The organism is Streptomyces sp. NBC_00425 (assembly GCF_036030735.1).
Classification (GTDB): Bacteria; Actinomycetota; Actinomycetes; order Streptomycetales; family Streptomycetaceae; genus Streptomyces.
Genome location: NZ_CP107928.1, coordinates 7,537,264 through 7,765,086, shown reverse-complemented (window position 1 = coordinate 7,765,086; position 227,823 = coordinate 7,537,264). Strand labels below are relative to the sequence as shown.

The following is a 227,823-nucleotide window of genomic DNA, read 5'->3' as shown; positions in this document are numbered from 1 at the left end:
CGAGCAGCGGCTGCGGGACGTCCGGCGGGTGCGGGAGGTGCTGGATCGGATGCGCTAGCCCAGGTCGCGGAAGCCGTGGCGGTACTGTCCCCGCACGGCTCCCGCAACGGCTCCCGGCAGGGGCCCGGCGTCCGTCACGGCATCTTGTCGCCGAGCAGTGCCAGGTTCTCGATGGCGGCGAGGCCGTAGAGCGCGGTGTCGTTCGTGGCGACCCAGGTGGCCTCGCTGCCCGCGACCAGGGTGACGGGGCCGCTGAGCGGCTCCGTCTTCCACGGCGAGGACTCGGTGTAGCCGTCGGAGCTGTAGAACTTCGTCCATGCCCGCTTGGCGAGCGCCGCGTCACCGGTCTGGACGGCGGCGTAGGCGTCGAGGCGCGAGTGGCCCTGGAACAGCAGCAGGGTGCCGAAGTTGGAGCCGTAGCGGGCCGCCTGTTCCGCCTTGGTGGCGTTGAAGTAGCGGCAGTAGTCGAAGTAGGCCTCGTTGAACTTCGGCATGTCGACCAGGTGGATCAGCTCGGCGCACAGCTCGTTGAGGCCGAAGACGGCCGACAGGTGCGAGACCTCGACCTTGGGCTTGTCGGCGACGGCGAACCTGCCGGTGTCCAGGTCGTACAGGCCGCTGCCCTGGACGAACCCGTTGGGCTGGGCGGCGATGGTCTCCATGGTCGACAGCACGCGCGCCTTGGCCTTCTGCCACTTGGGGCCCTTGCGCTCCCACTCGGTCAGCCACGCCGACACCAGACCGCTCCAGTCGGTGCCGAAGCCGATGGACAGGGCGTGCCGGTCGGGCGTGTACGGCTCGGTGCGGATCTTGCGCAGCGGGTCCAGGGCGAGGAACGTCTCGTCGGAGTCGACGTTGGCGTGCATCAGGTCGCCGACGCGTTCGTCCGCCGTGAGGAAGTAGTAGTAGCGGCGGTAGGTGGTGTTGGCGATGCGCTGCTGCTTGGCACTGTCGGCGTAGTGCTGGACGCCGTGCCGGGTGCCCAGGCCCGCCCACTTGCCGAGGTGGTAGACGTCGACCTCGCCGGTGTGCCGGGTCATCGCCTCGGCGAAGCGGAAGATGTCCGCGCGGCCGCTGCGCAGGTACGCGAGCCACAGCCAGAGGTCCGGTGACAGCTCCGAGTTGTCCCAGGCGTACCCGCCGATGTCGTACCGCCACTGGTGCCGGACGGTGTCGTAGGTGTGCATGATGTCGCCGTAGTCCCAGAAGCCGTACCAGCGGCGCTGCTCCACCTGGCCCTTGTAGTAGGTGAAGAGGAAGTCGAGGTGGTCCTCGATCTTCGCCTTGGCGGGAGTGGAGCGGTCCGGCTCGGAGTACAGGCCCGGGCCGAACACCTTCGCCTTGATGAGCTGCTTGGGCGGGGCCGCGAGCTGCGGCAGCACCCGGACGGCCTCGACCTGTTCGGCGAGCTTCTCCGGCGCCGGCGTCGACTCGTTGGCCCAGAAGAGGAGTTCCGAGGTGCGGGCGATGCCGTAGGGGGTGCCGAAGCCGGGCTCGTAGTCCTCGTAGGTGATGTTGAGGCCTTCGAGCTGTTCGGGGAACGAGTCCTGGCCCATGCCGTCGTGGTAGAAGCGCAGGTCCATGGGCTGCGCCTCGGGCGACCAGAGCCAGAGGGTGACCTCGGCGGCGTCGGTGTGCGCGTCGCGGACGTCGAGCTGGGCGGGGTGCTTCTCCCAGAAGTCCCTGAGGCCGAAGGAGAAACCGCCGCTCACCCCGCCGACGTACCCGAAGCCGGACGCCCGCCTGCCGCCGCCGGCGCCGATCCAGCCGTGGCCCTTCTTGGTGCGCTTGCGGAGGGTGAACCCGTCGGCGGAGAGCTGGGAGAGGGTGTAGTCGCCCCACTCGGGGATGTACTGGAGGCGGGTGGTGACCCGCTGGTCCCAGGTCGCGGGGTCGGGGAGCTTCTGGCCCGCGTACTGGGCGGCCTGCACCGCCGCGCCGGGGTCGCGCCGCAGACCGGTGATGCCCTTGACCGCCTCGCGCAGCAGCCCGGCGCCCTCGCCGCCGATGCGGATGTGCCGGTCGTAGGACTCGTCGCGCATCGGGACGGTGAAACGGACGCCGAGGCCCCTGATGAAGTCGCCGCTCGCCTTGCCGGGCTCCTGCTTCCCGTCGTAGGTGATGGTGTGCACCATGCGGAAGGAGTCGGCGCCCGCGTAGAAGTAGAGGCGGATGGAGAACGGCAGCCAGCTGCGGCTGCCCTTGCGGTGCCTGCCGTCGATGCGGACGACCGCGCGGACCGGGCCCGACTGCTCGACGGTGACCTCGTCGACGGCGCCCTCGAAACGCTCGGTCCTGACCGTGCCCTGGTCCTCGTCCTCGATCTCCGGCTGACGGATCAGGACCAGCCGGCCGTTCCTGGCGATCTCGGTGGAGCCGCGGGTGACGGACTTGATGAGGGTGGCGCCCGACGTGCCGATCTTCGCCGTGATGACGCCCGTCGAGACGTCGATGGTGCCGCCGCGCTTGCCGACGGTGACCTTCTTGGCGGGGGCGGCCGGGGCGCCGGCGGCGAGCGTGAGCTTGCCCGACCCCGAACTCACGGCGTGCGCGGTCCACTTGAGGGAGCCGTCCGGCCAGTAGGCGATCGGCCAGGACTGTACGGGGACGTCCTTGCCGGCGGCGTCGGTCAGGGCGAAGGTCTGGTCCTCCTGGTACGCGCCCATGGGCCAGGGCACGCCGAGGGTGGAGCCGGGGGCGGCGCCGAGGCCGCCGTCCTCCAGCCAGTCCAGGGTCACCGGATCCGTGTCGGCGGCCGCGGTTCTCGGCGCGGCCTCGGCGTCCTTGGCTCCCAGGGCCCAGCTGAACTGCGCGGCGGCGCCGGCGACGGCGGCCGCCTTGAGGAGGGACCTGCGGGGGATGGGGGACATGGCCTTTCCTTTCCGTGCGACAGGCAGGGTGGTCAGGGGCATGACAGAGAGAGGTGCGACGCCCGCGGCGCCGACCTGGTGCGGGTGGTACGGGTGGTGCACCGCCCTCAGTGGTGCGGGTGCGCCGCCCTCAGCGGTGCCGGTACCGCTGCTCGACGGCGACGGCCGCCGCCGCGACGGCCCCGAGGACCGGGACCGCCAGCGGCAGGACGAACAGGGCGGACAGGGTGACGACGGCCAGCCCGCAGACGACCAGGAAGGACCCGGCGGGGTCGAGCACGGTCCGCCGCCCGGCGTCCGCGACCAGCGCCCGCCAGGCGGAGCCCGGCGTCCAGACGGCCGCCGCCCGCAGCAGCGCCACGGCGAGCCCGATCAGCGCGAGGACGCCGACGGCTCCGACGAACGGCCCACCGGGAAGACCGGCCCGCACGGCCAGGACGTCCATCCAGACCGCTGCGGCCGCCGCCCAGCCGGCGAGCCCGATGGCCCACCCGCCGCGCACGGCGGCCCGGAAGTCCGCGGCGAACTCCCGCAGGCCGCCGTTCTCGTGGCGGGTACGGCGTCGCAGATGCCGTGCGCCGGCCGCGAAGGCCGCGGGGTAGGTGACGACACCGAGACAGGCCACCGCGATCCACACCCCGGTGAGCAGACACTCGGCGAAGACCGCGAAGCGCTCGCCGAAGACCGACTCCCGGCGCGAGAAGCGCGCCTTCACCCGTGTCTGCGCCATGGTGACCGCCTCAGCCCTTCAGTCCGGAGGTCGCCATTCCGTCGATCAGATAGCGCTGGAAGGCCATGAAGAAGGCGATGACCGGCACCAGCGCCACCAGCGACATCGCGATCATGCTTCCGTAGTTGGAGATGCCCTCCTGGTCGCGGAACATCATCAGACCCAGCGACACGGTGTACTTGGAAGGCGTGTTGAGGTAGATCAACGGTCCCATGAAGTCGTTCCACGCGTTGATGAAGGTGAAGATGGCGCTGGTGATGAGGGCGGGGCGGCTCAGCGGCAGCACGATGGACCAGTAGGTCCTCAGATGCCCGCAGCCGTCGAGCTTGGCGGCCTCATCCAGCTCCCGCGGCAGCCCGCGCATGAACTGCACCATCAGGAAGACGAAGAACGCCTCCGTGGCCAGGAACTTTCCCGCGACGAGCGGCACGAGGGTGTCGATGTAGCCGAGGTTGCGGAACAGCACGTACTGCGGAATGAGCAGCACATGGTACGGCAGCAACAGGGTGCCGATCATCAGCGTGAACAGCAGGTTCCGGCCGGCGAACCTGATCTTGGCGAAGGCGTACGCCGTCAGCGAGCTGGACAGCACCACGCCGACCACGGCCAGGACCGCGTACAGCAGCGAATTGGTGAAGAAGCTGCCGATCGAGATGCCGGAGATGCCGTCGGCGAGCCCGGAGAAGTTGGCCCAGACCGGCTTGGTCGGCAGCAGGTCGAGGCTGGCGATGATGTCCTTGCTCGGCTTGAACGACGCGCCGAGCACCCAGACCACCGGGTAGAGGACCACCGCGAGCACCAGCAGGGCGCCCACGTGCCAGGCGAGGGATCCGGCGCGCCGCCGCTCGCTCGCGGTGCGCGCGACAGGACTGGGGGCACTGCTCACTTGGCGGCCTCCTCGTAGTGCACCCACTTCTTCTGCGACCAGAACAGGACCGCCGTGACGAGCGCCACCGCCACCACCAGCGTCCACGCCATCGCGGAGGCGAAGCCCATCTGAGCCTCCTTGAAGCCCTTCTGGTACAGGTAGCAGGTGTAGACGAGAGTGGCGTCGGCCGGTCCGCACCGGGTGTCGGAGACCACGTACGCCGAGCCGAACACCTGGAACGCGTGGATGGACTCCAGCAGCACGTTGAAGAACAGCACCGGGGAAATCATCGGCAGGGTGATGTTCCAGAACCGCCGCAGGGGGCCGGCGCCGTCCATCTCGGCGGCCTCGTACAGCTCCTGCGGCACCTGCTTCAGTCCGGCCAGGAAGATGACCATCGGCGCGCCGAACTGCCAGATGCTCAACGCCACCAGGGAGTAGAGGACATAGTCCGGGTTGCCGATCCAGCCGCCGACGTCGACCCCGAAGATCTTCTGCGTACGGTCCACCACGGCGTCGTCGGAGAACAGCGCCCGCCACACGAAGCCCACGGAGACGCTGGCCCCGATGAGCGACGGCATGTAGAACGCCGCCCGGTACAGGGCCTGTCCGCGCCGCTTCTGCGCGAGCAGGAGCGCCACCCCGAGCGCGAGGAGCAGCTTCAGCGGTGTCGCCACGACGACGTACTTGAGCGTGACCTCGACCGACTTCTGCCAGCGCGGGTCCTGGAACATCGTCGTGAAGTTGTCCAGGCCCACCCATTTGGGCGGCGTGAACAGGTTGTAGCTGGTGAACGCGTAGTAGAGCGACGCGATCATCGGCCCCGCCGTGAGCAGCAGGAACCCCGCGATCCACGGCGACATGAAGAGATAGCCGGCGAGGTTCTCGCGGCGCCGCCCGCGCCGCCCGGCGGCAGGAGCGGCGGACCGCTTCTTCGCCGGGCGCACGGGCGCTTCCTTGACGAGCGTCATGGTGGTACGTCCCCTCAGCCCGCGAACGCGGCCTTGGCCTCGCTGAACAGCGCCTTCGCCGCGTCGGCCGGCTTGGTCTTGCCCTGGGCGACCTCCCCGCCGATCCGCAGGAAGGCCGCCTCGATGACGTCCGCGCCGGACGGGTGCGGGGTGATCTTGCCGAGGACTCCCGCCTTGGCGACCTCGTCCTCGTAGGCCGCGACGCCCTTGTTGTTGGGGTCGGTCGGCTTGAAGGCGTCGTACTGCTCGGTGGTGGCGAGGATGCCGCGGTCGTAGCCCATGATCTTGCCGACCTCGGGGTCGTGGACCATGAAGTCGATGAACTGGGCGGCCTCCTTGGGGTGCTTGGTCCCGGAGAAGGCGCTCAGCATCAGCGAACCGAGGTACTGGCCGGTGTTCTTGCCGTCCGTGGTGGGGATCGGCGCGAGCCCGTAGTCGGAATCGCCCTCGCCCTGGTAGCGGATCGAGAAGTTGTCCCAGGTGAACTCGGAGGCGGCGAGACCCGCCGAGAGACCGGACTTCGGCTTGGCCTGCTCGATCTTCTTGGGATCGGCGACGAGACCGGATTTCACGCGCTTGTAGCCGTCCTCCCACCACTGGGTCAGGTCGGCCTCGGTGAACCCGAGAGCGCTGTCGGTGAAGAAGGCTTTGCCGTTCTGCCGCAGGTACAGGTCGTAGAGGTACATGATGGCGAAGTAGCCGGTGTCACCGGCGATCTTCGACTTGTCCTGGATCGTCTGCAGCGCGGCGAAGTACTCGTTCCAGGTCCAGCCGAACTTCGCCTCCACGCCGGCCTTCTTGAAAGCCTTCTGGTCGATCACGAGCGCCATGGTGTTGGCCCCCACCGGTATGCCGATCTGCTTGCCGTCGACCTGACCGTTCGCCAGAACACCGTTGCGGAAGCTCTTCAGGTTCAGGTTCCCCGCGTCCGCCTGCGCCTTGAGGTCCATCAGAACGCCGCGCTTGTCGTACTTGCGCAGAAATCCGACCGCATTCTGGAAAACGTCCGGCGGATTCCCGCCGGAAGCCTGGGTCTGGAACTTCTCCCAGAACGCCTCGTAGTCGGTGAATTCGGGCTTGATCTTGATCTTCGGATACTTCTTCTCGAAGAGCGCGATCGTCTTCTTGATGGCGATGGTGCGCGGCTCGCCACCCCACCAGGCGTAACGGATCGTCACCGTCCCGTCCGCCGAGGTCCCGCTGTCTCCCCCGCACCCCGTCGTCGCGGCCAGCCCGAGCGTGGCCGCCGTGGCTCCGGCCGCCTTCAGGATCGTTCGCCTCTCAACATTCCTGCTGGTTCCCACAGTCGGGCCCCTCCCCGCAGCGTCACCGCTTGCATGAATCGTTTCAAGAAAGCGCTTGCTGGCACAAGGTACGAGGGGGTTGAGGGAGCGTCAATGATTCGGACAGGAATTTCTTGTGAGCGGGCAAAGGAGCCGGGTGCGGGCAGAACCGTGACCGCCTGGCCCGGATGCCGTGAACTCCCTGGTCAGGGCCGCCGGTTCGGAGTACCGGACGACCGGCGCGCGCGGTGCCCGGCTCTGCGGGCCGCCGAAATCCGGCTGCACGAGCGGGACATGGGAGACGTGCGGGACGCAGGACCCCGCCCGGGAGGGGAGTTGAGCGCGGCGCGGACTTCCCGAGGGGAGTTTCACGGCGAGGATCGAGAAGGGGGGTTCGCGGCTGAGGGTGAGGACGCGAGACGGGGTCGGCCCTGGGCGCGGGCTGCCGGCCGGGCCGAGGCGAGCCGGGACGGGCCGCGGGTGAGGCGGGTCTAGGTGAGCCGGGACGGGCCGCGGGTGAGGCGGTCGGACGCGGACGGTCCGGCGGGGCTCTCCGGCACTGGGCGGACCGCATTCGAGCGCGGGACGACGCTCCCGGCGCAGCACGGAAAGCTCGGGCACGTGCCACGGGGCTCTCCGAGCCAGGCGGACGGCATGCGGGCAACGGCGACAGCCCTCCGGTGCAGGGGCATCGGCATTCGGGCACCGGGTCGGGTGGGGCTCTCCGGGCCCAGTGGTCGGCATTCGGGCGCGGGCCGACGACTCTCCGGGCCGGGTGACCGGCATTCGGGCGCGGAGGCGGCGGGGGCCTCCGGCGCTGCACGGGCGGCCTCAGGTGCGGGCTGGCGCTCTCCGGCGCTGGACGGACGCCTTCGAGCGCGAGGTCGGTCGGGCCCTGCGGCGCCCGGGCGGACGGCCTCGCGTACGGCGGCTGGACGGCGGGGCTCGGGTGGGGACCGTCGAGGCTGCGCGGACGGTATGCGGATCGCGTCGAGAACGACTTCGGCCCGTCTGCGTGATTCGCAGACGGGCCGACGGTCCGGTGGGCGATACTGGGTTCGAACCAGTGACCTCTTCGGTGTGAACGAAGCGCTCTCCCACTGAGCTAATCGCCCGGACGCAGAGAGAACATTACCCCATGTCAGGGGGTGGCCGTGACCAGGCACAACCGGTGGTTCAGCGGCGCCGGCGCGGGCCGTCGACCGGTGATCGCACGGCCTTCACCGCCCGAGAACCGCGTACGGTCACTGATCCTTGATCTTCCAGGGCATGGTCAGACCGAACTTCCACAGGTAGAAGCCCACCAGCGCGCCGATGATCACCAGACCGACCGACGTCAGGATGATGTTGCGGCGCCTGACCCTCGGGTCGAGAGCGCGCTGTGCCGCCTCGGTGACCTTGCGCTTCGTCCAGCGCAGTACCAGCTGGGCCCAGACGAACTCGGTCGCCCAGATCGCCATGCCGCCGAAGATCACGACCCAGCCCGGTCCGGGCAGCGGGAGCATGACGATGCCGGCGCCGACCACGGCGAGGCCGAGCACGAAGACTCCGACCTGCCAGCTCAGGTGCAGCATCCGGCGTGCCTTGACGAATTCCGGCGCCCGGGAGCCGAGGCCCTGCCCGTGCTGGTCGTCCGCCGTGCCCTCCGGCGCCGAGTCGTCCGCGGCCACGAAAGCCTCACCCGGCTCGTTACTCCCCGTGTTCATGCAGCCAAACCCTACCCGAGAGATTCCAGTCACCGGAATGGTGGTACTTCGCGAACGCACTGTCGGCCGGATGAGTTACGTAAAGGCACGCAAAACACGCAGAGGGGTTTACAACGGCACCGTAGGTGGCATGTCGATTTCGCCGACGTGCGAATCCCCGAGCGCACACTGAGCGAAAGGCCCTGGCGCTTATGAACACCACGGTCAGCTGCGAGCTGCACCTGCGCCTCGTTGTGTCGAGCGAGTCCTCCCTGCCTGTCCCCGCAGGCCTGCGGTACGACACGGCCGACCCCTACGCCGTGCACGCCACCTTCCACACCGGAGCCGAGGAAACCGTCGAGTGGGTGTTCGCCCGCGACCTCCTCGCCGAGGGCCTGCACCGGCCCACGGGCACCGGCGACGTCCGTGTCTGGCCGTCGCGCAGTCACGGTCAGGGCGTCGTCTGCATCGCTCTGAGCTCTCCTGAGGGCGAGGCCCTGCTCGAGGCCCCGGCGCGGGCCCTGGAGTCCTTCCTGAAGCGAACGGACGCAGCCGTGCCCCCGGGCACGGAACACCGGCATTTCGATCTCGACCAAGAGCTCTCGCACATCCTGGCGGAGAGCTAGGGCGAAGGGCTCACACCGAGCCGCCCGGCGCCGTCCACTCGGGGAGACGGCTCGGGCCAGACATCGCACAGAGCATGCGCCGACGCCGCTCCACGGGCACCCGTGGAGCGGCGTCGGCGTGCGTGCGTCCTCGACACGGCGAGCAGGCCTGCGCCGGTACGGACCGGAAGGCCTGCCGGGCGGATGCGGGCGCCACTCCCCCGGCCGCGGAATCCCGTGTCCCGCCCCGGTGAGGGCCGCCCCCGCGGGATCCGGCTCACGACCGCCCATTGCCTGAGGCCCGGGTGCGGCTACCATCGGCCAGCATCGGCGGGCGCCCGCCCGACCGTCAGGCCAGGGAGCGAAACGTGCTGATCACCCACGACACCCGGTGTGCGCTCGACGCCGTGGTGGATCTGGTGAACTCCGCGCCGGAGGACGACACGACTCCGGACGGGCTGCCGGATGTCGCCACCCTCGGGGACTTCGTACGAAAGCACGACATCAGCGATGTCGGCACGCTCTCCGAGTTCGATCTGTCCGCCGTGCGCAAGGTCCGGGGACGGTTCGCCGGGATCTTCGCGGCGCAGGACCCGCGTACGGCCGCCCAGCTGATCAACGAGCTGGTCGCCGCCGCGGGCACCACACCGCGCCTCACCGATCACGACGGCTACGACTGGCATGTCCACTACTTCGCGCCCGGCGCCTCGGTCGCCGACCACCTGGCCGCCGACTGCGGGATGGCGCTGGCGTTCTTCGTGGTGGCCGGTGAGCAGGAGCGGCTGCGGCGCTGCGAGGCCCCGGACTGCCGGCGCGCCTTCGTCGACCTCTCCCGCAACCGGTCCCGCCGGTACTGCGACAGCCGCACCTGCGGCAACCGACTGCACGTGGCCGCCTACCGGGCGCGTCGCAAGGAGGCGGCTGGCTGACCGCGCCTGTCCCGCAGGGGCTCCCTCGGGATGTGCGATGCCGACGCGGCCCCGGCGGGTGACGCCGGGGACCGCGGGTACGGCTCAGAGCAGCAGCAGATCATGCAGCGAGGCCATGAGCAGCAGACACCCGATCACCGCTAGGAAGATCATCAGCGGTGGCTGGGAAAGGGCGAAGAGGCACCCGCGCGGCTCGTCCTTCGGCGGCGCGGCGTCGCTCTGTGTCGTGTCCAGCATCTCGCGGCGATGATGACGCAGGGGGGATCTCCCGCGCGATCAACACGCACGGAATGAGCGGGACATCGCTGGATTCCGTGAGGTCGGTTTCAGGCCGTGTCCAGGGTGTGATCATTTCCGCGCACGGGCGGCCCGACTGTGTCGTTTCACCCCGGGACCACCCGCCCGCCGGACCGCCCTTCACCTGCCGTGCTGCACGCTCCGCGGGTCGAGGGCAGGCTTCATATGCCGTGCTTCTTGAGGATGGCCTCGATGTCGCTGAAGTCCTCCGAGCCGCCGGTCGCCCGCGGCGCGGCCGCCGGGCGGGAGGCCGGCCGGGAGGACTGCCCCAGGGACGGCGCCGATGCGGCGGGGGCCACCGCCTCGGAATGTGCGGCACGGGCCGCAGCCCTGCGCTCCTTGCGGGTGCCGCCGCGGCGGCGTTCCACGGCGCGCGTCGTGGCGAAGAGAGCCCAGGCCCCGCCCAGCACGGCGAAGCCGGCCCAGGCCGTAGGGCTGAAGGCGGTGTCGGCCACCCATTCGACGATGCCGGTCATCACGAGGCCGAGGGGCACGAGGGCGTAGGCCGCGACACGGGCCGCCGCGAGGTAGCGCTTGCGGTAGGCCGTGACCACCGCGATGCCCAAGCCGGCCACGGCGACGGCGGAACAGACGGTCTCGGCAATCATCCGGTCCTCCAGGCAGGGCGTGCGGGCAAAGGTCGGGCGGACTCGGCGGCACAACCGGCAGGCCTGCGCCTCGTCCCCTCCATCCTGCACCTGGGAACCGCTCAGAGGCCATGCCGCAGCGGGACATCAGGGACATCTCCGGGTCGGCTCCTCCGCAGGTGCCGTATGCCTCTGCCCTCCGCTGCCGCTCCGGGTGCCGCGGCGGCGGCGACCTACGGCGGCGACCTGTGACGGCGGGCTGGAAGCCGTCCGGATTGGGGCGGTCGGGCAGAGGCTGGAAGACTGGCGGCATGAGCGACACGTCCCCGGCACACTCGTCCCCGGCCTCCTCTTCCGTCTCCTCCCCGGCCGGCGCCCGGCCGGCCGTCGTCCTCGACGTCTGGTGCGAGCTGCAGTGCCCCGACTGCCGTGCGGCGCTGGGCGACCTGCACGCCCTGCGCGAGCGCTACGGCGACCGCCTGGAGCCGCGACTGCGGCACTTCCCGCTGGAGAAGCACCGGCACGCCTTCGCCGCCGCGCAGGCCGCCGAGGAGGCCCTGGTGCAGGGACAGGCCTGGCCGTACGTCGAGGCCGTGCTGGCCCGGGTCGAGGAGCTGGACCGTGAGGGCGAACCCCTCCTGGTCGAGATCGCGGGTGAACTGGGTCTGGACGCCGAGGAGTTCGACACCGCCCTGATCGACGGCCGGCACATCCTGATCGTGGACGCCGACCAGGCCGAGGGCAAGGCGATCGGCGTCACCGGAACCCCGACATACGTCATCGGCGGCGAGCTCCTCGACGGTGGCAAGAGCCAGGACGGGCTGCGCGGGCGCATCGAGGAGATCGCCGACCGGTTGCTGGCCGAGCAGGCGTGAGGTCCGGCCCGCGCCCGTCGCCCGGCCGTCCGAACATCTGAGGCACTCGCCCGGGGCCCTGTCAGCCCGCCCGCCGCTGTGCCGGCCGGTTCGCCCACCGGTACGCCGGCCGGTTCGCCGATCGATTCGCCGGCCGGTTCAGAGCAGGGCCTTGTACATCGAGTAAGCCACCGGCGTGTATCCCAGCGACTCGTACAGCCGCTCCGCCGGGGTGTTGCCGGCGAACACGTTGAGGCCGAGGAGCCGCTTGCCCGCTTCGACCGCCTGCGTCTCGGCCAGCAGCATCAGGGATCGGCCGTGGCCGCGGCCGCGGAAAGCCTGGTCGGCCTCGACGTCGAAGACGAACGCCTTGTCGCCGACCAGCGCCAGCCAGAGCCTGCCCACCGCGACGCCGTCATGCTCGAGCACGCTGAACCGCATGTCGGGCGTCGCGCGGCCCTGCGGCAGCTCCTGTTCGTGGTCGCGTCGCGCCTTGGCCAGGGCCTCCTCCTCGGGCACGCCACGGTCCTGCCAGTCCCGGGCGTACTCGGCCACGGCGTGCCGTTGCCAGGTGTCGTACTCGGCCTCCGTCATCGACCGGCCGTGGCTGCCCTCGGGCAGCCGGGGAAGCGCGGGGCCGAGCGGTTTCTCCATGCCGCGGTTGCGGTGGACGTAGCCGAGCGCCGTGGCCATCCGCAGCCCGGCCGTCGCGTCCGCCGGCACCCGGATGTCGATCCGCCCACAGCCCCAGCCGCGGGCCACCTCCTCGGCGGCCAGCGCGGCCACCGTGCCCCGGCCTCGCCCGCGGTCGGGTTCCTCGATGCGCAGACCGGCGATCACGGCCACGCGGGGCCCGAAGGAGGAGGACGTCGAGAGATGGACCGCTCCGACGGGACGGCTGTTCACACACACCTGGTAGTGGCGCGACAGCGCCCCGTCGGCAGCGCGCTGGAGCGGCTCGGTCGGCCGCAGGGTCGTGGTCATCAGGGGCTTTCTACCCAACGTGGAGCGCCGCGTCAGCTCGATTTCCGCCCCTGGTCGGCGCGACCCGCGGATGTCCGGTCCGGCCTCACGGATCGAGGTCGTCCGCCGCGCGCTCGGCGAAGATCCGCATGGCCTTGGCGGTCACCGGCCCGGGCGCGCCCGGCAGTTCGCGGTCGTCGACCCGGTGGACGGCCTGGACGTCGCGCAGCGTGGAGGTGAGGAAGACCTCGTCGGCCCGCTCCAGCACGTCCAGCGGCAGGTCGGTCTCCCTGGCGCCGGTCCACTCGACGGTCAGCTCGCGCGTGATGCCCGCGAGGCAGCCGGAGGCCACCGGCGGGGTGTGGATCTCGCCGTCGAGGACGACGAAGACGTTGGAGCCGGTGCCTTCGCAGAGCTGCCCGGCGGTGTTGGCGAACAGCGCCTCGGTGGCGCCCTGCTCGTGGGCCCGGGCCAGCGCGACGACGTTCTCGGCGTACGAGGTCGTCTTGAGGCCGGTGAGCGCCCCGCGTTCGTTACGGGTCCACGGGACGGTGACGACGGCCGTGGAGTCGGCGCGCCGGGTCGTCCCGCCGAGCGCGACGACCAGCGTGGGGCCCTGGTCCCCGCGGTCGGAGCCGAGGGGGCCGTGGCCGCCGGTGTAGGTGATGCGCAGCCTGCCGAGCGGCATCGGGTCGGCCTCGAGGACGGCGGCGCAGGCGCGGCGGATCTCGTCCTGGTCCGGGTCGGGCAGGCCGAGGCCGCGTGCGGAGCGGGTGAGCCGGTCGAGGTGCCGGGTGAGCGCGAAGGTCTCCCCGTGCATCGCCTTCACCGTCTCGAAGACGCCGTCGCCCACGGTCAGTCCGTGGTCGAAGACGGAGACGCGGGCGGTCTCGCCGTCCTGCAGCCCGCCGTCGAGCCAGATCTTCACGTCAGTTCCTCTCCTCGGCCTCGTACGCTCCCGTGACCTCGTACGCACCCGACGCTACCGCGAGCAGCCGGGATGCCTTCAGCTCGGTCTCCTCCCACTCGGCCTCGGGATCGGAGCCCCAGGTGATGCCCGCGCCGGTGCCGAAGCGCAGCACGGCCGCGCTGTCGGCGGCCCGGTCGATCCAGAAGGTGCGGATGCCGACGGCCAGCTCACCCGTGCCCCGGTCGGCGTCGACCCAGCCGATGCCGCCGCAGTACGGACCGCGCGGCGCCGTCTCCAGCGCGTCGATGATCCCGAGCGCGCTGGCCTTGGGGGCGCCGGTGACCGAGCCCGGCGGGAAGGCGCCGTCCAGCAGCTCGGGCCAGCCGGCGCCCGCGCGCAGCTCGCCGCGGACCGTGGAGACGAGGTGGACCAGACCGGGATGCTTCTCGACGGCGCACAGGTCGGGGACGGTCACGGTGCCGGTGGCGCAGACCCGTCCCAGATCGTTGCGGACGAGGTCCACGATCATCACGTTCTCGGCGTAGTCCTTGGTGCGGAGGTCCGCCTCGGTGCGGCCGGTGCCCTTGATGGGCCCGGACTCGACCGTCCGGCCGGCGCGGCGCAGGAAGAGCTCGGGTGACGCGGTGGCCGTCTCCACACCGTGCGCGGGCAGGCGAATCGTTCCTGCATACGGTGCGGGGTTGCCCCGGGCCAGCAGGCCGGTCAGCGCGTCCACGTCGGCCTCGGGCGCCACGGGCGCGGTCAGCACCCGGCACAGGTTGGCCTGGTACACCTCGCCGGCCGCGATGTGCTCCCGGATCCGGCGCACTCCCGCCGTGTACGCGGCATGATCGAGGGAGGACGTCCAGTCACCGGCCGCGGGTCCCCGCCAGGCCCCCGGCACGGGGGCGGGGACCGGCTCCTCGCGTACGTCGGCGAAGCGGGCGCAGACCAGACGGCCCTCGAAGTCCGCGCAGACGGCCCAGAAGCCGGTGCCGTCGAGGGCGGCGGGATCGCTGGTCACATCGAGGAGACCGGTGGCGAGGCGGCTGCCGAATCGGGCGAGCGGAGGGAGGTCGAGCACATGGTCGAGTGTAGGTCGAGCGCTTCGGAGACCGTCCTCCCGTGTTCCGCAGGTCACGGCCTCCGGGGGGCGCTGACCTGGTGCGCGCGTGAGCGCAGCGCAGCACGCTGCACAAACGCGTTTTTGTACTGGCCCGGGAATCCGCTAGAGTTCAACTCGTCGCCGGGCCGCGAGAGCGGAACGAAACGACAAGCGGACGTAGCTCAGTTGGTAGAGCGCAACCTTGCCAAGGTTGAGGTCGCGAGTTCGAGCCTCGTCGTCCGCTCGAAGGAAGAAGGGGTCTTCCCGGCCCCCTACACTCCTGGTGGAGTGGCCGAGAGGCGAGGCAACGGCCTGCAAAGCCGTCTACACGGGTTCAAATCCCGTCTCCACCTCCAAGGACGATTAGCTCAGCGGGAGAGCGCTTCCCTGACACGGAAGAGGTCACTGGTTCAATCCCAGTATCGTCCACTGGATCTGCTCGAAGATCCTTACCCGCGCGATTAGCTCAGCGGGAGAGCGCTTCCCTGACACGGAAGAGGTCACTGGTTCAATCCCAGTATCGCGCACGCAGTGTCACGGTCTGCGGATCGTGGTCCCGAGGACGATTAGCTCAGCGGGAGAGCGCTTCCCTGACACGGAAGAGGTCACTGGTTCAATCCCAGTATCGTCCACACACCGAGCGCCCCCGGCCGCCTCAGCGGTCGGGGGCTCTTGCGTGCGCCGGTTCAGCTGGAGAACAGCATGTGGCCGAAGCTCTTGTGGCGGTGGTGGCCGCCGTAGTGACCACCGCCGTGATGACCGCCGCCGTGCGGGGCGCCCCAGGCGGGAGCGGCCGGCGCCGCGGGGTACGCCTGCGGGGCGCCCGGCGGCGGCGCGGGCTGGGACCACTGGGACTCCACCCGGGTCAGCGCCTCCAGCTCGCCGTAGTCGAGGAAGATCCCGCGGCAGTTGCTGCACTGTTCGATCTGGACGCCGTTGCGGTTGTACGTGTGCATCTGAGCGTGACACTTCGGGCACTGCATGTTCGGCTCAACTCCTCGCCGGTCGGTGCTGTTTCGCCTACCGCCAGGACAGACACTGTCCGGCTGCGGTCGGTTGCACCCTACTTCGCGAAGTCCGCCGCGACCTGCGCGGGGAGAGAACCCATGCGCGCGCAGGCGTCGACCAGGCACTGTTCGACCTCGTCGAGCGGACGACCGGCCGCGGCAGCCTTGGTGACGGCCCGTGCAGCGGTCTGCACGGTGAGTGCGCGCGCCGGGACGTCGAGCCCGGGCCAGGGATCGCCGGCGGCCGGCACGGCGGGACCGGCCGCGGCACGGTAGGCGGCGAGGAAGCGGGTCCACTCGTCGGGCGGGAGCAGCCCGCAGGCGAACCAGGCGGCGGGGCGGGCGAGATCCCAGGCCGGGACGCCGACGCCGAGGTCGTCGACGTCGATCAGCCGCCACGGCCCGTCCGGGGCGGGGCGGCGGACGAGCTGGCCGAGGTGGAGGTCGCCGTGGCAGAGGGCTCCGGCGCCCGGCATGGGCGCCTCGTCCCGGGCCCAGGCCGGGAGCGTGCGCCAGGCCCCGAGGACGGGCGCGACGGCCGGGTGCGCTCCGGCGGCGCGCAGGAGCGCGACGGCCCGGGCTGCCTTGGCGGGACCGCGCATCGCGGGCAGGCCCGCCGGGGCCGGGGTGCGGTGCAGCTCGGCGAGCAGGGTTCCCGCCGCCTCCCAGGGCGCCGCGTCGGGATCGTCCGGATCCACCGGGGCGCCGTACGGCCAGAACGTCACCAGGCGTCCGTGGAGCAGCGTCGGGGCGGGGGCGAGCGGCGGCAGGAGGACGTCGGGGAGGGCGGCCGCCACGGCCAGGCGGGGTGCCAGACCGGCCGGGTCGGTGTCGGGTGCGTGCGCCTTGGCGACGGTGTCGGCGTGCCGGACGACGGTGGCGTCGGGGCGGTCGGCGAGGGTGGCCGCCCCGCACGGGCAGGTCGCGGCGGCCGCGTGCGCCCGGGCCGCGGCCCGGTGCGCGAGCTCGGCGAGCAGGGGGTGCGGGGTCACGTGGCTCCTGGACGGCGGCGTGCGGGTCGGTCTCCTCGCGAGGGTACGCACCTGGTCTGCCGGGGGTCGGTGCTTCGGTGCTTCGGGACTTCGGGGCCTCGGCGGCGGGAGAGGCCTTCGGCGGTGGGAGGAGCGACGCGGGGCGGGGGGGCAAAACAATGCAGGCGCAGCTCCCCAGCTGCGCCTGCATCTTTTGCCGTCCGCCGCACCCCCGTCCCCACGGGGTTTCATGGGTGGATGTCCCCGCCCGGACCGCTCTTCCGGGCCTGGGGTCGCCGCTCAGCGCCCCAGCATCACTCCCACGGACGACGCCTGTGTGGCCACCGTCTCCCAGCCGTCGAAGACGACGAGGAGCAGGACCGCCAGGGGAAGGGCCATCAACGTCGCCACCAGGGGGTGGCGGCGGCCCGTGCGACGGGGGCGCGTACCGCGTCCCGGAGTGCGGATCGTCGTCCGCGGTGCCGTAAGGGCCATGGTCCCTCTCCTGACCTGATCAGTTGTCGTTGGCAGCGGCGGGTGTCTGACCTCGGGGGACGAGTGCTGCACCCGCCGCTTGACCTCAAATCTAGGCTTGCGGCGGGCTCCGGTCGTCATGCCCTCGTACCGATTGGCGGGCCTCCCGGAGGATGAGCCGTCACCAGGTGAGTACTCCCCTGGGTGGAGAGAAGGTCCTACGTCTCGGGGTCTTCCCGGAGGGGCCGCCCGGTCCGGGCCGGTTTTCCCGAGGGCTGTCGTGACTTCGCTCACTTCCGGCTCCTCTCCCGGTACCGCGGCCGGTCGTGGGCGGCCCGCTCCGCCCGCCCTGATGTCATGGGTCCGGGCGGCGTCGCCGACACCCGGCGCCGTGTGCGGCCTGTCACCCTGCATGGGTGCAATCCCCCTTCCGGGACGGGTGGTTGGGGAGGCGGGGTCGGCAAAGTGCGGCTTTCCCCAGGCCTCCTGACCACTCCTCAATTCTCCTGTCCGGCACTGACAATCCATCGGTACGAGAGGGCGCGGCCTCTGCGCGCGAGCGGCCGTGTAAACGTAAGCTGTGCCACGTCAGACGGACCGGGCAGCGGGGATGAACATGGCGATGATGCGCCTGAGGCGCGAGGACCCGCGCGTCGTCGGCTCGTTCCGGCTTCACCGGCGGCTCGGCGCGGGCGGGATGGGCGTCGTCTACCTGGGCTCCGACAAGAAGGGGCAGCGGGTCGCGCTGAAGGTGATCCGGCCCGATCTGGCGGAGGACCAGGAGTTCCGCTCGCGGTTCGCACGCGAGGTGTCGGCCGCCCGGCGGATCCGGGGCGGCTGCACGGCGCGGCTCGTCGCGGCGGATCTGGACGCCGACCGTCCGTGGTTCGCCACGCAGTACGTGCCCGGCCCCTCCCTGCACGACAAGGTGAACGACGAGGGGCCGCTCGGGGCCGCGGAGCTCGCCGCGATCGGGGCCGCGCTGTCGGAGGGGCTCGTCGCCGTCCACGAGGCCGGGGTCGTGCACCGGGACCTGAAGCCCTCCAACATCCTGCTCTCCCCCAAGGGACCGCGGATCATCGACTTCGGGATCGCGTGGGCGACGGGCGCGTCCACGCTCACCCACGTCGGCACGGCGGTCGGCTCCCCCGGGTTCCTCGCGCCGGAGCAGGTGCGCGGGGCGCTGGTCACACCGGCCACCGACGTGTTCTCGCTCGGCGCCACGCTCGCCTACGCCTCGACGGCCGACTCCCCCTTCGGACAGGGCAGTTCGGAGGTGATGCTGTACCGCGTGGTGCATGAGGAACCACAGCTGCACGGCGTGCCGGACGCGCTGGCCCCGCTGGTGCGGGCCTGTCTCGCGAAGGACCCCGAGGAGCGGCCCAGCACGCTCGAACTCTCCCTGCGGCTGAAGGAGATCGCCACCCGGGAGGCCCAGGGCCTGGCCGACGCGCGACCTCCGGCGCCGCGGGCGGCCGAGGCGGACCGGCCCACGGGACGGCTGGCGGAGCCCGGCCATCCGGAGCGCACGCTGCGTCATCCGGGCCCCGGCACTCCCCCGCCGCGCGGCGGGGCGCCGTCCTCGCGCGGTCCGGCCCCCGCGCGGGGCGGCGCACCGGCGCGGGGCACGAACCCGTCCCGCGGGGGCGGTGGAGCATCGTCGCGGTCCGGGGCCCGGCCTGTTCCCGGCACCCGCAACACCCGTCCCGGCAGCGGCAGTCGACCGGGGCCCCGCAGCGGCGCCGGGCGTCCCGGGTCGAGGACGACGGGGGGCAGACTGCGGCCCGCCAACCCGCGCCTGCTGCGTCAGCGGCTGTTCGTGTTCGTGGTGGTGACGCTGTTCGTGGCGCTGGGCATCGCCCTCGTCCAGGGTTGTGAGGGACCGGCACGCGGCCTCGGCGGGGGCGACGGCGTCGTCCGGCACGCGCGGCCGCACCTGCCGTCGGCGCCGGGCGAGGGCGGTGCGGCGGCCGGCTGACCGGCGGGTAACGCGCGGGCGATCGGTCGGCGTCGGAACGTCCGCGGACGTGGACGACCCGCAGGTGAGGCCGCGCGCGACAGGACGGGGCCTCCCCGGGCGCCGGTGATCACGGCGATGCGGCGGCCGTCGTCGACCCTGACCGCCCGGCCGTCGCGGACGGCGCCGGCCGTCTCCCGGGGGCTATGCGCGGGGACGGCCCGTCGCCACCGCGTAGAAGGCGACCGCCGCCGCGGCGCCCACGTTGAGCGAGTCGACGCCGTGGGACATCGGGATGCGGACCCATTCGTCGGCGGCGACGAGTGCCTGGGTGGAGAGGCCGTCGCCCTCCGCGCCGAGCATGAGAGCCACACGGTCCATCCGGTGCGGGGCGGCCTCGTCGAGGCTGCGGGCCTTCTCGTCCGGGGTGAGCGCGAGCAGCGTGAAGCCGGCCTCGCGGACCGAGTCCAGGCCCTTGGGCCAGGTGTCCAGACGGGCGTACGGGACGGAGAAGACCGCGCCCATCGACACTTTCACGCTGCGACGGTAGAGGGGGTCCGCGCAGTCCGGCGAGAGCAGTACGGCGTCCATCCCGAGGGCGGCGGCCGAGCGGAAGATGGCGCCGATGTTGGTGTGGTCGTTGACCGACTCCATGACCACCACCCGCCGGGCGGTGTGGAGCAGGTCGGCCGCCGTGGGCAGCGGCCTGCGCTGCATCGAGGCCAGCGCGCCCCGGTGGACGTGGTAGCCGGTGACCTGTTCGGCGAGGTCGGGGCTGACGGCGTAGACCGGCGCCGGAAGCTCGTCGATGACGTCGCGCATGACGTCGATCCACTTGGCCGAGAGCAGCATCGAGCGCATCTCGTACCCGGCGTCCTTCGCGCGTCGGATGACCTTCTCGCCCTCGGCGATGAACAGCCCCTCGGCGGGCTCGCGTCTGCGGCGCAGCTCGACGTCGGTCAGGCCGGTGTAGTCGCGCAGGCGCGGGTCGTCGGGATCTTCCACGGTGATGAGATCGGCCACAGGGGTGATACTGCCTTGTCCTGGGTGCGGTGCCAACGGCTCGGAACGGTTGTGTTACCCGGGGTTACTCTGAGGTCCCCGGCCCGACGCCGACGACCGGGCCGATGACGACGACCGCCGGGGGCTTGACCTCCTGGACGCGGACCGTCTCGGCGACCGTGGCGAGCGTGGCGTCGACCCGACGCTGGGCGGCCGTCGTGCCCTCCTGGACGAGGGCGACCGGGGTGTCGGGCGACTTGCCGTGCGCCACGAGCGCCTCGGCGATCTTCCCGATCTTGTCGACGCCCATCAGGATCACCAGGGTTCCGGTGAGCTTCGCGAGGGACTCCCAGTCGACCAGCGAGCGCTCGTCGTCGGGTGCCACATGGCCGCTGACCACCGTGAACTCATGGGCGACGCCCCGGTGGGTGACGGGGATACCGGCCGCGCCCGGCACCGAGATCGAACTCGAGATCCCCGGGACGACCGTGCAGGCGATCCCGGCCTCGGCGAGGGCCTGGAGCTCCTCCATGCCGCGGCCGAACACGTACGGGTCGCCGCCCTTGAGGCGGACGACGGACTTGCCCTGCTTGGCGTGCTCGATCAGCGCGTTGTTGATGGCCTCCTGCGCCATGTACCGGCCGTAGGGGATCTTCGCCGCGTCGATCACCTCGACGTGCGGCGGGAGCTCGGCGAGGAGGTCGCGCGGGCCGAGCCGGTCGGCGATCACGACGTCCGCCTCGGCGAGCAGACGGCGGCCGCGGACGGTGATCAGGTCGGGGTCGCCGGGACCGCCGCCGACCAGCGCCACGCCGGGGGTCCGGGTGCGGTAGTGGGGGGCGACGAGGGTGCCGTCGCGCAGGCCCTCGACGACCGCGTCGCGGATGGCGGCGGTGTGCCGGGGGTCGCGGCCGCGGCCGTCGGTGGTGAGGACGGCGACCGTCACCCCCTCGCTGTGGCCGGTCGCGGGAGTCCAGGCGGTCGCGGCCTCGGCGTCGTCGGAGCGCACGCACCAGATGCGGTGCGCCTCCGCCTCCGCGGAGGCCGCCACGTTCGCCTCGGGGTCGCTCGTGGCGATCAGGGCGTACCAGGCACCGTCGAGGTCGCCCTCCGCGTACCGGCGCCGGGACCAGGTGATCTCGCCCGCGTCGGCCATCGCCTCGACGGACGGGGTGGCGCTCGGGGAGACGAGCTCCACGACCGCGCCCGCGGCGATCAGGGCGGGCAGGCGGCGCTGGGCGACCTGGCCGCCGCCGAGGACGACGACCCTGCGGCCGGTGAGGCGGAGACCTACGGGGTAGGCGGGGTGTTCGGCCATGAGGGTGCGGCTCCTCGTACGGGCAGAGACGTGCAGTGAGCGGGCGCTGCGACTCCGGAGCAGCCCTGACGTGCGCATTTTAGAGGTGTGTTCAGCATGCGGCGGGGCCAGGGGCGCGCACAAGCGCGCCCGCCGGCCCCGCGGGGGGCCTACTTCTCCGTCACGCCCGCCGAGTCGAACGTGGCGACCTCGTGCATGGCCCGGGCCGTGCTCTGCACCAGGGGCAGGGCCAGCAGCGCGCCCGTGCCCTCGCCGAGACGGAGGTCGAGGTCCACGAGAGGACGCAGCCCCAGCTTGTTCAGGGCGGCCACATGGCCGGGTTCGGCGCTGCGGTGGCCCGCGATGCAGGCCGCGAGGACCTCGGGGGCGATCGCACGGGCCACCAGGGCGGCGGCGCCGGCGCTGACGCCGTCCAGGATCACCGGCGTGCGAAGCGAGGCCCCGCCCAGGAGCAGACCGACCATCGCCGCGTGCTCGAAGCCGCCGATCGCGGCCAGGACGCCGATCGGGTCCGCCGGGTCCGGCCGGTGGAAGTCCAGGGCGCGGCGCACGACCTCGGTCTTGCGGGCGAGCGTCTCGTCGTTGATGCCGGTGCCGCGGCCGGTGACCTCGGCGGGGTCGGCGCCGGTGAACACCGAGATGAGGGCCGCGGACGCGGTCGTGTTCGCGATGCCCATCTCCCCTGTGAGCAGCGCCTTGTTGCCGGCCGCCACCAGGTCGCGGGCCGTCTCGATGCCGACCTCGATGGCCTGCTTGGCCTCCTCGCGGGTCATCGCGGGACCGGTCGTCATGTCGGACGTGCCGGCGCGGACCTTGCGGGGCAGCAGCCCCGGGGTCGCGGGCAGTTCGGCGGCGACGCCCACGTCCACCACGCACACCTCGGCGCCCACCTGGCTCGCGAAGGCGTTGCAGACCGCTCCGCCGCCCAGGAAGTTGGCGACCATCTGGGCCGTGACCTCCTGCGGCCACGGGGTGACCCCCTGCGCGTGGACGCCGTGGTCGCCGGCGAAGATCGCGACGGCCGCGGGCTCCGGGATCGGCGGCGGGCACTGCCGGGACAGACCGGACAGCTGCGCGGAGATGATCTCCAGCATGCCGAGCGCCCCGGCCGGCTTCGTCATCCGCTTCTGCCGCTCCCAGGCCTCGCCGAGTGCCTTGGCGTCCAGCGGGCGGACGCTGGCGACGGTCTCGGCGAGCAGATCGTGCGGGTCCTCGCCGGGCAGCGCGCGACGACCGTACGTCTCCTCGTGGACGACCCACGACAGCGGACGGCGCTTGGCCCAGCCCGCCTGCATCAGCTCGGGCTCCTCCGGGAACTCGTCGACGTAGCCGACGCAGAGGTAGGCGACCACCTCGAGGTGTTCCGGCAGTCCCAGCGCGCGGACCATCTCGCGCTCGTCGAAAAAGCTGACCCAGCCGACGCCGAGGCCCTCGGCGCGGGCGGCGAGCCAGAGGTTCTCGACCGCCAGGGCGGAGGAGTACGGCGCCATCTGCGGCTGGGTGTGACGGCCGAGGGTGTGACGGCCGCCGCGGGTCGGGTCGGCGGTGACGACGATGTTCACCGGGGTGTCGAGGATGGCCTCGATCTTGAGTTCCTTGAACTGCTTCGCCCGGCCCTTGGGCAGCGACTTCGCGTACGCGTCCCGCTGCCGGACCGCCAGCTCGTGCATCGCGCGCCGGGTGTCGGCGGAGCGGATGACGACGAAGTCCCAGGGCTGCGAGTGACCGACGGAGGGCGCGGTGTGGGCGGCCTCCAGGACGCGCAGCAGCACCTCGTGCGGGATCGGGTCGTCGCGGAAGCCGTTGCGGATGTCCCGGCGCTCGCGCATGACCTTCAGGACGGCCTCGCGCTCCGCATCGTCGTACCCGGGCGCGGCGGGACCCGACGACACGCGCGCGCCTTCCCCGGCGGCCGGGTCGTCGTCCTGTTCGGCGGCTCTGGTCTGCAGGTCCTCCGGGCTCTGCACGACCTCGGGGTCGACGACCCCGGACGCGGCGACGCCGGCCTCCTGCGGGGCGTCCGGGGCGTCCGGGGCGGGGTCGGCTGCGTCCGGGGCGCTCTCTCCGGGCGCGGTTTCTCCGAGCGCGGTCTCGCGAGGGGCGGGAACGGTGGCGACGGGAACCGTGGCGGCGGGCAGGCCGGAGGGTGTGGCCTCGACGGCGGACTGCGCCTCACCGACCGCTTCCATGGCCGCCTGGGGGGCCGGCTCCGGAGCCGGCTGCTCCTCGGTCGCGGACACGAGCAGGTGCGGCGGGGCCGGGGCGAGGTGCGCGGGGGTCGGCACCGCGCCCTCGGCCGGCACGAACTCCCCCAGGAATTGCTTCGGCGCGGGCTCCGGGACGGCGTGCCCGGGCCCGGGCAGGGCTTCCCGCGCCTGGTGCGCCGCGTGGTCTTCGTGGTCCGCGTCCGTCGGAAGAGGCGCGGGCTGGGGGCCCTGCGGGGCGGCGCTCCCGAGGTCCGCGCCGGTCCCCTCGCTCGCCGCCGAAGGCACGGGCTGCGGGGCGGGGACGACGTCCGCGAGGAAGGTCCGGGGCCCGGTGGCGGCGATGGAAGCGACGGCCGGGTCGGCGGCCGGCTCCGGCACGACAACGGGCTCTTGGTGGAGCGCGGGCCGGGCCTGCGCCGCCTCGTCCGGCCCGGGCTCGGGTCCTGCCTCCGGCTGCGGCTCGGGGTGAGGCTGCGGCTCCGGGTGAGGCCCGGCGAGGGGTGCTTCGGGGGCGACCGCCGTCTCGGGGGCGGTCTGCGGAGACTCCCCGTGGGCGGCCGCGGGCTGCGGGGCGTCCGGTGCGTGGGATGCCGGGTCCGCGATGTGGGCTGCGGCGGGGGTCAGGGGCTCGGGCTCGGGCTCGGGCTCGGGCTCGGGCCGGCGCTCCGGCTCCGCGTCCGCCGCCGCCTGGGTCTCCGGCTGCGGCGCGGGCAGGGCGTCGGGGGCCGGGCCGGTCTGCTGCTCCACGGCGGATGCGGTCTCGGCGGATGCGGTCTCGGCCTGCGGGACGATCGTCTCGGCGACGGCGTCGACGCTCTGCACGTGCCCGGTTTCCGGGGCGGGAGCGATCGTCGTCGGCGCCGGTTCCTCTGCCGCATTCTCGGTCACGGCCTCGACCGGCTGCGGAGCCTCGGCCTCTTCGGGTCCTCCGCCCGGGGCGGGCTCGGGCTCCGGGACCGAGGCGGGCTCGACGGCCGGCACGGCCTCCGGGACGGGAAGCGCGTCGGCGACCGGGGCGGTCTGCGCCGGCGCCTCCGGAGCCGGGGCGGGCGCGTCGGGAGCCGGGGCGGGCGCGTCGGCGGAATGCGCGTCCGAGTCCGCCGCGTGGACCTGAGGCTGAGGCTCGGGCTCCTGGGCGGCCTCCGCCACGGGGCCCGCCTCGCCGGCGTCCGCCGACTGCGGCGTCTGCGGCGTCTGCGGCGTCTGCGCCATGTCGGCCTCTGCGGACTGGGTGGGCTCGACCGCCTCGGCGGCGCTGTGCCCCTGCGGTTCCGCGGCTTCCGGCGTCCGGGGGGCCACAGGTGCGTCCTCATCGGCCGCCGCCGGCGCCGGCTCGGCGGAGGCGTCCGCCGGCTGGTCACCGCCGGGCACGGACGAGCCCTCGGCCTCGGCCAGTTCCTCACCGGCCTCCGCCATCATGGCGGCGCCCAGCAGCTGACCGGGGTCGACGACCCCGTACGTGTTGGTGGACGGCGGCTGCGGCGACGCGCCTTCGGGTTCGGCCGTGTGCTCGGCCTCCGGTTCCTGCGGGGCGGTCGCGGCCATCGCCTCGGTCGCCATCCGAGCCACCAAGGCCTGGGCGGCGCCCGCCGGTTCGCCCTGCTGCTGCGCCGCGACCGGGGCCGGCACGGCCGCCTCCGCGGTCGTCACCCCGGACGCGACCGGCGTCTGCGCCGTGACCTGTGCGGCACCCCAGGGCGCCGCGCCCTGAAGCGGCATCTCGCGCAGCTGCGGCACGTCGAGGTACTCGGGTCCGGAGGCGGACGGGCCGGGCTGGCGGACCGGAGCGCCCGCGGGGCCGCGGTCGGCGAGGGAGCGGACCGGGCTGGCGGAGGCGTCGGGGATCGGCGGGCCGAGGTGCAGGGGCCGACGCGGGGCCGCCTGGGGCGCCGACGCGCCCGGCAGGCGGACGGCGCTCAGATCGACCGATCCGCTGTCGCGGCCGTCCGTCTCGTGCGGGCCGGGCTCGTGCACCGTCTCGACCACCGGCTCCGGGGCGGGCGGGGCCACCTCGTTGCCCCACGCACTCTGCGCGCCCGGCAGCAGCAGCAGGTCTTCGTCCTCGGCGGGGGTCTCGGAGAGGTAGGTGTACGCACCGTGCGCGGGGGCGCCCGGCTGCTCCACCATGCCTGTGTTCTCCGGCAGCGCCTCGCCCGGGACCTGGCCGGTGTCGGTCATGCGTACCCCTCGCCCATCGGTTAGTGCTCTTACGACCAGCTCGCCCGGAGCGGCGCACCGACCGCCCCGCAGTGAGAACGAGCGTCCGTGCCCAGCGGCACGAACGACCCGCTCGAAAAAGCGACAAAGCCATACAGTGGCATTGTCCCGGCCACCGGGCCGTCGCGACAGCTTGATCCGCGACGCGCCGCTGTGGACTGCGCCACGTTGCGCGTCCTCCGGTTCTGCCGTACCACACCCAGCCCAAAAGGGAGGTGTTTTCCGGACATTGACCGACGAAGCGCCGGGCGACCGGAAGCGGTACGACGATCGGCCAGCCTACCGCGCGCGGTACGACAACAGGATCACCGGGCGGGCGAACCGGGTCAGGGCCGACGGTCCGCGAGAACCCCCGTGAGCAGGAACGCGACGCTCCGCTCCGTCTCCGTCCAGGCCCTGGTGTCGAGTTCGACGGCCTGGACGAGGGCGCACTCGACGCGGTAGTCGTGCTCCGTCAGGTCGCGGCCCACGAGTTCGGCGGCGTCCCGGGTGGCCGCGTGGGTGACGATGCGCTGCGGGCGGCGGTCGGCGACCGCGGAGACGACGGCCGCTCCCCCGCCGCCGACCCGGACGACGTCCGGTTCCGGCAGGTTCTCCAGCACGTGCGGGGCGTCGCCGCGGACGATCTGGAGCTGGACCCCGTGCCGGCGGGCGGCGGCGTCGGTGCGGGCGCAGGCCTGCAAGTCCCGGTCGACGGCGATGACGGCGGCGCCCGCCCGCGCGGCGTCGGTGGCGAAGGCGCCGCTGCCGCAGCCGATGTCCCAGACGAGGTCGCCCGTCCGCGGCCCCAGGTGGGCGAGTTGGGCCGCGCGCAGCAACGGCGCCTCCCCCTCGCCCAGCCCGCCGCCGTAGGCGTCGCCGGGCAGGGTCCAGCCGCGCGGGCCGGCGCCCGGGTCACGTCCGGCGATCCAACCGCCGTCCCCCGCGGCGGCCGGCACGGCGGGGCCGATGACGATGACGACGTTGGGGTCGCGCCAGGTGTGGTCGGCCGCCTTGTCGGAGGTGACGACGCTGACCTGCTCGCGGACGGTGCCGAGTTCCTCGCAGACCACGAAGGTGCGGTGCACGCCCTCCATGAGCAGGCCGAGCTCGGCGGGACCGGCGCCCGGGGAGGTGAGAACGGCGACCTTGGTGTGGGCGCGGCACACGTTGACCGCCCGTCGCAGCGTGCGCCGGTGGGCGACGACCACCTGGGCGTCGTCCCAGGGCATCCCGGCGCGGGCGAAGGCGGCGGCGACGGCGGAGACGGCCGGGACGACCTCGACCTCCAGGCCGAACTCGGGTGCGCGCAGGGTCCGTACGACGCCGAAGAAGCCCGGGTCGCCGTCGGCGAGGACGACGGCGGTGCCGCGGTGGCCGGTGATACGGCGGGCGGCGAGCGCGACGCTGCCGAGCCGGATGCGTTCCGCGCCGGGCGGCACCTCGGGCAGCGCCAGGTGGTGGGCGGCGCCGGCCACCAGCGTGGCGGCGCTCAGAGCGGAGCGGGCCGCGTCGGTCAGCGGCGAGCCGTCCCAGCCGATCACCGTGACGCGGTCGGCCATCGTCGTCAGTCTCCCCCGGGTTCACGCAGGCAGCGGGCTCCGTGAGGGTACCTGGTCGGCGGGCGGGGGCGGCGGCGGTGACACCTGCGGCGGGATCAGTTCCAGTCGGTGTACGACGTGAATCCGCCGCTCTCCGCGAAGTGCTCGCCGCCGCCGTCCAGGTCCTCGGGGAGGAGGCTGTAGACGATGTAGTCGGTGCGCACCTCGTTCCAGGTGCCGTCCTCGGCGCGGGCGCGCGCTATGCAGGCGCCGCGCAGCACGCCCTCGCTGATGCAGCCGATCTTCTGCGCGACCTGCTGGGAGGCGGTGTTGTCGGCGGCCGTGCGCAGCTCGATGCGCTCGAACTTCTGGTCGGTGAACAGCCATTGGGCGGTGGCGAGCGCCGCCTCGGAGGCGTAGCCCTCGCCGCGCGCCCAGGGGGCGATGATGTACGACAGTTCGGTGGAGCGGACGTGCCAGTTGGTCTTGGCGAGCTGGACGACGCCGACCAGGCGCTGGGTGAGGAACTCGGTGACGGCGAGGTCGAGGCCGCGTCCCGCCGTGCGTTCGCCGGGCGCGTACTCGGCGACCCAGCGGCGGGCGGCGGCCTCGTCGAAGGGCTGGGGCACGCCGGTCCAGGCCGTGACCTGCTCGTCGTTCATCATGTCGGCCAGGGCGGGCACGTCGTCCTCGTCGAGGGGGCGCAGGCCCAACCGCTCCGTGCTGATGGAGATGTTGGGGAAGGTGCTCGTCATGCGCCGCTCCGTAACCTTCGGGACCTCTGGTGAGACCTGCCGCCCCGTCAGGGCCGACTGAACTGCCCAGCATGCAGCATGTGAGCCCGGAACCCCACCACGGGGTCCACACCGGGTGAAGGCGCGGACCCCGTGCGTGTGCGTCGGGGCGGGGATCAGAAGGCCGCCACGACGGCTCCGTCGTACTTGTCCTCGATGAACTTCTTCACCTCGGGGGAGGTGAGCAGCCCGGCCAGCTTCTTCACGCGCGGGTCGCCCTCGTCGCCCTTCTTCACGGCGAGGAAGTTGGCGTAGGGGTTGCCCTTCGCGGACTCTGCGAGCAGGGCGTCCTTCGCCGGGCTGAGCTTGGCCTCGAGCGCGTAGTTGCCGTTGATCACGGCGGCGTCGACGTCGGAGAGGGAGCGCGGCAGCTGGGCCGCCTCGAGCTCCTTGAACTTCAGGCCCTTGGGGTTGGAGACGACGTCCTTGGGGGTGGCGTCGTAGCCGACGCCCGGCTTCAGACCGATGAGGCCGCCTGTCTCCAGGAGCTTCAGCGCGCGGGCCTCGTTGGTGGTGTCGTTCGGCAGGGCGACGGTGGCGCCCTTCTCCAGGGCGTCGAGCTTCTTGACGCTGCGGGAGTACAGGCCGAGCGGCTCGAGGTGCACCGTGGCGCCGGGCACGGCGACGATGTCGGTGTCGTTCTTCTTGTTGAAGTCGTCGAGGTACGGCTGGTGCTGGAAGTAGTTGGCGTCGACCTCGCCCTGCTGGACCGCCGTGTTGGGCGTGACGTAGTCCGTGAACTCCTTGACCTCGAGCTTGAGGCCGGCCTTCGCCGCGAGGTTGTCCTTGATGTAGTCGAGGATCTCGCCCTGCGGGGTGGGGGTGGCGGCGACGGTCAGCGTGGCGTTCGCGTCGGCGCCGGAGTCCTTGTCCGAGCCGCAGGCGGTGAGTCCGAGGGTGAGGGCTCCGGCGGCCAGGACAGCAGTGGTGATCTTGGTGGTGTTACGCACGAAAAGTGCCTTTCCTGAAGGTGGTGCGGCCCCGCGTCGGGTGGTGCGGGGAGTCTGGTGGGCGGCCCCGGCGGGCTCAGGCGACCTTGCCGACGTCGGCGGCGGCCGGCTCCTTCGCCTTCAGCAGGCGGAGCCTGGGGGCGGGGCCCGAGCTGCCGCCGCGACGGTGCAGGGCGCGGGCCGTGCAGTCGCCGGCGAACTGGATGAGCGAGATGACGACGGCGAGGATGGCCACCGTGATCCACATCAGTTCGGTCTGGAAGCGCTGGTAGCCGTAGCGGATGGCGATGTCCCCGAGCCCGCCGGCGCCGACGGTGCCGGCCATGGCGGAGTAGCCGATGAGGGTGACGACCGTGGTCGTGGTGCCGGCGACGAGGGAGGGCAGGGACTCCGGGACGAGGACCTTGCGCACGATCGTCCAGGTGTCGCCCCCCATCGACTGCACGGCCTCGACGAGCCCGCCGTCCACTTCGCGGACAGCCGTCTCGACCAGGCGCGCGAAGAACGGGATGGCCCCGATGGCGAGCGGCACGATCGCGGCCTCACGGCCGATGGTGGTGCCGGTGACGGTGCGCGTGAAGTTCATCAGCGCCACCATCAGGATGATGAAGGGCATCGAGCGGGCGATGTTCACGATCTGCCCGATGACCTTGTTGGCGAAGACGTTCTGGAGCAGGCCGCCTCGGTCGGTCAGGACCAGCAGGACGCCGAGCGGGAGGCCGCCCGCGACGGCGACGAGGGTGGACCAGCCGACCATGTAGAGGGTGTCCCAACAGGCCTGCGCCAGCAGGGGCTGCATCTCCGACCAGCTCACTTGACGCCTCCCTCGATGAGCGCGGGTTCCTGGGGCGCGTGGTCCACGACGTCGATCTGCAGGCCCTGTTCGCGCAGGAAGCCGATCGGCACGACGTTGTCCTCGTAGCGGCCGGGCAGTTCGATGCGCATCCGGCCGATCTGCAGGCCGCCGACGGTGTCGACCGCTGCGCCGAGAATCGATATGTCGATGTTGTAGGTTCGCGACAGCTGGGAGATGACGGGCTGGGTGGCGGCCTCACCGTGGAAGGTGACGTCGACGACGGTGCGGTCGTGACCGCTCGCCTCGCCGCCGACCGGGAAGAGCGCGGCGGCCAGTTCGGAGCCCGGGGCGGCGAGCAGCTCGCTGACCGTGCCGGACTCGACGACCCTGCCGTGCTCCATGAGCGCGGCGGAGTCGCAGATCGACTTCACCACGTCCATCTCGTGCGTGATGAGCAGAACGGTCAGGCCCAGCTGCCGGTTGAGGTCACGCAGCAGCTGGAGGACGGAGCGGGTGGTCTCGGGGTCGAGTGCGCTGGTCGCCTCGTCGGAGAGCAGCACCTTCGGGTCGCCGGCGAGGGCGCGGGCGATGCCGACGCGCTGCTTCTGGCCGCCCGACAGCTGCGCCGGGTAGGCCTTCGCCTGATCGGCGAGCCCGACCAGGTCGAGCAGCTCCAGCGCCTTGCGGGATCGTTCCCTCCCGGAGGAGCCGAGGATCTCCAGCGGCAGTTCGACGTTGTCCTGCACAGTCCGCGAGGACAGCAGGTTGAAGTGCTGGAAGACCATGCCGATCCGGCTGCGCGCCTGCCGCAGTTCCCTGCCGGCGCGGCGCCCCCGCCCGGCGAGCGCGGTGAGGTCCCGCCCGTCGACGGTGACCGTTCCGGCGGTGGGGCGTTCCAGGAGGTTGACGCAGCGGATGAGCGAGGACTTTCCGGCGCCGGACTGGCCGATGACGCCGTACACCTCGCCTTCGCGTACGTGCAGGTCGACGCCGTCGAGGGCGGTGACCTCACGGCCGCGCGAGCGGTAGACCTTGGTCAGGCCCGTGGTGGTGATCACGTGGGGTTTCCGTCACTGTCGAGTGCGCGGGCGTGGGTGTGCCCGGGCGCACGGATGCAGGCTGTCAGGACGCGACACGGTTCTCGCCGTGGCGGAAGGAACCGGGGAGAAACATGTGCGCGGGGCGCGGCTCAGGTCACGTACGGCGGAGATGCGGCGTACGGGCCTGCCACGGCGTCTCGCTTCGGGGCGCGAGCTCGGGGGTGGTGCGGGGGCCCTCTAGAAGGCGCACATTCGACACATACAACGAGCACCGGGCGTCAGGGTCGCCTCGGTCGCACGGGTGCGGCAGCTCGTAGTGGTCATGAGCATCAGTAAAGCAGACGTACGGTCCTGACCCAGACACCGCTGTCCGCATTCTGGACAGCCGTGGACGGCTTTCCGCGTTCCTCGCCCCGGCCCGGAGATCCCCGCGCCCCCGCCGGTGACCAGCGCCTACGAGGCGGACGGGTGCCCGGACCACGAGGTCGGCGACCCGGTCGCGGACCGGCAGGCTGTGGCCGACGCCACGGCAGCGCCGCCGGTCGCGTGGGTCCCCGGGGCCGACCGCGGGGTGTCTGTTACGCCGTATTAAGGTCACTGCATGCTTGATGCCCTGACGGCGACGACCGGCGTCGCCGCGTTGCTGCTCGCCGCCTGGTGCGGCTGGGCCGCCCACCGCGACCAGCCGACCAAGGACTGGCACTTCATCGGGATGGCCGTGGTCTCGTTGCTGGCGACGGTCCAGCTGGTGATCGGGATCGTCCAGTTGGCGCGGGGCGAGAAGCCGGAGCAGGGCACGACGCTGTTCGTGGCGTATCTGCTGGGCGCGTTCGCGTGCGTGCCGACGGCGGGGTTCATGTCGCTGGCCGAGCGGACCCGCTGGGGTTCGGTGACGGTCGCCGCGGGCGGCGTGGTCCTCGCCGTGCTCGAGGTGCGGCTCTTCGACATCTGGGGAGGCTGAGATGACGGCGGTGCAGGAGAAGCCGGACCGGCTGATCAGCGGGCCCGGGATGCTGCTGGTGTGGTTCTACGGCGTGATGGTGGTCGGCGCGGTGTCGCGGTCGGCGTACGAGATCGCCGCGCACTTCGACCGGGCGCCGCTGTCGTACACGCTGTCGGCGGTGGCGGGCGTGGTGTACGGCTTCATCACGTACTCGCTGGTGCGGGGCGGCGAGACGGCCCGCAGGGCGGCGCGGCTGTGCTGCGCCGCCGAACTCGCGGGCGTGCTGATCGTCGGGACCTGGACCCTGGTCCAGCCCTCCGCCTTCCCCGAGGCGACCGTGTGGTCCGACTACGGGATGGGGTACGTCTTCATCCCCGTGCTGCTGCCGGTGTCGGCCCTGTACTGGCTGCGCACCTCCCGTACGACTACGCCGTAGCCGCGTACTCCCCGGCCTGCTTCTCCAGGACGATCATCGGCACGCCGTCCGTGCCCTGGGAGGTGCCGACCGTCTCGTAGCCGACCCGGCGGTAGAGGCGGAGGTTGCCCTCGCTGCGGTGGCCGGCGAACAGGCGGAACTTCTTGGCGCCGCGCTCGCCGCCCAGCGCCGACTCGGCGGCGCGCAGCAGCCGCGCGCCGATGCCGTGCCCCTGGAGGCGGGGGTGGACGCAGAGCTTGCCGATGGCGGCGGCGCCGTCCTCGGTGAGGGTGCCGCGAACCGAGCCGACCACCTCGTCGCCCAGCCGGGCCACGAAGACGCAGTCGGCGGCGAGCTCCTGCCGGACGGAGTCGAGGCTCTGGACGAGCGGGGCGATGCGGTAGTTCCCGTACAGCGCGGCTTCGCTCTGGAAGCACAGGTACTGCAGTCTGAAGATCTGCTCGGCATCCTGCTCGGTCGCCACCGAGATGGTCACGCTCATGCCCATGTGCGCACGCCTCCCGCTCACCTGATCGCCTGTGGTCCCTCACTCCTATCCCCGCACTTCGGGAGCCGCAACCTCCGGTGCGAGCAAACGACGAAGACATCCGAGACATCTGGAACGTTCCGGTCCGAGACTGCCCTGTGAGATACCCAACTTCCCTGCGATCTCCCGGTAGGTGAGGTCCTCGGGCGAGAGGAGGGCCTGCAGAAGACGCGAGCAGCGACCGGGCAGCCGGTGCACGGCCTCGCGCAGAGCGCGATGGCGGGCGGCGGTCAGGGCCAGGTGTTCAGGACCGCGTTCCGCGTCGTCGGCGGGCTCGGTCTCGTACGGCTGTTCACGCCGGGTGGTGCGGCGGGTACGGCGGACCTCCGCCCGGACGGCCCGGCGCAGCCAGCCCTCGGGATCTCGGGGCGGGCCGTCGGCGGCGAGGCGTTCGAGGAGACGGAGCCAGACGGCCTGCTCCAGGTCACCGGGTTCGGCGCCGGCGGCAGGAGCTTCCGCGGAGGCCTCCGCGCTGAGCAGCGGGTGCAGGGAGGCGAGCAAGTCGGGGGTCATGTGCCACACGATGCGGCGGCCCGGGCGGTCGGTTGCCCGGGCGGCCGACTGTCACCCCAACGAGGACTCAGCCGTTGACGAAGTCCGCGCGGGCCAGCACCCCGGTGTCCGGGTTGTCCGTGAAGACCCCGTCGATACCGGTCGCGAAGTAGGTGCGGAACGCTGCGAAGGAGTCGCCGTAGGCGTCCGCGTCCGAGCCCTTGCGGAAGTCGGCGGGCAGGAAGGGGTTCTCGTTGCGCATGGTGTACGGATGCAGGATCAGACCGACCGCGTGGGCGTCCTTCACCAGGGTGGTCGGCCTGGTGAGGTTGCCGGCCGCGTCCTTCGGGATGACCAGGTCGAGGGTGGGGCCGATGCCCTGCGCGTACCCGGCGATCTCCCGCAGTCCGGCCCGCGTGATCAGGTCGGCGACGGTGCGCGGGTCGCCCGTCTCGACGAAGTCCCAGGGGCGGGATGCGGCGGTGGACAACAGCACGACGAGCGGGTTGTCGACCAGCTTGTTCAGGCGCTGGATGCTGGTCGGCTCGAACGACTGCAGGACGACCGGGGAGTTCTTCCTGTCCTTGCCGTACTTGTGCAGCAGTTTGGCGACCCGCTCCTCCAGGCCCAGGCCCTGCTTGCGGAAGTAGGTGGGGTGCTTGGTCTCGGGGTAGATCCAGACCTGCCTGCCGCGCTTACGGGTCTGCTCGTCCTGCCACTTGAGGACCTCCTCGAAGGTGGGGATCCCCCAGCGGCCGTCGTAGAGCGTGTTGTGCGGGCGGTTGGCCGGGATGCGCTCGACCGCCCGCAGTCTCTTCAGCTCGGCGAGCGTGAAGTCCTCGGTGAACCAACCGGTGGTCGGGACGCCGTCGAGCACCTTCGTCGTCCGGCGGTCGGCGAACTCGGAGTGGGCGGCGACGTCCGTCGTGCCGCCGATCTCCGGCTCGTGCCGGCAGACGAGGTGGCCGTCCCGGGTGGGGACGAGGTCGCCGGCCTCCACGATGTCGGCCCCCAGGTCGAGGGCGAGCTGGTAGGAGCCGAAGGTGTGCTCGGGGCGGTAGCCGCTGGCGCCGCGATGACCGATGACCGTGGGCACGGGAAGACTCTTGAGGCCGCCTCCCCCGTGGCGGGCCTCGGCAGCCGTCGCCGTGCCGGACAGACCGAGCACGCCTCCGGCGCCGAGCACGGCCGCGCCGAGGAGCGCCCGTCGCCCGGTGCCCGCGCGCGCCTGCTCGTTCGACTCCTGCGTGTCCTGCGTTCCCATGCGGGGCCTCCAGCCGTCGGCTCGTCCGTGCGGGCCGATGGTAGGGGCGTGGACATGACCTCCGGGAGACCTCGGCCCCAACACGCGGAGGACGTCGGACGGCACCTGGTGTACGCCGGGTGCGTGAGCTCGCCTACGACGGACGCGGTCCGTGCGGTACGTCGAGGTGACGGGTCGTCGGACGCGGGGGATTCGGTGCGGCCGGCCGGGGAACCCGGTCCGAGCCGGGCGCGCGGCGGTCGAGGCCGGAGCCGGGCCTCGCCCGGGCGGCGAGACGACACGCCGGACGCACCCGCCCCGGGAGCGTCGCGCGGGCCGGTCGTCGCGCGGCCCGGTCCCTGCACAGCCCGGCGAAGGCTGCGGCGAGCCTCGGAGCCTCCCGTGTCCGGGGTGACCCACCTCGTTCCGTCCGGATGACGGGCGGGCTACGGGCGGGCGGCCGTGCGGCCGTACAGGTAAACAAACGTCAACAGTGCGTAAGACCTGGGTGACCCGATGTGCGTCGGCCCCCGGCCCGCGAGTATCGTCCTCACCTGCACAGACTCATACCCTTTTCCCTTGACATCGGAGGGCTCGTTGTCGCGCTTCGCGCTCATCAAGGCAGTGCTCGGACCGGTCATGCGCCTGATGTTCCGCCCCCGGGTCGAGGGCGCGGAGCACATCCCGGGCGACGGCCCCGTGATCCTGGCGGGCAATCACCTCACCTTCATCGACTCGATGATCCTGCCGCTGGTGTGCGACCGACAGGTCCTCTTCATCGGCAAGGACGAGTACGTCACGGGCAAGAGCCTCAAGGGCCGGCTGATGGCCTGGTTCTTCACCGGGGTCGGCATGATCCCGGTGGACCGGGACGGCGGCCGCGGCGGCGTCGCCGCGCTGATGACCGGACGCCGGATCCTCGAGGAGGGCAAGGTCTTCGGGATCTACCCCGAGGGCACACGGTCCCCCGACGGCCGTCTCTACCGGGGCCGTACCGGCATCGCCCGGCTGACGCTGATGACGGGTGCGCCCGTCGTGCCGTTCGCGATGATCGGCACGGACAAGCTGCAGCCGGGCGGCGCGGGCATGCCCCGTCCGGGCCGGGTGACGGTCCGCTTCGGCGAGGCCATGGAGTTCTCCCGGTACGACGGGATGGACCGGGACCGCTATGTGCTGCGCGCCGTCACCGACTCCGTGATGACCGAGGTCATGCGGCTGTCGGGGCAGGAGTACGTGGACATGTACGCCACCAAGGCCAAGGCGGCGTAAGCGCCTCCGGTGCGGGGGCGCGCGCCGCGGCCCGGAGCGCGGTGTCCCGCCGACCTGCTCACCGAGAACCGCTCCGCGCCGGCAGCACCCCTCGGACTGCGGGACCCGCCTGCCTCGTGACGTGCGGGCGCCGTTCCGCGCGCCCGTGGGCCGCCTCCCTCAGCCGGCGGTCTCCAGGCGCTGTCCCCTGAGCAGGAACCACGCCGCCACCGCCGCCGCCAGCAGGACCGCGGCGCCCACTCCGGACGCCACCGCCAGGCCGTCGACGAAGGCCTCGCGGGCCGACGCCAGCATCTCCGCGCCCGCGGCCGGCGGCAGGTGCCCCGCCGCCTCCACCGCGCCGCCCAACGACTCGTGCGCCTCCTGCGGCGTGCCCGCCGGGGCCGCGAAGCCCCGGTAGACACCGGTCACGATCGAGCCGAGCAGGGCGATGCCGAGCGCCGCGCCCAGTTCGTACGCCGTCTCGGAGACGGCCGAGGCCGCGCCGGCCTGGTTCTTCGGCACCGATCCCAGGATGACGTCCGCGGTCACCGTGAAGGAGAACCCGGCGCCCACGCCCACCACCAACAGGGCCGCGCCCAGCACGGGATAGCCGGTGGTCCCGGTGACCGTCGTCAGCGCGGCCAGGGCCAGGCCGATCGCCGCGAGACCGCCGGAGACCACGGCACGCACCGAGAAGCGGCGCGCCACACGGCCCGCCAGGAGTCCGGCCGTCACCGCGCCGACGGCCGCCGGCAGTTCGGCCAGCCCCGCCTCCAGGGGCCGCCTGCCCTGGACCGACTGCAGGTACTGGGACAGGAAGAACACCAGGCCGGACATGCCGAGCACGGTCAGCAGGTCGGCCAGCACCGCGCCGCTGAAACCGCGGCTGCGGAACAGCCGCATGTCCAGCAGCGGCACCGGGAGCGCGAACTGACGGCGTACGAAGCCGTACAGCGCCGCGGCGCCGACCACGGCCGAGGCGAGGGTCTCCCCGCTCGGGCCGTGAGCGGCGACCTCCTTCACGGCGTACACGACGGCGATCACGCCGACCAGCGACAGCGTCACGCTGATCAGGTCCCAGGGGCCGTGGTCGGGGTTCCTGGACTCGGGCAGCGTCTTCACGCCGACCACCACGAGCACCACCATGACGGGCAGGTTGATGAGGAAGACCGAGCCCCACCAGAAGTGCTCGAGGAGGAATCCGCCCACGATGGGACCGACCGCGGTGCCCGCCGAGGCCGTCGCGCCCCAGATGCCGACGGCCAGGCTGCGCTCGCGCGGATCGTGGAAGAGGTTGCGGATCAGGGCGAGGGTGGCCGGCATGAGGGTCGCTCCGGCCACGCCCAGCAGGGCGCGGGCCGCGATCATCGACTCCGGTGACGTCGCATAGGCGTTGAGGACGGATATCAGGCCGAACGCGGTGGCGCCGATCAGCAGGATCCGCTTGCGGCCGATGCGGTCGCCGAGGCTGCCCATCGAGACGAGCAGACCGGCGATGACGAACGAGTAGACGTCGCCTATCCAGAGCAGCTGGGCGCCGGAGGGTTCGAGGTCCTCGCTGATGTACGGGGTCGCGAGACCGAGGACGGTCGCGTCGACGGCCACCAGCAGCACGGCGAGCACGAGGACGGAGAGCGCCAGCCAACGGTCGGGGCGCCTCACCGCCTCGGTCGTGGTCGCCGGCTGCAGGGTGCTGGTCATGGTTCCTCTGTTCGTGAGCTGGGTGAGCTGGGTGAGCCGGATCGGCCGGGTGAGTCGAGGGATCGGGTGACGGGGACGGGGCTGCTCGAACCGACGCGCCACGGCGGAACTCGGCGGTCGAAGGCAGACCTCCGGCGGTGGCCGGCAGCCCTCCGGCGGCAGGCGCCGAACAGCGGGCCGCAGGTCGGCCGTGCCGCCGGGCAGCAGGCCCTGATGCCGTCGTGCCGCCGAGCGGTGGTGACGCCGGCCCTAGTGACGCAGCGCGCCGCCGAGCAACAGCTCGGTGATCATGTGGGTGAAGTCCTTGCCGGCGACCCGGCCCTCGGAGACCGCCCAGGCGCCGGAGGCCAGCAGGCCGTATAGCGCCTCGGTGAGCCAGGCGGGGGTGAGGTCGATGCGGAACTCGCCGTCGGCCTGGCCACGCCGGAACAGGGCCGCGATGCGCTCGTCGATCCTGGTCCAGCCCGGATTCTGCTGCTCGCCCTCGAACAGCTGGTTCTCGGTGTAGAGGAAGGCGAGCAGGGCGGCCGCCGGTTCGATCTCCCGCACCAGCCGGCGTACGGCGTCGGGCGCCGGGCCCTCGTCCGGTCGGGCCGCCTCCAGAGCGGACTCGCACTCCGCGATGCCGAGGGACTCCAGGGCGCGCACGAGCGCGTCGCGCCCGGCGAAGTGACGGTGCAGCGTGGCCCGGCTGATCCCGGCCGCCCTGGCGACCTCGTCCATCGTCGCGGTGGACTTTCGGGTCAGCAGGGTCGCGGCACTGCGCAGCACGTGGTCACGGTCGACAGCCATGAGACAAGAGTAACCCATGTGAGACATCATTGTCTCAATCTGGGCGTGTGCGGTTCACCCGGGGTGGTCGGGCGAGGATCCGCCGGACGTCGCGGGCTCAGTGCCAGGGCAGTCGGCTGCGCCGCTCCCAGTAGGCCTGCGGGTCCTCCGACAGCCCGGCCAGCCGCTCCAGCAGGCCGTCGTCGAGGTCGACGGCCGCGGCGTGCAGGTTGGACGCGAGCTGGGCGGTGGTCGCCGCGCCGGAGAGGACGACGCCGGCCCAGGGCCGGCGCAGGATCACCGCGAGCGCGACGGCGTCACAGCCGAGACCCGTCTCCTGCGCCACCGACGCGAGGGCGTCGGGTGCGGCCGGACCGGCGAGACGACCGTTGGCCATGCCCTCCTTCACGATCACCGTGAGTCCGGCTTCGCGGGCCTCGGCGAGGGCCGGGCCGGCCGAGGTCTCCAGGAGGTTGTAGGTCGACTGGACGGTGCGGAAGAGGGGCTCGCCGTCGACCGTCACGGCGAGCGCGGCGCGGATGGCGTCGGCCTGGGCGGGGCCGCTGGTGGAGAAGCCGACCGTGCGGCCGCGCGCTGCGGCCTCCGCCAGTTTCGCGTGCAGTTCCTTGTCGGTGAGGGCCGGGCTGTCCGGGGTCACCGAGTGGATCTGGTAGAGGTCGAGCCGGTCGCCGAGCAGGCCGTCCGTCTCCCGGCGCTGACGCTCGTAGGTGGCGAGGCCGTGGTCCTTGACCTCGTGCGTCTGCGCGTCCGTCGACCAGTCGGCCGTGTAGGTGTACCCCCATTTGCTGCCCACGACGGCGTCGTCGACCTCGGGGTGGGCGGCGAGCCAGCCCGCGAGGAACTCCTCGGAGCGGCCGTAGGAGCGGGCCGCGTCGAAGTAGCGGACGCCCTGGGCGTAGGCGGCGTCCAGGAGTTCGTGCGTCCGGGCGCGGAGTGCCTCGACGCTGCGGTCCTGCGGGAGGTCCCGGTCACGGCCGAGGTCGATGTAGCCGGGGCGGCCGACGGCGGCGAGTCCGAAGCCGATGTGACAGGTGGGGGTGGTCGCTGAAGCGAGGCGGGCGAAGGGCATCGCGGGCTCCGTTCGGTCGGCTCCGGTACGGCTGACGACCAACGTAACCCGCGACGGCGTTGCCTTCGGCGTCCGGGGTGTGCGGGGTGTTGCGGGAGTGTGGAACGTCCGCGCGGGCGGGGCGCCTCGCGGACGCTCCCGCCCGCGCGAGTGCGCCACGACCGGCGCGGCCCCCGCGCCCCGCCGGTGTCACTGCTTGGCGGTGGCCCAGTCGTGCTGTGCCCGCACGTTCGCCTTCACCTCGGCCAGCTGGATCGCGACCGCGCTCGGGGCCGTGCCGCCCCGGCCGTTGCGGGAGGCCAGCGCACCCGGGACGTTCAGGACCGAGCGGACCTCAGGGGTCAGATGGGCGCTGATCTTCGCGAACTGGTCGTCCGTCAGCTCGTCCAGCTCCTTGCCCTCGGCCTCCGCCGCCTTGACGCACTCGCCGGCGACCTCGTGCGCGACACGGAACGGCACACCCTGCTTGACGAGCCACTCGGCGATGTCGGTGGCGAGCGAGAAGCCGGCCGGGGCCAGTTCCTCCATGCGCTCACGGTGCACGGTCAGGGTGGCGATCATGCCGGTGAAGGCAGGCAGCAGCACCTCGAGCTGGTCACAGGAGTCGAAGACCGGCTCCTTGTCCTCCTGCAGGTCGCGGTTGTAGGCGAGCGGGAGGGCCTTGAGGGTCGCCATCAGCCCGGTCAGGTTGCCGATCAGACGGCCGGACTTGCCGCGCGCCAGCTCCGCGATGTCCGGGTTCTTCTTCTGCGGCATGATCGAGGAGCCCGTGGAGAAGGCGTCGTGCAGCGTCACGAAGGAGAACTCCTTCGTGTTCCAGATGATGATCTCCTCCGCGATCCGGGAGAGGTTCACGCCGATCATCGCGGTGATGAAGGCGAACTCCGCGACGAAGTCCCGGGAGGCGGTGCCGTCGATGGAGTTGCCGACGCTGCCGTTCTCGAAACCGAGGTCCTCGGCCACGGCCTCCGGGTCCAGGCCGAGGGAGGAGCCCGCCAGGGCGCCCGAGCCGTACGGCGAGACGGCCGTGCGCTCGTCCCACTGACGCAGCCGCTCGGCGTCCCGGGAGAGGGACTGCACATGGGCGAGGACGTGATGGGCGAAGAGCACCGGCTGGGCGTGCTGGAGGTGGGTGCGGCCCGGCATGGCCACGTCGGGGTGGGCCTCCGCCAGGCCGACCAGGGCGTCCTGGAGATCGGCGATCAGCCCGCCGACGATCCGGGCGTGGTCGCGCAGGTACATCCGGAAGAGGGTGGCGATCTGGTCGTTGCGGGAGCGGCCGGCACGCAGTTTGCCCCCGAGGTCGGGGCCGACGCGCTCCAGGAGCCCGCGCTCCAGAGCGGTGTGGACGTCCTCGTCGGCGATCGTGCCCACGAAGGAGCCGTCGGCGACGTCCGCCTCGAGCTCGCCGAGGCCCGCGATCATCCGGGTCAGCTCGTCCTCGGTGAGCAGGCCGGCCTTGTGCAGCACGCGCGCGTGGGCGCGGGAACCGGCGATGTCGTAGGGAGCGAGCCGCCAGTCGAAGTGGACGGACGCGGAAAGCTTCGCCAGGGCCTCGGCGGGACCGTCGGCGAAACGACCGCCCCAGAGCCGTACGTCACCGCTGTTGCTGCTCACTTGCGTTGCTCCTCACCGCTGCATTCTCCGACCTGCATGATTATGCAGAGCTCTGCATGATTCGTCAATCCGGCGTGGCCGGAGCGTCGGCCCGGGCGAGTTGCGAAGACTTTTTGAAGATGCCTTGAACAACGGCAACCGCTTGCCCGTACTCACCGCTGAACGCCGGCCGCGTCAAACAAACCCACTCCTGACCCAAGTGAGGCACCGCATGTCCAGGGCTCTTCCGAAGTACAACAAGCGTCGTGTGGTCGTCATCGGCGCGGCCGCCGCTCTGGCCCTGACCGGTGCGGTGGTCGTGAACTCCGCGCTCGCCGGGGAGTCGTCCAAGGGCGCTGCGACCAACGCCCAGACGCTGGCCGCCGGTCCCGGCACGATCACCTGCCCGGACGTGGCCTCGCAGCTGCCCGCGATCCCCGCCACCGCCAAGGCCGAGGTCGACCGCAACCTCGCCCTCCTCCAGACGCAGATCAACGAGGCCAACACCCGCCTCCAGAACACCGTCGGCCAGGGCGGCCCCAACTTCGTGCAGAACGCGATCCTCGGCCCGCTGAAGGACAAGCGCGTCTCGACGATCGACCGCATCGCCATCTCCATCGGCCGCAAGGGCACCAAGCCGCAGGGCCTGAACGCCCTCGCCGGCTGCGCGCTGAACGCGGGCGGCGCGGCGAACAACGGCGGCGCGGCCGGCAACGCGGGCAACAACGGAAACAACGCGAACGCCGGGAACAACGCGAACGCCGGGAACAAGGGAAACGCGGGCAACAACGGAAACGCGGGTAACGCCGGAAACACGGGTAACGCGGGTAACGCCAACGGCGTCGGCACGATCAGCTGCCCGGACGTGGCCTCGCAGCTGCCCGCGATCCCCGCCACCGCCAAGGCCGAGGTCGACCGCAACCTCGCCCTCCTCCAGACGCAGATCAACGAGGCCAACACCCGCCTCCAGAACACCGTCGGCCAGGGCGGCCCCAACTTCGTGCAGAACGCGATCCTCGGCCCGCTGCAGGGCAAGCGCGAGTCCACGATCGACCGCATCGCCATCTCGATCGGCCGTCAGGGCACCAAGCCGCAGGGTCTGAACGTCCTCGCCGCCTGCAAGCTGAACAAGTGAGCTGACAGGTGCGGCGGCCGCCCCGGGACAGTACCGATCGGGGCGGCCGCCGCGGCGCGCGCACGCGCGTCGAACCGGGGAGATCCCGTATTTCCTTAGACGCGCGAAGTACTTTCCCGGATACTTCCGACCATGGGAAAGACTCACGAGCGCATAGACGGAAGGCTCCGTTCGTTCATCGAGGAGCAGCCCCTCTTCTTCACCGCGACCGCGCCCCTGTCCGGCGACGGCACGGTCAACCTCTCCCCCAAGGGCCTCAAGGGCTCGTTCGCCGTGCTCGACGAGCACACCGTGGCCTACCTCGACTTCGCCGGCTCCAACGCCGAGACCGTCGCGCACCTGCGGGAGAACGGCCGGATCACCCTGATGTGGTGCGCCTTCCAAGGGCCTCCGAACATCGTGCGGGTGCATGGCCGGGGCGAGCCGGTCTTCCGTGACGACCCACGCTTCGGCGAGCTCGTGGACCGCTTCCCGGACATCGACCCGAGCGCGCACGGACTGCGCGCGATCATCGTGGTGCACGCCGAACTCGTCCGGGACACCTGCGGATACGCGGTGCCCTTCATGACCTACGACGAGGACCGCGAGCTGCACGGCAGACGCTTCGCCCGGGAGGACGACGTCTCGCTCGACGCGTACTTCGCGAAGAAGGACCACATCGCCACGAGCCTCGACGGACTGCCCGGTCTGCCGCTGCCGCTCCCGCCGTTGCGGACTCCGCCGCCGCGGCCGCCGGTCTGACGCACGGTCGGACCGTCCCGGACTGCCGGCGACGACGCGCGCCCTTAGCGTCGTCGCATGTCTCCTCGTGTCGCCGCCGCCGGCCTCGTCGTCGCCTCCCTGTTCGCGCTCGGCGCGGCCCCCGGCTCCGGGGCGGTCCCGCCCCCAGGGGCGCCGGCGCCGCGTGACGCGCCCCTGCCCGCCCTGCTGGCGGACCCGGGCCCCGGCGCCCAGCTGATCACCGCCCTGGCGTCGAGAACCGGCTCCACCACGGGCGTCGTCTCCTGGTGGGACCTGCGGAACGGGCGATGGGTGCGGTCCGGTTCCGCTCCCGCCCGGTTCGGCGCGAAGGGACTCGTCGAGGGCGCCGCACGCCGGCAGGGCACGAACACGACGCCGACGGGCCTGTACGACCTCCCCTTCGCCTTCGGCCTCCAGCCGCCGCCCCGCGGGACGTCGTACCCGTACCGTCCGGTCCGCGAGGACTCCTGGTGGTGCCAGGACAACGCCTCCCGCGCCTACAACCGGTGGACCGAGCCACGGCCGGCCGACTGCCGGGCCGGCGAGTCCGAGCACCTGGTCGGCTACCGCGCGCAGTACGCGCACGCCCTGGTCATCGGCTTCAACTACCGCAAGCCGGTGCGCAATCGCGGCGCGGGGATCTTTCTGCACGTGGACGGGCGCGGTGCGACGGCGGGGTGCGTGTCGGTGCCGGCCGGGGCGATGCGACGGCTGCTCGCGTGGGCCCGGCCGGAGAAGCGGCCGCACATCGCGATCGGCACGGCGAGCGGACGGACGGCGATCACGCGGTACTGAGCCGGGCGGAGCTCCCCCCTCCAGCACCGGTTACCGGGGGTCACGTCCGTCGGCGGCCCTCCACGCGGACTCTCGCCGAGACTGAACGCTGCGCGCCCGTGGCCCGTATCTGAGGGCCAAGGGTCCGCACCCACGGAGGAACAGTGACCACGACGATCGCCGGCGGCCGTGCCGCCCGCCGCCAGACGATGCGCCGCATCCGTCCGCGCCGCTCCCCGGCCGTGCCGCTGTTGATCGCCGTCTGGGCGGGAGCCGCGGGCGTGCTGTGGCTCTGGTGGAACAACACGCCCAACATCGCGGACGACAACAGCAAGATCCTCAACGCGGGGCGGATCACCGGCCTGCTCGCCGGGTACCTGATGGCGCTCGTCGTGCTGCAGATGGCCCGGGTGCCGGCGCTGGAGCGCCGGGTGGGCTCGGACCGGGTGGCCCGCTGGCACGCGATGAGCGGCCGGTACACGCTCTGCCTGACGTTCGCGCACGTGTTCCTCATCATGTGGGGATACGCGCTGCAGGCCGGGAAGTCGCTCGGCGACATCGTCTCGCAGACCGTCGACTCGGTGAACCAGCTGCCCGACATGGGCAAGGCCGCCATCGGCACCGGTCTGCTGCTGCTCATCGGCGTGGTGTCCATCGGCCCGGTGCGGCGCAAGATGCCGTACGACACCTGGTACCACATCCACCTGATGACGTACGCGGCCGTGTTCTTCACGTTCTGGCACCAGATCACCACCGGCAACGACTTCGCCGTCGAACCGACCGCGAAGACCGCCTGGTACGCGCTGTACGGCTCGGTCACCGCGCTCGTCGTCTGGTACCGAATCATCACCCCCGTGCGGCTGAACCTGCGCCACCGCCTGTACGTCGAGGCGGTCATCGAGGAGACGCCGGGCATCGTGTCGGTGCTCATCGGCGGACGCAAGCTGCACCGTATGGGCGCGGAGGCCGGTCAGTTCTTCCGCTGGCGGTTCATGGCGCCGGGGATGCGCATGAGCTCCCACCCCTACTCGCTGTCCGCGGCGCCCCGCCCGGAGCTTCTGCGGATCACCGTCAAGGCGATCGGCGACCACAGCGCGGCGCTGCGCGAGCTGACCCCGGGCACGAAGGTGTGGGCCGAGGGCCCCTACGGCGCGATGACGGCGTCCCGGCGCAGCCGCGGCAAGGTGCTGCTGGTGGCCGGCGGAGTCGGCATCACGCCGATGCGGGCGCTGTTCGAGACGCTGCCGGGCGCGGCCGGCGACATCACCCTGCTGTACCGGGCCAACAGCACGCAGGACCTCGCCCTGTGGGACGAGCTGGCGAAGATCGCCGACGAGCGCGGGGCACGGCTGATGTACGCCGTCAACAGCCCCGACGGGGAGCGCCCCGACATCTCGGCGGAGTCCCTGCAGCGGAAGATCCCCGACATCGACAGCCACGACGTCTTCATGTGCGGGCCGAACGGCTTCGCCCAGGGCGTGTACGAGGCACTGCGCGGCGCCGGGGTTCCCGCCCGCCGCATCCACCACGAGTCGTTCGAGATGTGAGCGACCCGTACGCACGGGAACCTCGCCACCAAAGGGAATCAGGAGCTCAGGAAGCGATGAGGAAGAGTCACCCGCTTCGGCGGGTCGTGCTGGCCACCGCCGCCACCGTGTCCGGGGTCGTGCTGCTGCTGTCGCTGAAACCGTCGTCCGACCCGGGCGCCGCGCAGGCGGCCGGGGCGGGCGCCGGCGCTGCGGCGCAGGAGGCCGCCCAGGGCGGCGCGGGCGCGGTCGTGTCGGGAACGATGACCGGTGACGCGGCGCAGACCCAGTACGGGGCCGTGCAGGTCCGTATCACCGTCGTCGAGAACAAGATCACCAAGGCGGAGGCCGTTCAGGCCCCCAAGGGCGGCACCAGCACCCAGAAGACCGAGCTGGCCGTCCCCAAGCTGAACGCCGCGGTGGTCGCCCGGCAGAGCGCGAACATCGACACGGTGTCCGGCGCCACCTACACCAGCGAGGGCTACAAGAAGTCGCTGCAGTCCGCGATCGACAAGGCGAACGCGAGCGCCGGGGCCTCCCAGGGCTCCGGGAGCGCGCAGGCCGCCGGCACGTTCACCGGGGACGCCGCACAGACCCAGTACGGAGCCGTGCAGGTCCGCATCACGGTGGCCGGCGGCAAGATCACCAAGGCCGAGGCCGTACAGGCGCCCAAGGGCGGCACCAGCGACCAGAAGACCCAGCTCTCCGTCCCCAAGCTCAACCAGGAGGCCGTCGCCGCCGGCAGCGCCGACATCGACTCCGTCTCCGGCGCCACCTACACCAGCGAGGGCTACAAGAAGTCCCTGCAGTCCGCACTGGACAAGGCGAAGGCGGGCAAGGGATCGCCGTCGGGCTCCGGGAACGCGGGCGGTTCCGCGTCCGGCTCGTCCGCGGGTTCCTCGGGCTCCGCCGGCGCCGCGCAGGCCAAGACCGTCACCGGCAGCGTCGAGCAGACGCAGTACGGGCCGGTGCAGGTCCGCATCACGGTGGCCGCCGGCAAGATCACCAAGGCCGAGGCCGTACAGGCGCCCAAGGGCGGCACCAGCGACCAGAAGACCCAGCTCTCCGTCCCCAAGCTCAACCAGGAGGCCGTCGCCGCCGGCAGCGCCGACATCGACTCCGTCTCCGGCGCCACCTACACCAGCGAGGGCTACAAGAAGTCCCTGCAGTCCGCACTGGACAAGGCCGGTGTCTGACACGGTGGCCGAGTCGGCGGCGGCCCCGGCGGTGGTGCGACACGCGGAAGAGGTCATGGGGACCGTCTTCTCGTTCGACGTCCGCGGCGGCGACGCCGATGCGGTGCGGGCGGCGCTGGACGAGGCGATCGCCTCGCTGCACCGGGTGAACGAGGTGTTCAGCACCTACCGCGAGGACAGCCAGGTCTCCCGGCTGGCGCGCGGCGAGCTGACGCTCGAGGAGTGCGACCCCGAGGTGGCCGAGGTACTGGAGCTGGGCGCCGAGGCGGAGCGGACGAGCGACGGCTGGTTCAGCATGCGCTACCAGGGCCGCCTCGACCCGACGGGCATCGTGAAGGGCTGGGCCGCCGAGCGCGCGGCCCGGCTGATCGCGGCGGCGGGCGTGAGCGGGGTGAGCGTCAACGGCGGCGGAGACGTGCAGCTGCTCGGCGTCCCCGGCTCCGAGCGGCCGTGGCGGGTCGGCGTCTCCGACCCGCTGCGTCCCGGCGGGCTCGCGGCGGTGGTCTCGGCGGCGGGCGCGGACGAGCTGGCGGTGGCGACCTCCGGGACGTCGGAGCGCGGCGCCCACATCGTGGACCCGCGCACGGGCCGCTCCGCGGTGACCGACCTGGTCGCCGTGACGGTGGTGACACCCCGGCTGACCTGGGCGGACTGCTGGGCCACCGCGGCCTTCGCGATGGGCTCGCGGGAGGCACTTGTCTGGCTGGAGTCCCTCCCGGACGTCGAGGCCTTACTCATCACGGCAGGCGACGAGGTCCGCTGCACGGGCGGCTTGGCATCCCGCCTGGGCTGACCCAAACCCCGAAACGCGGACCCCTGCCCCCAAGACCGACCCCCAGGGGCGCGGGGAACTGCGCGACAAACCCCGGCCGACCCGCACCCGCCCACGCAGGCCGACCCCCCAGGGGCGCGGGGAACTGCGCGAAGGGCGCGGGGAACTGCGCGAACCGACCCCCACCCGGCACACAGAACCGGCCCCCGCGGCGGCAGCCGTCAGTGGCCGTTCTGCGCCAACCGCAGGAGATGGTCGGCCAGCGCCTGCCCTCCGGTGGCCTCCCTGCTGATCAGCAGCAGCGTGTCGTCGCCGGCGATGGTCCCCAGGATGTCGTGCAGCTCGGCCTGGTCGATCGCCGAGGCGAGGAACTGCGCGGCCCCCGGAGGGGTCCGCAGGACCACGAGGTTGGCGGACGCCTCCGCGGAGATCAGCAGCTCCTGCGACAGCCGCCGCATCCGCTCCTCCTTCGCAGACTCCCCGAGCGGCGCCCGGGGCGTGCGGAATCCCCCCTCGCTGGGCACCGCGTAGATCAGGTCGCCGTCGGTGTTGCGGATCTTCACCGCGTTCAGCTCGTCGAGGTCCCGGGAGAGCGTCGCCTGGGTGACGCTCAGCCCGTCGTCCGACAGCAGCTTCGCCAGCTGGCTCTGCGAGCGCACCGCCTGCCGGTTGAGGATGTCCACGATCCGGCGGTGACGCGCGGTGCGGGTCTGCGGCACGGCGGGCCCGTTGGCCCCCGGGTGCTCATGGTCCTGCGCCTGACTCATCGTCGTCTCATTCTCCGGATCGGTCCCCGTTCACTGCGTCGAGGATGCCGGGCAGCGCCCCGAGGAACGTCTCCACCTCGTCGTCGCCGAGGTTCAGCGGCGGCATCAGTCGGATGACGTCGGGGGCGGGCACGTTCACCAGGAACCCGGCCTCCTGAGCCGCCTGGCGCACCTGGGGTGCGAGGGGCTCGGTGAGCACGATACCCAGGAGGAGGCCGGCTCCCCGGACATAATCGATCAACGGGTGGCCGACGGCCTCGATTCCGTCCCGCAACCTCTCGCTCTGCCGCTTGACGTTCTCCAGCAACCCCTCGTTCTCGATCGTCTCGAGGACGGCGAGGCCGGCGGCGCAGGCGACCGGGTTGCCGCCGAAGGTGGTCCCGTGCTGGCCCGGCTGCAGCAGTTCCGCCGCCCGCCCGAAGGCGACGGTGGCGCCCAGCGGCAGTCCGCCGCCGAGGCCCTTCGCCAGCGTGACGACGTCCGGCAGGACGCCCTCGTGGGCCTGGTACTCGAACCACTGCCCGGTCCGGCCGACGCCGGTCTGCACCTCGTCGAGGACCAGCAGCGCGCCGGTCGCGGCGGTGATCGCGCGGGCGGCCTTCAGATACCCGGCGGGCGGTACGACGACGCCCAGCTCACCCTGGATCGGCTCGAGGACGACGAGCGCCGTCTCCTCGGTGACGGCGGCGGCCAGCGCCTGGGCGTCGCCGAACGGCACGTGGGTGACGTCGCCGGGCAGCGGCAGGAAAGGTTCCCGCTTGCCCTGCTGGCCGGTGAGCGCGAGGGCGCCCATGGTCCGGCCGTGGAACGCGCCCTCGGTGGCGACGACACGGGTCCGCCCGGTCAGCCGGCCGATCTTGAAGGCGGCCTCGTTCGCCTCGGCGCCCGAGTTGCAGAAGAAGACCCTGCCGTCCCGGCCGAAGTGCCGCAGCAGCCGTTCGGCGAGCGCGACGGTCGGCTCGGCCATGAAGAAGTTGGAGATGTGACCGAGGGAGCCGATCTGCCGGCTCACCGCCTCGACGACGGCCGGGTGGGCGTGACCGAGGGCGTTGACCGCGATGCCGCCGACGAAGTCCAGGTACTCCTTGCCGTCGGCGTCCCAGACCCGGCTGCCCTCGCCTCGCGCCAGGGGCAGCAGCGGGGTGCCGTAGTTGTTCATGAACGCGCTCTGCCACCGCGCGGTGAGTTCCTGGTTGGCGTCGCTCACGGCTCCCCCTGTCCGTCCGGCACGACCATCGTGCCGATCCCTTCGTCGGTGAAGATCTCCAGCAGGATCGAGTGCTGGACGCGCCCGTCGATGACCCGGGCGGTGGTGACGCCGCCTCGCACGGCGTGCAGGCAGCCCTCCATCTTCGGGACCATGCCGGAGCTCAACTCCGGCAGCAGCTTCTCCAGTTGTGAGGCGGTGAGGCGGCTGATCACCTCGTCGCTGTTGGGCCAGTCCTCGTAGAGACCCTCGACGTCCGTGAGGACCATGAGGGTTTCGGCGCCCAGAGCAGCAGCGAGTGCCGCAGCCGCCGTATCAGCATTGACGTTGTAGACATGTCCGTCGTCCTGGCTCCTGGCGATCGACGAGACGACCGGGATGCGGCCGTCGGCGAGCAGTGCCTCGATGGCGCCCGTGTCGATCGCGGTGATCTCGCCGACCCGCCCGATGTCGACCGACTCACCGTCGATCTGCGGCTGGTGCTTGGTGGCGGTGATGGTGTGCGCGTCCTCGCCGGTCAGTCCGACGGCGAGCGGACCGTGCTGGTTGAGCAGGCCGACCAGCTCGCGCTGGACCTGCCCCGCGAGCACCATCCGTACGACGTCCATGGCCTCTTCGGTGGTGACGCGCAGACCGGCCTTGAACTCGCTGACGATGCCGTGCCGGTCGAGGGCGGCGCTGATCTGCGGGCCGCCGCCGTGCACGACGACCGGCCTGATGCCGGCGTGGTGCAGGAAGACGACGTCCTGCGCGAAGGCGGCCTTCAGGTCGTCGTCGATCATGGCGTTGCCGCCGAACTTGATGACGACCGTCTTGCCGTTGTGGCGGACCAGCCAGGGCAGCGCCTCGATGAGGATCTGCGCCTTGGGGAGCGCGGTGTGTTTGCGGGTCGTGTTGCTCATGAGGAGTACGCGCTGTTCTCGTGGACGTAGTCGGCGGTCAGGTCGTTGGTCCAGATGACGGCCGACTCCGAGCCGGCGGCCAGGTCGGCGACGATGTGCACCTCGCGGTAGCGCATGTCGACCCGGTCGCGGTCCTCGCCGACGCCGCCGTTCCTGCAGACCCAGACGCCGTTGATGGCGACGTTGAGCCGGTCCGGCTCGAAGACGGCGGAGGTGGTGCCGATCGCGGAGAGCACCCGGCCCCAGTTGGGGTCCTCGCCGTGGACGGCGCACTTGAGGAGGTTGTTGCGGGCGATCGAGCGGCCCACCTCGACCGCGTCGTCCTCGCTGGCGGCGCCCACGACCTCGACCTTGATGTCCTTGCTGGCGCCCTCGGCGTCGCGGATGAGCTGCTGGCCGAGGTCGTCGCACACGGTGCGTACGGCCGCGGCGAACTCCTCGTACGACGGAGTGACGCCGGAGGCGCCGGAGGCCAGCAGCAGCACGGTGTCGTTGGTCGACATGCAGCCGTCGGAGTCGACGCGGTCGAAGGTGACCCGGGTGGCGTCGCGCAGCGCCTTGTCCAGGGTCCCGCTGTCGAGGTCGGCGTCGGTGGTGAGGACGACCAGCATGGTGGCGAGGCCGGGGGCGAGCATCCCGGCCCCCTTGGCCATGCCGCCGACGGTCCAGCCGTCGCCCTGGACCACGGACGTCTTGTGGACGGTGTCCGTCGTCTTGATGGCGATGGCGGCCTTCTCGCCGCCGTGCTCGGAGAGCTGACCGGCGGCGGTCTCGATCCCCGGCAGCAGCTTGTCCATCGGGAGCAGGACGCCGATGAGGCCGGTGGAGGCGACGGCGACCTCGCCCGCGCCGATCTCCAGCACCTCGGCGGCCTTCTCGGCCGTCGCGTGCGTGTCCTGGAAGCCCTTGGGGCCCGTACACGCGTTGGCGCCACCGGAGTTCAGCACGACGGCGGTCACCTCGCCGCTCTTCAGGACCTGCTCGGACCACAGCACGGGCGCGGCCTTCACGCGGTTGGAGGTGAAGACGCCTGCGGCGGCGCGGCGGGGCCCGTTGTTGACCACGAGGGCCAGGTCCGGGTTGCCGTTCTCCTTGATTCCGGCGGCGATGCCCGCCGCCGTGAATCCCTTGGCTGCCGTGACGCTCACGGTGCGACTCCGATCGTGGAAAGCCCGGTGGTCTCGTCGAGACCGAGGGCGATGTTCATGCTCTGCAGGGCGCCGCCGGCGGTGCCCTTGGTCAGGTTGTCGATGGCGCTGACGACGATGACGCGCTCCACGGCCTCGTCGTACGCGACCTGCACCTGAACGGCGTTGGAGCCGTAGACGGAGGCCGTCGCGGGCCACTGCCCCTCGGGGAGGAGGTGGACGAACGGCTCGTCGGCGAAGGCCTTGGCGTAGGCGGCGCGTACGGACTCGGCGGTGACGCCGGGCTTCGCCTTGGCGCTGCACGTGGCGAGGATGCCGCGGGACATCGGCACGAGGGTGGGCGTGAAGGAGACGGAGACGGGCTCTCCCGCGGCGGTGCTGAGGTTCTGGATCATCTCCGGGGTGTGCCGGTGGCCGCCGCCCACGCCGTACGGCGACATGGACCCCATGACCTCGGAGCCCAGCAGGTGCGTCTTGGGCGCCTTGCCGGCGCCGGAGGTGCCGGAGGCGGCGACGATCACGGCCTCCGGCTCGGTCAGGCCCGCCGCGTACGCCGGGAAGAGCGCGAGCGAGACGGCCGTCGGATAGCAGCCGGGGACCGCGATGCGCTTGGACCCCTCCAGCGCGGCGCGGCCGCCCGGCAGTTCGGGGAGGCCGTAGGGCCAGGTCCCGGCGTGCGCGGAGCCGTAGAACCGTTCCCAGTCGGCCGGGTCCTTCAGCCGGAAGTCGGCGCCCATGTCGACGACGAGGACCTCCGGGCCGAGCTGCTCGGCCACGGCCGCGGACTGGCCGTGCGGGAGGGCGAGGAAGACGACGTCATGTCCGGCGAGGACTTCCGGGGTGGTCTCCTGGAGTACGCGGTCGGCCAGCGGCAACAGGTGCGGCTGGAGCCCGCCCAGCCTCTGCCCCGCGTTGGAATGGCCGGTCAGGGCGCCGATCTCGACCCCGGGGTGCGCGAGGAGCAGGCGCAGCAGCTCTCCGCCCGCGTACCCGCTCGCTCCGGCCACCGCCGCACGTACCACCATGACTCCTCCTCCTGGATGGCATGACTATACGTTTCGATGCACGTTTATGCAATCCATGCAGAGGCCGGCCCGGAGCGATCTTTGCCCGCTGCACCGCCCCGTCTAACCTCGGCCCGGAGATCGCCATGACGCCGACGACCGGCACGGACCCGGCCGGGGGCACGGCTGCGGGCGGGCCCGGTTCCGGCGCGGGGGCGCCTGAGGGGCCCGTGACGTCCGGCGGGCGGGGGCGCTGGTCCGCCCGCGCCCGCCGGGTCCGCTAGCGCTGCCTGATCCGCAGGAAGGTGATCGAGTTCGCCGGGAAGGTGTGGGTGAACTTCCCGGCCACCCCGGTGACGGTGGACGTCACCGGCGCGACCGGCGTCCCGGTCTCCGTGTTGACCGCGTCCGGGGCCGCGGCGAGGGTGGTCGCCCTCGCCCTGGCGGCGACCTTGGCGCCGCCGAGGTCGATCGCCGTGCGGGCGTCCGAGGACTGGGCGTTGACGACCTTGACGATCAGGTCCCCGGTCCTGCGGTCCTCGGTGACGACCTGCCGGAACGGCTCGGCAGGCTTGTCGTCGGTGAAGCTGCCCCACTCCTGGCCGTCGAGGTAGAGGGTCACGTGGCGGCCGCGCACCTTGACGTCGACGTCGTAGGCACGGCCCGTCTCGACGGACCCGGCCTTGGAGATCAGTGTCGACTTGCCGCCGTCCACAGCCTGCTCGACGGCGGACCGGGTGTTGTTCCAGCCGCCCAGGTTCCACCAGTAGTAGTTGCCGGTGTCCTTGACGCCGAACGCGACGAGGAACCCTTCCTTGCCGGACTTCTTGGTGGCCTTCACCCGCAGGTCGTAGTCGTGCCATGCGGTGTCACCGGCCGAGACCATGGTGTTCTCGGCGGCGGCGTCGGTCTGCACGTACTGCCCGTCCTGCAGCGACCAGCTGCCGCCGCCGGTGTGCGTCCACCGCGAGGCGTCTGCCGAGAAGTCGTCGCTCAGCAGCGACGCGCCGTCCGCGCCGGTCACCTTCACGTCGTCGTACGCGGCGCTCGTCGCCCAGGTCGACAGGCCGACGGCGCCCGTGATCGGAGCCTGGAGGGAGGGGGTGCCGGTGGCCGTCGAGGGCACCACACGATCGCCGACGTTGGTCATGAACAGCTTCTGGACCTCGTAGTTGGCGGAGTTCCAGGAGGCGTGGTTGTTGAACCACACCAGGTCCGGACGCCACTGGACGTAGTCCTCGTTGGCGAAGAGCGGCGCGTAGGAGGCGAGCTTGACGACGTCGGCGTTGCGTTCGAGGCCGGTCATGAACGCGGCTTCGGCCAGGCCGTTCTTGAAGGCGTTGCCCTGGGAGGCGTACTCGCCGAGGAAGACCTTCGGGCCGCCGCGGTCGTAGGAGTCGTAGCGGTCGTTGTTCTGCAGGAACCACTGCGGGCTGTTGTAGTAGTGCTCGTCGACCATGTCGACCTTGGCGTCCCGGTTGAGCTGCCAGGCCGTGTCGAAGGTCGAACCGGAGTCGTCGGGGCCGGAGTTGGAGATGACCGTGACGTCCGGGTACTTCGCCTCGATCGCGGCGCGGAACTCCTTGAAGCGGGCGAAGAACTCGGCGGGCAGGTTCTCCTCGTTGCCGACCTCGAGGTGGGTGAGGCGGAAGGGCCTGGGGTGGCCCATCCGCGCGCGCTTCCTGCCCCAGGTGGAAGTGACCGGCCCGTTGGCGAACTCGACGAGGTCCAGGGTGTCCTGGATGTGCCGCTTCAACAGCGCGTCGTCGACCACGGCCTTGTTCTGGCCGCAGCCGGTGACCAGGGCGGGGACCACGGGCAGCGGCATCGCGCCGACATCCTCGGCGAAGCGGAAGTACTCGTAGTAGCCGAGGCCGTAACTCTGGTTGTAGCCCCAGAAGTTGGAGTTGACGGCGCGCTGCTCGACGGGCCCGACGGTGTCCTTCCACTGGTAGGAGCGGGCGCGCTGCCAGCCGGACGCCTCGCTGTAGTCCTGCATGGAGCCGGTGTTCACCAGGCAGCCGCCGGGGAAGCGCACGAAGCCGGGATGCAGGGCGGCGACCTTCTCGGCGAGGTCCTTGCGCAGGCCGTTGGGCTCGTTGCGGTAGGTGTCCCGGGGGAACAGCGACACCATGTCGAGGGCGGCCGCGGCCGAGGAGCCCACCGTCAGACGGCCGTCGCTGCTGGTGCGGGCGGCGGTGAAGGACGCCCGGTACCGGACCCAGCCGCCGGTGCGCACGGCCACCGTGCGGGCGGCGGCCAGCGCGCCGTCGGCGTCCTGGAGTCTCACGGTGAGGGTGCTGCCGTGCTCGGCACGGGCCCACACCGAGAAGTCGTACTTCTTGCCCTGCTCGACCCGGACGCCGGTGTTGTATCCGGAGTTCGTCACCGACGAGCCGGCCCCCAGCGAGAGGTAGTTGCGGTTGCGGTCGTTGAGACGGCCGACGTCGTTCAGGACCTGCGCCGCGCCCTCGACCGTCCAGGAGGTCAGCGGGGTGTACGACCTGTTGTCGACGGCGGCGTACTCGAAGGACCGGTTCTGCACGAGTTCGGCGTACAGGCCGCCGTCGGCCGCCCGGTTGATGTCCTCGAAGAAGACGCCGTACATCGTGTCGTCGATCTTCGCGCCCTTGGCCGACGGGTCGACGGTGATGGCGTAGTCGGTCACGGACTCGGCGTGCGCCGGGGCGGGGAGGAGGGCGGTGGCGGTCAGCAGGGCGGTGAGGGGAAGGCCGATTCTCCAGCGCGTGCGGGCGGTGCGGGTGGTGGGGGTGGCGCTGCGTGGCATGAATAACTCCGCGGCTCGGTGGTGCGAGTTGTTCTGCGAGTTGTTCTGCTGTTCTGCGAGTTGTTCTGCGAATCGTTCGTTCGAGATATCAGACGATGATCAGCACTGCGAACGGCAAGATAGGGAGGTGACTGAGGCACGTCAATGGGGCGTGCGAGGGCATGTGCGACGGAGGGCGGCGTCCCATGGGCGAGTTCCGGCCAGTGCCGGACGTGCTGGCGTACCTCGCGGGAAGCTGGCGGGTGGAGCGGTCGGTGCGGGATCTGGCCGGCGGCGGCGAGGGCCGCTTCGAGGGCGTCACGGTGTTCGGCGCGCCGCACCGCGACGGCCCCGGGGAAGACGGCGGACCACGTCCCGACGGCGCTCTGCTGCACGAGGAGTCCGGCACGTTCGTCTGGCTCGGCGTCGCCCGGCCCGCCGTGCGCACGCTGCGCTTTCTGCCGGGGCCGCGACCCGGCACGGCGGACGTGCGGTTCGCCGACGGCCGCCCCTTCCACGACCTGGATCTCACGACCGGACGGCACGTGACCGACCACCCCTGCTCGGCGGACCTCTACCGGGGCGAGTTCACCGTCGGCGACGCGGACCGCTGGCGCACGGTCTGGCGCGTGACCGGACCCGCCAAGGACCTGCTCCTCATCACCGACTACGCGCGCGTGGGCTGAGCCGGCGCCCCTTCGAGGCGGAGGTTCCAGCGGCCCCCACGGCCGGTGACGGTGGTCGTGGACAGCGGGCGCACGTCGATGTTCCAGTACGTCGAGGGCGGCGCCTTGAGCGCGTACACCAGGGCGGCGCGGATCACGCTCGGCTCGGCGACGGCGACGATGCGGCCGCCGTCCTCCACCGGCCGGGTGTCGAGCCAGCCGCCCACCCGGGAGATGAACCCGAGCAGGGACTCGCCGCCGTGCGGAGTGGCGAGGGGGTCGGCCAGCCAGGCGTCCACGGCCTCCGGCTCGCGCGCCATCGCCTCGCCGAGCGTGAAACCGCGCCAGCGGCCCATGTCGCAGTCGCGCAGCGCGAGCTGCACCAGCGGGGCGTATCCGAGCGCGTCCCCGGTGGCCCGGCTGCGCGGGGTCGGCGAGCAGTAACGCAGCTCGGCGGCGGCGAGCGGGATCAGCTCGGCGGCCGCGCGCTGCACCTCTCCCCAGCCCGCCTGGTCCAGCGGGCGGTCGTCCTCGAAGCGTTCCGCGAGCAGCGGGGAGCTGCGAGCGGCGGCGACGAACGTGACCCGAAGTGGCATGCGGTGATGGTGAGCCGCGCAACTGCGCAGGTCAAGGGGTGTCGGCGGACGACCGGAAGAAAAACTACCGACGGGTCAGGGTCCATGGGACAAGTCGCCAGAAAACAGCGCCGTCATGCGGTGCCGGACTTGTCGAAGATCAGCGCCATCCAGCGGTCGGGCTTCTCCAGCGCCTCGAAGCCGACCTGCCGGTACACCTCGTGCGCGTCCTGGGTGGCGAGCAGGACGCGGCGCAGACCGAGCGGCCGCAGGTGGTCGCGCACGGCGGCGACCAGCGCGGTGCCGATGCCCCGGCCCCGCGCCGCCCGGTCCACGTAGACGTCGCACAGCCACGCGAAGGTCGCGAGGTCCGTCACGACCCGCGCGTAGGCGACCTGCTCCCCCGACGTCGTGTCGTACACGCCGAAGTTCAGCGAACCGGTGATCGCCCGGTCCTGCTTCTCCCGCTCGCGGCCGACCGCCCAGTACGCGTCCGTGGAGAGCCAGCGGTGCACGCGCTCGGCGTCGACGCGGGCGGGGTCGGTGGAGATCTCGTAACCCTCGGCGAGGGGCGGGGTGAGGTTCCTGGCGTCCGTGGCAGTCATGGCCGGATCCTCACAGGACGGCGTTCACGCTGTCGAACGGTTTGCGGGCAGCGCCTCGTCGCACGCCGCCCGCAGCCGCCGGACCCCCTCGGCGATCTCCTCCGCCCCGGCGACGGCGGCGAAGCTCAGCCGCACGTGGGCGGCCGGGGGTTCGGCGCTGAAGTAGGGCCGGCCGGGGGTGAGGGCGACGCCGGCGCGCAGGGCGGCGGCCGTGAACGCCGCCTCGGTCTGGGAGCCGACGGCCCTGGAGGCGTCCCCGGCTCCGTCGGGCAGCCGCAGCCACAGGTGGTAGCCACCGGACGGGATGTGCGGCAGGTCGAGTTCGGGCAGCCGCAGCCGCAGCGCGGAGGTCATCGCGTCCCGCCGGCTCCGCAGCTCGGCCGCGACGGTCCGCAGATGGCGGGGCCAGGCGGGCGAGCCGACGAGTTCGAGCGCCGCCTCCTGCAGCGGGCGCGGCACGAAGAAGGTGTCGACGACCTGGATGGCGCGCAGCCGCTCCAGGACCGGCCCGCGCGCGGCCAGCGCAGAGACCCGGAAGCTCGGCGAGGTCGCCTTGGTCAGCGAACCCACGTGGACGACCACGCCGTCGGGGTCGTCGGCGACCAGCGGCCTCGGCAGCTGCCCGGCGTCCTCGTGGGCGAGCCGGCGCACGAAGTCGTCCTCGACGACGAACGCGCCCGCCTCCCGGGCGATGCGGAGCACCTGCGGGCGCCGGTCAGCGGCGAGCACGGCACCCGTCGGGTTCTGGAACAGCGGCTGGCAGACGAACACCCGGGCGCCGGTGGCCCGGAACGCGTCGGCGAGCAGCTGCGGCCGCACCCCGTCCGGGTCGACCGGCACCGGCACCGGGCGCAGCCCCGCCGACCGGGCGATCGCCAGCATGCCGGGATACGTCGGCGACTCCACGAGGACCGGGGCGCCGGGCGGGGCGAGGGCGCGCAGGGCGGTGGTGAGCGCGGCCTGGCCGCCCGCGCTCACCAGCACCTCGGCGGCGGTGAGCGAGCCGCCGATGGCCCGGGCGAACCACTCGCGCAGCTCGGGCAGCCCTTCCATGGGGGGCCGCCCCCAGGCTCCGGGACGCCGCCCGGCTCGCGCCAGGGCCGCCGCCATCGCGCGTTCCGGCTGCAGCGAGGGGTGCAGATAGCCGCCGTTGAACTCGATCACGCCGGGCGGCGGAGCGGACAGCGACACCGTGACGCCCGAGGCGTCCACCGAACGCGGGACCAGGTCGGCGGCGCCGTCCGCGCTCAGCGCGACCTCCTGCCAGGAGGTGTCCGCGGCGGGCGCGGCCGTGGCGCGCGTCGGCCGGGTCCGGAAGGCGCCCGCGCCGGGCCGGGTCACCACCAGGCCCTCGGCGGCCAGCTGCGCCAGCGCCCGCGAGACGGTCACCGGGCTCACCCGGAATCTCTCCACCAGGGCCCGGCTCGACGGGAGCTTTCCACCAGGAGAGTAGCGGTCGAGCTCCCCTCGCAGCCGATCCGCCAGCTCACCCACACTGCTACGCTCTTGCATGACAGTACAGAGTAGCGCTACTGCACGGCCGGCGATAGCGGTCAGCACCTCCCGGCCGGGCGGTCACGGCATCCTGCAGGCCGCCCTCGGCGTCGTCGCCTTCTCGCTCACCTTCCCCGCCACCGCCTGGGGTCTCGAGGGCTTCGGCCCGTGGTCGCTGGTCGCCGTGCGCAGCGTGCTGGCCGCCCTGATCGCGGGCGCGTGTCTGCTCGCGCTGCGCATCCCGCCGCCCGCCCGGCGGCACTGGGCGGGGCTCGCCGTCGTCGCCGGCGGGGTGGTCGTCGGCTTCCCGCTGCTCACCACGCTCGCGCTGCGGACGTCCACCACCGCGCACGCCGCCGTCGTGGTCGGTCTGCTGCCGCTGACGACGGCGCTGCTGTCCGCCCTGCGCACCGGCGTGCGGCCGTCCCGCACGTTCTGGGCGGCGGCCGTGGCCGGCGCCTGCGCGGTGGCCGCGTTCACCGTGCAGCAGAGCGGCGGAGCCGTGACCACGGCCGACCTGTATCTGTTCGGGGCGCTGCTGGTGTGCGCGGCCGGCTACACCGAGGGCGGGAGGCTGGCCCGGGTGATGCCGGGCTGGCAGGTCATCGGCTGGGCGCTGGTGCTCTGCCTGCCCCTCGGCGTGCCCGCGGCCTGGCTGGCGCTCGCCCACGAAAGCGCCCACCTGTCCGCGCACAGCGTGGCCGGGCTGCTGTGGGTCGCGGCGGGCTCGCAGTTCCTCGGCCTGGTGGTCTGGTACCGGGGCATGGCGGCCATCGGCGTTCCCAAGGCCAGCCAGTTGCAGTTGGCCCAGCCGCTGCTCACACTGGTGTGGTCGGTGCTGCTGCTGGGCGAGCACCTCACGCCCGCCGCTCCGCTGACGGCGGCGGCCGTGCTCGTCTGCATCGCCGTCACACAGCGGGCGCGCGGCTAGTCCAGAAACGCGGCGCCGCTCCCGCACCCGGTGAGGAGGCCCACAGATGCGCGCAACCGAGGGCGACCAGTTCGTCCAGCACGGCAGGGTGGTCGGACAGCACGACAAGGTCGGCGAGATCCTCGAGGTGATGGGCCAGGCGGGCAACCCCCCGTACCGCGTCCGCTTCGAGGACGGACACGTCGGCGTGTGCTCGCCCGGTCCCGACACCGAGATCCGTCACAGGACGGCCGGGGAGCCCCGGCCGTGACGCGCCGCGGAGGCTCCGCGGCCGCAGCTCACCGCGGAGGCTCCGCCCGCCTCGGGTAGTGGTCGGCGACCACGCGCGCCATCGCCCCGATCCGGTCCGTCCGCATGTCCTTGGCGGCGAAGAACACGTGGCCGCGCACCTCGGGGTGCCGGGCCGCCAGATCGAGGTGGTCGGACAGCTCGGCCGGGTCCTGCCAGGCCGCGGGCTGTGTGGGATCGCCCGCCCGGTAGAGGGCCTCGCCGATGTACAGACGGGTGCGGCTGCCCTTCGCCACCTCCGCCCACCAGGGCACGAGCTCGGCGTAGTCGGCGACCGACAGCCCGATGTTCCAGTAGAGCTGCGGCACGACGTAGTCGATCCAGCCCTGCCGGACCCACTTGCGGGTGTCGGCGTGGATGTCGTCGTAGGACTGCAGCGCCCGGGTGGCGGAGCCGCGCGGGTCGGTGGAGGCGTTGCGCCACACCCCGAACGGGCTGATGCCGAACTGGGTCGTGGGCCGTACGGCCTTGATCCGGGCGGCGGTCTCCAGCACCAGCCGGTCGACGTTGTCGCGCCGCCAGGCGGCCCGGCTGGAGAAGGCGCCGCCGTGGGCGTCGTAGGCGGCCTCGTCGTCGAAGGTCTGGCCGGCCACCGGGTAGGGGTAGAAGTAGTCGTCGAAGTGCACGGCGTCCAGGGGGTACTTGCGGACCGCGTCCAGGATGGCGTCCTGGACGAAGGCGCGGACCTCGGGCAGGCCGGGGTTGTAGTAGAGCCTCCCGCCGAACGGGACCACCCAGTGCGGATTCCTGCGTGCGGGATGGGCGGCGACGAGCCTCGTGGGGTCGTCGTGGGTGGCGACGCGGTAGGGGTTGAACCAGGCGTGCAGCTGGAGGCCGCGCGCGTGGGCCTCCGTGACGGCCGTGCCCAGCGGGTCCCAGCCGGGCGAGCGGCCCTGGACGCCGGTGAGCACCTGGGACCACGGCTCGTACGGCGAGGGCCACAGCGCGTCGGCCGTGGGCCGCACCTGGAAGACCACCGTGTTGAGCCGTCGGCTGACCGCCAGGTCGAGCAACGCGATCAGTTCGGCGCGCTGCGTCGCCGCGGACAGGCCGGAGCGGGACGGCCAGTCACGGTTGGAGACGGTCGCCAGCCACATCCCCCGCATCTCGGTCGTCGCTCTTCGCTCCCCCGCGGGAGCGGCCGCCGCACCCGTCGTGGTGAACGCCGACAGCGCTGCCAGCGCGAACGCCCGCCGGGTCAGTCGCCCCATCGCACACATCCCCACATACTCCGCGGATCCGTACGGTCACGGATCGTGTCGGGCCCCAGCATGCCCCCACCCCGGCGATCGATCATCGATACTTGCTAGTAACGTGCACGATCGGAGCAGGCCTGCCGGAATCCGGTGGGCGTGCTCCTGCCAACGAGTCAGCGCGGCGAAAGGGACGATGTGACCGACATCGAACGGGTCGGAGTGGTGGGCTGCGGCCAGATGGGGGCGGGCATCGCCGAGGTCTGCGCCCGCGCCGGTCTCGACGTCAAGGTCGCCGAGACCACCGGCGAAGCCCTGGAGATCGGCCGTACCCGGCTGTTCAACTCCCTGGCCAAGGCCGCCGAGCGCGGCAAGATCTCCGAGGAGGAGCGCGACGCGACGCTGGCGCGCCTGAGCTTCACCACGGACCTCGGCGAGTTCGCCGACCGCGACCTGGTGGTCGAGGCGGTGGTGGAGAACGAGCAGGTCAAGACGGAGATCTTCCAGGTCCTCGACCAGGTGGTGACCCGCCCGGACGCGATCCTCGCCTCCAACACCTCCTCCATCCCGCTGGTGAAGCTGGCGGTCGCCACCTCGCGGCCCGACCAGGTCGTCGGCATCCACTTCTTCAACCCGGCCCCGGTACAGAAGCTCGTCGAGCTGATCCCGGCGCTGACCACCTCCGAGGGCACGCTCGGCCGCGCGCAGCTGTTCGCGGAGAAGGTGCTGGGCAAGCACGCGATCCGCGCCCAGGACCGCTCCGGCTTCGTGGTCAACGCCCTGCTGATCCCGTATCTGCTCTCCGCGATCAGGATGTTCGAGACGGGCATCGCCAGCCGCGAGGACATCGACAACGGCATGGAGATGGGCTGCGCCCACCCGATGGGCCCGCTCAAGCTGTCCGACCTGATCGGCCTGGACACCGTGGCCTCGGTGGCGCAGAGCATGTACGACGAGTACAAGGAGCCGCTGTACGCCGCTCCCCCGCTGCTCCAGCGGATGGTCGACGCGGGCCGGCTGGGCCGCAAGACCGGCTCGGGCTTCTACACGTACTGACCGTCTCCGCCCTGCGGGACGGGCCCGGCGCTTCGCGGAGCGCCGGGCCCTCGGCGTTCATCCGCCGGGTGTGCTCGCGCCCCCACGCGCACCCGAGCAGGCTCGCCGGGTCGGGCGGCACGGGGGCTCAGCCGATCCTGTGGTGGTGCAGCAGCATCAGCGCCGCCGCCATGTTGGCGGCCGGGACCTCCCCACGGGCGACCAGGTCGGGAACGACCTGCAGCGGGACCCACTCGCGGCGGTCCGACTCGAAGTCGTCCACCGGGTGCCCCACGTACTCCCCGCGGTCCGACCAGTAGATGTGGTGGACGGCGTCGGTGAGCCCGTTGGACGGCTCCACGCTCATCAGATGGCGCAGCGGCCCCGGCCGCCAGCCGGTCTCCTCCTCGAGTTCCCTGGCGGCGGCGCGGGCGACGTCCTCGCCGTCCTCGACCACGCCCGCCGCGAGCTCCCAGCCCCAGCTGTCGGTGATGAAACGGTGGCGCCACAGCAGGAGCACCTCGTTCGCCGGGTTCACGACCGTGGCCACGGCGACCGGCCTCAGCCGTATGAGGAAGTGGTCGAGGTGCCGGCCGTCGGGCAGCTCCACATCTGCCAGATTGACGCTGAACCAGCGGTTTTCATACACGGTTTGCTCGTTCTGTTTCGTCCACTGCACGGTTCTGCCACCTTCCGTCGAGTAAGTGGCAATATCGCAGCAGGAACCATGCGGCGACGGTGGTGGCCGGTCCCCTCTACAGCGGTACGCGCAGCGCCCCGTCGATGAGTTCGGCGGCCTCGGCGGTACCCGCGCAGCCGCTGCGCACCAGGTGTTCGCGCACCGCCCGCAGTCTGTCGCGCAGCCGTTGCGACTCCATCCCCCGGGCCTGTTCGGCCATCTCCATCGCGGTGACCACCGCCTTGTCGAAGTTGCCCTGCCGCAGCTCGATCGTGCTGAGCATGGCCAGCCGGTGCACCCGGCCCCGGTCGTGCGCCGGGGTGCCGACGGCCGCCGCCGCGTGCTCGGCGGCCGCGGCCAGGTCGCCGAGGCTGAGCAGCGCCTCCGCCACCTGGACGTTGACCAGGCCCGGCTGGACATAGCCCGTCTCGTCCGGCTCGCGTCCGCGCAGGATGCGGTCGGCGGCCGTCTCTGCACGCCGGATGCACGACAGGGCGCTCGTGCCGTCGCCGAGGTGCGCGTACGCCTTGGCCTGCATCGCGTACAGATCCGAGGCGAGAGCGGGCGTGATGTGCTTGCCCGCCGCCCGCAGCGCGGCCTCCGCGAAGGCCACCGCCTGCCGGTACTCCCGCATGAACAGCGACTGGTTGACGAGAAGGGCGATGACGTAGGCCCCGAGTCCCCGGTCCCCGCTGGCCTTCGCCAGTCTGAGCGCCTGATGGAAGTAGCGCTGGGCCAGTCCGTGCGCGTCCGAGTCGTACGCGCAGATCCCGGCGACCGCCACCAACCCCCCTGTCGCACGGTGCAGTTGACGGCCCGTCTCGTCGGTGTAGCTGCCGCGCAGCAGCGGCGCGGCCTCGGCGTTCAGGAAGCCGACGATTCGGCCGCGGGTCGCGATGCCGCCGGCCTTGCGGTACAGCTGCTCGTAGTGGGTGCGGGCGGCCCGCAGCATCTCCAGGTCGGCGGAGGTGACGCGATGCCGGCCGCCGCGCGAGACGTCCACGTCCTCCGGCGGGTTCTCCCACTCCCAGACCGGCATCACCGCAGGCGTGCCGGTGACGGCGGGCGCGCCCAGGATGTGCGGACGCTGCTGCTCGTCGGAGCGCCACAGCGCGGTGGCCCGCTCCACGAACCCGGAGAGCGAGGTGCCGTGCGGGGCGGACGACTCGCCGGGGACGCCCAGCCCGATGTCGTCGAGGGTGACCGGACGGTGCAGCCGGACCGCGAGCACCTCGCAGATCAGGTCCGGCACCTGGCCCCTCGGCCGCTGGCCCTTCAGCCACCGGGCCACCGCCGTGTGCTCGTAGCGCAGGGCCAGTCCGCGCGCTCGGCCGGCCTGGTTGACGTGGGCGGCGAGGCCCGCGTGCGAGATGCCCGCCTCGTCCAGGATCGCGTCGAGCAGAGTGTTGGGCTGCATGTGTGGCCCCCCGGTACCTCGGTGCCGTCAGCCTAGTGGTCCGGCCTTCACACGGGGTGCGAAGGGAATGCGTGCAATCACGGGGTGCGCGCACTGTCGCCGAGTGTTTCCGGTCGGTTTGACTGGAATGCCTCGCAAGAGGTTCGCCGGGCCGTCGGCTCCCCCTCGAAAAGCGACGGCCCGGCGATTCGGGTCACACGGCCGACGGCGCGGTCCCCCGCTCCCCGCGAAGGAGAAGGGGCCGCGCCGTCGGTGTGGTCCGCCCAGGTCAGCCGCGCAGGACGGCTCCGGTGCGCTCACCGGCCAGGGCCACCGCCGCGTCCCTCGCCGCCGACGCCTCGTCGACCGTCAGCGTCCGGTCGGCGGCGCGGAAGCGGAGCGCGTAGGCGAGCGACTTACGCCCGTCGCCCAGCTGCTCCGCGTTCTCGTAGACGTCGAACAGCCGGATGGCCTCCAGCAGTTCGCCCGCCCCCTCGCGCAGCGCCGCCTCGACCTCGGCGTGCGGGACGAACCTGTCGACGACGAGGGCGACGTCCTGCGTGGCGACGGGGAAGGAGGAGATGCCCGGCGCCTGCGGGGTGTCGTCGCCGACCGCCTCGAGGACGTCGAGGTCCAGCTCCATCGCGCAGGTGCGCGCGGGCAGGCTCAGCGCCTTCAGCACCCGGGGGTGCAGCTCGCCCGCATGACCGACGACCTGCTCCGCGCCGTCCACGACCGCCACGAACTCGGCGCACCGGCCGGGATGCCATGGCCCGTACTGGCCCCCCCGGACGTTCAGTTCGACGCCGGCTTCCCGGGCGACCGTGCGCGCCGCCTCGACGGCGTCGGCCCAGTCCGCCGGACGGCCCCTGCCCCACCAGCCGGCCTGCTCGCGGGCGCCCGCGAGGACGACGGCGACATGGCGCGGCTGCTCGGGCAGCACGGCGTCCAGGGACGCCAGCTCCTCGTCGGTGGGACGGCGGCCGACCGGCAGCTGACCGGCGACGCCCTGCTCCTCGCGCGGGAGGAAGACCAGACCCGTCTCGAAGAGTGCCAGGTCGTGCGAGCCCCGGCCGTCGTTGCGCCGCAGCGCGGCCAGCAGCCCCGGCAGCAGCGACGTGCGGAGCGCGGGCTCCTCGTCGTTGAGCGGGTTGGTGAGCCGCACGACACGGCGGGCCGGGTCGTCGGCGTCGAGGCCGAGCTGGTCGAAGACCTGCTCGCCCACGAACGGGTAGTTCGGCGCCTCGACATAGCCGGCGCCGGCCAGCGCACGGCCGACCCGCCGGTGCAGCCGCTGCCGGTGGGTGAGACCGCGGCCCGACGGCGGCTTGGGCAGCGTGGACGGCAGGTTCTCGTAGCCCTCCAGCCGGATGACCTCCTCCGCCAGGTCGTTGGCCTCGGCGAGGTCGGGCCGCCAGGACGGGACGGTGACGATCAGCTCGTCCTGCCCGTAGACGTCGCAGCCGATCTCCTGCAGCCGGCGGACGACGGTCTCGCGGCCGTACACCACGCCCGCGACCTTGTCCGGGTGGTCGGCCGGAACGCTGATCGTGTGCGGCGCGGACGGGGCGATGATCTCCGTGACGCCCGCGTCGGCGGTGCCGCCCGCGAGCAGCACCAGCAGGTCCACCGTGCGCTGCGCGGCGGCAGCGGCGGCCAGCGGGTCGACGCCTCGCTCGAAGCGCCGGGACGCCTCCGAGGACAGCTTGTGCCGGCGCGCCGTACGCGCGATCGACACGGCGTTGAAGTGGGCGGCCTCGATGACCACGTCGGTCGTGGAGGCGCCCCCGTTCTCCGCGGCGTCGTGGTCGGCGATCTCGGTGTCGGCGCCGCCCATGACGCCCGCCAGGCCGATGGGGCCGCGGTCGTCGGTGATGACCAGGTCCTCGGCGTGCAGCGTGCGGGTCACTCCGTCGAGGGTGACGATCCGCTCGCCCTCCCCGGCGCGGCGCACCCCGATCGTGCCCTGCACCTGCGAGCGGTCGTAGGCGTGCAGCGGCTGGCCGATCTCCATCATCACGTAGTTGGTGATGTCGACGGCGAGCGAGATCGGGCGCATGCCGACCTTCTGGAGCCTGCGCGTGAGCCAGATCGGGGAGCGCGCCTCGGGGCTCAGTCCGGTGACGGTGCGGGCGGTGAAGCGGTCGCAGCCCATCGGCTCGGAGACCTGCACCGGGTAGCCGAACGCGTTCGGGGCGGGCACGTCGATCAGGGCGGGGTCGCGCAGCGGCAGACCGTAGGCGATCGCCGCCTCGCGCGCGACGCCGCGGATGGACAGGCAGTCGCCGCGGTTGGCGGTGACCGCGATGTCCAGCACCTCGTCGACCAGCTCGAGCAGCTCGATGGCGTCCTTGCCGACCTCGGTCTCGGGCGGCAGCACGATGATGCCGTGGCTGCCGTCGTCGCCCATGCCCAGCTCGTCGCCGGAGCAGATCATGCCGTGGGAGGTCTTGCCGTACGTCTTGCGCGCGGCGATCGCGAAGCCGCCGGGCAGAACGGCGCCCGGGAGGACCACGACGACCTTGTCGCCGACGGCGAAGTTGCGGGCGCCGCAGACGATCTCCTGCGGCTCACCCGTGCCGTTGGCGGTGCCGACGTCGACGGTGCAGAAGCGGATCGGCTTCTTGAAGCCCTCGAGCTCCTCGATGGTGAGCACCCGGCCCACGACGAGCGGGCCCTTCAGGTCGGCTCCGAGGTGCTCGACGGTCTCGACCTCGAGGCCGGCCGACACGAGCTTCGCCTGCACGTCACGGCCGGTCTCGGTGGCCGGCAGGTCGACGTACTCCCGCAGCCAGGAAAGCGGGACCCGCATCAGATCTCCATCCCGAACGGCCGGGTGAACCGGACGTCACCCTCGACCATGTCTCGCATGTCTTCGACGTTGTGGCGGAACATCAGCATCCGCTCGATGCCGAACCCGAACGCGAACCCGCTGTACTTCTCCGGGTCGACGCCGCAGGCGGCCAGCACCTTGGGGTTGACCATGCCGCAGCCGCCCAGCTCGATCCAGCCCTCGCTGGAGCAGGTGCGGCACGGCCGGTCGGGGTTGCCGACGGACTCGCCGCGGCAGACGTAGCAGACCATGTCCATCTCGGCGGACGGCTCGGTGAAGGGGAAGAAGTTCGGCCGCAGCCGGGTCTTCATGCCCTCGCCGAACAGCGACTGGACCATGTGGTCCAGGGTGCCCTTGAGGTCGGCCATGGTGAGGCCCTCGTCGACGGCGAGCAGTTCCACCTGGTGGAAGACCGGGGTGTGGGTGGCGTCCAGCTCGTCGGTGCGGTACACGCGGCCGGGGCAGATCACGTACACCGGCAGCTCGCGCGACAGCAGCGAGCGGATCTGCACGGGCGAGGTGTGGGTGCGCAGCACGACGCCGGACTCGGTGCCGCCGTCGGGGCCCTGCACGAAGAAGGTGTCGGCCTCGCCGCGGGCCGGGTGGTCAGGACCGATGTTGAGGGCGTCGAAGTTGAACCACTCGGCCTCGACCTGCGGGCCCTCGGCGACCTCGTAGCCCATGGCCACGAAGACGTCCTCGATGCGCTCCGACAGTGTGGTGAGCGGGTGGCGGGCGCCGGCCGGCACGCGGTCGTAGGGCAGTGTGACGTCCACCGCCTCCTCGACCAGGACACGCTGGTCGCGCTCGGCCTCCAGCTCTTCCTGGCGCGTGGCGAGGGCCTTGTTCACGGCGCCCCTGGCCTGGCCGACCAGCTTGCCGGCGGCGGCCTTGGCGTGCGGCGGCAGCGCGCCGATCTCGCGGTTGGCCAGGGCCAGCGGGGAGGCGCCGCCGGTGTGGGCGACCTTGGCCTCCTGGAGCGCGTCGAGGGAGTCCGCGGCGGCGAAGGCGGCGAGCGCCTCGTCCCGCATGCGCTCGATCTCTTCCGGTTTCAAGGCCTCGACCTCTACCGGGTCGTACGACTTATTCGGTGCCGACATCTCTTCCCGTGTCTTCCGATTGTCTGGCTGAAGGTCCCCGTCACCGACTCATGCAGAGGTCAGAGGGCCGTCCCTGGGACACAAAGGTGCCAATGGCCGAGTCTAACGGGGTGGAGGTGTGCGAACGCGCCCGCGGGCCGCCCGGCCGTTCTCAGGTGAGGTACGCCGGGGTGCTCACGGGCAACGTAAATCGGAACTCCGCGCCGCCGCCCGCAGCGCGACCGACCGTGATGACACCGCCGTGGGCTTCGACGATGCCCTTGACGATGTACAGCCCAAGGCCCGTGCCGCCGCGCTTGCTGCCCCGCCAGAAGCGGGTGAACACGCGGTTCATGGAGTCCTCCGGGATGCCTGCGCCCTCGTCGCTCACGGTGACCGAGGTCCCGGTCTCCTCCCCCTCACGGGGAGACGCGGCGGGCGTGACGTCAATGGTGACGGTTCCCTCGCCGTGGCGCACGGCATTTTCGATGAGGTTGCTGAGGACCTGGTCGACCTTGTCGGGGTCGGCCCACAGGGCGGGCAGCGGCTGCTCGATGCGCAGCAGGAACCGGTCGGCGGGCTGTCCGGCGGCCACGTAGGCCTGGATGTGCCGTCCCACGGCGGCGCCCATGTCGACGGGCTGGCGGCGCACCTCCAGCCGCCCCGAGTCGATGCGCGAGATGTCGAGCAGTTCGGCGATGAGACGGGTGACCCGGTCGGCGTCGGCGTCGACGGTCTCCAGCATCAGCCGCTTCTGGTCGTCGGTGAACCGCGACCACTTGGCGAGCAGGGTGGCGGTGAAGCCCTTGACCGAGGTCAGGGGCGAGCGCAGCTCGTGGGCGACGGTGGCGATCAGCTCGGCGTGGCTGCGTTCGGTGCGGCGGCGGGCCTCGGTGTCGCGGATCGAGACGACGACCCGGCGGACGGGGCCGGTGGGTTCGGTGCGGACGTAGCGCACCGAGACGAGCACCTCGCGGCCGCCCGGCAGCAGCAGGTTGCGCTCGGGCTGGCCGACGCGGATGGCGAGGCCGCCGTAGGGGTCGGTGAGCTGCCACCAGCGGCGGCCTTCGAGGTCCTCCAGCGGCAGGGCCTTGTCGAGGCGCTGTCCGAGGGCGTCCGCGGCGGCGACGGTGGTGATGCGCTGCGCCGCGGCGTTGAAGCAGACGACGTGCCCGTGCTCGTCGGCGACGACGAGCCCGTCGGGCAGGTCGTCGGGGTCTATGCCGAGTTCGGCCAGGTCACCGGCGGATCGGGCCGCTCCCGGTGCGCTGTTCGTGCCGACACTCATCCCCGTACCCCACCTCCCAGACGAGGAGCCCCGAGCACGTCACCCTACTAGCTGGCGGTGACGGAGCGGCACCCTCCGGAGGCGCGCTGTGCACGGGCCGATGCGTAGAGACATACGGCGGCTGCGGTCGCGAGGTTCAGGCTCTCGGCCTTTCCGTGGATCGGAACGCGCACGACGGCGTCCGCGAGAGCCCGCGTCTCCTCCGGCAACCCCCAGGCCTCGTTGCCGAACACCCAGGCGGTGGGGCCGCCCATGGCCCGCCGGTCGAGCTCGTCGTCGAGGTCGTGGTCGCCCGCGCCGTCGGCGGCGAGGACGCGCACCCCGGCCGCCCTCAGTCCGGCCACGGCCTGCTCGACGGGGACGCCGACGGCGACGGGCAGATGGAAGAGGGAGCCGACGGAGGCCCGGACGGCCTTGGGGTTGTAGAGGTCCACCGAGGCGTCGGTCAGCACGACGGCCTCGGCGCCCGCGGCGTCCGCGCAGCGCAGCACGGTGCCGGCGTTGCCGGGGTCGCGCACATGGGCCAGGACGGCGACGAGCTTCGGCCGGGCGGCGAGCACGTCCTCGAACGGCGTGTCCACGAACCGGCAGATCCCGACGAGACCCTGCGGGGTGACGGTGGTGGAGACGTCCTCGATGACCTGCTCGGCGGCCAGGTGCACCCGGGCGCCGGCGGCGCGGGCCTCGGCAATGATGCCGGCATGGCGTTCGGCGGCCTCGACGGTGGCGAACAGCTCCACCAGCGTCGCCTCGCCGTCGGCCCGGTGCGCGGCCGCCTCCCGCACGGCCTGCGGTCCCTCCGCGAGGAAGAGCCGCTCCTTGCCCCGGAAGTTCCGCCTGGCGAGCCGCCGGGCGGCGGAGACGCGCGGGGAGCGGGGGGAGATCAGCTCGGGGCTGGCGGGGGGCATGTTCACCTTCGCAACTCAATTGACTTTCGGCCGGCGCGAGTGATCCGACCTGGGGCGCGGGGAACTGCGCGACCGGCGACCGGCGGCCCGCACCCGAACGGACGGCCTCGGCGGGCGTCAGCAGCAAAGGACCCGCAGGTCAGAAAACCTGCGGGTCCAGTCACGTCGGCTCAGAGCCAGCGCAGCGTCACGCGGCCTTGGGCGCGTTCACGTCCGCGGGGAGGGCCTTCTGCGCGACCTCGACCAGCGCGGCGAACGCGGTGGCGTCGTTCACGGCCAGCTCGGCCAGGATCTTGCGGTCGACCTCGATGTTCGCGGCCTTCAGACCCTGGATGAGGCGGTTGTACGTCATGCCGTTCTGGCGGGCCGCAGCGTTGATGCGCTGGATCCACAGCTGACGGAAGTCGCCCTTGCGCTTCTTGCGGTCGTTGTAGTTGTAGACCAGCGAGTGGGTGACCTGCTCCTTGGCCTTGCGGTACAGGCGCGAACGCTGACCGCGGTAGCCGGAGGCCGCCTCGAGGATCGCCCGGCGCTTCTTGTGGGCGTTGACTGCCCGCTTGACGCGTGCCACTTGTTAACTCCTTGTAGCGGGGCCGCGGTTGGACTCACACGACCCGGAAACGATTGGGTCCCGGTCAGGGATCAGACGCGATGGTTGCGCCTGACGTCACTTGCCGAGAAGCTTCTTGATCTTCGCGGCGTCGCCCGGGGCCATCTCGGCGTTGCCGGTGAGGCGACGCGTCACGCGGGACGACTTGTGCTCGAGCAGGTGGCGCTTGCCGGCGCGCTCACGGAGCACCTTGCCGGAGCCGGTGATCTTGAAGCGCTTACTGGCACCGCTGTGCGACTTGTTCTTCGGCATAGCGCCGTTCTCTCCTCGTCGGTGGCGTTCCGGTGCCCGGTCGTAAAACCGGGCACGGTGGAACGTCGCTTGTATCGGATACGCCCTCGGGACTCGCGCCCCGTGGATCACGCCTCGGCGGAAGCCTCGGCAGGGGCCTCGACGTCTGCTTCGACGTCTGCCTCGGCGTTCACGGCGTCGGCGTCCGCGGCGTTCTGCGAACGGCCCGGGTTGGCCTTCGCCTCGGCCTTGCGGGCCTCCTGCGCCTGACGGGCCTCGGCCATGGCCTCGGTCTTCTTCTTGTGCGGACCGAGGACCATGATCATGTTGCGGCCGTCCTGCTTCGGGTTCGACTCGATGAACCCGAGGTCCTGGACGTCCTCCGCGAGACGCTGCAGCAGTCGGTAGCCCAGTTCGGGGCGGGACTGCTCGCGGCCGCGGAACATGATCGTGATCTTGACCTTGTCGCCCTGCTTGAGGAACCGGACGACGTGACCCTTTTTGGTGTCGTAGTCGTGCGGGTCGATCTTCGGCCGGAGCTTCATTTCCTTGATGACCGTGTGCGCCTGGTTCTTGCGCGCCTCACGGGCCTTCATGGCCGACTCGTACTTGAACTTCCCGTAGTCCATGAGCTTGCAGACCGGCGGGCGTGCGCTCGCCGCCACCTCGACCAGGTCGAGGTCGTACTCCTGCGCAAGCTCCAGTGCCTTGGCAAGCGGCACGATGCCGACCTGCTCGCCACTGGGACCGACAAGTCGCACTTCGGGAACGCGAATCCGGTCGTTGATGCGGGGCTCGGTGCTGATGGATCCTCCTCGGTAGCACCACACGGCAGTCTGGCGGACAGCCACGTAACGTCTGTGTTCGATATGTTTTCAACCACGTCGACGCACAAAAAATGCCCCGAACGATCACATGCGGGGCTCCAAGCACTACCGGAGCACCGCCGCGAGGATCGCGGGGCGCACTACCGGGCGATTCCATCGTCCGTACGGAACGATGGTGACCGCCTGACCGGGGTGACCCGCCGTCCTCGAGGGACGATCGGGTGGGAGTTCGGAGCCTCCACTTGTGGGCCGGGTCCGCCTGCTGGATGGCACGCGTGTCCGACCGGTCGTGACACGAGATTAGCAGCTCGGACAGGCGGGCGCTAATCAGCGGTCGCCCGCCTCCTGCTGTCAAGGGGGCGTGCGGCGGGTCCTATCGTGTGGGGCATGAGTGACACCTCTCCCGGCGATGCGGCCGGCTCCCCCGACTTCGACGACATGACCCGCGACATCGCCGAGGTCCCCGCCGTCGAGGTGATCGTGACGGTCGCCGTGAACCTGATGAGCGCCGCCGCCGTGAAACTCGGGCTGACCGAGGAGGGCGACAAGTACAAGGACCTGGACGAGGCCCGCAAGCTGGTCACCGCCCTCGCCGGGCTGCTGGACGCGAGCACCACCGAGATCAGCTCCTTCCACGCCGCGCCGCTGCGCGACGGCCTGAAGTCGCTGCAGCTGGCGTTTCGCGAGGCGTCGGTCGTGCCGGACGAGCCGGGGCAGGGCCCGGGCGAGAAGTACACGGGCCCGATCTACGGCTGATCCGCGGACGGTTCGATCCGCGGACGGTTCATCCGCGGACGTACAGGGGCTCGCCCGGGGGCGTGGACCCGGCCGGCAGCAGTGCCAGGTCGAGACCGCGCACCAGGCGGGCCCTCAGCGTCTCGTCGGCGGCCAGCCGACGGGCAACCGCCCGGGCGGCCTCGGCCGGATCGGCCGACGGGTCGAGCACGAGGGCCAGGATGCCGTCCGCCCCGCCCGGTCCGAGGTGGGCGCGGACGACCTCCGGTCCGGCGGCGACGGCGGCCCGGACCGCGGCGACGACCGCCGGGTCGGCGAGCGGGTCGATGGAGGTGCGGCCCTCCGCGAGCGCCAGGAGCGCCGGCCCGGTCAGTTCGAACGGCACCGGTCCGGCCAGGTCGAGGACGAGCGTGTCCGCCTTCTCGTGCGCGGCCGCCTGCAGCGCCTGGTGCAGGGGAACGGCCACCGGGCGGGCCTCGGGGTCCCAGCGGGCGAGGGTGTCGGTGGAGCTGAAGGCGGGCAGGGCGGTGCGCGCACCGGCCTTCAGGGTCGGAACGGCCATGTCGCTGGTCTTCTCGCGGCGCAGTCCGTTCTCGTCCTCCTCCACCTCGCCGAGGACGGCCACCACGGGCACCAGGAGCCGGGCGCCGCTGAGGGCCTCCAGCACAGGTCCCACGGCGCTGCGATCCTCGGCCCAGGCGGCGAGCGCCGCGCTCAGCCGGGGGTCGGCCGAGCCGTCGTCGTCGGAGAATCCGGGGTCGGGAATGTTCTTGTTCGCCACGGTCGTCGACCCTATCGGGGGGACGCCGCCGGCCTCGGGCCGGGCCGGAAACACGGCGGTGACCGCTTTCACGGGATTCTCAGTCCCCGCTGAGGCAGCTCTTACGCCGGCCCCACGGTCCGCACAGTCACCGCCTCCAGCATCGCGGGCATGGAGTCCTCCGGAGCACGTCGCAGTCGCCGCGCTCGTCCCTCCCGGCGCCGTCCGTTCCTCCCGGTCGCGCTCGCCGTGGCGGCCGTCCTCGGGGTGACGGCGGGCGGGACCGTCTACGTGAAGAAGCAGTCGCTCCCGCGTGCGGGAGCCGTATCGTCGTCCCCTGCAACGACGACGACGCCGCCGTCCGGCTCGGCGTCCGGAACGGGAGGCGGGGAGGTGGCGGTGGAGCCCGTGGCGGTACCCGGGAAGGACCACGACGCGCTGCTGACGTCGGCGATGAAGTCGGTGACCGTGCCGGGCCGGGCCGCCGTGTCCGTGGCGGTGCTCGCCGTGGACTCCAGGGACACCGCCGTGTACGGCGAGGGCGCCTTCGACACGGCGAGCATCGTGAAGGTGGACATCCTGGCGGCTCTGCTGCTGCAGGCGCAGGACGCCGACCGTCACCTCACGGCGGCCGAGAAGGCGTACGCCGCCGCGATGATCGAGAACAGCGACAACGACTCGGCGTCGGCACTGTGGCGGAGCATCGGGCAGGCCCAGGGACTCGACGCGGCGAACGAGCGGTTCGGGCTGACGGACACCGCGGGCGGCGAGGACATGCTGTGGGGACTGACCCAGACCACGGCCGCCGACCAACTCACGCTGCTGCAACAGGTGTTCGGCGACTCGTCGGAACTGAGCGAGACGTCGCGGTCGTATCTGCAGGGCCTGATGGGACGGATCGCCCCGGGCCAGCGGTGGGGCGTCTCGGCCGCGGCCGAGGGCTCCTCGTGGGCGCTGAAGAACGGCTGGCTGGCGCGCAGCACGACCGGGCTGTGGGACGTCGACAGCATCGGGCGGGTGACCGCCGGCGGCCGCGACTACCTGGTGTCCGTGCTGTCGAACGGCAACGCCACGCAGGCCGCGGGGATCTCCCTGGTGGAGACGGTGGCGAAGGCGGCGGTGGGGGTCGTCGCGGGCGGCGACGCCGCGGGATCGGCGTCCGGGTCACCGACGCCGTCGGCGCCGGCGGTGTCCGGCTCCGCTTCCGCCGCCGGGTAGCCGTACCGGGCCGGGGCCCGGCCCTGTCTGTGCTCACGGGGACGGCTAGAGAACCTCGTAGGGCTCGTGCGGGTCGCGTTCTCGGCGGCCCCGCCACAGCAGGACCGCCGTCACCGACAGCACGCCCCCGGCGCCGCCCGCGAGCAGCCCGGCCCAGCTCGACGTCGTGTCGTCCGCCTTCGGCTCCTCCGGCCCGGAGCCGAAGTACCGCTCGCCGTAGGCCGCGGACTGCAGGTTCTCGGGCGCGAGGCGGCCCGCGGTCCTGATCGCCGCGGCCGGGTCGATGAAGCCGTACCCGCGGGAGTCGTCGCGGCCGCCGTTCGGGGCGTTGCGGGCGGTGTCCTCCAGGAGCTTCTTGATCTGCGCCGGGGTCAGACCGGGGTGGGCGGCCTTGACCAGCGCCACCGCCCCCGAGACGAACGCGGAGGCCGCGCTGGTCCCCCAGCCCTGGTAGTACTTGTGGTCCGGATCGGCGATGACGACGTCGACGCCGGGCGCGCTGACCGTGGCGTACCAGCGGCGGGTGGAGAAGGACGCGCGGGTGCCGTAGCGGTCGACGGCGGTCGCGGCGATGACGCCCGGGTAGGCGGCCGGGTAGGAGATGTGGTCGCCCTTCTCGCCGCCGTTGCCGGCCGAGGCGACGACGACCGACCCCTTCTTCAGCGCGTACTGGACGGCCTCGTCCTCGGCGGGTTCCGGATGCGCCGAGGCGGAGTCGTCGCCGAGGGAGAGGTTGATGACGTCGGCGCCCTGGTCGGCGGCCCAGCGGATGCCCTCGGCGAGGGCGTTGCCGCGGGTGTTGCGGGCCTTGGTGCGCTGGGGGTCGCCGTCCTCGAGGATCACGCGGACGGGGAGGATCTTCGCCTCCGGCGCGACGCCGAGCACACCGTCGCCGTCGCCGTAGCCATGGCCGTGACCGGCGATGATGCTGGCCATGGCGGTGCCGTGACGGGCCCAGGCGCGGTCGCCGCGCGCGGCGCCGAAGCCCACGAGGTCCTTTCCGGTGAGGACGTTGCCGACGAGGTCGGGGTGGTCGGCCTCGACGCCGGTGTCCAGGACCGCGACCGTGACGCCCTTCCCCTTGGTGGTCTGCCAGGCCTGCTCGGTGTGCAGGGCGGTCAGGGCCCACTGCTGGGCGCGGATGCCGTCGGCGTGGGCCTGGGCGGCCGGCAGGAACGCGACGGAGCACGCGAGCAGGCAGCTGAGGAGGCCCGCCCTGCGGGCGGTGGTGCGTCGGCTCATGAGGGCTGCTCCGAGGGCGGCGTGACGACGGTCTTGCGCAGTCCGCGTTCGATGCGGTCGGCGAGGCCCTGTGCCTCGTTGCCGAGACCCGCCTGGGCGGGGGCGGTCGTGGCGCCGGTCGCGGTGGCGACGGGAGCGGGCTGCGGGGTGTCCACGGTGCGGCCGTCGGCCCAGCCGGAGACGGCGTACACGACGACCGGCGCGTCCGTCAGCACGGAGAGCGTCCACGCGGCGCGCTGCCTGTCGCCGAAGGCGGCGGCCACGGTGCCTTTCGCGGCGTACGGACGGGGCATCAGATCCGCCCGCCTCGCCAGGCCCTCCTTCGTGACGCGGGCGTCGAGGGAGCGCATGGCGGGCGCGTCCGCCTTGGTGAACAGCAGGCCGACGGTGGTCACATAGCTCTGGGTGGCGTCGGTGTAGGTGGCCCGCAGCAGCCGCTCGCAGCCGACCGGGGCGAGGACCTTCGTCAGCAGGGGATCGAAGGCGTCGGCACAGCCGCCGTCCGGGGCGACGGCGATCCGCGTCCAGGCGCGGTCGGCGCCGCCGGGACCGGCGCCCTGCCCGTCCACCGTGGGCGGGAACAGCCGGTCCACGGGCACGTTGTGCCACAGGCCGCCGGCGGTGACGTAGGCACTGCGATCGGCGCCGTCCCCCGAGCCTCCGACGAGCCAACTGCCGGTCAGGGCACCGCCGATGAGGCCGAGCCCGAGGACGACGCACACGGCGGCCGCGGCGGTGCGTCCCCGTCGGCCGAGGATCCAGGGCGTGTCGCGGTATCCCTCGGGCCGCCCGAACGTCACCACGGGCCGCCGGGCGCCGTGGCCGCCGCCCGGGGACATGGGAGCGCTCCAGGAGAGGGACGGGTCGGGTCCGCCCGCCGCGTCGGGAGCCGTCTCGGGCCGCCGTGGAGCCTCCGGCGCGGGGGGCGCGGACGGGGGCGGCACGGCGAAGTCGGGTTGCCGCAGGGCGGCGGCGGGACTCCACGCCGGTCCGTCGTCCGGCTGCGGGACGCTCGGGAAGCCGGCGCGGGACGCCTCCGGCGCGGGCACCCAGTCCCGCGGGAGCGGCGTCCAGGCTCGGTCGGACGTGTGCACACTCCCGCCACCGGCGGAACGGGCGCTCTCGGCACCGGCGGGGCACGGGTCGTCCCACCCACCGGGGGCAGGCCGCGGACCCTGCCGGTCCGAGGCGCGTGGGTCGTCGCCGTCGGCGGGGCGCGGGGCGGCCGGAGGGGTGGTGCCAGAGGCGTCCGACCGAACGGGCCGAGGGGCGGGGTCGAAGGGCCGGAAGGGACCTGGGCCGGCGGTGGGGCCGGCGGCCTGACCGGACGGCCCGCTGCGGGCGTCCGGCCCGTCGGCAGGGGCGGCGGGCGTGCTGTCACCGACCGGGGGACGCGAGGCCTCGACGGACGGGGAGCGCCGAGCATCACCGGCCGCGGGTCGCGACGACTCGGCGGCTGCGGAAGGCCGTGTGCCCCCGGTCGTGGCGCCCGCCGGAGGGTGCTGGGGCCCATCGGTCGGGGGGTGCGGGGGTTCGGCGGCTGCGTGAGGCCCGGGCCCACCGGTCGCCGGGCGCGACGGCTCACCGGCCGCGGGAGGCCGGGTGCCACCGGTGCTGGGGTACGGAGGCTCGGCAGCTGTGCCAGGCCTGGGTCCACCGGGCGCGGGGCGCGACGGCTCACCGGTTGTGGGGCCCCACGGCTCACCGGCCGCGGGAGGCCTGGTACCACCGGGCGCGGGGCGCGACGGCTCGGCGGTTGTGGAGGGCCGGGTGGCGCCGGCCGGAGGGCGCTGGGGCCCACCGGTCGGGGGGTGCGGGGGTTCGGCGGCTGTGGGGCTCGGGGCGGCCGGGGGCGTGGGGCGGGGGGACGGGCCCGCGGGGCGGAAGAAGCCCGTGGTGAAGGGGCGCGGGGTGGCCGTGCCGGCGGTGCCCTGGCCGTCCGTGAGGCGGGACGCCGGCCTCGCCTGGCGCGGGGCGCGACGGAAGTCGTGGGGTGGGGCGGGACGGGGGACGGCGGGCGGGCGCTCCTCGGTCGACGCGGGCCTCGCGGTGTCGTCGGACCGTGGGGGCTGCGCGGGGCGGCTCGGCGGGGGCGGGGCGTCGGGGAAGCGGGCCGACGCGGGGGGCGGGGGCGGGGACATGGCGTCCGTGTGCTGGGCCCGCAGGGTGGTGAAGCGGGGGGCGGGGCCGGCGGGAGCGGTGTCCGCGGAGGCGGGCGTGCCGCCGTCCCCGGCCGAGCCCGTGTCCCGGGTTTCGGGCGCCGGCGCCCCGGGAGCGGGGGCCGTCCGGTGCGTGGACCGCCGTCCGGCCGCGTCGGTCGTCGCCCGTGGCGCGGCTTCGCGTTCCTCACGGTCGGGCGCCGGGCGCCGCGGGGGCTCCTGAGGCGGTCGGCCGGGGCCGGCCGGGGGGACGGTCCTCGCGCGGGCGGCCGCGGTGTCCGACGCGTCGGGGCCGTCCGCCGGGACGGGGGCGGGCGGCTGGGCCGGGCGGGGCGGGGCGCTCGGACGCGGCGGGACGCCGGGGTGGGGAGGGACGTCCGGTTGCGGGGGGACGTCAGGGTGCGAGGGGACCGAGGCGCGGCGTGCTTCCGTGCTCATGCACCCCCCGTTTCCTCGTTCCCCGGGCCGTCGTTCTCGTACGCGGGCCGTCGGTTCGCCCGGGCGATCCGGCGCGACCGGGTCGTCCGTCGCGGGCAGGCATACCCGCGCGGGCGGACCGGCATCCCGACGCGGCTGTCCGGCCGGAGCCGTTCCTCCGTACGTGCGCGTCACTCTACGGCTTGTCGCCGGTCGAGCGGGAACCAGTCGGCGGCCCCCGGGGCATTAGCCCGGAACGTCCCCCTACCCTGCGGTAATCCTGTCTGGCAGGCTTCCCTCATGACTGCGCGCGCCGCCGACCGGGCCCGGTACGACCGGGCCACCGCCCATCTCGACGCCCCGCTCGCCCTTGTGGACCTGGACGCCTTCGACGCGAACGCCGAGGATTTGGTCCGCCGGGCCGGCGGCAAGCCGATCCGGGTCGCGAGCAAATCCGTGCGCTGCCGAACGCTGCTGGAACGCGTCCTGGCGATGGACGGCTTCGCGGGGATCATGTCGTTCACCCTCGCCGAGTCGCTGTGGCTGGCCCGCTCGGGCTTCGACGACATCCTCCTCGCGTATCCGTCGGCCGACCGCGGCTCCTATGCCGAACTGGCCGCCGATCCCAAGCTCGCCGCCGCCGTCACCGTCATGGTCGACGACGTCGCCCAGCTCGACCTCATCGACGCGGCGCGGGCCGGCGGCACCGAAGTCGTCCGCGTCTGCCTGGAGTTGGACACCTCGCTGAAGCTGCTCGGCGGCCGGTTCCGGGTCGGCGCACTGCGCTCGCCGCTGCACACCCCCGCCCAGGTCGCCGACGTGGCGCGGGCGGTGGCACGGCGGCCCGGTTTCCGGCTGGTGGGGATCATGGCGTACGAGGGGCACATCGCCGGGGTCGGCGACGCCGTCGCCGGGCGGCCCCTGCGCTCCCGGGCGATCCGGCTGATGCAGGCCACCGCCCGGCGGGAGCTCGCCGAGCGGCGTGCGGCCGTGGTGCGCGCGGTGCGGGCCGTCGTGCCGGACCTGGAGTACGTCAACGGCGGCGGCACGGGCAGTGTGCAGCACACCGCCGCGGAGGACGCGGTCACGGAGATCGCGGCCGGCTCCGGGCTGTACGTGCCGCGGCTCTTCGACAACTACACGTCGTTCAGCGGGCGTCCGGCCGCGCTGTTCGCCATGCCCGTCGTGCGCAGGCCAGGCGTCGGGGTGGTGACCGTCCTCGGCGGCGGCTACCCGGCCTCCGGTGCGGCCGGGCCCGACCGGCTCCCGGTGCCCTACCTCCCCGAGGGTCTGCGTTACGACCCCCAGGAGGGCCCCGGCGAGGTGCAGACCCCGCTGCTCGGCTCCCCCGCCGACGATCTGCTGATCGGCGACAAGGTGTGGTTCCGGCACGCGAAGGCCGGCGAGCTGTGCGAACGGTTCGAGATGCTGCACCTCGTCGAGGGGGACGCCGTGACGGCGACCGTGCCGACCTACCGGGGCGAGGGTCACACCTTCCTCTGACCGCCGCCGACCGCCGCCCCGGGCCGCCGGAGTCCTACAGCGGGGTCACGTACGCCCCGGAGATCCCGCCGTCCACCAGGAAGTCGCTGGCGTTGACGAACGAGGAGTCGTCGCTGGCCAGGAAGGCGACGGCGGCGGCGATCTCCTCGGCCTCGGCGAACCGGCCGACGGGGATGTGGACGAGGCGGCGGGCGGCCCGCTCTGGGTCCTTGGCGAACAGCTCCTGCAGCAAAGGGGTGTTGACCGGTCCGGGGCACAGGGCGTTCACGCGGATGCCCTCCCGGGCGAACTGCACGCCGAGTTCGCGGGACATGGCGAGGACGCCGCCCTTGGACGCCGTGTACGAGATCTGCGAGGTCGCCGCACCCATCCGTGCCACGAAGGACGCCGTGTTGATGATGGAGCCGCGGCCCTGCCGGCGCATGTAGGGGATGGCGGCCTTGCAGCACAGGTAGACGGAGGTGAGGTTGACCTCCTGGACGCGCCGCCAGGCCTCCAGTCCGGTCTCCAGGATGGAGTCGTCGTCGGGCGGGGAGATGCCCGCGTTGTTGAAGGCGACGTCCACGCTGCCGTAGGTGTCGAACGCCGTCCGGAACAGCGCCTCGACCTGCTCGGGGTCGGTGACGTCGACCTTCACGAAGATCCCGCCGACCTCCTCGGCGGCGGCCTTGCCGCGGGTCTCGTCGACGTCGCCGCAGACGACGTGCGCGCCCTCGGAGGCGAGCCGGCGCGCGGTGGCGAGGCCGATGCCGCTGCCGGCGCCGGTGACGACGGCCGTGCGGCCCACCAGGCGGCGGCAGATGTTCTCGTCGGGCAGGGGGGTGGATGACGTCACTGTGCGGGGCCCTCCGTGCTGATGAAGACGTTCTTGGTTTCGGTGAAGGCGGTCAGGGCGTCCGGGCCCAGCTCACGGCCGACGCCGGACTGCTTGTAGCCGCCGAACGGGGTCCAGTAGCGGACGCTGGAGTGGGAGTTGACGGACAGGTTCCCGGCGCGCACGGCACGCGAGACGCGCAGCGCGCGGCCGACGTCCCGGGTCCAGACGGAGCCGGAGAGGCCGTAGGGGGTGTCGTTGGCCAGCCGGACCGCGTCCGCCTCGTCGGTGAAGGGGAGCAGCACGGCGACGGGTCCGAAGATCTCCTCGCGGGCGGCCGGGGAGTCGGGCCGTTCGCCGGTGAGCACGGTCGGCGGGAACCAGAACCCGGGGCCGTCGGGGGCGCCGCCGCGCAGCGCCCGGGCGTCGTCCGGCACGAACGACCGTACGCGGTCCACCTGCTGACGGGAGATCAGCGGACCCATCCGGGTGGCCTCGTCGGCCGGGTCGCCGACCACCACCGCGGCGAGTTCCCGTGCCAGGTGGTCGGCCACCTCGTCGTACACCGACTCCTGGACGAGGATCCGGGTGCGTGCGCAGCAGTCCTGGCCGGAGTTGTCGAGGAAGGAGTACGGGTCGACGGCGGTCTTCAGATCGGCGTCGGCGAACACGATGTTCGGGCTCTTGCCGCCGAGTTCCAGGGTGACCGGCTTGACCTGCCGGGCGCAGCGCTCCATGACCTCGCGGCCGGTGCGGGTGGAGCCGGTGAACACGATCTTCGCGACGTCCGGGTGGTCGACGAGGGCCCGTCCGGCGACCGCGCCGTGGCCCGGCAGCACCTGGAGGAGATGCTCGGGCAGGCCGGCCTCCAGGGCGAGTTCGGCCAGCCGCAGGGCGGTGAGCGGGGTGGTCTCGGCGGGCTTGAGGACGACCGCGTTGCCCGCCGCGAGGGCCGGGAAGGCGCCCCAGGCTGCGATCGGCATGGGGAAGTTCCACGGGGCGATCACACCGACCACGCCGAGCGGCTCGTGGAAGGTGACGTTCCAGCCGCCGGACACGGGGATCTGGCTGCCCAGGAGCCGTTCGACGCCGCCCGCCGCGTAGAGCAGCAGGTCGCGGGCGTTGCCGGCCTCCCAGCGGGCGTTGCCGAGGAGGTGGCCGGCCTCGCGGACCTCGAGCAGCGCCAGTTCCTCGACGTGCGCGTCGACCACGTCGGCGAAGCGGCGCAGCAGACGGGCGCGGTCGGCGGGGGCCGCCGCGGCCCAGGCGGTCTGCGCGGCGCCCGCCCGGGCCACCGCGCGGTCCACGTCGGCCGCGTCGGCGGCCGGGACGACGGCGACGACCTCCTCGGTGGCCGGGTTGAGCACGATCAGCTCGTGCGGGGACTGCTGGTGCGGGGACTGCTCGTGCGGGTGGGACAAGGCGGGACCTTTCACAGACGTTCGAAGGAGCGGCGCAGCTCCCAGTCGGTGACGGCGGCGTCGAAGGCCTCGAGCTCGACGCGTGCCATGTTGCGGTAGTGGGCGACGACCTCCTCCCCGAAGGCGGCCAGCGCGATCGGGCTGGCCGACCAGAGCTCTGCGGCCTCGCGGAGCGTGGTGGGGACGTGCGCGTAGTCGCCGGCGTAGGCGTTGCCGGCGCAGGCCTCGGGCAGCTCCAGCTTGTGCTCGATGCCGTACAGCCCGGCCGCCACCAGACCGGCGACGGCGAGGTGCGGGTTCACGTCGCCGCCGGGCAGCCGGTTCTCGAAGCGCGTCGAGCGGCCGTGGCCGACGACCCGCAGCGCGCAGGTGCGGTTGTCGTGCCCCCAGGCGACGGCGGTCGGGGCGAAGGAGCCGGGCTGGAACCGCTTGTAGGAGTTGATGTTGGGGGCGTAGAGGAGGGAGAAGTCGCGCAGGGCGGCCAGCTGTCCGGCGAGGAAGTACCGCATGACCTCGGACATGCCGTCCGGGTCGTCGGGCGTGCCGGCCATCACGCCTGCGCCCTCCGCGTCGGTGAGCGAGAGATGGATGTGGCAGGAGTTGCCCTCGCGCTCGTTGTACTTGGCCATGAAGGTGAGGGACACGCCCTCCTGGGCGGCGATCTCCTTGGCGCCGGTCTTGTAGACGGCGTGCTGGTCGCAGGTGATCAGGGCCTCGTCGTAGCGGAACGCGATCTCGTGCTGGCCGGGGTTGCACTCGCCCTTGGCCGACTCGACGGTGAGGCCGGCGCCGGCCATCTCGTTGCGGATGCGGCGCAGCAGCGGCTCGATGCGGCCGGTGCCGAGGACCGAGTAGTCGATGTTGTACTGGTTGGCCGGGGTGAGCCCGCGGTAGTTCGCGTCCCAGGCGGCCTCGTAGCTGTCCTTGAAGACGATGAACTCCAGCTCGGTGCCGACCTGGGCGGTGAAGCCGTGCTCCGCGAGGCGTTCCAGCTGCCGGCGCAGGATCTGGCGCGGGGCGGCGACCACCGGGGAGCCGTCGTTCCAGGCGAGGTCGGCGATCAGCATCGCGGTTCCGGCGTTCCAGGGCACTCGGCGCAGGGTGGCCAGGTCCGGGTGCATCGCGAAGTCGCCGTAGCCTCGCTCCCAGGACGACATGGCGTACCCGTCGACGGTGTTCATCTCCGTGTCGACGGCAAGGAGGTAGTTGCAGCCCTCGGTGCCGTGCCGAAGCACCTCGTCGAGGAAGAACCCGGCGGCGAACCGTTTGCCCTGCAGGCGCCCCTGCATGTCGGGGAAGGCGAGGACGACGGTGTCGATCTCACCGCTCGCCACGAGGGCCCGCAGCTCCTCGACGCCGAGCGGGGGTGTGCGGTCTGCCACGGGAAGGGCCTCCTTCGGCTTCCCCGGCTCCCTCGTCTTCTTCGGGCGGGCCGGGAGCCATAAGGTATTGCGGAGAACCATTGCTTGGGAAGGGGGCGCGGCCTGATGTCGGTGAACGCTGACGGCGCACCGGACGACCGGCTGACACCGGTGCTGCGGCCGGTGCGGGCCGGAAACGGCTTCGAGGAGGCGTTGGAGCAGATCCTGCAGGTCGTACGACTGGGTCTGGTCCCCGGGGGCGGGCGACTGCCGGCCGAGCGGGATCTCGCGGAGCGGCTCGGGATCAGCCGGGTGACGCTGCGCGAGGTGCTCAAGGTCCTGCAGGACCAGGGGCTGGTCGAGTCCCGTCGGGGCCGGTACGGCGGAACCTTCGTCCTGCCGCGCACGGACGCCGGCGGCGAGGACGAGCTGCGGCGGCGGATCGCGGAGACCGACGTCGAGGACGTGCTGCGGTTCCGGGAGGTGCTGGAGACGGGCGCGGCGGGTCTGTGCGCGTCGCACGGTCTGACGGACGCGCAGGGGCGCAGGCTGCGCGAGGCCCTCGCCGCCACGGGGAACGCGTCGTCGGCCGACTACCGCCGACTCGACACGATGCTCCATCTGACCCTCGCCGAGCTGTGCGGCTCACCCTCGCTGACGGCGCGGTACGCGGCCGTGCGGGCCACGGTGAACGACCTGCTCGACTGCATCCCGCTGCTCGTGCGCAACCTGGAACACTCGCAGCGACAGCACACCGCGCTGGTGGAGGCGGTGCTGGACCGGGACGCGGACGGCGCGCGGGAGATCATGCGGGAGCACTGCGCGGGGACGGCGGCCCTGCTCAGGGGCTTCCTGACCTGAAGCACGCCGGACGGTCAGCAAAGGTTCGAGCGGAGTCCATTGAGAGTCGGCCGGGAGGACACATGACGGTGACGGGGCACGGCGCGGAGTCGCCGGACGGGGCGGTCGGGGCGGTCGGCAGGCCGCTGATCGGCGTCAGCACGTATCTGGAGCCCGGCACGCGCTGGCGTGTGTGGGAGCTGGAGGCGGCGCTGCTGCCCGCGGCGTATCCGAGGCTCGTCCAGCGGGCCGGCGGGCTGGCCGTGATGCTCCCGCCGGACGCGCCCGAACACGCGGCGGCGGCCGTGGCCCGCCTCGACGGTCTGGTCATCGCGGGCGGACCGGACGTCGATCCGGCCCGCTACGGAGCCGAGCGCGACCCCCGCACCGGCCCGCCGGCTCCCGAACGGGACGCGTGGGAGCTGGCCCTGATCGAGGCGGCGCTGGCGGCGGACGTCCCGCTGCTGGGCATCTGCCGCGGCATGCAACTCCTGAACGTCGCGCTCGGCGGCACGCTGATCCAGCACCTCGACGGGCACGCCGAGGCCGAGGGCGTCTTCGGCGGTCACCCGGTCGAGGCGGTGCCGGGCAGCCTGTACGGCGGGATCGTCGACGCGCGGGCCCTGGTGCCGACCTACCATCATCAGGCCGTGGACCGCCTGGGCACGGGCCTCGTGCCGTCGGCGCACGCGGTCGACGGCACCGTGGAGGCCGTCGAACTGCCCTCCGCCGGATGGGTCCTCGGGGTGCAGTGGCATCCGGAGATGGGCGAGGACGTGCGGGTCGTACGCGCCCTCGTGACGGCGGCGTCCCGCCCCGCGGCCTGAGCGCGCGCCCCCGCCCGGCGAGGAGCCCTCGGCCCGCCCCTCCCGGCTCCCTCCCGGCTCCCGTCCGGCTCCCGTCCGGCGGACGCCCGCACATCCCGGGCGGCGGCGCTCACCCGGCGCTCCCGCCCACGAACGCCCCGCACGCGGACGCCCCGCCGACGAACGTCCTGCCGACGAAAGCCCTGCACACGAACGCCCCGCCCTTGAGGGGCTCGCACGTGGACGTCCCGTCGCCGGGCCCGTCAGCCTCGCGTGAGGGACAGCAGTTCGCGGGCCGGGCCCGTGGGGCGGTGGCCCGTCGGCCAGACGGCCCTGAGGTCCCGGGCCAGGGAGACTCCCTCGACCGGGATGCCGACGAGCCGGCGCAGCGCCAGCTCCTCGCCGACCGCCAGTTCGGAGAGGACCGCCGGCCCCGCCCCGCTCACCACGGCCGCCTTCACCGCCGTCGTCGAGGACAGCTCGATCAGCGGGCGGGCCAGGCCGCCGAGGGCCGTGTCGAGGACCTGACGGGTCCCGGAGCCCTTCTCCCGCAGGATCAGCGGCGTCGACGCCAGTTCGGCGGCGGGCAGCGGGCGCCGACGGCGGGCCCACGGGTGCGCGGGCGCCACGACCACGATGAGACGGTCGTGGGCTATCACGGCGGAGTCCAGACCGGGCGGGACGGTGAGGCCCTCCACGAAGCCCAGGTCCGCCTCCCCGGCCAGCAGCCGTTCGGCGACGGCCGCCGAGTTGCCCGCGAGCAGGGACACCGCGGTGTCCGGCCGGCCGGCGCGCAGGGCGAGCAGCCAGCCGGGCAGCAGGTACTCGGCGATGGTCATGCTGGCGGCCACCCGCAGCCGTGAGTCGCGGCGGTCGCGCAGCGCCTGCGCGCCCGCGTCGAAGGCCTCCGCCGCCTCGACGATCCGCCGTGCCCAGTCCGTCACCAGCGCGCCCGCGTCCGTCAGGCGGGAGCCGCGGGGCGACCGGTCCACCAGGGCCACGCCCAACTGACGTTCCATGGACCGGATCCGGCTGCTCGCGGCGGGCTGCGTGATGCCGAGCTCACGCGCGGCCGCGCCGAGGCTGCCCAGCCGGGCCACCGCCAGCAGCAGCTCCAACGCGCCCAGGTCCGGAACGCGGTGCGCGATCGAACCGCCGCCGGACCCCTGTTCCTGCGCGTCCCGCGCTCCCGCCGCACTCCCCATAAGCCCAGTTTATGTCCCCATAGAGTCATCGTCCCTGGTGGCGGGTGCCCGGCCGGGCGACCGTGGAGTCATGGTCACCGCCGCCCAGCCCCTGTTCGCCCTCTCCTGTTCGCGCGCCCGAGCCGTCCGTCACCTCGGACCGCAGTGGTACGCCACGGTCATGGGCACCGCGATCCTCGGCACGGCGGGCGCGGCGCTTCCCGTCCGGCCGCCGGGGCTGCGGGTGCTCTGCACGGCGTTCTGGGCGCTCTCCCTGGTGCTCCTGGCAGGCCTGCTCGCCGCCCGCGCGCTGCACTGGCGGCACCACCGCGACCAGGCCCGCGCCCATCTCCTCGACCCGGCGACGGCCCCGTTCTACGGCTGTCTCGCGATGGCGCTGCTCGCCGTCGGGGGCGGCGCGCTCACCGTCGGCCGGCACTGGATCGGCACGCCGGCCGCGGTCGCCCTCGACGCGGTGCTCTTCACCGTGGGCACGGCGGTCGCGCTCGCGGCCGCCGTCGCCGTCCCGTACCTGATGGCCGTACGCCACCGGGTCGAGGCCTCCGAGGCCACGCCGGTGTGGCTGCTGCCGCTGGTCGCGCCCATGGTGTCCGCCGCGGTGGGCCCGTCGCTGGCGCCGCACCTGCCGGCCGGGCAGCCGCGCGAGACGCTGCTGTTCGCGTGCGTCGCGCTGTTCGGACTGAGTCTGCTCGGCACGTTCGTCATGCTGCCGCTGGTGTTCGCTCGGCTGGTGACCGGCGGGCCGCTGCCGCTCGTCCTGACGCCGACCCTGTTCCTGGTCCTCGGCCCGCTCGGACAGTCCACCACGGCCGTCGCACGGTTCGCGGAGATCGCTCCGGGGGTGCTGCCCGGCCCGGACGGCCGCGGTCTCGCCGTGCTCGCCGTGCTGTACGGGGTGCCCGTCATGGGGTTCGCACTGCTCTGGCTCTGCCTGGCCGCCGCGCACGTGGTGCGCGCCCGCCGGCACGGGATGGGCTTCGCGATGACGTGGTGGGCGTTCACCTTCCCGGTCGGCACGTGTGTGACCGGGGCCGCGGCGCTGGCCCGGCACACCGGGCTCGTCGCCTACGACGTGCTCGCCTGCGCGCTGTACGTCGTCCTGGTGGCCGCCTGGGGGGTGGCCGCGGCGCACACCGTCCGCGGGCTGCTCAGCGGCCGGCTGCTCGCAGCGCCCCGCCCAGCACCCGCGGCGCCTCGGCCAGTGACGGCCCGTACCACGTCAGGTGCCGTCCGCTGACCAGCGCGCACGGCAGACCCGGGAAGGCCTCCGGGCCGTCGCCGGCGGTGAAGCGGTAGGGCTCGTCCGGCAGGACGACCAGGTCCGGGCCGGCGGCGAGCAGGTCCTCGACCGCCATCCGCGGGTACCGCTCGGGGTGCCTGGAGTACACCTGGTGGACGCCCAGACGGGCCAGCACGTCCCCGGCGAAGGTGTCGCGGCCCAGGACCATCCACGGCCGGCGCCAGACCGGCACGACGGCCGTCCGGCGGCCGGGCGGCGCGGGCGCCGCCCACGCCTCCTCCGCCTCGGCGAGCCAGTGCGGCCGCGCGGGTCCTCCGCACGCCCGGAGCACCCGTGACAGCTCCCGGAAGGCCTGCGCGACATCGCGGACCTCCGTCACCAGCACTTCGAGGCCCGCCGCGCGCAGCGCCGCGATGTCGGGCGCGCGGTTCTCCTCCTCGTTGGCGATCACGAGGTCGGGGGCGAGCGCCACGACGCGGCCCACGTCGGGGTTCTTGGTGCCGCCGATCCGGGCGACGTGCAGGTCGGCCGGGTGGGAGCACCAGTCCGTGGCGCCGACCAGGACGCCGGGCGCGGACGCGGCCACCGCCTCTGTCAGCGACGGCACCAGCGAGACGACCCGCACTAGCGGCCCCGGCCCCGGCCCCGGTCCCGGTCCCGCACCGCCTCGATGTGCTCGGCCACCGCGACGACGACCACACGGGTGTCCGGCACGGTCGCCCGCCAGCGGTGGCGGACCCCGCCGGTGAGGTACAGGGTGTCGCCGCGACCCAGCCGGTAGGCGCGCCCCTCCGCCTCGATCTCCACCGCGCCGTCGGCGACGTACATCAACTGGTCGTTGCGGTACTGGAACTCGCGGCCCGCGTCATGGTCGCCGGTGAACTCGGAGGCGTGCATCTGATGGTGCCCGCGGACCAGGGAACGCGAGCGCGGCTCCGGCTCCGGTTCCGGCCCGCCGCCCGTGCCCGGCTCGGCGTTCTCGGCGCGGACGACGTCGACGCTGCACGCCGGGTCGGCGGCGGCGAGGAGTTCCACCGCGGTGGTGCGCAGGGCGTCGGCGACCTTCTCCAGGGAGCTGGTGCTGGGCCGCGCCCGGTCGTTCTCGATCTGGCTCAGGAACGGGACGGAGAGGCCGCTGCGCTCGGCCACGACGGCGAGGGTGAGCTCCAGGGAGCGGCGCCGGCGTCGCACGGCCGCGCCCACCCGCAGGGGCTGTTCTTTGTGGTCGCCCATCGCTCCGGCTCCCTCCTTCGCTCGTCGGTACCGTGTGTCCTCGGACACGTCCTCTGATGAGTTCTCTGCACCCTACGCATGTTCGGCAAACCGTTTCACGGGCCTGTCACATCGACGACACCCGGCGTGACGTCCGACCTCACAGTTCACGCCAGCCGAAGGGACCGCACAGACCCCGGCGGGAGACCCGCCCCGCGGCCTACCGGTTCAATGCGCGGACGGCCGCCCGTGTTCCCGCTCGTCGCCGGCCCCGGTGAGAGCCGGGTCCGGGTCTGAGCGTAGCGCTCTGTGGTTGGCCGGATCCATGCTGTGGACGGGTATCGATCGCGCCTCCACCACGACACGAGGAGCGGGCCCCGCCGGCCGCCGCGGAGGCCGTACGCCGGCCCGCCCCTCGCACGACGGTCGCGGTGCTGTCAGGTCACCGCGCCGCCCGGCTTTCCTGCCCCGGATCGGCCGCCTGTACCCACGCGTCGGCAGGGCCGCTGTTCCCCTTCGGCCGGGCGGCTACCGCGTCCCGCTCCGCGGCGGAGGGCTCGCCCCGGTCGTCGGCGGTCGGTGGGGCGTCCGTGCGGCATGATGCGTGGCGTGACCGGACGACTGATGCTTCTCGACACCGCCTCGCTGTACTTCCGCGCCTACTTCGGCGTCCCGGACTCCGTGCGGGCGCCGGACGGCACCCCCGTGAACGCGGTGCGCGGACTGCTGGAGTTCATCGACCGGCTGGTGAAGGACCACCGGCCCGACGACCTCGTCGCCTGCATGGACGCCGACTGGCGGCCCCAGTGGCGGGTCGACCTCATCCCGTCCTACAAGGCGCACCGCGTCGCCGAGGTGCGCGAGACCGGACCGGACGAGGAGGAGGTGCCGGACACCCTCTCGCCGCAGGTGCCGATCATCGAGGCCGTCCTGGACGCGCTCGGCATCGCGCGCGTGGGCGTCGCAGGGTACGAGGCGGACGACGTGATCGGCACGTTCACCGGGCGGGCGAAGGGCCCGGTCGACATCGTCACCGGCGACCGCGACCTCTACCAACTCGTGGACGACGCACGCGGGGTGCGGGTCCTGTACCCGCTGAAGGGCGTCGGCTCGCTGCAGCTGACGGACGAGGCGTGGCTGCGCGAGAAGTACGGGGTCGACGGGCGCGGGTACGCGGATCTGGCCCTGCTGCGCGGCGATCCGAGCGACGGCCTGCCGGGTGTGCCGGGCATCGGCGAGAAGACCGCGGCCAAGCTGCTGACGGAGTTCGGCGATCTGGCCGGGATCATGGCGGCGGTCGACGACCCGAAGGCGAAGCTGACGCCGTCGCAGCGCAGGCGCCTGGACGAGTCGCGGCCGTACGTCGCCGTCGCGCCCAAGGTGGTCAAGGTCGCCGACGACGTGCCGCTGCCCGAGGTGAGCACCGCCCTGCCCGACGTGCCGCGGGACGGGGAGACGCTGGAGGCGCTGGCGGCGCGCTGGGGTCTCGGCGGGTCGCTGCAGCGGCTGTTGACGACGCTGGGCGCACGGCGCGGGTAGGCGTCGCTGCGCATCGGGGAACGTCCGGCCGGGCCCGACGGGGCCCTCCCGCGGAAGCGGGTCGAACAGGAGCCGCGACCTGACGGCGTCTCCAAGGGAGAGATGCTAACTTAGGTATACCTAAGCAAGGATGACTGGGAGGCCGTCATGGCAGAACGTCCGGCACGGAAGCCGCGGAAGCCCCACTCCGCGCAGGTCGTCCGCACCGAACGGCTCACCCCGCACATGCAGCGCGTCGTGCTCGGCGGCGAGGGGCTCGCGGAGTTCGCCACGGGCGCCTGCACCGACCACTACGTCAAACTCCTCTTCGGCCCCGAGGGCGTCACCTACCCGGAGCCCTTCGACCTGGAGCGCGTCCGGGCCGAGTTCCCCCGCGACCAGTGGCCCGTGACCCGGACGTACACGGTGCGCCACTGGGACGCCGAACACCGCGAGCTGACCCTCGACTTCGTCCTCCACGGCGACGAGGGCCTGGCCGGTCCGTGGGCCGCGCGCGTGCAGCCGGGCGAGACTGTCCGGTTCATGGGCCCCGGCGGCGCGTACGCCCCCGACCCCTCCGCCGACTGGCATCTGCTGGCCGGCGACGAGAGCGCCCTGCCCGCCATCGCGGCCGCCCTGGAGTCGCTGCCCGCCGGTGCCGTGGCCCACGCCTTCATCGAGGTGACCGGCCCCGAGGAGGAGCAGAAGATCGACTCCGACGTCGAGGTCGTCTGGCTGCACCGCGGTGAGCGGCCGGTCGGCGAGAAGCTCGTCGAGGCCGTGCGGGCGCTCGAGTTCCCCGCGGGCCGCCCGCACGTGTTCGTGCACGGCGAGGCGGCCGGCGTGAAGGAGCTGCGCAGGCTGCTGCGCGTCGAGTTGCAGATCCCGCGTGAGGACCTGTCGATCTCCGGCTACTGGCGGCTCGGTCACAACGAGGACGGCTGGCAGGCCGCGAAGCGCGAGTGGAACGCGAGCGTGGAGGCGGAGCAGGAGGGCGCGAGCCCGGCCGCGTGAGCCGGCACGAGCGTGTCCGGCCCGCACGGACCTGCGGACACGGCCCGCCTCCGTGGAGCGGGCCGCCTGACGTCTCGTGGCCGCCGCGGGCCGGCTCCCGCCGCCACGCCCGACGGCCGTCGCTAGACCGACCGCTGGTACGACCTGAACGTCCGTATCGACAGCCACACGGCCGCCACCGCGAGCGCGAGCAGCCCGCCGCCGCGGACGAGCACCGCGCCCCAGTCGGGATCGGCCGACAGCGCCGAACGGCCCGCGACCATCGCCCAGTCCAGCGGGTTGAAGCGGGCCGCGTCCCGGATCCAGCCGGGCATCCGGTCCGGCGCCATGAACGCGCTGGAGAGGAAGGTCAGCGGCAGCAGCAGGAACGTGTTGACGCCGATGATCGACTCCCGTTCCCGCACCAGCATGCCCAGCGCGTTGGACAGCGCCCCGAAGACCGTGCCCAGCAGCACCGAGGCGACGACCAGGACGACGACGCCGACGAAGCCGCCCGGGTAGTCCGCTCCGCCCGCCAGACCGAGCAGCACGATGACGGCCGACTGGAGCGCGGTGACGATGCCGTTGTGGACGACGTTGCCGTTCATCAGCGCGGCCCGGCTGGCCGGGGTGGTCAGAAAGCGGTTGAGCGTGCCGCGCTGGATCTCCTCCAACGTGCCCATGCCGGCCCACAGGTTGGAGGCGAGCGCGCTCATCACCACGACGCCCGGCACCAGGTAGTCCAGATACGAGCCGGTGCCGAAACCACCCAGCTCGACGACGTTCCTGAAGAGGCTGCCGAAGAGGAACAGCCAGATCACCGGCTGGATCAGCGTGATCACGGCGTACGCGGGCTGACGGGCGAACACCATCAGCTGACGTTGCGTCATCCACCAGGTCTGCACGATCGCCGTGCTCATCGGGCACCCCCGGCGAGGACGAGCGGGTCGGCCGCGCCGCCGGCGTCGCCGGCTTGCGCCTCGGCGTAACGGCGGCCCGCGTAGCGCAGGTAGACGTCGTCGAGGGACGGGCGGGCCACGGTCGCGCCGACGACGGCGACCCCGGCCCGCTCCAGCGCACCGAGCAGCACGGGCACCGCCGCCGCGCCGTCCCCCGCGCGCACGCTCACCGTCCTTCCCTCGCACACCACCTCATGCACGCCGGGCAGTCCGCCGAGCGCGCCCTGCAGCAGCGCGCGACCGCCGTCCCCGAGTTCGCCGCGCAACCGCACGTGCACGGCGTCGCCGCGGAGTTCACCCTTGAGGGCCTCCGGGGCGCCCGTGACGACGACCCGGCCGCGGTCGACGATCGCGACCCGTTCGGCGAGCCGGTCGGCCTCCTCCAGGTAGTGCGTGGTGAGCAGGATGGTCAGCCCCTCCTCACCCGCCAGCCGGCCGATCTCGTCCCACATGGCGCCGCGGGCCTCGGGGTCCAGGCCGGTGGTCGGCTCGTCGAGGAACAGCACCTCGGGGCGGTGCACCAGGCCGAGGGCCACGTCGAGCCGACGCCGCATGCCGCCGGAGTAGCCCTTGACGGGGCGACGGGCGGCGTCGGTGAGCGCGAACCGCTCGAGCAGTTCGTCGATCCGGCGGTCCAGGGCGGCGCCCTTCACGCCGTAGAGCCTCCCCTGGAGGCGGAGGTTGTCGCGGCCGGTGGCGACCGGGTCGGCGCCGGAGTTCTGCGCGACCACGCCGATCGCCCGGCGCACCCGGTCCGGGTGGCGCAGCACGTCGTGGCCGGCCACGGTGGCCGAGCCCGAGTCGGGACGGGCGAGCGTGGTGAGGATCTTGACGGTGGTGGACTTGCCGGCGCCGTTGGGGCCGAGCAGCCCGAAGACGGTGCCGGACTCCACGGTGACGTCGAGGCCGTCCAGCGCGGTGACACCGCCCGGGTAGGTCTTGACGAGTCGACGCGCCTGCACTGCGGGCGCACGGGTAGCACTCATGACGATGCTCTCCTGGTGAGCGGATGTGAGCGGACATGGCTCGCTGATCCGCCGGAGGAGCGCCGGGCTATCCTGGGTGTGCCGCACCTCGATCGCCTGGAGCTGCCTCTCGGCGGGTTCAGCTCGGGGTTCGAGACCCCGGCGGGCCTGCTGCAACAGGCCTTCCGGGGTCTGCTCTGTCATGGTCTGGTCTCGGTCGGCTCCTCCGTTGCGTGGAACCGCCGCCACCCGTCGACGCCGGGCAGCGAACCCTTCCTCAACTCCTCGAGGAAGCCGCCGACCCACTCCGCCTGCGCCTGGACCATGTGCAGCTGGTACTCGACCTCCACGAGGAAGAGCCGCGGCACCGTCTCCGACACCTTCGCCAGCGCGCCGCGTCCGCTCGCCAACTGCACCTCGAGCGAGCTCAGCCGGGTCTCCAGCAGCCTCTCCACCTCGTCCGGCGGCAACGCCGCCATCAGCGAGAGGGCCGTCTCGAAGATCGGGTACTCCTTGGCGGGGACGGCGAGCAGGTCGGACAGCCACTCGGCCATCTCCTCCCGCCCGGCCCCCGTGAGTCCGTACACCGTGCGCTCGGGGCGGTTGCCCTGGCGCTCGACGCCGGTCACCTCGACGAGGCCGTGCTTCTCGAGGTTCTGCACGACGGTGTAGAGCGAGCCGTAGTTGGTCTTCGTGCTCGTGTCCTTGCCCTGACTGCGCAGGGTCTGGGCGATCTCGTAGGGGTGCATCGGCTTCTGCAGAAGCGTCGTCAGCACGGCGAGCGCCAACGGGTTGCCGAGCCTGCGGCGCCTGCCCGCCACGGCGATCACCTCACCCTCCCCGGCCGACCTCGGGCCTTCGTTCACGACTTTTCTTTCACGACCTTCGGGCGGCCTTCGGGCACGGGCTTGGTTCACGGCCTCGGCCGTGCGGTCACCGCCCACGACACGTCGACCACGAATATCCGTAGCCGAACATATCGCGTGTCGGGCGCCTCCACAAGGCACGCGATGTAACGCGATCGGATGACGCCGGAGCGACGTGAGGACTTGGGCCCGCTCCGGACACGCCCGCGTGACGCGCACGAAACAGCTCGTCCCTAATTTCTGTCGCCCGACAGGAATTCCGTTCCCTGGGCCCAAGGCAGGTTCCGCCGTGACGACGACCACGACTTCCACCGACGTACGTCCCGACCCGCCGCACCACCCCGACGTGGGCGACGGATCGCTCGCCGAGTTCGGCTACCGCCAGGAACTGCATCGCAGCCTGGGCCGGTACGCCTCGTTCGCCGCCGGGTTCTCCTTCATCTCCGTCCTGACGACCGTCTTCCAGTTCTTCGCCTTCGGGTACGCCTTCGGCGGCCCGGTCTTCTTCTGGACGTGGCCGGTCGTGCTGGTCGGACAGCTGCTGGTCGCCGCGTGCTTCGCGGAACTGGCGGCGCGCTACCCGATCTCCGGCGCGATCTACCAGTGGTCGTCGCGGCTTTCGACGCCGTCGTTCGGCTGGTTCGCGGGCTGGATCATGGTGATCGGCCAGATCGTGGTGGTCGCGGCGGCGGCTCTCGCGCTGCAGATGGTGCTGCCGGCGATCTGGTCCGGTTTCCAGCTGATCGGCGACGACCCGGCGCCCACCTCCCCCGACGGCGCGGCCAACGCCGCCCTGCTCGGCGTGGTCCTGCTGGTGCTGACCACGCTCGTCAACGTCCTGGACAACCGGGTGATGTCCCTGGTCAACCGGGTCGGCGTGACCGCGGAGATCATCGGCGCGGTCCTCATCGTCGTCCTGCTCCTGACCCACTCCGAGCGCACCCCCGGCATCACCTTCCACACCACGGGCGCGGCCCAGTCCGGGCTGTTCGGGGCGCTCGCGGTGGGCTCGTTCACGGCCGCCTACGTGATGATCGGCTTCGACAGCGCGGGCGAGATGAGCGAGGAGACCCACCACCCCCGGCGTACCGCGCCCCGCACGATCCTCACCGCGCTCGGCGCGGCGGGACTGCTCGGCGGGCTGATCGTGCTCGGCGGACTGCTCGCCGCGCCCAGCCTCAGCGACGGCCGCCTCGGCGTCGACGGGCTCAGCTACGTCCTCACCAGCAGCCTCGGGGACGGCGTGGGCAAGGCGCTGCTGGCCGACGTGGTGGTGGCCATCGCGGTGGCAACCCTCGCCATCCAGACCGCGGCCTGCCGCATGCTGTTCTCCATGGCCCGCGACGGCCAACTGCCCCTCTCCGCCCGCCTCGCGCGCGTGAACCCCCGCACCGGCATGCCGAGCGCCCCCGCACTGGTCGTCGGCGTCCTCGCGGCCGCCCTGCTGCTGCTCAACTTCGCGTCCCCGGACGCCTTCCTGGCCATCGGCACCACCTGCATCGTGATGCTGTACCTGGCGTACGCGATGGTCACCGGGCCGCTGCTGGTCCGCAGGCTGCGCGGCGGATTCTCCTCGGCCGGCACGGACGAGACGGGCGCCCCGCTGTTCTCGCTGGGCCGCTGGGGCGTCCCGGTGAACGCCCTCGCGCTCCTCTACGGCCTGCTGATGACGGTCAACCTGGCCTGGCCGCGGGCCGCGGTGTACGACCCGGCGGGCGGTCACTGGTACTTCCAGTGGTTCACCGTGCTGTTCCTGACCGTGACGGTCGCGGCGGGCGTCGCCTTCCGCGCGTACCGCGGCCGCACGACCGCCCCGGCGACCGCGCTCCCGGAGACGGTCCGAGGACACGCGTAGCCCGAGGACACGCACAGGGCGTGCACGCGTGCGTGCGGGGCGGCCGAGAGTCAGTCGCCCTGCACGCGCGCGTGCAGGTGCATGTCGTGCCAGCCGTCCTGATGGAGTGCCGCACTGCGCCTGGTGCCCTCCAGGGCGAAGCCCGCCTTGCCGGCGACCCGGCAGGAGGCCTCGTTGGCGGTGGCGTGCATCAGCTCCAGACGGTGGAAGCCGATCTCGTCGAAGGCCCACCGGGTGAGGGCGGTCGTGGCGCGCGGCGCGACCCCCCTGCCACGGGCCGCCCTGGTCGTCCAGTACGCGACCTCCGCCACGCCCTCGGCCAGCTGGACGCCGCGCAGCGCCACCCGGCCCAGCAGTTCGTCGGTGTGCGCGTCGACGACGGCCCACTGGGCGCTGCTCTCCTCCTGCCAGCACGTCCGCCACTCCTCGATCCAGCCCGCCACCTCCTCCTCGGAGTCGGCGGCCCGGATGTGCCACTGGTGCATCACCGGGTCCTGGAAGGCGGCGTGGACGGCCGGCGCGTCGCCGGCCCGCCAGGGGCGCAGCAGCAGGCCGTCGCCGGTGCGGAGCTCGGGCTGCGGGGCGCCCGACAGGGTACCGGCGGGCAGGACGGGGTCGGCGGTGTAGGGCATGATCCGCATCCTGCCAAGAAGCCGCGGCCCGTCAACCGGATTTCCCCGTCACCGCACGGGCCTGGGCGCTCGTAGGGCCCCTCCCCGCACCCCCCGCCGTACGCTGGACCCGATGAGACGCCGCACCCCTCCCCCGCCCTCTCCCCTGCCGCAGCGCGACGGGATCGACCCGGTGCGGGTGCGGCTGCCCGGCGAGGGCGCCTGGGCCACCGTCCGGGAGCACCTGGTGGAGCGGCTCGGCGAGGCGCGCGCCCCGATCGTGGACGGGATGCTCGCGGCCGGACTGGTGGTCGGCGCCGACGGGACGTCGGTCGCGCCCGACGCGCCGTACGTGCCGGGCATGTTCGTGTGGTTCCACCGCGAGCTGCCGGCCGAGACGCCCGTGCCGTTCCCGCTGGAGATCGTGTACCGCGACGAGCACGTCGTCGTCGTCGACAAACCCCACTTCCTGGCCACCACCCCGCGCGGCAGCCATGTCACGGAGACGGCCCTGGCCCGGCTACGGCGGGAGCTGGGCCTTCCCGCGCTCGGCGCGGCGCACCGCCTGGACCGGCTCACGGCCGGGCTGGTGCTGTTCACGGTGCGGCCGCAGGAACGCGGCGCCTACCAGGGGCTGTTCCGTGAGCGGCGGGTGCGCAAGGTGTACGAGGCCGTCGCGCCGTACGACCCCGCTCTCCTCCTGCCCCGGACGGTGCGCAGCCGGATCGTCAAGGAGCGCGGGGTGCTGGCCGCCTACGAGGTGTCGGGCGAGCCGAACGCGGTGACCCGCGTGGAACTGCTCGAGCACAGCGCCGCCCGGGGGCTCGGCCGCTACCGGCTGCTGCCCGCGACCGGGCAGACCCACCAGCTGCGCGTCCATCTGAACTCCCTCGGCGTGCCGATCCTCGGGGATCCGCTCTACCCCGAGGTGGCTGCCCCCGTGCCGGCCGGCGACTTCCGGCGTCCGCTGCAACTGCTCGCGCGGGAACTGGAGTTCACCGATCCGGTCACGGGGACGGAGCACCGGCTGCGCAGCGGACGTGTGCTGCAGGCCTGGGCGTCGTACGACCGCTGGGCCGCCGCCGCGCAGCCGGAAACCGCTCGGTGAGCGGTTACGGGAGGCCGGCTCAGTAGCCGCGCCACCAGGCCAGGAAGCGGCGCCAGGCGTTCGGCCTGCGGGTGGGCGCGGCCGGCTGAGCCGCGGCCGGCAGGGGCGGTGCGGGCGGTGCGGGCCGTGGCACGGCGGCTGGCTGGGTGACGGGCTCCGGCGCGGGTGGGGCCTGCGGCGGGGTGCTCACCGGGCGCATGGTCCGCTGCGGCGGGACCGGGGCGTGGCTCGGCTTGTGCTTGACGTCCTGCTGGGGCTTCGGCTCGAACCGGACCGGCAGCTCCACCAGGTGGCGCGAGGCGATGGACGTCGTCCAGCGCAACTCGTCCTCTTCACAGTCGAGTTGGATGTCCGGCAGCCGCATCAGCAGCGCGTCGACGCCGACGTCGGCGATGGCGCGGCCGATGTCCTGGCCGGGGCACTCGTGCGGGCCGCTGCCGAAGGCGAGATGGGAGCGGTTGCCCTGCATGTGGGCGGACAGGTCGGGGCGTACCCGGGGGTCCACGTTGCCCGGCGCGGGCGAGAAGAAGAGGCCGTCGCCCCGGCGGATGCGCTGGCCGCCCAGCTCCGTGTCCTGCTTGGCGAAGTAGCCGAAGATCGTGCTGAACGGGGGCTCGTCCCACAGGGACTGCTCGACCGCCTCCGCCACCGTCATCTGGCCGCCGTTGAGCTGGGCGAGGAAGCGCGGGTCGGTGAGGACCATGCGCAGCACGTTGGAGAGCAGGTTGACGGTGGCCTCGTAGGCGGCGAAGAGGACCAGGCGCAGATGCTCCCTGATCTCGTCGTCGGTGAGTCCGGCAGGGTGGCCGATGAGGTGGCTGGTGAAGTCGTCCTCGGGCTCGGCGCGGCGGCGGGCGGTGAGCCGGCCGAGCGCCCCCACGACGTACTCGTGGCTCGCGACCGCGGTCTCCGTGCCCTTGAGGGCGTCGCGGGCGGCGTGCACCATCGTGTCGTTGTACTCGTCGGGCATGCCCAGGACATGGCACATCACGGCCATCGGGAGGTGCTCGGCGAAGTCGCCGACCAGGTCCGCCCCGCCCTTCTCGCAGAAGCGGTTGACCAGGCGCTGGCTGGAGCGGTTGATGTGGCGGCGCACACTGCGGTCGTCGATGGTGGACAGGGCCGCGGTGACCGCGCCCCGCAGCCGCTTGTGCTCGTCGCCCTCGGCGTGGGCGCAGATGGGCTGCCAGGCGATGTGCGGCATCAGCGGGTGGTCGGGCCTGACCTTGCCGTCCCCCAGCTGCGACCAGATGCGGCTGTCCTTGGTGAACTGCGAGGGCGTGCGCACCATGCGCAGGTTCTCGGCGTGACCGAGGACCATCCACATCGGCAGGTCGTCGTGGATCAGGACGGGCGCCACGGGGCCGTGTTCCTCGCGCAGTCGCTCGTACAGTTCGTTCAGGTCCTCCGCTCCGGGGCCGTAGAGGCGGGCCAGTCCGCCGGGGCCGCGCAGGTGCGCGGGGCAGCCGGTCGGCGGGTCGAGGGCGAGGTCGTGCGGGCCGGTGGGGGCGCCGGTGGGGGTGGGGTGTTCGGGAGTCACAGGGGGTCGCTCCGAAACTGTGCTGAATCCGGTGTCGATGGACGGTGTGCCGTGCGGGTCAGGTGAGGCTGCGGCTGAGCGCCAGGGAGTGCAGGAAGCGCATGAGGGTCATCAGGACGTCGCGGCTGGAGGCGCGGCGTCGGACGTCGCACTCCACGATCGGGATCTCGGGCGGCAGGTCGAGCGCGGCTCTCAGGTCGTCGAGGGGGTAACGGGGCCCGTCGGGGAAGGTGTTGACGGCGACGACGAAGGGCACGCCGCCCTCCTCCAGCCGGCCCATGACCTCGAAGCTGACCTCGAGGCGGCGGGTGTCGACCAGGACGACCGCGCCCAGCGCCCCTTCGAAGAGCCCGTTCCACAAGAACCAGAAACGCTCCTGGCCGGGGGTGCCGAAGAGGTAGAGCACGACCTCTTCGGTGATGCGGATGCGGCCGAAGTCCATGGCCACGGTGGTGGCGGTCTTGGTCTCGGAGCCGTAGTTGTCGTCGACCCCGATGCCCGCCTGGGTCATGGTCTCCTCGGTGGTCAGCGGCCTGATCTCGCTGACGGAGCCGACCATGGTGGTCTTGCCGACGCCGAAGCCGCCCACGATGACGATCTTCGCCGCGGCGGTGGTGGTGTGCGGCAGGTGGTCCTCGGCCCGTGGGCCGGGGAGCGTGTCAGAGCCGTTGAAGTCCATGCATCACCGCTTCGAGAAGGGACCGGTCGGGGAGCTGCTGCCGGACGATGGGGGCGCGTGCCTGGACGAGCTCGGCCGCCAGCATCTCGGTCAGCAGCACCGTCACCACGCTGAACGGCAGGCCCAGATAGGCCGACACCTCGGCCACCGAGAGCGGGGCGCCGCACATCCGCAGCACCGCGATCTGTTCCGGCGGGGCCGACGACGGCGTCTCGGCGCGCGCCACGATCAGCGTGACGAGGTCGAGGGGCGCCCGCTCGCCGTCCGCTCCCGTGATGATGTACAGCCGTTCGGGGTTCTTGCCCTCCCCCTCCTGCGGGGCCTCCGCGCCTTGCGGGGACGGCGGGGGCTGCGGGGGAGGTACGGGCAGGGGTTGTCGCCGCCGGCGTTGCGGAGGGGTCATACGTTCTGCCCGTTGCGCCGGGGAGGACTGGTCAGGTGGGCGCCGATACGGACGACCAGGTCGCGCATCATGCCGCTCATGCGGCCCGCCTCGCAGCGCACGTCGGCGAGGACCGCGAGGTAGGCGTTGGCGCCGGCCGACATCATGTAGAAGTAGCCGCCGCTCAGGTCGATGACGACCATGTCCATCTCGCCGTTGCTGGAGTGGATCTCCTGTCCGACGGCGGTGGCGAGGCTCTGCAGGCCGGCGCAGGCCGCGGCGACCCGGTCGGCGGCGTCGGGGTCGCCGGCGTAGCGGGCGATGCGCAGTCCGTCGGCCGACAGCACCACGATCATCTCGATGCCCGGAACGCCGTCGTAGAGCTCCTTGAGCAGCCAGTCGAAGTTTTGGCGCTGCTGGATCACGTGGTGTCCCCTTCATCGTCGGCCTCGGTCTTGGCCTTGTCTTCGAGCAGGTGCAGGTAGGCGGTCGGATTGCGGGTGAAGTCCGTGGGGTGCACGCCGGGCGGAGCGACCTTCTTCAGGCCCTCCCAGAAGGCCTCGAAGGCCAGTCCGGGCTCGCGCTTCTCCGCCGCGGGCTGCGGCTCCGGCTCGGGCCGTGCGAACGGGTCGGGCTTGCCCTCGCGGGCGGCCTCCTGGGCGGCGTACGCCTCGGCGTAGCGCTGGGTGATCGGGATGGTGGTCTTGCTGCGGCGCTGGGGCAGGCCCTGCTCGGTCCACTCGGTGACCTCGGGCACGTCGTCGGTCAGGGAGACTCCGGCCGGAATGCGCGCGTTGGTGGGGCGGCGCTTCTTGGGCGGGCGCTTGGGGCCCTCGCCGATCGTGCTCAGGTCGATCTGCGGTACGGCGGTGGCGCCGATGCCGTGCGCGAAACCGGGGGCCGGGTCGGAGGTCTGCATCTCGCTCGGCACGATGAGGACGGCCCGGACGCCGCCGTAGGCCGAGGTGCGCAGCGAGACCTGGAGGTTGAACGAGGTGCACAGACGGCCGACGACCGCGAGGCCCAGGCGCGGGGTGCCGCCGACGTCCTGGATGTCGACGCCCGCCTTGGCCTGCTCCAGCATGCGTTCGGCCTTGGCGCGGGCCTCTTCGCTGAGGCTGACGCCGGCGTCCTCGATCTCGATGGCGATGCCGATCTGCACCTCGACCGCGTTGACGTGCACCTTGCTCTGCGGGGGCGAGTAGCGGGTGGCGTTGTCGAGGAGTTCGGCGAGCGCGTGGATGAGCGGTTCGACGGAGAGCCCGCGGATGTTGACCTTGGCGATGGAGTCCAGCTGGATACGCCGGTATTCGAGGATGCGGGACATGGCGCCGCGCAGCACGCTGTACAGCGGGACCGGCTGGGGCCAGTTGCGGCCGGGCCGGCCGCCGCCGAGCACGCCGATGGAGTCGGCGAGGCGTCCGATCAGCGCGGTGCCGTGGTCGATGCGCAGCAGGTCGTCGAAGACCTCGGGGTTGCGGCCGTGGTCCTCCTCCATCTCCCGCAGTTCCGCGGCCTGCTGGTGGACGATGGCCTGCACCCGGCGGGCGACGCTGACGAAGGAACGCTGGGCGGAGTCGCGCAGGGACTCCTCGTGGTCGACGATGTCGAGGATCCTGCGGACCACGGCACGCTGGGAGTCGTCGAGTTCGCGGAACGAAGGATCACTCTCGCTGAGGTCGCGCATCACCTCCCTGGGGGAATTTCCGGCGCGCAGCCACTGGACGGCGCTCGGCACGTGGTCCTGGGCGAGGCGGCGGTTCTCCTCGGCGTGGTCGGCGACGCGTCGTTCCAGGTACTCGAGGCGCTGGTCCCGCTCCGCGCGCAGTTCCCGCAGTCGCCGGCCGCGACGGACCGACTCGGCTCCCGCTGCGATCACCAGAAGGGTGGCGAGGCCTCCGCAGACGCCGACGGCGAACCGGGCCTGCGCCGCCACCAGGGCGACGGCGGCACCGGTCGCCGCGGCCATCAGTATCGCGGGCAGCAACAGCACGCGCGCAAGGGGAAGTTCTCGGCGACCGGGTGGGGACTGAACACTCACCATGTGGGCACCCTCTGTAGGGATCTGTCGTCATCTTCGGGATATCGGGGAACAAGCGCACGAATTCGCCTCAACTCGGTGCGCCGCGGGCGAGCTTAGTCCGACCGGATCATCGCCGTGTCATATTCGGCAACCGCCTGAAACCACTCCCGTACGTGGAGTAATCTCAGCCCATTTGCACGCCACGCAATCATGCGAACACCCTGCGTAACGGAACACGGGTGTGCGAAACAGTTCACCGGGACGGATGAGAGCACCGCCCTTGGGGCGGTACGGGCGAGGCCCGCTCGCCCACGGGGTCAGTCGCGCACGGCCATCGTCAGTCGCGGACGATGCGCAGGGCGGCGTCCGCGGTGGCGCGGGCGAAACGCGGGGCGGAGCCCTCCGGACCCGACCGGCGGACGAGGATGACACCCTCGATGAGCCCGAAGACCAGGTCGGTGCGCACGTCGAGCTCCTCCGCCTCGAGCGCGTCGCCCGCCTTCGTCGCGGCGATCAGCCGACGGTAGGCGTCCTTGAGTTCGGCGCGCACGGCATGGAAGCCGGCGAACCGCTCGGCGCGCACCTCGGGGAGCAGATAGAGGCCGCCGAGGTTGTGGGGGCCGCCGCAGAGCAGCTCCACGTCGGTGCGGCACAGCTCCCACAGCCGCTCCTCGGCCGGCCGCGCGGTGTCGGCGAGCAGCTCGCGGGCGCAGGTCAGCGACGGCGCGACCGTCGACTCCAGCAGGTCGGCGAGCAGCTCCTCCTTGCCGGAGACGTAGTGGTACATGGAGGCCTGGCGCATGCCCGCGCGTTCGGCGACGGCCCGGGTCGTGGTGGCGGCGTAGCCGCGCGTGGTGAACAACTCCGCGGCCGCCACGAGAAGTTCGGCGCGCGGCGCGAGCCCGCTGTCCGGGCGCTGCGCGGCACGCGGCCGGCCCACTCGACGCCCGCTGTCGGTCCCCATGCGTTCGATCCTCGCACACGCACCGGCCCGGCGATCTTCGACCGGGCCCCCGGTGAGGAGTCGGTAACCGGCCCGCAACCGGAGGGCAACGGCGGCGACCCGCCCCGGACCTAATTTCTGTCGGGCGACAGAAATCAACGCGACAGTGACGGAACCGAGCTGCGGAGGTCCGCCATGGCGGCGACAGCGACCACATACGGAGCACGCGCCCACGCCCGGGCCCAGGAGGGCGCACACGCCGAGGCCATGCCGGTGGTCCCGGCCCGGGACTGGCCGGCCCCGCCCTGCGAGGCGGGGCTCCTGGTCTGGGCCGAGACCGTCGCGGGCGGCAACTACACCCACCGCGTCCTGGCCCGGGGGACCGAACTGCGCCTGACCGACCTGCACGGCGACGCCTGCGCCCATCTGCTCCTGTTCGCCGCCGACCGCCCCTGGGAACGGCTGAACGTCGCCGACACGGTCAAGGTGCAGTGGAACGCCTATCTCGGCGAGGGCGTCCTGCTCCTGTCCGACCAGGGGCGCGTTCTCGCCTCGGTCGTCGTCGACACCGCCGGCCGGCACGACGCCCTGTGCGGCACCTCCACACTCGTGCGCAACACCGAGCGCTACGGCGACGGCGCCCCGCAGTCCGCCTCCCCCGCCGGCCGGGAACTGTTCGTCCTGGCCGCCGCGAAGAACGGCCTCGAGCCCCGCGACCTGCCGCCCTCGCTCTCCTTCTTCCAGGGCGTGCGGGTCGGCGAGGACGGCGCCCTCGACTTCATCGGCTCGGCCGGCCCGGGCGGCAGCGTCACCCTGCGCGCCGAACAGGACGTGACGGTCCTGATCGCCAACGTGCCGCACCCGTCCGACCCACGCCCGCGGTACGTCAGCACCGCGCTGGAGGTCCTCGCCTGGCGGGCCGGCCCTACACGGCCGGGCGACCCGCTCTGGGACGCCACCCCCGAGGGCCGCCGCGCCTTCCTCAACACCGCCGAATTCCTCACCGCCCGGGGGCTCGCATGAAGACCGTCGTTCCCGCCCGCGCCGCCTGGTCGTCCGTCGTCCGGGCCGGCGCCGACCTCACCATCACCGACCTGCACGGCAACCAGGCCGTCGACTTCCTCGTGTACGACGCCCACGACACGTCCGTGCGCTACAGCGCCCCCGACACCATCCACGCCCAGGGCGGCATCTTCCTCACCACGGGCAGCGTGCTGATGTCCAACGAGCACACTCCGCTGATGACGGTGACCGCCGACGCCGTCGGCCGCCACGACACCGTCGGCGGCGCCTGCTCCAAGGAGTCCAACACCCTGCGCTACGGCCACCACACCGTCGCCCAGCACGCCTGCGTGGACAACTTCCTCGCCGAGGGCGCCCGCCACGGCCTCGGCAAACGGGACCTGGTCTCCAACATCAACTGGTACATGAACGTGCCCGTCGAGAAGGACGGCACCCTCGGCATCGTCGACGGCCTCTCCGCGCCCGGCCTGTCCCTCTCCCTGCGCGCCGAACGGGACGTGCTGGTGCTGGTCTCCAACTGCCCGCAGATCAACAACCCCTGCAACGGCTTCGAGCCGACGGCGGTGGAGATGACGATCACCGAGGCGGCCGGCGCATGACCTTCGACACGGTGCTGGTCGCCAACCGCGGTGAGATAGCCGTCCGCATCATCCGCACCGCCCGCGAACTCGGCCTGCGCACGGTCGCGGTGTACTCCGACCCCGACCGCTCGGCGCCGCACGTCCGGCTCGCCGACGAGGCGGTGCGGCTCGGACCGGCCCCCGCGAAGGAGTCCTACCTCGACGCCGACCTGGTCCTGCGGGCCGCCAAGGACACCGGGGCCGGCGCGATCCACCCGGGGTACGGCTTCCTCTCCGAGGACGCGTCCTTCGCCCGCCGCTGCGCCGACGCCGGCATCGTCTTCGTCGGCCCGACGCCCGAACAACTGGAACTGTTCGGCGCCAAGCACACCGCCCGGGCTGCGGCGAAGGCGGCCGGGGTGCCGCTGGCGCCGGGCACGGACCTGCTCGCGTCGCTGGCCGAGGCGCAGGAGAAGGCCCAGGTCATCGGCTATCCGGTGATGCTGAAGGCGACCGGCGGCGGCGGCGGGATCGGCATGTCGGCCTGCTCCGGTCCCGACGAGCTCGCCGACGCCTGGGAACGCGTCCAGCGCGTCGCGGCGGCCTCCTTCGCCACCGCCGGAGTCTTCCTGGAACGGCTCGTCGGCGACGCCCGCCACGTCGAGGTCCAGGTGTTCGGCGACGGCGAGGGCGGCGTCGTCGTCCTCGGCGACCGCGACTGCTCGCTGCAGCGCCGCAACCAGAAGGTCCTGGAGGAGGCCCCGGCGCCGGGCATCCCGGACCACGTGCGCGCACGGCTCGCCGCCGGCGCCCGCGACCTGTGCGCCTCCGTGCGCTACCGCTCCGCCGGCACCGTCGAGTACGTCTACGACGCGGCCCGCGAGGAGGCGTACTTCCTCGAGGTCAACACCCGTCTGCAGGTGGAGCATCCGGTCACCGAGGAGATCTACGGCGTCGACCTCGTCGGCTGGATGCTGCGACTGGCGCGCGGCGAGGAGGGCGTCGTCCGCGACCCCGGCCCGCCGAGCGGCCACGCCGTCGAGGCCCGTCTCTACGCGGAGGACCCGAGCCGCGGACACCGGCCCAGCGCCGGCCTGCTGACCCGGGTGGAGTTCCCCGAGGGCGTGCGCGTCGACGGCTGGGTGGAGACCGGCACCGAGGTGACGACGTCGTACGACCCGATGCTCGCGAAGGTCATCGCGCACGGCCCGGACCGCACGCAGGCACTGCGGCGCCTCGACGCCGCCCTGGCCCGCACCCGCGTCGACGGCATCGAGACCAACCTGGGGCTGGTGCGGGCGGCGCTGGCCGACGACCGCCTGGTCACGGCCACCCACTCGACGGCGACCCTCGCCGAGGTGCACGACCCCACCCCGCGCGTCGAGGTGGTCTCCGGCGGCACCCTCACCACCGTCCAGGACTGGCCCGGCCGCACCGGCCACTGGCAGGTCGGCGTCCCCCCGTCCGGCCCGATGGACGACCGTTCCTTCCGCCTCGGCAACCGGGCACTCGGCAACCCCGAGGGCGCCCCCGGCCTGGAGTGCACCCTGCACGGTCCGGCACTGCGGTTCAGCCACGCCACGACCGTCTGCGTGACGGGCGCGCCCGCGACCGTCACCGTGGACGGCGCCGCGGTCGCCCAGTGGGAACCGGTGACCGTGCCCGCCGGCTCCCTGCTGGAGGTCGGCGCGCCGGACGGACCCGGGCTGCGCACCTACGTCCTGTTCGCGGGGAGTCTGGACGTCCCCGCCTTCCTGGGCAGCGCGAGCACCTTCACCCTGGGCCGGTTCGGCGGTCACGGCGGACGGGCGCTGCGGACGGGGGACGTCCTGCACGGCGGGACGACCGCCGAGGGCTCCCCGGTCACGGACCGGCCGTCCTTCGGCGCCGTCTGGGACGTCGGCGCCGTCGAAGGACCCCACGCCGCACCGGAGTTCTTCACCGAGGACGACATCCACGACTTCTACGCCGCAGAGTGGAAGGTCCACTTCAACTCGGCCCGCACCGGCGTGCGTCTGATCGGACCCAAGCCGCGCTGGGCGCGCACCGACGGCGGCGAGGCCGGCCTGCACCCGTCCAACATCCACGACACGCCGTACTCCGTCGGCGCAGTCGACTACACCGGCGACATGCCGGTGCTGCTCGGACCGGACGGGCCCTCGCTCGGCGGGTTCGTGTGCCCGGCGACGGTCCTGAGCTCCGAACGCTGGAAACTGGGCCAGCTGCGCCCCGGCGACACCGTCCGCTTCCGGCCGGTGGACGTGGACGGCGCACCGCGCGCCACGATCGTCGACGGAGGTGTGCTGGCCCGGGACGGCGACGTGACGTACCGGCGCAGCGGCGACGACAACCTGCTGGTCGAGTTCGGCCCCATGCAGCTGGACCTGGCCCTGCGGATGCGGGTGCACGCCCTGATGGAGGCGGTGGCGCAGGCCGGCCAGGACGGCGTCACCGACCTCACCCCGGGCATCCGCTCCCTGCAGATCCGGACCGACCCGGGCCGTCTCCCGCTGACCGAACTCCTCACGGCCGTACGCCGGACGGTGACCGCGCTGCCGCCCACGGACGAGCTGGTCGTGCCCTCCCGCACCGTGCACCTGCCGCTCTCCTGGGACGACCCGGCGACCCGGGAGGCCATCGCGCGCTACATGGCGGGCGTCCGCGACGACGCCCCCTGGTGCCCGTGGAACATCGAGTTCATCCGCCGCGTCAACGGCCTCGGCACGCCCGCGGACGTCTACGACACGGTCTTCGCCGCGGAGTACCTCGTCCTGGGCCTCGGCGACGTCTACCTGGGCGCGCCCGTGGCCACCCCGCTCGACCCCCGCCACCGGCTGGTGACGACGAAGTACAACCCGGCGCGCACCTGGACGGCCGAGAACTCGGTGGGCATCGGCGGCGCGTACCTGTGCGTCTACGGCATGGAAGGCCCCGGCGGCTACCAGTTCGTGGGCCGGACGACCCAGGTGTGGTCGCCGTGGCAGCAGCGCGGGGCGTTCGCACCCGGCTCGCCCTGGCTGCTGCGCTTCTTCGACCGGATCCGCTGGTACCCGGTCGACGCGGACGAACTGCTGGAACTGCGCGCCGACATCACCTCGGGCCGCTTCGTCCCGCGCATCGAGGAGGGCACGTTCTCGCTCGCCGCGTACCGGTCGTTCCTCGCCGAACACGCCGACTCCATCGCCGCGTTCAGAGCGGGGCAGCAGGCGGCGTTCTCGACGGAGCGCGACGCGTGGGAGGCGGCGGGCGAGTTCGCGCGGGCGGAGGCGGCGACGGCGCCGCCCGCACCCCCCGCCGAGGTGACCCTCCCCGCGGGCGGCCGGCTGGTCGAGGCGGAGTTCGCGGCGTCCGTGTGGCAGGTGAACGTCTCGCCCGGGGACGAGGTGAGCGCGGGTCAGCCGCTGCTCGCCCTGGAGGCGATGAAGATGGAGTCCAGGGTGCACGCGCCGGTCGACGCCGTGGTGGCGCAGGTGCTGGCCCGGCCCGGCGACCAGGTGGAGGCGGGGACGGCGCTGGTCGTCCTGGCCCCGGCCGCGAACTGAGAGGAACCCCCATGTCGACGACGCTCCGTCGGATCCGCGCCGCCTACGACCGCGTGGAGGCCGTGGACCGCCCCGAGATCTGGATCGGCCTGCGCCCCCGGGAGGAGGCCGAGGCGGAGGCCCGCGCGATCGACGAACGCGTCGCCGCCGGGGAGCGGCTCCCCCTCGCCGGACGGCTCTTCGCCGTCAAGGGCAACATCGACGCGGCCGGCCTGCCCACCACCGCGGGCTGCCCGGCGTACGCCTACGAGCCCGCCGAGGACGCCCCGGCGGTGGCCGGTCTGCGCGCGGCCGGCGCGCTGCTGCTCGGCACGACGAACCTGGACCAGTTCGCGACCGGTCTGGTGGGGACCCGCTCCCCGTACGGCGCGGTCCGAGGCGCATGGGATCCGGCCCGCATCAGCGGCGGCTCCAGCTCCGGCTCGGCCGTCGCGGTCGCCCTCGGCATCGTCGACCTCGCGCTCGGCACGGACACCGCCGGCTCGGGCCGTGTGCCGGCCGCCTTCAACGGCATCGTCGGACTGAAGCCGACCCGGGGCCTGGTGCCGACGACGGGCGTCGTCCCGGCCTGCGCGTCCCTGGACTGTGTGACGGTGTTCGCGCGCACCCTCGCGGAGGCCGAGCAGGCCTTGGCGCACATGGTCGCCGGCCCCGTGCCGGCCCTCCCCGGGCGCGCGTCCGGCCCCTGGCGGATCGCCGTCCCGCCGCGCGCGCAACTCGGCGAACTGGACGAGGGCTGGGGCGAGGCGTACGAGGCGGCGGCCCGGCAGCTGGCGGCGGCCGGCGCCGAACTCCGGCCCCTGGACCTGACCCCGTTCACCGAGGCCGCGGCCATGCTGTACGAGGGCGCCTTCGTGGCCGAGCGCTACACCGCCGTGGGCGCCTTCGTCGACAAGGCGAAGGCCGAGGGCGGGGCGGGCCTCGACCCCACGGTCGCCGCCATCATCGGCGGCGCCCGCGACATCCCCGCCCACCGGCTGTTCGCCGACCAGGACCGGCTGGCGGCCCTGCGCACCCGGGCCCTGGCCGAACTGGCCGGCGCCGACGCCCTGCTGCTGCCCACCGCCCCCGGACACCCCACGCTCGCGGAGGTCGCCGCCGACCCGCTGGGCGCCAACGCCCGGCTGGGCCGTTTCACCAACTCAACCAACCTGTTCGACCTGGCGGCGGTGGCGGCGCCGGCCGGTGAGGTGAACGGCCTTCCGTTCGGTGTGATGCTCGTCGGGTGGGCGCACACGGACGAGCGGCTGGCCCGGATCGCCGCCCTGCTCCGGCCGGAGACCCGACTGGCCGTGGTGGGCGCACATCTGACGGGCCAACCGCTGAACCCTCAGCTGCTGGCGCTGGGCGCCCGCCTCGACGTCACGACCACGACCGCCCCGGTCTACCGTCTGCACGCCCTGCGCACCTCACCGCCGAAGCCCGGCCTCGAGCACGTGGGCGAGGGGGGCGCGGCCGTCGAGGCCGAGGTGTGGCGCCTGCCCGCGGAAGGCCTGGGCCGTCTGCTGGCCGCACTCCCCCGCCCGATGACGCTGGGCAGCGTGGAACTGTCGGACGGCAGCCGAGTCCCCGGATTCCTGTGCGAGCCGAGCGCACTGACAGACGCCGAGGACATCACCTCCCACGGCAGCTGGCGCACCTACCTGAACCAACCCCAGCACTAGCGCAGGCAACCACGCGCCCAATCCCCGGGCACCCCACCATCCAGGAGCCCGGGGAAAACAGCCCTCAGGGGCGCAGGCAACCACGCGCCCAATCCCCGGGCACCCCACCATCCAGGAGCCCGGGGAAAACAGCCCTCAGGGGCGCAGGCAACCACGCGCCCAATCCCCGGGCACCCCACCATCCAGGAGCCCGGGGAAAACAGCCCTCAGGGGCGCGGGGAACCGCGCACCCCAAACCCCGGCCACCCCGCCGTCCAGGGGCGCGGGGAACTGCGCGACCTGCCACGGACTCCCCGCACCCGCCACCCCCGCTCACCCCACCGACGAGTACGCCACAACTCCCCGCAGCAGCTGATCGACAGCCTTCCGCGCCGCCTTCGCCACGGTCGAGCCCTCCGCAGGAGAAGCCGCCGAGATCTGCCCCAGCACGTCGATGACCTGCTTGCACCAGCGCACGAAGTCACCGGCCGGCATCTCCGCCTCGCGCAGCACCTCGTCGAGGCCCTTGCCGGAGGCCCACATGTAGGCGGACCAGGCGAACCCCAGGTCGGGTTCGCGCTGTCCCACGCCCTCGGTCTGGCTGATCCGGAAGTCCTCCTCCAGCGCGTCCAGCCGCCCCCAGATCCGGACCATCTCGCCGAGCGCGGCCTTCGCCTTGCCGGAGGGCAGCTTCGGCGCCATCGCGTCGTCGCCGACCCGCGACTCGTAGACCAACGCCGAGACGCAGGCGGCGAGTTCGGCGGGGGCCAGCCCCTCCCACACGCCGGCGCGCAGGCATTCGCTGGCGAGCAGGTCGAGTTCGCCGTAGAGCCGGGCGAGCCGCTTGCCGTGCTCGGTGACCTCGTTGCCGCGCAGATAGTCCAGCTCGGTCAGCAGCGCCACGATCCGGTCGAAGGTCCGGGCGATGGTGTTGGTGCGTCCCTCGATGCGGCGCTCCAGCTGCGAGGTGTCGCGCAGCAGCCGGTGGTAGCGCTCGGCCCAGCGGGCGTGGTCCTCACGGTCGGCGCAGCCGTGGCAGGGGTGCGCCCGGATCGCGGTGCGCAGCCGGGCGATCTCCCGGTCGTCGGCTGCCTGGGAGCGCTGCTTGCGGGCCCGCTCCGGCGGAATGTGCCCGGCCTTGGTGCGCAGCGCGGAGGCCAGGTCGCGGCGGGACTGCGGCGAGCGCGCGTTGAACGTCTTCGGGATCCGCATCCGGTCCAGCGCTTCCACCGGCACCGGGAAGTCCATCGACGCCAGCCGCTTGACCTGCCGCTCGGCGGTCAGGACCAGCGGGCGCGGCCCGTCGTGCTGGTCGAAGCCGCGATGGCCGTTGGCCCGCCCGGCCGGAAGCCCCGGGTCGAGCACCAGCGCCAGCCCCGCGTACTTGCCGGTGGGCACATGGATGACGTCCCCCGGCTTCAGCTTCTCCAGGGCCACGGCGGCCTCGGCACGCCGCTGGGCCGCGCCCTGCTTGGCCAGCTCCGTCTCGCGGTCCCCCAGGTCGCGGCGCAGCCGCGCGTACTCCTCGAAGTCGCCGAGGTGGCAGGTCATCGAGGCCTGGTAGCCCTCCAGGCCCTCCTCGTTGCGCTGCACCTGCCGGGAGATCCCGACCACCGAACGGTCGGCCTGGAACTGCGCGAACGACGTCTCCAGCAGCTCACGCGAGCGGTGCCGCCCGAACTGTTCGACGAGGTTGACCGCCATGTTGTACGACGGCTTGAAGCTGGAGCGCAGCGGGTAGGTGCGGGTGCCGGCGAGCCCGGCCAGGTGGTCGGGGTTCATGGCGCGCTGCCAGAGCACGACGGCGTGGCCCTCGACGTCGATGCCACGGCGGCCCGCGCGCCCGGTGAGCTGGGTGTACTCGCCGGGGGTGATGTCGGCGTGCTGCTCGCCGTTCCACTTGACGAGTTTCTCCAGGACGACCGACCGGGCCGGCATGTTGATGCCCAGGGCGAGCGTCTCGGTCGCGAAGACGGCCTTGACCAGGCCGCGCACGAACAGCTCCTCGACGACCTCCTTGAACGAGGGCAGCATGCCCGCGTGGTGGGCGGCGATGCCCCGCTCCAGGCCCTCCAGCCATTCGTAGTAGCCGAGGACGTGCAGGTCCTCGTGGGGGATGGCGGCGGTCCGCTCCTCGACCAGGGCGCGAACCTCGGCGCGCGACTCCTCGTCGTTCAGCCGCAGCCCGGCGTACAGGCACTGCTGGACGGCGGCCTCGCAGGCGGCCCGGCTGAAGATGAACGTGATGGCGGGCAGCAGCCCTTCGGCGTCGAGCCGTTCGATGACCTCGGGTCGCCCCGGCGTCCACACCCGCGAGCGCTGCCGGCGCTCCCGCTCACGGTCGGCCTCGCGCACGTTCCGGCCGCGCCTGCGGTCCTGATAGGACGGCTTGGAGGCCTCCATCCGGGCCAGGCGGGCGAGGTCGGGGTTGACGGCCCTGCGGTGCCCCTCGCCCTCCTCGAACAGGTCGTACATCCGCCGGCCGGCGAGTACGTGCTGGAACAGCGGCACGGGCCGGTGCTCGGAGACGATCACCTCGGTGTCGCCGCGCACGGTGTCCAGCCAGTCGCCGAACTCCTCGGCGTTGGACACGGTCGCCGACAGGGAGACCAGGGTGACCGACTCGGGGAGGTGGATGATCACCTCCTCCCACACGGCGCCCCGGAAGCGGTCGGAGAGGTAGTGCACCTCGTCCATCACCACGTACCCGAGGCCGAGGAGGGTCTGCGAACCGGCGTACAGCATGTTCCGCAGCACCTCGGTGGTCATCACGACCACCGGTGCCTCGGAGTTGACGCTGTTGTCGCCGGTGAGCAGACCGACCTTGTCACTGCCGTAGCGGCGGCACAGGTCGGAGTACTTCTGGTTGGACAGCGCCTTGATGGGCGTCGTGTAGAAGCACTTCTTGCCCTGCTGCAGAGCGAGGTGGACGGCGAACTCGCCCACGATCGTCTTGCCGGAACCGGTGGGCGCCGCGACCAGGACGCCCTTGCCCGCCTCGAGTGCCTGGCAGGCCTCGATCTGGAAGGGGTCGAGACCGAAGTCGTACATCTCGCGGAAGGACGCGAGCGAGGTGGCCTGCTCGACAGCGCGCTTGCGTGCTGCCTCGTACCGCTCGGCCGGGGAGAGATCCTCTGTCATCGTGCTTTCGAGCGTACCGGGCCACACCGACAACAGGACGATCATTATCCGGATCGGCCGCCGTCGAACCTCGGTACGCCCAGCTCACAGGGGCACGGCCCGCCCGCTTCAGGGCCCGATGACCCGGACGGCGCCCGGCACGCACCGCGCGGTCAGCGGCAGCTGCCCGAGCCGCTCCCCGTCCGCGTACCCCGACACCCCTTCGGCGGCGATCTCCACCCTCGCCGCCCGGTGCACGGTGACCGCGGGGTGCTCCACGTGCGTGCCCCGGTACACCTTCGGGAAGACCCGCAGCAGCGTCGTGCGGCCGCAGTCCCCGACCACGGTGACGTCGAACAGCCCGTCGGCGAGGTCGGCGCCGGGGCAGATCCGCATGCCGCCGCCGTAGGACGGACCGTTGCCGACGGCGACCAGGGTCGCCTCGACCTCCAGGACCGGGCCGTCGTCGAGCGTGATCCGGTACGGGAAGGGGCGCAGGGCGGCCAGTTCGACGAGCATCGCCAGGTCGTACCGGGCGCGTCCGGTAGGCCATCGCATGCGGTTGCCTCGGTCGTTGACGCGGGAGTCGAAGCCGGAGGCGAGGACGGTGCCGAACCAGCGTTCACCGGCCCGGCCGAGGTCGACGTCGCGGATCCGGTCCGCCTTGAGGGCCTCCGCGATCAGACGTCCGGCGGCGGCCGGGTCGCGGACCGGCAGGCCCAGGGCGCGGGCGAAGTCGTTGCCGGTGCCGGCGGCGACCACGCCGAGCGGGGTGCGGGTGCCGGCGACGGCCTGGAGCGCGAGGTGGGCCAGTCCGTCGCCGCCGACGGCGACCAGGGCGCCGGTGCCGTCGGCGACGGCGGCACGCGCGCGGGCCAGGGCGTCCCCGGCGTTCTCGCCGAGGACCGTGCGCACGCGGTAGCCGGCCGCCCGCAACGCGGAAGCGGCCGGCCGCGCCGCGCGGGCGCTCCGGCCGCGGCCCGCCGCGGGATTGACGAAGAGGGTGATCTCGCTGGTCACGAGCTTGACCCTAAGAGCTTACCGACGCCTGTCAGGTCACGTCGTCATAACCGTTGACACGCTCCGTGGTCGACTGCTCCGGCAGCGACCGGCTCGCGGTGACCGTTTCGACCTCGCCGACGTCCTCGGGGGTGAGGTCCAGGTCGGAGGCTTCGTCGTCGGCCGGTCCCATCGCGTCGCGACGGCTCTTGCGGCGGTCGTTGAGCAGGGAGAAGGCGGTCGCGCAGAAGTACAGGACCCAGATCGGACCGGCGAGCGCCAGCATGGTCAGCGGGTCGGTGCTGGGCGTGGCGACCGCGGCGAACACCGTGATGCCGATGATCATTCCGCGCCACCAGCCGAGCATGCGCGTGCCGGTGAGCACCCCGGTCAGGTTGAGCATCACCAGGAGCAGCGGCAGCTCGAACGAGAGGCCGAAGACCAGCACCATGCGCACGATCAGGTCGAGCAGGTCGTCCAGCGGCAGCTGGTTGTCCAGGTCCGCGGGCGAGAACTGGAGCAGCACCTTGGCCATGGTCGGCAGCGTCTTGTACGCGAAGAACGCTCCGCCGAGGAACAGCGGAACGCCCGTGCCGACGAACGCGTAGGCGTACTTGCGCTCGTGCTTGTGCAGGCCCGGCGCGACGAAGGCCCACAACTGGTACAGCCAGACCGGCGAAGCGAAGATCACGCCGGCCATCAGGGAGACCTTCAGGGCGAGCGTGAACGGCGTGAGCAGACCGTTCAGCACGATGCGGGCGCAGGTGCCGCTGCGCTGGTGCGCCAGCTCCGTGAAACTGGAGTCGCACCCCACGGCATGCAGGATCGGGTTCGTGAAGAACTCGATGATGTTCTTGTAGAAGAAGGCGGCCACGACCGTCACGACGACGATGGCCAGCATCGCCTTCGCGAGCCGGTTGCGGAGCTCACGAAGGTGATCCGCGAGGGGCATCCGCCCCTCGGGGTCCATCTCCTCTTTGCGGGCAGACTTCAGCAACCCACGTTCCCATCTCGTGCGGCGGGCCGGAGGTCACCGGCCCTGCGTCAGCGCTTGGTCGTGTCCGTCGGCTCGGTGACCGGACGGGAGCTGGTCACGTCACCGGGAGAGGCCTGGATGGTGCGCTGAGCCGGGGGCTGCTCGTCGTTGTGGGGCGGGCCGGCCGGGGTGGCCGTGCTGCTGCCGTCTTCCTTCATCGCCTTGGCCTCGCTCTTGAGGATGCGAGCGGACTTGCCGAGCGACCGCGCCATGTCGGGAAGCTTCTTGGCGCCGAACAGCAGGATGACGACGACGAGGATGAGAATGATCTCGGGGGCGCCGAGCCTTCCGAACATAAGTCTTTACCTTCTCACCGAGGCTGCGGGGGTGGTTGCCGTCCGACCGGTCGGACAACTGTCCGAACGATCGTGTTGACAGCGATCGTAACGCTCAGGGGTAAACGTGAGGCAATCCCTGTGCCTACTCCCGGTGCGCGGTCCGGGCCTCGTTATCCGAGCCGCGATCAGCAGCGTACCCGCCTCCCCCGCCGACGCGGGAGGGCGAAGTGGCCCAAAACGCATTCGCCCCGGGACTCACAGAACGACCACAGCCCGCGGCCCCGACCAGCGCGGTCACGCGGTCACAGGGTGTCCACGGCGCGCGCCGCGCTCACCGCCGCCCGCTCCAGATCCTGAGCGGCCCGGTCGATACGGCGTGCGGACTCCGCGACCTGCCGACCCAGCCGCCGCGCCTCGAGAAAGACCCGCACGGCGAACACCGCCAGAACGGCGAGACCCGCGAAACCCAACGCAACCGCGCACATCGGCCAGAACATGGGGCCGAGCCTAGACCCCGCTACGGGGTCTGCAGGCGCAGGGTCCTGACCCCGCCGCCGGTGAGCAGTTCGACGATGCGCTCGCCGGCCGGCTTGCGCACGGCCGCCCCGCAGTCGGGGCAGGTGAACGAGTAGAAGGTGGTACGGCTGGAGGCGCCGATCGCGAGCCGCAGCGCGCTCGCGGTCAGCTCGAACCGGCCCCGGCAGTCCGGGCAGCCCGCCCGGAACCTGACCGGCGCCACACTGCGCATCCCCGCGAACGCGGACGCCACCGACAGCGCCCGCACCCCGGACGTCACCGACTCGCTCAAAGCCCCTGCTCCCGCCCGTCGACCCGATCCTCGCCCTGCTGTCGTTCCCCCTGCGCGGATGCCGCGCCGGCCGTCGCCCCCGCCGCCTCGAACCCGTCGTACGCCGCCAGCGCCTCGCGGGCGGCCCGGCGGGCGCTGTCGGCGAGGTCCGGCGGCGAGACGATCCGCCCGTCACGCCCGAGCCGCAGGGCCAGCCGTCGCAGCGAGGCCGGGTCGGGCGTGCGCAGGGTGATACGCAGACCGCCGTCGGGAAGGTCGTCCGCGCTGTCGTGCGGGTAGTACTCGGCGACCCAGCGGCCCCCGGGGCCGACCTCGACGACGACCTCCGGGTCCTCCGCGGACGGCTGCACCAGCCCCTCCGACAGGTCCCGCAGTTCGATCTCCGGCGGCGCCGACGGCTCGTCGAGAATCCTGATCTCGGCCACCCGGTCCAGCCGGAAGGTGCGGCGCGCCTCCGAGCGGCGGCACCAGGCCTCCACGTACGTGTGCCCCACGCTGACCAGGCGGATCGGGTCGATCTCGCGCTCGGTGACCTGGTCACGAGCGGGCGAGTAGTAGCGGATCCACAGCCGGCGCCGCTCCGAGATCGCCCGGTCGACGTCGGCGAAGACCCCGCCCTCGGACTCGAACGTCACCGACAGACGGGAGCTGGCTCCGGCCGCCTCGCCCGCGGCGGTCTCCACCTTCGCCGTGGCGCGCAGCAGCGCCTGCCGGTCGCCCTCGCGCAGACCCGGCAGCGTCGCCACCGCCCGCGCCGCCACCAGCAGCGCGGTCGCCTCGTCGGCGGCCAGCCGCAGCGGTTCGGCGGCGTCCGCGCCGAGCGCGGCCGGGTTGTGCCACCAGATGCGCTCGCCGTCGGTGTCGATGTCGAGGAGGTCACCGCCCCGGAAGCTGGTGCCGCACATGGGCAGCACGTCGAGGTCGGAGACCAGCTCGTCCTCGGTGATGCCGAAGGCGCGTGCCACGTCCTCGATGCGCGCGCCGGGGCGCTCCCGCAGGTACGTCACCAGGGAGAGCATCCGCCGGGTCTGGTCGATCGCGTTCGTGGGCCTGACCGGTTTGCCTGCCACTGTGTTGCTCGCTCCCCCTCAGCCCTTGGCCACGGCCCGTAGCCGGTCCACGACGTCCGCCCGCAGCTCGGCCGGCTCCAGCACCACCACGTCCGGCCCGAACTCCACCAGCCAGGCGTCCAGACCGTGCCCGTACGGAATCTCCAACTCGTCCCAGCCGTCCCCGAGTTCCCGCACGGCGGTGGCCTTGGCTCGCAACGGATACCCGGCGTCCGTCCGCAGCCGGATCAGGGCGCTGCGGTCGGCGGTCTCCCCCGCCCAGCTGGCGACGGTCTCGCGCACGGTGACCACGTCGGGGACCTGCGCGGTGAAACGCCCCCCGCGCGAGCGCACCTTGCCCGTGATCCGCGACAGCCGGAAGACCCGCTCGGCCCCCCGGTCGCGGTCGAAACCGGCCAGATACCAGTGCCCGCGCCAGCACTCCAGCGCCCACGGCTCGACATGCCGGGGCTCCGGATGCGCCGCGGTCGCCTTGCGGTAGTCGAACACCACCGGCCGGCGGTCGCGGCAGGCGAGCATCAGCGGCTCGAACGCGGCCTCGTGCACGGGAATCCGGGGCTCCAGCGCGCTGTGGGCCTCGTAGGGGTCGACGTCCTCGGGCAGTCCGGCGGCGCGCAGCTTCTGCAGAGCGCCGCTGGCCGCCCCCGCGAGCCGGGCCTGCTGCCACACCTTGGCGGCCAGACCCAGGGCCGCGGCCTCCTCGGCGTCCAGGGTGATCGGCGGCAGCCGGTTGCTGTCCCGGCGGGCCAGATAGCCGATCTCGCCGTCCAGGCTCTCCACGGTCTCGATGACCAGCCCGAGCTCACGGAGATCGTCCTTGTCCCGCTCGAACATCCGGTTGAAGGAGTCCTCCGACGCCGGCCCGCCGTGCCCCGACCGGAAGGTCTCGACGTAGGCCTCGATGGAGTCGCGCAGCTCGCGCTTGCTGAGCGGCCTGCGCGTCCCGAGCAGACACAGCGCGAGGTTCATCAGCCGCTCGGCCTTGGCAATGGCCATCGACGCCCTTCGCCTCCCCTATGGTGCTTACGATCGACGACCGTACCGCCCCGCGGTGCCCGGACAAAAGCCGAGGGCCCATGCCCGGGCAGGCATGGGCCCCGGATGATCGACACCGGTCGCGCCATGATCGGCGTCGACCGGTGCGTCGGGGTCAGACCCCGAGCAGGTCCACCACGAAGATCAGCGTCTCGCCCGGCTTGATCGCCGGGGTCGGGCTCTGGTTGCCGTAGGCGAGGTGGGCCGGGATCGTCAGCTGACGACGGCCGCCGACCTTCATGCCCTGCACGCCCTGGTCCCAGCCCTTGATGACGCGACCGCCGCCGAGCGGGAACCGGAACGGCGTGCCGCGGTTCCAGCTGGCGTCGAACTCCTCACCGGTGCTGAAGGCGACACCCACGTAGTGGACGCTGACGTTGTGGCCGGCCTGCGCGACCTCGCCGTCGCCCTCCCAGATGTCCTTGATCTCGAGGTCCGCCGGGGGCTCGCCACCGGGGAAGTCGATCTCGGGCTTGTCAATGCTCACGTCACTGGCTCCTGCACGTCTCACGGAAAAGCAACAACACGGACAGTCTTACACCTTGGACGGCGGCCTCACGCCTTGGCGATGACGTCCACCGAGAAGACCATCGTGGAGTCCTTCTCGATGCCGCTGCCACTCGGCGGGTTGTCGCCGTAACCCAGCGACGGCGGAATGACGATGACGACGCGGCTGCCCACCTTCTTGCCCGTCAGACCCTGCGCCCAGCCCGGGACCACCTGCTGCAGCGAGAACGACGTCAGCGCGTTGCTGCGGTAAGTCGAGTCGAACTCCTTGCCCGTGTCCCAGACGACGCCCTTGTACTGCACCAGCACGGTGTCGTCCGCCGCGAGCTCCGCGCCGTCCCCCTCGATCACGTAGTTCGACACCAGCTTCGTCGGCGCCTTCGACTTGGGGATCTCGATCGAGGGCGCCTTGCCGTCGGTGTTCGTGCCGACCTTGGGCACACCGGCATCGTTCTGCGCCACGTCCTTGCCCTTGGCCGAAGCCGTCGAGTTGAACGTGTTCTGGATGTCGAACACGAACACCAGGGTGTCGGTGCCCGTGATACCCGCCTGCGTGTTGCCCTCCTTGCCGAAACCCCAGGCCGGCGGCACCGAGAACAGCACCCGGCTGCCGGTCTTCTTCCCCGTCAGCGCATACGTCCAGCCCTCGAGGTTGCCGCCCTTGGCAAGCCGGGTGAACTGCATCTTCTTGGAGTCGTAGGAGTTGAGGAGAACCTTCCCGCTGCCCCAGATCTGACCGAGACAGTGGGCCTGGATGTAGTCGTTCTCCGCGACGGTCTTCCCGCTGCCCGCGATCACCGTCTTCACCGCCAGCTGACTGGAGGGCTCACCGGTGCCCTTGGCGACCGTCGGCTTCTCGCCGAACTTCACCCCTGCCGTGATGGCCGGCAGCGGACCGTCCACGATCTTCGGCGGAGGAGCCGCGGACGTGGCTCCCGCGGAGGGCGACGCGCTGTCGCTCGCCTTGCTCGTGTCGGACTTGTCGTCGCCGCACCCGGCGAGCGTGACCAGTCCCGCGGGTACGGCGGCAAGGATGAGGGAGCGTCGGCGCACGATGAAAGCCTCGTAATCGGTCGATCTTCTGATGGCGTGCGCGCAACTCTACGACGCGACACGGGCACCGTACGGGAAACGTACGGTGCCCGTGTTGCGTTCCGTTCCGCGCGCGGAGCACGCGCGGAACACATCCCTCACATGCCGGCGATCAGCTTCTCCACCCGGTCGTCCACCGAACGGAACGGGTCTTTGCACAACACCGTGCGCTGCGCCTGGTCGTTCAGCTTCAGATGCACCCAGTCCACCGTGAAGTCCCGGCGCTGCTCCTGCGCACGACGGATGAAGTCACCGCGCAACCGGGCCCGAGTGGTCTGCGGCGGCACCGACTTGCCCTCGAAGATCTTCAAGTCGTTGCAGATCCGCGCCGCCTGACCCTTGCGCTCCAGCAGGTAGTACAGACCACGACGCCGGTGGATGTCGTGGTAGGCGAGGTCTATCTGCGCCACGCGCGGATGCGACATCGTCATGTTGTGCTTGGCCCGGTACCGCTCGATGAGCTTGTACTTCATGACCCAGTCGATCTCGGTGCCGATCCGGTCGAGGTCCTCCGCCTCGATCGCGTCCAGCGTGCGGCCCCACAGCTCCAGGACCTGCTCCACGGTGCCCGTGCGGACGCCCCGGCGCTCGACGAAGTCCACGGCCTTCTCGTAGTACTCCCGCTGCACCTCCAGCGCGGAGGCCTCCCGGCCGCTGGCCAGACGGACCTTGCGACGGCCCGTGATGTCGTGACTGACCTCCCGGATCGCCCGGATCGGGTTCTCCAGCGTCAGGTCCCGCATCACCGTGCCCGCCTCGATCATGCGCAGCACCAGGTCGGTCGCCCCGACCTTGAGCAGCATGGTCGTCTCGGACATGTTCGAGTCGCCCACGATGACATGCAGACGGCGATACCGCTCGGCGTCCGCGTGCGGCTCGTCCCGGGTGTTGATGATGGGCCGCGAACGGGTCGTCGCCGACGACACGCCCTCCCAGATGTGCTCGGCCCGCTGGCTGACGCAGTAGACCGCCCCACGGGGCGTCTGCAGCACCTTGCCCGCGCCGCACAGCAGCTGCCGGGTCACCAGGAACGGAATCAGGATGTCCGCGAGCCGGGAGAACTCCCCGTGCCGCGCCACCAGATAGTTCTCGTGACAACCATAAGAGTTGCCCGCCGAGTCCGTGTTGTTCTTGAAGAGGTAGACGTCGCCCGCGATTCCTTCCTCGTGCAGGCGTCGCTCCGCGTCCACCAGGAGTCCCTCGAGAATGCGCTCGCCGGCCTTGTCGTGGGTGACCAGCTCGGTCACGTTGTCACATTCCGGTGTCGCGTATTCCGGATGCGAACCCACGTCGAGATAGAGGCGGGCGCCGTTCCGCAGAAAGACATTGCTGCTTCGGCCCCATGACACGACACGGCGGAAGAGGTACCGCGCCACCTCGTCGGGAGACAGCCGGCGCTGTCCCCTGAACGTACATGTGACGCCGTACTCGTTCTCCAGCCCGAAAATGCGGCGGTCCATGACTGAACATTACGCCCGATCCCCTGAACTGAAACGGGGTTCGGCAGCACGGTTTGGATCATTTTCCGATGAAGCCGCAACAACCCCACCCCCGGCGGGAACTGCGAGTACCCGCCCCGTGGCCAGCAAAACCAGCAACGACACACCCCCCGCGACAGCCGGCGCCGCGAAACCCCACAGCGCCCCGCCCGCCTCCACCACCGGACCCGCCAGCCCCGTACCCACCGACGCGCCGACCGTGAACGTCGTCACCAGCCAGGAGAAAGCCTCCGTCACCGTCCCCGCCGGCGCGTGCCGGTCCACGATGACGAACGCACACGCGATGACAGGCGCCAGGAACAGCCCCGCCAACGCCGTCAACGCCACCATCGCCACCGCCCCCGGCATCGCCGTCAACGGCAGATAACACACCGCCAGAAGCGCCACCAGCACCCGCAACCGCCGCTCCGGCGGCCCCGCCCACCGACGGGCCCCGTACACCAGACCCCCGACCAGCGCACCCAGCCCCAGCGCCGCCATCAACCAGCCGTACACCGCGTCCCCGCCGTGCTCGTCCGCGTACGGCACCGACGCCACCGTGATGGAACCCAGCGCCATCCCGATGAACAGGAACGCCCCCAGCAACGCCAGCAGACCGCGCGAGCGCAGCGCACCCAGCCAGTGCGCCTCCCGCGGAGCCGAACGCCACGCACGCGACGGCGGCGACACCACCACCCACAGCGCCCCCGCAACCCCCACCGCGCTCAGCACCACCAGCGCCGCCCGAGCCGACCACAACGACACGCACAGCGTCACCAGCAGCGGCCCCACGGTGAACATCACCTCCTGCGCCACCGCGTCCATCGCGTACGCCGTGTGCACCTGGTCCTCACGCCGCAGCACCGCCGGCCACAGCGCCCGCAGACCGCCCTCCAGCGGCGGCGTGAACAGCCCGGAAGCCGCCACCGCCGCATACGCCACCGGCAGCGGATCCGTGCCCGCGAACGCGAAGACCGTCATCGCCGCGGCCGAGGCCAGGGCCGCCGGAAACTGCACCCGCGGCTGTCCGTGCAGATCCACCAGCCGCCCCAGCAGCGGCTGCCCCACCGCGTTCGCGACGCCGTACACGGCCGCCAGCGCCCCCGCGAGACTGTACGAACCGCCCTGCGCCCGCACGAACAGCACGATCGCGATGGCCGCCGTGGCATTGGGCAGCCGGCCCACGAGCGTGCCGACGAGCAGCCGGGCAGCATGCTTCGCCCTGAGGATCTCGAGGTATCCCGCGGCCAATGTCCCGCCTCCGTCGGCTCGCCCCGGGCGGCGACCACCCCGAGGTTTTACGTATAACTTCCTCCGTCATACGTACCATGTGCGCTGTTCACCAGTCCAGACGAAGGAGCGACCCCACCGTGCCACGAGGCAGCACGCGCCCGACGAGCCGCGACGTCGCCCAGGCCGCGGGAGTCTCCCAGGCCGCCGTCTCCCTCGTACTCGGCGACAAGTGGCGCGGCCGCGTCTCCGAACCCACCGCCGAACGCGTCCGCCTGGCCGCACGCGAACTCGGCTACCGCCCCAACCTCGCCGCCCGCAACCTCCGCCTCGGCCACACCCGCACCGTTCTCCTCGTCGTCCCCGTCCTCACCACCGAGTTCTTCGCCGGCGTCTACACCGGCGCCGCTCGCGTCGCCGCCGAGCACGGCTTCGGCGTCGTCCTCTACCCCTCCCCCGAAGGCATCGGGCCCGCCCGCTCACCCTTCGCCTCCGCCCAGGCCGCCCTCGACGGCGTCATCGCCTCCTCCATGGCCGCCGACGCCCTCACCGCCCTGCGCGGCGACCAGCTCCCCCTCGTCATGCTCGACAGCGACCCCGCCGGCAGCCTGGGCGCCGCCACCGTCAACCTCGACATCACCGACGGCATACGCCAGGTCGCCGACCACCTCCTCGGCCTCGGCCACCGCCACTTCCTGCACCTCGCCGCAGACGTGCCCTCCTGGACCTTCCACGTCCGCGCACGCGAACTCGCCGCCCGCATCACCGCACAACCCGGCGCCACCCTGCGCACCGCCACCACGCCCGTCACCATCGACGGCGCCCTCGCCGCCGCCGAGACCGCCCTCGGCGCCACCACGGGCCCCCGCCCCACCGCCGTCGTCTGCGACGACGACAAACTCGCCGCCGGCGCCTACAAAGCCCTACGACGCCTCGGCCTGCACGTCCCCCGCGACGTCTCCGTCACCGGCCTCGACGACCTCGCCCTCGCCACCGCCCTCGACCCCGAACTCACCACCGTGCGACTGGACGCCGAACTCTTCGGCGAACGCGGCATGCACGCCCTCCTCGCCGTCCTGGACGGTCGCACACCGGACGCCGGTGACATCCCCGTCCACCTCGTGGTACGCGCCTCCACAGCCCCGCCCAGACCCTCCTGAGACGCCTCACGCCCCGACCGGGACACCGGCCGGGGCGTGAAAGAGGCGAACCACCCGAACAACGAGGGCGACCCCGCGAGAGCGCGGACCTACTCCTTCCCGCCGTCCTCGGAGTCGTCCGAACTCTCCGCCTCCGTGGAAGCGCCGCCCGCCTCCAGCAACCGCGCCAGCTGACGACCCACGATCCGCTTGAACTTACGCTGCTGAGGCCGCGTACGGTCCAGCACCGCGACCTCCAGCCGCTCGGCCGGAATCTCCCGCTGCGTTCCGTTCGTGTCACGCGACAACGCCTGAACAGCCAGCTTCAGAGCCTCCGCCAGACTCATACCGTCCTGGTGACGCTGATCCAGATAGCTGCTGATCTGCTCCGCGTTGCCACCCACCGCGACCGAACCGTGCTCGTCAACGATCGACCCGTCGTGCGGCAACCGGTAGATCTGGTCACCGTCCGGCGTGTCACCCACCTCGGCCACCACCAACTCCACCTCGTACGGCTTCTCGCCGGCCGAAGAGAAGATCGTGCCCAGCGTCTGGGCGTACACGTTCGCCAGACCACGCGCCGTCACATCGTCACGGTCATAGGTGTAACCCCGCAGATCGGCATACCGCACACCACCGATCCGCAGATTCTCGTACTCGTTGTACTTGCCGGCGGCCGCAAAGCCGATCCGGTCATAGATCTCACTGAACTTGTGCAACGCACGCGACGGATTCTCACCGACGAACACGATGCCGTCGGCATACTGCAGCACGACCAGGCTGCGACCACGGGCGATGCCCTTGCGCGCATACTCCGCGCGGTCCGCCATCGCCTGCTGGGGTGAGACATAGAACGGAGTCGACACCGGTTATCCGTCCCTTTCTGTCGAAGTCACTGGATCACCTGGGACACACACGGACCACGCCTACAGCAACGCCGCGCGCGGGCCGTCCGGCTGCTCCAGACGACGCTCGAGAATCGCACGGGCGATCCCCGACGACTCCTCGTCGGTGAGCCTGCGGAACCCGTCCTCGGTGATCACCGTGACGATCGGGTAGATCCGGCGCGCGACATCGGGACCACCCGTCGCCGAATCGTCGTCAGCAGCGTCGTACAGAGCCTGCACCACGAGCGTCGTGGCCTGCTCCTCCGTCAGATCGTCCCGGTACAGCTTCTTCATCGCCCCGCGCGCGAAGATCGAACCCGACCCCGTCGCCGCGAAGTGATGCTCCTCCGAACGACCACCCGTCACGTCGTACGAGAAGATCCGGCCCCGGTCCCGGTCCACGTCGAACCCCGCGAACAACGGCACCACCGCCAGACCCTGCATCGCCATGCCCAGGTTCGAGCGGATCATCGTCGACAACCGGTTGGCCTTGCCCTCCAGCGAGAGCTGCGCCCCCTCGACCTTCTCGAAGTGCTCCAGCTCCAGCTGGAACAGCTTCACCATCTCGACGGCCAGGCCCGCGGTGCCGGCGATGCCGACGGCCGAGTACTCGTCCGCCGGGAACACCTTCTCGATGTCCCGCTGCGCGATGACGTTGCCCATCGTGGCCCGGCGGTCACCGGCGAGCACGACCCCGCCGGGGAACGTGACGGCCACGATCGTCGTCCCGTGCGGCGCCTCGATCACACCCTGCGTCGGAGGCAGCTGCCGCTTGCCGGGCAGCATCTCCGGCTGGTGCTCGGACAGGAAGTCCATGAAGGACGACGACCCAGGCGTCAGGAAGGCAGCTGGTAGACGCCCGGTGCTACGAGTGTTGGCTTCCACGCGATTCCTTCCACGTAAGCAGCAGCCCGCCTTATGGCATCGGGCCGATCCTTGAACTGCCCCAGTGCGGCATTGCAGCTGAAGCACAGTACGCCTCGGACCCTACCCGTGTTGTGGCAGTGATCCACATGCTCGGCGGGAGCAGCAAGACAGATACAGCAGATGCCCTGCTGCTCCGCGACCATCGCGTCCAACTCGGCGGGAGACAGACCGTACTTGCGCTGGAAGTAGCTGACTCTGTTCCGCTCGGCACGGCACGACCGGCAATAGCTCGACCAGCCGTCCGAAGACGACTTGTCGCGCTCCCACTCGGCGTGCGGCTTGACCTGTTCGCACTGTGGGCACCGCTTGTGCCCGCGAGGAACCGGAACCCTTACACGGACCGTCTTACCTTGGGCTTCCCGCCGCCGCCGGTAGTGCTCCGCGGCGCATTCGCGGCAGTTGGCCTGGAGGCCGTCAGGCCTGGAGCCGTTGCTGGCGAATGCGCCGACCGGACGGGACCGCTGACAGGCCGAGCACTTCTCGACCTCTCGGTCGTTCACGGATGTGACTACTGTCCACCCTTTTGAACAAATGACCTCACGAAATCCTCTGCGTTCTCCTCGAGGACATCGTCGATCTCGTCAAGAACCGAGTCGACGTCGTCGCTCAGCTTCTCCTGGCGCTCCTTGAGGTCCTCGGAGCCCTGCGTCTCCGCGGCCTGCTCCTCGACCTCCTCCGTGGAGCGCGTCGCCTTCTGCTGGCCGCCGCCGGTGTCCTTGGTCGCCATAACCCTCACCCCGCTCTTTCGCCCGATGTGGTCGACAGGTCGGCATTCCTGCCGATCGGTGATGATCAGACCCTACAAGCCGGGTCCGACATCGGCCCCGCAGTTGCGTCAAAGCACGGGGGCCATCTCGATGATTCCCGGCCAGAGTGCTTTCCACCCCGCCGGGCAGGTACCGTCCGGATAACCGTTCAGCCGCCCGAGAGGACCTTGACCAGGTCTTCTGCCGTGCGGCAGCGGTCCAGGAGCTCCTTGACGTGATTTCGCGTTCCGCGAAGGGGTTCGAGGGTTGGGACGCGCTGGAGCGAGTCCCGGCCCGGCAGATCGAAGATCACGGAGTCCCAGGAGGCCGCGGCGACGTCGTCGGCGTACTGCTCGAGGCAGCGGCCGCGGAAGTACGCGCGGGTGTCCTCCGGGGGCTTGCTGACGGCCCGCTCGACCTCGGACTCGTCCAGGAGCCGCTTCATGCGCCCGCGGGCCGCCAGGCGGTTGTACAGGCCCTTCTCGGCCCGTACGTCGGCGTACTGGAGGTCGACGAGGTGCAGGCGGGCGGCGTCCCAGTCGAGGCCGTCGCGACGCCGGTACCCCTCCATGACCTCGCGTTTCGCGACCCAGTCCAGTTCGCCGGCGAGGCTCATGGGGTCGTTCTCGAGGCGGGTGAGGGTGTCCTCCCAGCGGGCGAGGACGTCCTTGGTCTGGTCGTCGGCGTCCGCGCCGAAGCGCTCCTCCACGTATTTGCGCGACAGCTCGTAGTACTCCATCTGCAGCTGGACGGCGGTGAGTGTGCGGCCGCTGCGGAGGGTGACCAGTCGCTTGAGGCTCGGGTCGTGGGAGACCTGGTGGAGGGTGCGCACGGGCTGGTCGACGGCCAGGTCGACGGCGATGAAGCCGTCCTCGATCATCGACAGGACGAGGGCGGTGGTGCCGAGCTTCAGGTACGTCGAGATCTCGGAGAGGTTGGCGTCTCCGATGATCACGTGGAGACGACGGTACTTCTCCGCGTCGGCGTGCGGTTCGTCGCGGGTGTTGATGATGGGGCGTTTCAGCGTCGTCTCCAGGCCGACCTCGACCTCGAAGTAGTCGGCGCGCTGGCTGAGCTGGAAGCCGTGTTCGTGGCCGTCCTGGCCGATGCCGACCCGGCCGGCGCCGGCGAAGACCTGGCGGGAGACGAAGAAGGGCGTGAGGTGGCGCACGATGTCCGAGAAGGCGGTCTCCCGCTTCATCAGGTAGTTCTCGTGCGTGCCGTAGGAGGCGCCCTTGTTGTCGGTGTTGTTCTTGTAGAGGTGGATCGGCTGGGCGCCGGGGAGCGCGGCGGCGCGTTCGGCGGCCTCGGCCATGATGCGTTCGCCGGCCTTGTCCCAGAGGACGGCGTCGCGGGGGTTGGTGACTTCCGGGGCGCTGTATTCGGGGTGTGCGTGGTCGACGTAGAGACGCGCGCCGTTGGTGAGGATGACGTTGGCGAGGCCGATGTCCTCGTCGGTGAGCTGGCTGGAGTCGGCGACCTCGCGGGCGAGGTCGAAGCCCCGTGCGTCGCGCAGCGGGTTCTCCTCCTCGAAGTCCCACCGGGCTCGGCGGGCCCGGTGCATCGCCGCGGCGTAGGCGTTGACGATCTGGGACGAGGTGAGCATGGCATTGGCATTGGGGTGGCCGGGGACGGAGATGCCGTACTCCGTCTCGATGCCCATTACTCGCCGTACGGTCATGCGGCCCTCCTTGCCCGGCGGCACCCTCGGTCGTGGGCGCCGCTCAGATACCGGTGGTGCTCCGGTGCGTGTGCGGTGCCCGTCCCCGCAACTAGCGACCCGGCGGTACGGAAGAGCCTAGAACGCCTCTGCGCTGGTGGGGAGATCATTTGCGTCATTGCCTTGCTCCAGCCGTGGCCCGGAAAACAAACGGCTGCGGGTACCCGTGGTGGGCACCCGCAGCCGCCCTGCTTTTACAGGTACTGTCCGGTGTTCGCCACCGTGTCGATGGAGCGTCCGGTGTCCGCGCCCTGCTTTCCGGTGATGAGGGTGCGGATGTACACGATCCGTTCGCCCTTCTTTCCGGAGATGCGGGCCCAGTCGTCGGGGTTGGTGGTGTTGGGGAGGTCCTCGTTCTCCTTGAACTCGTCCACGCATGCCTGGAGGAGGTGGGAGACGCGCAGGCCCTTCTGGTTCTTGTCGAGGAAGTCCTTGATGGCCATCTTCTTGGCGCGACCGACGATGTTCTCGATCATGGCGCCGGAGTTGAAGTCCTTGAAGTAGAGAACTTCCTTGTCGCCGTTGGCGTAGGTGACCTCCAGGAAGCGGTTCTCCTCGGATTCGGCGTACATGTGTTCCACGGCCGTCTGGATCATGCTCTGGACGGTGGTGGTCTTGTCGCCGCCGTGTTCGCCGACGTCCTCGGAGTGGAGGGGCAGGCGTTCGGTGAGGTACTTCTGGAAGATGTCCTTGGCCGCTTCGGCGTCCGGGCGCTCGATCTTGATCTTCACGTCGAGGCGGCCGGGGCGCAGGATGGCGGGGTCGATCATGTCCTCGCGGTTGGAGGCGCCGATGACGACCACGTTCTGCAGGCCTTCGACGCCGTCGATCTCGGCGAGGAGCTGCGGGACGATGGTGTTCTCCACGTCGGAGCTGACGCCGGAGCCGCGGGTGCGGAAGAGGGACTCCATCTCGTCGAAGAAGACGATGACGGGGGTGCCCTCGGAGGCCTTCTCCCTGGCGCGCTGGAAGACGAGGCGGATCTGCCGCTCGGTCTCGCCGACGTACTTGTTGAGGAGCTCGGGTCCCTTGATGTTGAGGAAGAAGCTCTTGCCGGTGGCCTGGCCGGTGACTTCGGCGACCTTCTTGGCCAGCGAGTTGGCGACGGCCTTGGCGATGAGCGTCTTGCCGCATCCGGGCGGTCCGTAGAGCAGGACGCCCTTGGGCGGGCGCAGCTCGTGCTCCTTGAAGAGGTCGGGGTAGAGGTAGGGGAGCTCGACGGCGTCGCGGATCATCTCGATCTGGCCGCCGAGGCCGCCGATCTGCTCGTAGCCGATGTCGGGGACCTCTTCGAGGACGAGTTCCTCGACCTCGCTCTTGGGGACGACCTCGTAGACGTATCCGGAGCGGGGTTCGAGCAGCAGGGCGTCGCCGGGGCGGATGACGACGTCGAGGAGTGGTTCGGCGAGCCGGACCACCCGTTCTTCGTCGGTGTGTCCCTGCACGAGGGCGCGTACGCCGTCCTCGAGGACCTCTTTGAGGGTGACGATGTCGCCGACGCTCTCGTACTCCATGGCCTCGACCACGTTGAGCGCTTCGTTGAGCATCACTTCCTGGCCGCGTCGGAGCTCTTCGAGCTCGACGCCGGGGCTGACGTTCACGCGGAGTTTGCGGCCTCCGGTGAAGATGTCGGCCGTGCCGTCCTCGTTCGCCGTGAGGAAGACGCCGAAGCCGGCCGGTGGCTGTGCGAGCCGGTCGACTTCTTCTTTGAGGGCCACGATCTGGTCGCGGGCCTCGCGGAGCGTGCCCGCGAGGCGCTCGTTCTGGGCGGACACGCCGGCCAGGTTGGTCTGGAGCTCGACGATCCGCTCTTCGAGAATCCTCGTGTGTCGCGGAGAGTCGGCGAGCTTGCGCCGCAGGACGGCGATCTCCTGCTCAAGGTAGGCAATCTGCCCGGACGGGTCGTCGGACCCTCGTCCCGGGCGGATGCCGCGGTTCATGTCGTCGTCGTGGGCTGCCACGGTCCTCACCTCCTCCAAGGGGAGCTGGACGCTTCCAGACCCTACCTGGGTGGGTGTCGATTGAAACCCCTAGATCACAAAGACTGTCGGGGTGTGTCCGATCTTCACCCTTGCGCTCTCCCTCACGCCAGGGGAATACCCACCGAACATGATTGGAAAGCGGCCGGGGGTAGGGTCGAAGTGTTCAACACCCGTCGGAGCCTGCATGGTTCCCCGGCGGTTCGACGATAAACGGCGGGAGTCATGGGCGTGCAACAGGAGGCCGGTGTCGGCGGTGAGGCACTGGAGGTCTGGATCGATCAGGATCTCTGTACCGGCGACGGAATCTGTGCGCAGTACGCGCCCGAGGTGTTCGAGCTGGACATCGACGGCCTGGCGTACGTCAAGGGCGCGGACGACGAGCTGTTGCAGGCGGTGGGGGCGGTGACGCCGGTTCCGTTGCCGTTGTTGACGGATGTGGTGGACTCGGCGAGGGAGTGTCCGGGTGACTGCATCCATGTGCGCCGGGTCTCGGACCGGGTCGAGGTGTACGGTCCGGACGCCGAGTGACGTTCCGGTCGCGCGCTGTGAGCGCTGTGTGATTTCTCGCAGGGCGAACGGCTGGGTCAGACGCTGCGGGCGCCCGCGGGGGTGGAGCGGACGAACTTGTCGTCCTTCCATTGCCATCTGGCGCTGTCCTTGACGTCGGGGCAGCAACTGGGCACGTCGGGGGTCGAGTAGCCGAGGAGTGTGGCGAGCACGGCTCCGTCGGTGACGGTGAGACCGGTGACGGTGTTGCGTGCTTTGGGGTCGATGAGGGTGGCGACCACGCGCGCGTGGGTGTGGCCCGGGTTGTGGGTGAGGACGTAGACGCCGTCGGGCGGGGTGCCCATGGGGGCGTCGCAGTGGACGACGGCCACGGTTTCGGGGGCGCCGTCGCCGTCGAGGTCGCCGCTGGCCTTCTTCACCACGAGGGCTTGTTCGGGGCCGCAGTCGAGGGGGAAGTCGACGTCCGCGGTGGAGGGGGCCGTGGTGGGGGCCGGTTTGGCGTCGGCGGTGGCGGCCTGGGCGGCGGTGGCCGGTTTGGGTTGCAGGAGCGAGGAGAGGGCGACGACGCCGGCGATGGCGGTGGCGGTCGCGACCCAGTGGATGGGCCGGGTGTGGGTGTGTGCCAGTTCCGGGACGGCGGGGTGCTGCACTAGGAGTTTCTCCTGCGGTGGCGGTGCCGGTGGGGGTGGGGGTCGGCCAGCATCGTGCCACACGTCACAGGGTGGGGGAACGGCGGGGTACGGGATTTCGGACGCGCGCAGTGGGGTGGGTGTCGCGTCTCGTCGACGCAGCGGCTCGGGGCAACGAGAAGGCGCCGTGCCCGTGTTCCCGTGGTGCTGGGGGAACTCGGTCGCGGCGCCTTGTCGTTGGGCTGGGGAGCGGTGGTGCGGGCCGGGTCAGCGGCCGCTGCCTCCGTCGGCGTTGGGGCCGGTGTAGTCCTCGCCGTAGGCGCCCTTGGCAGGGCGGCGGCGGCGCATGGGCGGCTCGACGCCGTCGGCGAGCCGGCGGGCGGTGAGCAGGAAGCCGGTGTGGCCGATCATCCGGTGGTCCGGGCGGACGGCGAGGCCTTCCACGTGCCAGTTGCGGATCATCGACTCCCAGGAGGTGGGCTCGTTGAAGGAGCCGATCTCGCGGATGGACTCGACGGTCCGGGCGAGCTGGGTGGTGGTGGCGACGTAGCAGCACAGGATGCCGCCGGGCACCAGCGCCTTGGAGACGGCCTCCAGGCACTCCCAGGGGGCGAGCATGTCGAGGATGACGCGGTCGACGTCGGTGTCGGACAGGTTGTCCTGGAGGTCGCCGACGGTGAGCTGCCAGGCGGGGTGCGGGCCGCCGAAGTAGCGCTCGACGTTCTGCTGGGCGATCTCGGCGAAGTCCTCGCGGCGCTCGTAGGAGTGCAGCATGCCCTGGTCGCCGATGGCGCGCAGCAGGAAGCTGCTGAGCGACCCGGAGCCGACGCCGGCCTCGACGACGCGTGCGCCGGGGAAGATGTCGGCGAAGGCGAGGATCTGTCCCGCGTCCTTCGGGTAGACGACGGCTGCCCCGCGGGGCATGGAGAGGACGTAGTCGGGGAGCAGGGGGCGCAGCGCGAGGTAGGCGACGTTCCCGGTGGTGCGGACAACGCTGCCCTCGGGTGCGCCGATCAGTTCGTCGTGCGGGAAGGAACCCTTGTGGGTGTGGAAATTCTTCCCGGCTTCGAGCGTGAACGTGTAGTGGCGGCCCTTGGGGTCGGTCAGCTGAACCTGGTCCCCGACCTTGAAGGGCCCGCGCCTGCGGGCGGCACCGGTCGGTTCGGACATGTGAACAGCCTACCGGCGTTTGGCGGGGCCGCCGACCATGGGGGGCGTGCGCACCTGCTCGGGAGAGCGGTGGTCAGTTGGGGCGGGCCATGGCCTTGACGAAGGCGCGTTCGACGTCGGCGGCGGAGAGCACGCCGAAGATCTCTCCGGTCTCCTCGACGACGAGGTATTCGGTGGCTGGGGTGGCGCGCAGGACGTCGAGGAGGTCCTCGCCGGCGAGTTCGGCGGAGACGCGCATGCCGTCGCTGAGGTCCTGGGCGAGGCCGCTGACGGCGACCCAGGGGCGGCGGTGTTCGGGGACGCCGACGATCGCGGCCTCCCGGACGAGGGAGAGCGGTTCGCCGTTGGCGTCGACGACGACGAGGGCGCGGGCGCCGGCGTCGTTGGCGCGGCGCAGCGCTTCGGACAGGGGGGTGTGGGTCTCGACGGGGACGGCGCGCCGGGTGAGGGTGCGGGCGCGCAGTTCGGGGAGGTGTTCGCGCAGGCGGGCCATGCGCAGGCTGTTGCCGGCGCCGGTCCAGATGATCGCGGCGAGGATGGCGGCGAGCAGCGCGTCGGTGACGGTGTCCATGCCGACGCTGTCCTCGGCGCCGGAGCCGAGGGCGCCGGACTGGGTGAGGAGGGGGAGGCCGATGAGGACGGAGACGGCCAGCGCGCGGCCGACCCAGGCGGCGGCGACGGTGCCGCTCATCGGCCTGCCGGTGATCTTCCAGACGACGGCGCGGAGCATGCGGCCGCCGTCGAGGGGGAGACCGGGCAGGAGGTTGAAGACGGCCACGATGAGGTTGGAGATCATCAGGCCGGCGACCAGGACGCCGGGGACCGTGCCGGGTTCGACGGTGTTCATGGCGAGGTAGAAGACGCCGGCCAGGGCGAGGGAGAGGAGGGGGCCGACGAAGGCGAGCCAGAACTCGCGGCCCGGGGTCTCGGCTTCCTTCTCGATCTCGGAGACGCCGCCGAAGAACTGGAGCTGGATGCGGCGGACGGGGAGTTTGAAGCGGAGGGCGGCGATGGTGTGGGCGAGTTCGTGGATGAGGACGGAGGCGTAGAAGGCGACCGCGAAGAAGAGGGAGACGAGGTAGCGGGCGGCGCCGAGTTCGGGCAGGACGCGGTCGAGCTGGCCGCCGAAGACCCAGGTGATGAGGGCGGCGACGAGGAACCAGCTGGGGGCGACGTAGACGGGTACACCGAAGGGACGGCCCATGAGGATGCCGCCGCGGGGCTGTTCCGGGGGGCGCTGGGGCGGGGGGCCTTTGGGGAGCGCGGGGGGTGCGGGCCGCCGGGACTCGGCGCCTGCCTCGTCTCCGGCTCCGGCTCCGGCTCCGGCTCCGGCTCCGGCTCCGGCTCCGGCTCCGGCGGTGTGACGGCCGTTGCGGGTTTCGGTCTCGTCGGCGTCGGCGTCGGTCTCGTCGGTCTTCTCGGTTCCCGCCCGGCCCTCTGCGGGCTCGTCGCCGTCGGCCGTGTCGTGGTCGTCGGCCCGCTGCGCTCCTGGCCGGCCGGCGTCGGCCTCGTCGCCGGTGGCGGGGGTGGGGGCCGCTTCGGGGGTGGTGCTGTCGTCGTGCGGGTCCGGCTGCTGCCGGTGGGCGGCCGTGGGGTCGGCGGCCCGGGGCTCGCTCTGCTGGACGCCGGTGGCCGCGGGCGCAGGTGTCGCGGGGTGCTCGGCCGACTGCTCGTTGTCCGGCCGCGGCCGCCCGCTCCCGCCGCTTTCCACCACGGTGTCCCCTCGATCGAAGCGTCTCCTGCCCGTGCCGGGCGGGAGGGTCTGTGACCGATGGTATGCGGCGGTCGTGAGGTGTTCCGCCCGGCACCCCCCGTGTTTCCCGGCTTGTGGGTGACTGTCGGTGGCGGGCCGTAAGGTCTGTGGTCATGGAGAGCAGCAGCGAGGGCGTCGTCCGGGCGGGCGACGGTGGTGGGGTGGAGGAGCCGTCGCGCACGGGGGCGGCCGGGCCCGAGGGGGCGGCGGCGGGGGTCGTCGCGGTGGCTCCGGCGTCGCTGTCGCCGTCGCGGGCCGGGGATTTCATGCAGTGCCCGCTGCTGTACCGGTTCCGGGTGATCGACCGGCTGCCGGAGAAGCCGAGTGCGGCGGCGACGAAGGGGACCCTGGTGCACGCCGTCCTCGAGCGGCTGTTCGACGCGCCGGCGGCCGAGCGGACGGCGGCCGGGGCGAAGTCGCTGATCCCGGGGCAGTGGGACCGGCTGCGGGAGACGCGGCCGGAGGTGGTGGAGCTGTTCGCCGACGATCCGGAGGGCGAGCGGCTCGCCGGCTGGCTGGCGGAGGCGGAGCTGCTGGTCGAGCGCTGGTTCTCGCTGGAGGATCCGACGCGGCTGGAGCCCGCCGAGCGGGAGCTGTTCGTGGAGACGGAGCTGGAGTCGGGTCTGCGGCTGCGCGGGATCATCGACCGGGTCGACGTGGCGCCGACGGGTGAGGTGCGGATCGTCGACTACAAGACGGGCAAGGCTCCGCGGCCGGAGTACGCCGACGGCGCGCTGTTCCAGATGAAGTTCTACGCGCTGGTCGTGTGGCGGTTGAAGAACGTCGTGCCGCGGCGGCTGCAGCTCGTCTACCTGGGCAGTGGGGACGTGCTGACGTACGACCCGGTCCTGGCGGATCTGGAGCGCGTGGAGCGCAAGCTGCTCGCGCTGTGGGAGGCGATCCGGGAGGCGACGCGGACCGGCGAGTGGCGGCCGCGGCCGACCAAGCTGTGCGGCTGGTGCGATCACCGGGCGCACTGTCCGGAGTTCGGCGGTACTCCCCCGCCGTATCCCCTTCCGGTGACGCTCGAGGCGCCGGCCCCGGTGAGGGCGGCCGCGTCGGAGGACGGGGCGCAGGGCAGAATGGGGCCGGGCTAGAGAAGGAGATCCACGTGGCCATCCGCGTCCTACTGGTCGACGACCAGCCGCTGTTGCGCACGGGCTTCCGGATGATTCTGGAGGCCGAGCAGGACATCGCGGTCGTCGGCGAGGCCGGAGACGGCTTGCAGGCCATCGACCAGGTGCGGGCGTTGCAGCCCGATGTGGTGCTGATGGACATCCGTATGCCGCGGATGGACGGGGTGGAGGCGACCCGGCAGATCACCGGTCCCGGGCGGGACGGTCCGGCGAAGGTGCTGGTGCTGACCACGTTCGATCTGGACGAGTACGTGGTGGAGGCGCTGCGGGCGGGGGCCAGCGGGTTCCTGTTGAAGGACGCCCCGGCCAATGAGCTGGTGCAGGCGATCCGGGTGGTGGGGTCCGGTGAGGCCATGCTGGCGCCGAGCATCACGCGTCGGCTGCTCGACAAGTACGCCACGCATCTGCCGTCGGGCGAGGAGCCGGTGCCGGACACGCTGCACACGCTGACCGACCGGGAGGTGGAGGTGCTGAAACTGGTGGCGCGGGGGTTGTCGAACGCCGAGATCGCCGCCGACCTGTTCGTCAGCGAGACCACGGTGAAGACGCACGTCGGGCATGTGCTGACGAAGCTGGGGCTGCGTGACCGGGTGCAGGCCGCGGTGTACGCGTACGAGAGCGGCCTGGTGCGTCCCGGCGCCCAGTAGGCGAGCGGGAGCACCGGGTCCGCGGCGTCGGGTCCGGCGGCGCGGCACGAGCACGCCGACGACGGCGAAGGGCGCCCCCTGTCCGGCAGGGGGCGCCCTTCGCCGTCGTCGGCGGACCCGTCGGGCGGGGCCGTCGTCCGTGGGGGTCAGCTCTTGCTGAGTTCCCAGAAGCGGAACACGGTGGAGGCGTCCAGGCAGTTCTCCAGGCCGTAGACGTTCTCGCCGACGACGGCGTACTGCTTGGCCTGCCAGACGGGCAGCACCGGCACCTGTGCGGCGACGATGTTCTGCAGCCGGCCGTAGTCGGCGTCGGTGGCGCTGCGGTCGCTCTGTGCGGCGGTGCGCGGGATGAGCGTCCCGGTGATCGTCTTGTCGGTGTAGTGGTTGGCCAGCACGTTCCCCTCGCCGAAGAAGGGCGAGGTGAAGTTGTCGGCGTCCGGGTAGTCGGGCACCCAGCCCTTGACGTAGACGCCGTACTTGCCGGCGGCGATGTCCTTCTCGTACTGGCCGAAGGCGACGGACTTGACGTCGGCGTCGAACAGGCCGCTGGCGTTGAGCTGGGCCGCGACGGCCTTGAGTTCCTGGTCGGTGGCCGGGCCGTAGCGCGAGGGGGTCGACCAGAGGGTGAGCCGCACCTTGTCGGTGATGCCGTCCGCGGCGAGGGCGGCGGCGGCCTGGGTCCGCGAGGGCCGGGCGCCGTAGCGGTCGAAGAAGGCGGTGTTGTGGCCCGCGATACCGGCCGGGATGATCGAGTAGAGCGGGTCGGCGGTGCCCTGGTAGACGTTCTTGATGAGGGCTTCGCGGTCGATGAGGTGGGCGATGGCCCGCCGCACGCCGAGCTTTCCGGCGACCGGGTCGTCCATGTTGAAGACGAGGTGCTGGACTTCCGCGCTGCTGCCCTCGACGACCTCGGCACGGGCGTCGGCGCTCTGCTGGATGTCGGCGATGTCGGCGGCGGTCAGGCCCCGGTAGGCGATGTCGACGTCGCCGTCGAGCAGGGCCTGCTTGAGGGCCTTCTGGTCGCCGGCGAAGAACTTGAGGGTGACACCGGTGTTCTGGGCTTCGGAGGCGGTGCCCCGGTAGTGCTCGTTGACGGAGAAGACGGCTTCGTCGTCGCCGAAGGAGTCGAGCTTGTAGGGGCCGGAGCCGACGGCCTCGCCGTCCTCGCGCAGACCGTCGGCGTCGTACTGCCGGTGGTCGACGATGGAGCCGGCGCCCGAGGCGATCTTGCTGGGGAAGGTGGCGTCGGGGGCCTTGAGCTTGAAGACGACGGTCTTGGCGTCGGGGGCCTCGACCGCGGCGAGCGTGGCGAACATGATTGCCGGGCCGGCGTCGTCGTTGATCTTCAGCATGCGGTCGAAGGAGAACTTGACGTCCTTGGACGTGAGGGCGTCGCCGTTGCTGAACTTCAGGTCGTCCTTCAGCGTGCAGCTGTAGACCTGGGTCCGCGTGTCGGTGAAACGGCACTCGCGGGCGGCGTCCGGCTCGGGCTCGGTGCCGCCCTTGGGGAAGCTGAGCAGTGACTGGAAGACGTTGTTGAACAGCAGCCAGGAGCCGGGGTCGTAGCCGGATGCGGGGTCCGTGGCCAGGACCTCGTCGGACATGCCGAGGACCACCGCGGAGCCGTCGCCGCCCGCTCCCCCGCCCTGGGTGCCGCAGCCGGTCAACAGGCCGGAGGCCAGCCCCGCCATGATCGGCAGGACCGGCCACTGGTTGCGCAGGTTCACTTGTTGCCTTGTCGTCGTGTTCTCGTCACACCGAGGCCGCGGTCCGGGCCCCGGGCAGGAAGCAGGGAGCAGTAAGCAGAAAGCGGAGGGCTTCGTCAGCCGCTCGCGCCGCGGCCGAGCTCCCACAGCTGCAGAGTCGCGGAGGAGTTGAGCGCGTACGCCGTGCCCGTGACGTCGTTGTTGGCGGCGACGTACTGCTTGCCCTGCCACAGCGGCAGGATCGGGACGTCCTTGGCGACGATGTCCTGAATCTCCGTCAGGCTCTTGGTGGCGCTCTGGCGGTCGGCCTCGCGACGGGAGGCCGGGATCAGGGTGTCGATGATGTCGCCGTTGGTGTAGGGCGACTTGAGGAAGTTGTCCTTGTCGAGGAACGGGGCGACGAAGTTGTCGGCGTCGGGGAAGTCGGGGAACCAGCCCATGCCCCAGACGGCGTACTCGCCCTTGCGCTCGGCCGGGACGAAGGCGTCCCAGGCGGTGCCCTTGAGGGTGACGTCGAACAGGCCGCTGTCGTTGAGCTGCTTCTGCAGCACCTCGAACTCCTGCTTGGTGGCCGGACCGTAGTGGTCGGTCGTGTAGTTCAGCGTCAGCTTCACCGGCTTGGTGATGTCCGCGTCGGCGAGCATGGCCTTGGCCTTGCCGACGTTGGGTTCGCCGTAGGTGTTGACGAACGAGTTGGAGTGGCCGGTGAGGCTGGCCGGGACGAGCGAGTAGAGGGGTTCGGCCTGGGAGCCGTAGACCTTGGACACGAGCTCGTTGCGGTTGATGATCTGGGCCATGGCCTGGCGGACGGCCTTGGACTTGACGGCCGGGTCCGTGGTGTCGAACGCGAGGTAGCGGATCTCGAGGCCGTTCAGTTCGACCAGGTCGATGTCTCCGCCGGCGGACGCCTCGGAGAGCTTCTTGATCTGCTCCGGCGACATGGTGCGGGTCATGAGGTCGACGTCGCCCTTTTCGAGAGCGGTGCCCATGGCGTCGGCGTCCTTGTAGGACACCATGTCGACCTCGTCGTTGTTCACCTTCAGCGTCCCCTTGTAGTGGGGGTTCCTGGTGAACACGGCCTTGGTCATCTCGTCGCCGTCGGTGTCGGCCTTGAGGATGTAGGGGCCCGATCCGTCGACCGCGAACCCGTCGCGCAGCTTGCCCTTGTCGTAGTCGTCGGGGTTGACGATGCCGGCGACCGGGGTCGACAGCTTGAAGGGGAAGGTGGCGTCGGCGGTCTTGAGATGGAAGATGACTTCGTTGTCGCCCTGCGTTTCGATGGTGTCGATGGTCGACAGCAGGGCGAACACGCCGGAGTCGGCCTTGATGGCGCGGGCGCGGTCGATGGAGAACTTGACGTCCTTCGCCGTGACGTCGTCGCCGTCGGCGAACTGCAGGCCGCTGCGCAGCTTGCAGGCATAGCGCTCGTTGCCGGTGTCGGTGAAGCCGCAGCTCTCGGCCGCCTCCGGGACGGGCTCGCCCTCGCCCTTGGGCTGGATCATCAGGGTCTGCACGGTCTGGCGCAGGATGTTCCAGGTGCCGACGTCGTAGGAGTACGCCGGGTCGAGCGGGGCCGGGGCGTCCTTGGTGGCGGTGAACCGGTCGGTGGTGCCCACGACGATGGCGTCGCCGCCGCCGCTGCCGCTTTCGGACCCTCCGCAGGCGGCGAGCACGGGCGCGAGCAGACCGACCACGGCCGGCAGCACCAAAGTCTTGCGGTTCATGCTCGAGTTTCTCCAGAGCTGTCGGTCCGTGTACCCGGCATGCAGGGGTGGCGCAGCGGATCACGGGGGTAGGCGATGTTCTCGCAACGAGATTAGTCCGCGCCGGCAGGAGGGTTCGCGGCCACCGGAGTTGAAAGCCCATCACGCAGCGAAACCGGCTGTGGACGCGCTGAACAGCCGTCTGCGGAAGGATTCGTACAGCCGCTTACCAATCGGGACACAAAGACACCCGTGAGCGCCCCCGGCAAGGCGGGGATGCACACGGAGAGTCATCTGTCGAGCCCCGGTCGGGTGGGGAACGTCACAGCTCGACGGGGTTCGGAGGGCGGGTGGAATTCGGCCGTCGCGCAGCGGCCGATGAAGATCCGAATTCCGTGTGCGGCACACCCGCCGAATTCCTGGTTATCGGCGGTGCACGCTGGGTGAAGGCCGCTGCATTTCCGTCATCGGGCGATCACGAATGGTCGTCGCGGTGATCAGTCGAGCGGCATCAGGCCACGCAGAAAAGACAGGTCGACCTGTTCGAGCGAGGAGACGACGGTACGTCGGGACGCGGGGGCGATCGGCGCCACCGAGGGCACCGCGACCACGAGGCAGCCCGCGGCCTCCGCCGAGGCGACGCCCGTCGCGGTGTCCTCGACGACCGCGCATCTCGTGGGGTCCACGCCGAGTCCGGCGGCGGCGAACAGGTAGGGGTCGGGATGCGGCTTGGTGTGGGCGACCTCGTCGCCGGCGACGCTGAGACGGAAGTGCTCGACGCCGAGCGAGGCGATCACGCGGTCGATGATGCGCCGGTGGGAGGCGGAGACGAGGGCGGTGGGCACCTCGTGCTCGGTCAGCTCGGCGAGCAGCCGGGCCGCACCCGGCATCAGCGGCAGGGCGCGGGTGATGCGGTCCTCGAACCCCTCGTTGAGCAGGACGGTGAGTTCTCCGACGGTGACGTCGGCCCCGGTCGCCTCGATCAGGAACCCGGCGCTGCGGCTCATCGGGCCGCCGACCACGACGTGACGCCAGGAGTCGTCGAGGGTGTGTCCGAGTGCGCCGAAGACCTCGACCTCGACGTCCCACCAGAAACCCTCGGTGTCCACCAGGGTGCCGTCCATGTCGAGGAGCACGGCCTGCAGGGCGGAGCCCTCGGCCGTGCGGGTTACTGGCGCGGGAACCGTACTGGTCATCCGCGTACCTCCTTGAGGGACGAGCAGGCCGGCTCCCGCTGGGGGAACCGGCCTGCAGTGGACCGACCAGTGTACGACTTGTCGGATCAGCGTGCCGGGCGGCACGCTCGTGTCATGTCACCGTGCGTCGAGGTGCTTCGCCTCACCGTGCGTTGAAGTACTTCGCCTCGGGGTGGTGGATCACGATGGCGTCCGTGGACTGCTCGGGGTGGAGCTGGAACTCCTCGGACAGGTGGACGCCGATCCGCTCGGGCTGGAGCAGCTCGGCGATCTTGGCGCGGTCCTCCAGGTCGGGGCAGGCGCCGTAGCCGAGGGAGAAGCGGGCGCCGCGGTACTTCAGGGCGAACATGTCCTCGACGTCGGCCGGGTCCTCGCCGGCGAAGCCGAGTTCCGAGCGCACGCGCGCGTGCCAGTACTCGGCGAGGGCCTCGGCCAGCTGCACGGACAGCCCGTGCAGTTCGAGGTAGTCGCGGTAGGAGTTCGACGCGAAGAGCTTGGCCGTCTCCTCGCCGATGCGCGAGCCGACGGTGACGACCTGCAGGCCGACCACGTCGGTCTCGCCCGACTCCTCCGGGCGGAAGAAGTCGGCCAGGCACAGCCGGCGGCCGCGGCGCTGACGGGGGAAGGTGAAACGGGTCCGCTCGTTGCCCCGTTCGTCCAGGATGATCAGGTCGTCGTCCTTGGAGACGCAGGGGAAGTAGCCGTAGACCACGGCGGCCTCGAGGAGGTTCTCGGTCTGCAGCTTGTCCAGCAGGCCGCGCAGCCGGGGCCGGCCCTCGCTCTCGACGAGTTCCTCGTAGGTCGGGCCGTCGCCGGTGCGGGCCTGCTTGAGGCCCCACTGGCCCTTGAAGAGGGCGCCCTCGTCGAGCCAGGAGGCGTACTCCTTGAGCTGGATGCCCTTGATGACGCGGGTGCCCTCGAAGGGCGCCTTCGGCACGGGGTTGTCGGTGGCCACGTCGGAGCGGACGTGCCCCTCCTCGGGCCGCTCCTCGACCTCGGCGGGGGCGGCGCTCGCGCGCACCCGGCGCTGCCGGAGTTCGGGCAGCTTCGCGCCGGGCACGCCCCGCTTGACGCCGATCAGGGCGTCCATGAGGCGTAGGCCCTCGAAGGCGTCGCGGGCGTAGCGGACCTCGCCCCCGTAGATCTCGTGCAGGTCCTGCTCGACGTAGGCCCGGGTCAGCGCGGCGCCGCCGAGGATGACCGGGTAGTCCGCCGCGAGTCCGCGCTGGTTGAGCTCCTCCAGGTTCTCCTTCATGATCACCGTGGACTTGACCAGCAGGCCGGACATGCCGATGACGTCGGCACGGTGCTCGGCGGCGGCGTCCAGGATCGCGGAGACCGGCTGCTTGATGCCGAGGTTGACGACGTTGTAGCCGTTGTTGGACAGGATGATGTCGACGAGGTTCTTGCCGATGTCGTGGACGTCGCCGCGGACCGTGGCGAGCACGATGGTGCCCTTGCCGTCGTCGTCGGACTTCTCCATGTGCGGCTCGAGATGGGCCACCGCCGCCTTCATGACCTCGGCGGACTGCAGCACGAACGGCAGCTGCATCTGGCCGGAGCCGAACAGCTCGCCGACGACCTTCATGCCGTCCAGGAGGGTCTCGTTGACGATGTCGAGGGCGGGCCGGCTCTGCAGCGCCTCGTCGAGGTCGGCTTCGAGGCCGTTGCGCTCGCCGTCGATGATGCGGCGCTTGAGGCGCTCCTCCAGGGGCAGCGCGGCCAGTTCCTCGGCCCGGCCGGCCTTGAGGGACTTGGCGGTGGCGCCCTCGAAGAGCTGCATGAGCTTCTGGAGGGGGTCGTAGCCCTCGGCCCGCCGGTCGTGGATCAGGTCGAGGGCGGTCTGCACCTCCTCCTCGCTGAAGCGGGCGATGGGCAGGATCTTCGAGGCGTGGACGATCGCGGAGTCGAGGCCCGCCTTGACGCACTCGTCGAGGAAGACGGAGTTCAGCAGGATGCGGGCGGCCGGGTTGAGGCCGAACGAGATGTTCGACAGACCCAGGGTGGTCTGCACGTCGGGGTGCCGGCGCTTGAGCTCGCGGATCGCCTCGATGGTGGCGACGCCGTCGCCGCGGGACTCCTCCTGGCCGGTGCAGATGGTGAAGGTCAGGGTGTCGATGAGGATGTCCGACTCGAGGATGCCCCAGTTGCCGGTCAGGTCGGCGATGAGCCGTTCGGCGATCTCGACCTTCTTCTCGGGGGTGCGGGCCTGGCCGACCTCGTCGATCGTCAGCGCGATCAGTGCCGCGCCGTGCTCCTGGGCCAGTTTGGTGACCTTGGCGAAACGGGACTCGGGGCCGTCGCCGTCCTCGTAGTTCACCGAGTTGATCACGGCGCGGCCGCCGAGCTTCTCCAGGCCGGCCCGGATGACCTCGACCTCGGTGGAGTCCAGGACGATCGGCAGGGTGGAGGCGGTGGCGAAGCGGCCGGCGAGTTCCTCCATGTCGGCGACGCCGTCGCGGCCGACGTAGTCCACGCACAGGTCCAGCAGGTGCGCGCCCTCGCGGATCTGCTCGCGGGCCATCTCCACGCAGTCGTCCCAGCGGCCGGCCAGCATGGCCTCGCGGAACTTCTTGGATCCGTTGGCGTTGGTGCGTTCGCCGATCGCCAGGTAGGAGGTGTCCTGGCGGAAGGGCACGCTCTGGTAGAGGGAGGCGGCGCCGGGCTCGGGGCGGGGGCTGCGCTCGGCGGGCTCGAGGCCGCGGACGCGTTCGACGACCTGTCGCAGGTGCTCGGGGGTGGTTCCGCAGCAGCCGCCGATGAGGTTCAGCCCGTAGTCGCGGACGAAGTTCTCCTGGGCGTCGGCCAGGCCTTCGGCGTCCAGCGGGAAGTGGGCGCCGTCCTTGGTGAGGATCGGCAGTCCGGCGTTCGGCATGCACAGCAGCGGGGTGCGGGAGTGCCGGGCCAGGTAGCGCAGGTGCTCGCTCATCTCGGCGGGGCCGGTGGAGCAGTTCAGGCCGATCAGGTCGATGCCGAGCGGCTCCAGCGCGGTGAGTGCGGCGCCGATCTCGGAGCCGAGCAGCATCGTGCCGGTCGTCTCGAACGCCATGGACACCAGCAGCGGCACGTCGGCGCCGGTCGCCTCCATCGCGCGCCTGGCGCCCAGGATCGACGACTTCGTCTGGAGGAGGTCCTGGGTGGTCTCGACGATCAGGGCGTCGGCGCCGCCGGCGAGCAGGCCCTCGGCATTGGCCTGGAAGCCGTCGCGCAGGGTGCCGTAGCCGATGTGGCCGAGGGTGGGCAGCTTGGTGCCGGGGCCGATCGAGCCGAGGACCCAGCGGGTGCGCCCGTCGCGGGCGGCGAAGGCGTCGGCGGTCTCGCGGGCGATGCGGGCGCCGGCCTCGGACAGTTCGTGCACCCGCTCGGCGATGTCGTACTCGGCCATGGCGGAGTGGTTCGCGCCGAAGGTGTTGGTCTCGACGCAGTCCACGCCGACGGCGAAGTACTCCTCGTGCACGGAGCGCACGATGTCGGGCCGGGTGATGTTGAGGACCTCGTTGCAGCCCTCGAGGTCCTGGAAGTCCTCGAGAGTGGGCTCCTGGGCCTGGAGCATGGTGCCCATGGCTCCGTCGGCCACCACCACTCGGGTGGCCAGGGCCTCTCGGAGCGCGGACACACGGGTCCGGCTGTCGGCGGAAGGGGTCGGCGGCACAGAGGCCATGAAAGGGCTCCCTCAGATGCGACGGCTGTCGGCTTTGCGTCACCTCGGGATGCGTGGAGCAGGGGCTTCCCGAGGAGCGCGCACGCCGTCAGGGTAGCCGGACGGAGGCCTTATGGTCAGGGGCGTCCACGGGGCGGACGGGTGTGGCGGCGGGGCGGGGGCCCGGCCACGGCGGGTGCGGCGGGTGTCACGGCCGTGCGACGGCCTTGCTGCTTCCGGGGGACGCGTGGCGGAACACGTGTCGACCGACCATTGGCGGGAGGTCGGCATGGACCGGTAGTGTTCGACATTGCCGAACGGCGGCAGTGGATGCCGCCTGCAGGCGGTCCGATGGGGACGGAGGCGGGAGGGCGATGGCGCGGAACATCCAGTCGGTCGAACGTGCGGCCGCGATGCTGCGACTGCTCGCGGGCGGCGAGCGGCGACTGGGCCTGTCGGACATCGCCTCGTCCACGGGCCTGGCCAAGGGCACCGCCCACGGCATTCTGCGCACCCTGCAGCAGGAGGGCTTCGTCGAGCAGGACGACGCCTCCGGGCGCTATCAGCTGGGCGCCGAGCTGCTGCGCCTGGGCACCACCTACCTGGACGTGCACGAGCTACGCGCGCGTGCCCTGGTATGGACGGACGACCTCGCCCGGTCCAGCGGCGAGAGCGTGCACCTGGGGGTGCTGCACCAGCAGGGCGTGCTGATCGTGCACCACGTCTTCCGGCCGGACGACAGCCGGCAGGTGCTGGAGATCGGGGCGATGCAGCCGCTGCACTCCACAGCCCTCGGCAAGGTGCTGTCGGCCTACGACCCGGTGGCGCACAGCGAGGCCCTGGAGGCCGAGCGCAAGGCGTACACGGACCGCACGGTGTGCGACGCGGAGGCGTTCGAGCACATCCTCGACATGACCCGCGCGCGCGGGTACGCGGCGGACGTCGAGGAGACCTGGGAGGGCGTCGCCTCCATCGCCGCCCCCATTCACGACCGGCGGCGCATGCCCGTCGGCGCGGTCGGCGTCACCGGCGCCGTGGAGCGGCTGGGCCGGGACGGCGAGCTGCGGCCCGAGCTGATCGCCGCGGTGCGCGACTGCGCCCGCGCGGTCTCCAGGGACCTGGGCGGCGGGCGTTTCTGAGCCGCGGGGCGGCCGCCGCTCCTGAGAAGTGCGTAAGACCCGGCCGGGACGTCCGACGACGTTCCGGCCTCCGTCATACCCGGCAAAAGCCGCCCGAAGTAGACATCCGGGGCGAGTATGTGCGCACCCACGCGAAGATCGATAACTCACAGCGATCAATAACGATCGCGTTTTCGATAACGGCACTCTTGACGCACACGTAACCGCCGGGCAAGACTCCCGTCCATCGGTCGACATTGTCGAACACCTAACGGCAATACGCGCTAGAGTGTGACAACGCCAAAGGCCGGCATCGCTCTCATCCCCGAGGGCGCTCGAACCCCCGGCGGGACCCGGGGTTCGGCTTCCCTGGACGAAGGACAAAGGAGTCGCGGGTGTCCAGCTCCGACATCTTCATCGGCGAGACCATCGGTACCGCCATACTCATCCTGCTCGGCGGCGGCGTCTGCGCCGCCGTGACGCTGAAGGCCTCCAAGGCCCGCAACGCCGGCTGGCTCGCCATCACCTTCGGGTGGGGTTTCGCCGTTCTGACGGCTGTCTACACCTCGGCGCCGCTCTCCGGCGCCCACCTCAACCCGGCGGTCACCCTCGCACTCGCGATCAAGGACGACGACTGGAGCAACGTTCCGGTCTACTGGGCCGGGCAGCTGCTCGGCGCCGCCATCGGCGCCACCCTGGTCTGGGTCGCCTACTACGGCCAGTTCCACGCGCACCTCACCGACAAGGAGATCGTCGGCGGTCCGGGCGCGCAGTCGACCAAGGTCAAGGCCGTCGAGGCACAGGAGCAGGGCGCCGGCCCGGTCCTCGGCGTCTTCTCCACCGGCCCCGAGGTCCGGGTCGTCTGGCAGAACCTGGCCACGGAGATCATCGGCACCGTCGTGCTGGTCCTCGCCGTCCTCACCCAGGGCCTGAACGACAAGGGCAACGGCCTCGGCAACCTCGGCGCGCTGATCACCGCGCTCGTCGTGGTGTCGATCGGCCTCTCCCTCGGCGGCCCGACCGGCTACGCGATCAACCCGGCCCGCGACCTCGGTCCGCGCATCGTGCACGCCCTCCTGCCCCTGCCCAACAAGGGCGGCTCCGACTGGAGCTACGCCTGGATCCCGGTGGTCGGTCCGCTGATCGGCGGCGCGATCGCTGCAGGCCTCTACAACGTCGCCTTTGCTTAAGAGCACCAGCTGCACCGCGTACTCGGCAGCGCCGTACAGACAGCCTCTTATCCACGGAAACCCCAGGAGCACTCAGTGACCGACGCGCACACCGCCGGCCCGTTCATCGCCGCCATCGACCAGGGCACCACCTCCTCGCGCTGCATCGTCTTCGACCGGGACGGCCGTATCGTCTCCGTCGACCAGAAGGAGCACGAGCAGATCTTCCCGAAGCCGGGCTGGGTCGAGCACGACGCCAACGAGATCTGGACCAACGTCCAGGAAGTCGTCGCCGGAGCCATCGAGAAGGCCGGCATCACCCGGGACGACATCAAGGCCATCGGCATCACCAACCAGCGTGAGACCACGCTGCTGTGGGACAAGAACACCGGTCAGCCCGTCCACAACGCCATCGTCTGGCAGGACACCCGCACCGACGCCCTCTGCCGCGAGCTCGGCCGCAACGTCGGCCAGGACCGCTTCCGCCGGGAGACCGGCCTCCCGCTGGCCTCCTACTTCGCCGGACCCAAGGCCCGCTGGCTGCTCGACAACGTCGAGGGCCTGCGCGAGCGCGCCGAGGCGGGCGACATCCTCTTCGGCACCATGGACACCTGGGTCATCTGGAACCTGACCGGCGGCGTCGACGGCGGCAAGCACTACACCGACGTCACCAACGCCTCCCGCACCATGCTGATGAACCTCCACACCCTGGAGTGGGACGACAAGATCGCCGAGTCCATCGGCGTCCCGCTGGCGATGCTGCCCGAGATCCGCTCCTCCGCCGAGGTCTACGGCGAGGTCACCGGCGGCCGGCTCGGCGACCTGCTCGGCGGCATCCCGGTCGCCTCCGCGCTCGGCGACCAGCAGGCGGCCCTGTTCGGCCAGACCTGCTTCGCGGAGGGCGAGGCCAAGTCCACGTACGGCACCGGCACGTTCATGTTGCTGAACACCGGCGAGAAGATCATCAACTCGTACTCCGGCCTGCTGACCACCGTCGGCTACCGCATCGGCGACCAGAAGCCGGTCTACGCCCTCGAGGGCTCGATCGCCGTCACCGGTTCGCTGGTGCAGTGGATGCGCGACCAGATGGGCCTGATCTCCACCGCCGCCGAGATCGAGACGCTCGCGCTCTCCGTCGAGGACAACGGCGGCGCCTACTTCGTGCCGGCCTTCTCCGGACTGTTCGCCCCGTACTGGCGCTCCGACGCCCGCGGTGTGATCGCCGGCCTCACCCGGTACGTCACCAAGGCGCACCTCGCGCGCGCCGTCCTGGAGGCCACGGCCTGGCAGACCCGCGAGATCACCGACGCCATGACGAAGGACTCCGGCGTCGAGCTCGCGGCCCTCAAGGTCGACGGCGGCATGACCTCCAACAACCTGCTGATGCAGACCCTCTCGGACTTCCTGGACGCGCCCGTGGTGCGCCCGATGGTCGCCGAGACGACCTGCCTCGGCGCCGCCTACGCCGCCGGCCTCGCCGTCGGCTTCTGGACCAACACCGACGACCTGCGCGCCAACTGGCGACGGGCCGCCGAGTGGACCCCCCGCATGGACGCGGAGACCCGCGACCGTGAGTACAAGAGCTGGCTCAAGGCCGTCGAGCGGACCATGGGCTGGCTCGAGGACGAGGAGTAAGAACCCCACATGACCAGTCAGTCCACCCTGCAGTCCGTGCCTGCCCTGGGGACGCGCCCGGCGTCCGGCTCCAACCCGAGCCGCGCCGAGACCCGGGAGCAGCTCTCCAAGGCGTCGTACGACCTCCTCGTCATCGGCGGCGGCATCCTGGGCATCTCCACCGCCTGGCACGCCGCGCAGTCCGGCCTCAGGGTGGCCCTGGTCGACGCCGGCGACTTCGCCGGCGCCACCTCCTCCGCCTCCTCCAAGCTGCTCCACGGCGGTCTGCGCTACCTGCAGACCGGCGCGGTGAAGCTCGTGGCGGAGAACCACTTCGAGCGCCGTGCGGTCTCCCGCCAGGTGGCCCCCCACCTGGCGAACCCGCTCACGTTCTACCTCCCCGTGTACAAGGGCGGGCCGCACGGCGCGGCGAAGCTCGGAGCGGGCGTCTTCGCCTACTCCGCGCTGTCGGCGTTCGGCGACGGCGTCGGTCATCTCCTGTCCCCGGCCAAGGCCGCGCAGGACGTGCCCGAGCTGCGCACCGACAACCTCAAGGCCGTGGCCGTGTACGGCGACGACCAGATGAACGACGCGCGGATGGCGCTGATGACGGTCCGCGCGGCCGTCGAGGCGGGCGCGGTCGTCCTCAACCACGCCGAAGTGTCCGGCCTGCGCTTCACCAAGGGCCGGGTCACCGGCGCGGACCTGCGCGACCGGCTCTCCGGCGACGAGTTCGGCGTCAACGCCCGGCTGGTGCTGAACGCGACCGGGCCGTGGGTCGACCACCTGCGCAAGATGGAGGACCCGAACGCGGCGCCGTCCATCCGTCTGTCCAAGGGGGCGCACCTGGTGCTGAAGCGCACCGCGCCCTGGCGGGCCGCGCTCGCCACGCCCATCGACAAGTACCGCATCACCTTCGCCCTCCCCTGGGAGGACATGCTGCTGCTCGGCACCACCGACGAGGAGTTCGAGGGCGACCCGGCGGATGTGGCGGTCACCGAGAAGGACACCGCCCAGATACTCGACGAGGCCGCGTTCTCCGTCCGCGACCAGCAGCTCGACCGTGATCTGATCACGTACGCCTTCGCCGGTCTGCGGGTGCTGCCGGGCGGCCCCGGCGACACCGCGAAGGCCAAGCGCGAGACCGTCGTCACCGAGGGCAGGGGCGGCATGCTGTCCGTCGCCGGCGGCAAGTGGACGACGTTCCGGCACATCGGCCGTACGGTCATGCAGAAGCTGGAGGCGCTGCCGGGCCACCCGCTGGGCGACGACTTCGAACCGATCTCCTCGCTGCCGAAGAAGATGCCGCTGCCCGGCGTCGCCAACCCGCGTGCCGTCGCCCACCGGCTGCTGGTCGACAACCCGGCGCCCGGCCCGCGCATGGCCGCCGACACGGCCAAGCACCTGGCCACCCACTACGGCTCGCTGGCCTTCGACATCGCGCGGCTGGCCAACGACAACCCCGAGCTGGGCGCGCGCGTCCACCCGGACGCCCCCGAGATCTGGGCGCAGGTCGTCTACGCCCGCGACAACGAGTGGGCCGAGACGGCGGACGACGTGCTGCGCCGCCGTACGACGCTGACGATCCGCGGTCTCGCCACGGACGACGTGCGCGCCGGGGTGCAGGATCTGCTCGACAAGAAGTGACCTGCCCGACGGCACACCGACCCTCCGCCGGCCCGCCGCCCTGACCGGGGCCGGCGTCGGGGGACGGCCCTCTCCGTACCGGGGCCGGACCGGGAAGGGGCGGCTCCACCCCTATGGAGCCGCCCCTTTCGCAGGTGTGACGGCAGTCCCCCGGTCTGGCCTCATAATGGCGACGAGACATCCGATGTCTGGACGACGGACGAGAGCGAGGCCGGTCATGGCAGTCACCGACGAGGCGATCGAGAAGATCAAGGGCATGATCGTCTCGGGTGCGCTGCGCCCCGGCGACCGGCTCCCCAAGGAGAGCGAGCTGGCCGCCGACCTCGGGCTGTCCCGCAACTCCCTGCGGGAGGCGGTGCGCGCGCTGTCGCTGATCCGCATCCTGGACGTGCGGCAGGGCGACGGCACCTACGTCACCAGCCTCGACCCGCAGCTGCTGCTGGAGGCGCTGAGTTTCGTCGTCGACTTCCACCGCGACGACACAGTCCTCGAGTTCCTGGCGGTGCGCCGGATACTGGAGCCGGCCGCGACGGCGATGGCCGCCCTGCGTATCAGCGAGCAGCAACTGGACGCCCTGGACGCCCAGTTGGACAAACTCGGCACCGAGCCCTCGGTGGAGGAACTCGTCGCGGGCGACCTGGAGTTCCACCGCGGCATCGTGCAGAGCGCGGGCAACTCGGTTCTCTGCTCGCTGCTTGACGGGCTGTCCGGGCCCACCACCCGGGCCCGGATCTGGCGGGGGCTGACCCAGGAGGACGCCGTCGCCGGCACCCTGCGGGAGCACCGGGCGATCCTCGCGGCCCTGCGCGACCGGGACGCGGAGGCGGCCAGATCATGGGCGACGGTGCACATCGCGAGTGTGGAGCAGTGGCTGCGGTCCACGCTGTGAGTCCGGCCGGGACGGCGTCACGGGTTCGCGGGTCCTCGGATTCCCGCGGGCGCCGGTTCGTCGCGCCCGATCCCGGCGATCACGCCGGTCACGGCGATCCCTCTGATCCCCCTGGTCCCGCGGCCTTCCCCGAGCCTCCCGTGCCGGCGCGGTCGCCCGGTGCGGGCTCCGGGGTGTTCGGGGGTGGCGAACGGGGCAGTGATCCGTTCACTCCCCCGTGCAAGGGGGCTGCGGGCGCCCCCGCAGAACGCCGTAAGGTTGGGTGGTCAAGCGAGGGCACGTCGGAAGGAGGCGCTGGGTGATCGAGCTCGAGGGGGTTCCCGAGCTGATCGACCCGGTCATGGTGGCCGCGTTCGAGGGCTGGAACGACGCCGGCGACGCCGCCTCCACCGCGGTCGCGCATCTGGAGCGGGAGTGGAAGGGCGAGGTGTTCGCGGCGCTGGACGCCGAGGACTACTACGACTTCCAGGTGAACCGTCCGACGGTGTGGCTGGACGCAGGCGTACGCAAGATCACCTGGCCGACGACGAGACTGTCCGTGGTGCGGGTCGGCGGTGACAAGCCCCGCGACCTGGTGTTGGTACGGGGCATCGAACCGTCGATGCGCTGGCGCTCGTTCTGCAACGAACTGCTCGGCTTCGCCCACGAGTTGGGCGTGGAGCTGGTGGTCATCCTGGGCGCCCTGCTCGGCGACACCCCGCACACGCGCCCGGTGCCGATCAGCGGGACGACGTCGGACGCGGACCTGGCGCAGCGGATGGACCTGGAGGAGACCAAGTACGAGGGCCCCACGGGCATCGTCGGCGTCCTCCAGGAGGCCTGCACACACGCGGGCGTGCCCGCGGTGAGCCTCTGGGCGGCCGTGCCGCACTACGTCTCGCAGCCGCCGAACCCGAAGGCGACGCTGGCCCTCCTCAACCGTCTGGAGGACCTGATCGACGTCCGCATCCCGCTGGGCGAGCTGCCGGAGGACGCGCGTGCCTGGCAGGTGGGCGTGGACCAGCTGGCCGCCGAGGACACCGAGGTCGCCGAGTACGTCCAGACGCTGGAGGAGGCCCGGGACACCGCCGAGCTGCCGGAGGCGTCGGGCGAGGCGATCGCCCGCGAGTTCGAGCGCTATCTGCGGCGGCGGGACGGCGGTGGGCCGCCCGATCCGGGGGAGCGGACCCGTCCCCCGTGGCCCCCGAAGCCGAGCGAGGAGGCCCCCGGCGACAGGCCGAGCGAGGATGCCTCCGACGACGGCGATTCGTCGGAGGACTGAAACCGGCGGAGAAGCCGGAGCGGTGGGGCCGGCCGAGGCCGGCCGTGCGGCGAAGAAAGGGGCGGTGCGCCGGTGCGCACCGCCCCTTTCGCCGTTCCCGCAGGTGACGGCGCCTTCCGTACGGTTACAGCGCCGGTTACAGCGCCACGCCCAACAGGGCGTCCACCGCACGGGACACGACTCCGGGGGCGCCGATGTCGGTGCCGCCCCGCTCCTGCTGGAGCGCGGCCCAGCGGTCGACGGCGGCCAGCGCGGCGGGTGCGTCGAGGTCGTTCGCGAGGGCTGCCCGGATCTCCTCGACGAGCGCCTCGGCGGGCGGCCCGTCGGGCCGGGAGACGGCCGCGCGCCAGCGGCCGAGCCGGGCCTGCGCGTCCGCCAGGACCTGGTCGGTCCACTCCCAGTCGGCGCGGTAGTGGTGGGCGAGAAGGGTGAGCCGGATCGCCGCGGGGTCGACGCCGTCCTGGCGCAGCCGGGAGACGAAGACGAGGTTGCCCCGGGACTTCGACATCTTCTCGCCGTCGAGGGCGACCATGCCGGCGTGGACGTACGCCTTGGCCATCGGGAACTCGCCGGTCAGCGCCTGGGCGTGGGAGGCGCCCATCTCGTGGTGCGGGAAGGCGAGGTCCGAGCCGCCGCCCTGCACGTCGAAGCCCATCCCGAGGTGGTCCAGCGCGATGGCCACGCACTCGATGTGCCAGCCGGGACGGCCCCGGCCGAGCGAGCCGCCGTCCCAGCTGGGCTCGCCCTCGCGGGCCGCCATCCACAGCATCGGGTCGAGCGGGTTCTTCTTGCCCGGGCGGTCCGGGTCGCCGCCGCGCTCGGCGGACAGCAGCCGCATGGCCGCCGCGTCGAGGTTCGAGACCCGGCCGAAGTGCGGGTCGGACTCGACGGAGAAGTAGACGTCGCCCTCGAGTTCGTAGGCGGCGCCCGCGTCCCGCAGTCGCTCGACGAGCGGGACGATGCCGGGTATCGCCTCCACGGCGCCGATGTAGTCCCGCGGCGGGAGCATCCGCAGGGCGGTCATGTCCTCGCGGAAGAGGGCCGTCTCCTTCTCGGCGAGGGCGACCCAGTCGACGCCGTCGCGCTCGGCTCGCTCGAGCAGCGGGTCGTCGACGTCGGTCACGTTCTGGACGTAGTGAACCTGCCGCTTGGTGTCGAGCCACACGCGCTGAACGAGGTCGAACGCATTGTAGGTCGCCGCGTGACCCATGTGGGTCGCGTCGTACGGCGTGATGCCGCAGACGTAGATACGGGCGACGGGACCGGGGGCGAGGGAGACCGAGCCGCCGGTCGCGGTGTCGTGGATCCTCAGGTCGCGGCCCTGACCAGGCAGGGCGGGGACCTCGGAAGCGGGCCAGGCATGCATGTCATGAGCCTAACCGGACGGAACTTGCGGGTACGAACCGGAGCGGGCCGGATGGCCGGGAAGGCGTTCTTGTGCGATCCCGGGCGACGTGCCCGCGACAGCGCTCCGGCAGGAGTCCTCACAACGCTCCGGCCCCGGCCAGTGCCGTGACCGGAGAGGTTCACCGGCTCGCGGCGTCCGGTCACGGCGCTAGACGGGTGGCCAGGGGATCGCCGGCCAGTCGCCCGTCGGCTCGGGATGGGTGCCCGACGCCAGCAGCGCCTCGGTACGCGCGCGCGTGGCGTCGAGTTCGGCGGGGGTGATCAGCGCGCTCAGGAGGGCCGTCAGCCGCCCGTCCGGCTCCAGGGCTGTTTCGATGCCCTTGAGCACCTCCACGGCCTCGCCCGTCAGCGGCTCCCCCGCCCAGCCCCACAGCAGGGTGCGCAGCTTGTTCTCGGCGTTGAAGGTGACGCCGTGGTCGATGCCGTAGAGCCGGCCGCCGGCGGTGGGCAGCAGATGGCCGCCCTTGCGGTCGGCGTTGTTGATCACCGCGTCGAGGACGGCGAGTCGCCTGAGCCGTTCGTCGTCGGCGTGCACCAGGAGCGCGGTGCGGCCCTCGCCGACCTCGGCGAACCCGACGGCCTTCCAGCCCGGTCCGGGCTCCTCCGCCTCGACGAGGGCGAGCAGCTCGACCTCGGGGGCCGTCTCGATCCACAGCTGGCACATGCCCTCGCCGTACGGTCCCTCCCGCAGCACGGTCGGCGGCACCAGGCCCCAGCCGGTGGCCTCGGAGACCTCGTAGGCGGCCACCTCGCGCCCGGCGAGGGTGCCGTCGGGAAAGTCCCACAGCGGCCGCTCGCCGGCCACGGGCTTGTAGACGCAGGCGGCCTCCCGGCCCTCGTGGGCGACGGTGCAGTACAGCGCCGCGTTCGAGGCCTCACGGATGCGTCCGCGGACGGTGAGCTCACCGTGCGCGAGGAGCGCGGCGGTGGCGGGGTCGGTGGTCTTCACGCCCCCCGGCGGTATCCGTTCTGGCGCGGACATACATGTCCTTCCGGGTCGAGCGGCAGGCTGCACAGCGGGCACGGCGGACGGCCGGCGTTGACGACGTCGAGGGCGCGCTTGGCGAAGGCCCTGGCCTGGGAGCCGCTGAGCCGGACCCGCAGCATCGGCGGGCCGTTCTCCTCGTCCTGCAGGAGTTTCTCCTCGGCCTCCGCGAGGTCCTCCTCGGAGTCTGCCTCGAGTTCCACGAGGGCCTGCGCCTCGACGATCATGCGCTGTTCCTCGCCGTCCCAGGCGAGGGCCATGGTGCCGACCCGGAACTCCTCCTCGATCGGGGTGTCGAGGGGCGCCGTGTCGGTGTTCTCGGCCGGCGACACGGCGGGTACCGCGGCGCTGCCGCCGCTGCGCCGGACGACCTCGTCCAGCAGCTCGTCCATGCGCTCGGCGAGGGCGGCGACCTGGGTCTTCTCCAGGGCCACGCTGGTCACCCGGGTACCGGCGGTGGCCTGGAGGAAGAAGGTACGGCGCCCGGGCAGTCCGACCGTACCGGCCACGAAGCGGTCCGGGGGGTCGTAGAGGAACACCTGACGGGACACGTCCTGATCTCCATGGGAATCGAGGGTCGTCGTGGGACGGGGGGGACGGATGAGGCTCGTCCGTGCGGGTAGGCGCGCCTACGCGAACCGCTTCACCCTACTGCGGCCGACGATCACGGTGCGCCCGCACCGCCCCCGACCGTGGCGTCCCCGGTCGGCGGCTCCTCGCGCGGTGCGAGGGAAGCCAGGTCGCCGGTGTCGCCGAGGCGTACGAGGAAGGGGCGCAGCCTGGTGTAACGGATCGCGGTGACGGAACACGGTTCGACGGAGATCCGCTGGAAGAGGTCGAGATGAAGCCCGAGGGCGTCCGCCACGAGCGACTTGATGACGTCGCCGTGCGAGCACATCAGATAGACGGCGTCGGCGCCGTGGTCGCGTTCCACGCGCGCGTTCCACTCGCGGACCGCCTCCGCGGCGCGGGTCTGCATGGCCCGCATGGACTCACCGCCGGGGAAGGCCGCGGCAGAGGGATGCGACTGCACGACCTCCATCAGCGGCTCGTCCGTCAACTCGGCGAGCTTGCGGCCGGACCAGTCGCCGTAGTGGCACTCCCCGATCCGCTCGTCGGTGTGCGCGCGCAGGCCGGGGCGGGCGTCGAGGAGCGGCCTGATCGTCTCCTGGCAGCGTTGCAGTGGGCTCGCGACGACTTCCGCGAGGGGCAGTGCCTGAAGCCGCGCGGGCAGCGCCGCGGCCTGTGCGGTGCCGCGCTCGTCGAGGGCGACACCCGGCGTCCAGCCGGCGAGCACGGCGGAGGTGTTGGCGGTGGACCGGCCGTGCCGGACGAGGATCAACGTGGGCATGCGGCCCAGGGTAGGCGCACGCGCGCGTGTGCCGGTGAGGGTGCGAGGGGAGAATCGGACGCGTGATCGTCGACTGTGCCATCTACCGTGACGGGCGCCGTACAGAGGGCCCGCAGGACTTCTCCGACGCCGTGGACGAGGCGCGTTCCGCGGGCGGGTTCGTGTGGATCGGGCTGCACGAGCCCACCGAGAAGGAGTTCGACCATGTCACCCGGGAGTTCGGACTGCACCCGCTGGCCGTCGAGGACGCGCTGAAGGCCCACCAGCGGCCCAAGCTGGAGGTCTACGACGACTCGCTGTTCCTCGTGTTCAAGCCGGTCGTCTACGAGCCGGAGAGCGACACCGTCTCCTCCGGCGAGGTGATGGTGTTCCTGGGCGACTCGTTCCTGGTGACCGTCCGGCACGGCGACGGCGCCCCGCTGGCCACCGTGCGCCGGCGGCTGGAGGACGAGCCGCAGCTGCTCGCCAAGGGGCCTACGTCGGTGGTGTACGCGATCGCCGACGCCACCGTGGACCACTACCTGGACGTGGCGACCGAGCTGCAGACCGACCTCGAGGAGCTGGAGACGGAGGTGTTCTCGCCGGACGGGGGCGGTTCGCGGAACACCGCGTCGCGGATCTACACCTTCAAGCGGCAGATCCTGGAGTTCCGCCGGGCGACCGGCCCGCTGGGGCCGCCGCTGAGCCGGCTGGCCGGCACCGGCGCGTACGGTTCGGGCGTGCCGTTCGTGAACGACAGGGCGCGGCCCTTCTTCCGTGACGTGAACGACCACCTGACGCGGGTGAACGAGTCCGTGGAGGGCCTGGACCGGCTGGTGACGGACATCCTGTCGGCGCATCTGGCGCAGATGAGCGTCCGGCAGAACGACGACATGCGGAAGATCTCGGCGTGGGCGGCGATGGCCGCCGTCCCCACGATGATCGCGGGGATCTACGGCATGAACTTCGAGCACATGCCGGAACTGCACTGGGTGTGGTCGTATCCGGCGGTCATCGCGGTGATGGGCGTCCTCGAGGTGCTCTTGTTCCGGTTGTTCAAGCGGCGCGGCTGGCTGTAGGCGCGGCCTGCCTGCCTGCGGCCCGTCGGCCGGACCGGGGCAGGTGGCCGGCTGCGGGCCCGTGGCCGGCTCAGGCGAACTCGGCGGCGGTGGTCGCCGGGCCCCCGAGCGCGTCACGGCGCTCGGGCATCTCCAGGGACACCATGCGCCGCCAGCCCGCGACCCGCTCCCACGCGTACACGGCGTGGATGCCGGCCGCGAGGACGGCCGCCTTCGCCCTCGGCCAGCCGAGGAGCCGGCCCATGTGGTCCATGACGGCGAGGCTGACGTCCCGGTAGACGCGGATCTCGGCGAGCGCGCAGGCCCGCAGGGTGCGCTGGATGACCCGGCCGTGGCCCGCTCGGGCGAAGCGGAGCAGTTCCTCATGGCAGTAGGCGAGGTGGTTGTCCTCGTCGTTCGAGATCATCTTCACCGCGCGGCCGAGGTCGGGGTGGTCGGCGAAGTGCCTGCGCAGCAGTTCCATCTGCTCGGACGCGCGCTGTTCGGTGACCCGGCTGTGGGCGAGGTAGGTGACGATGTCCTGCACGCTCAGCGGCTTGTCCGCGGTGAGCCGGTCGTGGGCGAGGCCGATGCCGCCGCGCTCCAGGAGCATCGTGTAGTCGGTCTCCGGCGGTACGGGCACGGGGTCCAGGCCGCGCCTGCGCATCAGAGCGTTGAAGATCCGCCCGTGCTTGTCCTCGTCGGCGCCGTGACGGGCGATCCTGGGGGCGAGACCGCGTTCGCTCTGCGGGACGAGCGCGGCGATCCGGGCGTTCTCCCAGCCGCCCTGCGACTCGCCGCCGGCGGCGATGGAACAGAACAGCGCGAAGGACCGGTCGTCGTCGATGATCTCCTGGAACAGACTCTTGGCCGAAAGCACTCGTCGATCACCTCTCCGCATGGCGCGTGATTACGCGTCATTCCGTGAGGAACGAGTCAAATGCGGTGACGGCGACGGTGCAACAGCTGTGCCGGGCGGCTCCGCCGAACGGGGGATCCCGGGAGTCGGCGCGCGAGCGTAACCACGCGGGCCGCGGCGCGTTGTTCCCCGTGACGGCCGTGGCGGGGAAGACCCCCGAGCCCCCACCACGGCCGCTGAACTCTCCGCTCCGCGGCTATCCGAGACCGGCGATCTCCAGTGCCCGGGAGCCCGCCCGCAGCGAGGCGAGGCGCTCCTCCAGGGTGAACCCGGCGGGCGCCAGCGTGAGGGTGGTGACGCCGGCCGCCGCGTAGGCCTTCATGCGGTCGGCGATCCGCTCCACCGAGCCCAGCAGGGTGGTCTGGTCGATCAACTGGTGCGGGACGGCGGCCGCCGCGCCCTGCTTGTCGCCGGCCAGGTACTTGTCCTGGATCTCGGCCGCCGCCTCCTCGTAGCCCATGCGCCGGGCGAGCTGGTTGTAGAAGTTCTGCTTGCGGCTGCCCATGCCGCCGACGTACAGCGCGGTGTAGGGGCGGAAGGTGTCGGCGAGCCGCTCGACGTCCTTGTCCTCGCCGAGCGCGAGCGGCAGCGTGGGGCAGACGTCGAAGCCGTCGAGGGTCTTGCCGGCCTTCTCGCGGCCGGCCCGCAGATAGGTGATCGCGGTGTCCTCGAGGTGGTCGGCGGACGGGAAGATCAACAGCGCCCCGTCGGCGATCTCACCGGTCTGCTCGAGGTTCTTCGGGCCGATCGCGGCGATGTACAGCGGGATGTGCTCGCGCTCCGGGTGCACGGTCAGCTTGATCGGCTTGCCCGGTCCGCCGGGCAGCGGCAGCGTCCAGTGCTCGCCCTCGTACGACAGCCGCTCGCGCGTCATGGCCTTGCGGACGATCTCGACGTACTCGCGCGTGCGGGACAGCGGCTTGTCGAACTTGACGCCGTACCAGCCCTCGGAGACCTGCGGGCCGGAGACGCCGAGGCCCAGCCGGAAGCGGCCGCCTGACAGGGAGTCGAGGGTGGCGGCGGTCATCGCGGTCATCGCGGGCTGACGTGCCGGGATCTGGAAGATGGCCGAGCCGACGTCGATCCGCTCGGTCTGCGCGGCGACCCAGGTGAGCACGGTGGCCGCGTCCGATCCGTAGGCCTCGGCCGCCCAGCAGACGGCGTACCCGAGGCGGTCGGCCTCCTGGGCCACGGCGAGGTTGTCGCCGTCCATTCCGGCACCCCAGTAGCCGAGGTTGATCCCGAGCTGCATGGCCGATCCCCTTACTCATCAGTAACGACGCTGTTCCGCAGACCTTAGCGCGGCGGTGGACGGCCGGGGCCGCCGGAGCGCGGCGAGGGCCGCCGCCTGCGGGGAACCCGGCCGCCCGGCCCGGAGATCCGGTTGTCCACACGCAACCCACTGCCCAGTTCTGGCCAGTAATCTCGGCGTCCATGGAGCAGAGGCATCTCGGCCGCACCGGCCTGCGCGTGTCCCGTATCGGGCTCGGCACCCTGACCTGGGGCCGCGACACCGACGAGCACGACGCCGCGGACGTCATGAAGACGTTCTGGGAGGCGGGCGGGACCCTCGTCGACACAGCCGACGTGTACGGGGACGGGGACGCCGAGTACCTGCTCGGGCGGCTCACGGAGGGGCTGGTGCCGCGCCGGGACCTGATCATCTCGACCAAGGCGGGCAGCGTGCCCGACCCGGACCGCCGCTTCGACGGTTCGCGCGGTCACCTCCTCGCCGCCCTCGACGCCTCGCTGGCCCGGCTCGGCACGGACTACGTCGACCTGTGGCAGGTGCACGCCTTCGACCCGGACACCCCGCTGGAGGAGACACTGCAGGCGCTCGACATCGCCGTCGCCAGCGGTCGCGCCCGGTACGCCGGCGTCTCCAACTTCTGCGGCTGGCAGCTCGCCAAGGCAGCCACCTGGCAGCTCTCCGCGCCGGGCACGCGGACACGGCTCGCGGCGACGCAGATGGAGTACTCCTTGCTGCAGCGCGGCATCGAGCGCGAGGTGCTGCCGGCCGCGCTGGACCTGGGCATCGGCCTGCTGCCCTCCTCCCCGCTGGGCCGCGGGGTGCTCACCGGCAAGTACCGGGGCGACGCCCTGCCGCCGGACTCCCGGGGCGCCTCGGACCACTTCGGGCTCTTCGTCGAGCCGTACCTCGACGACACCGCGAGCCGCATCGTGGACGCCGTGTCGACCGCCGCGGACGGGCTCGCGGTGACGCCTGTGCAGGTCGCCCTCGCCTGGGTCCGCGACCGTCCCGGGGTGGCCGCCCCGATCGTCGGCGCGCGCAACGCGCAGCAGCTCACGGCGGCTTTGTCAGTGGAGGCGCTTAGTCTTCCTGACGAGATCTGCCGGGCGCTCGACGATGTGTCGGCGCCCGAGCACCGCTATCCCGATCACGACTGGAGCACCCTGTGAGCACGGAGCCGGAGCCCCGGGACACGACGGAGAACACCGGACCGGGGACACCGCGCAGCACCGGGGCCCCCGCGACACCGGACGCCACCGGCACGGCGGAACCGCCCACAGCCGCAGCCGCCGAGAAGGCGGCACGCGAGGAGCCGGAGGGCACCGAGGCCAGGCACACGAAGCCCGGAAGCACGGAGACCGCGACCCCGGACGCCGGGGACACGGAGGGTGAGGGCCGGGACGCCGGGGACGCCGAGGCCACGGGCGCGGAGGCTGGTGGCACAGAGGCCAGGGGGGCCGAGGCCACGGGCGCGGAGCCTGAGGGCCCGGACGCCGTCGGCGCGAAGGCTGACAGCCCAGAGGTCGGCAGCACGAAGGCCGAAGGCCCCGACGCCGGGGGCACCGAAGCCGAGAGTGCCGCGGCCGGGGGCGTGGAGGCTCGGGTGGCGGCGGTCGACGGGGGCGCGGGGGCGGACGGGGAGGGCACTGCTTCGGGGGACGCGGAGGCCGGTGACGGGGAAGCCGCCGGGCAGGTCTCCGAGGCTCAGGCCGAGCTGGCCGCGCAGAAGCTCGAGCGGGAGCGGATCGAACGGCGCAAGGCCGAGAAGGCCGCGCCCATCGCCGCCGGGGCCAAGCTCAGCGGGAAGGCCGCCGACCTGCTGGCCGCCGTACGCGCGGTGGAGGGCGGCGCGAAGCCCCCGGCCACCGTCTTCGACGACCCGGAAGCCGCCCCGCGGCGTGCCGCACCGGAGCCGGTGCGCCGCCCGCAGCAGGTAACCGCCGAGGCCGCCGGGCCTGCGGCGCCGGCCCCGGACGCCGTCGAGGGCGTGCAGCGCGCGCTGGCCGACGGCGGTGCGCCCGAGGCGCTCGCGCCGCAGACCGCCGCCGCGCTCGGCGAGGGCGCCGAGCACCTGCTGCGCGAGGACCCGTGGCACCTGCTGCGCGTCCCCGGTGTGCGTCCCGAGCAGGCCGACGGCTTCGCGCGGGCGCTGCTCGGCCCGGACTGCGCCCCCGACGACGAGCGGCGCGGCCGCGCGGTCACGGTGTGGCTGCTGGAGCAGGCCGCCCTGGCCGGTCACACCGCCCTGGACCTGCCGGCGCTCACCGCGGCCCTCGGCCGCCAGTCAGTGCCGGACGCGGAGACGGCCGTCCAGAACGCGCTCGCCGAGGGCGAGGCCCTCGCCTTCCAGGACGCCCTGGACGCGCCGGGCGCCGAGCGGTCGGCGCCGGGTCCGGCGCCGGGGGCGCACGCCGAAGACGGCGAGGCGGACGCGGCCGAAGAGGAGAGCCGGCCGGTTCGTGTCCTGGTCGGACTGGAGCGTTACGCGCTCGCGGAGGAGAGCCTCGCCGACGCGCTGGCCCGCGTGGTCAACTCGCCGGCGAAGGACTCCGCCGCGGCGTGGGAACCTGCGGCGGCCGCCGCGACCGGCAGCACGGCGGAGCTGATCCGCGCGGTCGCCGGAAACGGTCTGGTGCTGCACACCGGCGGCGAGGCCGCCCGCGCCGAACCGGCCGCCCTGCTCACCGCGGCCCGGACGCTGGGCCTGCGCGCGGTCGCCGCCTGCCACACACCCGACGGACGGGGCCGGCTCGCTGCCCTCCTCGGCGCGGAGGGCGGCGCGGGCGACGGAGCGGTCGTGACCGTCCGCGGTCTGCTCTCGGGCTCCGAGGGGCCCGGCCGGGACGCCGAGGGCGCCTTCGCACTCGACCTGCTGATCGTGCTCGACGCGCCGCAACTCGACGTCGAGAGCGCCGCGATGCTGGCGGAGTCGCTGCCGGACGGGGCCCGGCTGGTGCTGAGCGGGGATCCGGGTGTGCTCTGGTCCGCCGGCCCGGGGCGGGTCTTCGCCGACCTGCTCGCGGCGAGGGTGAGTCCGCAGATCGCCTCACGGACCCCCGATCCGGGTCCGATCGGCGAACTCGTCTCCGGCGTGGGCATCGGTGAGCTCACCCAGGTCGACGCGCCCGGCAAGGAGATCGTCATCGTGCCGGTGCGGGACGCCGGAGAGGCCGTGCACCGGACCGTGCAGCTGCTGGCCGAGTCGGTGCCGCGGGCCTTCGGGGTCGCGCCCGAGGAGGCCGTGGTGATCACTCCGGGCCACGGCGGCGCGGCCGGCACGCGCGCGCTCAACGCCGCCCTGAAAGAACGGCTCAATCCGGGCCCCGGCCGCTTCGGCGGGTTCGACCCCGGCGACCGGGTCGCCTACTCCCCCGTGCCGGGCCGTACGCTGCCGGGCCGGGTGGTGACGGCCGACGCCGAGGGACTCCACCTTTCCTGCGCCGACGGCGCGAGCGGCGCCGAGGGCGCCGTGGTCGTCCCGAGAGAGCGGGTGGAGCAGGCCGTGCGGCACGGGTGGGCGCTGACCGCGCACCAGGCCGTGGGCAGCCGCTGGCCCGCGGCGGTCGTGGTGCTGCCGGGGGATGCCGCGCAGGTCCTCTCCCGCCCCTGGGTGTACACGGCCTTCGGCCGGGCCGAGCGCCATCTCTCCGTGGTGCACGGCGTCGAGCAGGCCCTTCCACGGGCCGTCGCCGAGGTCCCGGCGAAGCCTCGTACCACCCGGCTGCCGGCGCTGCTGCGCACCCAGGTCCCGGCGGCCGCCGAGCAGGCCCCGGTCTGACGCGGACGACGGCGGCCGCCCAGGGTCCCCCCTGCGCGACCGCCGCCGTCGGTACGTCACGGAAGCAGTCTGCTGCCGGTCAGCGATCCGCGTCGAGGGGCTCCAGCTCTTCCTCCTCCAGCCCGTCCACGAGATCGTCGTCGTCGGCGTCGTCGTCGAGGTCGTCGAAGACCGAGCTGACGTCGAAGCGGCAGATCACGCTCCCCGGGTCGGGCTGGTCGAACGGCGTCTCCAGCCACTCCCCCGGGTCGGCCGGGTCGTCGGCGGCCAGCACCCACAGCGTCGAGTCGGCCTCCTCGAGGCCGAACTCCTTGTGCCGGGAGGCGATCTCGTCCGGTTCGAACTCGCCGAACAGGATGCCCAGCGCCCCGTGCACGGTGGCCGAGACCTCGGCGCCCGTTCCCTCGTCCTCCGCCGCCTCCACCCGCTGCGCCTGCGCCATCAGCCGCTGAGGCTCCGCGACGGCGTAGTCGCGGCGGATCAGCACGCTCAGGGCGTTCGGCTCCTCGGGGCCCGCGTACGGCGGCAGGGAGTCGTCCGCACCGGGGATCTCGAAGGGCGTGACCTCGTCGTAGCGGTCGTAGAGCAGTTCGTCGTAGACCTCGGCGGCCGCGGCCAGCTCGTTGAACGCCTTGTAGACGGCCTGGTCGTCCTCTCCCGTCCTGCGTTCGACCGCGGCCAGGTGGCGGTCGAGCGCGGTCTTGACCGCCTCGGCGGCGGCGCGTACCTCGGCAGCGGTGGGCTGCGCAGCATCAGACATAGTGCAGACGCTATCCGTACCGGGCCCCAGCCCGCACAATAGATGCGATGCCGGAATACGAATTTGTCGACGTGTACGTTCCGCGCGGGGTCTCCCGCAAGGAGGCGACACGGCTGCTGACCGACCATGCCGAGTACGGACACTGGGAGTTGGACCGCCTGAGCCTGCTGCGCGACGGCAGTCGCAGGGTGCGGTTGCGCCGGCGCATCATTCGACAGGTGCGGGCCACCTGGTGAGCTGAGACGACGAAACGGAGCGGGCCCCGCCTGGGCGGGGCCCGCTCCGTCGTGAACGCCGGGACGTCTCACGCCGAGGGGCGCGCCTTGCGGTAGAGCACCGCGCCGGCGAGCAGTGCGCCCGCGCCGACCGGCACCGCGAGGCCCATCGGCAGCTCGCTTCCGGTGTGCGCGAGCTGCGGCGCGTGGACGGCCGGCCCGTGCACGGAGGAGTCGCCGACCGGCGTCACGTGACCCGGGGTGGTGGGCGCCTCGGGCGCGGACGGGCTGGACTCGCCCGGCTTGCCGGGGCTGTGGTGTCCGGGCTTGCCCGGCGTCTCGTGGCCGCGGGACGGGGGCCGCTGCGGACCGCTGCCGTTGGCGCAGTCGTTGCCCATCGACGGGTTGAGGATGCCGACGACGTCCACGCTGTTGCCGCAGACGTTCACCGGCACGTCCACGGGCACCTGGACGTGGTTGCCCGAGCCGACGCCGGGCGATCCTCCGGTGTGGCCGCCCGCCTGGGCGCCCCCGGAGCCCCCGTGCGCGCCGGAGCCGCCGTGGTGACCGCCGCCGTGGCCGCCGCCGTGGTTGCCTCCGTGGTTGCCGGGCTGGCCGCCGCCGCGGCCCTGGTGGTCGCCGTAGCCGCGTGACATCCCGCCGCCGCCCTTGTTGGCGCACGAGTTGCCGAAGGTCGGGTTGAGCGCACCGATGACGTCCACGGTGTTGCCGCAGACGTTGACGGGCACGTTGACCGGCGCCTGCACCGAGTTGCCCGACAGGACGCCGGGTGAGTCGGTGGCGGCGCCGTACGCGCCGGAGTCGGCATGGGCGTAGCCGCCGGCGGCAGCGATCACCCCCGTCGCCGCCGCCACGGTCATGAGGCTTTTGCGGGTGGCCTGTCGCATTGCTGAATCCCTGCTTTCGATCTCGCCTGTGCCCCGAATCACCCCGAATCGCTCGCATCATTGCAGCTGTTCGATTTCATCGGGCTCTACGACTTCTCGGCTTTTCCTTCGGGAAAAAGACCGGTCGGCCCCGGAGCGCATGGCGTGCGCTCCGGGGCCGACGGTGTGGACGACCCCTCAGCGGGTCGACCTCACTTGTTGATGCAGGTGTTGCCGAAGGCGGGGTTCAGCAGCCCGATCACCGAGATCGTGTTGCCGCAGACGTTCACCGGGACGTGCACGGGAACCTGAACGACGTTGCCGGACAGGACGCCCGGGGAGTGCACCGCGGCACCCTGAGCGCCCGCGTCGGCGACGGCCATGCCCGCGCCCGCGAGAACCAGCCCACCAGTGGCAGCCGCAGCAGCGACGACCTTCTTGATCATTATTCCTCCTTGTAGGCAAAGCGACCCCATGCAGCGGGTCGTATCACCAGTAACGAGGCAGAATTAGTGGGGCTACGCGCTTATCGGCGCATTCACTCTTCCCAGTCGGTTCCGTACAGGCGGCCGATTTCCGTTCCCCGGCGAGATCTCGTGGCGCCCGGACGCTCAGGACGCGTCGATGAAGCGGTCGAGCACCCGCACGCCGAAGCGCAGGCCCTCCACCGGGACCCGCTCGTCCACGCCGTGGAACATGCCGGCGAAGTCGAGCTCCGGGGGCAGCTTGAGCGGGGCGAAGCCGAATCCGCGGATGCCGAGGTCGTCGAAGGACTTGGCGTCGGTGCCGCCGGAGAGCATGTAGGGGACGGCCTTGGCGGTCGGGTCCTCGGCGAGCAGCGCGGACTGCATGGCATCGACGAGCGCCCCGTCGAAGGACGTCTCCAGCGCCTTGTCGGAGTGCACGTCCTCGCGGCGCACGTTCGGACCGAGGATCCGGTCCAGGTCGGCGAGGAACTCCTCCTCGTGACCCGGCAGGAACCGCCCGTCGACGTGCGCGGTGGCCTCCCCCGGAATGACGTTGACCTTGTATCCGGCGCCCAGCTGGGTGGGGTTGGCGGTGTTGCTGAGCGTCGCGCCGATCAGCTTGGCGATGCCGCCGAGCCGGGCCAGCGTCGACTGCATGTCCTCGGGGTCCAGCGGGGTGCCCAGCGCGTCGCCGAGTTCGTCGAGGAAGGCCCGGGTCGTCTTGGTGACCCGTACCGGGAAGGTGTGCCGGCCGAGCCGGGCGACGGCCTCGGACAGCTCGGTGATGGCGTTGTCCCGGTGGATCATCGAGCCGTGACCCGCGGTGCCGGCCACGGTCAGCTTCATCCAGTGCATGCCCTTCTCGGCCGTCTGGATGAGGTAGAGCCGCCGCTCCTCGCTCACGGTGAACGAGAACCCGCCCACCTCGCTGATCGCCTCGGTGACGCCCTCGAACAGGTCGGGGTGGCGGTCGACGAGGTGCCGGGCGCCGTACGTGCCGCCGGCCTCCTCGTCGGCGAGGAACGCGAGCACGATGTCGCGGGGCGGCCGGCGGCCGGAGCGCAGCCGGTCACGGACGACCGCCAGCGTCATCGCGTCCATGTCCTTCATGTCGACCGCGCCCCGGCCCCACACGCACCCGTCCGCGACCTCGCCGGAGAAGGGGTGGTGGGTCCAGTCGGCGGCGTTGGCCGGGACGACGTCGAGGTGGCCGTGGATGAGCAGCGCGGGCCTGGAGGGGTCCTCGCCCTCGATCCGGGCCACGGTGGAGGCGCGGCCGGGGTGCGACTCGAAGATCCGGGGCTCGAGGCCCACCTCGGCCAGCTTCTCGGCGACCCATTCGGCCGCCTTGCGCTCGCCGGGACCGGAGTGGTCGCCGTAGTTGCTGGTGTCGATCCGGATCAGGTCGCGGCAGAGGTCCACGACCTCGTCCTCGCCGGTGACGCTCCTGGCATGGTCGTCCGTCGCGCTCACGCTGCTTCCTCCCGCTGTCACTGCTGGTGGGTCCTCCTCATCCTCCCTCGCCTGCGGGTCCGCGCCCAAGACCGGTCCCGGCCCGTCACGAGCCGTTCACGCGGGCACGGCCGCCGCCGTCCGCCGGCCGTGATCGGGCACCCCGGAAAGCCTGGTAATGTTTACGACGTCGCCGCGGGGGAAACCCCGCACGACAGACACCTTGTCCGGGTGGCGGAATGGCAGACGCGCTAGCTTGAGGTGCTAGTGCCCTTTATCGGGCGTGGGGGTTCAAGTCCCCCCTCGGACACCACAGCGCAGAGGGTGGTTCGGCCAGTGGCCGGGCCGCCCTTTTCGCGTTCCGCGCCCCCGTCGGCTTCCGTCCCGGCCGCTCCGCGAGCCCTTTCCCGCCGATGTGGGGCACATCTCGCCGCCGTGCAGGACGCACAGGTCAGAGGCCTGCGAACGATCATCCCCCGCGCCCCGGACAGCCTCCCCGAGTGGCCGCCGCAAGCCGAGGAGCCTAGCTTCGTACTAAAATTTCCGGCTTGTTACGGAGCTGGACCGGACAACCCCAGGCAGACCTGCGGGCCCGCCGGCGCCCCGGAGGCTTCCGGGCTCGAGACGCGAGGACCGATGGCAGCCATTCACGAGAGCAGTGCTCTCGGCCTGCTCGACGAAGAAATCCACGCTCGACTCGGTGACACCGCCCGCTTCTCCGGCGGTCCCGCCGCCTCTCCGCGCACCCTCGTCGACGTCTTCGACGCGTCCGTGCGGTCGTTCCCGGACGAGCTCGCCCTGGACGACGGCAGCACGCCGCTGACCTACCGCGCCCTCGCCGTCGAGGTGGACAGGGTCCGGCGCCGGCTTGCCGCCGCCGGGGTCGGACTCGGCGACCGGGTGGGCGTGCGCGTGCCGTCCGGCACCAACGACCTGTACGTGGCGATCCTGGCCGTCCTCGCCGTCGGCGCGGCCTACGTGCCGGTGGACGCCGAGGACCCCGACGAGCGGGCCGAGCTGGTCTTCGGCGAGGCGGACGTGCGGGCGGTGGTCGGCGCCGGGCACGAGATCACCGTCCACGGCACGTCCGGGGCCGCGGCGGCCCGCCCCGGCACCGGGCACGACGCCTGGATCATCTTCACCTCCGGCTCGACCGGGAAGCCCAAGGGCGTCGCCGTCAGTCACCGCAGCGCCGCCGCGTTCGTTGACGCCGAGGCCGCGCTGTTCCTCACCGAGGAGCCGATCGCACCCGGCGACCGGGTCATGGCCGGGCTGTCGGTGGCCTTCGACGCCTCCTGCGAGGAGATGTGGCTGGCCTGGCGGTACGGGGCCTGTCTGGTTCCGGTGCCGCGCTCGCAGGTCCGCAGCGGCGCCGACCTCGGACCCTGGCTGGTCGAGCAGGAGATCACGGTGGTCTCCACCGTGCCGACGCTGGCCGCGCTGTGGGAGCCCGAGACCCTCAACGACGTACGGCTGCTGATCTTCGGCGGCGAGGCCTGCCCCCCGGAGCTCGTGCAGCGGCTGGTGACGGAGGGCCGGGAGGTGTGGAACACCTACGGGCCGACCGAGGCGACCGTGGTGGCCTGCGCCTCGCTGATGTCCGGCGAGGAGCCGGTCCGCATCGGACTGCCGCTGCGGGGCTGGGAGCTGGCCGTCGTGGACGAGGCCGGCGAGCCGGTGCCGATGGGCGGCAGCGGACAGCTGGTGATCGGCGGGGTCGGGCTCGCCCGGTACCTCGACGCCGAGAAGGATGCGGAGAAGTACGCCCCGCTGACGTCGCTGGGCTGGGAGCGGGCGTACCGCAGCGGCGACCTGGTGCGCGCCGACGCCGACGGCCTCGTCTTCCTCGGCCGGGCCGACGAGCAGATCAAACTCGGCGGACGGCGCATCGAACTCGGCGAGGTCGACGCGGCGCTGCAGGCGCTGCCGGGCGTCGCGGGGGCGGCGGCCGCCGTGCGCAGCGCCCGCAGCGGCAACCAGCTCCTCGTCGGGTACATCGTCGTCCAGGAGGGCTGGGACCGGGCGGCGGCCGTGCGGCGGCTGCGCGCCGAGCTGCCCGCGGCCCTGGTGCCGCTGCTCGCGCCCGTGGACGACCTGCCGACCCGGACGTCCGGGAAGGTGGACCGCAACGCGCTGCCCTGGCCCCTGGAGGGACTGGAGACCGGCGGCAGGACCGAGGAGCTGTACGGCACCGAGGCCTGGCTCGCCGAGCAGTGGACGGAGGTTCTCGGGATTCCCGTCTCCGGGGCCCGCGACGACTTCTTCGCGATCGGCGGCAGCAGTCTGGCCGCCGCCCAGCTCACCACGCGGCTGCGCACCCGGTATCCGAGCGCGTCCGTCCTGGACGTCTACCAGCAGCCGACGCTGCGCAAGCTGGCCCGCTACCTGGAGGAGTCCGCGCAGGACGACCGTGCCGCCCGCGTCGTCGCACCGGTGCCCGTGCGCGCCAAGGTGATCCAGCTGCTGCTCCTCGTCCCGCTGTTCACGCTGCTGGGGCTGCGCTGGACGGTGCCGCTGGCTCTGGTGGGCAACCTGCTGCCGATGTACTCCTGGCTGCCGACCGCGCCCTGGTGGCTGGTCGTGAGCGGCGCTCTGCTGCTGTTCAGCCCGCCCGGGCGGCTCGCGATCGCGGCCGGCGGTGCGCGGCTGCTGCTGCGCGGGGTGCGGCCCGGGCGGTACGCGCGCGGTGGCGGCGTCCATCTGCGGCTGTGGACCGCGGAGCGGCTGGCCGAGTTCAGCGGGGCGACCTCGCTGACCGGGTCCTGGTTGGAGCGGTACGCACGGGCGCTGGGCGCCAAGGTGGGGCCGGACGTGGATCTGCACTCGCTGCCGCCGGTCACCGGCATGCTCAAGCTGGGCCGGGGCGCGGCCGTCGAGTCCGAGGTGGACCTGTCGGGCCACTGGCTGGACGGGGACCGGCTCGAGATCGGACCGGTCAAGGTGGGTGCGCACGCCGTCGTCGGCACGCGCAGCATGCTGTTCCCGGGCGCCCGGGTCGGCAAGCGGGCCGAGGTGGCGCCGGGCTCCGCGGTGACCGGTCAGGTCCCCACCGGTCAGCGTTGGGCGGGCGCGCCCGCGGCCAAGCTCGGCAAGGCCAAGCGCAACTGGCCCAAGGAGCGGCCGGCGCGGGGCACGTACTGGCGTTTCCTGTACGGCCTGACCGGATTCGCGCTGACCGCGCTGCCGGTGCTGGCCGGCGGGGCGGCGCTGCTGGTGGCGGCCCTGTTCGTGCAGCCCGGCGACGGTCTCGCCAGGGCGCTGCCGGGCGCCGCGCTCGCCCTGGTCCCGGCGACCCTGGCCTTCGGGCTGGCGTACGCGGTGCTGCTGCTGGCGGCCGTGCGGCTGCTGAGCCTGGGTCTGCGGGAGGGCACGCACCCCACGCACAGCCGGACGGGCTGGCAGGCCTGGACGGTCACGCAGCTCATGGACCGCTCGCGGGAGACCCTGTTCCCGCTGTACGCCGGGCTGGTCACGCCGGTGTGGCTGCGGCTGCTCGGGATGCGGATCGGCAAGGGCGCCGAGGTCTCCACCGTGCTCGCGCTGCCGAGTCTGACCACGGTCGGCGAGGGCGCGTTCCTCGCCGACGACACGCTGACCGCGCCGTACGAGCTCGGCGGCGGCTGGATGCGGATCGGGCGCGCGGAGATCGGGCGGCGGGCGTTCCTCGGCAATTCGGGGATGACCGCGCCGGGGCGGAGCGTGCCGGACGGCGGTCTGGTGGGCGTGCTGTCGGCGACGCCCAAGAAGGCGAAGAAGGGCAGCTCGTACCTGGGGCTGCCGCCGGTGAAGCTGCCGCGGAACACCACGGACAGTGACCAGAGCCGGACGTACGAGCCGTCGGCGCGGCTGCTGTGGGCGCGCGCGCTGGTGGAGCTGTGCCGGATCGTGCCGGTGTTCTGCTCGGCGGGGCTGGCCGTGCTGACGGTGGCGGCGCTGTGCGCGCTCGGCGCCTGGGCGCCGCTGCTGTCGGGTCTCGTGCTGCTCGGGGCGGGGGCCGCGGCGGCCCTCGTCTCGGTGGCCGCCAAGTGGCTGCTGGTCGGCCGGCACCGCAGCGGCGAGCATCCGCTGTGGAGCGGGTTCGTGTGGCGCAACGAGCTGGCGGACACGTTCGTCGAGGTGGTGGCCGTGCCGTGGCTGGCCGGGGCGGTGCCGGGGACGCCGGTGATGACGGCGTGGCTGCGCGGGCTCGGGGCGCGGATCGGCAAGGGCGCGTGGGTGGAGAGCTACTGGCTGCCGGAGTCGGACCTGGTCACGCTGGAGGACGGCGTGACGGTCAACCGCGGGTGCGTGCTGCAGACTCACCTCTTCCACGACCGGATCTTGCGGACGGATACTGTGGTCCTCCGTGAGGGCGCCACGCTGGGCCCTGGCGGGATCGTGCTGCCCGGCAGCACGATCGGGGCCCGGACGACCCTGGGTCCCGCGTCGCTCGTCATGGCCGCGGAGTCCGTCCCGGACGACACCCGCTGGCTCGGCAACCCGATCGAGGCATGGCGTCCCTGAGGACGGGCTACTCGGAACCGGAGCGCGGCGACGCACCGGCGGCGGGCGGTTCGAGCACAGGGCAGGGAGCGGACGCGGAAGTGGCAGTTCAGCAGTCGGTCGGGCCGGACCCGTATTTCCCGGCCAACGGTGACTCCCGGTACCGGGTGCACCGCTACGAGCTCACGCTGGACTACCGGCCGGGCCCGAACCGGCTGTCGGGCGCCGCGCGGATCAACGCGATCGCAGGGCGGTCGGCGCTGGCCGAGTTCCAGCTGAACCTGGCCGACTTCAAGATCGGCCGGATCCGGGTGGACGGTCGTCCGGCGCACTACACGCATCGGGGCGGCCGGCTGCGGGTCCGTCCCGCCAAGCCGGTCCGCGCGGGGGCCGCGTTCACGGTGGAGGTGCAGTGGTCGGGCAACCCGAAGCCGGTGAGCAGTCCCTGGGGCGGTATCGGCTGGGAGGAGCTGGACGACGGGGCGCTGGTGGCGAGCCAGCCGGTCGGTGCGCCGTCCTGGTACCCGTGCAACGACCGTCCGGCGGACAAGGCGTCGTACCTGATATCGGTCACGACGCCGTCGGCGTACTCGGTGGTGGCGGGCGGCAGGCTGCTGACGCGGACCGCGAAGGCGTCGACGACCACGTGGGTGTACGAGCAGTCGGCGCCCACGTCGAGCTACCTGATAGGGCTGTCCGTCGGCAAGTACCAAACGGTGCTGCTGGGCGACCCGGGGCTCGGGGGCGTCCCCCAGCACGGGCACATCCCGGCGCGGCTGCTGCCGGAGTTCTCGCGGGACTTCGCTCGCCAGCCCGCCATGATGCACCTTTTCCAGCAGCTCTTCGGCCCGTACCCGTTCGACGAGTACGCGGTGGTCGTGACGGAGGAGGAGCTCGACGTCCCCGTCGAGGCGCAGGGGTTGTCGCTGTTCGGCGCCAACCACGTGGACGGGGCGCGGGGTTCGGAGCGGCTGGTGGCGCACGAGCTGGCGCACCAGTGGTTCGGCAACAGCGTGTCGATCGCCGACTGGCGGCACATCTGGCTGAACGAGGGGTTCGCGAAGTACGCGGAGTGGCTGTGGTCGGAGCGGTCGGGCGGCCGCAGCGCGCAGCAACTCGCCGCCGTCGCGCACCGGTTGCTGGCGACGCAGCCGCAGGATCTGCGGCTCGCCGATCCTGGGCGCAAGTCGATGTTCGACGACCGGCTCTACGAGCGCGGCGGTCTCGCCGTGCACGCCGTGCGCTGTGCGCTGGGCGACGACGCGTTCTTCCACATGGTGCGCGCCTGGCTCGGGGTGCACCGGGGCGGGTCGGTGACCACGGCGACGTTCGCCGCGCACGCCGCCCGGTTCGCGTCCGAGCCGCTGGACGAGCTGTTCGCGGCCTGGGTGTACGGGACGGCGCTGCCGCCGTTGCCGACGCCGTCGGCGCAGCGGGGCGCGGCCTCGGCCTGAGCGCCGGGCCGGCGCCGGTTCGGTGACGGGGCCGCGGGGCGGGGCAGGACCTGGGGCGGTGCAGGCCCGAAGGGCGGAGCAAGACCGCAGGGCGGAGCAGCGCCGCGGGGCGGGGCCAGGACCGCGGGGCGGCGGGGCGGCGGGGCGGCGGGGCCGACGGGCGGTGCAGGCGGTCGCGCGGGCCCTCTCCGGCAGTTCAGGGGCGTGGCCGGGTCGGCGGGCGGCCGGGCACAATGAACCGCATGGCCCGACGTTCCGCACGCCCGCGACAGCGCGCCTCCGCCGCCGTCCCCGCCGTCCCCACCGACTGCCCGTGCGGTCTGCCCGCACGGTACGAGGCGTGCTGCGGCCGCTACCACGCGGGCACCGGGACCCCGCCGAGCGCCGAGGCGCTGATGCGGTCGCGCTACAGCGCGTTCGTCACGGGCGAGGCGGGCTATCTGTTGCGGACCTGGCACCCGCGGACGCGTCCGGAGCGGCTGGAACTCGATCCCGGGATGCGCTGGACCGGCCTGGAGATCCTCTCCGTGTCCGACGGGAGCGCCTTCCACCCGACGGGGACGGTGGAGTTCCGCGCGTCCTACCGGGGCGGCTCGCTGCACGAGCTCAGCCGCTTCGAGCGGGTGGACGGGGTTTGGGTGTACGTGGACGGGGAGTTCCCTCGGTGACGCCGGGCACCGGCCGCGTCAGGGAGCCAGGATGTCCAGTTCCTGGAGGGCGCCGACGGTGATCTCGCGGGTGAGCTGTTCCGCGCGGGCCGCGTCGCCGGCCCGGACCGCCTCCGCGACCTGGACGTGCAGGGTGACGGCGGCCGGGTCGGGGTCCTCGAACATCACCTCGTGATGGGTGCGGCCGGCCAGGACCTCCGCCACGACGTCGCCCAGGCGGGCGAACATCTCGTTTCCGGAGGCGGTGAGGATGACCCGGTGGAAGGCCATGTCGTGCACCAGATACCCCTCCAGCCGGTGGCCGCGTGAGTGGGCCACCATGCCGAGCGCGCACTCGGTGAGCTCGGCGCACTGCTCCGCCGTGGCGTGCCGCGCCGCAAGGCCGGCCGCGACCGGCTCGATCGCCGAACGCAGGACAGTGAGCGAACGCAGCTGGTGCGGGCGGTCGGCGCCGGCCAGCCGCCAGCGGATGACCTGCGGGTCGTAGACGTTCCACGCGGACCTGGGGCGGACCGTCACGCCGACGCGGCGGCGCGACTCGACCAGGTCCATGGACTCCAGGACGCGGACCGCCTCGCGCATCACGGACCGGGAGACGTCGAAGCGCTGGGCCAGCTCGTCGGTGCGCAGGACGCTGCCCGGCGGGTACTCGCCCGCCGTGATCGCGGGCCCCAGGGCGTCCAGTACGCGGCCGTGCAGCCCCCGGTCCGGAGTGGTCATGCACTCAGCGTACGGGGTAGATCACGGACTCAAAAAGTCAGACTTATTTGGTGCCGGGTCTTGCAATAGTCCTATCTAATAGGTTTCAGTGTCGTCGGCGGCGTCCACCGGCGCCGGATGTCGAGGAAGACAGCGAGGCAGAGATGCGTACCCCGCACGTCGTCGTGGTGATGGGCGTCGCCGGCACGGGCAAGACCACCATCGGTCCCCTGCTCGCCGCCCGGCTGGGCGTCCCGTACGCCGAGGGCGACGACTTCCACCCGCCGGCCAGCATCGCCAAGATGTCGGCCGGCACCCCGCTCGGCGACGACGACCGGTGGCCGTGGCTCGACGCCATCGGCGCCTGGGCGCACGAGCGGGCCGGGCTCGGCGGCGTGGTCAGCTGCTCGGCGCTCAAGCGGTCGTACCGTGACCGGCTCAGGGCCGCCGCCCCCGCCGTCGTCTTCGTCCACCTGGCGGGCGACCGGTCGCTGATCGAGGACCGCATGGCGAACCGGCAGGGTCACTTCATGCCGACGGCGCTGCTGGACTCCCAGTTCGCCACGCTCCAGCCCCTGGAGGCGGACGAGGCCGGAGTCGTCGTCGACGTCGTCGGCACCCCGGAGGCCATCACCGGGCGGGCGTTGGCGGCGCTGACCGCGCTCGCGGACCCCGTGGACCGCACTCCCCCGTCCGACTGACGCCCGTCCGGCCGGCCCCCGTCGAGCGGTCTTGGCCGACCCGCCCGCCTTCGTCGACGGCTAGTCGTCATCGTCCTCCGGAGCCCTCCTCCGGCGGCAGCCGTGCCCCCCGCGCACCGCACTCCCCGTCCCCCCTCCCCTACCTGACAAGGGAACCCCCGTGACCAGACTCAGCGTCGAGATGCTGGCAGCGGACGCCGTCGAGCCGATCACCTCGGCCGACCACGCGCAGCTGGGCATCGCCGTCCTGGCGGGCATCGCCGTGATCGTCCTGCTCATCACCCGGTTCAAGCTCCACGCCTTCCTGGCGCTGACCATCGGCTCGCTCGCGCTGGGCGCGTTCGCCGGGGCGCCGCTCGACAAGACCATCGCCTCGTTCACGACCGGTCTGGGCGCCACCGTCGCCGGGGTGGGCGTGCTGATCGCGCTCGGCGCGATCCTCGGCAAGATGCTCGCGGACTCCGGCGGAGCCGACCAGATCGTGGACACGATCCTCGCCAAGGCGGGCGGCCGCTCCATGCCGTGGGCCATGGTGCTGATCGCCTCGGTGATCGGTCTGCCGCTGTTCTTCGAGGTCGGTGTGGTGCTGCTGATCCCGGTGGTGCTGATGGTCGCCAAGCGTGGCAACTACTCGCTCATGCGGATCGGCATTCCGGCGCTGGCCGGTCTGTCGGTGATGCACGGGCTCGTCCCGCCGCACCCCGGTCCGCTGGTCGCGATCGACGCGGTCGGCGCCAACCTGGGCGTGACGCTGGCCCTCGGCGTGCTCGTGGCCATACCCACGGTCGTCGTCGCCGGACCGCTGTTCTCGCGGGTCGCCGCACGCTGGGTGGACGTCCCCGCCCCCGAGCGCATGATTCCCCAGCGGCCCTCCGAGGACCTGGAGAAGCGGCCCGGCTTCGGCGCCACCCTCGCCACCATCCTGCTGCCCGTCGTGCTCATGCTGTCCAAGGCGCTGGTCGACATCGTGGTGGACGACCCCGAGCACACCGTGCAACGCGTCTTCGACGTCATCGGATCCCCGCTGATCGCGCTGCTCACCGCCGTGCTCGTCGGCATCTTCACCCTGCTGAGGCCCGCCGGCTTCGCCAAGGACCGGATCTCCGGGCTGGTCGAGAAGGGCCTCGCGCCCATCGCCGGCATCCTGCTGATCGTCGGCGCGGGCGGCGGCTTCAAGCAGACGCTGATCGACTGCGGCGTGGGCCGGATGGTGCTCGAGATCTCCGAGGACTGGTCCATCCCCGCCCTGCTGCTGGCCTGGCTGATCGCGGTGGCGATCCGGCTGGCGACCGGTTCGGCGACCGTGGCGACGATCTCGGCGGCGGGCCTGGTCGCACCGCTCGCGGCCGACATGTCGACGACGCACACGGCCCTGCTGGTGCTGGTCATCGGCGCGGGCTCGCTCTTCTTCAGCCATGTCAACGACGCCGGGTTCTGGCTGGTGAAGGAGTACTTCGGACTCACCGTGGGCCAGAACGTGAAGACCTGGTCGGTCATGGAGACGATCATCTCCGTGGTCGCGGGCGGTCTCGTCATGCTCCTCTCCCTCGTCCTCTAGACGTGGGCGGGAGCGACGGCGGGCGACGCCCGCGGACACGGGAAGACGGGCACAGGAAAGACGCGCACCGGAAAGACGCGCACCGGGAACCCGGGCACCGGGAAGAGGAGTCACGGCGATGAGCCACCCCCTGTTCGACATCACCGGCCGGACCGCTCTGGTCACCGGCTCCAGCAGGGGCATCGGCCTGGCACTGGCCCGGGGTCTGGCCGAGGCCGGCTGCACGGTCGTCCTCAACGGGCGCGACGCCGGGCGCCTCGAGCGGGCCGCCGCCGGACTCCCGAGGACCGTGCACACCAGCGCGTTCGACGTCACCGACGGGCCCTCGGTGCGGGCCGGCCTCGCCGACGTCGAGGCCCGGGTCGGCCCGCTGGACATCCTCGTCAACAACGCGGGCATGCAACTGCGCGCCCCGCTCCTTGAGTTCGCCGACTCCGACTGGCACCGGGTGCTGGACGCGAATGTCACCAGCGCGTTCCTGGTGGGCCGGGAGGCGGCCCGGGGGATGACCGAACGCGGCCACGGCAAGATCATCAACATCTGCTCGCTGCAGAGCGAGGTGGCCCGTCCCGGCATCGCGCCCTACGCGGCTGCCAAGGGCGCGCTGAAGATGCTCACCAAGGGCATGTGCGCCGACTGGGGCCCGCGCGGCGTCCAGGTCAACGGCCTCGGCCCGGGCTACATCGAGACCGAGCTGACCCGGCCCCTGGTCGAGGACGAGGAGTTCAGCGCGTGGGTGCGTCGGCGCACCCCGGCCGGACGGTGGGGCCGCACCGAGGACCTGGTGGGCGGGGTGCTGTTCCTCGCCTCCCCCGCGGCGGACTTCGTCGGCGGTCAGGTGCTGTACGTCGACGGCGGTATGACGAGCGTGCTGTGAAAGGGCGTGACGACGGATGCTGGCATGTGTGATCCACGGTCCGGGCGACCTGCGCGTCGACGAACTGACGTCTCCCTCGCCGGGGCCGGACGAGGTGCTCGTCGCCGTTCGCTACGGCGGGGTCTGCGGCTCCGACCTGCACTACTGGCGGCATGGCGGGGTCGGGGACTTCCGGCTGCGGGAGCCGATGGTGCTGGGGCACGAGGTCGTCGGCACGGCGTCGAGCGGGCCGCTCGCCGGCACCGCGGTCGCCGTGCACCCCGCCACGCCGTGCGGGCTCTGCCCCGAGTGCGCGGACGGGCGGCGGCACGTCTGCCGGGACACCCGCTACCTCGGCAGCGCGGCCAGGACGCCGCATGTGCAGGGCGGCTTCGCTGCCGAGATCGCCGTTCCCGCCGGGCAGCTGCGGCCGCTTCCGGAAGGGCTGCCGCCGCGTCGGGCAGCGCTCGCCGAGCCGTTGTCGGTGGCCCTGCACGCGGTGCGCCGGGCCGGTGCGGTGGCCGGGCGGCAGGTGCTGGTCACCGGGGCCGGACCCATCGGCTCGCTGGTGGTCGCGGCGGCGAAGGCGGCGGGCGCCGCCCATGTCACCGTGACCGACCTGCTGCCCGCCGCGCTCGGGTACGCGCGCGCCGCGGGCGCCGACGTCGTCGTCCGGGCCGACGATCCGGCCGACCCCGGGTGGCCGTCGGAGGCGGACGTGGCCGTGGAGGCGTCCGGGACCGCCGCCGGGCTGGAGACCTGTCTGCGGCTGGTGCGCCGCGGCGGGGTCGTCGTACAGCTCGGCATGTTGCCGCCGGGACCGAGTCCGTTTCAGGGGAACCTGCTGGTCAGCCGGGAGATCGAGCTGCGCGGGGCGTTCCGTTTCGACACCGAGTTCGACGACGCGCTCCGGCTGCTCGCCGCCGCGCCCGCGTTCGACGCGTTGGTCAGCGCGGTCGTCCCGGTGCGGGAGGCGGAGGCGGCTTTCGCGCTGGCGGCCGACCGCAGCCGTTCCTGCAAGGTGCTGCTCGACTTCGGCGACTGACCGGCAGCCCGCGCGGCGAGGTGCCCCCGGCATGTTGCAGCGATTCGCGAGGCCTGAGGCCCCACAGGCACGTCCCGGCGATCCGCCGGGGGCGGGGTGGAGCGGTCGGGGCGCGGCCGTGCCGGAGGGGATCATGCGGGGGCGTGCCGGACGATCGCGGGAGCCCTGCCGGAGCGGTTGCGATGCGGCCGAGCCGGAGGTCACGTGGGGGCCGTGCCGGAAGGTCGCTGGGGGGCGGCCGGTGAGCAGTTGCGGGGCACCGTCGGTCAGGGCCGCCAGTGGCGGTGTTCTCGTTCGGCCCATTCGCGGCTCACCGAGCCCGTGCGCATGCCGCGTCGGGCCTCCGGGTCGCCGAGCGCCATGCCGATGTGGCCGGCCAGGACGATGCCGATGGTCAGGGCCAGCCAGTCGTGGACGAAGGTCGCGCTGGTGCGCCACATGATCGGGGTGAGGTGGGTGAACCACATGAGGAGTCCGGTGCCGAGCATGACCAGGGTGGCCCCGGCGATCCAGGACGAGTAGATCTTCTGGCCGGCGTTGAACTTGGCCGCCGGACGCGACTCCCGCCGCTTGTCCCGGCGCAGGACTGCCCGCAGCCAGCGTCGGTCGTACGGGCCGAAGCGGTTGAGGTGGCGCAGGTCGGCGCGGAACGCGCGGGAGGCGAGGCCCGCGAGGACGGGGACGGGCAGGGCCAGACCCGCCCACTCGTGAACCCTCACGACCAGTTCGCGGCGGCCCACGAGCTGGGCGAACTCGGGGATGTACAGGCAGGCGGCCGTCGCCACGCACACGCCCATGAGCAGGGCCGTGGTGCGGTGCACCCACCGCACGGCGCGGGTGAAGCGGCGCACTCCGGTGGCGGCCGGCGCCGCCTCAGCTCGTAGGCTCATCGTCGCGTCCGTTCGAACGGCCGACCCAGGCGTCGACGTCGTAGCCGCGGTCCTCCCAGTAGCCGGGCTTCACCTTCTCCGTGACGGTGATGCCGGAGAGCCACTTGGCGGACTTGTAGAAGTACATCGGCGCCACGTAGAGGCGGACAGGGCCGCCGTGGTCGTGACCGAGGTCCTTGTCCTGCATGCGCAGGGCGACGAGGACGTCGGCGCGGCGGGCCTGGTCCAGGGTGAGGCTCTCGCTGTACGCGCCGTCGAAGCAGGTGAACCGGACCGCGCCGGCGTTCGCCCGCACACCGGCCGCGTCGAGGAGGGCGGACAGCCGTACGCCCTCGAACGCCGTGCCCGGGACCCGCCAGCCCGTCACGCACTGCACGTCCTTGACCATGCGGGTCTGCGGCAGGGCCTTCAGCTGGGCCAGGGTGTAGCTGACCGGGCGGTCGACCAGGCCGTCCACGGTGAGTCGGTAGTTCGAGGCGTCCTTGTGCGGGACGGACGAGGTCACCGAGTAGTAGCGGAAGCCGCCTCCGTTGGGGAGCAGCCCGGTCAGGCCCGTGGGGTCCTTGTCCGCGGCGCTGCCGAGGAAGGCCTCGAGACCGCGCTGGAGCGGGGGTGCGGCGACGACCCCCAGGGCGCCGAGGGCGAGGGTGCCGAGGAACACCCGGCGGCCGACGGGGGCGCCGCGTTCCTCGGACGGTTCGGGATTCACCCGTCCATTCGAACACCCGCGGGCGGGCCGGGCCAGGTCTGCCCGGCAGCCGTCAGACTTCCGTCATCACTTCTTACCTTCCGGGCCGCGCGGGAGCGGGTCCCGCAAGAGCGTCCCGGAAGAGGTCCCGGAAGGCAGACGATGCGCGTGGCGACCCCGCGTCGATCCCGGCGAGTGACGGCGATCCCGGCGGGTCACGGCGGCGCGGAAGCGGATTTCGGCGGCCCGCCCCTGGTGGGAGCCTCCCCGACCGGCTGACCGCGGGACGAGTGTGGCGTGCGCCATGGCGCGGCCCGGCCGGAGCCCACACCATGGCCGTAGGGGCGCCCCGCGCCTCCGGCTCCGGCCGCGGGCCCCGCGGCCGAGTCAGCCGCCCGGTTCGGGGTACTCCCGCAACCATCGCCCCGTGCGGGCCCGCAGCGGACGCTTCGGGCACTCCCGGGGTGCCGAGGGCGCTGGGACGCTACAGTCGGCCACTACGCACCCCGTCCGTGGCCCGACCGGATGATCGAGGTACGCAGCGTGTCGGTTCTGGTTCTGGTTCTCGCCGTGAGCGCCGCCTGCTGTCTGGGCTTCGGGTTCGTGCTCCAGCAGAACGCGGCCCAGCGGGCGCCGCTCGGCGACTTCCTCTCGCCGCGACTGCTGCTCGACCTGATGAAGGTGCCGCGCTGGCTGGGCGGCCTCGGTCTCATGGTGGCGGGAATGGCGCTGGGCGCGATCGCGCTCGGCCAGGGCGAGATCTCCCTGGTGGAGCCGCTGCTCGCGACCAATTTGCTGTTCGCCCTCGCGCTCTCCCGGCATCAGACGAAACAGTCGCTGGGCCGCCAGGGCTGGGCGGGGCTCTTCCTGCTCGCGGGCGGCGTGACCGTCTTCATCGTGGCGGGCGAGCCGCGCGGCGGCAGCGCGGTCACGGATCCGCTGCGGCACTGGACGATCATCGGCGCGATGATCGGACTGGCACTGCTGCTCACCACCTACGCCAAGCGTTCCCGGCTGAGCGCGGGCCCGGTGCTGCTGGCCCTGGCCGCCGGTCTGCTGTACGGCGTGCAGGACGCGCTGACCCGGGTCAGCGGACAGCGCTTCTCGGCCGGCGGTCTCGGCGAGCTGATGACCCGCTGGGAGCCGTACGCGGTGCTCGCGCTCGGCGTGACCGGCCTGGTGCTGGTGCAGAGCGCCTTCGAGACGGCGCCGCTGCGGATGTCGCTGCCCGCGCTGACGGCGGCGCAGCCTCTCGCCGGAATCCTCTGCGGCGTCGGTTTCCTGGGCGACCGGCTGCACACCGACACCGGCGCGCTGGCCTGGGAGGCGGCGGGACTGGCGGCGATCGTCGCGGGCATCGTGCTGCTCGGGCTGCACCCGGCGATGCCCCGGGGTGGGGCCCCTCGGGAGCGGGTCCCGAAACTCCAGCCCCAGTAGGCGGAACGAGGCTCTCCTCGGACGGGGCTGCTCGGACGGGACTGACGGGCGGGACTCTTCGGACGGGGCTGCTTGGATGGGGCGATGAGCGCTGCTGACGAAATCCTCGACATCGTCGACGAGAACGACCAGGTCATCGGCCGGCGCCCGCGCGGGCAGGTGTACGCCGAAGGTCTGCGCCATCGCTGTGTGTTCGTCCAGGTCAGGGACGACGAGGGGCGCGTCTTCGTCCATCGCAGGACGGCGGCCAAGCTGGTGTTCCCCTCCCTGTACGACATGTTCGTCGGCGGGGTGGTCGGCGCGGGCGAGGCCTACGACGAGGCCGCGCTGCGCGAGGCGGAGGAGGAGCTCGGGGTGAGCGGGCTGCCCCGACCGGAGCATCTGTTCACGTTCCTCTACGAGGACGGGGCGGCGGGGAGCTGGTGGTCGGCCGTGTACGAGGTCCGCTGCGAGCTGCCGGTGTCCCCGCAGACGGAGGAGGTGGCATGGCACGACTTCCTGCCCGAGGAGGAGGTCGAGCGACGTCTGTCCGTCTGGCAGTGGGTGCCGGACGGGCTGGCGGCGTACGAGCGGCTCAGGGCGCACCGGGCGACGGCCCGCACCGCGCCGAAGGGGCCCCGCGGAGGCGACGGGTAGGGTCCTGTGGGTGATCGAGTTCGTACAAAACGTCCGGTTGTGGTTCGCCCCCCAGCAGGTCAGGGAGGAGGGCAGCACACCCGACTACCGGTTCTCGCTGGCGAACGAGCGCACGTTCCTGGCCTGGCTGCGCACCGCGCTCGCGTTGATCGGCGGAGGCTTCGCGGTGGACCAGTTCCTGCCGGACCTGCGCTGGGGCTGGCGGGTCGGGCTGGCGCTCGCGCTGCTCGCGGCGGGCGTGCTGTGCTCCCTGCGCGCGGTGAACCACTGGGTGCGCTGCGAGCGGGCGATGCGCCGGGGCGAGGACCTGCCGTCCTCCCGTTTTCCGGCGCTGCTGGGCGTGCTGGTCGCGGTGGTGGCCGTGGCGATGGTGCTGGTGGTGCTCGTGGGGTGGGAGGGATGAGCGGCGGGCCGCCGCCGGAGCGGGACCCCGGTCTCCAGCCCGAGCGGACCCGGCTGGCCTGGCGGCGCACGACGCTGGCGAGCACCGTCTCGGCCGTGCTGGCCGTGAAGGCCGCGCTGCACGGCGGCCCGTCGGCGTCCCAGATCGTGGCGGGCGCGCTGTGCTGCGCCCTGTGGCTGGCCTTCCTGCTGCTCGCCCATCGGCGCATCCACGCCCTCGCCGCCGCGCCGAACCCGGTGGCCCTCACCGCCCGTCACGCCAGCGCGGCCGTCGCGTGCGCGGTGGCGACGGCGGTGTGCGCCGTCGTCCTCGTGGTCTGATCCGCCCGCCGGGCGCGCTCCCCGCTCGCGCCTCGCCCGGCCCCGCCCCCATTACGGCCCGGGCTCTCTACGCGCTTTCCGCAGCCGCCCCGGGAGCCTCCTCCCGCTCCTCCTCCCAGTCCACGGTGACCACGATCTTGCCGCGGGTGCGGCCCTCCTCGCTGAGGCGATGGGCCTCCGCGGCCTGCTCCAGCGGGAACGTCCTGGAGACGTGCACGGAGACGACGCCCTGTTCGGCCAGTTCCGCCAGGCGGGTGAGGTCCTCGGCGTCGGGGCGGACCCAGCAGTAGCGGCCGCCGTAGCCGACGACGTCCCCGTCGGCGATCGAGGCCAGACGTCCGTCCGGGACCAGCAGGTTGGCGGAGACCCTCAGCGTCTCGCCGCCGACCGTGTCGAAGGCCGCGTCCACACCCTCGGGGGCCAGTCCGCGCACCCGTTCCGCCAGGCCCTCGCCGTAGGTCACCGGCTCGCCGCCCAGTGAGCGCACGAAGTCGTGATTGGCCTCGCTCGCCGTGCCGATCACCCGGGCGCCCAGGTGACGCGCGAGCTGTACGGCGATCGAGCCGACGCCGCCCGCGGCCGCGTGGACGAGGACGGTCTCGCCGCGTTTCACCTGGAGCGCCCCGGTCAGCACCTGGTAGGCGGTGAGTCCGGTGAGCGGCAGCCCGGCGGCCTGCTCCCAGGTGAGGTTGCGCGGCTTGCGGGCGAGGGTGCGCACGGGGGCGGCGACGTACTCGGCGAAGGTGCCGCGGGAGAGGAAGTCCTCGCGGACGTAGCCGACGACCTCGTCGCCGACCGCGAACTCGGGCACGGACACGCCGAGCTGGACGACGACCCCCGAGACGTCCCAGCCGGGGACCACCGGGAAGACGGCCTCCAGCATCCCGTCCAGATATCCCTGCCGGGCCTTCCAGTCGACGGGGTTCACAGCCGCCGCGCGGACCTTCACCAGCACGGCGTCGGGACCGATCCTGGGATCGCGCACCTCCCCGTACACGAGCGTCTCGGGGCCGCCGTAGCCTGCGTAACTGATCGCCTTCATGGGTCCGACCCTCCGGGGTCTCCGGACGCCACGCAAGCCGGATCACCCGATATGCCCGGTTCGCGTGACACTGTGTCCGACGTCATCGCCCGCAGCTTCGAAGGTGAGCCACCCCCATGACCGCCCTCCATCTCGAGCACTCCGCCCACTCCCACACGCACGGCCCGGACTGCGGGCACGCCGAGGTGAGCCACGGCGACCACGTCGACTACGTCCACGACGGACATCTGCACCGCGAGCACGCCGGCCACTGGGACGAGTGCGAGCCCGAAGGGCACCGGGCCCACGACGGGCACGAGCACCGGCACGGCGAGGACTGCGGGCACGCGCGCGTGGAGCACGGCGGGCACTTCGACTACCTGCACGACGGCCACCGGCACGCGGAGCACGACGGCCACTGGGACGACCACTGACGCGTCCGGAACACCGGGCGGCCGCGGAGCCGGGCGGCCGTGACCCCCGGAGCTCCGGGTGCGGCCGCCATGGCCGGAACGCCCGCAACGGCCGAAAAGGGCCTGCCGACGGCTCCCCGGGTTCTGTCCGGGGAGCCGTCGGCCTATCGTGGCCCCGATCACGTTGGGCGTGACCCCTGGACTCCATACCGACCGGTCGGCATCATGGGGCGAGCCCCTGTTCACCCGTCCCGTCCGTAGGAGCGACGCATGAGCCCCGACCACCCGCCCGGACTCGACCTCGACCGGCTGAGCGCCCTGCTGGAGCGCGAGCGTCCCGGTCTGGTCCACGGCCCCCTCACCGGACGGCTGATCGAAGGCGGACGGTCCAACCTCACCTACGCGGTCTCCGACGGCGAGGCGAAGTGGGTCGTACGCCGGCCTCCGCTCGGGCACGTCCTGGCCACCGCGCACGACATGAAGCGCGAGCACCGGGTGATCAGCGCCCTGCACCCGACGAGCGTGCCGGTGCCCCGCCCGGTCCTGCTGTGCGAGGACGACGACGTGCTCGGGGCCCCGTTCTACGTCATGGAGTTCGTCGAGGGCACGCCCTACCGGACGGCCGACGAGCTCGCCCCGCTCGGCGAGCGGCGCACCCGGGACGCCGTGCTGTCGCTGGTGGACACCCTGGTGGAGCTGCACGCGGTGGACCCCGGCGAGGTCGGCCTGACCGACTTCGGCCGGCCCGAGGGCTTCCTGGACCGGCAGCTGCGCCGCTGGGGCAAACAGCTGGACGCCTCCCGCAGCCGCGAGCTGGCCGGGATCGACGAGCTGCACGCGGCGCTCGGCCGCGACCTGCCGGCCTCCCCCGCCGCCGCCGTCGTGCACGGCGACTACCGGCTCGACAACGTCCTGATCGGCCCCGACGACACGATCCGCGCGATCCTCGACTGGGAGATGTCGACGCTCGGCGACCCGCTGACCGACCTGGGGCTGCTGGTGATGTACAGCGTTCCGCTGACGCTGCCGAACTCCCCGATCTCCACGACCGCCTCGGCGCCCGGTCATCCGTCGCCGGCCGAACTGGTCGAGCGGTACGCGGCGGGCTCCGGGCGCGACGTCTCGGCGGTCGCCTGGTACACGGCGTTCGCCTGGTTCAAGCTCGCCGTGATCCTGGAGGGCATCCACTACCGCTACACGCTCGGCCAGACGGTCGGGCGCGGCTTCGACCGCATCGGGGAGCTCGTCCCCGTCTTCATCGAGCACGGACTGACCACTCTCCAGGAAGGCTGACCGGCATGGACTTCGCGTTCGACGCACGCACCGAGGACCTCCGCGCCAGGCTGCTCGCCTTCATGGACGAGCACGTCTACCCGGCCGAGGCCGTGGCCGAGGAGCAGCGGGCGCTGCTGGCCTCGCCCTGGGACACCCCGGCCGTGGTGGAGGAGCTGAAGGCCGAGGCGCGCAGCCAGGGCCTGTGGAACCTCTTCCTGCCCGATGCCGAGCACGGCGCCGGGCTCACCAATCTGCAGTACGCGCCCCTCGCCGAGATCACCGGCCGTTCCCCGCAGCTGGCGCCGACGGCGCTGAACTGCGCCGCGCCGGACACCGGGAACATGGAGGTGCTCGCGCAGTTCGGCGACGAGCGGCAGAAGAAGCAGTGGCTGGAGCCGCTGCTGGCGGGCGAGATCCGTTCGGCCTTCGCGATGACCGAGCCGGAGGTGGCCTCCGCGGACGCCACCAACATCACCACGCGCATCGAGCGGGACGGCGACGAATATGTCATCACCGGTCGCAAGTGGTACATCTCCGGGGCGATGAACCCGGACTGCAGGATCTTCATCGTCATGGGCAAGACGGACCCGGACGGACCGGACATCCGGCGCCAGCAGTCCATGGTGCTGGTGCCGCGCGACACGCCCGGCGTCACCGTCCGGCGGGCCATGCGGGTCTTCGGGTACGAGGACCACTCCCACGGCGGCCACGCCGAGGTGGTGTTCGACCACGCGCGCGTACCGGCGACGAACCTCATCGGCGAGGAGGGGGGCGGCTTCGCCATCGCCCAGGCCCGCCTCGGCCCCGGCCGCATCCACCACTGCATGCGGCTGATCGGCATGGCGGAGCGGGCGATCGAGCTGATGTGCCGCCGGGCCGTCTCCCGTACGGCGTTCGGCAAGGCGCTGGGTCAGCAGGGCGTGGTGCACAACTGGATCGCGGACGCGCGCGTGACGGTCGAGCAGCTGCGGCTGCTGGTCCTCAAGACCGCCTGGATGATGGACACCGTCGGCAACCGGGGCGCGCACGCGGAGATCCAGGCCATCAAGATCGCCACCCCGCGCGCGGTCGTCGACATCATCGACCGGGCGATCCAGCTTCACGGCGCGGGCGGCGTCAGCCAGGACTTCCCACTGGCCGAGCTGTACGCCGGGGCGCGCACGCTGATGATCGCGGACGGGCCGGACGAGGTGCACCAGCGGTCGCTGGCCCGGCGCGAGCTGAAGAAGTACCTCTAGGGGCACGGGTGAGGGGCGGTCGTCCATGACGGCCGCCCCTCACGTGTGGGCTCGTTCAGGGCCGCAGGGCCCGCAGCAGCAGGTCGGCCAGGTGGTCGGCGACCTCCTGTGCGCCCATCGGGCCGTCCGGCCGGTACCAGGTCGACAGATGGTGCACCGACCCGAAGTGGTAGTCCACGACCAGGTCCGCGGGGGTGGCCGTGGAGAAGACGCCGCAGGCCTGGCCCTCCTCGACGAGTGCCCGGAAGCGTTCGTGATAGCGCCGGCGCTCGGAACGCACCTGCTTGTTCTTCTCCGGACTCAGATGGTGCATCGAGCGGAAGAAGATCATCGCGTCGTCGAGGTTCTCGATGGTCGTGACGACGACGTCCGCCGCAGCGCCCCGCAGCCGCTTCTCGATCGGCTCGTCGGCGTTCGCGAAGGCGTCGAGCCGCTCCTGCTGGACGCGCAGCACGCGCGCGTACACCTCGTGCAGCAGGTCGTCCTTGGAGCCGAAGTAGTGGTACAGGGCCCCCTTGGTGACGCCGGCCGCCTCGACGATCTCCTGGACCGAGGTCCGGTCGTAGCCCTGCTCGGCGAAGAGCCTGGTGGCGGCGGCGAGCAGCCGCTGCGGCACGGGGGTCCCGTCGCCGTCCGTGGTCCTGGGCACTGCCGCCACCTGCCTTCCTCGATGCCTTGTCGGCGCGTCCCGCCGGCTGTCGCGCTACTGACCGTCAATCGTGCGGGAACGCAGTTCCCGACGGAGGATCTTGCCACTCGCCGTCTTCGGCAGGTCGGGCAGGATCTCCACCTGGCGCGGGTACTTGTAGGCCGCCAGTCTGTCCTTGCAGTAGGCCGCGAGCGTATCGGCATCCGCGTCCGCGCCCGGACGCAGGCTGATGTACGCCTTGACCGTCTCCCCGCGGTAGCCGTCCGGCACCCCGACGACGGCCGCCTCGCGCACCGACGGATGGGTGTACAGCACGTCCTCGACCTCGCGGGGCCACACCTTGAAACCCGACGCGTTGATCATGTCCTTCTTGCGGTCGACGACGTACAGCCAGCCCTGTTCGTCCATGAAGCCGATGTCCCCGGTGCGCAGCTCGCCGTCGGGGAAGGCCTCGGCGGTGGCCTCGGGCCGCCGCCAGTACCCGGGCACGACCTGCGGACCCCGCACCACGATCTCGCCCGGCTCCCCGAAGGGCGTCTCCGCGCCCTGGTCGTCGACGATGCGCACGACCGTGTCGGGACCGGGCACGCCGACGGCGAGGGTGCCGGACTGCGGGTCGACCGGCGCCTCGTGCTGGGGCGGTACCGAGGCGCAGGGGGCGGTGCACTCGGTGAGCCCGTAACCGTTGCGGATGTACGGCCCGAAGCCGGCCCGGAACTTCTCCACCAGGGCCGGCGGCACCGGCGCCCCGCCGGAGGAGATCTGCACGAACGACGCGAAGTGGTCCCGGGTGCAGGTGGGGTGGGCGGCCAGCGCCATGAAGGCGGTGGACGGGCCGACCGTGTAGTGCGGCCGGTGCTCGGCGAACGCCTCCAGCACCAGACTCGCCTCGAAGCGGTACGTCAGGACGAGCGTCCCCGCGCTGTTCAGACTGGCGCCGAGCTGACAGACCATGCCGGTGATGTGGAACAGCGGCGCGAGCGCGTAGTAGACGGGCGCCTCGGGCAGCCGCAGCCCGGTGCGCTGCCGCTCGGCGTTGAACATGATGTTGCCGTGCGTGTTGGTGGCGCCCTTGGGGGCGCCGCTGGTGCCCGAGGTGTAGCTGATCAGGGCGATGTCGGCGGGGGCGGCCTCGCGGCCCTCGGGCGCCTGGTGGCCGGCGCGGGCGACGGCGGTGAGGTCGTCGGCGTCGGGGGCCTGCGGGAGCCGTTCGAAGGCGAGCACGCGCGCGTCACCGCGGGTCTGGAAGTCCAGTTCGCAGCCGGTGAGGACGATCCGCACGGGCGAGTCGGCGGCCGTCTCGCGCAGATACCCCTCCCATGCGCGGTCGGAGCAGATCAGGGCGGTGACGTCGCCGTCCCGCAGGACGTGGGCGACCTCGCCCGACTTGTACATCGGGTTGACCGGGACGACCGTCGCGCCCGCCTTCCAGGCGCCGAGCAGGGCGAGCACGAAGAGCGGGGAGTTCTGCAGCAGGACGGCGACCCGGTCGCCGGGCCGCAGGCCGCGGGCGGCGAGGTGACCGGCCACGGAGTCGCTGAGCCCGTCCACCTCGCGGTAGCTGAGCCGGCCGTCGAAGTAGGCGAGGCAGGTGCGGTCCGGGACCTCGGCGGCGGACCTCCGGAAGGCGTGCACCAGGGAGTCGGCGGGCTCGATCGGGGCGCGCTGGGCGTCGTCGAGGAGGGCCAGCCAGGGCTTGGCCCCGTAGCGGGAGGCGGGCGCCGTCACTCGGCCGCCTCCCACTTCTGCTGGAGATGGTTCATGTTGGTCAGCCAGCGGTCCGGATCGCCGGCCCGCACCTGGTAGTACCCGGCGACCTCGGGGTGCGGCAGGATCAGGAAGCGGTCCTCGGCGATGCCCTTGAACAGGGCGTCCGCCACGTCCTGCGGCTCGATCGCGGTCGGCTTGAGCACCAGGTCGCCGGCGCTGCCGGTGGCGTCCAGCATGTCGGTGCGCACGCCCTGGGGACAGATCGCGTGGACCTTGACCCCGCGGTGGCGGTAGGTCAGCGACAGCCACTCGGCGAAGGCGTACGCGCCGTGCTTGGTGACGCTGTAGGGGGCGGCGCCGATCATCGTGAGCAGGCCGGCCGCGGAGACGGTGGAGACGAAGCGGCCCCGGCCGCGCTCCAGCCAGTCGGGAAGCAGCGCGTGGGCCGCGCGGACGTGAGCCATCACGTTGACGTCCCAGGCCTGAGCCCAGACGGCCTCCCCGGCGGCCTCGGAGCCGCCCGAGGCGACTCCGGCGTTGGCGCAGTACACGTCGACGACGCCGTCGAGGGCCTCGCGGGCCCGGTCCACGACCGCCGAGGCGTCACCGGGGACCGCGATGCCGCCGATCTCCTCGGCGACCGCCCGCGCCCGGTCCGCGTCCAGGTCGTTGACCACGACCCGGGCGCCCTCGGCGGCGAAGCGGCGGGCCAGCGCGGCACCGATGCCGCCTCCCGCTCCGGTCACGACCACTCCGGCATCCTGCACGGCTTCCACGTTCGGTCTCCTTCGACGCGACGGCGGCACGGACTGCGGCCCTGGGGGACGCACCGGCTCCGCGTCTCAGACTAACCAGTCGGTATGTTGCGACGGAAGGGCTGTTCCGGATTCACCGCCCGTTCGCCGTGCACGGACTTGCGCGGGACCGGGGAGGGCGTCTTCCGACGGATGAGGCGTGATGAAACGCGATGAGGCGTGACGTATGGCCAATCGTTCCCGTTCGCAGGACGATGCGCGCATCTGGCGCACCGCTTCGGGAACGAGGGGGCCTGTCGTGGCGGAACCTGCGATGAGCGTGACGCCCTACTGGGAGCTGACCTTCGACGCCGACGGCGACACCGAGGGCGGACGGGCCGACCGGTCGGCGGCCGAGGTGGCGCGGCGCGGCGTCCGTGACCTGATCGTCTTCGCGCACGGCTGGAACACCGACCGCTCCGCAGCGACCGGGCTCTACAGCCGCTTCTTCGCTCCGATGCCGGCCCTCGCCCCGGCCGCGAGGATCGGGTACGTCGGCGTGGTGTGGCCGTCCATGCGGTTCCCGGACGAGCCGATCCCGGACTTCCCGCGGTCCGCCGCCGCGGGGGCCGTCCGGCGTGGGGCGCTGGACGGGGAGACCCGGCACGCGCTGCTGGAGACCTTCCCGGGCCGGGTCTCGGCGGTGGACCGGGTCGGGCGGCTGCTGGAGCAACGGCCGCCCGAGGAGGCCGCTCTGGAGGAGTTCGGGCGGCTGGTGCGGCTGCTGGTGGACGTGGAGCCGCACGGGCCGCAGGCGCTGTTCGCGGCGGACACCCTGACGGACGGCGTCCCGCACGACGGCGGACCGCAGATGTTCGCGGGGCCCACGGCGGAGGTCTGCGAGGAGTTCGCCCGGGCCCTGGCCGGCCTCGAAGCCGGCGGCCCGGCGTCCGGCGGCCCGGAAGCCGGCGCTGCACGCGGCCCCGGTGTCGAGGGGTTCTCCCTGCCCGACCCCTGGGACGGGGCGCACGAGCTGCTGCGGCAGGCGACGTACTACGCCATGAAGCGGCGGGCGGGGACGGTCGGCGAGCGCGGGCTCGGTCCGTTCGTGGGCCGGCTGGCAGCGGTCGCGCCCGCGGTACGGGTGCATCTGGTGGGGCACAGCTTCGGCGGCCGGCTGGTGTCCTTCGCGCTGCGCGGACTGCCCGCGGGCGTGCGCGCGGTGAAGTCCGTGACGCTGCTCCAGGGGGCCTTCTCGCACTACGCGTTCGCCGCGCGGCTGCCGCACGACGCGCGCGCGGGCGGAGTGCTGCAGGGACAGCAGAACCGTGTCGACGGGCCTGTGGTGTGCTGCCACTCCTCCTTCGACGCGGCGCTCGGCACGATGTACCCGCTGGCCTCCCGGATGGCGGGCGACGCACGCGGGGCGTTCGAGGAGTTCGGCGTCGGCAGTGTGCTGGGCGCCAAATGGGGCGCCATGGGGCACGACGGGGTGCAGGCGGTGCCCGGTACGCGCGCGTACACGCTCGCCGAGGCGCTGGCCGGCCCGCTTCCGGCGTCGGGGTGCGTGAACGTCGACGCGGCCGCGGTCGTCCGGCGCGGCGGGGCGCCGGCCGGGGCGCACAGCGACATCGTGCACCCCGAGCTGGCGCGGTTGGTGCTGGCGGCGGGCCGCGTACGCTGACCCGCCGCCGTCCCTCAGGGCCTCACCGGTGCGAGGTGAACTCCACCACCTGCTGGAAGGTGGGCCGGTTCTGCCAACTGATGTTGCCGTGCTTGATACCGCCGAGAGTGCGCTGCACGATCGAGTCGGCGCACCACTGGTTGCCGGCCGTCGTGCAGAGCTTGTCGGCCGGGTAGACCTGGGCCGCGGTCTTGCCGGCCGCCGTCTTCAGGGTGCTGATCAGGACGTCCCGGCAGCCGCCCAGGGTGCCGCCGCCGCAGTACTTCTGCGGCAGCCCGCCCTGCACGGTCTCGCCGAGCACGGCGCGGACGTCCTTGTCGACATAGCTCCACCAGCCGTACTGGAAGGAACTGCCGGCGTGCGATCCGGTCGGCCCGTGGGCCGCCGACGGGGACTCGTCGATGGGCAGGTTGGCGCCGAAGGCGTTGTAGAGGCCGGTGCCCAGACCGGGTTCGAACTCGGCCTTGACCAACAGCGGCCACCACGCGTCCAGGATGCGGATCGCGTCGGCGTCGGCGTACGTCTTCGAGCCCGCCGTGGTCTCCGTGCGCCTGCCGCCGGCCGTCAGCCAGGTCTGCAGCTTGGTCACGGCCGCCGCCGCGGTGGAGTCGGTGACCGTCGAGCTGTTGATCACCTTCAGCAGGTCCGGCAGGACGTCCTCGGCGCGCAGGTCCGTGAGCGCCGCCTCCGCCATCGCCTTCGTCAGGGACGCGCGCGTGACGCCGCCGGCCGCGACCAGCTTCTTCACCCGGTCCTCGAGCAGGTTGCCGCGGTGCACGGACCCGTCGCCCCACGAGGCCGTGGTGTAGTTCTTGGCCTGCTTGTTGTTCCAGGAGATGTAGTAGTCCTGGTCGACGGAGTTGGGGTGTGCCGAGGCCGGGGTGTACTCGGCCGTGTTGGTGGCCGGGACCCAGTTCTTCCACTCGTAGGCCGCCTGCGCCCACACCGGGAACTCGGCGTCGACGCCGCTCGGGCGGACCGGGTTGTCGCCGCTGTTGTAGTACGCGGTGTGCGTGGAGTCGGCGTAGAACCAGTTGAACGTGTAGTTGATGTGCTGCACCGCGCTCTGGAAGGTCTGCGGGCTCTTGACGTAGTCCGGGTCGTTCAGCATCTGGAAGCCGATGATCGAGTCGGCCTCGTGCATGTAGGACGACCTCAGGGTCGTGTAGGCGACCTTCTTGCCGCCCACGGTCGCCCGGTACTCCACGGGCCCGTACTTCGTGCGGTAGACGCGCATGGTGTACGAGCCGGCGGCCGTCCCGTCGGCGGTCGTCGGCTTCCAGGCGTTCTTCTGCTCGACGACGTCCATGGCCGTGCACACGCCGTGGTACAGGTAGTGGTAGTCGTCCTGGCACAGTTCGACCGCGTACGAGTCGATGATGTCCTGGCCGGACGTCGTGGCGCTCCACGCGTAGTCCTGGCCGCGGCCGAGTTCGACGTACATGCTCAGGCCCGCGAAGGAGGCGCCGCGGGCGCTGATGCCCGGCCCCTGGATCTCCTGGAGCATGAGCAGCTGCGGGGCGAAGTAGCCGGTCTGCGGGCCGAAGACGGCGATCGGGTGGCCGCTCGCGGTGGACTTGCCGCTCACCACGAGGGCGTTGGACATGCCGCGCCTGGCCGAGCTGAGGGCGCTCGCGGTCGCCTTGGCGGTGGCGGCGGTCGCGCTCGCGCCGGCGCCGGTGCCCGTGGCGTCGTAGACCAGCGGCTGCGAGGCCACCGAACCGGCGTCGGGCAGCGCCTCGCCCTGCGGGGTCGCGGGCTTGCCGCCGTAGGGGAAGCTCTCGCCGTTGTGGACGGTGAGGGCGGCCTCGGGATCGTTGCGTTCGCGGAACGCCTCCCAGACCTGGGTGCCCTGCTCCACGCCGTACTTCTCCTGTGCGGCGAGCAGCGAGACGGCGTTGTTGACCTCGCCGCCGCCGCCGGATCCGAACAGCGCGCCGATGACCGAGGCGAGCGCCACCAGGTCGGTGATCTTGAAGTGGTCGATGGTGCCGGCGTTGGTGATTGAGTCCTTGTGTCCGGTCAGGACGTATTCACCGGGGAAGTAGCGGCCGCTGTCGGAGGCGTCGATGTAGGCGTTGACACCCGCCAGGTAGGCGTTCGCGTCGGCGAGAGCCTGCTGGCCGCGGGTGCCGTTGGTGGCGACGGCGTTGTCGATCTGGGCCTGGAGGTCTGCCTCGGTGTACGGAGCGTTGCGCCAGAACTGCTGCTCGAGACCCTGGTTGGAGGGGTCGCCGCCCGCGAACGCGGTCAGCTGGCCGCGGCCGACGTGACGGAAGACGTCCATGAGCCACAGCCGGTCCTGGGCGGCGGCGTACCCGGCGCCGAACTCGGTCCCGTACCGGGTGGTGCCCGAGATGTGCGGTACGCCCGTCTTCTTGTCGCGGACGATCGTCACGTCGGTGCGACCCGCGGGCTTGACCGTCGAGGCGACCTGGTCGGCGGCGACGCCGAACGACGCGTCGTTGAAGAAGGTGTTGATCGTGGCGTTGGTGAGGGTGGGGTAGCCCTTGGCGAGGTTGGCATAGGGGCCGAGCTGGTCGTCCGCGTGTTCGGGCTGGGTGCCGAACGCCTGGTTGAGGAGGACCTGCGCCAGGGTGGCGTTGCCGTTCTCGCCGGGCGGCAGGATGTCGGAACACTGTCCGCCGCAGTAGTCGTTCGGGGCCGTGACCTCGGCTGCTGCCGCCACTTGGGAAAGAGGTGACAAAAGTCCGGCGATCAGAGCGCATATGGAAGCGGTCTTCAGGAACCCGGGGAATCTGCCGGGAGTTCTCAGTCTGTCGAGAGAGTTGCGGGGGGTTCGCCGAGGCATCGGCTGCTCCTAGCGACGGGGGTGGCCGAAAGGTTACCGCCGGTATCCCCGGGATTGAAGATGAACATGCGTCAAGTTTTCGGCTTGTGGAGGTCGTCGGACATCGGATGGAGCCGAATCGCTTGTCGATACGTCTATTCGACGACGTCCGTGCGACGACGCCGAAGTGACCGAAGTTCAGGTGCAGATGTGACGGAGGTGCAAGGCGATGGCCGGTTTCCGGAGTCTGGCGAGACAGGTGCGAGACCCGCGGTGCGATCTGGCGCTGCGGCGGTATTCGCTGCGCAAATGCCTTGAGCGGTTCGCCCCCTACGGGCACCGGGCGACCTGGGACCATCTGTGCTCCCGGGCCGGATTCGGTCCGGAGGACCGCTCCCCCGACCCGGCGCGGCTCGTGGCCGCGCTGGACGAGCTGGAGGCGGCGCGGGCGGTGTGGCTGACCTATGAGGGGGAGTTCGCCGAACGCCGCAAGAAGGAGAAGCACGACGGACTGCGCCGGCCCGGGAGCGTGGACGACTGGCACCGCCTGACCTGGGGCGGGTTCGGCGTCGCCTGGTGCGACGACCCGCGGCTCCACCCCCGTGAGCCGCTGGCCGACGTGCTGCGCAAACTGATCGCCGCGCTGGAGCGCACACCGGGCTCCGGATGCCCGGTGTGCGGCGGCGAACGGCTGCCCTGGAAGTACGAACTGGACCACGAACCGTCGGCGGGACCGGTCTGCGCGGACTGCGGGATCCTCGTCCCGCGCCCCGTGCTCACGCCCGAGGCGCTGGCGCACGCCCGGCGAGGACGGCTGCTGGTGTCGGCCTGACGTCGGCCCGGCGCCGGGCCGCGAGGACGGCGGGGGTGCGCCGGGGATGCCGCACCCCTGTTTCACACCGGGCCCGGCCGGAACCCCGGCCGGACGACGCCCGGTCGGTGGCGGACGCACCAGTTCCGCACGCACGCCCCGCCCGGCCGGACACGTCCCGAAGGGGTGGACGTGTCCCGAAGGGGAGGCATGTCGCGAACGGGTGGACACGTCGCGGGCCGGACGCGGGGCCCGGAAGGTACCAGGCGCCAATAGGGTCGCTCCACCGTTTTTCCGGCGGGGACAGTTGGGGGGATGAAACCCAACTGAGCCACCCGCCAGAGGACTTGAAGGAGCCCCTGATGTCGACGCTGCGCGTCACCGCCGAAGTGCTGACCGTCCACGAACACCCCGACGCCGACGCCCTCGAACTGGCCCAGGTCGGCCTGTACCGGGCCGTCGTCGCCAAGGGGGCCTATCGCACCGGGGACGCCGCGCTCTACATCCCGGAGCAGTCGGTGCTCCCCCTCGATCTGGTCGAGGAGCTGGGGCTGACCGGGCGGCTGGCGGGCAGCAGGTCGGACCGGGTGAAGGCGGTGCGGCTGCGGGGCGAGCTGTCGCAGGGCATCGTGTGCCGGCCGAAGGCGCTGGCCGACGTCGATCTGGCGCGGGCCGCGGCGGACGGCGTCGACTTCGCGGAGCGGCTCGGCATCGTCAAGTGGGTGCCGCCGATCCCGCCGACCATGAGCGGGGACGTCGAAGCGGCCCCGGATCTGCTGCCGTGGGTCGACATCGAGAACATCCAGCGCTATCCCGGCATCTTCGAACCGGGCGAGCCGGTGGTGCTGACCGAGAAGCTGCACGGATCGGCCTGCCTGCTGACGTATGTCGCCGGCGAGGAGCGCGTGCACGTCTCCTCGAAGGGCTTCGGCGCCAAGTCCCTCGCCCTCGCGGAGGACCCGCGCAACCTGTACTGGCGTGCCGTACGCGGGCACGGCGTCCCCGAGGCGGCCGCCCGGCTCGCCGAGCGGCTGGGCGCACGCCGGGTCGGCATCTTCGGCGAGGTGTACGGCGCGGGCGTGCAGGACCTGACGTACGGCGCGGACGGCCGGCGCGAAACCCTCGGCTACGCCGTGTTCGACGTGAGCGCGGAGATCGACGGCGCCGTCCGATGGCTGGACGCGGAGCAGCTGCTGGGCGGTGAACTGCCGCTGGTGCCACGCCTGTTCGAGGGGCCGTACGACAGCGCGCGGGTGCTGGAGATCGCCTCCGGCCGCGAGACGGTCTCGGGACGCGAGCTGCATCTGCGCGAGGGCGTGGTGATCCGCCCGGCCGTCGAGCGGTACAGCCCGGTGACCGGAGGCCGGGCCATCGCCAAGGCGGTGAGCGGCGCCTACCTGACGCGGAAGGGCGGCACCGAGTACGAGTAGCCGAGGACGGACGGGGGCGCCCTGCGGACGACGGGGGCCGCGGAGTGTTCGGGTTGGGGGCGGCGGCGCTGCGGCCCGGGACGGCGGTCGCTGCGGGCTGGGTCGGCGGCGCTGCGAGCTGGGTCGGCGGCGCTGCGAGCTGGGTCGGCGGCGCTGCGAGCTGGGTCGGCCCGGGCCGCCGGGCGGCCCGGGTGGGGGCGGGTTGCCGGGGGCTCAGCCCTGTCCCGTGGCCCTGTCTTCGCCTTCTCGTCGTTCGGCGAGCAGGCGCGAGCCGGACAACCGTCCGCCGAGGACGTCGTCCGGGTTGGACAGGACGCAGGTGGCAAGCGACAGACAGCCGCAGCCGATGCAGTCGGTCAGGTGGTCGCGGAGCCGGTTGAGCTGCCTGATCCGCTCGTCCAGCTCCGCGCGCCACGCCTGCGACAGGCCGGCCCAGTCCTCACGGGTCGGGGTGCGCTCCTCCGGGAGTCCGGCAAGGGCCTCACGGATCGTGGCCAGGGGGATGCCGACCCGCTGCGCGGCGCGGACGAAGGCGACGCGGCGCAGCGTGTCGCGGTGGTAGCGGCGCTGGTTGCCCGAGGTGCGGCGACTGCTGATCAGACCCTTGGACTCGTAGAAGTGCAGCGCGGAGACGGCGGCGCCGCTGCGGGCGGCGAGCTGTCCCACCGTGAGCTCGTGGATCTTCTCGGGAATCTGGGGCACCCCTCGAACCCTACCCACCCCGGTCGGCCCGAGGTCCGTTGACATCGACCCTCCACCCGACCATGCTAAGCAGTTGCTTAGACCCATGGCACGGTGACATGGGCATCCAGTGACGCGAGAGGGCCGCAGACATGGCAGAGCCGAGGATCTTCACGTCCGCCGACGAGCTGAGGGCGGCGGTGGGCGAGCAGCTGGGGTACACCGACTGGCTGGAGGTGGACCAGAAGCGGATCGACCTCTTCGCGGAGGCCACCGGCGACCACCAGTGGATCCACGTGGACCCGGAGAAGGCCGCCGCCGGACCGTTCGGCACGACCATCGCGCACGGCTACCTCACCCTCTCCCTGCTGCCGCTCTTCGGCCCGCAGCTGATCACGGTCGAGAACGTGAAGATGGGCGTCAACTACGGGACGAACAAGGTGCGTTTCCCCGCCCCGGTGCCCGTCGGCTCCCGGGTGCGCGCCACCGCGACGATCACCGGCGTCGAGGACGTCACCGGCGGGGTGCAGGTCAGCGTGGCGTTCACCGTGGAGCGCGACGGCGGCGACAAGCCCGTGTGCGTGGCGGAGTCGGTGTCCCGCTACTACCTCTGAGGCAGGTCGTCCGCGGAGCGCCGGCGCGGCTGGTTCGCCGCGCCCACCATCCGCAGCACGAGGTCGGCGTACAGCTCGCCGACCTCGTCGGGGGTGCGCGGCCCGCCGACGTTGAACCAGCGGGCCACGTCGATGCAGAGGGACAGCACGGCGAGGGTGGTGCCGCGCACGTCGGGCACGGCGAACTCGCCGCTCGCCACGCCGTCCTCGATGATCCCGCGGACCTCGGCGTCGACCTTGCGGCGCAGGCCGAGGATCTCCGCGCGGGCGTCCGGGCCGAGGGCGTCCAGCTCGTACTGCACGACCCGGGCCGTGGTGCGCCGTCCGGCGTGCCAGCGGACGAAGGAGCCGACGGCGTCCGCGAGACGCTCGGTGGCGCTGCCCTCGCCGGCGGCCGCGGTGCGCAGGATGTCCAGCGCACGGTCGTGACCGATCCGGCTGATGCGGTGCAGCAGCTCTTCCTTGGTCTTGTAGTGGATGTAGAGGGCGGCCGGGCTCATGCCCGCGCGGCCCGCGATGTCCCGGGTCGTCGTCGCGTGGTAGCCGCGCTCGGCGAAGGCCTCCACGGCGGCGACGAGGAGTCGCCGGGCCGCGTCAGGGGTGACCTCGTCCCACGGCTCGATCTCGCCGCCGGACGTCTCCTCCGCCGTAGTCATCGCTCGTCGCCTCTCTCGGTACAGGGGCTACACCATACCGCCGAAGGTGAGCGCTCGCTTAGAGTGCCCGCTCAGAGCTTCTCGAAGGGGCTGTACACCCGGGCCGCGGCGTCCTGCTTGTCCCGGATCACCTTGGCCAGGGTGAAGGCCGACGTGACGAGGTAGAGAACGGCGATCGCGAGGAAGGCGCGCACCCAGGCGTCGGCGTTCAGCTTGAAGATGCCGACGGCGGTCGCCGCCATGGCCACGGCGAAGGACGCGACCGCCTGGCCGTAGAAGGCGGCGGTGTTCTGCTTGACCGGTGTCTCACTCATGGCGACAGCTTGGCCGCGGGAGGGACCGCGCCGCATCCGTCCGCGTACTCAGGTCGTACTCAGAACGCCGAGACGCCTGTCAGGGCCCGCCCGATGAGCAGTTTCTGTATCTGGCTCGTGCCCTCGTAGAGCGTCATCACGCGGGCGTCGCGCAGCAGTTTGCCGGCCGGGTACTCGTCGATGTAGCCGTAGCCGCCGAAGACCTGCAGGGCGTTGTTGGCGGCGCGTACGGCGGCCTCCGAGGCGAAGAGCTTGGCCTTGGAGGACTCGGTCGCGAAGGGCAGGCCCCGGTCGATCAGGTCGGCGACCCGCCAGGTCAGCAGCCGGGCCGCGTCCACGTCGACCGCGATGTCGCTGATCAGCTCCTGGACGAGCTGATGGTGGGCGATGCTCCTGCCGAACTGCTCGCGCTCGCCGGCGTACCGCACCGCCGCGTCCAGGGCGGCCTGAGCGATGCCGACGCAGCCCGCCGCCACCGACATCCGCCCCTTGGCCAGCGCCGACATCGCGACGGAGAAACCCTTGCCCTCGGGCGCCAACATGGCGGAGGCGGGCACCCGGACGTCCTCGAGGACCAGCTCGGCGGTCGCCTGGCCGCGCAGACCGAGCTTGCCGTGAATGGTGCGGCGGCCGAGACCGGGGGTGTCCGTGGGAACGAGGAACGCGGAGACGCCCTTGTGTCCCGGTGCGTCGGTCGAGCGGGCGAAGAGCAGGACGACGTCGGCCCAGGTGCCGTTGGTGATGAACGTCTTGGCGCCGTTGATCACGTACGAGTCGCCGTCGCGGACCGCGCGGGTGGTGAGGTTGCCGGCGTCCGAGCCGGTGCCGGGTTCGGTGAGGCCGAAGCAGCCGACGTACGCGCCCGACGTCAGCCCGGGCAGCCAGCGGCGCTTCTGCTCCTCGCTCCCCCAGGCCGCGACCGACTTGGCGACGAGGCCGAGGGAGACGGACACGATGCCGCGCACCGACGAGTCCCCGCGGCCCAGTTCCTCGGTGACCAGGCAGTAGGCGAGGTGATCGCCGCCGGAGCCGCCGTACTCCTCGTCGACGGTCAGCCCGAGGAAGCCCACCTCTCCCAGCTTCTTCACGACGGACCGGTCGACCTCCTCGGCGCGGTCCCAGGCGACGACGTGCGGGGCGATCTCGCGGTCCACGAACTCCCTGGCGAGCCGCCGGACGGCCGTCTGCTCCTCGCTGAGCCCCAGGTTCACCACGAGATCACCTCACTGAAGGGAAGTCGGACTTTAAATTAGCACTGCTAGTTTACGGCGTGCAGCCCTACTATGTGCGCCATGGCCCGACCGCGCAAGCCCCTCCTCAGCACCGACCGGATCGTCGAGACCGCACGGACGCTCGTGGACGCGGAGGGCCTCGCGGCCGTCTCCACGCGTCGGCTCGCCGCCGAACTGGGGGTGAGCGGACCCTCCCTGTACAACCACTTCCGCACCAAGGACGAGATCCTCGAAGCCGTCGCCGACTCGGTGAGCGCCCAGGTCGACCTGTCGATGTTCGAGGACGCCGGCCGGGAGTGGCGGACCGCGCTCCACGACTGGGCGGTCTCCTACCGGGCGGCCCTGCGCGACCATCCGAACATCGTCCCCGTGCTCGCCCAGGGACCCGGCCGACGCCCGGCCGGACTGCGGCTCGCCGACGCGGTGTACGGGGCGATGGTCCGCGCGGGCTGGCCCGCCGCCCAGGCCACCAGCATCGGCGCGCTGATGCGGTACTTCATCATGGGCTCCGCGCTCGGCTCGTTCGCCGGCGGTTTCGTCGACGACGTGAGCGCCTACGACCCCGCCGACTACCCGCACCTGGGGCAGGCCCATCTGCTCGCCGAGCAGCAGGAGAAGATCGACGAGCGGGCCTTCGAGACCGGGCTCACGGCACTCCTGGACGGCCTCGCGCGGCAGTTCGCACAGCTGCCCTGACACGGTTCGGCGCCGGCCGAAGTGTGCGTCGCGCATCCTGGACGGCATGAGCGTCACGGACACCGGCAGCCGCAAGGACCCCCGGGCGGCGGGGCTGGCCGCACTCGCGGGTCTCGTCGCCGACGAGACCCGGGCCGCCTGCCTGCTGGCCCTGCTCGACGGGCGGGCGTGGACCGCCGGCGAACTCGCCCGGCACGCCGGCGTGGCCGCGTCCACACTGAGCGAGCACCTGGGCAAGCTGGTCGCGGGCGGCCTGCTGGCGGAGGAGAGGCAGGGGCGGCACCGGTACGTGCGGCTCGCCGGCACCCGGGTCGCCCAACTCCTGGAGGACCTGGCCGCCCAGGTGACCCCGGACCCGGCCCACCGCCCGCACGGCCTGCGCGCCGCGAGCGCCGGTTCGGCGATGGCCCGGGGCCGCACCTGCTACGACCATCTCGCCGGCCGGCTCGGCATCGCCGTGACGGACGCCCTCACCGCCCGCCGCCTGCTCGCCCCGGCGCCCGCGCCTCCCTCGGCGGCCGGGCGCCCCAGGACGTCCGCGTCCGCCGAAACGGGCGGCGACCCCGCCCCCGGCGAGCGGGGCACCGGCTTCGCACTGACCACGGCGGGGGTGCGGTGGTTCGAGGACTGCGGCATCGTCCTCGACCTCGCCACCCGAAGACCGCTCGCCCGTGCCTGCCTCGACTGGACCGAGCGGCGGCCGCATCTGGCGGGCGCGGCCGGCGCCGCGCTGTGCCGGCACGCCCTCGACGCGGGGTGGTGTGTGCGCATCGGCTCCGAGCGGGCCGTGAAGGTGACGGCGCGCGGCGAGCGCGCGCTGGCCGACCTGCTGGGCGTCGAGCCCGGCGCCCTGCGCTGAGCCGAGGGCGGCGCCCCGTCGGCGTCCGCGCCCGGCCCGTGTCCGCGGCTGCGCCCGCGCCCGCGTCGACCTGCATGAGCGTCCAGGCGGGGCTCCCTGTCCGAAATCCGCGAGCCCCGCTCCGTCCCCCCGCCTAGCCTTGAGGACCGTGATGACCAACCCCCTGCCTGCCGAACGCCGTACCGAGATGCTCGCCGCCGGTGCGGCGACCGTGACCGTCGTGCTGTGGGCCTCCGCCTTCGTGTCGATCCGCAGCGCGGGCGACGCCTACTCGCCCGGGGCGCTCGCGCTCGGCCGGCTGCTCTCCGGGGCGGTGGTGCTGGGGGTCATCTGCGCCGTCCGGCGCGCGGGGTGGCCGCCGAGGTCCGCCTGGCGCGGGATCGTCGTGTCCGGGGTGCTGTGGTTCGGCTTCTACATGGTCGTCCTCAACTGGGGCGAGCAGCAGGTGGACGCGGGCACGGCGGCGCTGGTGGTGAACATCGGGCCGATCCTCATCGCGCTGCTCGGCGCGCGGCTGCTCGGGGACGCGATGCCGCCGCGGCTGCTGGCCGGGATGGCGGTGTCGTTCGCGGGCGCGGTCGCGGTGGGCCTGTCGATGTCGGGCGAGGGCGGGTCGTCGGTGCTCGGCGTGGTGCTGTGCCTGCTCGCCGCCTTCGGTTACGCGGGCGGCGTCGTCGCACAGAAGCCGGCCCTGGGCCGGGCCAGCGCGCTGCAGGTGACGACGTTCGGGTGCGTCATCGGCGCGGTGGTATGCCTGCCGTTCGCGGGGCAGCTGGTCCACGAGGCCGCCGACGCGCCGGTCTCCGCCACGCTCAACATGGTCTACCTGGGCGTCTTCCCGACCGCGCTGGCCTTCACCACGTGGGCGTACGCCCTGGCCAGGACGACCGCGAGCCGTATGGGGGCGACCACGTACGCGGTGCCCGCGCTGGTCGTCCTGATGTCCTGGCTGGCCCTCGGCGAGGTGCCGGGGGCGCTCACCCTGGCCGGCGGCGTGCTGTGCCTGGCGGGCGTGGCCGTGTCACGGTCGAAGCCCCGCGCGCCGCGGGCGCCGTCGGCGCGGGCGGCGTCGGCGCGGGCGGCGGAGTCCGCGCGAGCGGCGGGGGCGGGAGAAGCAGGGGTTCCCGACCCGGGGCCCGACCAGGAGGTCGGCCCCCGGTCAGGTTGACTCCACCCGGCCGCCCGCCCCGCCGCCCTGCCCGGCCCCGCCGTCCCGGCCGACCGCCGGCCCCGCCGTCCCGAGCGGCTGCCGGTCCCTGCTGTCCAGTGGTCCCCTCCCGCCTCCCCGCCCGGCCGTCCTGGGACGGCCGGATCGGGCGGGGACGGATCGGCGTCGGGCCGGGCGCGGGTCGGCCGGGGCCCGGGGCCACCGGGTGTGCGGCGTCAGAACACGACGAGCGCCCGGCCGCCCTTGCCGGCCAGCATGTTGTCGAAGGCGCCCGGGATGTCCTCCAGGGCGATGCGCTCCGTCACCAGGGCGCCGAGGTCCAGACGGCCCGCCCGGACGTGCCCGGCGAGGACCGGGAGGTCCATCGCCGGGTCGGAGTTGCCGTAGACGCAGCCCGAGAGGGTTCGGCCCCAGTGGAAGAGCTCCAGGGCGTTGAAGGTGACCTGCTGGTCCTTGCCGCCGATGCCGACGACCGTGGTGCGGCCGCCGCGCCGGGTGGATTCCCAGGCGGTGCGGATGGCGACCGCCCGGCCCACGCACTCCACGGCCACGTCGACGCCCTGCCGGCCGGTGAGGGCGCGGATCTCGCGGGCGGTGTCCGGCGAGGCGATCACGTACTCCGTGGCGCCCGCCGACCGGGCCAGCTCCTCCTTCTCCGGGGAGACGTCCACGGCGACGATGGTCGGGGCGCCCGCGATCCGGGCCGCCTGGAGGGCGGCGAGGCCGACGCCGCCGACGCCGAAGACGGCGACCGTCTCGCCGGCCCGGACGCGCGCGCTGTGGTGGACGGCGCCGTAGCCGGTGAGGACGGCGCAGCCCAGCAAGGCGGCGTCGGTGAGGGGGATGCCGTCCGGCAGGGGCAGCAGGCAGGACTCCTGGACGACCGTCTCCTCGGCGAACGCGGCGACGTTCAGGCCCGGGTGCAGGTCCCTGCCGTCGGCGGTGCGGGCGTAGACGTCCGCGGAGCCCTTGAGGGCGTTGGCGCACAGCCAGACCTCGCCCAGCCCGCAGGCATGACAACTCCCGCAGGAAGGAGCCCAGTTGAGGACGACCCGGTCGCCCGGCGCGACCCGGGCGACGCCCTCGCCGACGGACACGACCGTGCCCGCGCCCTCGTGGCCGAGGACCGCGGGGACGGGCACCCGCATGGTGCCGTCGGACAGGGAGAGGTCGGAGTGGCAGACCCCGGCGGCGGCGAGCCGGACGCGGACCTGGCCCGGGCCGGGTTCCGGGAGGTCGATGCCGATGATCTCCAGGGGAGCTCCGACGGCGGGAAGTACGGCGGCACGGACCACTTCTGGCTCCTCAGAACTGCAGGGACTTGGTCTGGAGGTACTCGGTCAGCCCGTGCGCGCCGAGCTCGCGTCCGACGCCCGACTGCTTGTAGCCGCCGAAGGGGGCGAGGGGGTTGAACCGGCCGCCGTTGATGTCGACCTGGCCGGTGTCCATGCGGCGGGCGAAGGCCACCGCCTCCGCCTCGTCGCCGGCCCAGACCGCGCCGGCGAGCCCGTAGACGGTGCCGTTGGCGATCCGCAGGGCGTCGTCCTCGTCCTCGTAGCGCAGGACGGACAGCACCGGGCCGAAGATCTCCTCCTGGGCGATCGTCATGTCGGGGGTGACGTCGGAGAAGACCGTCGGGCTGACGAAGTAGCCCTGTTCGCGGGGGGCTTCGGGGCCGCCCGCGACCAGCGTCGCCCCCTCGGCCACGCCCTGCTCGATGTATCCGCGCACGCGGTCGCGCTGCCTGGCGTTGACGACGGGGCCGATGCGGTCGCCGTACTTGGCCGCCGCGGCGGCGGCGAGTCCGACCGCCTCCTCGTACCGGTCGCGGTGGACGAGCATCCGGGTCCAGGCGCTGCACGTCTGGCCGGAGTTGGACATCACGTTGGCGACGCCGACATTGACGGCCCGGGCGAGGTCGGCGCTCGGCAGGATGACGTTGGCGGACTTCCCGCCGAGTTCGAGGGCGACCTTCTTGACGGCGGCGCCCGCCGTCGCGGCGATCCGCTTGCCGACGGCCGTCGAGCCGGTGAAGGACACCAGGTCGACGTCCGGGTGTTCGGCGAGGGCCTGACCGGCCACCGGGCCGAGACCGGTGACCAGGTTGAAGACCCCGGCCGGGACGCCCGCCTCGTGGACCGCCTCGGCGAACAGCTGGGCCGTCAGCGGGGTGTCCTCGGCGGGCTTGAGGACCACGGTGCAGCCCGCGGCGAGGGCCGGGGCGACCTTGGCGACGATCTGATGCAGCGGGTAGTTCCAGGGGGTGATCGCGCCGACCACGCCGACCGGCTCGTGGAGGACCGTCGAGTTGCCGACCCGTTCCTCGAAGGAGTGCGTCGCGGCCAGCTCCGCGTAGGAGCCGGCCACCGCGATCGGCACCGCCGCGTGGACCGCCTGGGAGAAGGCGAGGGGTGAGCCGAGTTCGGCGGTGACCGTCTCGGCGATCTCGTCCTTGCGGGCCGCCAGGACGTCCCGGAGGGCGCCCAGCCGGGCGGCGCGCTCGGCGGGCGGTGTCGCGGCCCAGTCCGGGAGCGCGGCGCGGGCGGCGCGCACCGCGGCGTCGACGTCGTCGGCGCCGCCCGCCGGGACGCGGCCGATCACCCGCTCGTCCACCGGGTCGACGACCTCGATCACGTCCTGACCCGCGGCCGGGCGCCACGCGCCGTCGAGGTAGATGCCGTCGTGTGCCTTCATCGGGTTCCCTCCGGGCGGTTCTCGTCGTCCGCGCCCTAAACTAGCGTCGTTAGTTTTCCGGCACCAGGGGACACGGGACGACGTCCGCTCACTCGTCCAGGTCCGGCAGCCGGTCCGGGGCCGGGCTGATCCGGTCGCCGTGCTGGTCGAAGACGAAGAGATGCGCGATGTCGACGAGGAGCGGCACCTGCATGCCGTGCCGGAGGTCGAAGTCGGGGGTGGTGCGCACCACGAGGTCGCCGAGTGCGCGGGGCTCGGCGGACGAGGATAGCCGCGCGCTCTCCCCTCCCCCGGCGTGTTCCGGACGCTCCTGCAGGACCCCGACCGGTCCGCCCCGCAGGCCGCCCGCCCGTTCCCGCAGCCGGTCCAGCACCCCGCCCTCGCGGCGGCGGCGCCGGGTCGGCCGCGGGATCGGCCGCGGCGCCTCCAGCTCGGGCACGACGGCGAGCCTGGAGCCGGTGTTGAAGTGCGCCAGCACCTCGTGACCCTGGAACTCCACGTGCTCCACCAGGCCGGTGATGTGCGTCTCGCCCGGCCGGGCCTCGGCGGGCGTGGCGATGCGCACCGCCTCCGAGCGCAGCCCGACGATCACCTCCCGGCCCTGCTGCACGCGCAGCAGCTTGTGGTCGAGGGACAGCGGCTCGGGCAGGCGCAGGGCCTGCTTGCCGAGGACGACCGTCATGGCGCCGTCGAGCGGGGCGCGGACCACCCCGCGCAGCAGGTTGATGCGCGGGGTGCCGATGAAGGCGGCGACGAAGACGTTGCGCGGCAGCGCGTACACCGAGCGCGGGGCTCCGACCTGCTGGAGGACCCCGCCGCGCAGGACGGCGACCCGGTCGCCGAGCGACATGGCCTCGGCCTGGTCGTGGGTGACGTACACGGTGGTGACGCCCAGCTCCCGGGTGAGCTTGGAGATCTCGGCCCGCAGGTGGTTGCGGAGCTTGGCGTCGAGGTTGGACAGCGGCTCGTCCATCAGGAACGCCGAGGGGTGGCGGGCGATGGCCCGGCCCATCGCGACGCGCTGGCGTTCGCCGCCGGAGAGCTGTCCGGGGAAGCGGTCGAGCAGGTCCTCGATGCCGAGCATCCGGGCGGTGGCGTCCACCCGGGGGCCGGGATCGGCGCCGGGCGACTCTATGCGCAGCGGGAAGCCGATGTTGTCGCGGCCGGTCATGTTCGGGTAGAGCGCGAAGTTCTGGAAGACCATCGCGATGTCCCGTTCGGACGGCGCCAGGCCGTTGGCGTACGCCCCGTCGAGCGTCAGCCGGCCCTCGGTGATGTCCTCGAGGCCCGCGATCATCCGGAGCACGGTGGACTTGCCGCAGCCGGAGGGGCCGAGCAGGACGAGGAACTCGCCGGGCGCGATGTCCAGCGACAGCCGGTCCACGACCCGGCCGCTTCGGGCGTGGACCTTGCTGACGTCGTGCAGGGAGATGGCGCGTGTCATGAGAAGCGTCCCCGGGACTCGTGGGCCTGCCCAGCCGGTGCTCCGCGATCCGGCCTGTCGCGAGCGGACCGAACGAGGCTGCTGAGTCACGGAAGCTAACGGACCGTGCACGGCGGGGGGAAGAGAGGGGGCCGGATCGGACGCGGGCGTCCGGCAGGCGACGAACCGGACCGCCTGGTTCTGCCCGGTCCCCGGGGCCGCTCCGGGACGGGCGGGGCCTGGCGGGGACGATGGGGGGCGTCCCGGCTCCAGGCGTCCCGGCGCCGGTTCAGCGGGTCGCCGTCAGATGGGCGAAGACGACGACGTTGCTCGTGTACCCGGTCGCCCGCCGGAAGAGGCCGCCGCAGGTGAGCACGCGCAGCTCGGGGCGGCGGGTCGGGCCGTACACCTCCTTGTCGGGGAAGGTGTCCTTGTCGAAGACCCGGACACGGTCCACGGTGTAGACGGCGGTGCGACCGTCGGCACGCCTCGCCTCGATCCGGGCGCCCCGGGCCACCCGCGCGAGGCCGGCGAAAACCGCGGGGCCGGTCTTGGTGTCGCGGTGCCCGACCGCGATGGCGGCGCCCCGCTCGCCCGGGGTGGGGCCGCCCGCGTACCAGCCGACGAGCCCCGGCTCGTCGAGGGGCGGCGTCCCGAGATGCCGGTCGGGGTCGAGCCGCAGCGGGACGATCGGCGCGTCGATGCCCAGCGACGGCACCCGCAGGACGGTCGCCGGGGACCGGGGCAGCGGGCGGGGCGGCGGCCCGGCGTGCTCCGGCCCCTTCCCGCCCTCTTCACCGGCGTCGCCCGCGGAGGCCGGCCCGGCGGACCCGTGGGCCGCCGTCCGCCCGGCCCCGGGCGGCGCACCCGGGACGTCGTGCCCCCCGCACCGGACTGCCGCCGTCACCAGGACGACCGCGAGCACGGCCGTCCTGGTGAGACGGAAGAGACGGGTCCGGCGCCAGGGCCTGCGTCCGCGCCTACGCGGCACCATGGTTGCGCCGGCGGGTCAGACGGAAGTAGGCGACTCCGCCGACGGCCACCAGGCCGACGGCCGCGGTGGCGGCCAGCGGGGTGAAGGCCTGCGAGGTGTCGGCGAGACCGCCGCCGCCCGCGTGGACGCCGCCCTCGGGACCGCCCTTCTCGCCGTTCCAGGCGCCGCCGCCCTGCGCTGCGTCTTCACGACCGGCGCCTTCACGACCGGCGCCTTCACGGCCGGCGCCTTCACGGCCGCCCGCGCCCTGCGCGGTGCCGTTCTGGCCGCCACCGCCCTGGCCGTTCGCGGCCCCGACCTCCCGGCCGTCGTCCGTGATCGGGCGGTTCGGGCCCTGGTTCCCTCCGGCGCGCCCGTCCTCCCGGCAGTTGATCTTGAAGACCTTCACCCTGGTCGAGGTGACGACCCCACCCGTGGCGGAAGGGAGCTCCCAGGTCAGGGTGTAGGTTCCCTCGGCCAGCCCCAGCGTGTCGGTGTGCCCGGCGCCCTGGGCCAGGTTGATGGTGCCGGTCACTCTGGCGGTGCCCTGCGTCGGGGGCTTCGCGTCGATGATGTAGTTGACGGTCGTGAGGTCGGCGAAGTTCGCGGCGTCGAGGTAGAACCGGCAGGCCACCGGGTCGTCCTTCGAGACGCCCGGGGGCACGTGCTCACGGTGGATCCTGATGTCGCCGGCCTCCCCGACGGCCACGGCCGACGGTGCCGCGAAGCAGGTGAACCCCGCCGCGGCGAGCACCGTGAGAGCCGTGGCGCCGAAGCGGGTGCCGAAGGCGGGCGGGAGCGTCGAGCTGGACATGCGCATTCCTCCGAGTCAGGACGATTTTCATACAAATCGCTCTTGCACCTGACTCTCTTTCACATCGGCGGCCCCGACGGTGGGACGGCCGCCCGACGCGCCGTCAGACGTCGCTCGACCGGCGCAATCCCGCCCCGGACCGGCGACCGGCGGACGGGCCCGCCCCCGCCTCCTCCTCTCCGCGGACCTCCCGCGGCGACCTGAGGGCCACCCCCGAGGAGAGCAGCAGCAGCGCCCCCAGCATCGCGAACGGCGCGGCCACACCCGCGAGCCCGGCCACCAGGCCCGCGGCGGCCGGCGCGGCGACCTGGCCGAGCCGGTTGCCGGTGAGGCGCAGCGCGAGGGCGGTGGAGCGGGCGCCGTCCGGCGCGGCCCGGACGACCGTCGTCATGGACAACGGCTGTCCGACGCCCAGGCAGAAGCCGAGCAGCGCGAGCATCACGCCCAGCGCCCAGACCGGCGCGGGCAGCGCGATGCCGACGCAGAGCAGGGCCGCCAGCAGACAGGTCACCGTGAGCAGCGCGGTCCGGCCGAGCAGCCGCAGCAGCGGGGTGAGGACGAGCCGGCAGGCGATGGAGGCGGCCGCGCGGACGCTGAGCAGCACGCCGACGACGGACGGCGCGATGCCCCGGTGCTCGCCGACCACCGGCAGGTAGGCGGTGAGGATGTCGGTCGCGGACAGCACGGAGAGGCTGACGAGGATGCCTGCGGGGACGCCGCGGGCCCGCAGGATGCGCAGGACGGGGACCTGGTCCCCGTGCCCCGTACGGGAGTCGGGTCCGAGGTCGCGGTGCTCGATGCGCCACAGCGAGGTGAACGCGACGGCGCAGCCCGCGCCCGCCACCAGCAGGGCGAGCGCGCTGCTGCCCGCCATGTCGGCACGGCCGATCAGCGCTCCGGCCGCCACCGGGCCGACCAGTTGGCCGAGCGAGGCGCCGATGGTGAAATGGCCGAAGTTGCGGTCCTGTTCGTGCGGCGCGGACTGCCGGGCGACGAGCGACTGGGCGCCGATCACGAAGCAGAGGTGCCCGAGCCCCATCACGCCGCTCCACAGGGCCATCGTCCACAGGGAGCCCGCGAGCCCGCTGAGCACACAGCCGCCGGATATGAGGGCAACGCCGACCGGCAGCAGGGGGGCGCACCGGCCGTGGTCGGTGCGCCGGCCGAGCGGCACAGCGGCGAACAGCGGCAGCAGCGCGTAGACGCCCGCGACGACGCCGACGGCCCCCTCGTCGGCGCCCAGCGCGAGGGCCCGGTAGGAGACGGCGGGCCGCGCCATCGACACCGCCCCCTGCGCGAAGCCGAAGGCGATGACGAGACGGAGCAGCCAGCCGCGGTTCCTGCCGGGCCTCACACGTTCCTCCACCGGGCGGTCAGATGATCCCGAACAGGATGCCCGCGCCGAGAATCGCCAGGCAGGTCAGGACGGCCCACTTGACCACGAAGCGGGTGTGGTCGCCGAACTCGACCCTGGCCATGCCGACGAGGACGTAGACGGCCGGGACCAGCGGGCTCGACATGTGCAGGGGCTGGCCGACGAGCGAGGCGCGGGCCATCTCCAGCGGGGTGACGCCGTGCGCCGCGCCGGCCTCGGCGAGGACCGGCAGGACGCCGAAGTAGAAGCCGTCGTTCGACATGAAGTAGGTGAGCGGCAGGCTCAGTACGCCGGTGACGAGCGCCATGTGCGGGCCCATGCCCTCGGGGACGACGTCGACCATCCACCTGGCCATGTGGTCGACCATGCCGGTGCCCTGGAGGACGCCGGTGAAGACGGCGGCGGCGAAGACCATGCCGGAGACGTTGAGGACGTTGTCGGCGTGGGCGGCGAGCCGGGCCTTCTGGTCCGGGATGTGCGGGAAGTTGACGGTGAGGGCGAGCGCGGCGCCGAGCAGGAACAGCACCGGGATCGGCAACAGTTCCATGATCATGGCGGTCAGCAGCGCGACCGTGAGCAGCGCGTTGAACCAGTACAGCTTGGGGCGCAGGGTGGCGCGGTGCGGGTCGAGGCCCCGGAAGCCGTCGTCGTCAGCGTCTTCGGCGGCGGCGTCGCCGAGAGCCGCCGCGCCGGAGCCGCCGGCCGGAGCGGCCGCCTTGCCGGTTCCGGAGCCGATGCCGGTGCCGGAGCCGCCGGCCCCCACGAGCACCGTCTCGGTCTGCTCGGCCTTCTCCTCCACCAGCACGTCGTCCAGGGTCAGCACGCCGAGCCGGGCCCGCTCGCGGCGGCCGAGGACGTAGGAGAGCGCGACGACGAAGACGAGGCCCACGGCGAGGGCCGGGATCATCGGCACGAAGATGTCGCTGGCGTCGACCTTGAGCGCGGTCGCGGCGCGGGCGGTGGGGCCGCCCCAGGGCAGCGTGTTCATCACGCCGTTGGCCATGGCGGCCACGCCGGTCATCACGACCAGGCTCATCTTCAGGCGCTTGTACAGCGGGTACATCGCCGAGACGGTGATCATGAAGGTGGTGGAGCCGTCGCCGTCGAGGGAGACGATCGCGGCGAGCAGTGCCGTGCCGACGACGATGCGCAGCGGGTCGGCCTTGCAGAACTTCAGGATGCCCCGGACGATCGGGTCGAACAGGCCGACGTCGATCATCACACCGAAGTAGACGATCGCGAACATGAGCATCGCCGCCGTGGGGGCGAGGCTGGTGACGCCGTCGATGACGTAGTCACCGAGCTTGGCGCCCTTCCCGACGAAGACGCAGAACAGTGCCGGGATCAAGACGAGCGCCGCGATCGGCGACATCTTCTTCAGCATGATCAGGACCAGGAAGGTCGCGATCATCGCGAAGCCGAGGATGGTCAACATGAATGGATACCTAACGTTCGCCCTTGAACATCCCACCTGGGGGTCGGCGGTGCGTTGACGTTAGGTCCGTTCAAACAGGGTTAACAAGACGTTGACGCGCGAGCAATAAGCGCAAAACTCCAGGTCACAGCTTTGCTCAGGTCACAGCGTCGGGATCGCGGCCAGTCGGACCGGCACTCCGTTGAGGACCGCGTTGCCTGACAGGGGGTCGAGCAGACTGCCGTCGAGGAGCTGGTTGACGTTGACTCCGGGGTCGGCGGCGGCATGGCTCAGGCGCGTTCCGGGGCGGTCGTGACCCCAGCCGTGCGGCAGGCTGACGACGCCCCGGCGCACGGTGTCGGTGACCTCGGCCGGTGCGGTCACCTCGCCCCCGGCGCCCGTCACCCGCACCGGCGCGCCGTCGCGCACGCCCAGCCGTTCGGCGTCCTCGGGGTGGATCTGCAGCGTGCAGCGGTTGGTGCCGCCGGTGAGCGCGGGGACGTTGTGCATCCAGCTGTTGTTGGACCGCAGATGGCGGCGGCCGACCAGGACGAGCCCGTCCGGCCGCCGTTCCAGGGACTCGCGCAGCCGCGGGAGGTCACCGGCGATCGGCTGCGGCAGCAGCTCGATCCGGCCGGAGACCGTCTTCAGCGGCTGCGGCAGGCGGGGGCCGAGCGGCCCGAGGTCGATGCCGTGCGGACTCTCCAGCAGCCGGGCGAGGCTCAGACCGTCCGGGCGGGCGCCGAAGCCGTCGCCGTAAGGGCCGAGGCGCAGCATCATGTCGAGCCGGCGTTCGGGGCCGCTCTCCCCGGTGAGCTGCGCGGCGAGCTCCTGCGGGGCACGGCCGTGCACGGGCGAGTGCGGCTCCTGGACGACCTTGCCGAGGGTCTGGCCGACGACCAGCTCGTCCACGGCCGACGGGTCGGCGCCGTGCATGCCGGTCACCGCCAGCGTCAGCCGGGCGAGGATCTCCGTCTCGGCCATCCGGCCGGGCTCCAGCGGGACGGCGGGGCGGGAGTAGCGGACCTGGTTGCGCACGGCCAGGGTGTTGAAGGCGAAGTCGTGGTGCGGGCTCTGGGAGGGCGGGGGCGGCGGCAGGACGACGTCGGCGTGGCGCGAGGTCTCGTTCAGGTAGGGGTCGACGCTGACCATGAAGTCGAGCGACTCCAGCGCCTTGTCGAGCCGGTCGCCGTCGGGCGCGGACAGCACGGGGTTGGCGGCCACCACGACCAGCGCCCGGATCGGCTCGCCCTCCTCGGTGGCGGTGTCGATCTCCTCGGCCAGCGCCGACAGCGGCAGTTCGCCCTTGGCCTCCGGGTGCCCCCCGACCCGGGAGTGCCAGCGGCCGAGCCGGAAGCCGCGGCCGGGGCCGGCGGGGCGGGGCGTGCGGTCGGTGGCGGCCTGCGGGAAGAGGGCGCCGCCGGGCCGGTCCAGGTTGCCGGTGAGCACGTTCAGGACGTCGACGAGCCAGCTGCCGAGGGTGCCGAACGGGACCGTGCAGCTGCCGATGCGGCCGTATACGGCCGCTGTCGGGGCGGCGGCCAGCTCCCGGGCGAGCGCGCGCACCACCCCGGCGTCGACGTCGCACGCCGGGGCCACCGCCTCGGGAGTGAAGTCCCGTACGGCGTCGCGGAGTTCGGCCAGTCCCTCGACGTGCGGGGTCAACTCCCCCAGATGCACCAGGTCTTCCTCGAACAACACGTGCGCCATGGCCGCGAGGAGCAGCGCGTCGGCGCCCGGCCGGATCTCGACGTGCCGGTCGGCGAGTTTCGCGGTGCGGGTGCGGCGCGGGTCGATGACCGTCAGGGTGCCGCCGCGGGCCTTGAGCGCCTTGAGCTTGCCGGGGAAGTCGGGGGCGGTGCACAGACTCCCGTTGGACTCCAGGGGGTTGGCGCCGATGAGGAGGAGGTGGTCGGTGCGGTCGAGGTCCGGGACGGGGATCGCGCCCGCGTCGCCGAAGAGCAGTCCGCTGGAGACGTGCTTGGGCATCTGGTCGACCGTGGAGGCGGTGAACAGGCTGCGGGTGCCCAGCCCGCCGACCAGCAGCTGCGGGTAGAGGCCGCCGGCCACGGTGTGCACGTTGGGGTTGCCGAGGACGACGCCGACGGCGTTCGGGCCGTGCCGCTCGACGACCGGCCGGATCCCGGCGGCCACCGCGTCGAAGGCCTCCTCCCAGGTGGCCTCGCGCAGCTCTCCGTCACGGCGGACGAGAGGCGAGCGCAGCCGGTCGGGGTCGCCGTCCACGGCGGGGAACGCGGCGCCCTTGGGGCAGATGAAGCCCTTGCTGAACACGTCGTCCCGGTCGCCGCGGGCGCCGGTGACCCGGGTCCCCTCGATGGTGAGCGTGAGCCCGCAGGTGGCCTCGCACAGGGGGCAGATTCGCAGGGCGGTGCGGGACACGGGTCCTCCTGGGGGCGGCGTTGCCTCGTCCCGGCCGAGCATACCGACCGGTATGACTTCTGGGGAGGTCCCGCCCGGAAGCGGTCGTGCCCGCGCCACCGGCCGCCGCTGCGCGTGGGTCAGTCCAGCACGCGGGCCAGATACGCCCTCAGCAGCTCGCGGGTCTCGTCGATCACTTTCGCGTCCCCCTCCGGGTCCACCCGGAAGGCCAGATGGACGAGGGTGTCCGCGGTCTCCACGGCGATCAGGAACACCCGGCGCAGATCGTCGTCGGGTTCACGGACGAGGTGGGCGGCCAGCAGCTCGGTGAGCCGGTCGGCGACCCGGTGGTTGGGCTCGGCGTGCCGCGCGCCGACCGGGATCTGGTTGCCGAAGTCAACGAGCGAGAAGCCGGGCGCGGTGCGCTTCATGGCGAGGTACTCGTCGAGCACGGCGTCCATCGCGGTCCGCCAGTCGCCCTGCCGGGCTCCGCGCAGGCGCTCGGTGACGCGCTCGGAGTAGTGCTCGAGGTTGCGCTGAGCGAGCGCGTCGGCCATCTGCCGCTTGTTGCCGAAGAAGCGGTAGACGGAGCCGATGGGGACGCCGGCGCGCTCGGCGACGGCCCGCGTGCTCAGGGCGTCGTAGCCGACCTCGTCCAGCAGGTCGGCGCAGGCGTCGAGGATCCTGGTCAGCCGTTCGGCACTGCGCCGCTGCACGGGCGCACGACGGAGCGATGTCGCTTGGGGCACGGACTTCATGATGCCTTTCCGCCGCGGCCGGGTGAACCTCACCCCTGGGTACGGAGAAACATGCCTGATGCACTCAACGCGCTCAGGGGGACGGCGACCCCGTCGGGGGCCCGGTCGGCGACCCGGTCGGCGAACCCGCCAAAAGCCCGCCGGGCGGCACGGCGGACGCGGCCGAGGACTCCGACGCCGTGACGTCCGCCGTGGCTTCCACCGGCTTGCCCTCCACCGCCCAGACCGTCGCGTCGTCCGCGTAGAGACGGGCGGTGACGTGATGGGTGCCGTGCGGGAGATAGCCGGCCGGGATCCGGTACGCCAGGGTGCGCAGGTCGGCGACCGGCAGGTCGTCGACGTAGAGCCGGGCGAGGCCGCGACCGGTGACGGCCCGCTGCGGCGCCCCCGTCGGCGAGAACCGGAAATTGGCCAGCTTCAGCCGCACGTCCCAGCCGCCCGAGCCGTCCGGCTGGACCTCCACGCCGACCTCCGGAGCCCCTTTCCGCGCCACCTGGCGGTAGTGGCGCCCGTCGTCGTCCGTGTGGTCCAGGACCTTGCCGACCGGCGAGGGCGACGCCGCGGTCCCCTGCCCGAGCCCGTCGCCGGAGGCGCAGCCCGCGGATCCGGTCAGCAACAGGACAGAGACCGCGAGCGCGGCGGGAAGGGGGCGCGTCCACGACATGAACCGGACACTAGAGCACCGGCCCCCGCCCACGGATCCCCCTGAAGTCTGGTTCCGGCCGTGCCGTGATCGTCCTCCGAGAGGAGGACACCGGCGGACCTCCGGCGGACCTCTTGCGTCCGGGAAACCGCAATCCTACGGTGTTGCATAGGAATCACCGGCAAGGGAGCCATGATGAGCAGCGGGGACGCACGCAAGACGGCCGAGGGGCCGGCCCACCTCAGCGGGTTCGGCAACGAACACGCCTCGGAGGCCGTCCCCGGGGCCCTGCCCGACGGCCGCAACTCGCCCCAGCGCGCGCCCCTCGGCCTGTACGCCGAGCAGCTCAGCGGCACGGCGTTCACCGAGCCGCGCGCCCACAACCGCCGCTCCTGGCTGTACCGGATCCGCCCGTCGGCCGCGCACCCGGCCTTCACCCGGGCCCCGGACGGGGCGCTGCGCACCGGCCCCTTCACACAGACCGTCGCCGATCCGAACCGGCTGCGCTGGGACCCGCTGCCGGAGCCGCCCGGGGGCACCGACTTCCTGGCCGGCCTGTGGACCGTCGGCGGCAACGGGGACGCCGCCCAGCGCAGCGGCATGGCCGTGCACCTGTACCACGCGAACGCCGGCATGGACCGCGTCTTCGGGAACGCCGACGGCGAGCTGCTGATCGTCCCCGAGCACGGCGGGCTCCTGCTGCGCACGGAGTTCGGGCTGCTGCACGCCGAGCCCGGCCATGTCGCGCTGATCCCGCGCGGGGTCCGCTTCCGCGTCGACCTGCTGGACGGCTCGGCCCGCGGTTACGTCTGCGAGAACTACGGCGCCCCCTTCCGGCTCCCCGACCTCGGGCCGATCGGCGCCAACGGCCTCGCCAACCCGCGCGACTTCCGGGCGCCGGTCGCCGCCTACGAGGACGTCGAGGGACCGGTGGAGGTGGTCAACAAGTTCTGCGGCCACCTGTGGAGCGCGACCTACGACCACTCCCCGCTCGACGTCGTCGCCTGGCACGGCAACCTCGTGCCGTACGTGTACGACCTGCGCCGCTTCAACGTCATCGGGTCGGTCTCCTACGACCACCCGGACCCGTCGATCTTCACCGTGCTGACGTCCCCGTCCGACACCCCCGGCCTGGCCGGCGTGGACTTCGTGGTCTTCGCCCCGCGCTGGCTGGTCGGCGAGGACACCTTCCGGCCGCCGTACTTCCACCGGAACGTGATGAGCGAGTACATGGGCCTGATCGAGGGCGCCTACGACGCCAAGACGGCCGGGAAGGGGGGCTTCGTGCCGGGCGGCGGCTCGCTGCACAACATGATGTCGGCGCACGGCCCCGACCGTGAGACGTTCGACCGTGCGAGCGCCGCCGACCTGAAGCCGCACAAGGTCGACGACGGGCTGGCGTTCATGTTCGAGACGCGCTGGCCGCTCGTCCTCACCCCGCAGGCGGCGCGGGCGGATCATCTGCAGCAGCGCTACGACGACGTGTGGCAGGGCCTCGAGCGTCACTTCCGTCCGTCCGCCGGAACGTCCGACGGCACATTGCACTGAACGTTCCCGACCGGTACGGATAGGCCCGTGACCTCCTTCGCCCCGGACTCGATCGTCCTCACCCGAAAGCTGCCGCTCTGGTACCAGGTGTCGCAGTCGCTGCGCGCCTCGATACTCGGCCGCTCGCCCCGGGACCCCCTGCGGCTGCCGACGGAGGAGCAGTTGGCCGGGCACTACGGGGTGAGCGTGCTGACCATGCGGCAGGCCCTGAAGGAGCTCGAGGACGAGGGGCTGATCACCCGGCACCGCCGCCGGGGCACGTTCATCGAGCCCACGGCGCGGCGCGGGGCCCCGGTCCGGCTGCTGGGCTCGGTCGACGCGATCGTGGCCCAGCAGTCCGGGATGGCGACCGAGCTGCTGGACCACGGCCGGGCGGCCGTCCCCGCCGAGGTCGCCGAGCACTTCCCGGACCTCGCGGAGGTGGGGACGTACCACCGCCTGCGAAGCGACGAGAAGACGGGCGAGCCCACCAACCACGCCCGCAACTACGTCCGTCCCGAGCTCGCCGCCCGCATCGACCCGGACGACCTGGTCCGCTGGCCGATGACGAAGGTGCTGCGGGACGTCGTCGGCGTGGACATCGGCCGCATCACCGACACGGTGGAGGCGCGGCTCGCGGACCCCGAGACGGCGCAGCTGCTCCGGGTCCCGCTGCTGAGCCCGATCCTGCACTACACGGGCGTCACCTACGACTCCGACGGCCGGGCCCTGGACGCGGCCGTCATCCACTACCGGGGCGACCGTTTCTCCTTCACGGTCACCCTCGACGCGACGTGACGCACCGTGCCACGCGGTCCGCGAGCCGTCGTACGATGCCCGGCGTGACGCCCGACGACGCTCCGCAGCTTGCGGACCTCATGCCGTGGTCCGTCGCACCGCCGCGGCTCGGTCGGGGGTGGCCGACGGCGCCCGACCCGGCGTCCCTGAAGGCCCGCTGGGACGCGCTGCTGAAGGCCGAGGGCCCCGACCGCGAGGCCCTCTTCGAGCCGACGCGCTCACGCACCCTGTACACGGCGGTCGGGCAGCTGCCCGGCCGGTCCGGCGGCACCGAACGGCTGGCCCGCGCCGTCGGCCCCTGCCCCGAGCCCGTACGGGTGCTGGCGGCGCCCTTCGACGAGCAGTGGCTGATCCCCGATCACCGTCTTCTCGACACCGCCCGCCCGGAGCTGTGGAGGGTCGCGGACGACGCCCAGGTGTTCGTGGTGGAGACGCCGCAGACGGCGACGCGCCCCCTGCTGGCGACCTCCGTGCTGCCCCTGCTGCGGCCGGGCCGCATCCGGCCGCTGTACCGGCGGCCGGGCGGCGTGGAGCCGAACCTGGCGCCCGGCCTGCCCGACCTGCTGCGCCGGCTGGGCCACTCCCCCGATCCGGTGGACTTCCTGGCGTGGACCCTCACCGCCGTCCGCCCGGATCTCACCGTCCCGCTCACCCGGGACCGGGAGCTGTGGGCGCACGGCGTCGAGTCGGGCCGTCGCGTGCTGTGGCTGCTGCGGCGGCACGGCGAGCGGCCCAAACTGCCCGGCGGCCGCCGGCCCTACGTCCGCGCCCCGATCCCGGCCCGCCCGCTCACCCTGCGGTACGACCGCGACGAGGAGACGCTCCGGCTGGACGACGGCCGGGTGTCGCCCGTCCCGCCCGAGGCGTGGGACGCCGAGTCGGAGCCCGGGGTCCGGGTCCTGGAGCGCTGGTTCGCGGCACGGACGGCCCAGGAGGCCGAGCCGGGGACGCTGGCCGCGATCCGCCCCGCGGCCTGGCAGCAGTCGTGGACCTCGGAACTCCTGGAACTGATCACGGTGCTGGCGCTGCTCGCGGAAGTCGGCGCACGGCGGGCCGAGTCGGCCGCGGCGGAACCGGACACGGTCACCACGGCGGAGCTGCGCGCGGCGGGCGTCCTGCCGGTCCCGGACGCGGCACGTCACCCGGCGACGGTCCTCGACCACCACGAGGAGGGACCGGAAGGCCAGTTCGCCCTCATCTAGCGCCGGTACGCGGGTCCGTCCGGCCCGGACCTGCCCGGCTCCCGCATGACAGACCGGGCGGACGGAGGTCATGATCCACCCCATGGACCAGCCGCCCCAGCCCCAGCACACGCCTCGTCCCCCGTCCCGGCCGGAGCCCCGGCCGGAGCCGCTGCCCCTCGAGGGGCTCACCGTCGTCGCGGTCGAGCAGGCCGTCGCGGCGCCGTTCGCGACCCGGCAGCTCGCCGACCTCGGCGCCCGGGTGATCAAGGTCGAGCGGATCGACGGCGGCGACTTCGCGCGCGGCTACGACACCGCCGCCGGCGGCCTCGCCTCGCACTTCGTGTGGTGCAACCGCGGCAAGGAGTCGATCGCGCTGGACCTGAAGGATCCGCGCGGCCTGGCCGTGGTGCGCCGGCTGATCGCCGGCGCGGACGTGTTCGTGCAGAACCTGGCGCAGGGGGCCGCGGCCCGGCTCGGCCTGGACGCGGCCACCCTGTGCGCGGCGCACCCGCGGCTCGTGGCGGTCGACGTCTCCGGCTACGGCGCCGGCGGCCCCTACGCGGACAAACGTGCGTACGACATGCTCGTGCAGTGCGAGGCCGGACTGGTGTCGGTGACCGGGACCCCGGAGCAGCCGGTCAAGGCGGGCATCCCGGCGGCGGACATCGCCGCGGGCATGTACGCCTTCTCGGGCGTGCTGGCCGCGCTGGTGCGGCGGGGCACGACGGGGCGGGGCGGCCCGGTGGAGGTGTCGATGCTGGAGTCGCTGGCGGAGTGGATGGGGCATCCGCTCCATCACACGATGCACGGGGGCGTACCCCCGCGGCGCACCGGTCTCGCGCACGCGGTGATCGCGCCCTACGACGCCTACCCGACGGCGGACGGCGCAGGAGTGCTGCTGTCGGTGCAGAACGACCGGGAGTGGCGGCGGCTGGCCGAACAGGTCATCGGCCGACCCGAGTTGGGCATGGACCCGGCGTACGCGACGAACGCGGCACGGGTGACGAACCGGGAACGCACGGACGCGCTGGTGGCAATGGCGCTCTGCGCGCTGGGCGCCGACGAGGCGGTGGCGCGGCTGGAGGACGCGGGCATCGCCTGCGCACGCCTGAGGGATCTGCCCGCGGTCGCGGAACATCCGCAGCTGGCGGCCCGTGAGCGGTGGCGAGAGGTGGGGACGCCGGTCGGACCGCTGCGGGCGCTGCTGCCCCCGATCACGCTGCCGGGTGGGACGGAGGCGCCGATGGGGGACGTGCCCGCGCTCGGGGAGCACACCGAAGCAGTGCTGCGTGCCGTGGGGATGACGGACGAGGAGATCGCAGCGCTGCGCCGGGACGGTGTGACCGCCTGAGCGCGGGACTCAGTACATACGGGCGGGCCGGACGGTCAGTGCTTGTGCCCGCCGAAGAGCGAGCGGCGCAGGCGGCGCAGGGGGGCGAAGAGCGAGACGCGGCTCACCCGTGCTCGCACCGTCGTCGAGCCGGCGTTCTGTACGGGCTCACGGGCCGTCAGCTCCCGCATGAGCGAGGTCGCCTCGAGCGTCTCGCGCTGCGGAATGGCGGGACCCGCCAGTACCGAGAGATGTCGGTCCAGCCGCGAACTGGTCGCGCTGCTCCCGCAGGTGATTGCGGGGACCCTAGCCCTGCTGTGCATCGTTATCTGTTCCATGTCACTCCCCACCCGTACGAGTCCACCCGGCCCGGGCAGGGTAACCCTATCGCCCCGTCGCGGCACACATGTATCGAGCTCACAGGATTCACCTTCCCCGTAAGGGGGTTGACGACGCCTCCCCGATCACTCTCCGAATCCGACCGATTTCAGGGTGAGTTGGACAACCGGCTGTGTAGTGGGCTGCGGCGATCCCCCGTCGGGCTCGACGGTCACAGCGAGTGACGTCGCGGCCTTGTCGAGACCGCTGGCGACCAAGGGCGTGTCGCTCGCGAAGAGCCCCAGGGAGCGCGGTTGCGCGCCGGGGCGCATGAGCCACAGCTGATGCACCTGCCCGGCCGGAAGATCGCCGTAGCCGCTCAAGGTCACGATCGCCTCGCCGTCCGCAGCGGAAGCGATCACTCCGATACTGCGGCCCCGGGCGTCCCGTCCGGTGCTCGCCCGGGCGTCGGGAGCTGCGAGAACGTGGGCGATCTCACGTGCCTGGGTGCGCTCGGCGTTCAGCTCGTCCCGGGTGCGGTCCGCCTGGACGGCGAACAGCGAGGCGACGACGAGGGCCGCGGCGGCGGTGGCCGTCGCGAACGGCACGAACAGCGGGCGGCGCGCGCGGGGCGCTCGGGAGCGTTTGGGCGGTGGTCGTGTGCCCCAGACGTGCGGGGGCAGTTGGGGCGCGTGCTCCCGGGCCGGGGCGCGCGAGGACTCCTGCGGGGTTCTCTGCACCGCGGCCAGCACCCGGTCGCGCAGGGCGGCCGGCGGCGGGGCGGCGGTCGACCAGGCGAGCCGCACCGCGTCCTCGGTCAGCGCCCGCACCTCGGCCGAGCAGCGTTCACAGGTCTTCAGATGCTTGTCGAAGCGGCGCCGCTCGTCCCCTTCGAGTGCGTCGAGCGCGTAGGGGGCGGCCAGCGAGTGAAGATCCTCCCGGCGGAAGATCCCGAGGATGCTCATACGGCGCCTCCCAGGCAGTCGCGCAGCCGCGTGAGTCCGTCGCGCATCCGTGTCTTGACCGTGCCCAGCGGCAACGACAACCGGTCGGCCACCTCACGGTACGTGTAGCCGTCGTAGTAGGCGAGGGTGACGGACTGCCGCTGAAGAGCCGTCAGGCGGCCGAGGCAGCGGCGCACCCACTCGCGTTCCAGTCCGGCCTCGACCTCCTCCGTCACCTGGTCGAAGGCGGGGTCGTGGTAGCGGCGTCCCTCGCGTTGCTCGCGGTCCACGGCGGCGCGGGCGCTGCGCACCCGGTCGACGGCGCGGCGGTGCGCGAGGGTGAGGATCCAGGAGAGGGCGCTGCCGCGGCTCGGATCGAAGCGGCCGGCGGAGCGCCAGGCCTCCAGAAGGACCTCCTGCGCGACCTCCTCCGACTGCGCGGGATCCCGCACGACGCGCCGGACGAGCCCGAACACCGGCCCGGACACCAGCCCGTAGAGCTGTTCGAAGGCCGTCTGGTCGCCTCCTGCCACGAGCACCAGAAGCTCGTCCGCCTCCATGCCGTCCCCCTTCCTGCGGCCGCCACACCCTGACCGTCCCGTCACACCCGGCATCCGCAACGCACACACCTCCGGTGAGGGGGTACGTATGGGAGCGCCGAAAACGCGGGTGAGCAGGAAATTAAAAGTTTTTTGGTTTCGACCAATCCGAAACCCCCCTCCGCTCCGTATCACTGTCCGTCAGGCAACTTGGCACAGAGGACGGACGGCATGACAGCTATCTCCAGGAGCGGCAACGGACGCAGGAGCGTCGCGACCCTCATATGCGGTGCGTTGGCCGCCGGGGGGCTCGCAGCCGCCGGCGCCGCCACGCTGGCACCGGGGGCCGCATACGCGTCCAGCCACCGTGAGGCTCCTCTCATCTCGGGGACGCCGCAGTACGACAACACGGACGTGTACGCGTTCGTCAGTCCCGACCACGCGGGTACGACGACGATCGTCGCCAACTGGATCCCGTTCGAGGAGCCGGCCGGCGGGCCGAACTTCTTCCCGTTCGCCGAGGACGCCCAGTACGACCTTCACATCGACAACAACGGTGACGCGAAGGAGGACCTGACCTTCCGTTACACGTTCAAGACGCACGTGAAGAACAAGAAGACGTTCCTCTACAACACGGGCGCCGTCGACAGTCTGTACGACCCCGACCTGAACGTCACGCAGACGTACGACCTCGAGCTGCTCAAGCTGAAGAAGGGGAAGGTCGCGCACAGGACGAAGATCGCGGACGACGTGCCGGTGGCGCCGTCGAACGTGGGCAAGGCGTCGATGCCGAACTACAAGAAGCTGCGCGACCAGGCGATCTACAAGTTGCCCAACGGCGCCAAGACCTTCGCCGGTCAGGCCGACGACCCGTTCTTCCTGGACCTGCGCGTCTTCGACCTGCTGTACGGCGGTGACCTCTCCGAGGTCGGCAACGACACGCTCAAGGGCTACAACGTCAACTCGATCGCGCTGCAGGTCCCGAGCGACATGATCATCGAGCACAAGAACCAGCCGATCGTCGGCATCTGGTCGACCACCCAGCGCGAGAACGCCCAGGGCTACTACACACAGGTCTCCCGCCTGGGCAACCCGCTGGTCAACGAGGTCGTCAACCCGATCAAGGACAAGGACCGGTTCAACGCGTCCCAGCCGAAGGACGACGGCCAGTTCCTGAAGAACGTCACCAACCCCGAGCTGCCCAAGCTCATCGAGGCGATCTACAAGATCAAGGCGCCGGCCGAGCCGCGCAACGACCTCGTCGACGTGTTCCTGAAGGGCGTCAAGGGCCTCAACCAGCCGCCCTACGTGACGCCGTCGGAGGAGCTGCGCCTCAACACCTCCATCAAGCCGACCGCCAGCCCCAAGCGGCTCGGCGTCCTGGACGGCGACAACGCGGGCTTCCCGAACGGCCGTCGCCTCACCGACGACGTCATCGACGCCTCCCTGCAGGTCGTCGAGGGTGAACTGGTCGGCTCCAAGAACGACCTGGGCGACGCCGTCGACAAGAACGACAAGAACTTCGAGAAGTCCTTCCCGTACGTGGCCCTGCCGACCGAGGGCTCGCGCGGCGCGTCCGCCAAGAGCGGCGCCGACGTGCGCAGCCAGCTCGGCGACGCCCTGACGGGCTCCGAGAGCAACACCGCGCTGATCGCCTCCTCCGCGGGCGCCGGCGCTGCGGGCATCCTCCTCATCGGCGGCGGCCTGATGTGGTGGCGCGGACGGCGCAGGGCCTACTAGGCCCTCCCTGAGCGGGTCGGGGAGAATCCTGCGCTCCCCGGCCCTGCCCCACCGACTGGCGCGGCCCGCGTAACTCATCCCCCACGGCGCGGGCCGCGCCACCCCCACACCCCCACACCGGCAGACCGAACCATCCAGGCGACCTAGGAGAGGGCATGTCCCCGCGGACGAACGACGGCGAGCGCGAGCAGCCCGGGCACCCGGATGCCGGCCGGCCGGCACCTCAGGCACGGCGACCGGAGCCCGGCACGGGCCGGCCGGCGCCGGAGCCGGAGGCCCGGCGCGCCACGAGCGGGGACGACGTGCCCGGGACCGGGACCACCGGCTCCGCATCCGAAGCAGAGGCCGAAGCCGAGGCGCGCGACTCCGGCAGGTCCGGGGAGCCTGCTCCGGTGGCCGAGGCGGAGACCGAAGCCCTCGACTCCGACGAGCCCACGCGGGTGACGGAGACCGAAGCCCGCGAGTCCGGTAAGCCCGCCGAAGCCCCCGGGTCCGGGGAGCCCGCTCCGGTGGCCGAGGCGGAGACCGAAGCCCTCGACTCCGACGAGCCCACGCGGGTGACGGAGACCGAAGCCCGCGAGTCCGGTAAGCCCACCCGGCCGGCCGAGGCGGCGCCGCACGGCGGTGACGAGCGGGTCGCCGCCGTGCGGCGGGTGGGCGCTGCGGGCCGTCGCTGGCGGGCCGTGCACCTCGGGGCGTGCGCCGCCATGCTGGCCGTCGCGCTCACCGCCGGGGCGGTCGCGCTCGGGGCGGTGCACGAACAGCGCGGGGTGCCCGTGTCGGCGGCCGCGGCGGTCTCCCCCGGGCTGCTCGCCGGCGGCGACCTCGACGCGAGCATCACCGCCCTGCAGGCCCATCTGCGCGCACAGCCCCGTGACTTCGGCGGCTGGGCCACCCTCGGGCTCGCCTACGTCGAGCAGGCCCGCACCAAGGGCGACCCCTCCCGCTACCCGCAGGCCGAGCAGGCCCTCAAGCGCTCCCTGGCCCTGCGCGCCGACAACGACCAGGCCCTGGCCGGCCGGGCCGCCCTCGCCGCCGCGCGCCACGACTTCGCCGGCGCCCTGGCCTTCGCCGACCGGACGCTGAAGCAGAACCCCTACAACGAACGCGCCCTGAGCTCCCGGATCGACGCCCTGGTCGAGCTCGGCCGCTATGACGACGCCGACGCCGCGGTCCGCACGGCGGACCGGCGTAGGCCCGGGGTGCCGGTGTTCACCCGCTACGCCTACGTCCACGAGCTGCGCGGCGACGTCACCACCGCCCGCCGGGTCCTGGAGCGGGCGCTGGCCGCGTCCAGTTCGCCCGGCGACATCGCCTACGTCGCCGCCCAGCTCGGGCAACTCGCCTGGAACCAGGGCGACTACGCGACAGCCCTCACCCACTACGCCCGCGCCCTCGCCGCCGACGAGAACTACCTCCCCGCGCTGGAAGGCCGCGCCCGCGCCCAGGCGGCGAGCGGACACCAGGCGGAGGCCGTCAAGGGACTGGAACTCATCGTCGCCCGCTACCCGCTGCCCGGCCCGCTGGTCGAACTCGGCGAGCTGTACGAGGCCCGGGGCGGGGCCCAGGACGCGGCGAAGGCCGCCGACCAGTACGCCCTGGTCGACGCCTGGACCGCCATCGCCCGCGCCAACGGCGTCAACGCCGACCTCGACACCGCGCTCGCCGCCGCCGACCACGGCGACCGGGCCACGGCCCTGCGGGCGGCCCGCGACGACTGGTCCCGCCGGCACACCGTGCACACCGCGGACGCCCTCGCCTGGGCTCTGCACGTCAACGGCAAGGACGCCGAGGCCCTCCCCTACGCCCGACAGGCCACGGCCACCGGTTACCGCAACGCGTCCTTCCTGTACCACCTCGGTGTGATCGAGAAGGCGACCGGCCATCCGCAGGACGCCCGTACCCACCTCTCCGCCGCCCTGAAGCTGAATCCCGGCTTCTCCGTGCTGGGCGCCCGCGAGGCCCGTACGGCGCTCAAGTCGCTGGAGGCGACCAAGTGATCTCACGTCGTCTGTTCGCCTCCTGCGCGGCCGTGTTCACGGCCGGGTGCGCGCTCGTGCTGGTTCCTTCCGCCGCCGCGAGCGCGCACCCCCTCGGCAACTTCACCGTCAACCGGTACGACGGACTCGTCGCCGCCCCCGGGCAGCTGCGCGTCGACCACGTCGAGGACCTCGCCGAGATCCCGGCGACCCAGGCCAAGCCCGACATCGAGCGGCTGGGGATGGACGCCTGGGCCCGGGAGCGCTGCGCCACCGCCGCCACCGGCAGCAGGCTCACCGTCGACGGCCGGCCCGTGACGCTCACCGCGGGCACGAGCAAGGCGGTCGTGCGGCCCGGTCAGGCGGGCCTCGACACGCTCCGCGTCGAGTGCCGGCTGACGGCCCCGCTGCCCGACGAGAGCACCGTCGCCCTCGCCTTCCACAGCGAGGGCGCCTCCACCGGACCCGGCTGGCGTGAGATCACCGCGCGCGGCGACCGGATGACGCTCACCGGATCCGACGTGCCGAAGAAGTCGGTCTCGCACGAGCTGACCACGTATCCCAAGGAGTTGCTGTCCTCGCCGGCGGACACCGCGACCGCGTCCGTGACGGTGCGGCCCGGCGGCGCGGCTCTCGTCGAGGAGAGCCGGGACGCGCCGGCCGCGTCCGTGCTGCCCCGCGGCGCGGACCGGTGGACCCGGGCGCTGGACGACCTGGTCGCCCGGCAGGACCTCACCGTCGGCTTCGCCGCGCTTGCCCTGGTGATCGCCGTGGTCCTCGGCGCGATGCACGCCGTCGCGCCCGGGCACGGCAAGACCATCATGGCGGCGACGGCGGCCGCGCGGGGCGGCAAGGCACGCATGAAGGACGTCCTCCCGCTCGCCGCCTCCGTCACCGTCACGCACACCCTGGGCGTCGTCGCGCTCGGCCTGCTCGTCACCGCCGGTTCGGCCGCGGCGCCGTCGGTGATCGCCTGGCTGGGGCTGGCGAGCGGGGCGCTGGTGCTCTTCGCCGGCGCGACCCTCGCCCGCCGCGCATGGCGCGGCCGAGGCCCGGACGCCCCGCACGGCCACGACCACCCGCACCCGCACGGCGACGGTCACGACCACCCGCACGGCGAGGGCCACGGTCACGACCACCCGCACCCCCATGAGCCCGCGAAGACCACCGAGCGTCAACTCGCCCTGGTCGGGGCCACCACCCCGCACACCCATGCCCATCACGACGCCGACCACGGGCACAGTCACGACCACGACCACGGGCACGCGCAGGAACACGACCACGACCACCACCACGATCACGGCCGTCCGCACACCCACGGGGGCCACACGCACTCCCACGGTGGCCGCACCCACACCCACGCCGTCGCCCCCACGCTCCGCGGGACGCTGCTCCTCGGGTTCGCCGGAGGCATGGTGCCCAGTCCGTCCGCCGTGGTCGTGCTCGTCGGCGCGGCCGCGCTCGGCCACGCCTGGTTCGGGCTGCTGCTCGTCGTCGCGTACGGCGTCGGGCTCGCGCTGACCCTGACCGCCGCCGGGTTCGCCGTCGTCCGGCTGGGCGCCGGGGCGACCCGCCTGCTGGAGCGGCAGCCGCGCTGGACGGGCCACCCGGCCGTGACCCTCGTCCGCCGCAATCTGCCCCTGTGGTCCGCGTTCCTCGTGGTCGCCCTCGGCGCCGGACTGGTGCTCAAGGGGGCCGCATCCGTACTCGGCTGAGCTACGTTTGTGGGGTTGCGGAGGCTTTCGCCCGGATGCGAAGAGCGAAATGGGGGCGCGGTGACCGAAGAACCGGGCAGTGAACGTCTGATCGCGGGCCGGTACCGGCTGCTGACGCCGCTCGGCGAGGGCGGCATGGGCACGGTGTGGCGGGCCCGGGACGAGGTGCTGCACCGCGAGGTCGCCGTCAAGGAGGTCCGGGCCCCGCACGGGCTGGCGGCCTCGGACGTCGAGCGGCTGTACGCCCGGCTGGAGCGCGAGGCCTGGGCCGCGGCCCGGGTCGCGAACCGGAACGTCGTGACCGTGTACGACGTGGCCACCCAGGACGGGCGGCCGTGGATCGTCATGGAGATCGTGCACGGCATCTCCCTCGCCGACCTGCTGGACGCGCAGGGCCCGGTCGAGCCGGCGCGGGCCGCGCACATCGGGGCCGAGGTGCTGGCCGCGCTGCGGGCCGCGCACGAGGCCGGGGTGCTGCACCGGGACGTGAAGCCGGCGAACGTGCTGATGTCGAACGACGGCCGGGTGGTGCTCACCGACTTCGGCATCGCCACCGTCGAGGGCACCTCCGCGCTGACGATGACCGGCGAGGTCATCGGCTCCCCCGAGTTCCTCGCGCCGGAGCGGGCGCTGGGGCGCACGCCGGGGCCCGAGTCGGACCTGTGGTCCTTGGGCGTGCTGTTGTACGCGGCGGTCGAGGGCAACTCCCCCTTCCGCCACGACACTCCGCTGAGCACCCTGCGCGCGATCGTGGACGAGGAGCTGCCGCCGCCGCGGCGGGCCGGTCCACTGGCGCCGGTGATCGAGGGGCTGCTGCGCAAGGACCCGGCCGAGCGGCTGCCGGCCGACCGTGCCGAGCAGGACCTGCGGCTCGTCGCCGCCGGGGGCACACCCTCCGGAGGAGGCGACTTCCGCACCGACGGGGCCCGCACGGCGCCGTACACGGCGTTCCCGCCGACGCCCGCGCCCCGCGGCGAACCGGTGGGGCATGCGTCGACCGCCGCGACCCCGCCCCAGCCCTGGTCGACCACGCCGCCGGCCACGTCGTCGACGGCCGCCGGGGAGCCGGACCGAGGCCGGCGGACCGGCACGGTCCTCGTCGTGGGCGTGCTCGCGCTGGCGCTGGCGGTCGCGGGGCTGACCTACGGGCTGCTGAACCACGACGACGGCGACAAGAGCGGGTCCGGCGGGGTCACCAACAGCGCCTCGGGGGTGGCGAGTTCGCCGCAGACACAGCCGGAGACCAGCGCGCAGGCCGAGTCGCCCAGTCCGAGCCCGAGCGCCAGCTCCGAGGCGCCGAAGCAGACCGTCTCGGTCACCGTGACGGGCGCGCACACGGAGTACTCCGGCGACTGCCCGCCGAAGGACGCCGACGCGCCCGCCTTCACCGCGACGATCACGGTGGGGCAGCTGCCGGAGACGGTGTCGTACCGCTG

Annotated in this window: 202 protein-coding genes and 7 tRNA genes (2 of these 209 cut by a window edge); 81 read left to right on the top strand and 128 right to left on the bottom strand. The window is 72.4% G+C overall.

Annotated features, from left to right (window positions below; translation table 11 throughout):
- A protein-coding gene (locus tag OHS82_RS34205; RefSeq protein ID WP_370444153.1) for an SCO7613 C-terminal domain-containing membrane protein crosses the window boundary here: on the top strand, positions 1–58 show its 3' portion. The gene continues 2,324 nt to the left of window position 1, outside the view; 58 of the gene's 2,382 nt are visible here — the last part of the coding sequence; its start codon lies beyond the left edge, outside the window; it ends in the stop codon at positions 56–58.
- A 76-nt stretch (positions 59–134) separates the two neighbouring features.
- Here OHS82_RS34205 and OHS82_RS34200 read toward each other — a convergent pair whose 3' ends face one another.
- The 7 genes from OHS82_RS34200 to OHS82_RS34170 all read right to left on the bottom strand — a co-directional run bounded on the left by OHS82_RS34200 (position 135) and on the right by OHS82_RS34170 (position 8,428).
- Positions 135–2,870, bottom strand: coding sequence for an exo-rhamnogalacturonan lyase family protein (locus OHS82_RS34200; RefSeq protein WP_328435166.1), 2,736 nt, complete (start codon positions 2,868–2,870; stop codon positions 135–137).
- 130 nt (positions 2,871–3,000) lie between these two features.
- Positions 3,001–3,600: a hypothetical protein gene (locus OHS82_RS34195; protein ID WP_328435165.1), complete on the bottom strand. Its 600-nt coding sequence runs from the start codon at positions 3,598–3,600 to the stop codon at positions 3,001–3,003.
- Between the two features lie 10 nt (positions 3,601–3,610).
- Complete coding sequence (locus OHS82_RS34190) at positions 3,611–4,486, bottom strand: carbohydrate ABC transporter permease (RefSeq protein ID WP_057580381.1); 876 nt, start codon at positions 4,484–4,486, stop codon at positions 3,611–3,613.
- Positions 4,483–5,439 (bottom strand): carbohydrate ABC transporter permease, encoded by a 957-nt coding sequence (locus tag OHS82_RS34185; protein WP_266723742.1) that lies wholly within the window; start codon positions 5,437–5,439, stop codon positions 4,483–4,485. The genes OHS82_RS34190 and OHS82_RS34185 overlap by 4 nt, the downstream gene beginning before the upstream one ends.
- 14 nt (positions 5,440–5,453) lie before the next feature.
- Positions 5,454–6,743, bottom strand: coding sequence for an ABC transporter substrate-binding protein (locus OHS82_RS34180; RefSeq protein ID WP_057580383.1), 1,290 nt, complete (start codon positions 6,741–6,743; stop codon positions 5,454–5,456).
- 1,022 nt (positions 6,744–7,765) lie between these two features.
- Positions 7,766–7,837: transfer RNA gene (locus OHS82_RS34175), tRNA-Val, on the bottom strand.
- A 129-nt stretch (positions 7,838–7,966) separates the two neighbouring features.
- On the bottom strand, positions 7,967–8,428 hold the full coding sequence (locus tag OHS82_RS34170) for a TIGR02611 family protein (protein WP_057580384.1): 462 nt from the start codon (positions 8,426–8,428) through the stop codon (positions 7,967–7,969).
- A gap of 191 nt (positions 8,429–8,619) precedes the next feature.
- Here OHS82_RS34170 and OHS82_RS34165 point away from each other — a divergent pair, with 191 nt between their 5' ends.
- The gene (locus OHS82_RS34165) at positions 8,620–9,033 is read left to right on the top strand and encodes an SsgA family sporulation/cell division regulator (protein WP_004002642.1); all 414 of its coding nucleotides are present in this window, start codon (positions 8,620–8,622) and stop codon (positions 9,031–9,033) included.
- Between the two features lie 347 nt (positions 9,034–9,380).
- Positions 9,381–9,941: a CGNR zinc finger domain-containing protein gene (locus OHS82_RS34160; RefSeq protein WP_057580385.1), complete on the top strand. Its 561-nt coding sequence runs from the start codon at positions 9,381–9,383 to the stop codon at positions 9,939–9,941.
- A gap of 84 nt (positions 9,942–10,025) precedes the next feature.
- On the opposite strand, the gene OHS82_RS34155 is transcribed toward OHS82_RS34160, so the two are convergent.
- Both OHS82_RS34155 and OHS82_RS34150 read right to left on the bottom strand, forming a co-directional pair.
- A complete protein-coding gene (locus OHS82_RS34155) occupies positions 10,026–10,178 on the bottom strand; it encodes a hypothetical protein (protein WP_173877776.1) in 153 nt (50 codons plus the stop codon).
- A 221-nt stretch (positions 10,179–10,399) separates the two neighbouring features.
- The gene (locus tag OHS82_RS34150) at positions 10,400–10,846 is read right to left on the bottom strand and encodes a hypothetical protein (protein WP_057580386.1); all 447 of its coding nucleotides are present in this window, start codon (positions 10,844–10,846) and stop codon (positions 10,400–10,402) included.
- Between the two features lie 290 nt (positions 10,847–11,136).
- Here OHS82_RS34150 and OHS82_RS34145 point away from each other — a divergent pair, with 290 nt between their 5' ends.
- A complete protein-coding gene (locus OHS82_RS34145) occupies positions 11,137–11,700 on the top strand; it encodes a DsbA family protein (RefSeq protein ID WP_057580387.1) in 564 nt (187 codons plus the stop codon).
- Between the two features lie 138 nt (positions 11,701–11,838).
- Here OHS82_RS34145 and OHS82_RS34140 read toward each other — a convergent pair whose 3' ends face one another.
- The 3 genes from OHS82_RS34140 to OHS82_RS34130 all read right to left on the bottom strand — a co-directional run bounded on the left by OHS82_RS34140 (position 11,839) and on the right by OHS82_RS34130 (position 14,636).
- Positions 11,839–12,663: a GNAT family N-acetyltransferase gene (locus tag OHS82_RS34140; RefSeq protein ID WP_057580388.1), complete on the bottom strand. Its 825-nt coding sequence runs from the start codon at positions 12,661–12,663 to the stop codon at positions 11,839–11,841.
- Positions 12,664–12,748: 85 nt separating this feature from the next.
- Positions 12,749–13,570 (bottom strand): aminotransferase class IV, encoded by an 822-nt coding sequence (locus tag OHS82_RS34135; RefSeq protein WP_057580389.1) that lies wholly within the window; start codon positions 13,568–13,570, stop codon positions 12,749–12,751.
- 1 nt (position 13,571) lies between these two features.
- Complete coding sequence (locus OHS82_RS34130) at positions 13,572–14,636, bottom strand: chorismate-binding protein (RefSeq protein ID WP_057580390.1); 1,065 nt, start codon at positions 14,634–14,636, stop codon at positions 13,572–13,574.
- 192 nt (positions 14,637–14,828) lie between these two features.
- Between OHS82_RS34130 and OHS82_RS34125 the strand changes: the two genes are divergently transcribed.
- The 5 genes from OHS82_RS34125 to OHS82_RS34105 all read left to right on the top strand — a co-directional run bounded on the left by OHS82_RS34125 (position 14,829) and on the right by OHS82_RS34105 (position 15,289).
- A tRNA-Gly gene (locus tag OHS82_RS34125) sits at positions 14,829–14,901 on the top strand.
- Positions 14,902–14,939: 38 nt separating this feature from the next.
- Positions 14,940–15,013 (top strand) — tRNA-Cys (locus OHS82_RS34120).
- 1 nt (position 15,014) lies between these two features.
- A tRNA-Val gene (locus OHS82_RS34115) sits at positions 15,015–15,086 on the top strand.
- A 26-nt stretch (positions 15,087–15,112) separates the two neighbouring features.
- A tRNA-Val gene (locus OHS82_RS34110) sits at positions 15,113–15,184 on the top strand.
- A 33-nt stretch (positions 15,185–15,217) separates the two neighbouring features.
- A tRNA-Val gene (locus OHS82_RS34105) sits at positions 15,218–15,289 on the top strand.
- A gap of 54 nt (positions 15,290–15,343) precedes the next feature.
- Here OHS82_RS34105 and OHS82_RS34100 read toward each other — a convergent pair.
- From OHS82_RS34100 to OHS82_RS34090, 3 genes are all read right to left on the bottom strand, one after another.
- Complete coding sequence (locus OHS82_RS34100; protein ID WP_057580391.1) at positions 15,344–15,640, bottom strand: TFIIB-type zinc ribbon-containing protein; 297 nt, start codon at positions 15,638–15,640, stop codon at positions 15,344–15,346.
- 80 nt (positions 15,641–15,720) lie between these two features.
- The gene (locus tag OHS82_RS34095; RefSeq protein ID WP_057580392.1) at positions 15,721–16,656 is read right to left on the bottom strand and encodes a phosphotransferase; all 936 of its coding nucleotides are present in this window, start codon (positions 16,654–16,656) and stop codon (positions 15,721–15,723) included.
- Positions 16,657–16,935: 279 nt separating this feature from the next.
- The gene (locus OHS82_RS34090; RefSeq protein WP_057580393.1) at positions 16,936–17,130 is read right to left on the bottom strand and encodes a hypothetical protein; all 195 of its coding nucleotides are present in this window, start codon (positions 17,128–17,130) and stop codon (positions 16,936–16,938) included.
- A 589-nt stretch (positions 17,131–17,719) separates the two neighbouring features.
- Between OHS82_RS34090 and OHS82_RS34085 the strand changes: the two genes are divergently transcribed.
- Positions 17,720–19,087 carry a serine/threonine-protein kinase gene (locus OHS82_RS34085; protein WP_057580394.1) on the top strand — a complete coding sequence of 456 codons (1,368 nt, stop codon included), beginning with the start codon at positions 17,720–17,722 and terminating at the stop codon, positions 19,085–19,087.
- Positions 19,088–19,270: 183 nt separating this feature from the next.
- Here OHS82_RS34085 and OHS82_RS34080 read toward each other — a convergent pair whose 3' ends face one another.
- The 8 genes from OHS82_RS34080 to OHS82_RS34045 form a co-directional block, all read right to left on the bottom strand.
- Positions 19,271–20,089 (bottom strand): TrmH family RNA methyltransferase, encoded by an 819-nt coding sequence (locus tag OHS82_RS34080; protein ID WP_057580395.1) that lies wholly within the window; start codon positions 20,087–20,089, stop codon positions 19,271–19,273.
- 64 nt (positions 20,090–20,153) lie between these two features.
- Positions 20,154–21,386, bottom strand: a complete 1,233-nt coding sequence (cobA, locus tag OHS82_RS34075; protein WP_057580396.1) for a uroporphyrinogen-III C-methyltransferase — start codon at positions 21,384–21,386, stop codon at positions 20,154–20,156.
- A gap of 149 nt (positions 21,387–21,535) precedes the next feature.
- Positions 21,536–25,771: a nicotinate-nucleotide--dimethylbenzimidazole phosphoribosyltransferase gene (gene cobT / locus OHS82_RS34070; protein WP_328435164.1), complete on the bottom strand. Its 4,236-nt coding sequence runs from the start codon at positions 25,769–25,771 to the stop codon at positions 21,536–21,538.
- 365 nt (positions 25,772–26,136) lie between these two features.
- Positions 26,137–27,351 (bottom strand): precorrin-6y C5,15-methyltransferase (decarboxylating) subunit CbiE, encoded by a 1,215-nt coding sequence (gene cbiE, locus OHS82_RS34065; RefSeq protein ID WP_328435163.1) that lies wholly within the window; start codon positions 27,349–27,351, stop codon positions 26,137–26,139.
- 95 nt (positions 27,352–27,446) lie between these two features.
- Entirely contained in the window at positions 27,447–28,085 is a 639-nt protein-coding gene (locus OHS82_RS34060; protein WP_057580398.1) for a GNAT family N-acetyltransferase, read from the bottom strand.
- A 155-nt stretch (positions 28,086–28,240) separates the two neighbouring features.
- On the bottom strand, positions 28,241–29,074 hold the full coding sequence (locus OHS82_RS34055) for a MetQ/NlpA family ABC transporter substrate-binding protein (RefSeq protein ID WP_057580399.1): 834 nt from the start codon (positions 29,072–29,074) through the stop codon (positions 28,241–28,243).
- Between the two features lie 76 nt (positions 29,075–29,150).
- Positions 29,151–29,888 carry a methionine ABC transporter permease gene (locus OHS82_RS34050; protein ID WP_057580400.1) on the bottom strand — a complete coding sequence of 246 codons (738 nt, stop codon included), beginning with the start codon at positions 29,886–29,888 and terminating at the stop codon, positions 29,151–29,153.
- A complete protein-coding gene (locus tag OHS82_RS34045) occupies positions 29,885–30,928 on the bottom strand; it encodes a methionine ABC transporter ATP-binding protein (protein ID WP_057580401.1) in 1,044 nt (347 codons plus the stop codon). Before OHS82_RS34045 ends, OHS82_RS34050 begins: the two co-directional genes overlap by 4 nt.
- A 583-nt stretch (positions 30,929–31,511) precedes the next feature.
- On the opposite strand from OHS82_RS34045, the gene OHS82_RS34040 reads away from it, so the two are divergent.
- Together OHS82_RS34040 and OHS82_RS34035 are read left to right on the top strand one after the other, a co-directional pair.
- Positions 31,512–31,871: a hypothetical protein gene (locus OHS82_RS34040; RefSeq protein ID WP_057580402.1), complete on the top strand. Its 360-nt coding sequence runs from the start codon at positions 31,512–31,514 to the stop codon at positions 31,869–31,871.
- Position 31,872: 1 nt separating this feature from the next.
- Complete coding sequence (locus tag OHS82_RS34035; RefSeq protein ID WP_057580403.1) at positions 31,873–32,289, top strand: hypothetical protein; 417 nt, start codon at positions 31,873–31,875, stop codon at positions 32,287–32,289.
- Here the strand turns inward: OHS82_RS34035 and OHS82_RS34030 are convergent.
- The 3 genes from OHS82_RS34030 to OHS82_RS34020 form a co-directional block, all read right to left on the bottom strand.
- Positions 32,279–32,776, bottom strand: a complete 498-nt coding sequence (locus tag OHS82_RS34030; RefSeq protein ID WP_057580404.1) for a GNAT family N-acetyltransferase — start codon at positions 32,774–32,776, stop codon at positions 32,279–32,281. The genes OHS82_RS34035 and OHS82_RS34030 overlap by 11 nt on opposite strands.
- A 45-nt stretch (positions 32,777–32,821) precedes the next feature.
- On the bottom strand, positions 32,822–33,328 hold the full coding sequence (locus tag OHS82_RS34025) for an RNA polymerase sigma factor (RefSeq protein ID WP_057580405.1): 507 nt from the start codon (positions 33,326–33,328) through the stop codon (positions 32,822–32,824).
- A gap of 67 nt (positions 33,329–33,395) precedes the next feature.
- Positions 33,396–34,571 carry a glycerophosphodiester phosphodiesterase gene (locus OHS82_RS34020; RefSeq protein ID WP_057580406.1) on the bottom strand — a complete coding sequence of 392 codons (1,176 nt, stop codon included), beginning with the start codon at positions 34,569–34,571 and terminating at the stop codon, positions 33,396–33,398.
- A gap of 576 nt (positions 34,572–35,147) precedes the next feature.
- Between OHS82_RS34020 and OHS82_RS34015 the strand changes: the two genes are divergently transcribed.
- A complete protein-coding gene (locus tag OHS82_RS34015) occupies positions 35,148–35,819 on the top strand; it encodes a lysophospholipid acyltransferase family protein (RefSeq protein WP_057580407.1) in 672 nt (223 codons plus the stop codon).
- Positions 35,820–35,978: 159 nt separating this feature from the next.
- Here the strand turns inward: OHS82_RS34015 and OHS82_RS34010 are convergent, their stop codons facing one another.
- The 4 genes from OHS82_RS34010 to argH all read right to left on the bottom strand — a co-directional run bounded on the left by OHS82_RS34010 (position 35,979) and on the right by argH (position 40,980).
- Positions 35,979–37,502, bottom strand: a complete 1,524-nt coding sequence (locus OHS82_RS34010; RefSeq protein WP_057580408.1) for an MFS transporter — start codon at positions 37,500–37,502, stop codon at positions 35,979–35,981.
- Positions 37,503–37,751: 249 nt separating this feature from the next.
- Positions 37,752–38,294: a TetR/AcrR family transcriptional regulator gene (locus tag OHS82_RS34005; protein WP_057580409.1), complete on the bottom strand. Its 543-nt coding sequence runs from the start codon at positions 38,292–38,294 to the stop codon at positions 37,752–37,754.
- 97 nt (positions 38,295–38,391) lie between these two features.
- Positions 38,392–39,363, bottom strand: a complete 972-nt coding sequence (locus OHS82_RS34000; RefSeq protein ID WP_057580410.1) for an aldo/keto reductase — start codon at positions 39,361–39,363, stop codon at positions 38,392–38,394.
- Between the two features lie 189 nt (positions 39,364–39,552).
- Positions 39,553–40,980, bottom strand: a complete 1,428-nt coding sequence (argH, locus tag OHS82_RS33995) for an argininosuccinate lyase (RefSeq protein ID WP_057580411.1) — start codon at positions 40,978–40,980, stop codon at positions 39,553–39,555.
- A gap of 211 nt (positions 40,981–41,191) precedes the next feature.
- Between argH and OHS82_RS33990 the strand changes: the two genes are divergently transcribed.
- The 6 genes from OHS82_RS33990 (at position 41,192) to OHS82_RS33965 (ending at position 47,124) form a co-directional block, all read left to right on the top strand.
- The gene (locus OHS82_RS33990; protein ID WP_328435162.1) at positions 41,192–42,094 is read left to right on the top strand and encodes a hypothetical protein; all 903 of its coding nucleotides are present in this window, start codon (positions 41,192–41,194) and stop codon (positions 42,092–42,094) included.
- A gap of 132 nt (positions 42,095–42,226) precedes the next feature.
- Positions 42,227–42,835, top strand: coding sequence for a pyridoxamine 5'-phosphate oxidase family protein (locus tag OHS82_RS33985; RefSeq protein WP_057580413.1), 609 nt, complete (start codon positions 42,227–42,229; stop codon positions 42,833–42,835).
- Between the two features lie 57 nt (positions 42,836–42,892).
- The gene (locus OHS82_RS33980; RefSeq protein ID WP_057580414.1) at positions 42,893–43,630 is read left to right on the top strand and encodes a L,D-transpeptidase family protein; all 738 of its coding nucleotides are present in this window, start codon (positions 42,893–42,895) and stop codon (positions 43,628–43,630) included.
- Positions 43,631–43,773: 143 nt separating this feature from the next.
- Positions 43,774–45,156, top strand: coding sequence for a ferredoxin reductase family protein (locus tag OHS82_RS33975; RefSeq protein WP_057580415.1), 1,383 nt, complete (start codon positions 43,774–43,776; stop codon positions 45,154–45,156).
- 56 nt (positions 45,157–45,212) lie between these two features.
- Positions 45,213–46,331, top strand: a complete 1,119-nt coding sequence (locus OHS82_RS33970) for an FMN-binding protein (RefSeq protein WP_328435161.1) — start codon at positions 45,213–45,215, stop codon at positions 46,329–46,331.
- Entirely contained in the window at positions 46,324–47,124 is an 801-nt protein-coding gene (locus OHS82_RS33965; protein WP_242433203.1) for an FAD:protein FMN transferase, read from the top strand. The genes OHS82_RS33970 and OHS82_RS33965 overlap by 8 nt, the downstream gene beginning before the upstream one ends.
- 200 nt (positions 47,125–47,324) lie before the next feature.
- Here OHS82_RS33965 and OHS82_RS33960 read toward each other — a convergent pair whose 3' ends face one another.
- The 6 genes from OHS82_RS33960 to OHS82_RS33935 all read right to left on the bottom strand — a co-directional run bounded on the left by OHS82_RS33960 (position 47,325) and on the right by OHS82_RS33935 (position 54,919).
- Entirely contained in the window at positions 47,325–47,870 is a 546-nt protein-coding gene (locus OHS82_RS33960; RefSeq protein WP_057580416.1) for an arginine repressor, read from the bottom strand.
- A gap of 7 nt (positions 47,871–47,877) precedes the next feature.
- Positions 47,878–49,077, bottom strand: a complete 1,200-nt coding sequence (locus tag OHS82_RS33955; RefSeq protein WP_079041354.1) for an acetylornithine transaminase — start codon at positions 49,075–49,077, stop codon at positions 47,878–47,880.
- A complete protein-coding gene (gene argB / locus OHS82_RS33950) occupies positions 49,074–49,979 on the bottom strand; it encodes an acetylglutamate kinase (RefSeq protein ID WP_057580417.1) in 906 nt (301 codons plus the stop codon). The genes OHS82_RS33955 and argB overlap by 4 nt, the downstream gene beginning before the upstream one ends.
- A complete protein-coding gene (gene argJ, locus OHS82_RS33945; protein WP_328435160.1) occupies positions 49,976–51,127 on the bottom strand; it encodes a bifunctional glutamate N-acetyltransferase/amino-acid acetyltransferase ArgJ in 1,152 nt (383 codons plus the stop codon). Before argJ ends, argB begins: the two co-directional genes overlap by 4 nt.
- On the bottom strand, positions 51,124–52,152 hold the full coding sequence (gene argC / locus OHS82_RS33940; protein ID WP_057580419.1) for an N-acetyl-gamma-glutamyl-phosphate reductase: 1,029 nt from the start codon (positions 52,150–52,152) through the stop codon (positions 51,124–51,126). The genes argJ and argC overlap by 4 nt, the downstream gene beginning before the upstream one ends.
- 259 nt (positions 52,153–52,411) lie before the next feature.
- On the bottom strand, positions 52,412–54,919 hold the full coding sequence (locus OHS82_RS33935) for an alpha-L-arabinofuranosidase C-terminal domain-containing protein (RefSeq protein ID WP_328435159.1): 2,508 nt from the start codon (positions 54,917–54,919) through the stop codon (positions 52,412–52,414).
- 185 nt (positions 54,920–55,104) lie between these two features.
- Between OHS82_RS33935 and OHS82_RS33930 the strand changes: the two genes are divergently transcribed.
- The gene (locus OHS82_RS33930; protein ID WP_057580421.1) at positions 55,105–55,584 is read left to right on the top strand and encodes a DUF6314 family protein; all 480 of its coding nucleotides are present in this window, start codon (positions 55,105–55,107) and stop codon (positions 55,582–55,584) included.
- Here OHS82_RS33930 and OHS82_RS33925 read toward each other — a convergent pair.
- From OHS82_RS33925 to OHS82_RS33915, 3 genes are all read right to left on the bottom strand, one after another.
- Positions 55,566–56,159, bottom strand: a complete 594-nt coding sequence (locus OHS82_RS33925) for a histidine phosphatase family protein (RefSeq protein WP_057580422.1) — start codon at positions 56,157–56,159, stop codon at positions 55,566–55,568. The genes OHS82_RS33930 and OHS82_RS33925 overlap by 19 nt on opposite strands.
- A 113-nt stretch (positions 56,160–56,272) precedes the next feature.
- Positions 56,273–56,743: a GNAT family N-acetyltransferase gene (locus tag OHS82_RS33920; RefSeq protein WP_057580423.1), complete on the bottom strand. Its 471-nt coding sequence runs from the start codon at positions 56,741–56,743 to the stop codon at positions 56,273–56,275.
- 24 nt (positions 56,744–56,767) lie between these two features.
- Entirely contained in the window at positions 56,768–58,255 is a 1,488-nt protein-coding gene (locus tag OHS82_RS33915; RefSeq protein ID WP_328435158.1) for an aminotransferase-like domain-containing protein, read from the bottom strand.
- On the opposite strand from OHS82_RS33915, the gene OHS82_RS33910 reads away from it, so the two are divergent.
- Positions 58,254–59,168: a DMT family transporter gene (locus OHS82_RS33910; protein ID WP_057580425.1), complete on the top strand. Its 915-nt coding sequence runs from the start codon at positions 58,254–58,256 to the stop codon at positions 59,166–59,168. The two genes, OHS82_RS33915 and OHS82_RS33910, sit on opposite strands and share 2 nt — an antisense overlap.
- Before the next feature lie 46 nt (positions 59,169–59,214).
- Positions 59,215–59,418 carry a DUF1918 domain-containing protein gene (locus tag OHS82_RS33905; RefSeq protein WP_057580426.1) on the top strand — a complete coding sequence of 68 codons (204 nt, stop codon included), beginning with the start codon at positions 59,215–59,217 and terminating at the stop codon, positions 59,416–59,418.
- A gap of 28 nt (positions 59,419–59,446) precedes the next feature.
- Here OHS82_RS33905 and OHS82_RS33900 read toward each other — a convergent pair whose 3' ends face one another.
- Positions 59,447–60,667 carry a glycoside hydrolase family 10 protein gene (locus OHS82_RS33900; protein ID WP_328435157.1) on the bottom strand — a complete coding sequence of 407 codons (1,221 nt, stop codon included), beginning with the start codon at positions 60,665–60,667 and terminating at the stop codon, positions 59,447–59,449.
- 180 nt (positions 60,668–60,847) lie between these two features.
- Here OHS82_RS33900 and OHS82_RS33895 point away from each other — a divergent pair, with 180 nt between their 5' ends.
- Positions 60,848–61,705: a 3-hydroxybutyryl-CoA dehydrogenase gene (locus OHS82_RS33895; protein ID WP_057580428.1), complete on the top strand. Its 858-nt coding sequence runs from the start codon at positions 60,848–60,850 to the stop codon at positions 61,703–61,705.
- A 127-nt stretch (positions 61,706–61,832) separates the two neighbouring features.
- On the opposite strand, the gene OHS82_RS33890 is transcribed toward OHS82_RS33895, so the two are convergent.
- The 9 genes from OHS82_RS33890 to infC all read right to left on the bottom strand — a co-directional run bounded on the left by OHS82_RS33890 (position 61,833) and on the right by infC (position 71,538).
- A complete protein-coding gene (locus OHS82_RS33890) occupies positions 61,833–62,363 on the bottom strand; it encodes an NUDIX hydrolase (protein ID WP_079041355.1) in 531 nt (176 codons plus the stop codon).
- A gap of 76 nt (positions 62,364–62,439) precedes the next feature.
- Positions 62,440–63,780: a transcriptional regulator gene (locus OHS82_RS33885; RefSeq protein ID WP_328435156.1), complete on the bottom strand. Its 1,341-nt coding sequence runs from the start codon at positions 63,778–63,780 to the stop codon at positions 62,440–62,442.
- A 268-nt stretch (positions 63,781–64,048) separates the two neighbouring features.
- Entirely contained in the window at positions 64,049–66,571 is a 2,523-nt protein-coding gene (gene pheT, locus OHS82_RS33880) for a phenylalanine--tRNA ligase subunit beta (RefSeq protein ID WP_057580431.1), read from the bottom strand.
- The gene (pheS, locus tag OHS82_RS33875) at positions 66,571–67,692 is read right to left on the bottom strand and encodes a phenylalanine--tRNA ligase subunit alpha (RefSeq protein ID WP_057580432.1); all 1,122 of its coding nucleotides are present in this window, start codon (positions 67,690–67,692) and stop codon (positions 66,571–66,573) included. The genes pheT and pheS overlap by 1 nt, the downstream gene beginning before the upstream one ends.
- Positions 67,693–67,843: 151 nt before the next feature.
- On the bottom strand, positions 67,844–68,959 hold the full coding sequence (locus OHS82_RS33870; RefSeq protein WP_057580433.1) for a sensor histidine kinase: 1,116 nt from the start codon (positions 68,957–68,959) through the stop codon (positions 67,844–67,846).
- Between the two features lie 47 nt (positions 68,960–69,006).
- A complete protein-coding gene (locus tag OHS82_RS33865; protein ID WP_328435155.1) occupies positions 69,007–69,867 on the bottom strand; it encodes a TrmH family RNA methyltransferase in 861 nt (286 codons plus the stop codon).
- A gap of 187 nt (positions 69,868–70,054) precedes the next feature.
- Entirely contained in the window at positions 70,055–70,438 is a 384-nt protein-coding gene (gene rplT / locus OHS82_RS33860) for a 50S ribosomal protein L20 (protein WP_057580434.1), read from the bottom strand.
- A gap of 96 nt (positions 70,439–70,534) precedes the next feature.
- The gene (gene rpmI / locus OHS82_RS33855; RefSeq protein ID WP_003977225.1) at positions 70,535–70,729 is read right to left on the bottom strand and encodes a 50S ribosomal protein L35; all 195 of its coding nucleotides are present in this window, start codon (positions 70,727–70,729) and stop codon (positions 70,535–70,537) included.
- Positions 70,730–70,836: 107 nt separating this feature from the next.
- The gene (gene infC, locus OHS82_RS33850) at positions 70,837–71,538 is read right to left on the bottom strand and encodes a translation initiation factor IF-3 (RefSeq protein WP_079041356.1); all 702 of its coding nucleotides are present in this window, start codon (positions 71,536–71,538) and stop codon (positions 70,837–70,839) included.
- A 384-nt stretch (positions 71,539–71,922) separates the two neighbouring features.
- On the opposite strand from infC, the gene OHS82_RS33845 reads away from it, so the two are divergent.
- The gene (locus OHS82_RS33845; protein ID WP_057580436.1) at positions 71,923–72,291 is read left to right on the top strand and encodes a DUF1844 domain-containing protein; all 369 of its coding nucleotides are present in this window, start codon (positions 71,923–71,925) and stop codon (positions 72,289–72,291) included.
- A gap of 28 nt (positions 72,292–72,319) precedes the next feature.
- Here the strand turns inward: OHS82_RS33845 and OHS82_RS33840 are convergent, their stop codons facing one another.
- Positions 72,320–73,051, bottom strand: a complete 732-nt coding sequence (locus OHS82_RS33840) for an SseB family protein (protein WP_057580444.1) — start codon at positions 73,049–73,051, stop codon at positions 72,320–72,322.
- A gap of 150 nt (positions 73,052–73,201) precedes the next feature.
- On the opposite strand from OHS82_RS33840, the gene OHS82_RS33835 reads away from it, so the two are divergent.
- Positions 73,202–74,248, top strand: coding sequence for a serine hydrolase (locus OHS82_RS33835; protein ID WP_328435154.1), 1,047 nt, complete (start codon positions 73,202–73,204; stop codon positions 74,246–74,248).
- 45 nt (positions 74,249–74,293) lie between these two features.
- Here the strand turns inward: OHS82_RS33835 and mycP are convergent, their stop codons facing one another.
- Complete coding sequence (gene mycP, locus OHS82_RS33830; RefSeq protein WP_057580438.1) at positions 74,294–75,490, bottom strand: type VII secretion-associated serine protease mycosin; 1,197 nt, start codon at positions 75,488–75,490, stop codon at positions 74,294–74,296.
- Positions 75,487–76,584 carry a hypothetical protein gene (locus tag OHS82_RS33825; RefSeq protein ID WP_328435153.1) on the bottom strand — a complete coding sequence of 366 codons (1,098 nt, stop codon included), beginning with the start codon at positions 76,582–76,584 and terminating at the stop codon, positions 75,487–75,489. The genes mycP and OHS82_RS33825 overlap by 4 nt, the downstream gene beginning before the upstream one ends.
- Before the next feature lie 1,782 nt (positions 76,585–78,366).
- Between OHS82_RS33825 and OHS82_RS33820 the strand changes: the two genes are divergently transcribed.
- Complete coding sequence (locus tag OHS82_RS33820) at positions 78,367–79,569, top strand: amino acid deaminase/aldolase (protein WP_057579546.1); 1,203 nt, start codon at positions 78,367–78,369, stop codon at positions 79,567–79,569.
- Positions 79,570–79,603: 34 nt separating this feature from the next.
- On the opposite strand, the gene OHS82_RS33815 is transcribed toward OHS82_RS33820, so the two are convergent.
- The 3 genes from OHS82_RS33815 to OHS82_RS33805 are packed head-to-tail and all read right to left on the bottom strand — an operon-like array spanning position 79,604 to position 83,186.
- Complete coding sequence (locus OHS82_RS33815; protein ID WP_107105244.1) at positions 79,604–80,386, bottom strand: 3-oxoacyl-ACP reductase; 783 nt, start codon at positions 80,384–80,386, stop codon at positions 79,604–79,606.
- Between the two features lie 14 nt (positions 80,387–80,400).
- Positions 80,401–81,804 (bottom strand): aldehyde dehydrogenase family protein, encoded by a 1,404-nt coding sequence (locus tag OHS82_RS33810; RefSeq protein ID WP_057579550.1) that lies wholly within the window; start codon positions 81,802–81,804, stop codon positions 80,401–80,403.
- Positions 81,805–81,815: 11 nt separating this feature from the next.
- Positions 81,816–83,186: a glutamine synthetase family protein gene (locus OHS82_RS33805; RefSeq protein ID WP_057579552.1), complete on the bottom strand. Its 1,371-nt coding sequence runs from the start codon at positions 83,184–83,186 to the stop codon at positions 81,816–81,818.
- Between the two features lie 105 nt (positions 83,187–83,291).
- Here OHS82_RS33805 and OHS82_RS33800 point away from each other — a divergent pair, with 105 nt between their 5' ends.
- Both OHS82_RS33800 and OHS82_RS33795 read left to right on the top strand, forming a co-directional pair.
- Positions 83,292–84,026 (top strand): FadR/GntR family transcriptional regulator, encoded by a 735-nt coding sequence (locus tag OHS82_RS33800; protein WP_057579554.1) that lies wholly within the window; start codon positions 83,292–83,294, stop codon positions 84,024–84,026.
- 62 nt (positions 84,027–84,088) lie between these two features.
- Positions 84,089–84,832, top strand: coding sequence for a gamma-glutamyl-gamma-aminobutyrate hydrolase family protein (locus tag OHS82_RS33795; RefSeq protein ID WP_057579557.1), 744 nt, complete (start codon positions 84,089–84,091; stop codon positions 84,830–84,832).
- Positions 84,833–85,074: 242 nt separating this feature from the next.
- Here the strand turns inward: OHS82_RS33795 and OHS82_RS33790 are convergent, their stop codons facing one another.
- A complete protein-coding gene (locus tag OHS82_RS33790) occupies positions 85,075–86,016 on the bottom strand; it encodes a LysR family transcriptional regulator (protein ID WP_057579559.1) in 942 nt (313 codons plus the stop codon).
- 70 nt (positions 86,017–86,086) lie between these two features.
- Between OHS82_RS33790 and OHS82_RS33785 the strand changes: the two genes are divergently transcribed.
- A complete protein-coding gene (locus OHS82_RS33785; protein WP_057579561.1) occupies positions 86,087–87,253 on the top strand; it encodes a TDT family transporter in 1,167 nt (388 codons plus the stop codon).
- On the opposite strand, the gene OHS82_RS33780 is transcribed toward OHS82_RS33785, so the two are convergent.
- Both OHS82_RS33780 and OHS82_RS33775 read right to left on the bottom strand, forming a co-directional pair.
- Positions 87,165–87,881 carry a helical backbone metal receptor gene (locus tag OHS82_RS33780; RefSeq protein ID WP_328435152.1) on the bottom strand — a complete coding sequence of 239 codons (717 nt, stop codon included), beginning with the start codon at positions 87,879–87,881 and terminating at the stop codon, positions 87,165–87,167. The two genes, OHS82_RS33785 and OHS82_RS33780, sit on opposite strands and share 89 nt — an antisense overlap.
- The gene (locus OHS82_RS33775) at positions 87,881–88,489 is read right to left on the bottom strand and encodes a helix-turn-helix domain-containing protein (RefSeq protein WP_328435151.1); all 609 of its coding nucleotides are present in this window, start codon (positions 88,487–88,489) and stop codon (positions 87,881–87,883) included. Before OHS82_RS33775 ends, OHS82_RS33780 begins: the two co-directional genes overlap by 1 nt.
- Before the next feature lie 576 nt (positions 88,490–89,065).
- Here OHS82_RS33775 and OHS82_RS33770 point away from each other — a divergent pair.
- Both OHS82_RS33770 and OHS82_RS33765 read left to right on the top strand, forming a co-directional pair.
- On the top strand, positions 89,066–90,007 hold the full coding sequence (locus OHS82_RS33770; protein WP_057579568.1) for a 5'-3' exonuclease: 942 nt from the start codon (positions 89,066–89,068) through the stop codon (positions 90,005–90,007).
- A 147-nt stretch (positions 90,008–90,154) separates the two neighbouring features.
- Positions 90,155–91,000, top strand: coding sequence for a siderophore-interacting protein (locus OHS82_RS33765; RefSeq protein WP_057579570.1), 846 nt, complete (start codon positions 90,155–90,157; stop codon positions 90,998–91,000).
- A 122-nt stretch (positions 91,001–91,122) separates the two neighbouring features.
- Here the strand turns inward: OHS82_RS33765 and OHS82_RS33760 are convergent, their stop codons facing one another.
- The 3 genes from OHS82_RS33760 to OHS82_RS33750 form a co-directional block, all read right to left on the bottom strand.
- Entirely contained in the window at positions 91,123–91,899 is a 777-nt protein-coding gene (locus OHS82_RS33760) for an ABC transporter permease (RefSeq protein WP_057579572.1), read from the bottom strand.
- A complete protein-coding gene (locus tag OHS82_RS33755; protein WP_328435150.1) occupies positions 91,896–92,924 on the bottom strand; it encodes an ATP-binding cassette domain-containing protein in 1,029 nt (342 codons plus the stop codon). Before OHS82_RS33755 ends, OHS82_RS33760 begins: the two co-directional genes overlap by 4 nt.
- A 179-nt stretch (positions 92,925–93,103) precedes the next feature.
- Positions 93,104–93,724 carry a PadR family transcriptional regulator gene (locus tag OHS82_RS33750; RefSeq protein WP_057579885.1) on the bottom strand — a complete coding sequence of 207 codons (621 nt, stop codon included), beginning with the start codon at positions 93,722–93,724 and terminating at the stop codon, positions 93,104–93,106.
- 334 nt (positions 93,725–94,058) lie between these two features.
- Between OHS82_RS33750 and OHS82_RS33745 the strand changes: the two genes are divergently transcribed.
- Positions 94,059–95,624, top strand: coding sequence for an amino acid permease (locus OHS82_RS33745; protein ID WP_107105238.1), 1,566 nt, complete (start codon positions 94,059–94,061; stop codon positions 95,622–95,624).
- Between the two features lie 50 nt (positions 95,625–95,674).
- Here OHS82_RS33745 and OHS82_RS33740 read toward each other — a convergent pair whose 3' ends face one another.
- Positions 95,675–96,256, bottom strand: a complete 582-nt coding sequence (locus tag OHS82_RS33740) for a GNAT family N-acetyltransferase (RefSeq protein WP_328435149.1) — start codon at positions 96,254–96,256, stop codon at positions 95,675–95,677.
- Between the two features lie 112 nt (positions 96,257–96,368).
- Between OHS82_RS33740 and OHS82_RS33735 the strand changes: the two genes are divergently transcribed.
- Positions 96,369–97,343: an RluA family pseudouridine synthase gene (locus OHS82_RS33735; RefSeq protein WP_057579576.1), complete on the top strand. Its 975-nt coding sequence runs from the start codon at positions 96,369–96,371 to the stop codon at positions 97,341–97,343.
- Between the two features lie 19 nt (positions 97,344–97,362).
- Here the strand turns inward: OHS82_RS33735 and OHS82_RS33730 are convergent, their stop codons facing one another.
- The 6 genes from OHS82_RS33730 to OHS82_RS33705 all read right to left on the bottom strand — a co-directional run bounded on the left by OHS82_RS33730 (position 97,363) and on the right by OHS82_RS33705 (position 102,931).
- Positions 97,363–98,883, bottom strand: a complete 1,521-nt coding sequence (locus tag OHS82_RS33730) for a cytochrome P450 (protein ID WP_328435148.1) — start codon at positions 98,881–98,883, stop codon at positions 97,363–97,365.
- A 58-nt stretch (positions 98,884–98,941) separates the two neighbouring features.
- Complete coding sequence (locus tag OHS82_RS33725) at positions 98,942–99,562, bottom strand: GTP-binding protein (RefSeq protein WP_057579580.1); 621 nt, start codon at positions 99,560–99,562, stop codon at positions 98,942–98,944.
- Positions 99,543–99,965, bottom strand: a complete 423-nt coding sequence (locus OHS82_RS33720) for a DUF742 domain-containing protein (RefSeq protein ID WP_057579583.1) — start codon at positions 99,963–99,965, stop codon at positions 99,543–99,545. Before OHS82_RS33720 ends, OHS82_RS33725 begins: the two co-directional genes overlap by 20 nt.
- Positions 99,962–100,369, bottom strand: a complete 408-nt coding sequence (locus OHS82_RS33715) for a roadblock/LC7 domain-containing protein (RefSeq protein WP_057579584.1) — start codon at positions 100,367–100,369, stop codon at positions 99,962–99,964. The genes OHS82_RS33720 and OHS82_RS33715 overlap by 4 nt, the downstream gene beginning before the upstream one ends.
- A complete protein-coding gene (locus OHS82_RS33710; protein WP_328435147.1) occupies positions 100,366–101,988 on the bottom strand; it encodes a sensor histidine kinase in 1,623 nt (540 codons plus the stop codon). Before OHS82_RS33710 ends, OHS82_RS33715 begins: the two co-directional genes overlap by 4 nt.
- Positions 101,989–102,304: 316 nt before the next feature.
- Positions 102,305–102,931 (bottom strand): TetR/AcrR family transcriptional regulator, encoded by a 627-nt coding sequence (locus OHS82_RS33705; RefSeq protein ID WP_057579587.1) that lies wholly within the window; start codon positions 102,929–102,931, stop codon positions 102,305–102,307.
- Between the two features lie 174 nt (positions 102,932–103,105).
- On the opposite strand from OHS82_RS33705, the gene OHS82_RS33700 reads away from it, so the two are divergent.
- From OHS82_RS33700 to atzF, 4 genes are read left to right on the top strand one after another with little or no spacing between them, the layout of a single operon-like run.
- A complete protein-coding gene (locus OHS82_RS33700) occupies positions 103,106–103,933 on the top strand; it encodes an urea amidolyase associated protein UAAP1 (RefSeq protein ID WP_057579589.1) in 828 nt (275 codons plus the stop codon).
- Entirely contained in the window at positions 103,930–104,532 is a 603-nt protein-coding gene (locus tag OHS82_RS33695) for an urea amidolyase associated protein UAAP2 (protein ID WP_057579591.1), read from the top strand. The genes OHS82_RS33700 and OHS82_RS33695 overlap by 4 nt, the downstream gene beginning before the upstream one ends.
- Positions 104,529–108,035 carry a 5-oxoprolinase/urea amidolyase family protein gene (locus OHS82_RS33690; protein WP_328435146.1) on the top strand — a complete coding sequence of 1,169 codons (3,507 nt, stop codon included), beginning with the start codon at positions 104,529–104,531 and terminating at the stop codon, positions 108,033–108,035. Before OHS82_RS33695 ends, OHS82_RS33690 begins: the two co-directional genes overlap by 4 nt.
- Positions 108,036–108,046: 11 nt before the next feature.
- Entirely contained in the window at positions 108,047–109,699 is a 1,653-nt protein-coding gene (gene atzF / locus OHS82_RS33685) for an allophanate hydrolase (protein WP_328435145.1), read from the top strand.
- Between the two features lie 312 nt (positions 109,700–110,011).
- On the opposite strand, the gene OHS82_RS33680 is transcribed toward atzF, so the two are convergent.
- From OHS82_RS33680 to OHS82_RS33625, 12 genes are all read right to left on the bottom strand, one after another.
- Positions 110,012–112,864, bottom strand: coding sequence for a DEAD/DEAH box helicase (locus tag OHS82_RS33680; protein ID WP_057579593.1), 2,853 nt, complete (start codon positions 112,862–112,864; stop codon positions 110,012–110,014).
- A gap of 63 nt (positions 112,865–112,927) precedes the next feature.
- Positions 112,928–113,818 (bottom strand): diacylglycerol kinase, encoded by an 891-nt coding sequence (locus tag OHS82_RS33675; protein ID WP_057579594.1) that lies wholly within the window; start codon positions 113,816–113,818, stop codon positions 112,928–112,930.
- Positions 113,819–113,849: 31 nt separating this feature from the next.
- Positions 113,850–114,794, bottom strand: a complete 945-nt coding sequence (gene tatC / locus OHS82_RS33670; protein ID WP_079041311.1) for a twin-arginine translocase subunit TatC — start codon at positions 114,792–114,794, stop codon at positions 113,850–113,852.
- Positions 114,795–114,841: 47 nt separating this feature from the next.
- The gene (tatA, locus tag OHS82_RS33665) at positions 114,842–115,129 is read right to left on the bottom strand and encodes a Sec-independent protein translocase subunit TatA (protein ID WP_057579596.1); all 288 of its coding nucleotides are present in this window, start codon (positions 115,127–115,129) and stop codon (positions 114,842–114,844) included.
- A gap of 284 nt (positions 115,130–115,413) precedes the next feature.
- Positions 115,414–115,608, bottom strand: a complete 195-nt coding sequence (locus tag OHS82_RS33660; protein ID WP_057579598.1) for a hypothetical protein — start codon at positions 115,606–115,608, stop codon at positions 115,414–115,416.
- A 20-nt stretch (positions 115,609–115,628) separates the two neighbouring features.
- Entirely contained in the window at positions 115,629–115,919 is a 291-nt protein-coding gene (locus OHS82_RS33655) for a hypothetical protein (RefSeq protein ID WP_057579600.1), read from the bottom strand.
- Positions 115,916–116,989, bottom strand: coding sequence for a helix-turn-helix transcriptional regulator (locus tag OHS82_RS33650; protein ID WP_328435144.1), 1,074 nt, complete (start codon positions 116,987–116,989; stop codon positions 115,916–115,918). The genes OHS82_RS33655 and OHS82_RS33650 overlap by 4 nt, the downstream gene beginning before the upstream one ends.
- 18 nt (positions 116,990–117,007) lie before the next feature.
- On the bottom strand, positions 117,008–117,985 hold the full coding sequence (locus OHS82_RS33645; protein ID WP_328435143.1) for a helix-turn-helix transcriptional regulator: 978 nt from the start codon (positions 117,983–117,985) through the stop codon (positions 117,008–117,010).
- Positions 117,986–118,139: 154 nt separating this feature from the next.
- A complete protein-coding gene (locus OHS82_RS33640) occupies positions 118,140–118,511 on the bottom strand; it encodes an FKBP-type peptidyl-prolyl cis-trans isomerase (RefSeq protein ID WP_020128331.1) in 372 nt (123 codons plus the stop codon).
- Positions 118,512–118,579: 68 nt separating this feature from the next.
- Entirely contained in the window at positions 118,580–119,584 is a 1,005-nt protein-coding gene (locus OHS82_RS33635) for an FKBP-type peptidyl-prolyl cis-trans isomerase (RefSeq protein ID WP_328435142.1), read from the bottom strand.
- A 137-nt stretch (positions 119,585–119,721) separates the two neighbouring features.
- Positions 119,722–121,083, bottom strand: a complete 1,362-nt coding sequence (pafA, locus tag OHS82_RS33630) for a Pup--protein ligase (protein ID WP_057579606.1) — start codon at positions 121,081–121,083, stop codon at positions 119,722–119,724.
- 9 nt (positions 121,084–121,092) lie between these two features.
- The gene (locus OHS82_RS33625; RefSeq protein WP_328435141.1) at positions 121,093–122,352 is read right to left on the bottom strand and encodes an MFS transporter; all 1,260 of its coding nucleotides are present in this window, start codon (positions 122,350–122,352) and stop codon (positions 121,093–121,095) included.
- Between the two features lie 119 nt (positions 122,353–122,471).
- On the opposite strand from OHS82_RS33625, the gene OHS82_RS33620 reads away from it, so the two are divergent.
- The gene (locus tag OHS82_RS33620) at positions 122,472–123,491 is read left to right on the top strand and encodes a LacI family DNA-binding transcriptional regulator (protein WP_057579607.1); all 1,020 of its coding nucleotides are present in this window, start codon (positions 122,472–122,474) and stop codon (positions 123,489–123,491) included.
- An 89-nt stretch (positions 123,492–123,580) separates the two neighbouring features.
- Here the strand turns inward: OHS82_RS33620 and prcA are convergent, their stop codons facing one another.
- The 6 genes from prcA to arc all read right to left on the bottom strand — a co-directional run bounded on the left by prcA (position 123,581) and on the right by arc (position 129,711).
- Entirely contained in the window at positions 123,581–124,336 is a 756-nt protein-coding gene (gene prcA, locus OHS82_RS33615) for a proteasome subunit alpha (protein WP_057579609.1), read from the bottom strand.
- A 60-nt stretch (positions 124,337–124,396) separates the two neighbouring features.
- Entirely contained in the window at positions 124,397–125,242 is an 846-nt protein-coding gene (gene prcB / locus OHS82_RS33610; protein WP_057579611.1) for a proteasome subunit beta, read from the bottom strand.
- The gene (locus OHS82_RS33605; RefSeq protein WP_079041312.1) at positions 125,194–125,784 is read right to left on the bottom strand and encodes an endonuclease VII domain-containing protein; all 591 of its coding nucleotides are present in this window, start codon (positions 125,782–125,784) and stop codon (positions 125,194–125,196) included. Before OHS82_RS33605 ends, prcB begins: the two co-directional genes overlap by 49 nt.
- A gap of 8 nt (positions 125,785–125,792) precedes the next feature.
- The gene (locus tag OHS82_RS33600; RefSeq protein ID WP_057579613.1) at positions 125,793–126,011 is read right to left on the bottom strand and encodes a ubiquitin-like protein Pup; all 219 of its coding nucleotides are present in this window, start codon (positions 126,009–126,011) and stop codon (positions 125,793–125,795) included.
- A gap of 188 nt (positions 126,012–126,199) precedes the next feature.
- Positions 126,200–127,711 (bottom strand): depupylase/deamidase Dop, encoded by a 1,512-nt coding sequence (gene dop, locus OHS82_RS33595; RefSeq protein WP_347336112.1) that lies wholly within the window; start codon positions 127,709–127,711, stop codon positions 126,200–126,202.
- A 233-nt stretch (positions 127,712–127,944) separates the two neighbouring features.
- A complete protein-coding gene (gene arc, locus OHS82_RS33590) occupies positions 127,945–129,711 on the bottom strand; it encodes a proteasome ATPase (protein ID WP_057579618.1) in 1,767 nt (588 codons plus the stop codon).
- Positions 129,712–129,954: 243 nt separating this feature from the next.
- Here arc and OHS82_RS33585 point away from each other — a divergent pair, with 243 nt between their 5' ends.
- Positions 129,955–130,260: a ferredoxin gene (locus OHS82_RS33585; RefSeq protein ID WP_057579620.1), complete on the top strand. Its 306-nt coding sequence runs from the start codon at positions 129,955–129,957 to the stop codon at positions 130,258–130,260.
- 56 nt (positions 130,261–130,316) lie between these two features.
- Here the strand turns inward: OHS82_RS33585 and OHS82_RS33580 are convergent, their stop codons facing one another.
- From OHS82_RS33580 to OHS82_RS33570, 3 genes are all read right to left on the bottom strand, one after another.
- Positions 130,317–130,889: a hypothetical protein gene (locus OHS82_RS33580; RefSeq protein WP_328435140.1), complete on the bottom strand. Its 573-nt coding sequence runs from the start codon at positions 130,887–130,889 to the stop codon at positions 130,317–130,319.
- Between the two features lie 246 nt (positions 130,890–131,135).
- Entirely contained in the window at positions 131,136–132,038 is a 903-nt protein-coding gene (locus OHS82_RS33575) for a tRNA (adenine-N1)-methyltransferase (protein WP_046261810.1), read from the bottom strand.
- A gap of 73 nt (positions 132,039–132,111) precedes the next feature.
- Entirely contained in the window at positions 132,112–133,752 is a 1,641-nt protein-coding gene (locus OHS82_RS33570) for a site-2 protease family protein (protein WP_328435139.1), read from the bottom strand.
- Between the two features lie 152 nt (positions 133,753–133,904).
- Here OHS82_RS33570 and OHS82_RS33565 point away from each other — a divergent pair, with 152 nt between their 5' ends.
- Both OHS82_RS33565 and OHS82_RS33560 read left to right on the top strand, forming a co-directional pair.
- Positions 133,905–134,888 (top strand): RecB family exonuclease, encoded by a 984-nt coding sequence (locus tag OHS82_RS33565; protein ID WP_328435138.1) that lies wholly within the window; start codon positions 133,905–133,907, stop codon positions 134,886–134,888.
- Positions 134,889–134,902: 14 nt separating this feature from the next.
- On the top strand, positions 134,903–135,574 hold the full coding sequence (locus OHS82_RS33560; RefSeq protein ID WP_328435137.1) for a response regulator transcription factor: 672 nt from the start codon (positions 134,903–134,905) through the stop codon (positions 135,572–135,574).
- A 146-nt stretch (positions 135,575–135,720) separates the two neighbouring features.
- Here the strand turns inward: OHS82_RS33560 and OHS82_RS33555 are convergent, their stop codons facing one another.
- The 4 genes from OHS82_RS33555 to metH all read right to left on the bottom strand — a co-directional run bounded on the left by OHS82_RS33555 (position 135,721) and on the right by metH (position 143,840).
- Positions 135,721–137,301, bottom strand: a complete 1,581-nt coding sequence (locus OHS82_RS33555; protein WP_057579630.1) for an ABC transporter substrate-binding protein — start codon at positions 137,299–137,301, stop codon at positions 135,721–135,723.
- A gap of 95 nt (positions 137,302–137,396) precedes the next feature.
- Positions 137,397–139,004, bottom strand: a complete 1,608-nt coding sequence (locus tag OHS82_RS33550) for an ABC transporter substrate-binding protein (protein WP_057579632.1) — start codon at positions 139,002–139,004, stop codon at positions 137,397–137,399.
- 476 nt (positions 139,005–139,480) lie between these two features.
- A complete protein-coding gene (locus OHS82_RS33545) occupies positions 139,481–140,179 on the bottom strand; it encodes an HAD family hydrolase (protein ID WP_057579634.1) in 699 nt (232 codons plus the stop codon).
- A gap of 142 nt (positions 140,180–140,321) precedes the next feature.
- Positions 140,322–143,840, bottom strand: a complete 3,519-nt coding sequence (gene metH / locus OHS82_RS33540) for a methionine synthase (protein ID WP_328435136.1) — start codon at positions 143,838–143,840, stop codon at positions 140,322–140,324.
- A 353-nt stretch (positions 143,841–144,193) separates the two neighbouring features.
- On the opposite strand from metH, the gene OHS82_RS33535 reads away from it, so the two are divergent.
- The 6 genes from OHS82_RS33535 to OHS82_RS33510 all read left to right on the top strand — a co-directional run bounded on the left by OHS82_RS33535 (position 144,194) and on the right by OHS82_RS33510 (position 151,517).
- Entirely contained in the window at positions 144,194–144,958 is a 765-nt protein-coding gene (locus OHS82_RS33535) for an IclR family transcriptional regulator (RefSeq protein ID WP_057579638.1), read from the top strand.
- A gap of 374 nt (positions 144,959–145,332) precedes the next feature.
- Entirely contained in the window at positions 145,333–146,127 is a 795-nt protein-coding gene (locus OHS82_RS33530; RefSeq protein WP_057579640.1) for an MIP/aquaporin family protein, read from the top strand.
- Positions 146,128–146,202: 75 nt separating this feature from the next.
- Positions 146,203–147,741: a glycerol kinase GlpK gene (glpK, locus tag OHS82_RS33525; protein WP_057579641.1), complete on the top strand. Its 1,539-nt coding sequence runs from the start codon at positions 146,203–146,205 to the stop codon at positions 147,739–147,741.
- Positions 147,742–147,750: 9 nt separating this feature from the next.
- Entirely contained in the window at positions 147,751–149,367 is a 1,617-nt protein-coding gene (locus OHS82_RS33520; RefSeq protein ID WP_057579644.1) for a glycerol-3-phosphate dehydrogenase/oxidase, read from the top strand.
- A 217-nt stretch (positions 149,368–149,584) separates the two neighbouring features.
- Complete coding sequence (locus OHS82_RS33515) at positions 149,585–150,256, top strand: FadR/GntR family transcriptional regulator (RefSeq protein WP_057579646.1); 672 nt, start codon at positions 149,585–149,587, stop codon at positions 150,254–150,256.
- A 298-nt stretch (positions 150,257–150,554) separates the two neighbouring features.
- Entirely contained in the window at positions 150,555–151,517 is a 963-nt protein-coding gene (locus OHS82_RS33510) for a PAC2 family protein (protein WP_057579648.1), read from the top strand.
- A gap of 136 nt (positions 151,518–151,653) precedes the next feature.
- Here OHS82_RS33510 and mshC read toward each other — a convergent pair whose 3' ends face one another.
- The 4 genes from mshC to OHS82_RS33490 form a co-directional block, all read right to left on the bottom strand.
- Positions 151,654–152,883: a cysteine--1-D-myo-inosityl 2-amino-2-deoxy-alpha-D-glucopyranoside ligase gene (gene mshC / locus OHS82_RS33505; protein WP_057579650.1), complete on the bottom strand. Its 1,230-nt coding sequence runs from the start codon at positions 152,881–152,883 to the stop codon at positions 151,654–151,656.
- A gap of 189 nt (positions 152,884–153,072) precedes the next feature.
- On the bottom strand, positions 153,073–153,906 hold the full coding sequence (locus OHS82_RS33500) for an SCO1664 family protein (protein ID WP_328435135.1): 834 nt from the start codon (positions 153,904–153,906) through the stop codon (positions 153,073–153,075).
- Positions 153,870–154,460, bottom strand: coding sequence for a DUF3090 domain-containing protein (locus OHS82_RS33495; RefSeq protein ID WP_057579653.1), 591 nt, complete (start codon positions 154,458–154,460; stop codon positions 153,870–153,872). The genes OHS82_RS33500 and OHS82_RS33495 overlap by 37 nt, the downstream gene beginning before the upstream one ends.
- A 113-nt stretch (positions 154,461–154,573) precedes the next feature.
- On the bottom strand, positions 154,574–155,260 hold the full coding sequence (locus tag OHS82_RS33490) for a histidine phosphatase family protein (protein WP_328435134.1): 687 nt from the start codon (positions 155,258–155,260) through the stop codon (positions 154,574–154,576).
- Between the two features lie 62 nt (positions 155,261–155,322).
- Between OHS82_RS33490 and corA the strand changes: the two genes are divergently transcribed.
- On the top strand, positions 155,323–156,318 hold the full coding sequence (corA, locus tag OHS82_RS33485; RefSeq protein ID WP_057579657.1) for a magnesium/cobalt transporter CorA: 996 nt from the start codon (positions 155,323–155,325) through the stop codon (positions 156,316–156,318).
- Positions 156,319–156,388: 70 nt separating this feature from the next.
- Here corA and OHS82_RS33480 read toward each other — a convergent pair whose 3' ends face one another.
- Both OHS82_RS33480 and OHS82_RS33475 read right to left on the bottom strand, forming a co-directional pair.
- Positions 156,389–157,177 carry a ferritin-like domain-containing protein gene (locus tag OHS82_RS33480; RefSeq protein WP_328435133.1) on the bottom strand — a complete coding sequence of 263 codons (789 nt, stop codon included), beginning with the start codon at positions 157,175–157,177 and terminating at the stop codon, positions 156,389–156,391.
- 235 nt (positions 157,178–157,412) lie between these two features.
- Positions 157,413–158,468: an LLM class F420-dependent oxidoreductase gene (locus OHS82_RS33475; RefSeq protein ID WP_057579661.1), complete on the bottom strand. Its 1,056-nt coding sequence runs from the start codon at positions 158,466–158,468 to the stop codon at positions 157,413–157,415.
- Positions 158,469–158,650: 182 nt separating this feature from the next.
- Between OHS82_RS33475 and OHS82_RS33470 the strand changes: the two genes are divergently transcribed.
- Entirely contained in the window at positions 158,651–159,637 is a 987-nt protein-coding gene (locus OHS82_RS33470) for an aldo/keto reductase (RefSeq protein WP_057579662.1), read from the top strand.
- The gene (locus tag OHS82_RS33465; RefSeq protein WP_328435132.1) at positions 159,634–162,246 is read left to right on the top strand and encodes a helix-hairpin-helix domain-containing protein; all 2,613 of its coding nucleotides are present in this window, start codon (positions 159,634–159,636) and stop codon (positions 162,244–162,246) included. The genes OHS82_RS33470 and OHS82_RS33465 overlap by 4 nt, the downstream gene beginning before the upstream one ends.
- A 79-nt stretch (positions 162,247–162,325) precedes the next feature.
- Here the strand turns inward: OHS82_RS33465 and OHS82_RS33460 are convergent, their stop codons facing one another.
- Entirely contained in the window at positions 162,326–163,006 is a 681-nt protein-coding gene (locus tag OHS82_RS33460; protein WP_057579666.1) for a hypothetical protein, read from the bottom strand.
- Between the two features lie 47 nt (positions 163,007–163,053).
- Here OHS82_RS33460 and OHS82_RS33455 point away from each other — a divergent pair, with 47 nt between their 5' ends.
- Entirely contained in the window at positions 163,054–163,242 is a 189-nt protein-coding gene (locus OHS82_RS33455; protein WP_014671721.1) for a DUF5703 family protein, read from the top strand.
- A 68-nt stretch (positions 163,243–163,310) separates the two neighbouring features.
- On the opposite strand, the gene OHS82_RS33450 is transcribed toward OHS82_RS33455, so the two are convergent.
- The 3 genes from OHS82_RS33450 to OHS82_RS33440 form a co-directional block, all read right to left on the bottom strand.
- Positions 163,311–164,129 carry a chaplin gene (locus OHS82_RS33450; RefSeq protein WP_328435130.1) on the bottom strand — a complete coding sequence of 273 codons (819 nt, stop codon included), beginning with the start codon at positions 164,127–164,129 and terminating at the stop codon, positions 163,311–163,313.
- A gap of 191 nt (positions 164,130–164,320) precedes the next feature.
- Positions 164,321–164,554, bottom strand: a complete 234-nt coding sequence (gene chpH / locus OHS82_RS33445; RefSeq protein ID WP_057579670.1) for a chaplin ChpH — start codon at positions 164,552–164,554, stop codon at positions 164,321–164,323.
- A 165-nt stretch (positions 164,555–164,719) separates the two neighbouring features.
- Positions 164,720–166,048, bottom strand: a complete 1,329-nt coding sequence (locus OHS82_RS33440; RefSeq protein ID WP_328435129.1) for a M20/M25/M40 family metallo-hydrolase — start codon at positions 166,046–166,048, stop codon at positions 164,720–164,722.
- A gap of 204 nt (positions 166,049–166,252) precedes the next feature.
- Between OHS82_RS33440 and OHS82_RS33435 the strand changes: the two genes are divergently transcribed.
- The 4 genes from OHS82_RS33435 to OHS82_RS33420 all read left to right on the top strand — a co-directional run bounded on the left by OHS82_RS33435 (position 166,253) and on the right by OHS82_RS33420 (position 172,631).
- Positions 166,253–166,340 (top strand) — tRNA-Leu (locus tag OHS82_RS33435).
- Between the two features lie 323 nt (positions 166,341–166,663).
- Positions 166,664–170,530 carry a Pls/PosA family non-ribosomal peptide synthetase gene (locus tag OHS82_RS33430; protein ID WP_328435128.1) on the top strand — a complete coding sequence of 1,289 codons (3,867 nt, stop codon included), beginning with the start codon at positions 166,664–166,666 and terminating at the stop codon, positions 170,528–170,530.
- 80 nt (positions 170,531–170,610) lie between these two features.
- On the top strand, positions 170,611–171,963 hold the full coding sequence (locus OHS82_RS33425) for a M1 family metallopeptidase (RefSeq protein WP_057579899.1): 1,353 nt from the start codon (positions 170,611–170,613) through the stop codon (positions 171,961–171,963).
- A gap of 242 nt (positions 171,964–172,205) precedes the next feature.
- A complete protein-coding gene (locus OHS82_RS33420; RefSeq protein ID WP_328435127.1) occupies positions 172,206–172,631 on the top strand; it encodes a YchJ family protein in 426 nt (141 codons plus the stop codon).
- An 18-nt stretch (positions 172,632–172,649) separates the two neighbouring features.
- Here the strand turns inward: OHS82_RS33420 and OHS82_RS33415 are convergent, their stop codons facing one another.
- Complete coding sequence (locus tag OHS82_RS33415) at positions 172,650–173,351, bottom strand: FadR/GntR family transcriptional regulator (protein WP_057579677.1); 702 nt, start codon at positions 173,349–173,351, stop codon at positions 172,650–172,652.
- A gap of 143 nt (positions 173,352–173,494) precedes the next feature.
- On the opposite strand from OHS82_RS33415, the gene OHS82_RS33410 reads away from it, so the two are divergent.
- The 4 genes from OHS82_RS33410 to OHS82_RS33395 all read left to right on the top strand — a co-directional run bounded on the left by OHS82_RS33410 (position 173,495) and on the right by OHS82_RS33395 (position 177,490).
- On the top strand, positions 173,495–174,031 hold the full coding sequence (locus OHS82_RS33410; protein WP_057579680.1) for a gluconokinase: 537 nt from the start codon (positions 173,495–173,497) through the stop codon (positions 174,029–174,031).
- Between the two features lie 160 nt (positions 174,032–174,191).
- Positions 174,192–175,589: a GntT/GntP/DsdX family permease gene (locus OHS82_RS33405; RefSeq protein ID WP_328435125.1), complete on the top strand. Its 1,398-nt coding sequence runs from the start codon at positions 174,192–174,194 to the stop codon at positions 175,587–175,589.
- Between the two features lie 118 nt (positions 175,590–175,707).
- Positions 175,708–176,466 (top strand): SDR family oxidoreductase, encoded by a 759-nt coding sequence (locus OHS82_RS33400; protein WP_328435124.1) that lies wholly within the window; start codon positions 175,708–175,710, stop codon positions 176,464–176,466.
- Positions 176,467–176,482: 16 nt separating this feature from the next.
- Positions 176,483–177,490, top strand: a complete 1,008-nt coding sequence (locus OHS82_RS33395; RefSeq protein WP_057579686.1) for an L-idonate 5-dehydrogenase — start codon at positions 176,483–176,485, stop codon at positions 177,488–177,490.
- Between the two features lie 266 nt (positions 177,491–177,756).
- Here OHS82_RS33395 and OHS82_RS33390 read toward each other — a convergent pair whose 3' ends face one another.
- Together OHS82_RS33390 and OHS82_RS33385 are read right to left on the bottom strand one after the other, a co-directional pair.
- Entirely contained in the window at positions 177,757–178,380 is a 624-nt protein-coding gene (locus tag OHS82_RS33390) for a cytochrome b/b6 domain-containing protein (RefSeq protein WP_057579689.1), read from the bottom strand.
- On the bottom strand, positions 178,364–179,089 hold the full coding sequence (locus tag OHS82_RS33385) for a molybdopterin-dependent oxidoreductase (RefSeq protein WP_057579690.1): 726 nt from the start codon (positions 179,087–179,089) through the stop codon (positions 178,364–178,366). Before OHS82_RS33385 ends, OHS82_RS33390 begins: the two co-directional genes overlap by 17 nt.
- Before the next feature lie 522 nt (positions 179,090–179,611).
- Between OHS82_RS33385 and OHS82_RS33380 the strand changes: the two genes are divergently transcribed.
- The 4 genes from OHS82_RS33380 (at position 179,612) to OHS82_RS33365 (ending at position 181,864) form a co-directional block, all read left to right on the top strand.
- Complete coding sequence (locus tag OHS82_RS33380; protein WP_057579900.1) at positions 179,612–180,505, top strand: DMT family transporter; 894 nt, start codon at positions 179,612–179,614, stop codon at positions 180,503–180,505.
- 84 nt (positions 180,506–180,589) lie between these two features.
- The gene (locus OHS82_RS33375) at positions 180,590–181,141 is read left to right on the top strand and encodes an NUDIX domain-containing protein (protein ID WP_328435123.1); all 552 of its coding nucleotides are present in this window, start codon (positions 180,590–180,592) and stop codon (positions 181,139–181,141) included.
- A gap of 10 nt (positions 181,142–181,151) precedes the next feature.
- A complete protein-coding gene (locus OHS82_RS33370) occupies positions 181,152–181,544 on the top strand; it encodes a YidH family protein (RefSeq protein ID WP_328435122.1) in 393 nt (130 codons plus the stop codon).
- A complete protein-coding gene (locus tag OHS82_RS33365; protein WP_057579696.1) occupies positions 181,541–181,864 on the top strand; it encodes a DUF202 domain-containing protein in 324 nt (107 codons plus the stop codon). The genes OHS82_RS33370 and OHS82_RS33365 overlap by 4 nt, the downstream gene beginning before the upstream one ends.
- Positions 181,865–181,931: 67 nt before the next feature.
- On the opposite strand, the gene OHS82_RS33360 is transcribed toward OHS82_RS33365, so the two are convergent.
- On the bottom strand, positions 181,932–182,906 hold the full coding sequence (locus OHS82_RS33360) for an NADP-dependent oxidoreductase (protein WP_057579698.1): 975 nt from the start codon (positions 182,904–182,906) through the stop codon (positions 181,932–181,934).
- Positions 182,907–183,022: 116 nt separating this feature from the next.
- On the opposite strand from OHS82_RS33360, the gene OHS82_RS33355 reads away from it, so the two are divergent.
- The 3 genes from OHS82_RS33355 (at position 183,023) to OHS82_RS33345 (ending at position 185,811) form a co-directional block, all read left to right on the top strand.
- Positions 183,023–183,319, top strand: coding sequence for a hypothetical protein (locus tag OHS82_RS33355; RefSeq protein WP_057579699.1), 297 nt, complete (start codon positions 183,023–183,025; stop codon positions 183,317–183,319).
- Positions 183,320–183,568: 249 nt separating this feature from the next.
- Positions 183,569–184,591, top strand: a complete 1,023-nt coding sequence (locus tag OHS82_RS33350; protein ID WP_057579701.1) for a phosphotransferase family protein — start codon at positions 183,569–183,571, stop codon at positions 184,589–184,591.
- Positions 184,592–184,596: 5 nt separating this feature from the next.
- A complete protein-coding gene (locus OHS82_RS33345; RefSeq protein ID WP_328435119.1) occupies positions 184,597–185,811 on the top strand; it encodes an acyl-CoA dehydrogenase family protein in 1,215 nt (404 codons plus the stop codon).
- Positions 185,812–185,866: 55 nt separating this feature from the next.
- On the opposite strand, the gene OHS82_RS33340 is transcribed toward OHS82_RS33345, so the two are convergent.
- The 3 genes from OHS82_RS33340 to OHS82_RS33330 are packed head-to-tail and all read right to left on the bottom strand — an operon-like array spanning position 185,867 to position 188,946.
- On the bottom strand, positions 185,867–186,460 hold the full coding sequence (locus OHS82_RS33340; protein WP_107449082.1) for a TetR/AcrR family transcriptional regulator: 594 nt from the start codon (positions 186,458–186,460) through the stop codon (positions 185,867–185,869).
- Positions 186,461–186,514: 54 nt separating this feature from the next.
- The gene (locus tag OHS82_RS33335) at positions 186,515–188,188 is read right to left on the bottom strand and encodes a class I adenylate-forming enzyme family protein (protein ID WP_328435118.1); all 1,674 of its coding nucleotides are present in this window, start codon (positions 188,186–188,188) and stop codon (positions 186,515–186,517) included.
- A complete protein-coding gene (locus OHS82_RS33330) occupies positions 188,185–188,946 on the bottom strand; it encodes an SDR family oxidoreductase (RefSeq protein ID WP_057579708.1) in 762 nt (253 codons plus the stop codon). Before OHS82_RS33330 ends, OHS82_RS33335 begins: the two co-directional genes overlap by 4 nt.
- Before the next feature lie 277 nt (positions 188,947–189,223).
- Here OHS82_RS33330 and OHS82_RS33325 point away from each other — a divergent pair, with 277 nt between their 5' ends.
- A complete protein-coding gene (locus OHS82_RS33325) occupies positions 189,224–190,588 on the top strand; it encodes a serine-threonine protein kinase (RefSeq protein WP_328435117.1) in 1,365 nt (454 codons plus the stop codon).
- Between the two features lie 22 nt (positions 190,589–190,610).
- Here OHS82_RS33325 and OHS82_RS33320 read toward each other — a convergent pair whose 3' ends face one another.
- The gene (locus OHS82_RS33320; protein WP_057579712.1) at positions 190,611–193,400 is read right to left on the bottom strand and encodes a penicillin acylase family protein; all 2,790 of its coding nucleotides are present in this window, start codon (positions 193,398–193,400) and stop codon (positions 190,611–190,613) included.
- A 208-nt stretch (positions 193,401–193,608) separates the two neighbouring features.
- Between OHS82_RS33320 and OHS82_RS33315 the strand changes: the two genes are divergently transcribed.
- Both OHS82_RS33315 and OHS82_RS33310 read left to right on the top strand, forming a co-directional pair.
- Positions 193,609–194,211 (top strand): hypothetical protein, encoded by a 603-nt coding sequence (locus tag OHS82_RS33315; protein ID WP_057579714.1) that lies wholly within the window; start codon positions 193,609–193,611, stop codon positions 194,209–194,211.
- Positions 194,212–194,552: 341 nt separating this feature from the next.
- On the top strand, positions 194,553–195,620 hold the full coding sequence (locus tag OHS82_RS33310) for an RNA ligase (ATP) (RefSeq protein WP_328435116.1): 1,068 nt from the start codon (positions 194,553–194,555) through the stop codon (positions 195,618–195,620).
- A gap of 213 nt (positions 195,621–195,833) precedes the next feature.
- Here the strand turns inward: OHS82_RS33310 and soxR are convergent, their stop codons facing one another.
- A complete protein-coding gene (gene soxR, locus OHS82_RS33305; RefSeq protein WP_242433189.1) occupies positions 195,834–196,367 on the bottom strand; it encodes a redox-sensitive transcriptional activator SoxR in 534 nt (177 codons plus the stop codon).
- 86 nt (positions 196,368–196,453) lie between these two features.
- Between soxR and OHS82_RS33300 the strand changes: the two genes are divergently transcribed.
- A complete protein-coding gene (locus OHS82_RS33300; protein ID WP_057579718.1) occupies positions 196,454–196,915 on the top strand; it encodes a MaoC family dehydratase in 462 nt (153 codons plus the stop codon).
- Here OHS82_RS33300 and OHS82_RS33295 read toward each other — a convergent pair.
- The 3 genes from OHS82_RS33295 to OHS82_RS33285 all read right to left on the bottom strand — a co-directional run bounded on the left by OHS82_RS33295 (position 196,906) and on the right by OHS82_RS33285 (position 199,096).
- On the bottom strand, positions 196,906–197,571 hold the full coding sequence (locus OHS82_RS33295; protein WP_328435115.1) for a TetR/AcrR family transcriptional regulator: 666 nt from the start codon (positions 197,569–197,571) through the stop codon (positions 196,906–196,908). The genes OHS82_RS33300 and OHS82_RS33295 overlap by 10 nt on opposite strands.
- Before the next feature lie 71 nt (positions 197,572–197,642).
- Positions 197,643–197,885: a YiaA/YiaB family inner membrane protein gene (locus OHS82_RS33290; RefSeq protein WP_057579722.1), complete on the bottom strand. Its 243-nt coding sequence runs from the start codon at positions 197,883–197,885 to the stop codon at positions 197,643–197,645.
- A 59-nt stretch (positions 197,886–197,944) separates the two neighbouring features.
- Positions 197,945–199,096 carry an acyl-CoA dehydrogenase family protein gene (locus OHS82_RS33285; protein WP_057579904.1) on the bottom strand — a complete coding sequence of 384 codons (1,152 nt, stop codon included), beginning with the start codon at positions 199,094–199,096 and terminating at the stop codon, positions 197,945–197,947.
- A gap of 81 nt (positions 199,097–199,177) precedes the next feature.
- Here OHS82_RS33285 and OHS82_RS33280 point away from each other — a divergent pair, with 81 nt between their 5' ends.
- From OHS82_RS33280 to OHS82_RS33270, 3 genes are all read left to right on the top strand, one after another.
- Positions 199,178–199,813, top strand: a complete 636-nt coding sequence (locus tag OHS82_RS33280) for a TetR/AcrR family transcriptional regulator (protein ID WP_057579724.1) — start codon at positions 199,178–199,180, stop codon at positions 199,811–199,813.
- 46 nt (positions 199,814–199,859) lie between these two features.
- On the top strand, positions 199,860–200,672 hold the full coding sequence (locus OHS82_RS33275) for an ArsR/SmtB family transcription factor (RefSeq protein ID WP_057579726.1): 813 nt from the start codon (positions 199,860–199,862) through the stop codon (positions 200,670–200,672).
- A 151-nt stretch (positions 200,673–200,823) separates the two neighbouring features.
- Positions 200,824–201,840 (top strand): DMT family transporter, encoded by a 1,017-nt coding sequence (locus OHS82_RS33270; RefSeq protein WP_328435114.1) that lies wholly within the window; start codon positions 200,824–200,826, stop codon positions 201,838–201,840.
- Positions 201,841–202,055: 215 nt separating this feature from the next.
- Here OHS82_RS33270 and OHS82_RS33265 read toward each other — a convergent pair whose 3' ends face one another.
- From OHS82_RS33265 to OHS82_RS33220, 10 genes are all read right to left on the bottom strand, one after another.
- Positions 202,056–203,135: a Zn-dependent alcohol dehydrogenase gene (locus tag OHS82_RS33265; RefSeq protein WP_057579731.1), complete on the bottom strand. Its 1,080-nt coding sequence runs from the start codon at positions 203,133–203,135 to the stop codon at positions 202,056–202,058.
- 10 nt (positions 203,136–203,145) lie between these two features.
- The gene (locus tag OHS82_RS33260) at positions 203,146–204,534 is read right to left on the bottom strand and encodes an aldehyde dehydrogenase family protein (RefSeq protein WP_057579733.1); all 1,389 of its coding nucleotides are present in this window, start codon (positions 204,532–204,534) and stop codon (positions 203,146–203,148) included.
- A gap of 88 nt (positions 204,535–204,622) precedes the next feature.
- The gene (locus tag OHS82_RS33255) at positions 204,623–205,978 is read right to left on the bottom strand and encodes an ABC transporter ATP-binding protein (protein ID WP_057579735.1); all 1,356 of its coding nucleotides are present in this window, start codon (positions 205,976–205,978) and stop codon (positions 204,623–204,625) included.
- Positions 205,979–206,246: 268 nt separating this feature from the next.
- Complete coding sequence (locus tag OHS82_RS33250; RefSeq protein WP_057579736.1) at positions 206,247–206,951, bottom strand: class F sortase; 705 nt, start codon at positions 206,949–206,951, stop codon at positions 206,247–206,249.
- Complete coding sequence (locus tag OHS82_RS33245; RefSeq protein WP_328435113.1) at positions 206,938–207,744, bottom strand: hypothetical protein; 807 nt, start codon at positions 207,742–207,744, stop codon at positions 206,938–206,940. Before OHS82_RS33245 ends, OHS82_RS33250 begins: the two co-directional genes overlap by 14 nt.
- A 103-nt stretch (positions 207,745–207,847) precedes the next feature.
- Positions 207,848–209,098, bottom strand: coding sequence for an MFS transporter (locus OHS82_RS33240; protein ID WP_057579739.1), 1,251 nt, complete (start codon positions 209,096–209,098; stop codon positions 207,848–207,850).
- Positions 209,099–209,117: 19 nt separating this feature from the next.
- Entirely contained in the window at positions 209,118–210,554 is a 1,437-nt protein-coding gene (locus OHS82_RS33235; RefSeq protein WP_057579741.1) for a CitMHS family transporter, read from the bottom strand.
- A gap of 141 nt (positions 210,555–210,695) precedes the next feature.
- Positions 210,696–212,933 (bottom strand): molybdopterin oxidoreductase family protein, encoded by a 2,238-nt coding sequence (locus tag OHS82_RS33230; RefSeq protein ID WP_328435112.1) that lies wholly within the window; start codon positions 212,931–212,933, stop codon positions 210,696–210,698.
- A 119-nt stretch (positions 212,934–213,052) separates the two neighbouring features.
- Positions 213,053–213,670: a TetR/AcrR family transcriptional regulator gene (locus OHS82_RS33225; protein ID WP_057579744.1), complete on the bottom strand. Its 618-nt coding sequence runs from the start codon at positions 213,668–213,670 to the stop codon at positions 213,053–213,055.
- 73 nt (positions 213,671–213,743) lie between these two features.
- Positions 213,744–214,334: a hypothetical protein gene (locus OHS82_RS33220; RefSeq protein WP_328435111.1), complete on the bottom strand. Its 591-nt coding sequence runs from the start codon at positions 214,332–214,334 to the stop codon at positions 213,744–213,746.
- 174 nt (positions 214,335–214,508) lie between these two features.
- Here OHS82_RS33220 and hmgA point away from each other — a divergent pair, with 174 nt between their 5' ends.
- The 4 genes from hmgA (at position 214,509) to OHS82_RS33200 (ending at position 219,173) form a co-directional block, all read left to right on the top strand.
- Positions 214,509–215,861 carry a homogentisate 1,2-dioxygenase gene (gene hmgA / locus OHS82_RS33215; protein WP_057579906.1) on the top strand — a complete coding sequence of 451 codons (1,353 nt, stop codon included), beginning with the start codon at positions 214,509–214,511 and terminating at the stop codon, positions 215,859–215,861.
- Positions 215,862–215,888: 27 nt separating this feature from the next.
- Positions 215,889–216,638 (top strand): GntR family transcriptional regulator, encoded by a 750-nt coding sequence (locus OHS82_RS33210; RefSeq protein WP_057579748.1) that lies wholly within the window; start codon positions 215,889–215,891, stop codon positions 216,636–216,638.
- A 35-nt stretch (positions 216,639–216,673) separates the two neighbouring features.
- The gene (locus tag OHS82_RS33205) at positions 216,674–217,840 is read left to right on the top strand and encodes a type ISP restriction/modification enzyme (RefSeq protein ID WP_328435110.1); all 1,167 of its coding nucleotides are present in this window, start codon (positions 216,674–216,676) and stop codon (positions 217,838–217,840) included.
- 82 nt (positions 217,841–217,922) lie between these two features.
- On the top strand, positions 217,923–219,173 hold the full coding sequence (locus OHS82_RS33200; protein WP_328435109.1) for a CaiB/BaiF CoA transferase family protein: 1,251 nt from the start codon (positions 217,923–217,925) through the stop codon (positions 219,171–219,173).
- 35 nt (positions 219,174–219,208) lie between these two features.
- Here the strand turns inward: OHS82_RS33200 and OHS82_RS33195 are convergent, their stop codons facing one another.
- From OHS82_RS33195 to OHS82_RS33185, 3 genes are all read right to left on the bottom strand, one after another.
- On the bottom strand, positions 219,209–219,490 hold the full coding sequence (locus OHS82_RS33195) for a hypothetical protein (RefSeq protein ID WP_063894273.1): 282 nt from the start codon (positions 219,488–219,490) through the stop codon (positions 219,209–219,211).
- A 126-nt stretch (positions 219,491–219,616) separates the two neighbouring features.
- On the bottom strand, positions 219,617–220,435 hold the full coding sequence (locus OHS82_RS33190; protein ID WP_057579752.1) for an anti-sigma factor: 819 nt from the start codon (positions 220,433–220,435) through the stop codon (positions 219,617–219,619).
- Positions 220,432–220,974, bottom strand: coding sequence for a sigma-70 family RNA polymerase sigma factor (locus tag OHS82_RS33185; protein ID WP_057579754.1), 543 nt, complete (start codon positions 220,972–220,974; stop codon positions 220,432–220,434). The genes OHS82_RS33190 and OHS82_RS33185 overlap by 4 nt, the downstream gene beginning before the upstream one ends.
- Positions 220,975–221,184: 210 nt before the next feature.
- On the opposite strand from OHS82_RS33185, the gene OHS82_RS33180 reads away from it, so the two are divergent.
- From OHS82_RS33180 to OHS82_RS33165, 4 genes are all read left to right on the top strand, one after another.
- Positions 221,185–222,693 (top strand): DUF4331 domain-containing protein, encoded by a 1,509-nt coding sequence (locus tag OHS82_RS33180; RefSeq protein WP_328435108.1) that lies wholly within the window; start codon positions 221,185–221,187, stop codon positions 222,691–222,693.
- A gap of 155 nt (positions 222,694–222,848) precedes the next feature.
- Entirely contained in the window at positions 222,849–224,693 is a 1,845-nt protein-coding gene (locus OHS82_RS33175) for a tetratricopeptide repeat protein (protein WP_328435107.1), read from the top strand.
- Positions 224,690–226,387, top strand: coding sequence for a nickel transporter (locus OHS82_RS33170; protein ID WP_328435106.1), 1,698 nt, complete (start codon positions 224,690–224,692; stop codon positions 226,385–226,387). Before OHS82_RS33175 ends, OHS82_RS33170 begins: the two co-directional genes overlap by 4 nt.
- 60 nt (positions 226,388–226,447) lie before the next feature.
- Positions 226,448–227,823, top strand: the 5' portion of a protein-coding gene (locus tag OHS82_RS33165; RefSeq protein ID WP_328435105.1) for a serine/threonine-protein kinase. Its footprint extends 253 nt past the window's final position; the window shows 1,376 of its 1,629 coding nt (coding positions 1–1,376); its start codon is at positions 226,448–226,450; the stop codon falls past the right edge of the window.

Excerpts from the sequence above, each read along its gene's own strand:
- OHS82_RS34060 (WP_057580398.1), bottom strand. The coding sequence starts at position 28,085 with ATGACGAGCACCTTCCCCAACATCTCCATCAGCACGGAGCGGTTGGGC.
- OHS82_RS33250 (WP_057579736.1), bottom strand. The coding sequence starts at position 206,951 with ATGGTGCCGCGTAGGCGCGGACGCAGGCCCTGGCGCCGGACCCGTCTC.
- OHS82_RS33460 (WP_057579666.1), bottom strand. The coding sequence starts at position 163,006 with ATGTCTGATGCTGCGCAGCCCACCGCTGCCGAGGTACGCGCCGCCGCC.
- OHS82_RS33225 (WP_057579744.1), bottom strand. The coding sequence starts at position 213,670 with ATGAAGTCCGTGCCCCAAGCGACATCGCTCCGTCGTGCGCCCGTGCAG.
- metH (WP_328435136.1), bottom strand. The coding sequence starts at position 143,840 with ATGGCCTCTGTGCCGCCGACCCCTTCCGCCGACAGCCGGACCCGTGTG.
- OHS82_RS33680 (WP_057579593.1), bottom strand. The coding sequence starts at position 112,864 with ATGATCGTCCTGTTGTCGGTGTGGCCCGGTACGCTCGAAAGCACGATG.
- OHS82_RS33520 (WP_057579644.1), top strand. The coding sequence starts at position 147,751 with ATGACCAGTCAGTCCACCCTGCAGTCCGTGCCTGCCCTGGGGACGCGC.
- OHS82_RS33360 (WP_057579698.1), bottom strand. The coding sequence starts at position 182,906 with ATGAAGGCGATCAGTTACGCAGGCTACGGCGGCCCCGAGACGCTCGTG.
- cbiE (WP_328435163.1), bottom strand. The coding sequence starts at position 27,351 with ATGGCCGACCGCGTCACGGTGATCGGCTGGGACGGCTCGCCGCTGACC.
- OHS82_RS33315 (WP_057579714.1), top strand. The coding sequence starts at position 193,609 with ATGGCCGGTTTCCGGAGTCTGGCGAGACAGGTGCGAGACCCGCGGTGC.
- OHS82_RS33195 (WP_063894273.1), bottom strand. The coding sequence starts at position 219,490 with ATGGAACAGATAACGATGCACAGCAGGGCTAGGGTCCCCGCAATCACC.
- argC (WP_057580419.1), bottom strand. The coding sequence starts at position 52,152 with ATGGTGGTACGTGCGGCGGTGGCCGGAGCGAGCGGGTACGCGGGCGGA.
- OHS82_RS33915 (WP_328435158.1), bottom strand. The coding sequence starts at position 58,255 with ATGCAAGAGCGTAGCAGTGTGGGTGAGCTGGCGGATCGGCTGCGAGGG.
- OHS82_RS33765 (WP_057579570.1), top strand. The coding sequence starts at position 90,155 with ATGGCAGAACGTCCGGCACGGAAGCCGCGGAAGCCCCACTCCGCGCAG.
- OHS82_RS33310 (WP_328435116.1), top strand. The coding sequence starts at position 194,553 with ATGTCGACGCTGCGCGTCACCGCCGAAGTGCTGACCGTCCACGAACAC.
- OHS82_RS33350 (WP_057579701.1), top strand. The coding sequence starts at position 183,569 with ATGAGCCCCGACCACCCGCCCGGACTCGACCTCGACCGGCTGAGCGCC.
- OHS82_RS33295 (WP_328435115.1), bottom strand. The coding sequence starts at position 197,571 with ATGACTACGGCGGAGGAGACGTCCGGCGGCGAGATCGAGCCGTGGGAC.
- OHS82_RS34090 (WP_057580393.1), bottom strand. The coding sequence starts at position 17,130 with ATGGCCCTTACGGCACCGCGGACGACGATCCGCACTCCGGGACGCGGT.
- OHS82_RS33245 (WP_328435113.1), bottom strand. The coding sequence starts at position 207,744 with ATGTCCAGCTCGACGCTCCCGCCCGCCTTCGGCACCCGCTTCGGCGCC.
- OHS82_RS34155 (WP_173877776.1), bottom strand. The coding sequence starts at position 10,178 with ATGCTGGACACGACACAGAGCGACGCCGCGCCGCCGAAGGACGAGCCG.
- OHS82_RS33600 (WP_057579613.1), bottom strand. The coding sequence starts at position 126,011 with ATGGCGACCAAGGACACCGGCGGCGGCCAGCAGAAGGCGACGCGCTCC.
- OHS82_RS33920 (WP_057580423.1), bottom strand. The coding sequence starts at position 56,743 with ATGACTGCCACGGACGCCAGGAACCTCACCCCGCCCCTCGCCGAGGGT.
- OHS82_RS33185 (WP_057579754.1), bottom strand. The coding sequence starts at position 220,974 with ATGGAGGCGGACGAGCTTCTGGTGCTCGTGGCAGGAGGCGACCAGACG.
- OHS82_RS33770 (WP_057579568.1), top strand. The coding sequence starts at position 89,066 with ATGATGCGTGGCGTGACCGGACGACTGATGCTTCTCGACACCGCCTCG.
- OHS82_RS33320 (WP_057579712.1), bottom strand. The coding sequence starts at position 193,400 with ATGCCTCGGCGAACCCCCCGCAACTCTCTCGACAGACTGAGAACTCCC.
- OHS82_RS33710 (WP_328435147.1), bottom strand. The coding sequence starts at position 101,988 with ATGGTGAGTGTTCAGTCCCCACCCGGTCGCCGAGAACTTCCCCTTGCG.
- OHS82_RS33410 (WP_057579680.1), top strand. The coding sequence starts at position 173,495 with ATGCGTACCCCGCACGTCGTCGTGGTGATGGGCGTCGCCGGCACGGGC.
- OHS82_RS33455 (WP_014671721.1), top strand. The coding sequence starts at position 163,054 with ATGCCGGAATACGAATTTGTCGACGTGTACGTTCCGCGCGGGGTCTCC.
- OHS82_RS33220 (WP_328435111.1), bottom strand. The coding sequence starts at position 214,334 with ATGTCGTGGACGCGCCCCCTTCCCGCCGCGCTCGCGGTCTCTGTCCTG.
- OHS82_RS33275 (WP_057579726.1), top strand. The coding sequence starts at position 199,860 with ATGAGCGTCACGGACACCGGCAGCCGCAAGGACCCCCGGGCGGCGGGG.
- OHS82_RS33355 (WP_057579699.1), top strand. The coding sequence starts at position 183,023 with ATGACCGCCCTCCATCTCGAGCACTCCGCCCACTCCCACACGCACGGC.
- OHS82_RS33735 (WP_057579576.1), top strand. The coding sequence starts at position 96,369 with ATGAGACGCCGCACCCCTCCCCCGCCCTCTCCCCTGCCGCAGCGCGAC.
- OHS82_RS33420 (WP_328435127.1), top strand. The coding sequence starts at position 172,206 with ATGGCCCGACGTTCCGCACGCCCGCGACAGCGCGCCTCCGCCGCCGTC.
- OHS82_RS33905 (WP_057580426.1), top strand. The coding sequence starts at position 59,215 with ATGCGCGCAACCGAGGGCGACCAGTTCGTCCAGCACGGCAGGGTGGTC.
- pheT (WP_057580431.1), bottom strand. The coding sequence starts at position 66,571 with ATGCGGGTCCCGCTTTCCTGGCTGCGGGAGTACGTCGACCTGCCGGCC.
- OHS82_RS33565 (WP_328435138.1), top strand. The coding sequence starts at position 133,905 with ATGGAGAGCAGCAGCGAGGGCGTCGTCCGGGCGGGCGACGGTGGTGGG.
- rpmI (WP_003977225.1), bottom strand. The coding sequence starts at position 70,729 with ATGCCGAAGAACAAGTCGCACAGCGGTGCCAGTAAGCGCTTCAAGATC.
- OHS82_RS34040 (WP_057580402.1), top strand. The coding sequence starts at position 31,512 with ATGCTTGATGCCCTGACGGCGACGACCGGCGTCGCCGCGTTGCTGCTC.
- OHS82_RS33795 (WP_057579557.1), top strand. The coding sequence starts at position 84,089 with ATGACGGTGACGGGGCACGGCGCGGAGTCGCCGGACGGGGCGGTCGGG.
- OHS82_RS33235 (WP_057579741.1), bottom strand. The coding sequence starts at position 210,554 with ATGTTGACCATCCTCGGCTTCGCGATGATCGCGACCTTCCTGGTCCTG.
- OHS82_RS33180 (WP_328435108.1), top strand. The coding sequence starts at position 221,185 with ATGACAGCTATCTCCAGGAGCGGCAACGGACGCAGGAGCGTCGCGACC.
- OHS82_RS33470 (WP_057579662.1), top strand. The coding sequence starts at position 158,651 with ATGGAGCAGAGGCATCTCGGCCGCACCGGCCTGCGCGTGTCCCGTATC.
- OHS82_RS34170 (WP_057580384.1), bottom strand. The coding sequence starts at position 8,428 with ATGAACACGGGGAGTAACGAGCCGGGTGAGGCTTTCGTGGCCGCGGAC.
- OHS82_RS34010 (WP_057580408.1), bottom strand. The coding sequence starts at position 37,502 with ATGACCAGCACCCTGCAGCCGGCGACCACGACCGAGGCGGTGAGGCGC.
- OHS82_RS33870 (WP_057580433.1), bottom strand. The coding sequence starts at position 68,959 with ATGAGTGTCGGCACGAACAGCGCACCGGGAGCGGCCCGATCCGCCGGT.
- pheS (WP_057580432.1), bottom strand. The coding sequence starts at position 67,692 with ATGTCGGCACCGAATAAGTCGTACGACCCGGTAGAGGTCGAGGCCTTG.
- OHS82_RS33535 (WP_057579638.1), top strand. The coding sequence starts at position 144,194 with ATGGCGCGGAACATCCAGTCGGTCGAACGTGCGGCCGCGATGCTGCGA.
- OHS82_RS33645 (WP_328435143.1), bottom strand. The coding sequence starts at position 117,985 with ATGGCCATTGCCAAGGCCGAGCGGCTGATGAACCTCGCGCTGTGTCTG.
- OHS82_RS33260 (WP_057579733.1), bottom strand. The coding sequence starts at position 204,534 with ATGAAGGCACACGACGGCATCTACCTCGACGGCGCGTGGCGCCCGGCC.
- OHS82_RS34000 (WP_057580410.1), bottom strand. The coding sequence starts at position 39,363 with ATGCCCTTCGCCCGCCTCGCTTCAGCGACCACCCCCACCTGTCACATC.
- OHS82_RS34085 (WP_057580394.1), top strand. The coding sequence starts at position 17,720 with ATGAACATGGCGATGATGCGCCTGAGGCGCGAGGACCCGCGCGTCGTC.
- OHS82_RS34195 (WP_328435165.1), bottom strand. The coding sequence starts at position 3,600 with ATGGCGCAGACACGGGTGAAGGCGCGCTTCTCGCGCCGGGAGTCGGTC.
- OHS82_RS33400 (WP_328435124.1), top strand. The coding sequence starts at position 175,708 with ATGAGCCACCCCCTGTTCGACATCACCGGCCGGACCGCTCTGGTCACC.
- OHS82_RS33725 (WP_057579580.1), bottom strand. The coding sequence starts at position 99,562 with ATGGACTTCAACGGCTCTGACACGCTCCCCGGCCCACGGGCCGAGGAC.
- OHS82_RS33585 (WP_057579620.1), top strand. The coding sequence starts at position 129,955 with ATGGGCGTGCAACAGGAGGCCGGTGTCGGCGGTGAGGCACTGGAGGTC.
- OHS82_RS33290 (WP_057579722.1), bottom strand. The coding sequence starts at position 197,885 with ATGAGTGAGACACCGGTCAAGCAGAACACCGCCGCCTTCTACGGCCAG.
- OHS82_RS33475 (WP_057579661.1), bottom strand. The coding sequence starts at position 158,468 with ATGCAGCTCGGGATCAACCTCGGCTACTGGGGTGCCGGAATGGACGGC.
- OHS82_RS33790 (WP_057579559.1), bottom strand. The coding sequence starts at position 86,016 with ATGGGGAGTGCGGCGGGAGCGCGGGACGCGCAGGAACAGGGGTCCGGC.
- OHS82_RS34025 (WP_057580405.1), bottom strand. The coding sequence starts at position 33,328 with ATGACCCCCGACTTGCTCGCCTCCCTGCACCCGCTGCTCAGCGCGGAG.
- OHS82_RS33390 (WP_057579689.1), bottom strand. The coding sequence starts at position 178,380 with ATGAGCCTACGAGCTGAGGCGGCGCCGGCCGCCACCGGAGTGCGCCGC.
- dop (WP_347336112.1), bottom strand. The coding sequence starts at position 127,711 with ATGACCGTACGGCGAGTAATGGGCATCGAGACGGAGTACGGCATCTCC.
- OHS82_RS33970 (WP_328435161.1), top strand. The coding sequence starts at position 45,213 with ATGAGGAAGAGTCACCCGCTTCGGCGGGTCGTGCTGGCCACCGCCGCC.
- OHS82_RS33990 (WP_328435162.1), top strand. The coding sequence starts at position 41,192 with ATGTCCAGGGCTCTTCCGAAGTACAACAAGCGTCGTGTGGTCGTCATC.
- OHS82_RS33760 (WP_057579572.1), bottom strand. The coding sequence starts at position 91,899 with ATGAGCACGGCGATCGTGCAGACCTGGTGGATGACGCAACGTCAGCTG.
- OHS82_RS33270 (WP_328435114.1), top strand. The coding sequence starts at position 200,824 with ATGACCAACCCCCTGCCTGCCGAACGCCGTACCGAGATGCTCGCCGCC.
- OHS82_RS34020 (WP_057580406.1), bottom strand. The coding sequence starts at position 34,571 with ATGGGAACGCAGGACACGCAGGAGTCGAACGAGCAGGCGCGCGCGGGC.
- OHS82_RS33755 (WP_328435150.1), bottom strand. The coding sequence starts at position 92,924 with ATGAGTGCTACCCGTGCGCCCGCAGTGCAGGCGCGTCGACTCGTCAAG.
- OHS82_RS33800 (WP_057579554.1), top strand. The coding sequence starts at position 83,292 with ATGTCGGTGAACGCTGACGGCGCACCGGACGACCGGCTGACACCGGTG.
- mshC (WP_057579650.1), bottom strand. The coding sequence starts at position 152,883 with ATGCATGCCTGGCCCGCTTCCGAGGTCCCCGCCCTGCCTGGTCAGGGC.
- OHS82_RS33980 (WP_057580414.1), top strand. The coding sequence starts at position 42,893 with ATGTCTCCTCGTGTCGCCGCCGCCGGCCTCGTCGTCGCCTCCCTGTTC.
- OHS82_RS33415 (WP_057579677.1), bottom strand. The coding sequence starts at position 173,351 with ATGACCACTCCGGACCGGGGGCTGCACGGCCGCGTACTGGACGCCCTG.
- OHS82_RS33835 (WP_328435154.1), top strand. The coding sequence starts at position 73,202 with ATGGAGTCCTCCGGAGCACGTCGCAGTCGCCGCGCTCGTCCCTCCCGG.
- OHS82_RS33200 (WP_328435109.1), top strand. The coding sequence starts at position 217,923 with ATGGACCAGCCGCCCCAGCCCCAGCACACGCCTCGTCCCCCGTCCCGG.
- OHS82_RS33500 (WP_328435135.1), bottom strand. The coding sequence starts at position 153,906 with ATGTCCGCGCCAGAACGGATACCGCCGGGGGGCGTGAAGACCACCGAC.
- OHS82_RS33885 (WP_328435156.1), bottom strand. The coding sequence starts at position 63,780 with ATGCAGCCCAACACTCTGCTCGACGCGATCCTGGACGAGGCGGGCATC.
- OHS82_RS34185 (WP_266723742.1), bottom strand. The coding sequence starts at position 5,439 with ATGACGCTCGTCAAGGAAGCGCCCGTGCGCCCGGCGAAGAAGCGGTCC.
- OHS82_RS33900 (WP_328435157.1), bottom strand. The coding sequence starts at position 60,667 with ATGGGGCGACTGACCCGGCGGGCGTTCGCGCTGGCAGCGCTGTCGGCG.
- OHS82_RS33365 (WP_057579696.1), top strand. The coding sequence starts at position 181,541 with ATGAGCGGCGGGCCGCCGCCGGAGCGGGACCCCGGTCTCCAGCCCGAG.
- OHS82_RS33925 (WP_057580422.1), bottom strand. The coding sequence starts at position 56,159 with ATGCCACTTCGGGTCACGTTCGTCGCCGCCGCTCGCAGCTCCCCGCTG.
- OHS82_RS34200 (WP_328435166.1), bottom strand. The coding sequence starts at position 2,870 with ATGTCCCCCATCCCCCGCAGGTCCCTCCTCAAGGCGGCCGCCGTCGCC.
- hmgA (WP_057579906.1), top strand. The coding sequence starts at position 214,509 with ATGAGCAGCGGGGACGCACGCAAGACGGCCGAGGGGCCGGCCCACCTC.
- OHS82_RS33450 (WP_328435130.1), bottom strand. The coding sequence starts at position 164,129 with ATGCGACAGGCCACCCGCAAAAGCCTCATGACCGTGGCGGCGGCGACG.
- OHS82_RS33430 (WP_328435128.1), top strand. The coding sequence starts at position 166,664 with ATGGCAGCCATTCACGAGAGCAGTGCTCTCGGCCTGCTCGACGAAGAA.
- OHS82_RS33845 (WP_057580436.1), top strand. The coding sequence starts at position 71,923 with ATGAGTGACACCTCTCCCGGCGATGCGGCCGGCTCCCCCGACTTCGAC.
- OHS82_RS33690 (WP_328435146.1), top strand. The coding sequence starts at position 104,529 with ATGACCTTCGACACGGTGCTGGTCGCCAACCGCGGTGAGATAGCCGTC.
- OHS82_RS33545 (WP_057579634.1), bottom strand. The coding sequence starts at position 140,179 with ATGACCAGTACGGTTCCCGCGCCAGTAACCCGCACGGCCGAGGGCTCC.
- OHS82_RS33910 (WP_057580425.1), top strand. The coding sequence starts at position 58,254 with ATGACAGTACAGAGTAGCGCTACTGCACGGCCGGCGATAGCGGTCAGC.
- OHS82_RS34150 (WP_057580386.1), bottom strand. The coding sequence starts at position 10,846 with ATGATTGCCGAGACCGTCTGTTCCGCCGTCGCCGTGGCCGGCTTGGGC.
- OHS82_RS34005 (WP_057580409.1), bottom strand. The coding sequence starts at position 38,294 with ATGGCTGTCGACCGTGACCACGTGCTGCGCAGTGCCGCGACCCTGCTG.
- OHS82_RS33255 (WP_057579735.1), bottom strand. The coding sequence starts at position 205,978 with ATGACACGCGCCATCTCCCTGCACGACGTCAGCAAGGTCCACGCCCGA.
- OHS82_RS33550 (WP_057579632.1), bottom strand. The coding sequence starts at position 139,004 with ATGAACCGCAAGACTTTGGTGCTGCCGGCCGTGGTCGGTCTGCTCGCG.
- OHS82_RS34100 (WP_057580391.1), bottom strand. The coding sequence starts at position 15,640 with ATGCAGTGCCCGAAGTGTCACGCTCAGATGCACACGTACAACCGCAAC.
- tatA (WP_057579596.1), bottom strand. The coding sequence starts at position 115,129 with ATGTTCGGAAGGCTCGGCGCCCCCGAGATCATTCTCATCCTCGTCGTC.
- chpH (WP_057579670.1), bottom strand. The coding sequence starts at position 164,554 with ATGATCAAGAAGGTCGTCGCTGCTGCGGCTGCCACTGGTGGGCTGGTT.
- OHS82_RS33930 (WP_057580421.1), top strand. The coding sequence starts at position 55,105 with ATGGGCGAGTTCCGGCCAGTGCCGGACGTGCTGGCGTACCTCGCGGGA.
- OHS82_RS33700 (WP_057579589.1), top strand. The coding sequence starts at position 103,106 with ATGGCGGCGACAGCGACCACATACGGAGCACGCGCCCACGCCCGGGCC.
- argB (WP_057580417.1), bottom strand. The coding sequence starts at position 49,979 with ATGAGCAACACGACCCGCAAACACACCGCGCTCCCCAAGGCGCAGATC.
- OHS82_RS34165 (WP_004002642.1), top strand. The coding sequence starts at position 8,620 with ATGAACACCACGGTCAGCTGCGAGCTGCACCTGCGCCTCGTTGTGTCG.
- OHS82_RS33960 (WP_057580416.1), bottom strand. The coding sequence starts at position 47,870 with ATGAGTCAGGCGCAGGACCATGAGCACCCGGGGGCCAACGGGCCCGCC.
- OHS82_RS33775 (WP_328435151.1), bottom strand. The coding sequence starts at position 88,489 with ATGGGCGACCACAAAGAACAGCCCCTGCGGGTGGGCGCGGCCGTGCGA.
- soxR (WP_242433189.1), bottom strand. The coding sequence starts at position 196,367 with ATGTCAACGGACCTCGGGCCGACCGGGGTGGGTAGGGTTCGAGGGGTG.
- mycP (WP_057580438.1), bottom strand. The coding sequence starts at position 75,490 with ATGAGCCGACGCACCACCGCCCGCAGGGCGGGCCTCCTCAGCTGCCTG.
- OHS82_RS33660 (WP_057579598.1), bottom strand. The coding sequence starts at position 115,608 with ATGTTCTGGCCGATGTGCGCGGTTGCGTTGGGTTTCGCGGGTCTCGCC.
- OHS82_RS33515 (WP_057579646.1), top strand. The coding sequence starts at position 149,585 with ATGGCAGTCACCGACGAGGCGATCGAGAAGATCAAGGGCATGATCGTC.
- OHS82_RS33175 (WP_328435107.1), top strand. The coding sequence starts at position 222,849 with ATGTCCCCGCGGACGAACGACGGCGAGCGCGAGCAGCCCGGGCACCCG.
- OHS82_RS33720 (WP_057579583.1), bottom strand. The coding sequence starts at position 99,965 with ATGACCCCTCCGCAACGCCGGCGGCGACAACCCCTGCCCGTACCTCCC.
- OHS82_RS33375 (WP_328435123.1), top strand. The coding sequence starts at position 180,590 with ATGAGCGCTGCTGACGAAATCCTCGACATCGTCGACGAGAACGACCAG.
- OHS82_RS34140 (WP_057580388.1), bottom strand. The coding sequence starts at position 12,663 with ATGACCACGACCCTGCGGCCGACCGAGCCGCTCCAGCGCGCTGCCGAC.
- OHS82_RS33705 (WP_057579587.1), bottom strand. The coding sequence starts at position 102,931 with ATGGGGACCGACAGCGGGCGTCGAGTGGGCCGGCCGCGTGCCGCGCAG.
- OHS82_RS33205 (WP_328435110.1), top strand. The coding sequence starts at position 216,674 with ATGCCCGGCGTGACGCCCGACGACGCTCCGCAGCTTGCGGACCTCATG.
- OHS82_RS33740 (WP_328435149.1), bottom strand. The coding sequence starts at position 96,256 with ATGCCCTACACCGCCGACCCCGTCCTGCCCGCCGGTACCCTGTCGGGC.
- OHS82_RS33985 (WP_057580413.1), top strand. The coding sequence starts at position 42,227 with ATGGGAAAGACTCACGAGCGCATAGACGGAAGGCTCCGTTCGTTCATC.
- OHS82_RS33865 (WP_328435155.1), bottom strand. The coding sequence starts at position 69,867 with ATGCCCCCCGCCAGCCCCGAGCTGATCTCCCCCCGCTCCCCGCGCGTC.
- OHS82_RS34035 (WP_057580403.1), top strand. The coding sequence starts at position 31,873 with ATGACGGCGGTGCAGGAGAAGCCGGACCGGCTGATCAGCGGGCCCGGG.
- OHS82_RS33935 (WP_328435159.1), bottom strand. The coding sequence starts at position 54,919 with ATGCCACGCAGCGCCACCCCCACCACCCGCACCGCCCGCACGCGCTGG.
- atzF (WP_328435145.1), top strand. The coding sequence starts at position 108,047 with ATGTCGACGACGCTCCGTCGGATCCGCGCCGCCTACGACCGCGTGGAG.
- OHS82_RS33575 (WP_046261810.1), bottom strand. The coding sequence starts at position 132,038 with ATGTCCGAACCGACCGGTGCCGCCCGCAGGCGCGGGCCCTTCAAGGTC.
- cobT (WP_328435164.1), bottom strand. The coding sequence starts at position 25,771 with ATGACCGACACCGGCCAGGTCCCGGGCGAGGCGCTGCCGGAGAACACA.
- OHS82_RS33785 (WP_057579561.1), top strand. The coding sequence starts at position 86,087 with ATGGTCACCGCCGCCCAGCCCCTGTTCGCCCTCTCCTGTTCGCGCGCC.
- OHS82_RS33190 (WP_057579752.1), bottom strand. The coding sequence starts at position 220,435 with ATGAGCATCCTCGGGATCTTCCGCCGGGAGGATCTTCACTCGCTGGCC.
- OHS82_RS33820 (WP_057579546.1), top strand. The coding sequence starts at position 78,367 with ATGACTGCGCGCGCCGCCGACCGGGCCCGGTACGACCGGGCCACCGCC.
- OHS82_RS34030 (WP_057580404.1), bottom strand. The coding sequence starts at position 32,776 with ATGGGCATGAGCGTGACCATCTCGGTGGCGACCGAGCAGGATGCCGAG.
- cobA (WP_057580396.1), bottom strand. The coding sequence starts at position 21,386 with ATGGCCGAACACCCCGCCTACCCCGTAGGTCTCCGCCTCACCGGCCGC.
- OHS82_RS33490 (WP_328435134.1), bottom strand. The coding sequence starts at position 155,260 with ATGCCCACGTTGATCCTCGTCCGGCACGGCCGGTCCACCGCCAACACC.
- OHS82_RS33300 (WP_057579718.1), top strand. The coding sequence starts at position 196,454 with ATGGCAGAGCCGAGGATCTTCACGTCCGCCGACGAGCTGAGGGCGGCG.
- OHS82_RS33345 (WP_328435119.1), top strand. The coding sequence starts at position 184,597 with ATGGACTTCGCGTTCGACGCACGCACCGAGGACCTCCGCGCCAGGCTG.
- OHS82_RS33395 (WP_057579686.1), top strand. The coding sequence starts at position 176,483 with ATGCTGGCATGTGTGATCCACGGTCCGGGCGACCTGCGCGTCGACGAA.
- pafA (WP_057579606.1), bottom strand. The coding sequence starts at position 121,083 with ATGGACCGCCGCATTTTCGGGCTGGAGAACGAGTACGGCGTCACATGT.
- OHS82_RS34145 (WP_057580387.1), top strand. The coding sequence starts at position 11,137 with ATGAGCGACACGTCCCCGGCACACTCGTCCCCGGCCTCCTCTTCCGTC.
- OHS82_RS33695 (WP_057579591.1), top strand. The coding sequence starts at position 103,930 with ATGAAGACCGTCGTTCCCGCCCGCGCCGCCTGGTCGTCCGTCGTCCGG.
- OHS82_RS33280 (WP_057579724.1), top strand. The coding sequence starts at position 199,178 with ATGGCCCGACCGCGCAAGCCCCTCCTCAGCACCGACCGGATCGTCGAG.